The following is a 228,648-nucleotide window of genomic DNA, read 5'->3' on the forward strand; positions in this document are numbered from 1 at the left end:
GGGGGGGTGGGTCCGGTTTGGGGGTGTGTCTACCAAATTTTTTTTTTGTCACAACCCCCCTTGGGGCGACACCCCCCGCTCCCACATTTGGATCTCTGTGTATCAGATAGAAGTGTGTTGCTGTGCTTTTGCTTCTACCACTCAGGTCGGCTTTCGGGCCGCCGTGCTTTTGCTTTTGATCTTGCTTGTGATCTGACAGGCCCCGTCAACCACGCTAGCCGAGCGCAGGCTTGAATCCGTGGGTAACCCGGCAGGACGCCGGGTTAGCCGTGTTGGGCCATGGATGGCCCGTCGCGGCGGCCCACGGATTCAAGCCTGCGTTCGGGCATGTCGAGCCTAAGCGAGGCACCGAGTGGTGGGGCAAAGACCTTTTGGTTACTTTTGGCTGGGCCGGCATTCCAGGCGTTTGCCAAAAGTGACCCGCTGTAAGAGCGGAACCGCCAGCCGCCGTTACCGCAGCAACGGATATGTCCAACCCCCCAAATAAGGCGCTCAAATCCCCCGATACCGATCATTCAACGCATACAAAATCGCACACGTCTCCCCATCCAAAACCCCACCATAATCCCGACTCCGAAAGTGCATCTGAAACGCCCGCGTCCGCAGCTCAAACGCCCGGCGATTCTGGGCCGGCTTATACCCATACCGCTGAAACGCCCGCTCCACCTCAACCTCCGGCGGCAACCCAAGACAAAACCGCCGCTGGTACATGCCCCGCGTCGCCTCATCAAACCAGGCCCCAACCCCTGCCTCGAACAAACACCGCCAAGGCAACCGAGGCCCCGGATCGCTCTTGCGCCAATAGGCAACATCCGAATGCCCAAGCACATCGGCAGGCCCAATCTGCGGATAGCGCCCAAGGACATCGCGAACCAACGCAATCAACACATCAACCTGTTCTTCGCCATACGCTGGAAACGTAAACACGCCCCCCTCATCCCGCGCCAAATTAACAATCTCGACACCAATCGACCGGCTATTGAGATCATCCCGCCCACCCCAATAACTGACCCCGGCATGCCACGCACGCTTATCCTCGTCCACCAGCCGAAACACGCGCAATTCGTCATGGCCGGTGGCGCGGTAGCCAGGGTCATCCGGATCGGGCAGCAAGTAGTGAGCGCTGACACCCTCTTGTGTGAGCGTACGCAGGGATGAAGCAAAAGGCGCCGCGGTGTAATGCAAAACCACCTGCTGCACGGGCTCAGCGTTACGCTCATTGAAACCCCTGGCGGGGAAACTGCTATCGACCACCAACATAAGAACCGTCCTTTTCAGTACAGGCCGAGTCATTCAGCCCGCTCAAGCGCAAAAAAATTACCGCCATCCTGAAGGGAAGAATGTCAGGCGGGCGGTAACTATTTGGTGCTTGAAGAAAAGTGCTCAGCGCCGCAACGGCATCCCCAGATCGACCCGCAAGCCATCTGCCTGACTGTCGAATTTCAGCGAGCAGGAGCAGCGCTGCACGATCGCCTGCACGATCGCCAGACCCAGCCCACAGCCCTCGCTGCTGCCATTGCGCCAGAAACGTTGGGTCAGGTATTGCAGGTCCTCACTGGAAATCTGCTTGCCATGATCACGCACGCGGAACACCACCGTGTCGGCAGTGGTGAACACACTCAGCTCCACCCGGGTATCACCCGGCGTATGGCGCAGCGCGTTATCCAGCAGGTTGCGCAAGGCCGCGACCGCCAGGGCCACTGGCATTTCCACCGGGGTATCGGTGAGGTTGGCCGACAGGATCAGGTCGATACGCCGGTTGTCGCCGGCGTTGGCATCCTGGATCGCCAGCCGCGCGACCTGTTCGGCGCTCGATTGCAGGCCGTCATCGAACGACAGGCTGCCTTCCACCCGCGCCAACAGCAGCAATTGCTCCAGGGTACGATGCAGCCGGTCAGCGCCCTCCTCGGCGTGGGCCAGGGACTGGTCGCGCGCCGCGCCGTCGGTCATGCGCGCCACTTGCAGGTGGGTCTTGATCGCCGTCAGCGGGCTGCGCAACTCATGCGCGGCATCACCGGTGAGGCGGCGCTCACGCTCGATGGTCTTGGCGATGCGTTGCAACAGTTGGTTCTGGGTGTCGAGCAGCGGTTTTAGCTCGCTGGGCAGAGGGTGAATCTGCAAGGGTTCGAGCGAATCGGCACTGCGGCGCATCAACGCGTCACGCATACGGTTGAGCGGCAGCAGGCTCTGGCCGATGCCCAGCCACAGCAGGCACAGGCAACCCAGCAAGGCCACGCCGACCGGCACCGAAGCCGCCAGCAGGATCGACAGGTTCAGCGCCTCGCGCTCCACCTGACGGTCGGCCGTGGTGATCAACAAGTCCCCCCGGGACAGGGTGAAACTGCGCCAGCCGACGCCGTCGATGACTTGATCGCGAAAGCCACTCTTGCGCGACTCCAGGCCTTCATCCGGGGTCATGTGGCTGCGCGCCAGAATTTCCCCACGCAGGGAGCTGACCTGGCAGGCCATGCCACCCGGCACATTCAGTTGCTCGGTGCGCAGGTGCGTACCGCCGCTCACACTGGCCAGGCCCGGCATCTGCTCGGTCAACCCCGCGACCATGCGCGCCGACGCCACCAGACGCTGGTCGAGGGAGAACATCATCTGGTTGCGCAGATCGTTGAGCATCCAGGCCGCCGCCAGCAGCCAGATCAGCACGAAAGCAGCGCCCAGCTTGAACGTCAGGCGCAGGCGCAGGCTCATCACGAGGCGTGTTCTCCATCATCGGCCACGCCACCATCGGCCGTGCCCAGGCGATAACCGAGGCCGCGCACGGTCTCGACGATGCCGTTGCCCAATTTACGCCGCAGGTGATGGATATGCACGTTGAGGGCGTTACTTTCCAGTTCGTCGTTAAAACCGTAGACGCTGTCCTTGAGCTGTTCGCTGGACAGCACCCGGCCTTTGTTATGCAACAAGGCCTGCAACAACGCTTGTTCGCGACGGGAAAGATCCACCGGCTCGCCGCCCAGGAAGGTTTCCCGGCTGCTGGGGTCGTAGGCGAGGCGGCCGTGTTCGATCAGGTTGACCCGGCGCCCCGCCACTCGCCGCAGCAGGGTTTGCAGGCGGGCGGCAAGCTCGCGCAGGTCGAAGGGCTTGAGCAGGTAATCGTCGGCACCGGCTTGCAGGCCGTCGACACGGTTGGTCACAGAATCCCGCGCCGTCAGAATCAGCACCGGAATCTCCAGTCCCTGGCTGCGCTGTTGTTGCAGCAGCTTGAGGCCGTCTTCGTCGGGCAAACCGAGGTCGAGCACCATGATGTCAAACGTGGCCGCCTTGAGCATCGCCCGTGCAGCCGCGGCCGTGGCCACGCGTTCGACGGTAAAGCCCTGAGCGCCGAGGCCGGCCACGATGCCGCTGGCGATCAGTTCGTCGTCTTCACAGACCAGTACGTGCATGGTGAACCCTTCATGAAAGATGGGGAGAATTAAAGGTGCAGCGGATTAAGCGCCGATTATGCCGTGAAAAGAGGCGCGCTCAGACACGCCCTTCACTTTAGAATAGCCCCCCGGTTAATCATCGGTTAATCAACGCCACACATTGTGTCCCTAACTTGCACCAAACTAAGGCTTGACCATGCGGCATCTGTTTACCTTTCTACTGGTAATGTTCGCGGGATTCGCCCAGGCCGCGCCGGGCAACCCTTTTGAAAGCAAACCCGATTTCCTCCCGGTGGGCAAAGCCTTCACCTTTACCTCCGAACGCCTGGAGTCTGGCGAGACCCAGCTGTATTGGCAGATTGCCGACGGTTACTACCTGTACCAGCAACGCATGAAGTTCGACGGCCTGGCCGACAAACCGGCGTTACCGCAGGGCGAAGCCCACAGCGACGAGTTCTTCGGTGAACAGCAAGTGTATCGCCAGGGCCTGGAAGTGAAGATTCCGGCCGGCGCCACCGGCCAGGTCAAGCTCGGCTGGCAGGGCTGTGCCGATGCGGGCCTGTGCTACCCGCCGCAGTCGATCACCGTGGACCTGGGCGGCAACCCCGCCGTCGCCGCCACCGCACAAGCCCAGGACCAGAGCCTGGCCAGCGGCCTGCAACAGCGCAGCCTGGGCTGGAGCCTGCTGGTGTTCTTTGGTCTGGGCCTGCTGCTGGCATTTGCCCCGTGTTCGCTGCCGATGCTGCCGATTCTCGCAGGCCTGGTGGTCGGCAGTGGCGCGAGCCCGCGTCGTGGTTTCGCCCTGGCCAGCAGCTACGTGATATGCATGGCGCTGGTGTATGCAGCGCTGGGCGTACTGGCCGCGCTGCTCGGCGGCAACCTCGCTGCATGGCTGCAAACGCCGTGGATTCTTGGCAGTTTCGCCGCGCTGTTTGTGATCCTCGCCCTGCCAATGTTTGGTTTCTTTGAACTGCAATTGCCGGCCTTCCTGCGTGATCGCCTGGACAACGTCAGCCGTCAGCAAAGCGGCGGCAGCCTGGTAGGCGCCGGCGTGCTCGGTGCGCTCTCCGGCTTGCTGGTGGGGCCGTGCATGACTGCGCCACTGGCCGGCGCGCTGCTGTATATCGCCCAGAGCGGCAATGCGCTGCACGGTGGCCTGATTCTCTTCGCCATGGGCATCGGCATCGGCATCCCGCTGTTGCTGCTGGTGACGGTGGGCAACCGCTTCCTGCCGAAACCGGGCACTTGGATGAACGTGCTCAAGGGCGTCTTCGGCTTCCTGTTCCTGGGCACCGCAGTGCTGATGATTCGCCCGGTGGTCGGCGAAAGCCTGTGGCTCGGCCTGTGGGGCGTATTGGCCCTGGTGATGGCTTACTGCGGCTGGGGCCTGGCGCGCGAATACGGGCTGGCGGCCAAAGTGTTTGGCGCAGGCTCCCTGGTGCTGGGCCTGTGGGGCGCAGTACTGGTGGTGGGCGCGGCCGGTGGCAGCGACGACCTCTGGCAACCGCTGAAAGTCTACGGTGGCTCGCGGGTTGCCGCCGCACCGAGCGCCCATGACGCGTTCATGACCATCAATGACCCGGCCGTGCTGCAAACCCAGCTCGACAGTGCCAAGGCCCAGGGCCAGTGGGTGCTGGTGGATTACTATGCCGACTGGTGCGTGTCGTGCAAGATCATGGAAAAACAGGTATTCGGCAAACCGGAGGTGATGGACGCCCTTAAAGATGTGCGCCTGCTGCGCCTCGACGTCACCGCCGACAACGCTGCCAGCCGTGAGCTGCTGGGTCGCTACAAGGTGCCGGGGCCACCGAGCTTTGTGTGGATCGGCCCCAACGGTGAAGAACGTCGCGCCCAACGCATCACCGGCGAAGTGGATGCCGCCGCCTTCCTGCAACGCTGGACGCAAACCCGAGACGCACGCTGATGCTGACCCTGACCATCGGCACCTTCGCCATCGCCCTGAATCACATCCTGCTGATCAGCGCGTTGATTCTCGCCACCCTGGTGGGCTGGCGGGTGGCCAAGCGTGGCGGCGAAAACCCCGAATCGGTGCTGTTCACCCTGTTCCTGCTGGGCATGCTGGCCGCGCGCGTCAGCTTTGTCGTGATGTACTTGAGCGATTACAGCCGCGATCCCCTGCAGATGGTCGACCTGCGCGACGGCGGTTTCCTCGCCTGGCCCGGCGTGATTGCACTGGTAATCGGCGCCCTGTTGTACGGCTGGCGCCGCCCTGCCCTGCGCAAACCGTTGAGCGCCGGGGTGGTCACGGGCTTGGTGTTCTGGGGCCTGACCAGTTTATCGCTGAGCCTGTACGACAAAGGCGCGCAACTGCCGGACATCACCTTGCGCAACGCCAATGGCGACGTGGTGCAACTGGCCGACTACAAAGGCGGCCCGCTGGTGATCAACCTCTGGGCCACCTGGTGCCCACCGTGCCGCCGGGAAATGCCGGTACTGGAGCGCGCCCAGCACCAGCGCCCCGACGTGACCTTCCTGTTCGTCAACCAGGCCGAAAGCATGCAAAGCGTCAGCACCTTCCTCGCGACCCAAGGCCTGACCCTCGATAACGTATTGTTTGACGCCAGCGGCCGACTCGGCCAGGCCGTGGGCTCCATGGCCTTGCCGACCACGCTGTTCTACCAAGCCGATGGGCGCCTGATCAACAGCCACCTCGGTGAGCTGTCCCAAGCCAGCCTGGCCCGTGCCATGGAACCCTTCGACACCGCCCCTGAAAGGAAACCGACATGCCAAGCCTCCGCCACCTGCTGACCCTGCTGCCGCTGACGCTCGCGGCCACCCTGGCCCAGGCCGAAGACTGGCCGGCACCGATCAAACAGATCGAAGCCAAAGGCGCCAAGATCCTCGGCAAGTTCGATGCGCCCAGCGGCCTCACCGGCTACGCCGCGCAATACCAGAACCGCGGCATGGCCCTGTACCTGACCGCCGACGGCAAAAGCGTGATTGCCGGCAACCTGTACGACGCCGAGGGCAAAGACCTGAGCAGCGCGCCCCTGGAAAAACTGGTGTACGCGCCGATGGCCAAGGAAGTCTGGGCCAAGATGGAACACAGCAACTGGATTCAGGACGGCGATAAAAACGCGCCACGTATCGTCTACCTGTTCAGCGACCCCAACTGCCCGTACTGCAACATGTTCTGGGAACAGGCACGGCCGTGGGTAAAAGCCGGCAAGGTGCAGTTGCGCCACATCATGGTGGGCATTATCCGCGAGGACAGCCCAGGCAAGTCGGCTGCGCTGTTCGCCGCCAAAGACCCGCAAAAAGCCTTGGAAGAACACGAAGCCGCCGGCAAAGGCAGCAAATTGCAGGCGCTGGACAAGATCCCGGCGGACATCGAAGCCAAGCTCGATGCCAACATGAAGTTGATGGAAGAGCTGGAATTGTCGGCGACGCCGGCGATTTTCTATCTGGATGACAAGGGCGGGTTGCAGCAACAGCAAGGCGCGCCGTCGCCGGACAAACTGGCGAAGATTCTGGGGCCCAAGTAATCGACGTTTCCCTAAGACTGTTTCGGGCTTGCGCAACAGAAAACGAGCAAAGCAAGTTCATAAAAACCGGATGAAAACTTGAGCCTGACGCAGAAAATCCGATGCCCAAAGAGGGCATCGGATTCTATTTGATAAAGCCAACGATCAGCTCATAAACATAGCTGTTTGAGATCAGGCACGTCTGCCCGATGTCTCTTTGCGCTACTGCCGATTGGCGACTTCGAGATCCGCCTCATCCTCACCGAGGCCAGACAGATGAGTGCCTGTGATCAACGGCCCATAGCGGCGGCTGAATTCCCAGTTGTAGGGCACGTGGTCTTTGCTGATCCCGTTGTCCCAATTCACCGACCATGTCATCAGGCCCTTGATCGACAACCCTTTGGCGTCCAAACGCTTGAATGCATTGGTCACGGCTGCGGGGTTGATCACATAACCGGTGGCGGCTGCGTCGACGTTGGCCGGCAGACCAATGACGAACTTGTCCGCCGGGATTTTGGTAAACCCTCGCGTTCCGCTCACCAGACTTTCGGTCAGGTAAAACAGGAAATCCTCTTTCATCGCGTCGTTGTTCTGGGCAATCCAGGCACCGTTGCCGTTGTTGGCCTCCTGCACCCAGATCCCGTCGCCCCCTTGGTTGTAATACTGCGGGGCAATGAAGTCGTAATAGCCTTCCAGCGCCTGGATGTAACCGACGTATTTGCCGGCGGTGGTCAGGTAAGGAAACTCCGGCGCCATGCTGATAATGAAGTGTTTGCCTTCACCGGCGTAATGGTCCTTGACCAGTTTCAACGCGGCGGGCAGGACAGTCTTGTTGTCGGCGAAATCAATCGCGCGCTGTTCAAGATCGATGTCCAGGCCATCAAAGCCATAGGTTTCCACCAGGCGGATAATCTCGTTGGCCAGTGGCTGTTCGTTGCCTTTATGCAGCTCGATGTGCGCATCGGCGCCGCCAAGGGAAATCAGCACCGCCCTGCCCTGACTGTTTAGCACGCCCACCTGACGGCGGAACTCGGCGTCGGAAAGGTTGTACGGCTTGAACGTTGGGATACCGTTGCCTTTCATGAAGGCCACGGCCACCACGTTGTAATCCTTCGGCACGTCCGCCAGGTTCATATTGGCGAATTGGCCACGCTGGTAGCCGTCGCTCGCGCCGGCAGGCCAGTTGTGCCAGAAGCCCATGAGGATCTTTTTGCCGGCAATGCTCGGCATCAGCGAAGCGACATCGTTCAGCGGCGATTTCAGTGAGGTGAAGTCAATATTTGTCATGTTCTAATCCTTCAGAACGTATGGGTTTAACGGCGTGGGCTTATTTGAAGTCCACGTCGAAGGCTTGATAGAAGGCGTTGCCGGTGTTGGCGACGATCCACATCAATACGATCACATGCTTGCCCTTTTTGTTGGCCGGCAGTTTCACTTCGTGATTGACCTTGGCCTTCAGTTCACCTGCATGGCTGAAGTACGGCACCTGGGTATAGAAGTCTTCGGCAAACGGCTGGGCTTCCAGTTGTGCGCGGGTGATGCGCTGTTTCGGATCCCAGCCATCCTTGGTGATCAGCCAGCGATAGCCACGGGTGGTGTGCGGCGCGGTGTATTCCCAGGCGACCTTGAAGGTCTGACCCGGGTCGACATTGAGCAGCGGCCAGGTGAAAGCACGGTTGAGTTTCTTGGCCATTTCCTCGTTGGTGAAGTTGATGCAGTCACGGGCATCGGTCTTGCCGCCGCTGAGGATGAAGCCGTCGGCGGGTGGGGTGACGCTGTCACTGTCGGTTTGATAAGGCGCCGGGAACGGACCGGCAATCAGTGCCGGAAAGTTCTTGCCGCCTTCCATTTCATTGACCTGCCAGGTAGCCAGCAGGCCGAGATCCACGGCGACTGCGCCACGGCTGGAAGGGGACGTGACACGACCATGGCGAAGAGGTGTCTGGGTGTGTGGTTTATTCATGTGTGACTCCATTGATAGTGATTAAGAACTCTCCCTTCCTGAAGGAGAGAACCTCAACCTAACGGAGTTGCCTTTTTTTGCCACAGGCCCGTTTTTCACTCATTTGCTTCCCATCAGGCAACAGCCCTTAAAACACTGTATATAAAAACAGTATTATGGAAATCACCTACGCCACTCGAGGTCGATATCCTACAAACAAAGGCGGAAATAAGCACAATTTCTCTCACCGCCAGTTGTTCCAGTTTTCCTTAAAGCCCCTCCAACTCCGCCATCAAATCACTCAACCGATCGACCTTCTCGGCACTGATCTCATTCGCCGCCAAGCCCTCGATGTACTCGGCCAACTCCGCCACCGTGCTGCACTCGAACATCGCCCGCAGTGGCACATCGCGCTGCAGGGTTTTCTGCACCCGGGAGGCAATCTGTGTAGCCAGCAACGAATGCCCGCCCAGCTCGAAGAAGTTGTCCTGTACGCCCACCCTGTCGACTTTCAGTACCTCGGCCCAGATAGCCGCCAACGTCGTTTCCAGTTCGTTGCGCGGCGCCAAGTAATCCTGGCTGTGCAACTGGCCGATCTCCAGGGTCGGCAGGGCCTTGCGGTCGAGTTTGCCGTTGGCGTTCAGCGGAAGGCGCTCGAGCCATAACCAGTGCAGTGGCACCATGTATTCCGGCAGCTCGGCGCGCAGGCGTTGCTTGATGCGGTCCAGGCGCTCGCTCGGGTTGAGGCTTTCATCCGCCGCCACCAGGTAACCCACCAAGTGCTTGCCGTTGACGCCCTCTTGTACACCCACCGCGGCGTCACGCACCTCCAACTGTTCATGCAGGCGCGCTTCGATTTCACCCAGCTCGATGCGGTAGCCGCGAATCTTCACCTGGTGGTCGATACGCCCCACATATTCCAACACGCCATCGCTGCGCCGACGTGCCAGGTCGCCGGTGCGGTAGAGACGCTCGCCGGGTGCGCCAAACGGGTTGGGCACAAACACCTGCGCCGTGCGCAAAGGATCGCTGACGTAACCACGGCCCACACCAGTCCCTGCCACGCACAGCTCGCCAACCGAGCCCTGTGGCACCAACGCCAGTGCGCCATCGAGCACATACAACCGGTTGTTGTCGGTCGGGGTGCCAATCGGCAAATAAGTGCCTTGGGTTGACGCCAGATCGACGCGGAAGAACGCCACGTCATCCGAACATTCCGCCGGGCCATAAGCGTTGACCAGGCCAATGTCTGGATACCGCAGCAGCCATTGGTGCGCCAGCTCCGGCGGCATCGCTTCGCCCGTCGGCAGCATCCAGCGCAGGCCGTCCAGGCTCATGCGTTCCTGGGCGAGCATGCCCTGGATCAGCGACGGCACGCTTTCCAGCACGGTAATGCCCTGGGCCTGCACATGGGCCAGCAAACCTTGCGGATCATGGGCGACCGTATTCGGCACAATATCCACCCGCGCGCCAAACAGCGGCGCAGCGAGGAATTGCCACACGGAAATGTCGAAACTTTGCGACGCAGTTTGGGCGATTACATCCGCCGGGCTCAGGTCCAGATACGGCACCTTGCTCAACTGGTTATTCAGCATGCCGCGCTGTTCGACCATCACGCCTTTGGGCAGGCCGGTGGAGCCCGAGGTGTAGATCACGTAGGCGAGGTTGTCCGGGCCGCTGTAGACACCTGGATTTTCCCCACGGCCCGGCACTTCCTCCCACACCAGCAACTGGCAGTCGGTACCTTCCAGCAATTCAATTGCCTGCTCGCGACACGCCTCGGTGCACACCAGCAACGGCGTGCGGCTCAAGTCGATAATCCGGCTCAGGCGCTGGCTTGGCAGGCCTGGGTCCAGCGGCAGATAACCGGCGCCGGCCTTGAAGCTGCCGATGATCATGCCCAGCAAGTCGAGGTTACGCTCAGCCAGCAATGCCACCGGCTGGTCCAGGCCGACACCCGCCGCGATCAGCGCGTGGCTAAGACCATTACTGCGCCGGTTCAATTCGTCATAGCTCCATTGCTGGTCAAGGCAACTGGCGGCGATGCGCTGCGGATACGCGGCCACCTGAGCTTCGAACAGCTCGACATAGCTGCGCTCCAACGGGTAGACGTGCTCGCTCTGGTTGCAGCCGTCGAGCAGGAATTCACGTTCCTGCGCGCCAATCAACGGCAGGTCGGCCATGTCGCCATGGAAGCCTTGCACCAGCGCCAGCAGCAAGCGCTTGAACTCGCCGAGCATGCCCTGCACGGTGCTCTCGTCGAAGTAACGCTGGTCGTAGGACAGGTGCAAACCGAGGTCATCACCCGGGTAGCACACCGCGGTCAGCGGGAAGTTGGTGTGGGTGCGGCCGGAATCCGAGGTGGCATTCAGGCTTTGCGCGTGGTCCAGCACCGAGACTTCCACCGGCGCGTTCTCGAACACGAACAGGCTGTCGAACAACGGTTGGCCCTTGGGCAATTCGCTGTGTTCCTGAATGGTCACCAGCGGCAGGTACTCGTACTCGCGCAGCTGCATGTTGCTGTCAAGCAAGCCGCTCAACCACTGGCGCACGCTGCAGCGCTGACCGTCTTCAGGCAGTTTCACCCGCAGCGCGATGCTGTTGATGAACAGGCCGACAGTGCGTTGCATCTCGGGCATGTCCACCGGGCGCCCGGCCACGGTAACGCCGAACAACACGTCACGCTCGCCGCTCAAGCGACGCAGCACCAACGCCCATGCCGCCTGGGCGAAGGTGTTGACGGTCAGTTGATGGGCCTGCGCCAGTTCACGCAGTTGCGCACCGTCGCGTGCCTCCAGGCGGGTGTAGCAGTCGCCCACCACCATGCCGCCGCTATGGCCCGCATGTTCACGCAGGAACGGCCGGTCACTAGGGATCGGTGTGGTGCGCTCGAAACCTTGCAGGTTGTGCTGCCACCACTGGCGCGCTTCGGCGAGGTTCTGGCGTTGCAGCCAGGCAATGTAATCGCGGTAGCGCGGCGGTGTAGCCAACTGTGCTTCGCGGCCTTCGCCCATGGCCATGTAGATCTCAAAGAAGTCATTCATCAACAGCGAACGGCACCAGGCATCGATGAGGATGTGGTGGTTGCTCATCATGAACCAGTAGCGCGCTTCACCGACGCGGATCAGGCGCAGGTGAAACGGCGCCTGGTTAAGCAGATCGAAACCGGCTTCACGCTCGGCCTTGAGCAAGGCTTGCAGGCGCGGCTCCTGTTCACTTTCCGGCTCGGCGCTCCAGTCCAGGTACTCGATCGGCGTGCTGCCCGGCTTGTGAATCACTTGCAGCATGTCTTCGCCGACGTTCCAGCAGAACGACGCGCGCAAGGCTTCGTGACGGGCGATCACCGCCTGCCAGGCTTGGGCAAACCGCTGCGGGTCGAGCGCGCTGTTGATGCGGTAGCGGTCCTGCATGTAGTAGAGGCCCGTGCCCGGTTCCAGCAAAGTGTGCAGCAGCAGGCCTTCCTGCATCGGCGTCAGCGGGTACACGTCTTCGATGGCGCTGGCCGGCACCGGCAGGCTGTCGAGTTGTGGCTGGGTCAGGTGCGCCAGCGGGAAGTCCGACGGTGTGAGGCCGCCGGCAGCGTCGCTCAGGCAATGCGCGATCAGGCTTTGCAGTTCGCCCAGGTAGGCTTCGGCCAGTTCGCGAATGGTCTGTTGATCGTGGCGCTCGCGGCTGAAGGTCCAGCGCAGCACCAGTTCGCCGCCGTACACCTGGCTGTCGACGCTCAACTCATTGGGCAACGGCGCCTGCGGGTCATGCGCCAGGCCGGCTGGCTCATCCAGCGGGTGGAACAGCGCATCGGCGCCGAAGCTCTGGTCGAACTGGCCGAGGTAGTTGAAGGTGATGTCGGCGCTTGGCAGTGCAGCCATGGTCTGCTTGCACAGATCGTCCGCCAGGTAACGCAGCACGCCATAGCCCAAACCTTTGTGCGGCACGCCGCGCAGTTGCTCTTTGATCGCCTTGATCGACGCGCCCTGCTCTGCTTGCGGGGTCAAGCGCAATGGGTAAGCGCTGGTAAACCAGCCGACGCTGCGGGTCAGGTCGATGTCATCAAACAAGGTTTCACGGCCATGGCCTTCCAGCTGGACCAGCGCTGAATCGTGACCACTCCAGCGGCACAGCACACGGGCCAACGCCGTCAGCAGCAGGTCGTTGACCTGAGTGCGATAGGCGCTTGGCGCCTGTTGCAGCAGCTGGCGGGTGTGTTGCGCGTCCAGGCGCACGCTGACCGTGTCGGCATCCCGAGTGAGCAGCGAGCCGTGTGGGCGATCCACCGGCAATACCGCCGCAGGACCGGCCAACCGGTCTTGCCAGAGGCTCAACTCTTCACGCAGGGATTCACTGCTCGCATAGGCCTGCAAACGCGCAGCCCAATCACGCAAGGCGCTGGTCTTGGCCGGCAGGCTGACCGATTGGCCGTCGCTCAGTTGGCGGTAGACGGTTTGCAGGTCTTCAAGCAATACGCGCCACGACACGCCATCCACCACCAGATGATGAATCGCGATCAACAGGCGTTGCTGACCCTGCGGGCCATCCACCAGCAAGGCGCGCAGCAGCGGGCCGTGTTCGAGGTCGAGGCTGCGTTGGGTGTCGGTGAACAGCGCGGTGCACTGCGCCATATCGCGCACTTGCGCCTGCATCAGCACGCCGCCGCGCGGCACGGCCAAGTGCTCGGCGTGCCATTGGGCGTCGCGCGGCGTAAAGCTCAGGCGCAGGGCGTCGTGGTGTTCCAGCACCGCCAACAGCGCTTGCTCCAGGCGATGCGGGTCGAGCAGTTGCAGCGGTTTGAGCAGCAACGCCTGGTTCCAGTGCTGACGATTCGGAATCGCCGTATCGAAAAACCAATGCTGGATCGGCGTCAGGCCCGAGCTGCCCGTCAGCACCCCTTGTTCGGCGCTGACCCGCTCGGACCGCGTCGCCACGGCCGCCAGGGTTTGCACGGTCTGGTGCTGGAACAGATCGCGCGGGCTGAAGTGAATTCCGGCCTGCCGCGCACGGCTGACCACCTGGATCGACAGGATCGAGTCGCCGCCCAGTTCAAAGAAATTATCGTCCATGCCGACCTGCTGCACGTTCAACACGGCGCACCAGATCGCGGCCAGGGTGTGCTCCAGTTCGTTGCGTGGCGCCACGTAGTCTTGGCGGTTCGCCTCCGGGTCCGGTTGCGGCAAGGCGCGGCGGTCGAGCTTGCCGTTGGCGGTCAGCGGCATGCTGTCCAGCACGATCAGGTGCGCAGGCACCATGTAGTCCGGCAGTTGCGTCTTGAGGTGTGCCTTGAGCGCGTCGCGCAGTGTGGCGTGGTCGGCGTCGCTGACCAGATAAGCCACCAGCTGTTTGCCGCTCGGCGAATCCAGCGCCAGCACCACCGCTTCGCGCACCGCGTGGTGTTCCAGCAGGCGGGTTTCGATTTCACCCAGTTCAATGCGGAAACCGCGAATTTTCACCTGATGGTCGATACGGCCCAGGTACTCCACCAGGCCATCGGCGCGTTGGCGCACCAGGTCGCCGGTGCGGTACAAACGCCCGCCATTGGTAGCAAACGGGTCGGCGACAAAACGCTCTGCGGTCATGCCCGGGCGTTGGTGGTAACCCTGCGCCAGACCGGCCCCGCCGACATACAACTCGCCGGTCGCACCCTGCGGCACCAGCGCCAGGTCGGCGTCAAAAATGTAGGCCACGCGGTCGCCGATGATGCTGCCGATCGGCACGCTGCCAGCGCCCTCCTCCACGTGCTCGGGCGCCAGACTGGCCAGCGGCATGACCACGGTTTCGGTCGGGCCGTAGGCGTTGAAAAACACCTCGGGCTGAAACGCTGCGCGGATACGCTGCAAGTGTTCGCCGGTCAGCGCCTCACCGCCGGTGATGCACATGCGCACCGGCAAGGTTTGCTGCTGAGTCGCCAGCCACTGCGCCAACTGGCTGCCATAGCTTGGGGTGAAGCCGAGGATATTGATGCGATGGGTGCGAATCAGCGCGCAGATTTCTTCGGCATCCCACTGGCCCTGGGCGCGCAACACCACCTGCGCGCCGCTGAGCAGCGGCACCAGCAAACGCTCGGTGGCGGCGTCGAAATTGATCGAATAAAAGTGCAGTTCGCAATCGTCCGCACGCATGCCAAAGCGCTTGATCACCGCCTGGCAATGCATGGCGATTTCACCGTGGGACACCACCACGCCTTTGGGCTTGCCGGTGGAACCTGAGGTGTAGATCAAGTACGCCTGATGTTGCGGCAAGCTGATAAAGGGCAGCTCGTCGGCCGAGTAATTGGCGAGCATCGGCAGGTCATCTTCCAGGCACCAGCACGCCACCGTCGCCGGCAGTTCACCAAGGGCTTCGAACAGTGCCGCGTCACTGAGCAGCAGGCCGATGCCGCTGTCTTCGATCATGTAGTGCAAGCGGTCCAGCGGGTATTCCGGGTCGAGCGGCACATAGGCGCCACCGGCCTTGAGGATCGCCAACAAGCCAATCACCATTTCCAGAGAACGCGGCAACGCCAGGCCGACGCGCACCTGCGGGCCGACGCCGCGCTCGCGCAGCATCCACGCCAGGCGATTGGCGCGGGCGTCCAGTTCGCGGTAGGTCAGGGTTTCACCGGCAAAGGTCAGTGCCGGCGCATCGGCACGCTTGCTCGCCTGCTGACTGAACAACTGATGAATGCACTGATCGAGGCGATGCTCGCCCGCTTCCATACCGAGGCTGTTCTGCAACGCGCGCTGCTCGGCGGCGGTCAGCAACGGCAATTCGCTGAGGCGCTGCTGCGGGTTGGCGATCAGTGCCTCCAGCAAGTTGCGCCAATGCTCGGCCATGCGCGCAATGCGCGGTTCGTCGAACAGGTCGGTGCTGTAGGTCAGGCAGCAACCCAGGCGGTGGTCGAGGTCGGTGACTTCCAGGTTGAGGTCGAACTTGGTCGCACGCGCGTCGTTGGCCAGGTACTCGACGGTCATGCCGGCGAGTTGGCGGCTCTGCTGGAATTCCCAGCGCTGCACGTTGCACATCACTTGGAACAGCGGGTTGTAGGCCGCGCTGCGTGGGGGTTGCAGGGCTTCCACCAAATGATCGAACGGCAGGTCCTGATGGGACTGGCCTTCAATCACGGTGTGGCGCACCTGCTCGAACAACTCGCCCACCTTCATCTGCCCAGTGAGCTGGCAACGCAGCACCTGGGTGTTGAGGAATGCGCCGATCAGGCCCTCGCTTTCAGGGCGAATGCGGTTGGCCACCGGCGCGCCGATGCGCAGGTCGGTCTGGCCGCTGTAGCGGTAGAGCAACACGGCCAGGGTGGCGGTCATGGTCATGAACAGGGTCAGGCCGCGTTCGGCATTGAAGGCGCGCACGCGGGCGGCCAGTTCATCGCTCAGGTCAAAGCGGTACAGCTCGCCCTGATGGCTTTGCACCGGCGGACGCGGGCGGTCGCCGGGCAGTTCGAGCAGTGGATGCTCATGCCCAAGCTGCCCGATCCAGTAGTCGAGTTGGCGCTGACGCTCGCCGGACTCCAGCCATTGGCGCTGCCACACGCTGTAGTCGAGGTACTGCACCGGCAACGGCGCCAGCGGCGAATCGCGCTCGTCGATAAAAGCCTCGTACAGCGCGCTGAGTTCACGCGCGAAGATGTCCATCGCCCAGCCTTCGGTGACGATGTGGTGCAGGGTCAGCACCAGGTAGTGTTCCTGCTCGCCGGCCTTGACCAGGCACGCGCGCAGCAATGGCCCGGTTTCCAGGTTGAAAGGTGTATGGGCTTCGTGGTCGGCCAGTTGTTGCAGGCGCAGCTGACGCTCGGCTTCAGTGAGCGCCGAGAAATCCTGCCAGTCCATGCGCAGTCCGGTTTGCGGCGCGACCTTTTGCTGGGCCACGCCGTCGACGCTCGGGAAGGTGGTGCGCAGGGTTTCGTGACGCATGATCAAGGCTTGCAACGCTGCCTCAAAACGCCCCACGTCCAGCACGCCACGCAGGCGCGCCATGCCGCCGACGTTGTAGGCCGGGCTGTCCGGCTCCATCTGCCAGAGGAACCACATGCGCTGCTGGGAATAGGACAGCGGCACCGGCGCGCTGCGGTCGACCTTGGCGATAGCGGTTTGCTGGTTGCGCTGGCCCGAGGCCTGGATCAGCCCGACTTGCTCGGCAAACGCGCCCAGCTCGCTGGCTTCGAACAAGGTGCGCAGCGGCAGCTCGACGTCGCAGGCCTGGCGGGTGCGCGAGATGATTTGCGTGGCCAGCAACGAGTGGCCACCGAGGGCGAAGAAGTCGTCGCCCAGGCCAATGCGAGGCAGGCCGAGGACTTCGCGCCAGATCGCCGCAATCTGCTGCTGCAACGGGGTTTGGGGTTCGATGTGTTCACGGGTTTGCCACACCGGCGCCGGCAAGGCACGGCGGTCCAGTTTGCCGCTGGGGCTCAGCGGCATCGCCTCCAGACGCAGCAGTTGCGCGGGCACCATGTATTCCGGCAGCTCGGCGGCCAGGGCAGTTTTTACCTGTTGAGCGTCCAGCGCGGTGCTGGCGGTGTAGTAGCCGATCAGTTGCTGGTCACGCACCAGCACCACGGCTTGAGCGATGCCGTCCATGGCCAACAGGCGTGCTTCGATTTCTTCCGGTTCCACGCGAAAGCCACGCAGTTTGACCTGCTGGTCGAGGCGGCCGAGGTAGTCGAGTACGCCGTCAGCGCTCCAGCGCACGCGGTCACCGGTGCGGTACAGGCGTGTGCCCGCCTCGCCCAGTGGGTCGGCGACGAAACGTTCGGCGGTCAACCCGGCGCGGCCGAGGTAACCGCGCGCCAGGCCGATGCCGCCGATGCACAATTCGCCCGGCACACCGGCCGGCAATGGGTTGAGGTGTTCGTCCAGCACGCGACAGATCACATTGCCCAGCGGCCGGCCAATCGGCGAGCGCTCGCCGTCTTCGGCCTGGCACTGCCAGTGGGTGACGTTGATCGCGGTTTCCGTCGGGCCATAACGGTTGTGCAATTGCACCGCCGGCAACTGTGCCAAGACGCGGTTGCGCAGTTCGGCGGGCAAGGCTTCACCGCCGGAGAACAGGCGGCGCAGACTGGTGCATTCGGTCACCCGCGGCTCATCGATAAACAGCTGCAACAGCGGCGGCACAAAGTGCAGGGTGGTTACGCCGTGTTCCTGCACCAACTGCGCAATGCGGTGCGGGTCGCGATGCTCGCCGGGACCGGCCAGCACCAGGCGGCAACCGGTGATCAATGGCCAGAAGCACTCCCACACCGACACGTCGAAACTGATCGGTGCTTTTTGCATCAGCACATCAGTGTCGTTGAGTTGATACGTGGCTTGCATCCACTGCAAACGCTCGGCCAGCGCCGCATGGGTATTGCCCACGCCCTTGGGCTGGCCGGTGGAGCCGGAGGTGTAGATCACGTAGGCGAGGTTGTCGCCATGCAGATGCAAACCCGGTGCCTGGGTCGGCCAGCTGTCGAGGTGCAGGCTGTCCATGGCGATCACGCACACACCTTCGGGTGCCGGTAGCAGATCGAGCAGTGAGGTTTGGGTCAACAGCAGGTGCACCCCGCTGTCCTGGAGCATGTAGGCCAGGCGGTCGGCGGGGTAATCCGGGTCGAGCGGCACATAGGCGCCACCGGCCTTGATGATCGCCAGCAAGCCGATCAACAGTTGCGGCGAGCGTTCGGCGGCGATGGCCACGCACACATCCGGGCCAACGCCCTTGTCACGCAGGTAATGGGCCAGGCGGTTGGCCTGGGTGTGCAGTTGGGCGAAGGTCAGGTTGCCGTCCTGCCAGACCAGCGCGGTGTTGTCCGCGGTGTGTTGGCTGAGCAGCTCGGGCAGCCACTGCTGCGCCGGCGTGCAAGGCGCGGCGCTCCACGGCTGTTGTTCGTCGGCGTGCATCAGCTGCAAGTCGCCGATGGCCTGTTGCGGTTGCTCGCACACGGCGTGCAGCAGAGTAATGAAGTGCTCGGCGAGACGCCGGATGGTGTTGGTTTCGAACAGCTCATCGGCGTAGTCGAACGACAGGCTCAGGCGCCCGTTGCGGTCTTCTTCGCTGTGCAGTTGCAGGTCGAACTTGGCCTCGCGGCTGTGCCAGGGCAACTCATCGGCGAGCATGCCCGGCAGGCGGCGCAAGGCACTCAGGTCGCGTTGCTGGTGGTTGAACATGACCTGGAACAGGCCCTGTTCGCGGGCGTGCGGGAAGGCTTCCAGCAGTTGCTCGAACGGCAGGTCCTGATGCGCCTGGGCGCCCAACGCAGCCTGACGGGTGGCCGCCAACAGTTGATTGAACGGCAGGCGCCCGTCCAGCTCGGCGCGCAGCACCAGGGTGTTGATGAAGAAGCCGATCAGGCCTTGGGTTTCCTGGCGCGGGCGGTTGGCATTCGGCACGCCGATGCGGATATCGCGCTGGCCGCTGTAGCGGTAGAGCAGGCTTTGGAACGCCGCCAGCAGCAGCATGAACGGGGTGGCTTGGTTGTCTTGGGCGGTCTTGCGAATCGCTGCACTGAGGCCGGCCTCCAGGCGCACGCTATGGCGCGACGCGCTGTGGCGTTGTTGCGCCGAGCGCGGATGGTCGGTGGCCAGGCTCAGGCTCGGATGTTCCTCGCCCAGCTGGGTTTTCCAGTACGCCAGTTGCCGCTGGCCTTCGCCTTCGGCCAGCCATTGGCGCTGCCAACTGCCGTAGTCGGCGTATTGCAGGGCCAATGGTGGTAGCTCCAGAGTCTGGCCTTGCGTTGCGGCGGCATACAGGCGCGAGAATTCGTCGATGAGGATACTCAGCGACCAACCGTCGGCAATGATGTGGTGCAGCGTCACCAGCAATTGGTGATCTTCATCGTCCAGGCGCACCAGGGTCACCCACAGCAGCGGGCCTTTTTCCAGGTCGAACTGGGTGCGCGCCTCGTCTTCGCGGATCTGCTGCGCGCGCGCCTCACGCTCGGCGCCCGGCAGGTCGCTGAGGTCGATAATTTGCAGGTCGAATTCGGCGCTTGCCTGCACACGCTGGAAGGCCTGGCCGTCGCGCTCGTAGAAACGCGTGCGCAGGGCTTCGTGACGCTGGATCAGGTGCTGGAAGCTGGCGCGCACCGCGTCTTCGTCCAACTCGCCGCGCAAACGCAAGGCGCCGGGGATGGTGTAGGCGCTGCTCTGCGGGTCAAGTTGCCAGGTGATCCACAGGCGGTTTTGCGCCAGGGATTGCGGCAAGTCGTCCTGGCGCGACAAGGCATGAATCGCGCCTTGAGCAACGCCGCCATCCTGCTGCAATTGCGCAACGCTTGCGGCAAAGCTCGCCAGGGTCGGCGCTTCGAACAGCATGCGCAGGTTCAGCTCCAGCCCCAGGGTTTCGCGCAGGCGGGCGACCACTTGGGTGACGGTGATGGAGTTACCGCCGAGCAAGAAAAAGTGGTCATCGGCCGCGAGGGTTGCGACCTGCAACTGCTCGCACCAGATGGCGGCGATCTGGTTTTGCAGATCGGATTCCAACGCCGCATCGCTCGCTTGCGCTTGCAGGTCGGGGAACTGCGCGTAGCTGTCGAGGCTGCCATCGGCGTGGCGAAGGGCACAGGCCGAGCGCTGCACTTTGCCGCTGGAGGTCTTCGGCAAGGCGCCGGGGTTGAGCAGCACCACCACGCTCGGGGCTTCTTGATACGCCTCGGCCACGGCCTGGCGGATGGCTTTGATCAGCGCCTCGGGCGGCAGGATTTTCTGCACGCTGCGGCTGATTTCGGCGGCGATGCCGATGCCTTCCAGGCCCTGGTCATTCACTGCAAAAGCGGCAACGCGGCCCTTGCGCACCACTTCCACTTCGCGCTCCACAGTCTGTTCGATGTCCTGGGGATACAGGTTATGGCCGCGCACGATCAGCAGGTCTTTCAGGCGACCGGTGATGTACACCTGGCCCTCGCGGATAAAACCCAGGTCGCCGGTGCGCAGCCAGGTGCGGCCGGCGTGCTGTACAAACGTCTTGGCCGACGCTTGCGGGTTGCGCCAGTAGCCGTGGGCGATGCTCGGGCCGCTGGCCCACAGTTCGCCGATGTGGTTATCCGGCAGTTCGCTCAGCGTGTGCGGGTCGGCGATCAACACCGCGTGCCCCGGCTGGCTGGTGCCGCAGCTCATGATCGCGTTGCCCTGCCCCGGTTCGGCGCGGTTGGCGGCCAACGCCTGTTCATCCAGGCGCAAGGCCGGGATGCCTTGGCCACGGGTGCCGCCGGCGACGAACAGGGTCGCCTCGGCCAGGCCGTAGGAGGCGAAGAAATTGTTCGGGGTGAAGCCACACGTCGCGAACTTCTCGGCGAAGCGCTCCAGGGTGTCGAGGCGGATCGGTTCAGAGCCCGAATAGGCCACGCGCCAGGTGCTCAAGTCGAGGCGCTCCAGGGCTGATTCGCTGACCCGCTCGCTGCACAGGCGGTAGGCGAAGTCCGGGCCACCGCTGATGGTGCCGCGGTATTCACTGATCGCCTCCAGCCAACGCAGCGGCCGGCCAAGGAAGTACGCCGGCGACATCAACACGCACGGCACGCCACTGAAGATCGGTTGCAGCAGGCCGCCGATCAGGCCCATGTCGTGGTACAGCGGCAGCCAGCTGACGATCACGTCATCCGGGTTGAGGTCGATGCCAAAACCACGGCGGATCAGCACTTCGTTGGCCACCAGATTGCCGTGGCTGACTTGCACGCCTTTGGGCAATGCGGTGGAGCCGGAGGTGTATTGCAGAAAGGCGATGTCGTCGGCGTGCAGTTCGGGTTCGACCCAGCGCTCGGCGAGCTGTGCATCCAGGGTGTCGACGCTCAGCACCGGCGGCGCGTTGTCGATTTGCGCCAGGCCGTCGCCGAGGCTGGCAATGGTCAGCAGCAAGCGCGGTTCGGCGTCACTGATGATCGACAGCAGGCGCTCCTGATGATGCCGGCGCGTGGACTCTGGCGGATACGCCGGCACTGCGATGACCCCGGCGTACAGGCAGCCAAAGAACGCCGCGACGTAGTCCGGGCCGCTGGGGAACAACAGCACCGCGCGCTCGCCCAACGCCGCATTGGCCTGCAAGGCGGCGGCGATGGCGCGGGCGCGCTGGTCCAGGTCACGGTAGCTGAGCACAACGTTTTGCTCGGCAGAGTCGGCGAGGAAGCGCAGGGCCACCTGGTCCGGGGTCTGCGCGGCGCGGCGTTGAAGGGACTGGACCAGAGTGCGGGGAAGTTCGAAGGCGTCCATCATGGGGTTCCTGCCTGAAATCGGCTTACGGGAAAATCGAGAAATAGAGAGCGTTCAGACGGCGGCCAGCTGCCGCGCCGCGTCACTGCGCCAGCGTGCGAGGTGCTCGTCGGCGTAGCGCCGCAGGCAACGCAGCACGGCGCTTTCGTGCTGCACGAGAAAGAAGTGGTGGCCGTCGAACATGTCCAAGGAAAAGCCGCTGGCGGCGTCGGCCTGCCAGTCAAGCAACTGGTCGGCGCGCACGCTGTCTTGCTTGCCGCCAAACACGTGGATCGGCATGCCCAGCGGTTCGCGCTGGCCGTAGGTGAAGCTGCCGCAGAGCAGGAAGTCGGCCCGCAGAATCGGCAGCATCAACTGCATCAATTCGGGGTTGGCCAGGGCCTCTTCGGCGGTGCCCTGCAGTTCGCGCAGGCGGGCGATCAGTTGTTGGTCGGTCTTTTCAATGGCGTAGTCGCTCACATCACGACGCGCCGGGCCGGCGGTGCCAGAGGCAAACAACGCCAGCGGCTCAGGCGCACCGCGCTCGCGCAGGGCGTGGGCCAATTCGAAGGCGAGCAGGCCGCCGAGGCTGTGGCCGAACAGGGCATACGGGCCGTTCAGGTCGCGGCTGATTTCATCCGCCAACTGCGCTGCCAAGGCCTTGATGTCGCGCTGCAACGGCTCATCCATGCGCATGCCGCGCCCCGGCAATTCCAGTGGGCACACTTGCAACCACTCCGGCAGAGCCCGACGCCAACGCGCATAGACCATGGCGCTGGCCCCCGAATAGGGCAGGCAAAACAGGCGCAGTCGCGTGGCGGCACTCATCGGCTGAGCGCTCTCATCAGGCTGAGGGCGCCCGATAGGCTAAAGGCTCCAAACTGAAACACGCTGTATGCACCGTACAAACCCATGTCGTCCTCCTGCGGGCGCTGATCCTTGGCCGTTTGTTAACGGACCTGTCACCCAAGAGAACGGACGGTGCCGGCAAATAATTAGTCTGCGGGCAAGCGCGAGACCTGGTTCACACCTTTCAGGAAGGCATAAGATTAGTTCGTCTTCTCATTTGACAATCATTATCATTAAGCATAATTTGTTGCCCGATGTGTAGGAGGCCTCAGCACGGACGCCCTCCCCTAACCTCTTTTGCGACAAGGTGATTTCCATGACGGAACAAGTATTCACAGGCAGGTGCGACTCACCGCTTCTCCAGGCATTCGTCGACAATCGTTTGATTCTGGTGAAGATCGCGGCACGCATTACCGGCTGCCGCTCGCGCGCCGAAGACGTGGTGCAGGACGCCTACTTCCGACTGCAATCGGCGCCGACGATCACCTCATCGTTCAAGGCCCAACTGAGTTATCTGTTCCAGATCGTGCGCAACCTGGCGATCGATCACTACCGCAAGCAGGCCCTGGAACTCAAATACTCCGGGACCGAAGAGGAAGGCTTGAATGTGGTCATTCACGGCGCTTCACCGGAAACCTCGCACATCAACTTCAACACCCTGGAAAACATCGCCGACGCCCTGACGCAATTGCCCCAACGCACCCGTTACGCGTTCGAGATGTATCGCCTGCACGGCGTGCCGCAAAAGGACATCGCCAAGGAACTCGGCGTCTCGCCGACCCTGGTGAACTTCATGATTCGTGATGCGCTGGTGCATTGCCGCAAGGTGTCGGGCAGCCACAGCGATACGTTTGCGCGGCGAGTCTGAGTGTGGGGAAAGGGCTTGTTGTGGTGGGCAGGGTTGCTGTGGCGAGCGGGCTTGCCCCGCGTCGGGCTGCGCAGCAGCCCTGAAAACAGACACTGCGGTCTGACTGAAAACATGCGGTGGCTTTATTGGGGCCGCTTCGCAGCCCAACGCAGGGCAAGCCTGCTCGCCACAACAGGCCTGATCCGCGCTCAGTGCACCGCTGTCACATCAATGCGATACGGCTCGAAGATCTTCAACAGCTGCCCGTTATCGCGCAGGCGCTTGAGCATCTCGGCAAACGCCGCTCCGGTAATCGGTGCCTTTGGCCGCAGCAACGCGTAGTGGTGGTACACCTGGTCAATCCGCTCCGAGACCAGGAACTGCCCGGCCATGTCCGCGTTGCGCACCATGAAATCACTCAAGTACGAACGCGTGACCAGTGCGATGTCCGCACGCCCGCGCGCCACCATCAGCAAGTTGCTGTCATGGGAATAGGTCAACGTGGCGTTGAAATGCTCGGTCATGTATTTGGGGTCGGGGTTGAAGTTGGCAAAGGCGTAGTGATAACCGCTGAACACGGCCAGACGCTTGCCGTTGAGGTCGGCGAAATAGCGCTGATCGCGACCGGGCTCACGCTGGGCGACGAAAATTTCCGCGTCTTCAAGCCCCATGTCCACGGCAGTGTGGTCAATGTTCTGCCAGCCCCAATCGGGGTTTTCGAAGATCGCCATGTCGACCCGGCCTTGCTCGAAATCGCGAAAACGCCGTGGGATCGACGTCGGCACCAGTACAAATTGGTAATCGGTTTGCGAGGCGTTCAGCGCCTCGACCAGTTGCGGCAGTAAACCGGTGTCGGCGCCCTGCTCGGGGCGTACGGTGTAGGGCGGAAAATGCGCGGCGCCGATCCTCACCAATTGCGCAGCCGAAGCCGGCATCCACCCCGCTGTGCCCAGTGCCCATAAAGTTAGTCCTGCAGCCAGCCGCCATGGCGAAAACATTGAGGCACACACCGTTTAATACTCTGATGGCGATAAGCTAGGCGTTTTTGTCAGGTGAGACAACTTTCCATCGGCAAATTAATGGCTTGCGCCTCAATCGGCCTTCAGCACCATCAGCAGGGCTTCTTCGGCCAATTGCTCCAGGGTCATGCTGCCTTGGGCGCGGAACCACGTGGTGGTCCACGACAACGCGCCGGTGAGGAAACGCCGGGTGATAAATACATCGCCCCTGATGTATCCGGCGGCCTTGGCCTCGCCCAGCACCTGCAACCAGATGTCTTCGTACACATCCCGCAGCGCCAGCACCTGAGCCTGGCCATCGGCCGACAGCGAACGCCATTCGTAGACCAGCACCGCCATGGCTTCGCCGCTGCCGCCCATGATCGACTGCAACTCACAGCGAATCAGCGCCAACACGCGTTCACGCACGCTGTTCGCTTCCTCGAGTGAGGCGCGCATCATCGCGGTGTTGTAGTGGATGGTTTCCTCCATCACCGCGCGCAGGATCTCGTCCTTGCTCTTGAAGTGATGAAAGATGCTGCCGGACTGAATGCCCACCGCGCTGGCCAAGTCACGCACGGTGGTGCGCTCAAAGCCCTTGTTGCGAAACAGGTGAGCTGCGGTTTGCAGCAATTTGCCCCGGGCACTGTCGGGGTCGGTCAATTGGCCGGCATCGACCATGGTGCGCATCACCCTCAGGGCTTTTTGCTCATCCATGCCTCTCTCCTTCACGTGTGCTGACGTCGTGGGCGGCAATTTAGGCCGTGGCCGCCACCCAAGCAAGCGCTTGGGCAAAACTTGTGTACAGAGTTTACAAACCAAGCGCTTGCTTGGTAGTCTCGACGCCAGCCATTCGAGGACGGATTTCTCATGAGCAAGACGGTACGTATCGGCTGCGCCGGCGCCTTCTGGGGTGACACCTGCACCGCCGCCGCCCAGTTGGTACACGGCGGCGCGCTGGATTACCTGGTGTTCGACTATTTGGCGGAAGTCACCCTGTCGATCCTTGCCGGCGCACGAATGAAAGACCCTCAGGCCGGATACGCCACGGATTTCGTCGAAGTGCTCACGCCGCTGCTGGGTGACATCCAGCGCCAGAGCATCCGCGTGATCAGCAATGCCGGCGGCATCAACCCGCAAGCGTGCGCCGCCGCCCTGCAAGCGGCCTGCGACAAGGCGCAAATCCCGCTGAAAATCGCCGTGCTGCTGGGCGATGACCTGCAACCGCAGCTCAAGCACCTGCACGGCGTCAGCGATATGTTCAACGGCGCGCCGCTGCCGCCGATGTGCGTGTCGGCCAACGCCTACCTCGGCGCGCCGGGCATTGCCCAGGCACTTGCGCTGGGCGCCGACATCGTGATCACCGGCCGCGTGGTCGACAGCGCCGTGGTCAGCGCCGCATTGGTGCACGAATTCAACTGGTCATGGCAGGACTATGACCGCCTCGCCCAAGCTGCCCTCGCCGGGCACATCATCGAATGCGGCGCGCAATGCACGGGCGGCAACTTCACCGATTGGCGTGACGTGCCGGACTACGAGCACATTGGTTTTCCCATCGTCGAGGTCAGCGCCGACGGCCAGTTCACCGTCAATAAAGTCGACGGCACGGGCGGGCTGATCAGCGAACTCAGCGTGGCCGAACAGTTGCTGTATGAAATCGGCGACCCGCGCGCCTACCTGCTGCCCGATGTGATCTGCGATTTCAGCCAGGTCAAACTGCAGCAGCAAGGCAAAAACCAAGTGCGCCTGCACGGCGCCAAAGGTTTGCCGCCCACCGATCAGTACAAAGTCAGCGCCACCTACCCGGACGGTTTTCGTTGCACCGCCAGCTGCCTGATCGCCGGGATCGACGCGGTGGCCAAGGCCGAGCGTGTCAGCCAGGCGCTCATCAACAAGACTTCGGAACTGTTCAGCCAGCGCGGCTGGGCGCCTTACACCGAGGTCAACATCGAACTGCTCGGCAGCGAAGCCACCTACGGCGCGCACGCCCAGCGTCAGGATTGCCGCGAAGTGGTGGTCAAGCTGGCAGTGCGGCACCCGAGCAAACAGGCGCTGGTGCTGTTCGCCCGCGAGATCGCCCAGGCAGCCACCGGCATGGCGCCGGGGTTAACCGGAATTGTTGGTGGGCGGCCGACGGTGTACCCATTGATTCGGCTGTTTTCGTTCCTGATCGATAAATCATCCTGCGAGCTGGTGATCGACTTCCAAGGCCAGCGCCACGCCATTGAACTGCCCGCCTCTGCGCCACTGGTCACCCCGGCTGAGCCGATCGACCCGCCCAAGCCCCAGGGCCGCGCCGACGCCAGCGTGCCGCTGGTGAAACTGGCCGTCGCGCGCTCCGGCGACAAGGGCAACCACAGCAATATCGGCGTGATCGCCCGCCATCCCGACTACTTGCCGTGGATCGCCGAAGTGCTGACCCCGCAAGTGATCGTCGACTGGATGAGCCACGTGCTCGACCCCTTCCACGGCCGCGTCGAACGCTGGTACATGCCTGGCAGCCACAGCCTGAATTTCCTGCTGGAAAACGCCTTGGGCGGCGGCGGTATCGCCAGCCTGCGCATCGACCCGCAGGGCAAAGCCTTCGCCCAGCAACTGCTGGAAATCCCCATCGCCGTGCCGCAACACATCGCCGATCAACTCAAATAAAAGGAGCGTTGCCGTGGCCTTCGACTCAATCTTCAAAGCCGACCTGTTCCACGGGCAAACCGTGATCGTCACCGGTGGCGGCAGTGGCATTGGCCGCTGCACCGCGCATGAACTCGCAGCCCTCGGCGCTCAAGTGATTCTGGTGGGGCGCAAACCGGAAAAACTGCAAACGGTGGCAGCGGAAATCGCCGAAGACGGCGGCACGGCGCATTGGCAGGCTTGCGATATTCGCGATGAAGACGCGGTGAAGGCGCTGGTTACGCAGATCCTCCACGCACACGGGCCGATTCACGGGCTGGTGAATAACGCCGGCGGCCAATACCCGTCACCCCTGGCCTCGATCAATCAAAAGGGCTTTGAAACCGTGCTGCGCACCAACTTGGTCGGCGGTTTCCTGATGGCGCGGGAAGTGTTCAATCAATCCATGAGCAAACACGGCGGCGCCATCGTCAACATGCTCGCCGACATGTGGGGCGGCATGCCCGGCATGGGCCACTCGGGCGCAGCCAGGTCGGGCATGGACAACTTCACCAAAACCGCCGCCTTCGAATGGGGCTACGCCGGGGTGCGCGTCAACGCCGTGGCGCCGGGCTGGATTGCCTCCAGCGGCATGGACACCTACGAAGGCGCCTTCAAGGCGGTGATCCCGACCCTGCGCGAGCACGTGCCGCTCAAGCGGATCGGCACCGAATCGGAGGTCAGCGCGGCCATCGTGTTCCTGCTCAGCCCCGCCGCCGCGTTCATCAGCGGCAGCACCTTGCGCATCGACGGCGCCGCCAGCCTGGGCAGCCGCGCCTGGCCGCTGCCCAAGGCGCAACCGCCGAGCGAGCCGTTCAATGGTTTCCACCGTGCCTACCTGCCCGATGTGCTCAAGGCGGAGCAATAAATCATGCCGGTGATTGAAAGCTTGATCGACGCCCATAGCCCGCAGTTCGCGCAAAACCGCGAGGCGATGCTGGCCGCCATCGCGCAGTTGCGCCAGCTGGAGCACGCCCTGCTCAGCAAGGCGCAGGAAGCCAAAGCCAAGTTCGACACGCGCGGCCAACTGCTGCCCCGCGAGCGCCTCAACCTGCTGCTGGACCCCGGCGCGCCGTTCCTGGAACTGGCCAGCCTGGCCGGCTACAAACTCCACGACGACAAAGACGGCAGCGCAGCCGGCGGCGGTTTGATCGCCGGCATCGGCTACGTCAGTGGCGTGCGCATGTTGGTGGTGGCCAACAACAGTGCGATCAAGGGCGGCACTATTTCCCCCACGGGGCTGAAAAAATCCCTGCGCCTGCAACAGATCGCCATGGAAAACAAACTGCCGGTGGTGACGCTTGCCGAAAGCGGCGGTGCCAACCTCAACTACGCCGCCGAGATTTTCGTCGAGGGCGCCCGCAGCTTTGCCAACCAGGCGCGCATGTCGGCCATGGGCCTGCCGCAAATCACCGTGGTGCACGGCTCGGCCACGGCCGGCGGTGCATATCAGCCGGGGCTGTCGGATTACGTGGTGGTGGTGCGCGGCAAGGCCAAGCTGTTTCTCGCCGGACCGCCGCTGCTCAAGGCCGCCACCGGCGAAGTGGCCACCGATGAGGAACTCGGCGGCGCCCAGATGCACGCGCAAACCGCCGGCACCGCCGAATACCTGGCCGAAAACGACGCCGACGGCGTGCGCATCGTGCGCGAAATCGTCAGCCTGTTGCCTTGGGATGAGCGCCTGCCGCGTGCGCCAACACGCAGTTACACAGAACCGCTGTACCCCATCGAAGAGCTGCTGGGGCTGATCCCCGACGACCCGAAAAAACCCTACGACGTGCGCGAAATCCTCGCGCGCCTGGCCGACGGTTCCAACTTCCTCGAATTCAAGGGCGAGTTCGACGCCCACACCGTCTGCGGCCATTTGCACATCCAAGGCCGCGCCGTCGGCGTGATCGGCAATAACGGCCCGATCACGCCCAAAGGCGCGAGCAAGGCCGCGCAATTTATCCAGCTGTGCGACCAGAGCCGCACGCCACTGCTGTTCCTGCACAACACCACCGGTTTCATGGTGGGCACCGAGTCGGAGCAACACGGCGTGATCAAACACGGCGCGAAGATGATCCAGGCAGTGGCCAATGCGCGGGTGCCTAAACTCACGGTGGTGGTCGGCGGCTCCTACGGCGCCGGCAACTACGCCATGTGCGGCCGCGGCCTGGACCCGCGCTTTATCTTCGCCTGGCCCAACAGCCGCACGGCGGTGATGGGTGGTGCGCAGGCGGGCAAGGTGCTGCGCATCGTCACCGAGGCCAAGCAATTGAAGGAGGGTTTGGTGCCCGACCCCAAGGTGCTCGACATGCTCGAACAGGTCACCGCGCAGAAGCTCGACAGCCAGTCCACCGCGCTCTATGGCAGCGCGAATCTGTGGGACGACGGGCTGATCGACCCACGCGATACCCGCACGCTGCTGGGTTACCTGCTGGACATTTGCCATGAGGCCCAGAGGCGGCAGTTGCAGCCCAACAGCTTCGGCGTGGCGCGTTTCTAAAGGAGAACAACAACAATGATTTTTACCCAGGAACATCAGGAACTGCGCCGCACCGTGCGCGCCTTCGTCGATCGCGAGATCAACCCGCATGTGGACGAATGGGAAAAAGCCGGGCGCTTCCCCATTCACGAGATCTTTCGCAAGGCCGGTGACCTCGGCCTGCTGGGCATTTCCAAGCCGGAGTCATTCGGCGGCATGGGCCTGGATTACAGTTACGCCATTGTTGCGGCGGAAGAGTTCGGCACCATCCGCTGCGGCGGCATCCCGATGTCCATCGGCGTGCAGACCGACATGTGCACCCCCGCCCTCGCCCGCTTCGGCAGCGATGAACTGCGCGACGAGTTCCTGCGCCCGGCCATCAGCGGCGAGCAGGTCGGCTGCATCGGTGTCTCGGAAACCGGCGCCGGCTCCGACGTCGCCGGGCTGAAAACCCATGCACGCAAAGACGGCGACGACTACGTGATCAACGGCAGCAAAATGTGGATCACCAACTCGCCCAGCGCCGACTTCATTTGCCTGCTGGCCAACACCTCCGACGACAAGCCGCACATCAACAAGTCGCTGATCATGGTGCCGATGAACACGCCGGGCATCAGCGTCAGCCCACCGCTGGAAAAACTCGGCATGCACAGCTCCGAGACTGCCCAGGTGTTCTTCGACGGTGTGCGCGTGCCGCAGCGCAATCGCATCGGCCACGAAGGGGCGGGCTTCATGATGCAAATGCTGCAGTTCCAGGAAGAACGCCTGTTTGGCGCGGCCAACATGATCAAGGGCCTGGAATACTGCATCGACAGCACCATTGAGTACTGCAAAGAACGCCAGACCTTCGGCAAAGCGCTGATCGACAACCAGGTCATTCACTTTCGCCTGGCCGAACTGGCCACTGAAATCGAATGCCTGCGCGCGCTGGTCTACCAGGCCACCGAGCAGTACATCAAAGGCCAGGACGTGACCCGCCTGGCGTCCATGGCCAAGCTCAAGGCCGGGCGCCTGGGCCGTGAGGTCAGCGACAGCTGCCTGCAATACTGGGGCGGCATGGGTTTTATGTGGGACAACCCGGTGGCCCGCGCCTACCGCGACGTGCGGCTGGTGTCGATTGGCGGCGGCGCCGACGAAATCATGCTGGGCATCATCTGCAAATTGATGGGCACGCTGCCTGGGAAAAAATCATGAATACCTTGCTGCTCGAACCGCATAACGGCGTGCTGCACATCACCCTCAATCGCCCGGCGCATCGCAATGCCATGAGCCTGGAGATGGTCAACGAACTGCGGGCGGTGTTGGCGCAGCTCGACAGCCAGGTGCGCGCGCTGGTGATCAGCGGCGCGGGTGGGCATTTCTGCGCGGGGGCGGATGTGAAAGACATGGTCACCGCCGGCGGCACGGCGCATTTGCAGGCGCTGAACCGCGCGTTTGGCACCTTGCTGCAAGAAGTTGAGGCGGTGCCGCAAGTGGTGATCGTGGTGCTGCAAGGCGCCGTGCTGGGGGGCGGGTTTGGGCTGGCGTGTGTGAGTGACATTGCGATCGCCGATCACCAGGCGCGATTCGGCTTGCCGGAAACCAGCTTAGGCTTGTTGCCAGCGCAGATTGCGCCGTTTGTGGTCAAGCGGATTGGCCTGACCCAGGCGCGCCGGCTGGCGCTGACCGCGGCGCGGTTTGATGGGCTTGAGGCGCAGCGCTTGGGCGTGGTGCATTTTGCCGAGAGCGATGCGCAGGCATTGGCGCAGCGCCTGGATGAGGTGTTGGGACACGTGCTGCAGTGTGCGCCGGGCGCGAATGCGCGGACTAAAGCGCTGTTGCTGGCCAGTGCCGACGAGCCGCTTGAGGCGGTGCTGGATCGCGGAGCGCAGTGGTTTGCCGAGGCGGTGACGGGCGTGGAAGGAATAGAGGGGACGCAGGCTTTTGTGCAGAAGCGCAAGCCAGGTTGGTGCAAATGACGCCATCGCAGGCAAGCCAGCTCCCACCGTTGAAACGCCTTTCAAGGTGGGAGCTGGCTTGCCTGCGATGGGGCCAGAACAAACACCCGATTACCCAGGGATAAACCAATGCCCCCATTCAGCAAAATCCTGATCGCCAACCGCGGCGAAATTGCCTGTCGCATCCAGCGCACCGCCCAGGCCCTGGGCTACCGCACCGTGGCGGTCTACAGCGATGCCGACGCCCAGGCCCTGCACGTGCAGATGGCCGACGAAGCCGTCAACATCGGCCCGGCGCCCGTCCAGCAGTCGTACCTCAACATCGCCGCCATTCTCAACGCAGCCAACATCACGGGCGCCGACGCCATCCACCCCGGCTATGGCTTTCTCTCCGAAAACGCCGACTTCGCCCGCGCCTGCCAACACGCGAACATCACCTTCATCGGCCCAAGCGTTGAGGCCATCGAACTGATGGGCAGCAAGCGCCTGTCCAAACTGGCCATGCTCGAGGCTGGCGTGCCGTGCATACCCGGTTACCAAGGCAACCGCCAAGACGACGCCAGCCTGCAAGAGCAAGCCAAGTGCATTGGCTACCCCCTGATGATCAAGGCCAGCGCCGGCGGCGGCGGGCGCGGCATGCGCCTGGTGCACGACGCCAGCCAACTGCTCGACGCACTGCGCACCGCCCGCTCGGAAGCGATGAACGCCTTCGGCAGCGACGAACTGATCCTTGAGCGCGCGCTGATCGACCCGCGCCATGTCGAAATTCAACTGTTCGGCGACAGCCACGGCCAGCTCATCTACCTGGGCGAACGCGATTGCTCGATCCAGCGCCGCCACCAGAAAGTCATCGAGGAAGCCCCCTGCCCTGTGATGACCCCGCAACTGCGCCACGCCATGGGCGAAGCTGCCCTGAAGGCCGGGCGGGCGGTCAGTTACGTGGGCGCCGGCACCGTGGAATTCCTGCTCGACCGCGACGGCCAATTCTATTTCCTGGAAATGAACACGCGCCTGCAAGTGGAGCACCCCGTTACCGAGCTGATCACCGGCCTCGACCTGGTGGCCTGGCAACTGCAAATTGCCGCCGGTGAACCGCTGCCACTCACACAGGCCGACGTGACCCTGAGCGGCCACGCCCTGGAAGTGCGCCTGTACGCCGAAGACCCGGCCCAGGGCTTTGTGCCGCAAACCGGTGACGTGCTGCGCTGGGAGCCTGCCGTCGGCGTGCGGACCGACCACGGCGTACTCGAAGGCCAGCGCATCAGCCCGTTCTACGACGCCATGCTCGGCAAGATCATCGCGCACGGCGCCACCCGTGAAGAAGCCCGGCGCAAACTGCTGCGAGCAGTCCAAGACACGGTATTGCTGGGCGTAACGACCAACCAGCGATTGCTCGCCGATCTGCTTGAACACCCGGACTTTATCGCCGGCGATTTCAGCACCGGATTCATCGCCGCGCACTTCAGTGACATTCCCCGCCAGGCAGCCACGAATGAACAGATCGCCCTGGCCGCCGCGCTGTTTTATCAACACAGCGCCGGTACCCACTCCCCAGGTTTAACGGGCTGGCGCAACAACGCCAGCGTGCCTTGGACTTATCGGCTGGATATTAACGACGCACCCCACGCGGTCGCCGTGAGCGTTTTGCACGCCAACCACCTGCAGGCCAACGGCATCGACATTCGCAACCTCAGTACCGACGGCCGTCGGGCCACGCTGGAGATCAACGGCGTGCGCCGCCGCGTCGCCTATCACCTCGACGATACCCAGCTCTGGCTGCCCGGCGTGCGGGTGATCAACCGTACCCAGCAGGTCGCCAGCCGCCAGGCCGATGCCGGCAGCGGCACCGTCAAGGCGCCGATGGACGGTGCCATTGTCGATATTCGGGTCAGCGCCGGTCAGCGTGTCAGCCAGGGCCAGCTGCTGCTGGTGCTCGAAGCGATGAAGATGGAGCATCCGCTGACGGCCGGCATCGACGGCGTGATCAAAAGCGTACAGGTGATTGCGGGCGCTCAGGTGCGCAATCGCCAGGTTTTACTGGAGATCGAAAAGCCCTAGGCGGAACTACAAGGCCCGGCTACGCTCTATCCCCATCAGGAAGGGACGAGTACGGGAACCTGCGCGATGCCTCATTGGCTGATTATTGACCTTGAAGCCACAACGGATGAAGGCGGCTGGCCCGTGACGGAGATGGAAGTCATCGAGATCGGCGCGAGCCTGGTGAACCGCCAAGGCCGTGAACTGAATCACTTCCAGCGCTTTGTGCGGCCGCTGCGTCGGCCGTTGCTGACGCCGTTCTGCCGACAGCTCACCCACATCACCCAGGCCAACATCGACGCCGCTGCGCCGATGACCGACGTGTGGCCACTCTTCGAACGCTGGCTGGGCCAACATCACACGCGCCTGGAAGGCTGGGCCAGCTGGGGCGACTACGATCGCAAGCAGCTTGAACTCGAATGGCAACGCCATGGCCTGGCCAGCGCGCTCGCACAAACGCCGCATGTGAACCTCAAGCAGCGCTTTGCCAAGGCCCGGCGCCTGGATAAGCCGCTGGGTCTCAACGGCGCGCTGCAATTGGCGGGGATGCAGTTTCAGGGTCAGCAACACCGGGCGCTGGAAGATGCGCGCAACACCGCGCGCCTGCTGCCATTGATTTTGCCGGTCTAGGCAGCGCGCAAAGGCTTGGGCATACTGGCCGGCCTTTTCCAATATCCTGCTGTTCTGTAGGAGCCGGCGTGCCGGTGATGGCGTGCGCCTGAGCGAAGCCAGGCACGTCCATACGGAGCAGCAAGCCTTAATCCACTTTTCGAGGATTCACCCATGTTTAAAGTCAACGAATACTTCGACGGCACCGTCAAGTCGATCGCTTTCGGCACCGCAGAAGGTCCGGCGACCATCGGCGTAATGGCCCCGGGTGAATACGAATTCGGCACCGCCCAGCGTGAAATCATGCACGTGGTGTCCGGCGCCCTGACCGTGAAACTGCCAGACGCAGACTGGGAAACCTTCGCCGCCGGCAGCCAGTTCAACGTACCGGCCAACAGCAAGTTCCAGCTGAAGGTCGCGGTAGACACTGCTTACCTGTGCGAATACCGCGGCTAAGGGTTGCACCGGTCAAAAAAATGCCCGTCTCGCAGGAGACGGGCATTTTTTATGCGCGAATGTGTTACTCGATGACGGTCACCGGCATGCCCACTTCCAGACGGCCGAGGTCATCGTTGACCAGGTTCTGGCCGAACAGGGCGCCGTGTTCCGTCTTGCGATAGGCATCGAGCGTGGCGAAGGGTTCGCGATCGGCGCTGCGTTCGCCGGTCGCGGGGTCGATCGTGGTGAGGATGCAACGTGCGCAGGGCTTGACCACTCGGAACTCAACGTCGCCGATACGTAGGCGCTTCCAGCCGTCTTCGGCGTACGCTTGACTGCCTTCGATCACCAGATTGGGACGAAAACGCAGCATTTCCATGGGCCGGCCGACCTGCCGGGAAAGGTCGTCCACGGACGCCTGACCGATCAACAACAGCGGGTAGCCGTCGGCAAACGCCACCTGGTCGTTATCTTTGCCGAAACCGGCCTCGGTGCTGCGTGCACGGGCCAGTGGCATCTGCACCAGCCGCGTGGCTTTGCCGATAAAGTCACTGACCCAGGCCGCCGCCGCATCGCCGGCATCCGGCACACGCAGGGTATCGCGCCAGATCGTCACCCCGCGCAGTTCGGCGTCGCTGCCGGGCAAGGCCACCTCCAGCGGCGCCATGCCTGGCGTGCTCAAGGTCAAGCCGCCGGCGCTGTTCCACAACGCCGACAACTGGCTCATCTTCGCCACCGCCCGCTGCGTCAGAAATCGCCCGCTGGCTGCGTCCACCAACATCCAGCGTCGATCCCCGTCCAGCCCAAGTTGATCCAGACCGACCTGCTGCAAGGCTTCGGCCTTGCCGGACTTCAAGGGATAACGGTACAACGCGCTGAGACGAAGCATGAGCCTGCGTTCCTGAGGGGACAAAGCGCCACCCTATAGCAGGCAGCCCCCGGAATCAAAGGACGACGCCCCCACAGCCAACAAGCAGGTGCAACGCGCAGACTCAGCGTGCCACCCAGACTTACCCTGGCGCGCGGCCTTCTGTGGCGAGCGGGCTTGCCCCGCGTTGGGCTGCGAAGCAGCCCCACAACCAGACGCCGCAGTTCTACTGAGACACCGCAGCGTCCTCATGGGGCCGCTGCGCAGCCCAACGCAGGGCAAGCCTGCTCGCCACAAAGAGCCAACTCGCCCAACTACAGCTTCCCCTTAAAGACAATCAGGCCGGCACTTCATCCAGCATCAGGCGTTGGCGCACCACATCCACCAGCTTGTCGGGCTGGAATTTGGACAGGAAGTTATCGCAACCGACCTTTTTCACCATCGAGTCGTTGAAGCTGCCCGACAGCGAGGTGTGCAGCACCACGTAAAGCCCACGCAGGCGCGGGTCGTTGCGGATTTCAGTGGTCAGGCGGTAGCCGTCCATCTCCGGCATTTCGGCGTCGGTAAAGATCATCAGCAGTTTGTCGGTCATCACCTGGCCGCTGTCGGCCCAGGCCTTGAGCATGTTCAGCGCCTTGAGGCCATCACTGGCGATGTGCATTTTCACCCCAAGCTGGCCAAGGGTGTCGCGCAATTGCGACAGGGCCACATTGGAGTCGTCCACCAGCAGCACTTCGCGGCCACGGGCGCGCTCCAGCACCGGGTCTTCGAGTTTCTCGCGGGAGACCTTGGCGTTGTACGGCACGATTTCGGCGAGGACTTTTTCCACGTCGATGATTTCCACCAACTGGTCATCGACCTTGCTGATGGCGGTGAGGTAGTGCTGGCGACCGGCGCTGGCCGGTGGCGGCAGGATGGCTTCCCAGTTCATGTTGACGATGCGGTCCACACCGCCCACCAGGAACGCCTGCACCGAGCGGTTGTACTCGGTGACGATAATCGTGCTGTTGGGCCCCGGCACCAGCGGACGCATGCCAATCGCCTGCGACAGGTCGATCACCGGCAGGGTCTGGCCGCGCAGGTTGACCACGCCACACACAAACGGATGACGCTGGGGCATCAGGGTCAGCTTGGGCAACTGCAGGACTTCCTGCACCTTGAACACGTTGATCGCGAACAGCTGCCGCCCGGCCAGGCGAAACATGAGAATCTCCAGGCGATTCTCACCCACCAGTTGCGTGCGTTGATCTACCGTGTCGAGAATGCCGGCCATTAAAAGCTCCTGATGTGGTGTGTGTGTGCGGCTGGTTCAAGCAGGTCGGGTATCGCGACCCTGCCGACCAACGCGCCGTCTTTGAATTCTTCGCGAGCATGCTTGCGTCTATGCTCGTTATCGGCGGCGATCGCCAGAGCTTGACCCCGGTAAAATGCCACGTAAATTCATTGATGTCACACTGACATCATGGTTTACTGCAACGGCCTCTTCAAATGGCACTGCAGCAACGTCGCGCGACCTTCAAATCGACGTGAGGTTCCGCTGCGTAAGGGAATCCCCTATACACAATCAGGCCCAACCTGATATTCGCGATATCTAATAGCCATTAATGTGACGCCATTCTCATTGCATGAATGGAGTCAGGCTTTTGTTTGCCATCCCAAGCCCTCGGCCCACGGGTCTTTCAGAGATTGCCGTGGCGGCATCCAAAGTTGTGCAAGCGACCCGAATGACCAGGGCCACTCACGGCTACCGTGATCATTCTAATAACGGTCCTACTCGAATTTCGGAAGCGGGCTACAGATTTCAGTCATATTTCAGCGGTAGGTTTACGCCATTCACCCGGTGCGGCATCTCATCACCCGAGCTTATGTTGCGGAGACATGCATGATGAATAACGCAAACGAATGGCAAACTGCACTTCCCGAATTCCTGCTTGAGGCCGAGATGCTCCTGGCCAAGTCGCAAGAGTGCTTGAACCACTTGCACCTGATTCGCAACGACAGCGATGCCATCGACTGCATGAAAATCAGTTTGAGCAAGCTGGCTGAAAAGGCCGAAGGCCTGGCCCTGCAGGCGATCAGCGAATTCTCTCGGCATATTCAAAACCTGATTGCCAATGCCGCCTGCCCCATGGAACTGCATGACCAGGCGCTGAAGGCCTTGCATGACTGCCTGACATTACTGGCCTGGCAACTGGAGTTGATCGACACCCGCACCGGCGAACTGGCCCTGGATGAAAGCGAGCAAACTAAATTGATTGCGACAGTCACCTTGCAGATCCCGCAAAAAAACTTCGGTTATAAACCGCAGCAACGCTTACATCACACCTCATGAAGGGGTGAGAGGTCGTATTTAATCAGTGAGTTATCTAATAACGACAGCAACATATCAATTAGCCATCAGCGCTATAACTCTGCACACCCACTTCATTAATACAACGGCCTGCTGTTTCAACTCCGGGACCCTCTAACGCGCAGACTAGGGCCCTGAGTATTTATGCGTGGTTGTTAACCCCTCAGGCGAGTCGCCAGGCGACCAACGGTAATAGTGGTGGTACTATGCCCCGCTCGAAGTGAATCAACTTCATGATGTATAAAAGATGTTTCGGCACCGCATATCAAACAAAGCCCCGTCAGCCGCCGTGACCGGTCTTCCCGCAGCGAACCTTCATTGGCTCCATCCGCTATGTACGCCAGCTTAAAGTCACTCATCGCAAGATCCGTGTCCCGCAGCAATGCCCGCCGCATCGTTCTCGCCCTGTGCCTTTGCTCATTGCTGGTCAGCCTGTGGGCCTATACCCGTTCCGCGCCGTTGCCGTTATTGATCCCTTTGCTCAACCTGGCCACGTTGCTGGTGGTGGGCGTGCAACAGTGGCGCTCGCGCAAATCGATAAAATTCCAGCCGCAGGAATTGGCCGATCGCTTGCTGCAAGTACAGGAAAACGAACGGCATCGCCTCAGCCGCGAATTGCATGACGACATCGGCCAGTTGCTCACTGCCGCCAAGCTGCAAAGCGAATGGCTCAAGCGCCGCTTGCCGCCAGACCTGCAAAGCCAGTGCACGGTGCTGTGCAACACCTTGAATGAAACCCTGGCCAAAGTGCGCGACGTCTCGGCCATTCTCAACCCCAGGCAGCTGGCCAGCCTGGGCTTGGAAGCCAGCCTGCGCGCGCACCTGCTCAAGACCCTGGAAAACACCCCGGTGCACTGGAGCCTGGAATGCCAGCAACGGCTGACCGGTATTCCCGAAGAGATGGCCGTGGCGGCCTTTCGGATCACCCAGGAAGCGGTGACCAACATGCTTCGCCATGCCCAGGCGCACAACTTGCTGGTGCGCCTGCAACGCCTGCCCGAAGGCCTGTCGCTGATGATCTGCGATGACGGCCAGGGCTTCTCGCCTGCCATCAACCCCGGCCTGGAAGGCCAACGGGGCATGGCCGGCATGTCCGAGCGGATAGATCAGTTAGGGGGCACTTTGTCCGTCAACAGCCAGCCTGGCAAAGGGACCCGGATCGACGCACTTTTCCCCTGGGCGCCGCGCGCCCTCGAACGGGCCAGTTCCCCTAAGGTTCTCGAGTGACCTGCAATTTACTTCTGGTGGATGACCACGCACTGATTCGGGCCGGCGTACGCGCGCTGATTCAGGATATTCCCGGCTACACCGTGATCGGTGAAGCCAATGATGGTGCGCAGTTACTGGAAAAATTCAGCGCACTGCAGCCGGATATCGTGCTGCTGGACTTGTCGATGAAGCACGTCGGTGGCCTGGACGCATTGCAGCAACTCAAGGCGGCCTACCCCAAAAGCAAAGTGCTGATCCTGTCGATGCACACCGACCCGGAGCTGATCATGCGGGCGCTGGAGTCCGGCGCCCATGGCTACCTGCTCAAGGACACCACCGCCAACGAGCTGGAACACGCCCTGCTCGCCTTGAGCAACAACGAACGCTACCTGAGCCCGGCGATTGCCCACACCGTGATCAATCAGGCGCTGATCCGCAGCCAGGGTCCCACTTCCCCCGTCGCCCACAGCCACAACCTCACGGCGCGTCAGCTGGAAATCCTGCGCCTGATCGTGCGCGGCAAATCCACCCGGGAGATCGCCCACGGCCTGGGCCTGAGCATCAAGACCGTGGAGGCGCATCGCTCGCAAATCATGAAGCGCCTGCAGATATTCGACGTGGCGGGCCTGGTGCTATTCGCCGTTCGCGAGCAGATCATCAGCCTGGACGATTAGCGGCGAATTCAGCGGCAGGTGCACACGCAAGGCCTTGGGCAGTGCAGAGAACCGCAGGTCATCGCCTTTTAACGGTTCACCGTCCAAGTTGATGTACAGCCCTTCGGCCACCTTGATCTCGACCCACGGCAGGCGCGCGCGCACAAACATGTTGTCCAGGCCCCAGCCGTCGCTCATCAGGGTCATCAGCGTGCCAACCACCTCCTGAGGCGCCGGCAGAATGCTGATATCCAGCAAGCCGTCGTCGGCCAACGCGCCAGGGCACAGCACATGCCCGCCGCCCGCCTGGCGACCGTTGCCGATCCCCAGCGCGAGCAGGTCGCCCTTCCAATGGAAGCCCGGCCCTTCCAGCTCGCCATAGGCGGCCTTCAGTTCACTGAAACGCGTCAACCCGGTGAACAGGTAGGCCGCGCCGCCGAGGACTTTTTTCAGGTCTTCGGAGGTGTTGGCCGTGACCTGGCTGCCAAACCCGCCGGTGGCCATATTGAGGAACATTTGCCCGCCGGCCTGGCCGAGGTCGATGGCCCTGGGCGGTACGTCCAGCAGCGCCAGCGCGTGCGCAGGCTGCAGCGGCACGCCAGCGGCGCGGGCAAAATCATTGGCGGTGCCCAACGGCATCAGCACCAGGCTGGCGTCGGTCTTGGCCAGCGCCATGGCTTCGGCCACATCACGCAAAGTGCCGTCGCCGCCGCCGGCGATCAGGTGGGTATAGCCGTCGGCCAGGGCCTCATTGACGATGCGCTGGGCGTCGCCGCCCTCCCAAGTGACCCGCACCGCCAGCTCCCAACCCTGCTCACGACGGGCCTGCACGGCGGCGCGCACGTCCTCGTTGAGGGCTTGCTTGCCGTGCAGGATCAACAGTGCCTTGGGGGTGGTCATGCGGGGATTCTCCTGGGTTCAAAGGTGCTTGAAGGATGTGGACATTGGCCGGAGAGAAAAAAGCCATCGGGGACGCAAATTTATTGGCCGCCTGGAAGTTATCCATCGCCTTGCACATCGATACCTTGCCGTTGGGCACAGGATCTACGCCATCCCATCGCTTGCCGTCGGCAGACAGCTCATGCAGCTGGATTGAACAGTCGGCGTAAATGCTCGCCTGCACCCTGTAATCCGTCACAGGCCGAGGCGCAAATGTCAGGCGGCACCTATCGAGTGCGCCTGGTGTACCGAGGTGTCCGCATCGCAGGCAAGCCAGCTCCCACAGGAAAGCCAGCCCGCAACGTCGGACAGGTGCAGCAACCTACGTCAGCTTTTGTGCAACTTACTCATCAATTGCGCTTCAGCCTGGGTCAAGCCACACGACTGCGTCAGCTCATCCACGGTCGCGCCCATGCCCACCAGCTTCGCCGCCTGGGCGAACGACAGGCTCGAAGGGTCGCGTTGTTCGATCTGCGCCAGCTTGTCCGGCAGCGGCCCGAGAATCGCGCGCAGTTCATGCACCTCGTCCCCGACCTTTACCGCAGTCTGCTGGAAGTGATCCACGCGCCTGACCAGGTCAAGAATGCGCCGGTCACGCACGGCATCGCGCTCGGCCTGTTGCTGGGCCAATTCGCGTTGCTGGCGCATATAGCGCAGCAGGAACGCCACGGTCCCGGCCCACAACAGGGCCAGGACAATCACCGCCGCTTCAAAAAACAATCAGATGTTCTCCAGGTCCTGCCATTCTTCTTCGCTCATCATCTTGTCCAGCTCAACCAGAATCAGCAGTTCGCCGTTCTTGTTGCACACGCCCTGGATGAACTTGGCCGATTCTTCGTTGCCCACGTTCGGCGCGGTTTCCACTTCCGATTGGCGCAGGTAAACCACTTCGGCCACGCTGTCGACCATGATCCCGACCACCTGCTTGTCGGCTTCGATGATGACGATACGCGTGTTGTCGTTAACCTCGGTCGGCACCAGGCCAAAACGCTGGCGGGTATCGATCACGGTCACCACGTTGCCGCGCAGGTTGATGATGCCCAGCACGTAGCTCGGCGCACCCGGTACCGGCGCGATCTCGGTGTAGCGCAACACTTCCTGCACGCGCATCACGTTGATGCCGTAGGACTCGTTGTCCAGTTTGAAGGTTACCCATTGCAGGATTGGATCATCGACCAAACCTTGTGCGGATGCTGACTTGTTCATTCCTCGGACCCCTTCAAATACCGTTTTCACGGCGTATGTACTTCGCTGACCGCACTTGCATGCGGGCCTTATTGTTCAATCAACTGCGTTTGTTCTGTGGCATCGCTTTTACCGCGCCGCTGGCGATCAACTCAGCCAGCTCGGCGACATCGAGCAACGCGCACATGTGTTCAATCACGGTGCCGGCCAACCACGGCCGTTGGCCCCGGTGGCTGCGCCATTTGATTTCATTGGGGTCCAGGCGCAACGAGCGGCTGACTTGATGCACCGCCAGCCCCCACTCGTAGCCCTGCACCGAAATCACGTACTGCAAACCCTGGCGGAAGTCATCGCGGTAACGGTCGGGCATGACCCAGCGTGCGGTGTCCAGCACCTTGAGGTTACCGGCCTGGCTTGGCAGGATGCCGAGAAACCACTCCGGTTGCCCGAACAGCGGCGTCAGCTCCTGACCTTCCAGCGAATAGATCGAGCCCAGGCACACCAGCGGCACCGCCAGGGTCAACCCGGCGACGTCGAACAACAGGCATTCGAACGGCTCGGCGGCCCACGCCGGGCGACCATCCGCGGTGACTGGCGGCGGCGTGATGCTCGGCGGCAGGTGGACTTCCACCACCGGCTCGACCACCACGGGCGCCACGACCGCCGGCGCAATCGGCGCTATCGGCTCAACCACAGGCACGAGGTATGCATCGCGGGCTTGTTCTTCGAGCACTGCCAACTGGAACTCATCCAGCGTGCCTTCGGCCTCTACAACCGGTTCAAGCAGCAGAATCGGTTCCGGCAGTTCCTCTTCGGTCGCGTCCTGCAGCAGGGCATCCAGGTAGGATTCCAGCGCCAGTTGCGGCCGGGTCTTGAATTCAACGGGACGGTTCATCACGCCACCTGCGCCACAAGCTGTTGCGACAGCAAATGCTTGAGCAACGCGCGGTACGCCAGCACGCCACGGCTTTTGCCATCGAACTGCGAAGGCGTCAGTCCCGCGCGGCTGGCGTCACGCAGGCGCGTGTCGACCGGGATGTAGCCATTCCAGATGGTGTCCGGGTAGGCATCGCGCAATACCCGCAAGGTGCCAAGGGACGCCTGGGTACGACGGTCGAACAACGTCGGCACGATGCTGAACGGCAGCGCCTGCTTGCGCGAACGGTTAATCATCGCCAGCGTGCTGACCATGCGCTCCAGGCCTTTGACCGCCAGGTGCTCGGTCTGCACCGGGATCACCAACTGCTGGCTGGCCGCCAAGGCGTTGACCATCAGCACGCCCAGCAGCGGCGGGCTGTCGATGATCGCGTAGTCGAAGTCCTGCCACAGCTGCGCCAGGGTCTTGGCGATCACCAGGCCCAAACCGCTCTGCCCCGGCGACTGACGCTCCAGGGTCGCCAGCGCAGTGCTGGACGGCAGCAGGGAAATGCTTTCGTTACTGGTGGGCAGCAGCAATTGCCCCGGCAAGTCGGCAGGCACGCTGCCTTTATGCAGGAACAGGTCGTAGCAGCTGTGTTCCAGCGCATCCGGGTCGTAGCCGAAATAGCTGGTCATCGAGCCATGCGGGTCGAGGTCGACCACGACCACACGCTTGCCCGCCTCGGCCAGCAAGCCGGCTAAAGCGATGGAGGTGGTGGTCTTGCCGACTCCACCCTTTTGATTGGCAACTGCCCAGACTCTCATTCGGTTGGTTCCTCCCGGCAGGCGATGGCGCGACCGAGACATTGCATAAGTTATTGAGCCGGTGACGGAGAATTGACGGCGCTCTGACGAACCGACGGCTTAACGGTTGGCGTAGCAGTTTGTGTGCCAGCCCGCTTCAGTGCCGCATCCGGTGTTGCATTGGCCGTGCCGGTGCCGGTCAGGCTGCGGCGTACATCCAGGTTGCGCGACACCACCAGCACCACGCGACGGTTGCGCGCGCGGCCTTCGGCGGTGGCGTTATTGGCCACCGGCTGGAATTCGCCGTAGCCCACCGACGCCAGCCGACCAGGGTTCACGCCCTGCATCGCGAGCATGCGCACGATACTTGCGGCGCGCGCCGACGACAGTTCCCAGTTGGTCGGGTACTGCGCAGTCGCAATCGGGAAATTGTCGGTAAAGCCTTCCACGTGGATCGGGTTTTCAAACGGTTTGAGGATCGCCGCCACCTTGTCGATGATGGTGAACGCCTGGTCGCTCGGCATCGCATCGGCGCTGGCGAACAGCAGGCTGGAATTCAATTCGATTTCCACCCACAACTCGTTGCCGCGCACAGTCATCTGGTTGGATTTGATCAGGTCGCCAAACGCAGCGCTGATGTCATCGGCAATGCTTTTGAGCGGGTCACTGGTGCCACCGATGCCGGCGGCGGTTTCGTCGCTGTCGTTGACCAGCGGCTTGGCCGGGGTCACGGTCTTGGGCCGCTCTTCGCCAATGGGGATCGGCTTGAGGGCACGGTCGGCGTCGTTGAACACGCCGATCAGCGCCTGGGAAATGACTTTGTACTTGCCTTCGTTGATCGACGAGATGGAGTACATCACCACGAAAAACGCGAACAGCAAGGTAATGAAGTCGGCGTAGGACACCAGCCAGCGTTCATGGTTGACGTGCTCTTCAGGCTCGCGGCGGCGACGGCTCACAAACTCCCTCCTACACAAAGCATGCCCATCAATCCATGAAGCCCTGAAGCTTCAATTCGATGGAGCGCGGGTTTTCACCCTCGGCAATCGACAAGATGCCTTCCAGCAACATTTCGCGGTAACGCGACTGGCGCATGGCAATCGACTTGAGCTTGCTCGCCACCGGCAGCAATACCAGGTTGGCACTCGCCACGCCGTAGATGGTGGCGACAAACGCCACGGCAATACCGCTGCCCAGCTGCGACGGATCGGCCAGGTTGCCCATCACGTGGATCAAGCCCATCACCGCACCGATGATGCCGATGGTCGGCGCGTAGCCGCCCATGCTTTCAAAGACTTTGGCGGCGTTGATGTCGCGGCTTTCCTGGGTGTAGAAATCCACCTCGAGGATGCTGCGGATCGCCTCCGGTTCGGCGCCGTCCACCAGCAATTGCAGGCCTTTGCGCGCGTAGCTGTCGGGCTCGGCATCGGCCACGCCTTCCAGGCCCAGCAGGCCTTCCTTGCGGGCGGTGAGGCTCCAGTTGACCACGCGGTCGATGCCGCCGGGCAGGTCGACGCGTGGCGGGAAAATGATCCACACCAGAATCTGCATGGCGCGCTTGAACGAACTCAGGGGCGATTGCAGCAACGCGGCGCCCACGGTGCCGCCGATTACGATCAGTGCCGCCGGGCCGTTGGCCAAGGCGCCAAGGTGGCCGCCTTCAAGGTAGTTGCCGCCGATAATCGCGACAAACGCCATGGTGATGCCAATCAGGCTCAAGACATCCATCAGAGGCAGGCCTCCACCAGATGCTTGCCGATGTCGTCCAGGCTGTAGACGGCGTCGGCCAGGTCAGCCTTGACGATGGCCATGGGCATGCCATAGATCACGCAGCTGGCTTCGTCCTGGGCCCAAATGGCGCTGCCGCCCTGCTTGAGCAGGCGCGCGCCTTCACGGCCGTCGGCGCCCATGCCGGTAAGCACCACCGCCAGAACTTTGTCGCCGTAGGATTTCGCCGCAGAGCCGAAGGTGATGTCCACGCACGGCTTGTAGTTGAGGCGCTCGTCGCCCGGCAGGATTTTGATCGCGCCACGGCCATCGACCATCATCTGCTTGCCGCCCGGGGCCAGCAGCGCCAGGCCAGGACGCAGGATGTCGCCATCCTCGGCTTCCTTGACGCTGATGCGGCACAGCTTGTCCAGGCGCTCGGCGAACGCTTTGGTAAAGGCCGCGGGCATGTGCTGGATCAGCACAATCGGCGCAGGGAAGTTGGCCGGCAGTTGGGTCAATACCCGCTGCAAGGCCACCGGGCCGCCGGTAGAGGTGCCGATAGCGACAAGCTTGTAGGCTTTGCGCTTGGGCGCAGGCGAATGCGAGCTCGGTGCAGCGGCGCGCACTGGCGGTGCCGCAGGGCGTGCCACGGGCGCAGGTGCCGGGCGCGCAAACGACGACGTCGGCGCAGCAGGCGCTGCCACCGGGGCCGGCGCCGGCGCACTGGACAGGCTGCGACGGTTACTGCGCGAAATGCTGTGCACCTTCTCGCACAGCATCTGCTTGACCTTCTCGGGGTTGCGCGAGATGTCTTCGAAATTCTTCGGCAGGAAGTCCACGGCACCCGCGTCCAGCGCATCCAGGGTGACCCGGGCGCCTTCGTGCGTGAGCGAGGAGAACATCAACACCGGAGTCGGGCAGCGCTGCATGATGTGCCGAACAGCCGTGATGCCATCCATCATCGGCATCTCGTAGTCCATGGTGATCACGTCCGGCTTCAACGCAATGGCTTGATCAATCGCTTCTTTGCCGTTGGTGGCCGTGCCGACCACCTGGATCGTTGGATCGGCGGAAAGAATTTCCGAGACGCGGCGGCGGAAGAAACCCGAATCGTCCACCACCAGGACCTTGACTGCCATAAACACTCCGTTAGGCGGGGCGGGCGTTACCGCCCAAGCCCCACCAGAATCAAATACGCCGTGCGGCGTAACGCTTGAGCATGCTCGGAACATCGAGAATCAGCGCGATCCGACCGTCACCGGTGATGGTCGCACCCGACATGCCCGGGGTTCCCTGCAGCATTTTGCCCAACGGCTTGATGACCACTTCTTCCTGGCCAACCAGTTGATCGACCACAAAGCCGATGCGCTGGGTGCCCACGGACAAGATCACCACATGGCCTTCGCGCTGCTCTTCATGCTTGGCCGAAGCCACCAGCCAGCGCTTGAGGTAGAACAGGGGCAACGCCTTGTCGCGCACGATCACCACTTCCTGGCCGTCCACCACGTTGGTGCGCGACAGGTCGAGGTGGAAGATCTCGTTGACGTTGACCAGCGGGAAGGCGAACGCCTGGTTGCCCAGCATCACCATCAGGGTCGGCATGATCGCCAGGGTCAACGGCACCTTGATGACGATCTTCGAGCCTTGGCCCTTGGTCGAGTAAATGTTGATCGAGCCATTGAGCTGGCTGATCTTGGTCTTCACCACGTCCATGCCCACGCCACGGCCGGACACGTCGGAAATCTCGGTCTTGGTCGAGAAGCCCGGGGCGAAGATCAGGTTGTAGCACTCGGTGTCGGTCAGGCGGTCGGCGGCGTCCTTGTCCATCACGCCACGCTTGACCGCGATATTGCGCAGAATCGTCGGGTCCATGCCTTTGCCGTCATCGGTGATCGACAGCAGGATATGGTCGCCTTCTTGCTCGGCCGCCAGAATCACCTTGCCGTTGCGGGACTTGCCCGAGGCTTCGCGTTCTTCCGGGGTTTCGACGCCATGGTCGACGGCGTTGCGCACCAAGTGGACCAGCGGATCGGCCAGGGCCTCGACCAGGTTTTTGTCGAGGTCGGTTTCTTCACCCACCAGTTCCAGGTTGATTTCTTTCTTGAGCTGGCGCGCCAGGTCGCGAACCAGGCGTGGGAAGCGGCCGAAGACTTTCTTGATCGGCTGCATCCGCGTTTTCATCACGGCGGTCTGCAAGTCAGCGGTGACCACGTCGAGGTTCGACACGGCCTTTTGCATGGCTTCATCGCCGCTGTTCAGGCCCAGGCGCACGAGACGGTTACGCACCAGCACCAGTTCGCCGACCATGTTCATGATGTCGTCCAGGCGTGCGGTATCAACCCGTACGGTGGTTTCGGCTTCACTGGCAGGCTTCTCGGCCACCGGCGCCGCACCAGCCCGTGCAGGCGCCGGGGCGGCTGCGGGGGCTGGAGCGGGTTTGGCGGCGGCCGGTGCGGCGGCTTTGGCTGGCGCGGGTTTCGCCGCGACCGGGGTGGCGGTCGCCGCGGCGGCCGGGGCCACTTCGGTGAACTTGCCTTTGCCGTGCAATTCATCCAGCAAGGCTTCGAATTCGTGATCGGAGATCAGCCCGTCGCCAGCCGGTTCTGCCGGTTCTGCCGTGGCGGCAGGCGCGGCGGCGGTGGCGGCGACTTCCGGCAAGGCTTCGGCCGCAAAGGTGCCTTTGCCATGCAACTGGTCGAGCAACGCTTCGAATTCGTCGTCGGTAATGTCGGTGTTGGCAGACGCCGCCGGTGCTTGCGGCGCAGCGGCAGGTGCCACGGCGTCGGCGGCGAACTGGCCTTTGCCATGCAACTGGTCGAGCAGCGATTCGAACTCGGCGTCGGTAATGTCTTCGCTGGTCGGCGCTGCAGGCGCAGTGGGCGCTTGCGGTGCTTCAGCTTCGGCCTTCACCGCACTGAGGGAGTTGAGCAACTGCTCGAACTCGCTGTCGGTCACATCCGGCTCAGCCTCGACAACCGGTTCAGGCGCCGCTGCCACAGGTGCCGCCGACGTGGCCGGCTCTGCCAGGCGTGCCAGGGCCGCCAGCAGTTCCGGCGTGGCCGCAGTGATCGGTGCACGTTCGCGCACTTCACTGAACATGCCGTTGACCGCATCCAGTGCTTCGAGAATCACGTCCATCAGTTCCGAGTCGACGTGCCGCTCACCCTTGCGCAGGATGTCGAACACGTTCTCGGCGATGTGACAGCACTCCACCAGCTCATGGAGCTGGAGGAAGCCGGCGCCCCCTTTTACAGTGTGAAAACCGCGAAAAATTGCATTGAGCAGGTTCGCATCATCCGGTCGGCTTTCCAGCTCGACCAGTTGCTCGGACAGTTGCTCTAAAATTTCGCCGGCCTCTACAAGGAAATCCTGAAGGATTTCTTCATCGGCGCCGAAGCTCATGTGGGTGCTCCTTAGAAGCCTAAACTGGATAACAGGTCATCTACGTCATCCTGACCTGACATAACGTCTTCACGTTTATCGGCATGAATCTGCGGACCTTCACCCTTGGCGAGATGTTTTTTTGGATCTTTTTCCGAGAGGATCGCTTCGCGGTCATGTTCGATGCCGGCAAAACGGTCTACCTGGCCGGCCATGAGCACCAGTTTGAGCAGGTTGCTTTCCACTTCGGTGACCAATTGGGTCACGCGCTTGATCACCTGACCGGTGAGGTCCTGGTAATCCTGGGCCAGCAGAATGTCATTGAGGTTGCTGGAAACCGTGCGGTTTTCCTGCTCGCTGCGTGACAGAAAAGCGTCAACCCGACGCGCCAATTCACGAAACTCTTCAGCCCCCACTTCACGACGCATGAAGCGGCCCCAGTCAACGCTGAGCGCCTGAGCGTCGGTGGCCATGCCATTGACCAGCGGCGTGGCGTTTTCCACCAGGTCCATGGTGCGGTTGGCCGCCGCCTCAGTCAGCCTGACCACATAGGACAGGCGTTCGGTGGCATCGGTGATTTGCGAAATTTCTTCGGCCTGGGGCATGTGCGGGTCAATCTGAAAATTGACGATCGCACTGTGCAGCTCGCGCGTGAGCTTGCCCACTTCCTGATACAGGCCGCGGTCACGGGTCTGGTTAAGCTCATGGATCAACTGCACCGCGTCGCCGAAGTGGCCTTTTTCAAGGCTTTCGACCAACTGGTGAGCATGCTTTTTCAGGGTCGACTCAAAGTCTCCCTGTGACGTTTCTTTATGCTCCATAGCTCCCCCGTGGCAGCATCAATGACCGATGCGTTCGAAGATTTTTTCGATCTTCTCTTTCAAGGCCAGTGCAGTGAATGGCTTGACCACGTAGCCGTTTACCCCGGCTTGGGCGGCTTCGATGATCTGTTCACGCTTGGCTTCGGCGGTCACCATCAACACAGGCAGGCTGCGCAGTTTTTCATCGGCGCGCACGTGACGCAGCAGGTCGATACCGGTCATGCCCGGCATGTTCCAGTCGGTTACCAGAAAGTCGATGCTCCCGCTGTTGAGGATCGGAATCGCCGTAATGCCGTCATCCGCCTCGACCGTGTTGGTGAACCCAAGGTCACGCAACAGGTTTTTTATGATCCGCCGCATCGTTGAGAAGTCATCAACGATGAGGATTTTCATGTTCTTGTCCAATTCGACCTCCAAGCAGTCTTAAACGCGCCCAGCACCTGGACGCGCCATTTCAATCAACAGGCGTTACACAAAAAGGACTGCCCAGGGCACCACGGTACGAACCCGCGAAGGCATGAAGCCTTCGCGGTAGCGTCTGCAGTGTCCCCACACTGCCTGTCAGCGCGCGCGCCACTCTCCCAATCGCCCCCGCAAGCGGGCTGCGCACTGGCTGTGCAACTGGCTGACACGCGATTCGCTGACCCCCAGGACCTCACCGATTTCCTTGAGGTTCAGCTCTTCGTCGTAGTACAGCGCCAACACCAGTCGCTCACGCTCCGGCAAATTGGCAATCGCTTCCGCCAGCGCGCCCTGGAAACGTTCGTCCTCCAGGTCGCGTGACGGTTCGAGATGAGCACTCGCGCCGTCCTCGTGCAGCCCTTCGTGTTCGCCGTCCTGCAACAGGTCGTCGAAACTGAACAGGCGGCTGCCCAAGGTATCGTTCAAAATCCCGTAGTAATCGTCGAGACTCAATTGGAGTTCGGCCGCAACTTCATGATCTTTAGCGTCACGACCGGTTTTTGCTTCAATTGCGCGAATTGCGTCACTGACCATGCGCGTATTGCGGTGTACCGAACGCGGCGCCCAATCCCCTTTACGCACTTCATCGAGCATCGCGCCACGGATACGGATACCCGCATACGTCTCGAAACTCGCGCCTTTGCTCGCGTCGTATTTGGTCGACACTTCGAGCAGACCGATCATGCCGGCCTGGATCAGGTCTTCGACCTGCACGCTGGCCGGCAGGCGTGCCAGCAAGTGATAGGCAATGCGCTTGACCAGGGGCGCATAGCGCTCGATCAATTCGCCCTGGCTGTCACGCGCCGACTTTTTGTAAAGGTTGTAGCCGCTGGATGTCATAGCACAGGTCCCGCGCTCGTCTGATGCACCAATCGCTCGACGAAAAACTCCAGATGCCCCCGAGGGTTGGCGGGCAACGGCCAAGTATCGACCTTCTGGGCAATAGCCTTGAACGCCAGCGCGCACTTCGAACGAGGGAACGCTTCGTAGACCGCACGCTGCTTTTGCACAGCCTTGCGTACACACTCGTCATAGGGAACTGCGCCTACATATTGTAAGGCGACATCCAGGAAGCGATCCGTGACCTTGGTCAACTTGGCGAACAGGTTGCGTCCTTCCTGCGGGCTTTGGGCCATGTTGGCCAGCACGCGGAAGCGGTTCATGCCGTAGTCACGGTTAAGCAGTTTGATGAGGGCGTAGGCGTCGGTGATCGAGGTGGGTTCGTCGCAGACCACCAGCAGCACTTCCTGGGCGGCGCGCACGAAGCTGACCACGGACTCGCCGATGCCGGCGGCGGTGTCGATCACCAGCACGTCGAGGTTGTCGCCGATATCGCTGAACGCCTGGATCAGGCCGGCGTGCTGCGCCGGGCTCAGGTGCACCATGCTCTGGGTGCCCGAGGCGGCCGGCACGATGCGAATGCCACCGGGGCCTTGCAGCAGCACATCGCGCAGCTCGCAGCGGCCCTCGATCACATCGGCAAGGGTGTGTTTGGGTGTCAGCCCCAGCAGAACGTCGACGTTCGCCAGGCCCAGGTCAGCATCCAGCAGCATGACGCGACGGCCAAGCTCTGCCAGGGCCAGGGACAAATTCACTGACACGTTAGTTTTCCCGACGCCACCTTTGCCGCCGGTCACCGCGATCACCTGTACGGGATGCATGCTGCCCATTTTATTTCTTTACCTTGTCTTGCTTAGACGCAGGCTACATGGCTTGGCCGCGTGAATCGCTTGCAGACCATCGATGTAGATACATTTCATGGTGTTCATCCTGGCCTTAACCGACCCGCTTGGCGGGGTTGTGGTAAAGGTCGGCGAACATATCGGCCATCGCTTCCTCGCTAGGCTCTTCTTGCATTTGCACGCTGACGGCACGGCTGACCAACTGATGACGGCGCGGCAGATGAAGATCATCCGGGATCCGCGGCCCGTCGGTCAGGTAGGCGACCGGTAATTCATGACTGATGGCCAGGCTCAGCACTTCACCCAGGCTCGCGGTTTCATCGAGCTTGGTGAGGATGCAACCGGCCAGGCCGCAACGCTTGTAGCTGTGATATGCAGCGGTAAGAACCTGTTTCTGGCTGGTGGTTGCAAGCACCAGGTAATTTTTTGACTTGATGCCACGCCCGGCCAGGCTTTCGAGCTGCATGCGCAGCGCCGGGTCACTGGCTTGCAGGCCAGCGGTGTCGATCAGCACCACGCGCTTGCGCAGCAGCGGGTCGAGGGCGTTGGCCAGCGACTGGCCCGGGTCAACGTGGGTCACCGTCACATTGAGGATGCGGCCCAGGGTCTTGAGCTGCTCCTGGGCGCCAATGCGGTAGCTGTCCATGCTCACCAGCGCGATATTCTGCGCGCCGTACTTGAGCACATAACGCGCTGCCAGTTTGGCCAGGGTGGTGGTCTTGCCCATGCCGGCCGGGCCGACCATGGCAATCACACCGCCCTCTTCCAGGGGTTCGATTTCCGGCGTCACGATCATGCGTGCCAAGTGCGCCAGCAACATGCGCCAGGCCTGGCGTGGTTCTTCAACTTCGGCGGTCAACGCCAGCAGGTCGCGGGACAACGGGCCAGACAGGCCGATGCGTTGCAGGCGACGCCACAGGTTGGCTTGTTGCGGTTTGCTGCCTTGCAACTGGTTCCACGCCAGCGAGCCCAGCTGCACTTCGAGCAGCTCACGCAGGCCGTTGAGCTCAAAGCGCATCGAGTCGAACACGCGCTGGTCAACTGCGGCAGCCGGGGCCGGCGCTGCAGGACGTGGCGGTTCTTTGAATGTCGGTTCAACCAGCGGCTCGGCAGCGGTCAGCGGCAGGCCGGCGAACAACTGGCGGTTGGTGCTGGCATCGCTGTCGCCACGCATGCTCAATTCAGCCTGGGCCGAGACAATCCGCGAGGCCGTTTTGCGCAGCTCGTCTTCGAGCTCCATGTTCGGCACACGCGGCGCCAGCGCCGAGGGGGTGTAATCCAGGGCAGCCGTCAGCTCGACACCGCCGGCAATACGACGGTTTCCGATAATCGCGGCATCGGCGCCCAGCTCATCACGTACCAGTTTCATGGCCTGACGCATATCGGCGGCGAAAAAACGCTTAACTTGCATAACCCACTACCTCAGCCGTTGGGCCCTACTGTCGCGACAATAGTCACTTGCTTGTTGTCAGGAATTTCCTGATAAGCCAAAACGTGCAAATTCGGCACTGCCAGACGTCCAAACCGCGACAACATCGCGCGGACCGGGCCCGCCACCAGCAGAATTACCGGGTGACCCGCCATTTCCTGGCGCTGCGCGGCCTCAATCAAAGAACGCTGCAGTTTTTCCGCCATGCTTGGCTCCAGCAGAACGCCCTCTTCCTGGCCTTGTCCCGCCTTCTGAATACTATTGAGCAATATTTGTTCCAACCTTGGCTCCAAGGTGATCACAGGCAGCTCAGACTCAATCCCTACAATGCTTTGCACGATTGCACGGGACAATCCGACCCGCACCGCCGCCACCAGCGCGGCGGTATCTTGACTCTTGGCGGCGTTGTTGGCGATGGCCTCGGCGATGCTGCGAATGTCGCGCACCGGCACCTGCTCGGCGAGCAAGGCCTGCAACACCTTGAGCAATTGCGACAGCGACAGCACGCCAGGCACCAGTTCTTCGGCCAGTTTTGGCGAGGCTTTGGCCAGCAACCCCATCAATTGCTGGACTTCCTCGTGGCCGATCAGCTCGTGGGAGTGCTTGTACAGGATCTGATTGAGGTGCGTGGCGACCACCGTGCTGGCGTCTACCACGGTGTAACCCAGCGATTGCGCCTGGCTGCGCTGGCTGACTTCGATCCACACCGCTTCCAGGCCAAAAGCCGGATCTTTGGCGGTTATGCCGTTGAGCGTGCCGAACACCTGGCCGGGGTTGATCGCCAGTTCGCGGTCGGGGTAGATCTCGGCTTCGGCGAGGATCACGCCCATCAGGGTCAGGCGGTAGGCGCTGGGGGCCAGGTCGAGGTTGTCGCGGATGTGCACGGTCGGCATCAGGAAGCCCAGGTCCTGGGACAGCTTCTTGCGCACGCCCTTGATCCGCGCCAGCAATTGGCCGCCCTGGTTGCGGTCCACCAGCGGAATCAGGCGGTAGCCGACTTCCAGGCCGATCATGTCGATCGGGGTCACGTCATCCCAGCCAAGCTCTTTGGTTTCCTGGGCGCGGGCCGGCGACGGCAGCAGGTCCTGCTGGCGGGCGATTTCCTGCTGGGCCTGCACCTTGACCTGGTTTTGCTTGCGCCAGAACAGGTATGCACCGCCGGCGGCCATGGCCGCCATGCTCAGGAACGAGATGTGCGGCATGCCCGGCACGATGCCCATGATCGCCATGATGCCGGCGGCCACGGCCAGCGCCTTGGGCGAGGCAAACATCTGGCGGCTGATCTGCTTGCCCATGTCTTCGGAGCCCGAAGCACGGGTCACCATGATCGCGGCGGCTGTGGATAACAACAGTGATGGCAATTGCGCCACTAAACCGTCACCGATGGTCAGCAAGGCGTAGACCTTGCCCGCATCGCCGAAGGTCATGCCGTGCTGGAAGATACCAACCGCCATGCCGCCGATCAGGTTGATGAACAGAATCAACAGGCCGGCGATGGCGTCACCGCGCACGAACTTGCTCGCACCGTCCATGGAACCGTAGAACTCGGCTTCCTGGGCCACTTCCAGACGGCGGGCCTTGGCCTGGCCCTGGTCGATCAGGCCGGCGTTGAGGTCGGCGTCGATCGCCATTTGTTTGCCGGGCATCGCGTCGAGGGTAAAGCGCGCGCTCACCTCGGAGATCCGCCCGGCGCCCTTGGTCACCACCACGAAGTTGATGATCATCAGGATCGCGAACACCACGATACCGACCACGTAGTTACCGCCGATCACCACTTCACCGAACGCCTGGATCACCTTACCGGCGGCGGCGTGGCCGTCCTGGCCGTGGAGCATCACCACCCGCGTGGACGCCACGTTCAGCGCCAGGCGCAGCAGGGTCGCGATCAGCAGGATGGTGGGGAATACCGCGAAATCCAGCGGCCGCAGGGCGTACACGCAGACCAGCAGCACGACGACGGACAGGGCAATGTTGAAGGTAAAAAACACGTCGAGCAGGAACGGCGGCATCGGCAACATCATCATTGCCAGCATCACCAGCAACAACAACGGCACACCCAGGTTGCCCCGCGACAGATCAGTCAGGGTGCCACGGGCCGTGTTGAGCATTTGAGAGCGATCTACCACCGGTATTCCTCGTGTTCCTTGAAGCAAAGTTTTGACGCTGAAGCGCGTCCTGGAGGCGGTATTGCAAGAAGCCTTCCAACTTTTGCATTGAGGCTCAGATGACCGAACAAACGACCGCGCCTACCGGGTGTAAATCGGTTCAACTGTGGGAGCGGGCTTGCTCGCGAAGGCGGTGTGTCAGTCAGCGATAGTCCAGCTGAACCACCGCTTTCGCGAGCAAGCCCGCTCCCACAGTTGGATCTGTGTGCCTCTGCTGCTAACGAGGCAATTCCGACAATATTTGGGGTTGCCCCTGCGATTTCGCTTTTGGTCCGGAAGGGTCACAACGAGAAGGCGCGCCGGGTATTGCGCAGTTGATTGAGGTCGGAAGGTTAAGGGCCTAGCGCGTGCTGGACTGCACTGCTCGCCCCTGCGCTCTTGCGCAGGCGCGAGCAATAAACTGCCTAGAGAACTTCGACCTTTTCGGCCTGTGGCCCTTTCGCCCCCTGAGCGACGTCGAACTTTACTTTTTTACCTTCCTCAAGGGTCTTGAACCCTTCACTGACGATGGCCGAAAAGTGAACGAACACGTCAGACCCGCCCCCATCCTGAGTAATGAAACCAAACCCCTTCTCCGCGTTAAACCACTTCACTGTGCCTGTTGCCATTGCCGCTCTCCTTACATCGGGTTCCATGACCCGCACGGGTCGCTAGATAATCTTGATATGCGACGCGAAGATGCCCTTGGGCCGATGGATCCTCGCGAATTGCACGCGCAGGCCCGCTTTCAACCAAACCCCGCACGAACTTTTGAGATCCACCTGCACCGGCTCATCGCCGCCATCCAGTGCAATCAAGCCTTCCCCGGTTTTCCGGCTATAAGATTTGATCGTGCCCGTTACCGCTTCCATTACCGCTCCCTCTGCATCTCTACGACGACCTGTGTGCAGTGTGCTGCCATGGAACCGCGAGCAGGCGGCGCTGGCTACTGTCAGAGTTGACAGGTAGACAGGGGTTAACGACGAGTGGTAGCGGACGGGCCGGCGCAAGTACCGTGGCGAGCAGAAGATTTTGTGGCGAGCGGGCTTGCCCCGCGCTGGGCTGCGAAGCGGCCCTAAAACCGAACGCTGCGGTGGGTCTGAGAGAACGCGGTGGGCCTATTGGGGCTGCTGCGCCGCCCAACGCGGGGCAAGCCCGCTCGCCACGAGAAGCAGCTCGCGACCAATTCAGGATCAGGAATCGCGGCGCAAATCCGCCGGGATCGGCAGATCCTTGAGCGGCTCAGGCCGCTTGCCCTTGCCCGCGCGGTATTGGCGGATCTGGTAGACATAGGCCAACACCTGCGCCACGGCCAGGTACAAGCCCGCCGGGATTTCCTGGTCGAGGTCGGTGGAATAGAAGATCGACCGCGCCAACTCCGGCGACTCCAGCAACAGAATGTCGTTGGCCACGGCGATTTCGCGGATTTTCAGCGCGGTAAAGTCGCTGCCCTTGGCCAACAGCATCGGCGCGCCGCCCTTCTCCGGGTCGTACTTGAGGGCCACGGCGTAGTGAGTCGGGTTGGTGATGACGACGTCGGCATCCGGCACTGCCGCCATCATCTTGCGCTGGGACATTTCGCGCTGCAGCTGGCGAATGCGCTGCTTGACCTCGGGGCGACCTTCCTGATCCTTGTGCTCGTCGCGCACTTCCTGCTTGGTCATCAGCAGCTTCTTGTGGCTTTCCCACAGCTGGATCGGCGCATCCACGGCGGCGATGATGATCAACCCGCAGGCCATCCACAGCGCGCTCCAGCCCACCACCTGCACGCTGTGGATGATCGCCGACTCCAGCGGCTCATGGGCGATGCGCAGCAAGTCGTCGATGTCGGACGACAACACCGTCAGCGCCACAAACAGAATCAGGATGAACTTCGCCAACGCCTTGAGCAGTTCCACCAGCGCCTTGCTGGAAAACATGCGCTTGAGCCCAGCCGCGGGGTTCATCCGGCTGAACTTGGGCGCCATGCTGCCAGCGGCAAACAGCCAGCCGCCCAGGGACACCGGGCCGATCAACGCGGCCAGCAACAAGGTGATGAGCACCGGCTGCACCGCCAGGATCGCGATTTTGCCCGAGTGCAGCAGGTACTGGCCCATGGCGCCGGGGCTGAGCAGCACTTCGCGCGGCAGCGAGAAGTTGAGTTTCATCAACTCCATCATGTCCAGCGCCAGACCGCCGCCGTAAATCAGCAGGCCACCGGCGCCGGCCAGCATGACGGCGAGGGTATTGAGTTCTTTGGAGCGGGCAATCTCACCCTTTTCCCTGGAGTCCTTTTTGCGTTTGTCCGTGGGGTCTTCTGTTTTGTCCTGACCACTCTCGCTCTCGGCCATGGCTCAACGCGCCCGTGCCAGATCACGTAAGAACTGCAAGGCGTCGGTCGCCAGCGGTTGATACTGATTGAGAATGTCGGCCATGCCGATCCAGAAAATCCCCATGCCCAACACCAGGGTCAGCGGGAAACCAATCGAGAAAATGTTCAGTTGCGGCGCCGCGCGCGTCATTACGCCGAACGCGATGTTGACCACCAGCAGCGCGGTGATCGCCGGCAACACCAGCAACAGCGACGCGCCCAACACCCAGCTCAGGCGCCCCACCAGTTCCCAGAAGTGACTGACCACCAACCCTGAGCCCACCGGCAAGGTGGTGAAGCTTTCGGTCATGACCTCAAACACCACCAGGTGGCCGTTCATGGCCAGAAACAGCAAGGTCACCAGCATGGTCAGGAATTGCCCGATCACCGCCACCGACACGCCGTTGGTGGGGTCGACCATGGACGCAAAGCCCATGCCCATCTGAATCGAAATGATTTGCCCGGCGATCACAAACGCCTGGAAGAACAATGTCAGCGAAAAGCCCAGCAGCGCGCCAATCAATATCTGCTCGGCGATCAGCAGCAAGGCACTCAGGTCCAGCGCGTTCACCGGCGGCATCGGCGGCAGGCCGGGCACGATCACGACGGTAATGGCGAAGGCGAAATACAGGCGGATACGCCGCGGAACCAGGGTGGTGCCGAACACCGGCATGGTCATCAGCACCGCCGTGACGCGGAACATCGGCAAGATGAAAGACGCCACCCAGGTGCTGATCTGGGTGTCGGTCAATGCCAGCACAGATTGCATGGGGTCAGCCGATCAACTGCGGAATACTGCCGTACAGCTGCAGGATGTATTCCATGAAAGTTTGCACCAGCCACGGGCCGGCGACGATCAAGGTGATCAGCATCACCAGCAACCGCGGGAGGAAGCTCAAAGTCTGTTCGTTGATCTGCGTGGCCGCCTGGAACATCGCCACCAGCAGGCCGACCAACAGGCTCGGCACCACCAGCACGGCGACCATCATGGTGGTCAGCCACAGCGCTTCACGGAACAGGTCGACCGCTACTTCTGGGGTCATGGCGCTACACTCCGCCGAAACTGCTGGCCAGCGTGCCAATAATCAGCGCCCAGCCGTCCACCAGCACAAACAGCATGATCTTGAACGGCAACGAAATAATCAGTGGCGAGAGCATCATCATGCCCATGGCCATCAGCACGCTCGCCACCACCAGGTCGATGATCAGGAACGGGATGAAGATCATGAAGCCGATCTGGAACGCGGTCTTCAGCTCGGAAGTGACAAACGCCGGCACCAGGATGGTCAGCGGCGCCTGATCCGGCGTGGCGATGTCGGTGCGCTTGGACAAGCGCATGAACAGCTCAAGGTCGCTGGAGCGGGTTTGCGACAGCATGAAGTCCTTGATCGGGCCCTGGGCTTTGTCGATCGCATCCTGGGCGCTGAGTTTTTCCGCCAGATAGGGTTGCAGGGCTTGCTGGTTCACCTTGTCGAACACCGGCGCCATGATGAACAACGTCAAGAACAGCGCCATGCCGGTGAGGATCTGGTTCGACGGCGTCTGCTGCAGGCCCAGGGCCTGACGCAAAATCGAAAAGACGATGATGATCCGCGTAAAGCTGGTCATCAGCATGACAAACGCCGGGATAAAACTCAGCGCGGTCATGATCAGCAGGATCTGCAGGCTGACCGAGTATTCCTGGGCGCCGGCGGCGTTGGTGCCCAGCGTGATCGCCGGGATCGACAACGGGTCGGCCGCAAACGCCAGCGGCGCGGCCAGCAACAGCATGAGCGTCAATAAAACGCGCATTACTTCTTATCCTTCTGATCCTTGCCCAGCAACTCCATCAGGCGCTGGGCGAATTCTGGCGTGGCGGCCTCGGTTCTGGCCACTTCCACCGGCGACTTGAGCACATGCAGCGGGGTGATACGGCCGGGCGTGATGCCGAGCAGAATCTGCTCTTCGCCGACTTGCACCAGCACCAGACGATCACGCGGGCCGAGGGCGCGCGAGCCGATCATCTCGATGACCTGGCCATTGCCCGGGCCGATGCGCTGCACGCGGCGCATCAACCAGGCCAGCACGAAAATCAGACCGACCACCAGCAACAGGCCCAGCACCAGCTGGGTCAATTGCCCGCCGATGCCGCTGCTGACCACGGGCGCCGCAGCCGCCGCTTGCGCAACCGGCTCAGCCGCCAGGGCGCTCAATGGCAGCGCCAGAAACAGTCCCGCCATCGAATACTTCATATCAGCGCAACTTCTTGATGCGTTCGCTTGGGCTGATCACGTCCGTCAGGCGGATGCCGAACTTCTCGTTGACCACCACCACCTCGCCGTGGGCGATCAGGGTGCCGTTGACCAGCACGTCCAGCGGCTCGCCGGCCAGGCGGTCGAGTTCGATCACCGAACCCTGGTTGAGCTGCAACAGGTTGCGGATGTTGATTTCGGTGCTGCCCACTTCCATGGAAATCGACACCGGGATGTCGAGGATCACATCCAGGTTCGGGCCGTCGAGGGTCACCGGGTCGTTGTTCTTCGGCACGCTGCCGAATTCTTCCATTGGCAGGCGCTTGCCGGCCGGCGCGGTGGCGGCGTCGGCGGCCAGCAGCGCGTCGATGTCGTCCTGGCCGACATCGCCGGTTTCTTCCAGCGCTGCAGCCCACTCGTCAGCCAGGGCCTGGTCTTCGGCGGAAGTGTTTTCGTGTTCGGTAGCCATTACATGTCCTCGGCGAAGCAAAAATAATTGGTGATCAGCGGCGGTTGATCGGTTCGATCACTTGCAACGCCAGGTTGCCTTTGTGCGAACCCAGCTTGACCTTGAACGACGGCACGCCGTTGGCACGCATGATCAGTTCTTCCGGCAATTCCACGGGAATCACGTCCCCCGGCTGCATGTGCAAAATATCGCGCAGACGCAGCTGGCGACGGGCCACGGTGGCGCTCAGCGGTACGTCGACGTCCAGCAGGTCTTCGCGCAGGGCCTTGACCCAGCGCTCGTCCTGGTCGTCCAGGTCGGACTGGAAACCGGCGTCGAGCATTTCGCGCACCGGCTCGATCATCGAGTACGGCATGGTCACGTGCAGGTCGCCGCCACCGCCATCGAGTTCGATGTGGAAGGTGGAGACCACAATGGCTTCGCTGGGGCCGACGATGTTGGCCATGGCCGGGTTCACTTCCGAGTTGATGTACTCGAAGTTGACTTCCATGATCGCCTGCCAGGCTTCCTTCAAGTCGATGAAGGCCTGCTCCAGCACCATGCGCACCACGCGCAGTTCGGTCGGGGTGAATTCACGGCCTTCGATCTTGGCGTGACGGCCGTCGCCGCCGAAGAAATTGTCCACCAGCTTGAACACCAGCTTGGCGTCGAGGATGAACAGCGCGGTGCCGCGCAACGGCTTGATCTTGACCAGGTTGAGGCTGGTGGGCACGTACAGCGAGTGCACGTACTCGCCGAACTTCATCACCTGCACGCCGCCCACCGCCACGTCCGCCGAACGGCGCAGCATGTTGAACATGCTGATACGGGTGTAGCGGGCGAAACGTTCGTTGATCATTTCCAGCGTCGGCATGCGTCCACGGACGATGCGATCCTGGCTGGTGAGGTCATAACTTTTGACGCTGCCGGGTTCGGCAGCCATTTCGGTCTGTACCAGACCATCGTCGACGCCATGCAACAGCGCGTCGATTTCATCCTGGGACAGCAGGTCTTGCACGGCCATGTCGTGATCCTACTGCAATACGAAGTTAGTGAAGAGCGCCTGCTCGACCACGACTTTGCCAAGCTCTTTCTGGGCCACTTCCTGCACGCTGGCAGTGACCTTCTGGCGCAGCATTTCCTGGCCCACCGGCGTGGCCAGGCTGTCGAAGCTCTGCCCGGAGAACAGCATCACCAGGTTGTTACGGATCACCGGCATGTGCACTTTGAGCGCATCCAGGTCCGCCTGGTTACGCGCCAGCAAGGTGATGCTCACCTGCAGGTAGCGTTGACGGCCGTTCTGATTGAAGTTGGCCACAAAGGCCGGCAGCATCGGTTCGAAGATTGCCGGTTGCTTGACGTTACTGGCGGTTTCGGCGGCGGGTGCCGGTTTGCTTGCACTGCTGTGCATGATGAACCAGGTGCCGCCAATCGAGGCGCCGATGGCCAGGAGCAGGCCCAGCACGATCAGCAGGATAAGCTTGAGCTTGCCTTTGCCTGCGGGTGGAGTTGCTGCGTCGTCGCTCTTCGCCATGCCAATAATCCGTCACTATTCTGGAATTCATAGATCTACGGAAAGGCAAGAGCAAGTGTTATGCCAGAGTTGTCTGGTAATCGGGGAAGCGAGAACACCACGAACCAAATGTGGGAGCTGGCTTGCCTGCGATGGCGGTGGCTCAGCTCACATCTGTGTGACTGATAGACCGCCATCGCAGGCAAGCCAGCTCCCACATTGACCGGGTTTCAACAGGGGTCAGGCGTAGTAATCAACGGCGCTGGAGCCGATGATGGTCTGGGTCACGGGCGCGACGGCGGCTGCCAATTCGGCGTGATCACCGGCGTCCCCGCCATCACCCCGCCCGCCGCTGCCACTCACGCCGCGCGCCTGGTTCTGCTGCTGTTGATCCTGGCCCTGGCCCTGCCACCCACGCGACTGGTCGGAGACGTTGACGTCGACCTGCCCCATGCCTTGCTGGGCAAACATCTCGCGCAGACGGCCGGACTGGGTTTCCAGTGCTTCACGCACCACGGCGTGACCGCTCATGAACGTGACTTGGGCCTGCTGGTCCGCGGTCATGTTGACCTTGATGTCCAGGCGCCCCAACTCTGCCGGCTGCAATTGAATTTCTGCCGACTTGAGGTTGGCACTGGACAGGTACATCACGCGGTTGACCACTTCCTCGGTCCAGCCGCTCTGGTGCATGGCCAGCGGCGCATTCGCAACCGGTGGCAAGGCATTCGCGGTTTTCGGCGTGGCGGCCTGGGTCAATGCGGCGAGGCGGTTGGCGAAATCATCCACGCGGGTGTCGCTGCTGGCGTCTTTCAAATCCTTGAGGCCACCCTCGATCAGCCCGCTGAAGGCTTTGTCGCCGCCCTGGTCGGTGCTGTCCTTGGTGGCTTGCTGATCGACCATAGTCGCCAGGCCCGCAGCAAAGCTTTGCGCAGCGGTCGGCTGATCCTGCGTGGTGGTCGGTGCGGCTTTCTGCGGCGTCTGGCTAGTGGCCGAAACGTGACCGCCCTGCTCCATCGCCAGGCGCACGGCGGGCATCGAGTCCAGCGGATCCGCTTGCGGGTCGAACGCCGGCTGCTTGGCGTCATCGGTGGCTGCCACAGCGGGCGCGACGACCGGCTGGGCCTTGTCGTCCTTGGCGGCTACAGGTGCCGGCGTTTCTACCGGGACGGGCACGGGGACCGGTGTGACCGCGGCAACCACTGCCGGGTCAACCACGGGATCAACCGGAGGCTGCTGCGCCACCGCCGGGTCGGCGGTTTTGTCGTCGTCATTGCTGGCGCTGTCGTCGGATTTAGCCGGCGGCTTGGCAGGCAAGGGATTGCCGCTATCGGCAACGGCCGGCTTGCTGGCGGCAGGCTTATCGTCGCCTGCAGCCGGCTTGGAGGGGGTGTCCGAGGGCTTGTCACGCGTGACTTTGGCCGAGGCCTCGTCGCTCTTGAGCGTCGGTTTCGGGCTTTGGTTTGCAAACACTTGCGCGAAGCCAGGGCCCTTGCCTCGTGGGTCCGCAGCCGCTACCGAGGGGGTGGCGGCCGGCGCTTGAGGCTTGGCCGCAGCGGCAGCCTGAAGAAGCGAATTGGGGGCGACTGGCATAGGTAAGGGTCTCCACTGCACTGGGATCGGGGATGCAGTATCCAGAGGTAGAGCAAGAGTTGGGCCAGGTTTACCTCGAGCCCTCAATCACAGCTGAAAACGCTGACGCTCGTGTTCGTACAACGGCCGAACCAGCGCGAATTCCTGGTCGATTTCGTCGACCAGTTCATCCAGGTCCACGCGTGTCAGCTGCGCAGAGCCGTCTTCGAGCCGGCGGCAAAGTTCTGCCAACCGCACCGCCCCCAGGTTACCGCTGCTGCCCTTGAAGCTATGCGCGATCCGTCCCAGCGCCTTGGCATCGTCGCGAGCCTTGCGCAACGCTTCGACGCGCTTCTGCGAATCGTCAAGGAAGGTATCCAGCAGTTTCGGGTACTCGCCTTCCATCACTTCCTGCAAACCCGACAACACATCGGGGTCCAGATGAATCTCAGCCACTTGTTCGCTCCTTGATCAAGAATCGGCGGATTATGCCAGAGCCCCCCAGCAAAACTCCACGCACACACTGCGCCCGCCATCGGACCAGCGTACATCGCTGCTCAACTGGCGCACCAGGCTCAAGCCGCGGCCAGACAGACGGTCGACATCCATCGGCCGCGCCAGCACCTGCTCCACGTCAAACCCCGGGCCGCTGTCCTCAATGCGCAGCGTCATTTTGCCGCCCGTAGCGGTCGGCACCACCTGCACATGCACCCGCACGTAACCGCTGTTCAACTGCCCCAGCCGCTCATTGCGCTGGCGGTAGTAGTCGGCGAACCCCTGGGCATCACGCTTGAGGCGCGAATCCAACCCCAGCACACCATGCTCCAGCGCGTTGGAATACAACTCGGCCATCACACTGTAAAGTGCCCCGCTCTGCCCCCGCAGCCCCTGAATCTCCAGCAGCAACTGCAGCAGATACGGTAACGGGTTGTAGCTTTTGAGGGTCTGCGCACGGAATTCGAAACTCACCGACCAATCCAGCGGGCACGACTGCCCGCTGTCGGCGTAGACGGGCTCGGCCGCGCGCAACGGCTGGCCGGCCTGCAGGGTGATTTCCACCATGCTGACGTCATCGCGCGCCTGGCCACGAAACGCCGCCAGCGCCCGCTCGATGTCTTCGAATAACCGGTCGGGCTCGCGGTTGGCCGCGAACACCTGCTGCAAGCGCTCGGCGCCGAACAGCTGGTCATTGGCGTCAGCCGTGTCGAGCACACCGTCGGAGAGCAAAAACACCCGGTCGCCCAGCGCCATGGGCCAGACCTCGGTGCCGTCATCGAACGCCTGCGCCGACAACACACCCAGTGGCAGGTGCCGCGACACCAATGGCGTGCGCTTGCCCGTGGCGACTTCATGCACATAGCCTTCGGGCATCCCGCCGTTCCACACCTCCACCACGCGCCGCTGAGCGCTCAGGCACATCAGCGTGGCGCAGCAGAACATGTCCACCGGCAGGATGCGTTTGAGCTTGGCGTTCATCTCGCGCAGGGTCTGCGCCAGGCCGTAGCCCTTGGCGGTCATGCCGTAGAACACTTCCGCCAGGGGCATGGCCCCCACGGCGGCCGGCAGGCCATGGCCGGTGAAGTCGCCGAGCAAAACATGCATGTCGCCGGAGGGTGTGTACGCCGCCAGCAGCAGGTCGCCATTGAACAGGGCATAGGGCGATTGCAGGTAACGAATGTTCGGCGCCGCATTGATACAGCCCGAATGCGCCACCTTATCGAACACCGCCTTGGCCGCGCGCTGCTCGTGCAGCAGGTAGTCGTGGTGCCTGGCGATCAGGTCACGCTGCTGCAAGACCGTGGCCTGCAGCCGGCGCAGGCGGTCCATGGCGTTGATTTTCGCCGCCAGGATCAGCTGGTTGTAGGGCTTGGGCAGGAAGTCATCGCCGCCCGCGTCCAGGCACTGGGCCAGCGCCTCGCTTTCACGCAGCGAGGTCAGGAAGATGATCGGAACCAGCGCCTCACCGGCGAGCTGCTTGATGCGCCGCGCGGCTTCAAAGCCGTCCATCACCGGCATCAACGCGTCCATCAACACCAGCTGCGGGCGCTCGCGGGTAAACACCTCAACCGCCTGCGCGCCGTTGGTGGCGGTGAGTACTTGGTGCCCCTGACGCCGAATGATGGTCGACAGCAACAGCAAATCGGCGGCGCTGTCTTCGGCGATCAGGATCGTCAGCGGTTCAAGGACCGGGGCCAGGCTGCTCAACTGAGATCGAACAGTTTGTCAAAGTTGGAAATGGCGAGGATCTTGCGCACATCGGAGTTGCTGTTGATCACCTGGACTTCGGCATTGTCGCCACCGGCATGGTCACGCAACAACAGCAACATGCCCAGGGCCGAGCTGTCCATGTAGGTGGTGTCTTTGAGGTCCACCACGTAGACCTCGGGCACCTTGTAGAACCGCTCGTAGGCGTCACGAAAGGCCTGGTGGCTACCGAAATCGAATCGCCCTTTGACGGTAATCGTCAATTTTTTCCCATCCAGGGATACTTCTGACACGACTGACATGCGACTGCTTCCTTGTCATTGGCAATGTGCAACAAGGTTTAGCAGGTGATCGAGGTATGGGCAACACAGCAAATCAAATGTGGGGGGCTGGCTTGCCCGCGATAGCATGATCCACCTCGGTGCCTGCATCGCGGGCAAGCCCGGCTTCCACAGTGGGCCGGTGGTGGCCGTTAGTACTGTGATTGGCGGGGAAGTCGCTGTGACAGCTCGTCGAGCAGCTTCTGCTCGCGCTTGTCTTCAATCGCCCGCGCTTCGTCGATGTAGCGCTGCACCAGTTTGCGCAAACCTTCGACCCGAGCGAACGCCGCCTGCCATGCCTCGCGGGCTTTATCGAGGTTGTTCTGGTGCCAGGCCAGGCTCTGGCGCTGCTGGCCTACGGCGGTTTCCAGCTGATTGAGGAAGCCCTGGTAGCCCATCAGCCACTGGCCGGAAACCCCCTTGCTGCCGCGCTCGATCCATTGCTGCTGGTATTCGCCGCGAAAGCGCTCCAGGTCGCCGAGCTTGCTTTCTGCCAGGCGCACCTGCCCCTGAAAGTAGCCCAGGCGTTGCGCGGCGGTTTTTTCGGCCTTCTCCGCCATGTCCACCACTGGGGCCAGGCGCGAGGAACGGGTGCTGGCCATGGCTTAACCGCCTGGCGCCGGGGCGAAGATCGAGCCCAGATGCGCTTCGCTTTCGCCCATGCTGATCTTGTCGTTGAGGCCCTGGCGCAGGTAGGTCACCAGCTGCGGTTGCAGGGCAATCGCCAGGTCGGTTTCGCGATCACCGCCGGCCACGTAGGCACCCACGCTGATCAAGTCGCGGCTCTGCTGATAGCGCGACCACAGTTGCTTGAAATGCTGGGCGCGGGCCATGTGCTCCGGCGTGACCACCGCCGGCATCACCCGGCTGATCGACGCTTCGATATCGATGGCCGGGTAGTGCCCTTCTTCGGCCAAACGCCGCGACAGCACGATGTGGCCGTCGAGCACGCCACGCGCCGAGTCGGCAATCGGGTCTTGCTGGTCATCGCCTTCGGACAGCACGGTGTAGAACGCCGTGATCGAACCGCCGCCGGCCTCGGCATTACCGGCGCGCTCAACCAGCTTGGGCAGCTTGGCGAACACTGAAGGCGGGTAGCCTTTGGTGGCCGGCGGTTCGCCGATGGCCAGGGCGATTTCCCGCTGGGCCTGGGCGAAACGCGTGAGCGAGTCCATCAGCAACAGGACGTTCTTGCCCTTGTCGCGAAAATATTCGGCGATGCGCGTGCAGTACATGGCCGCGCGCAAACGCATCAGCGGTGCATCGTCCGCTGGCGAGGCGACAACCACCGAACGCTTGAGGCCTTCTTCACCGAGGCTGTGCTCGATGAATTCCTTTACTTCACGGCCCCGCTCACCGATCAGCCCGACCACGATGATGTCGGCCTCGGTAAAGCGCGTCATCATGCCGAGCAACACCGACTTACCCACGCCGGTACCGGCAAACAGGCCCAGACGCTGGCCGCGGCCGACCGTCAATAAACCGTTGATGCTGCGAATGCCCACGTCCAGCGGCACGCTGATCGGGTTGCGGTTGAGCGGGTTGATCGTCGGGCCGTCCATCGGCACCCAGTCTTCGGCCTTCATGCCGCCTTTGCCGTCCAACGCGCGACCGGCGCCGTCGAGTACGCGGCCGAGCATGCTCATGCCCATCGGCAGGCGGCCGGTATCGGCCAGTGGCACCACGCGGGCACCGGGGGCGATGCCCGCCAGGCTGCCGACCGGCATCAGGAAAATCTTGCTGCCGGAAAAGCCCATCACTTCGGCTTCGACCTGCACCGGGTGGTAGCTGTCGTCGTTGATCACCAGGCAGCGGCTGCCCATGGCGGCACGCAGGCCTTCGGCTTCGAGGGTCAGGCCGACCATGCGCAGCAGGCGCCCTTCGAGGATCGGCTGGCCGGGCAACTCAGTGGCCTCGGCGTAGCCGCTCAGGCGCTTGGCGAAGCTGGTACGTTCAAGGCGCATCGGCGGCGTCCAGGTCCACACTCATATCAGGCTCGGCCGGGTGCAGGGACTGTTCATGCAATTGATCGAACATTTTCGCCATGATCTGGCTGATGCGGGTTTCCACCGTGGCATCGATGCGGCTGTGCTCGGTTTCGACGCGGCAGCCACCGGGCAGCAGCGCCGCGTCCTCGACGATGCGCCAGGTTTCTTCATGGCGCTCGCGCAGGGCTTTGACCTGTTCGAAATCCTGCGGGTTGATGTACAGCCGCACATTGCCGACGCCCAATGGCAGCAGCTTGAGGGCTTCGCGCATCACGCTTTCGATGTGGCTGGAATCGAGCACCAGCTCGCGCTGGATCACTTGGCGCGCGATGTGCTCGACCAGCCCGACCATGGATTTTTCCAGCTGCGAATCCTGTTCGGCGATCGGGTCGAACAGGTTGCCCATCAAGCGCTCAAGGCTGGCCAGCTTGACGCTCAGCGCCTCCTCGGCCTCTTGGCGAACTTTGAGGGTGGTGCTGCGAAAACCGTCTTTTTCACCCGCCGCGAAACCCTCGTTGTAGGCCTCCTGGCGGATGGCTTCCAATTCTTCAAGGGTCAGTGGCTGGACTTCATCGAGCGGCACTTCTTCCATTTCGGCCGGCGTTTCAACCACCGGCTCCGGTTCAGGTTCCGGCACATGCGGATCGAAACTGGGCAACGACCAGATATCGAACCCGCCGACATCCCGCGCGCGAATCAGATCGCTGGGCGTCTCATCTTTGTTCGACATGGGCAGCGCCTTAGATCATTTCTTCGCCGCCCTTCCCGCCGAGAACGATTTCTCCGGCTTCGGCCATACGGCGGGCAATGGTGAGGATTTCCTTCTGGGCGGTTTCCACGTCGCTGACACGCACCGGGCCTTTGGCTTCCAGGTCGTCACGCAACAGCTCGGAGGCACGCTTGGACATGTTCTTGAAGATCTTCTCTTTGACGTTTTCGTCCGAGCCCTTGAGGGCCAGCACCAGCACGTCCGAAGACACTTCGCGCAGCAACGCCTGGATGCCACGGTCATCGACATCGGAGAGGTTGTTGAACACGAACATGAGGTCTTCGATCTGGCCGGACAGGGTGTCGTCGATCTCGCGGATCGAGTCCATCAACTGACCTTCGACCGAGCTGTCGAGGAAGTTCATGATATCGGCCGCGCGCTTGATGCCACCCAGGGTGGTGCGCGAGGCGTTGGAGTTGCCCGAGAACTGCTTCTCGAGAATCGTGTTGAGTTCTTTCAATGCCGCCGGCTGCACGGTGTTCAGCGACGACACGCGCAGGATGATGTCCAGGCGCACTTTATGGTCGAAGTGGCCAAGCACTTCACCGGCCTGGTCCGGGTCCAGGTAGGCGACGACGATGGCCTGGATCTGCGGGTGTTCGTAGCGGATCACGTCGGCAACGGCGCGCGGCTCCATCCATTTCAGGCTGTCCAGGCCACTGGTGTTGCCGCCCAGCAGGATGCGGTCGATCAGGCCGTTGGCCTTGTCTTCGCCCAGCGCCGAGGTGAGCATCTTGCGGATGTAGCTGTCGGAGCCGACGCCCAGGCTGGTCTGGTCGCCGACGATCTCGACGAACTCGCTCATCACCTGCTCGACTTGCTCACGGTGCACATTGCGCATTTGCGCCATGGCCACGCCTACGCGCTGAACCTCTTTGGGGCCCATGTGGCGCAGCACTTGTGCGGCGTCGGTTTCACCCAAAGACAGCAGCAACACGGCGGCTTTGTCGACTTTGGTGAGCTTGGCAACAGCGGCTCGATCATTCATCTGCGTTAATCCACTCTTTCACGACCTGAGCCACACGGCCCGGGTCTTCTGCTACCAGACTCTTGATTGCGTTCAACTGAGCGTCATAGCCTTCGCTCGGGCTTGGCAACAGGATGCTTTGCGGGCCACCGAGGCTGACGCGGTCGTTGGCCAGTTCGCCGTCCAGGCCGCCCATGCCACCCAACTCGACGTCACTGCCAGCCAATGCCAGCTGCTTCTTGCCATGGCCGGTGATGTTGTTGAGCACCGGGCGCAGCACGCCGAACACCAGCACCAGGATGAACAACACACCCAGCACTTGCTTGACGATGTCCCAGAACCACGGCTGCGTGTAGAACGCCGGGTCGGCGATCACTTCGCCGCGCTCGGCGGAGAACGGCATGTTGATCACGCTGACGCTGTCGCCACGGCTGGCGTCGAAACCGACGGCGTCCTGCACCAGACGGGTGAAGCGCGCCAATTCGTCGGCGCTCCAAGGCGCACGGGTGACGGCGCCGTCAGCGGCATTGACCTTGACCTGATCATCGACCACCACCGACACCGACAGGCGATTGATTTTGCCCTGCTGCTGCTTGGTGTGGCTGATGGAACGGTCGAGCTCGAAGTTCTTGGTGGACTGGTTACGCTTGTCCGCCGGGTACGGTGCGAGCATCGGCTGGCCGGTGGCCGGGTCCATGATCTGCTGGCCGTTGGCGTCCAACAGTGGCTGACCAGGCTGAATCGCGCCCGCTGTCGCGGCGGCGCCACCGGTGGTTTGCGGTGCAGTGGCCGGGGCCGGTGGCTGGTTGCTAAGGGCACCCGGCACACCTTGCGGGCCATTGCTGGCGGTGCGTTGTTCGCTGGTCGATTGCTCGCTGCGCAGCGCTGGCTGGTCCGGGTTGAACTGCTCGGAGGTCGATTCGACGGCACTGAAGTCCACGTCGGCAGACACTTCAGCTTTATAGCGGTCGTTGCCCAGCACCGGCTGCAGAATGTTGTGCACACGCTGAGTGAGCATGCTTTCCATGCGGCGGCTGTAGTCGAACTGCTTGCCGGCCTGGGTCAGCGCGGAGTTCTCGGCCTGGTCGGACAGCAGGTTGCCCTTCTGGTCCACCACGGTGATTTGCGACTTGCTCAATTCAGGAACGCTGGTGGCCACCAGGTTGATGATCGCCAGGACCTGGCCAGGCTCCAGGGAGCGGCCGGAAAACAGTTCGACCAATACCGAGGCGCTTGGCTTGCGCTCGTCGCGCACGAACACCGAGCTTTTCGGAATCGCCAGGTGCACGCGGGCGCCCTTGACGTTATTCAAGCTTGAGATGGTGCGTGCCAGTTCGCCTTCCAGGCCACGGCGGTAGCGTGTGGCCTCCATGAACTGGCTAGTGCCCAGGCCCTGGTCCTTGTCGAGAATTTCAAAACCGATATTGCTGTCGGACGGCGTGACGCCGGCGGCCGCCAGCTTCATGCGCGCACGCGCCACGTCATCGGCCTTGACCAGCAAGGCCCCGGAATTGGGCTCCACGGTGTAGGCGATGTCGGCGGCGGCCAGGGTTTCCATGATCTGCTTGGAATCCATCCCGGCCAGGCTGCCGTACAGCGGGCGGTAATCAGGTTGCTGCGACCACAGCACCACGGCAAAACCAATCGCCACGCTGGCAGCCAGGCCGACCATCAGGCCCACCTGACGCAACATGGTCATTTCGGAAAGGTTTTCCAGGAACGACAGGCCAAACAGCGGCGGCTTGCCGTCTGCCTTGGCGGGTACGTTGTCCACGACTGCTTCTGCCATGACTTAAATCTCGTCCTTAAACCGGCATCTGCATGATGTCTTGATAAGCCTGAACCAACTTGTTACGCACTTGGGTCAAGGCCTGAAAGGAAACGCTGGCCTTTTGCGAAGCGACCATCACATCGGTGAGGTCCACGCCGCTTTTGCCGATCTCGAAGGCGGTAGCCAACTGATTCGAGGCTTGCTGGGTATCACTGACTTTGTTGATTGCCTGACCGAGCATGTCGGCAAAACTGCTTTGGCCCAATTCCGGCGCAGGCGCGACGGATTTCGGTTGAGCCATGGCATCCATTTGCATGGAGCGCATATCCAACATCAACCGATTGAACTCAATACCCTGGCTCATGACCTTCTCTCTCCGACGACCCGCAATTTTTTGACACTACGCAGCGGTTACTAGAGGTGGTAGCAACAAGGGTGCCAGCTCCGTGGCTATTCGTAAGAAAAGGCGACAAACCCTGTCAGCCTGAGTATTTCCAAGACGGCGATTTGTCAGGTCGCGAACAGGTAGGCTTCGACATCCATCCCCGCGTCGCGCATCTGCGCCAGCTTGTAGCGCAAGGTGCGCGGGCTGATGCCCAGGCGCTCGGCGGCTTCCTTGCGGCGGCCGCGCTCGGCACGCAGGGTGTCGATGATCATCTGGAATTCGCGGCGACGCAGGTCGTCGCCCAGGGCGCCGCCAGACTCGGCGTCGGCCACGACCACCGGTGCCGGCGCCAGGCTCGGCAACGGCGCCGCGCCACTGCCCATGGCCAGGCAGAAGTCCTGCGGCTGGATCAACCCGCCCTGCTGCAAAATCAGCGCGCGCTGGATGGCATTGTCCAGTTCCCGCACATTGCCGGGCCATGGGTAGCTGATCAGGCAGGCCTGGGCCTCGGCCGACAGCCGCGCCTGGGCATGCTTCATTTTTTTGACGTGGTTGTTCAACAGGCGCTCGGCCAGCGGAATGATGTCCGCCGGGCGCTCACGCAGCGGGCGCCAGGCCAGCGGGAACACCGAGAGCCGGTAGAACAAGTCTTCACGAAAGCGCCCCGCCGCCACTTCACCCGCCAGGTCGCGGTTGGTGGTGGCGACCACGCGGATGTCCAGCTGGATGGGCTTGCGCGCGCCGACGCGCTCCACTTCGCGCTCCTGCAGCACCCGCAGCAGCTTGGCTTGCAGGCCCAGGGGCATTTCCGAAATTTCGTCGAGCAGGATGGTGCCGCCGTCGGCCTGTTCGAACTTGCCGGCCTGCGCGGCAATGGCGCCGGTGAACGAGCCCTTTTCATGGCCGAACAGCGTGGCTTCGAGCATGTTGTCGGGAATCGCCGCGCAGTTGATCGCAATAAACGGTTGTTTGGCGCGGCCCGACTGCTGGTGAATGTAACGCGCCAACACTTCTTTACCGGTGCCGGACTCGCCGGAAATCAACACGGTCGAATCGCTGCGCGCCACCCGTGCTGCCAGCTCCAGCAACTGAGCGCTGGCCGGCTCGAAGGCAATCGGGCCTTCACCCTCGGCATTCGACACCACGCCCAGCGCATGCCGGGCGACCAGTTCGATCAGCGCCTTGGGCTCGAAGGGTTTGACCAGGTAATCCGCCGCCCCCTGGCGCATGGCGTCCACCGCCCGCTCGACGGCGCCATGGGCTGTCATCAGCAACACCGGCAGTTGCGGCTGGCGCGCGCGCAACAAGCCGAGCAACTGGTGGCCGTCCATGCCGGGCATGTTCACGTCACTGACCACCAGGCTGAAGGACTCTTGCTCAACGGCCTCCAAGGCATCCTCGGCAGAACCGACCGCCCGGTAGTCATGGCCCGCCAACAGCAGCGTGTCAGCCAATGCTTCACGCAGGGCGCGATCGTCTTCGACCAATAAAACCTTGATAGCCATAGTCCTTTTACTCCGCGCTTGCCGCGCTGGAAAACAGCGGCAAGGTCATCAATGCACAGGTGCCACGCCCCAACCGGGAGTGCAGCTGCAATTCTCCCTGATGCGCACGCGCCACTGCCTTGACCACGGTCAGGCCCAGGCCCGTGCCGTTGGTTTTGGTGGTAAAAAACGGTTCGCCCAGGCGCTGCAGCACGACCGGGTCGATGCCGCTGCCGCTGTCGCTGATGCACAGGCGCAGGGTTTGGTCGCGGGTGTAGAGGTGCACTTTGAGCCGCGCACCCGGGCCGCTGGCCTGGGTGGCGTTTTCGATCAGGTTGAGCAACGCGCCGACCAGCGTGTCACGGTTGCACAGCAACTCGCCCAAGTGGCTGTCGCACTGCCAGCGCACGTTGACGTCCTGGATATGCGTGGCGGCTGCCGCTTGCAGCGACTGCATCAGCGCGGATGGCGTGACGCGGTCGGTCAGCGGCAATTCGCCGCGGGCAAACACCAGCATGTCGCGCACCTGGTGCTCCAATTCATGCAGGCGCTCCTTGAGGCGACCGGCAAATCGCTGGTGGGTGGCGGCCGGCAATTGCTCATCAGTCAAATGACTGGCGTAGATCAACGCGGCCGACAACGGCGTGCGGATCTGATGCGCCAACGAAGCGACCATCCGCCCCAGCGACGACAAACGCTCATGGCGCGCCAACTGGTCTTGCAAGTGACGGGTTTCAGTCAGGTCGTTGAGCAGCACCAGCTGGCCGGGCTCGGCGTCCAGGGAACGGGTGGCGATGGACAGGCGCCGACCGTCTTTGAGGGAGATTTCATGGCCATCGTCTTCGCGCGGCGCAAAGCAGCGTGTAATCACCTGGCGCCACAGCTCGCCTTCCAGCGGCTCGCCCAGCAAGTCACGCGCGGCCGGGTTGGCTTCGCGGACACGGCCCATTTCATCGATGACGATTACGCCGCCGGGCAACAGGTCGAGGAGGTTTTGCAGACGGTTGGCCAGACGCTCTTTCTCGGCCAGCTCTTGCATGCGCTGGGCGCTGACCACTGCCAGCTCGCCTTTAAGCTCGGAAACCCGCGCTTCCAGCAGACTGTAGGAGTCGGTCAGTTGGCTCGACATCTGGTTGAACTGCGAGAACGCCTGTTCAAGACCCTGCCGGGTCAGCGGCTCTGCGCACGGAACCAGCCCAGGAATAGCAGGGGCTGAAGAAAGTTTGGCGGCGTGGGGCATCATGCTCTCTCGCTGGCTGACCGTCAGTTAAACGGAACGTTGCGAGGGCTGTAGCAATACCCGTGCCGAAAAAAATAGACCTATCTATCAGTCAGTTAAAAAACAGGCGTCAATCATCCGCCTGTTCGTCACCTTCGCGACGGCTCATGCCGTACTTGCGCATCTTCTCCACCAAGGTGGTGCGACGGATGCGCAGGCGCTCGGCGGCGCGCGCGACAATGCCATTGGCATCGTCCAGCGCCTGCTGGATCAGGCCTTGTTCGAGGCTACCGAGGTAGTCCTTCAAGTCCAGGCCTTCGGGCGGCAGCATGGCGGTGGAACCGAAGTCCGGCGTATGGCCGTTGATGGCCACGCGCTCTTCCAGGTCACTGCGCAGGCTGTCTACCAGCTGCTCGTCTTCGTCGTCGACGTAGCGGAATTTCTTCGGCAGCTCGACCACGCCGATCACCCCGTACGGGTGCATGATGGCCATGCGCTCGACCAGGTTGGCCAGCTCGCGGACGTTGCCCGGCCAGCCGTGACGGCACAGCGACATGATCGCAGCGGAGTTGAAGCGAATCGAGCCGCGCTTTTCGTGTTCCATGCGCGAGATCAGTTCGTTCATCAGCAGCGGGATGTCTTCCACGCGCTCACGCAGCGGGGCCATCTCGATAGGGAATACGTTGAGGCGGTAGTACAGGTCTTCGCGGAAGCTGCCGACCTCGATCATGCTTTCGAGGTTTTTGTGCGTGGCCGCGATGATGCGCACATCGACGCTCTGGGTCTTGTTGCTGCCCACGCGCTCGAAGGTGCGCTCCTGCAACACGCGCAACAGCTTGACCTGCATCGGCAGCGGCATGTCGCCGATTTCGTCCAGAAACAGGGTGCCGCCATTGGCCAGTTCGAAACGCCCGGCACGGCTGGTGATCGCCCCGGTAAAGGCGCCCTTTTCGTGGCCGAACAGTTCGCTTTCGAGCAACTCTGCCGGGATCGCCCCGCAGTTGACCGGCACGAACGGCCCGTCGCGGCGCTTGGAGTGGTAGTGCAGGTTGCGTGCGACCACTTCCTTGCCGGTACCGGACTCGCCGAGGATCAATACGCTGGCGTCGGTATCGGCCACTTGCTGCATCATCTGGCGCACGTGCTGGATCGCACGGCTGGTGCCGACGAGGCTGCGAAACAGGTTGGGTTCGCGATGACGACCGCGCTCGCGGGCCTGGTCATACATCTCGCGGTAGACCTGGGCACGGTGCAGGGAGTCGAGCAATTTGCTGTAGCTGGGCGGCATTTCCAGGGTGGAAAGCACGCGGCGGCGCTGGTCTTCCGGAAGGTCCACGGAAGAAATATCGCCCATCAGCAACACCGGAAGGAACTCATCCCAGGTAGACAGTGTCTTTAACAAGCCCAGAACTGCGCCAGGAGCGTTGACCGTCCCGATCAACACACAGATGACTTCACGGCTCGACGACAAAGAGCTGACCGCCTGCTGCCAGTCATGGCTACCGCAGGGCAAATTTTCTTCACCAAGAAAATTCAAAATTACCGCTAAATCGCGGCGGCGGACGCTATCGTCATCAATCAGCAGAATTTTGGTTTCACGCCACATGCAATAGCAACTTCCCTAGTAAAACGCTCTGCCCCAGAGTGAGGGCAATCTAGACGTTTGTAAGATTTCTTACCCTACTAGACGTCTGAAATCTGAAAACAGCACTAGTTAAGTCAAAAATGCTGGCACAGTCAAATATATGACGCGCCGTTCGGATTAACTGAGCCCATTCAGCCGAACAGATGGTAAACCTTTGACGCGCTTTCCGCTCGGTTGATCTGCGACATCTCTTCGAAAATCGCCTGGCGTTCGCCAGTCGTCACCTCAAGCAACTGCTGATACACCGCCAGCAAGCTTTGCAGCTTTTCCCGCAGGGCATCCTCGTCCACCGGCGCATTGTTGAGCGCCTCATCGATCACCGCACGACACCCCATATCCAGTTCGCCGATAGCGTCCCAGTTACGGTGGGCCAATGCGTCAACCAAAGCTTCGCGGGTCTCGTCAATCCGTTGCAGGGCGTGGCTCATGACATCATCCTCAGGCCAACAGGCCTACAGTGTTGCAATACCGTCCCAGCCTTCCTTGAGCGTAATCATCAGGCCGGCTACTTCGTCGATCATGGCGACATCGCTCTTGCTGTTGGCTTCCAGCAGGCGCGTGGTCATGTAGGCATACAGATTGTCCAACTGCTGCAACGCGGCCGGATCATCGGTTTTTTCCGGATTAAGGCCATCACGCAAGCCGATCAGGATGTCGATCGCCTTGCCCAGCAGCAAACCTTTTTGCGCGATATCACCACGAGCCATGGCGCCTTTGGCCTGAGCCATGCGATCCAACGCGCCTTCCATCAGCATCTGGACCAGACGGTGCGGGCTGGCTTCGGAGATCTGGGCATGGGAATTGACCTTCTGGTATTGGCGAAGGGCTCTCATGGGATTCATGTTTCTACCTCGTGACAGGCAACAGCTAAATAGGATGGGCTCTGACTAATATGTCGACTGGGTCGCAAAAAACTTTAACCCGCAAGTCGGCTGAAGGCGGCGCCCGATGGCGGTAATCACCAGCGGGCGGCTTCATCGGGATCAACTGTCCGAAGACGTCTTGTTCAGCGCGTTGAGCGTGCTCATGACACTGGAACGCTGACTGGTGAGCTGGGCCACCAGGTTGTTCATCGTCGTGTACTTGGCGGTCAGGCTGGTCTTCAGGGCAGCCATACGCGCGGTCAGGGTGTCCTGCTGGTTCTGCAGGTCCTTGAGATCGTCCGACAGCGTCGACGAACGCGTGGCCAGCACGCCGGTGTTGCTCAGTGCATAGCTGTCGGTCGCGCTTTTCATGCGCGCCAGCAAGCCATTGTCACCGTTGAAAATGCCGCCGATGTCGGTGGGGTTGGTGGCAATCGCTGCACCGAACACCTTGTCGTCGATACTCAACTTGCCGGTGCCGGAGTCCGTGTTCACGCCAAATTGCGCCAGGGACTTCAACGTGCCCGTGCCCGTCATTGCGTTCAGCTCGCTACGCAACGCGGTCTGCAGGGAGCGCATGGTGGCATCGCCTGTCAGCGCAGCGCGCGTGGTGGAACCGTCCGCGTTGGTGGTGACCGCGGTCTCGGTGTTCATGGCCGTCATCAACGCGTTGTAGGTGTCGACAAAACCCTTCACCGAACTTTTGAGGGTGTCGTTGCTGCGGGAGACCGTAATGGTCGATGACACGCGCGTAACGCCGTCAGGGAGCGTCCCCGTGACCCCGGCAGGCAGAGGCGACACCGCCGTCAACTTGATGCTCACACCACTGATCGCCTCGGTCAGGGTATTGCTCTTGGATTCCTGAGCCGTGCCGTCAATGGTGTATTTAGCGTTTTGCGGTGGATCACCCACAACCGACGAACCCGCTTGCAGGCCGGAGTTACCCCCCAGGGTAATGTCCGTGCCGGCGCCGGTATTGGTCGAGGTCATGACCAGGCGAGAACCGGTGGCGTCAGTCAGGATGTTGGCACTCAGGCCAACACTGCTGTATTGCGCGTTGATCGAGTCACGCACTTGTTGCAGCGTCGCGCCTGGCGGAACACTGACCCCGTAACTCTGACCAGACTGGGAAATTTCCAGGGTCGTCGCGGTGGTGCCGGTATTGACGACGGTTTTCGCGCCGGTTGAATAATTCTGAGTAGCAACCTTCGAGGCGGTCGCCAACTGGTTGACGATCAGCTGATAACTGCCCGCAGACGCACCGGCACCCAAGGTCACGGTGGACACGTTGGCATCCGACGTCGTCGCCGTCAGGCCGCCGATACTGGCGTCCTTGGTCATGTTGTCCATGGCACCACGGAAGGCATCCAGCGCGGCTTGAATCTTGCCGATCGAGGACAGCTGGGCAGTCGACGTTTGCGTCTGCTTGTTGATCTGCGATTGCTTCGGCGCCTGTTCCGCGTTCACCAATGCCGTCACGATCTGCTGGGTATCAATGCCCGTAACGGGGCCGCTAACTGATATATCACCCATGATTTTTCTCCTGATCCGGGGCTGGCGCTTTATTGACGGACGACGCCTAAAGCAGCTACAGCAACAAAATTCATGCCAGCTCAGACTTTGGCGTCAAACAATACGCTGCTGGCGTCATGAAGGCTTTGTGCGAGTTTCAGTGCCGTTTCCGATGGGATCTGACGAATGACCTCGCCGCTTTCGGTCGCTATGACCTTGACGACTACCTGATGGGTTGAGTCATCAATTGAAAAGTCCAGGTTGCGCTGGGCAGCCTGGACGAATTTGCGAATATCCGTGACCGCCTGTTCAAGGTCGGACGGCTTCGAGTCCTGCTTGGGTTGGACCGTCGCAGCCAAAGGATCAACCTTGGTTTTCTGCGGGTCGTTGTTCACGGGAGCAGGAGCGCTCTGTGGCGCCACTGCCGGATAAGACAGGTTCAACTTCACGCTCATGTCCATGCCCAATCTCCTCATCACGCAAAAGACAAAAGGGCACGTAAACGCGCCCTTCCGTCATTCATCTACCGATGGCTATTACTGAAGCAGCTTCAGTACAGCGGAAGGCAGTTGGTTGGCCTGGGACAGGATCGCAGTGGAAGCCTGTTGCAGGGTTTGTTGCTTGGTCAGCTGAGCAGTTTCTGCAGCGTAGTCAACGTCCTGGATCTGACCGCGAGCGGCGCTGGAGTTGTCCGAGATGCTCTGCAGGTTGGCAACGGTGTTGTCGAAACGGTTTTGTACAGCACCGAGACCGGCACGCTGGGAGTCGATGTCCGAGATCGCCTGGGTGATCACGTCGATCGAGTTCTGTGCGTTGGCAGCAGTGGTGATGTCAGTGTTGTTGACGGTGGTTTTGGTGGAGTTGGCAGCAGTACCAGTAGCTGCGAACAGACCGGTCACACCGGCGCCGCTCAGCGAGTAGCTGCTGGAGGAGTTCAGCGACACTGCGCCAGTAGCGACGATCGGGCCAGCGTCCAGTGCAACGGCTGTGCCGAATGCACCGCTGCCGTCCTGAGTAGCAACCTTGACACCTGCAACAGCACCGGCATCGCCAGCGTTGAAGGTCAGGTTCTCACCGGTATCGGACTTGACCGACAGAGCGTTGGTGGTCGAATCGTAGTTAACGGTGATGCCCAGTTTGGCAGCGTTGGACTTCAGCTGGTCAGCCAGGTCCGAAGTGCTGGTCACGCCAGTGAACTGGACAGCAGTACCGCTGCCGACTTTCAGGGTGAAGTTGGCGCTGGCAGGGCTGGCAGCAGCAATGGCAGTGGAGTCAACGGAGAACTGGGCAACAGTGCTGGCAGTAGCAGCCAGGCCGCCGACAGCGCCGTTCATTTGAGCAGCGATCTGCTTGGCGGAAGCGCCGGCAGCGATGGTCAGGTTGGTCGACTGGCCGCCACCGGTAACGGTGATTGCGCCGCCGGCAACGCCGGTTGCACTTGGCGCTACGCCTTGAGTTTTCAGCTGCTGCGAACCAATGTTGTTGGCTGCAACGTTACCGATGCTCATGTCGATGGTCTGGTTGGCGTTGGCGCCGACCTGGAACGAAGTAGTACCGAAAGAACCGTCCAGCAGGTTCTTGCCACCGAAAGTAGTGGTGGTAGCGATACGGGTCAATTCAGCAGTCAGCGCTGCGTATTGAGCCTGGTTCGACTTACGGTCTTCAGCGCTTGGCGAGCCGTTGGCGGATTGCAGAGCCAGGGTACGCATGCTCTGCAGGATGTTGGTGGACTGCTGCATTGCGCCTTCAGCGGTCTGAGCAATCGAGCTACCGTCGTTGGCGTTTTTGATTGCAACGCCCAGGCCGTTGATCTGGCTGGTCAGACGGTTGGAGATTTGCAGGCCGGCCGCGTCGTCTTTGGCGCTGTTGATACGCAGGCCGGAGGACAGACGCTGCATGGAAGTTTGCAGGGCGCCGGAAGCCTTGTTCAGGTTGTTCTGAACGTTCAACGAAGCAAGGTTAGTGTTTACTGTTAAAGCCATGACGAAATCCTCGTGGGTGGTGTACTGCGGCTTCCGGCCCTGGCAACCGCCGGGTGTGGCCTAGAGAACCTTCGTAATAGTTATCGTCGTGAATGCAGGTTGCTTGAGGACTTTTTTGATTTTTTTTACTAGCAACGGGCCATCCTTTGTAATTCAAGCATTTACGATAGCCCAAACACCCGCAAATGCTGGGTTTTCTGGCGCCAAATAAAAAACGCCCAGGCTTTTACAAGCCTGGGCGTTTTTGTGTGCAGCGCTATCAGGGCATCACGGACGATAGAGAATCGCCGAACCCCACGACAAGCCAACCCCAAATCCGCTGATTGCGACACGCTTCCAGTCGCCGTCCATCATGTGCTTTTCAAGCAGCAGCGGAATGCTGGAAGACACGGTATTGCCGGTCTCGACCATGTCCTTGATGAATTTCTCCACCGGGGCGTCTTCAAAACGCCGGGCCACGGCGTCGACAATCGCCGCACTGCCCTGGTGAATGCAGAAGGCATCGATTTCGTCTGCCTTGAGCTGCGATTCGTTGAGCAGCTCATGCAGATGCGCCGGCACTTTGAGCAGGGCAAAGTTGAACACCTGGCGGCCATTCATGAAAAACACGCCGTCGCTGACCTTCAGGTGCGGCGCACCGGAACCGTCAGTACCGAACTTCGACTTGCCGAGCAACCACGGGGCATCTTCACCCATCCAGGTGGCAGTGGCGGCATCGCCGAAGAGCATGGTGGTGTTGCGGTCTTCCGGGTCAACGATCTTGGAATACGGGTCGGCGGTGATCAGCAGGCCGTTTTTCAGGCCGGTGGCTTCCATGAAGCCTTTCATCGCGTAGATGCCGTAGACATAGCCTGAGCAACCCAGCGAGATATCAAACGCCGCCACATGGGTTGGCAGGCCCAGTTTGTCCTGGACGATGGCGGCCGTGTGGGGCAAGCCTTCCTCATCGCCGTTTTGGGTCACGACGATCAGCGCGTCGATGGACTCGCGCTTCAAATCAGGGTTGTTGGCAAACAAGGCGTTGACCGCCTCGACGCACAGGTCGGAGGTTTCCTGCGCAGCATCCTTGCGCGGCAGGAACGCCGAACCGATCTTGCCAATGATGAAGTCCTCATCCTTGGCGAATTTGGCGCCCTGGGCGTAGTTATCGACCCCGTCTGCCGGCACGTAACTGGCGATGCTTTTTATGCCAATCATTGTGGCTTCCCAATACTAAATAGCTGGATAACACCCCTCGGGCTACGCCGGGAGCGCTGACAATAAAGGGGATAACCCCGTAAAAATATCGCTGAAAGCCCCCGCGCAAAGACCCTGCGACGACTTATCCTTTTCACACGATACAGTGAAGATGCGCTTTATGACTCACAGGTCACTCAATTTTGTGCGCTTTGTGCAAAACCCTGCAACATTCTCGGCCCCAGAAACGACAACGGCCCACCCTGTTGCCAGGGTGGGCCGCTTGTTCGCTCGCCGGTTACATGCGGCTGAACAGGCTCAACTGGGAGATCTTCACAAACGCCAGCTGCGAAGCCTGCAGCATGGTCTGCTGCAATGTCAGGTCAATGGCCGCCTGGCCCATGTCAACGTTCGCCAGCGATGACATGGTGGAGGTGTTGGCCAGCCCCAGGCTGGTGTTTTCCTGGCTCTGGATATCCAGGGCGTTCTGGCGCGCGCCAATCGAGCCACGCACCTGGTCGATCTGCGCCGAAGCGTTGGCCAGGTTACCGATGGAGGTATTGATCACGTCCTTGAGATTGTTCATGGCCACCGGGTCGCCATCGGCCGGGGTTTCCAGCGCCTTGCGCAGTTGGCCCAGCGTGTCCAGGGCGTTCATGTTCTTGTTGCTGGTGGCATTCACCGAAAACTGATCACCCGCCCCCGGCGCGCCACTCACATCGAAGGTCACCCCGGCAGCCGTGATCGACGTCGCGCCGGTGGCCATGGTGCCTGTGGCAATCGACTTACTGTTCGCCGAGTACGGCTGGGCGTACACCTCATAGTCATTGCCGCTGGTGAACTTGATCACCGCGCCCGAGTTCGGAAAGGTGCTGGCGTAGGCTGCCTGGTCGGTGACCCGGCCACCGGTCAACTGCGCCGTAGACGGATTACTGGCTGTACGCGAACTGCTGAACGTGTCCGGCTTGCTCTCCAGCGTAAAGGCCTTGCCCGCCACCAGCGCGTCAGACGGCGCGCCCGAGGCCACATCAGACCCAAGGTTCAGGCTGATGTCGAACTTGACCCCGCGCAGGTTGACGCTGGACGCGCCTTCCTTGGTGGAATCAAATGTGCCGTTACCGGTGATCTCGGACGTAACGTCGTTGCCGTCCTTGTCGGTCACGCTGTATTGGGTGCTGCTGGAGAAGGTCAGCTTGTACGGCTGGCCATCGGCAAAATTCTTCGTGTAAGCGGTGCCCGAGGTGACCAGGCCCGCCGAAATCGCGATTTTGCCGTCGTTGACCGCCGGCGGCAAAATCGTCGCCTGAGTGCGACCGGTGTTGCCGGAGCTTTCCAGCAGCGTCTTGCCGGTATCGCCCGCGGCAACCGTCAAGTTGCTCGACACTTGCAGGCTCAGCGGCGTCTCATCACCCTGGTAGGTGTAGGTGCCATCGTTGTTACGGCTGTAGGGCGGCGTGTCGGTCTTGGCCCCGGAAAACATGTAGTTGCCGCTGGAATCCTTGGTGTTGAGCAGGCCCAACACCTGGTCTTCGAGCGCGCCGACCTGAGCGGCGATAGCCTTGCGGTCGTCATTGCTGAGCTTGAGGTTACCCGCCTGCAACGCCAGGCCGCTGGCGGTTTGCATGGCCGTGTTGATGCTCGACAACACGCTTTCCTCGTTGGTCAGCGAGTTTTGCAGGCTGGTGATGTTGCCGTTGTACTGGCCCAGCATGTCTTTCTGCTGTTGCAGCATCAGCAATTGCGCGGCGGCTACCGGATCATCCGAAGCGGTCTGCACGCGCACGCCGGAGCTGGCCTGGTCCTGAGCCTTCACCACACCCGAATAGTTATCCTGATATTTGGCGGAGCTGGTGTCGAAATACTGCTGTGTAGAGATACGCATCGTTCCAGACTCCTTTAAAGGGCGTTGATCAGTGTGCTGAAGGTTTCTTGCGCGGCCTTGATGATCTGCGACGACGCGGTGTAGTACTGCTGGAACTTGATCATGTCGCCCGCCTCCTCATCCAGGTTGACCTGGGACACGGAGTCGCTGGCCGCCTTGTTCGCGGCCAGCAATGCGCCGGTGGCGGTGCTGTCGGTGTTGGCCTGGGCGGCCTTGGAACCGACTTGGGACACCAGCCGGCTGTTGGCGCTGACCAGGCTCACGCCCGCATTGCCATCCACCGCGCCGACCGTCGCCTTGGTCTGCAAACCCAGCAATTGCTGAGCGTTGCGGCCATCGGAGGTGGCGCCGCTGTTGAACGAGAAAGTCGTGCTGTCGCCGTTGGCGGGTGCGCCCGCCACCGTGGTGTCGAAACTGAAGCTCTTGCCTGGAATCAACGTGCCGCTGGCATCACGCATTGGCACACTGATAGAGACCTTGTTGCCCTGGCCCGGAATGATGCTGCCGGTGCCGATCGAGTTGCCCTGGGCATCGCTCACTGTGTAGGACTGGGTGCCGTCTGCCGCAGGCTTGCCGAACACCATCTTCACTGGCATCGAGTTTTCGATCCCGGTGCGCAATTGCGCGCTGGCGGCGCCGCCATTGATATCGATCGGCAGCGTCAATGTCGGTGGTGTGAACGTGCCGGTGCCAGTGTTGGTAGTGCTGGAATTACCGGCCAGTGGCGCCGCGAACGCGAGCTTGTTCGGGTCTTTGAGGTCGACACTGATGTTGCTGGCCCCGGTCGCCGTCGGGCTGACCTTGAAGCTGTCACCGGCAGCCATCGGCCCCTTGCCATCCAGTGCCAGGGTGAAGCCGTCGATCACGGGCGGCGGCGTGGTGGTGGTGTCGAACGAGCCCATGGCTTTACCGTCGGAGCGCACCACGTTGTACTGGTTGCCGCTGGTGAAGGTGACTTTGTAGTCGAAGGTCGAGAGCTTGCTGCTGTCGGCAATCGTCACATTCAGGTTGCCCGAGCCTGCGCTGTTACCCGAGGCTGCCTGGCTACGCTGGGTGATGGCCGCGGCGCTGTTGATGTCGCTGAACAACGAAGAACCGAAATCGCTGTTCAGGTCCAGGCCCTGGCCCAACTGGCTGTTGACGCTGTCAGCGGTGGCAATGGCAATGCGGCCCAGGTCATTGATGGCCGGCATCAGCGCATCACTGCGATAACGCAACAGGCCGCCGATGCTGCCGCCGGACACCACGTTGCCGATGTCCATCGGCGTGTCGCCCATGTTGAGCTGAATGGTGTACTGGCTGTTGTCGGTTTTGCTCGGCACCGCCGAAATCGTGTTGGCCACACCGCCTTCGACCAGCGACTGGCCGGTGCCGGTGGTGATGCTGAACTGGCCGTTCTTCTCGGTGGCCGTTACGCCGATCAGCTCGTTGAGCGAACGCACTGCCTCGTTACGCGCATCCAGCAGGTTGGCCGGCGCACTGGTCGACGAGCCCTGGGCGGTTGAAATTTGCGTGTTCAGCGAGGCAATCGACGAGGTCAGCTTATTGACCTGATCACTCATGGTGCTCAGCTGACTGTTGATGCTTTCTTTTTGCTGGGTCAGTTGGGTGGAGATCGCGTTGAAGCGGTCGCTCAAGGTCTGGGCGCTGGTCACCAGCAGCTGGCGCGCGGACACGTCGCTGGGGGTCGCTGCCGCGGTCTGCAGGGAAGCAAAAAACGCGCTGAGCACCGCAGACATGCCGGTGGACTTGTCAGACAGGGTCTTGTCAATCGCAGCCGCCTGGCCCGCGTAGGCGGTGGCGTCGCTGTTGAGGGCCGTGCTGCTCTGGTAAGCGGCGCCCAAGAAATCGTTATAGATGCGGCGCACATCCGCCAGGGTCGTGCCGCTGCCGATGTACACGCCACCGTACTGATTGCTGGCGCTGGCGTTCTGGGTGGTCTGCTGACGCGAGTATCCCGGGGTGTTGACGTTGGCAATGTTGTTACTCAGGACCGACAACGATCCTTGAGCGGCGTTGAGCCCCGACATCCCGATATTGAGCAAACTCATGATTCAGACCTTATAAATGAGTGGATGCGCCCGCGGCAGCGTAATCCTGGTAACTGTTCATCGTTCTGGCGATCTGCGAAATCTTGCTGGCGTAGTCCGGGTCGGTTGCGTATCCGGCTTTTTGCAACTCGCGCACAAACTGTTCCGGGTTGTCGGCTGATTTCACAACTTCTTTATAGCGATCATTGCTTTGCAGCAATGTCACCAGATCGTGGAAGCTGTCCTGATAGGAGTTGTAGGAACGGAATTGCGCCGTTTCCTTGACCATCGACCCATCACGAAACTCGCTGGTAATTGCACGCGCCTGGCCGCCCTGCCAACTCTGCCCGGCCTTGATGCCGAACAGGTTGTGACTGCTGCTGCCGTCCTCGGCGCGCATCACTGATTTGCCCCAACCGGTTTCCAGCGCGGCCTGGGCCACCAGGTACTTGGGATCGACACCGATGCGCGCGGCGGCCGCCTTGGCCATCGGCAGCATGGTGGCGACAAATTCATCCTGCGAGCTGAAGGCTTTCTTCGCCGGCGCCAGCGGAGGCTGGGCGATGGCGCGGCCATACACCTGCATGCGCCCGCTCGGTACGGCAATGCTGCGCGCGCTGCTGTTGACCACGTTGTCGGCGGCGGCGCTGTTACGCAGCGGCGCGCTCTTGGCATCGATGGCGACCGGCGCGTTCGGCACGATACCGGCCAACAGACGGTCAGTCAGCTTGCTCGGCAAGGCGATACGGCGCTGGTTCATCAGCTCCATGTCGTTGGCGTGCGCGCTCGCGCCTTCAGGCACGGCCACGCGATAAGCCCACAGCGGACGCTGGCCATTGGAGCGGCCCAACGGCCCTGCGGCCTGGGTGCCTGCGGCGATTTCAGTCGGCACATCGACCTTCTTCGCCGGCGCCGGCGCCGCCTCCGGGCCCTGCAACGTGGCCGCCTGGGCGTCCACCGGCTTGTTCTTCTGCATCTGGCGCATCAGCACGTCGGCCAGGCCAATACCACCGCCTTCGCGAGACATCGAAACCGCCAACTGCTGGTCGTACATTTCCTGGTATTGCTTGGCCGCCGGCGTATTCAGCGGGTTGTCCTTGCCCAGCGCTTCCGTAGCCGAGCGCATGGACTTGAGCATCTCGCTGAGAAACAGCGACTCGAACTCCTGCGCGACTTTGCGCATGTTGCCTTCGCTGTTCTTGTCGGCGCCGACCTTGAGCTGGTTAAGCCGGTTCAGGTCGGAGTAAGACCCCGAATCTGCCGTGCTGCTGATCCCGCTCTGGCGCATATCCATGACCATGGCTCAGATCACTATCAGGTCGGCTTGCAAGGCGCCGGCCTGTTTCAGCGCTTCGAGGATCGCCATCAAGTCGCCTGGGGCTGCGCCCACCTGGTTCACCGCGCGGACAATCTCGTCCAGCGTGGTGCCGGGGCCGAACTTGAACATCGGCTTGGCTTCTTGCTGAGCATTCACCCGAGACCGCGGCACCACCGCCGTCTGGCCATTGGACAAGGGCCCAGGCTGACTGACGATCGGGTCTTCGGTGATGGTCACGGTCAGGCTGCCGTGGGTCACGGCCGCCGGCGATACCTTGACGTTCTGACCGATCACGATCGTGCCGGTACGCGAATTGATGATGACCTTGGCCACCGCCTGGCCTGGATCGACCTCAAGGTTTTCCAGGATCGACAGGTAATCGACGCGCTGGCTTGGGTCCAGCGGCGCGGTGACGCGGATCGAGCCGCCGTCAATGGCCTGGGCGACGCCAGGGCCGAGCATGTCGTTGATCTTGTCGACCACGCGCTTGGCGGTGGTGAAGTCCGAACGGTTGAGGTTCAAGGTCAGGCTGTTGCCCTGGTTGAAGCCGCTGGGCACGGTGCGTTCCACCATGGCGCCACCTGGAATTCGTCCGGCAGACGGCACGTTAACGGTGATCTTCGAACCGTCACGGCCCTCGGCGTCAAAACCACCGACCACCAGGTTGCCCTGGGCGATGGCGTAGACGTTGCCGTCGATACCCTTGAGCGGCGTCATCAGCAACGTGCCGCCGCGCAGGCTTTTGGAGTTACCGATGGACGAGACGGTGATGTCCACCACCTGACCCGGCTTGGCGAACGCCGGCAAATCGGCACTGATAGACACGGCCGCAACGTTTTTCAGCTGCACGTTGCCCGAACCCGCCGGCACCTTGATGCCGAACTGCGAGAGCATGTTGTTGAAGGTCTGCAGGGTGAACGGCGTCTGAGTGGTCTGGTCACCCGTGCCGTTAAGCCCCACCACCAGGCCGTAGCCGATCAGTTGGTTGGAGCGCACACCGGAAATACTGGCGATGTCTTTCAACCGCTCAGCAAAGGCCCCTGTGCTCAAGGCCAGCAACAACGCGGCAGCCATCAGCTGTTTGAGTTTCAAAGTGGCCACCTAGAAAGGGAACAGCGGGCTAAGGAAGAAACGGTCGAACCAGCCCGGCTGACTCGCATCAGCAAACGAACCCGTACCCGAGTAGGTAATGCGCGCATCGGCAATCCGCGTCGACGGCACGGTGTTGTCGGTGGAAATATCATCGGCGCGGACCATGCCCGCAATGCGCACCAGCTCGTCGCCGGTGTTGAGGGTCATCCACTTTTCACCGCGTACGGCGATGATGCCGTTGGGCAGTACATCGGCGACAGTCACGGTGATCGAACCGGTCAGGCTGTTGCCCTGCCCCGCCGCACTCTTGCCGTTGGTGGCGCGGTCGCCGCTGTAGCCGGCGTCCAGGCTCAGGTCACCGCTGCCCAGCGGGTTATTGGTGTTGGGCACGCCACCGAACAGCGACGTCAGACCAATGCTGGTCTTGCTGGTCTTGCCGATCTGCGAGTTGGCGTTTTTGCTGGCCTGGGTTTTCTCGTTCAGGGTGATGGTGATGATGTCACCCACGCGGAACGCCTTGCGGTCGCTGTACAGGTTCTGTTCGAAACCGGCCTGGTAGATCGAGCCATTGTTGGCCGCCGCCGGCAACGGCGTGCGCGGCAACACCGGCGCGTAGTACGGGTCATTGGGTTTTGGCGTCGGGGCGACACAGCCCGCGAGCACGGCGATCCCACTCAATGCCAGAACAGAAACATAGCGATTCATGACCCTTACCTCACGGTGTTGCAGGCGCCGTCGATGGCGCCCCATAGACTTGATTACAGATTCTGCGTTACGAACGAAAGCATCTGGTCGGCGGTGGAAATCACCTTGGAGTTCATCTCATAGGCGCGCTGAGTGGTGATCATGTTGACCATCTCCTCAACCGTGCTGACGTTGGAAGTTTCCAGGGTGCTTTGCAGCGTGGTGCCAAAACCGTTCAGGCCAGGGGTGCCGATTTGCGGCGCGCCGCTGGAGGCGGTTTCCAAGAACAGGTTGTTACCCATCGCCTGCAGGCCGGCCGGGTTGATGAAGTCGGCGGTTTGCAGGTTGCCGATCACTTGCGATGCCGGGTTGCCGGCCACGGTAATCGACACGGTGCCGTCGTTGCCGACGGTAAAGGTCTTGGCGTCCGCGGGAACCACAACAGCCGGCTCCAGGGCGAAACCGTTGGCCGTGACGATCTGGCCATTGGAGTCGAGGTGGAACGTGCCATCACGGGTGTAGGACGTGGTGCCATCGGGTTGCAGGATCTGGAAGAAGCCGCGCCCGTTGATGGCCATGTCCAATGGCTGACCGGTTTGCTGCAGGTTACCGGCGCTGAAGTTCTTCTGCGTGCCAACGATCTGCACACCGGTACCCAGTTGCAGGCCCGACGGCAATTCGCTGTCCTGGGTCGATTGGGCGCCCGGCTGCTTCTTGATCTGATAGAGCAAGTCCTGGAACTCGGCGCGGTCACGTTTGAAGCCCGTGGTCGACACGTTCGCCAAGTTGTTGGAAATGGTGGTCAGGTTGGTGTCCTGGGCGGACAAACCGGTTTTGGCAACCCATAGAGCCGGAAGCATGCTGTTCTCCTTCGTGCGCCTGTTTGTTGGCGCTGCGCTGCAAAATTAGTAGTCGGTCAGTAACGCGCCAATCAGCTCATCGCCAGAACGCGGGTCATGGCCTGGTCGTCTTCCTTGGCGCTGTTCATCATCTTGATGTGCAGCTCGAACTGCTTGGAAAGCGACAGCACCGCGGTCATTTCTTCAACGGCGTTGACGTTGCTTGCCTGCAGGAAGCCCGACGTCAGCGTGACGTTGGCGTTCGCCTGGGCCGGCTGGCCATCCTTGGTGTGGATGGTGCCGTCCAGGCCCTTGGTCATGTTCTTGAGGTCCGGCTGGACCAGCTTGATGCGGTCCACTTCAGCCATGACCCGCGGGCCTTCACCCATGGCGCGGATGCTGATGGTGCCGTCGGCACCCACTTCGATTTTCTGCTGCGGCGGCACCGCAATCGGGCCACCGTTGCCCATGATCGGCATGCCGTTGCCGGCCCGCAGCACGCCCAGCGCATCCACATTCATGCTGGCGCTGCGCACGTAGGCTTCACTGCCATCGGGGGTTTGCACGGCCATCCAACCGTCGCCGCTGACCGCTACATCGAGGTCACGACCGGTTTCGATCATGGCGCCCGGGGAGAAGTCGGTGCCCGGACGCTCGGTCATGGCAAACGCGCGCGCCGGAAAGCTGTCACCAAACACCGGCATCGAACGCGCCTGCTCCAGGTCACGCTGAAAACCGTTGGTGGAGATGTTCGCCAGATTGTTGGCATGGGCCTTCTGCGCCAGTGCATTCTGGCTGGCGCCGGTCATTGCCACATAAAGGTACTTGTCCACGCTCTATCCTCTTTCTGACGGACGCTTGCCGCCCACCGCTGTACTGAGGAGGCTTAAGCAATTTGCGAACCAACTTTTAAAAACGAGGAAAAGTCCAGGCAGTACGGGGGTTTGCGGGGAGGCACGGAGATTATGAGGCTGGACGAGAGTCGAAAAAACGGCGGACTACTGCCGCCTGCGGCAAGCACAGGTCTTGAAGATGACAAATAACAAATGTGGGAGCTGGCTTGCCTGCGATGGCGGTGTATCAGTGGGTACATCAGCTAAATGACCCACCGCCATCGCAGGCAAGCCAGCTCCCACAGGGGATGCGTTCACTTGTCGGCCTTGAGGATTTCGTAATCGCGCAGCTTATTGGCGATGGTGGTGTGCGACACGCCCAAGCGCTTGCCCAGTTGCCGGCTGCTGGAATGCTCGGCATATAAGGCTTCCAGCACCGCCTTCTCGAACCGGCCGACGATCTGCTCCAACCCGCCCTCCAACGAGAAATCGCCAAGCGGCTGACGCACGCCGTAATCCGGCAAGCGAATATGCTCAGCCTTGACCGTCCCGCCTTCGCACAACGACACCGCCTGAAACAGCACGTTTTCCAGCTGGCGCACATTGCCCGGCCAGTGATAGTGGCTGAGCCGATCCATCGCAGCCGGTGCCAGCTTGGGCAGCGGGCAGCCGATCTGCCGGCTGGCTTGATCGAGGAAATGCTCAACCAACGGCGCCAACCCATCCAAGCATTCGCGCAGCGGCGGGATATGCAGCGACAGCACATTGAGGCGGTGATAAAGGTCCTGGCGGAATTCGCCGCGGGCGCAAAGCTCAGACAAGTCCACCTGCGTCGCACAGATCACCCGTACATCCAGGTAGACCTCTTCATCACTGCCCACCCGGCGAAAGCATCCGTCCTGCAGAAAACGCAGCAATTTCACCTGCAGACGCGCGCTCATTTCGCCGACGCCATCGAGAAACAACGTACCGCCTGCCGTCAGCTCCAGCAGACCCAGCTTGCCTTCGGCCCGCGCGCCTTCAAACGCACCAGGCCCGTAGCCAAACAGCTCAGTCTCGGCCATTGACTCCGGCAAGCCTGCGCAATTGAGCGCCATCAATGGCGACTGCCCACGCGGGCTGGCCAGGTGACAAGCGCGGGCCAACAGCTCTTTGCCGGTGCCGGTTTCGCCTTCTATTAATAGAGGCGCATCCAAAGGCGCCATGCGCCGCGCCTCACGCACCACGGCCGCCATGACCCTGGAGCTCTGGAAGATGCTGTCGAAACCACGCAATTCCTGCTTGCGCACGTTGTAGATGCGCTCCCCGACGCGGTCGGCGCGGTGCAGGGTCAGCACGGCACCCGCCATGGCTTCGCTGTCATCGTGTTCGGAGGATTGCAGCGGCGCGATGTCCGCCAGGAATACGTCGCCCTTGACCTTGACCCGCAAGCCATTGATCCGCGACTTGCTCGCCCGCACCAGTTCCGGCAGATCGAAGTCTTCGGCATAGCGCGACAGTGGAATGCCCGGCACCTCGTCCACGCGCACCCCGAGCAACTGCGCCGCCGCGCGGTTGGCGGCAACGATGGAGCCGCCCATGTCGATCGACAGCACCGGAAATTCCAGGGCGCCAAGCAGCGCATTGAGCTCCATATGCCGACGCTCGCTGGGCATCAGCCCTACCCGCTTGACGCCAAACACCCCGGCAATGGCTTCAAATTGCGGGCGCAGCGCCTGGAATTGCATGTTCACCAGGTTGGGGCAAAACAGGTAAATCGCATTGCCATGTTCGCCGCCGACCTCGCCCTTCGCGACGTTGACGCCGTACTCCACCAACAGGTTGAGGATGTCCCGCAGGATGCCGATGCGGTTCTGGCAGTGCACTTTAATACGCATGAAAAAGCCCGAAAGGTGGGAAGGCGCCGCGTCTTTTTGCCGCTGGGCGCAGATAGTCGTCAAGATTATGTGACAGCCCGAGAGCATTTCACAGCCCAAGACAACGACGAGCCGGGCTATCGTAACGAATACTTTACAAAAAAACGGTAACATTTCCTACAGAATTAGGCCGCAGCCCGATGGAATCCGGCGCCTTGCGGGTTATCAATAGGCTCATCGCAGGACATAACAAGAACGAATGCCTAGCAGGAGAGCCGTATGAAGCAAACGCACTACGTGGCCCGCGAGCCCGATGCGCAAGGTTTTATCCACTACCCGCCGGAAGAACACGCGGTGTGGAACACCCTGATCACGCGCCAGTTGAAAGTGATCGAGGGCCGCGCCTGCCAGGAATACCTGGACGGCATCGACAAGCTCGGCCTGCCGCTGGACCGCATTCCGCAACTGGGTGAAATCAACCAGGTGCTGGCCGAGACCACCGGCTGGCAAGTCGCCCGCGTGCCGGCGCTGATCCCCTTCCAGACCTTCTTCGAATTACTCGCCAGCAAGCAGTTTCCGGTGGCGACCTTTATTCGGACCCGCGAAGAACTGGACTACCTGCAAGAGCCGGATATTTTCCACGAGATCTTCGGCCACTGCCCGTTGTTGACCAATCCTTGGTTCGCCGAATTCACCCACACTTACGGCAAGCTCGGCCTGGCCGCGACCAAGGAACAGCGCGTGTACCTGGCGCGCCTGTACTGGATGACCATCGAGTTCGGCCTGGTGGACACCCCGCAAGGCCGGCGCATCTACGGTGGCGGCATTCTGTCGTCGCCCAAGGAGAGCGTGTACTGCCTGTCGGATGAGCCCGAGCACCAAGCCTTCGACCCGCTCGAAGCGATGCGCACGCCGTATCGGATCGACATCCTGCAACCACTGTATTTCGTCCTGCCTGAGCTCAAGCGCCTGTTCGACGTGGCGCAGGAAGACATCATGGGCATGGTCGAGCGCGGTATGCAGCTGGGTCTGCACGCGCCGAAATTTCCGCCCAAACCCAAAGCGGCTTGAACCTTATGTTTTCAGGCCAGGTGAGTCTGTTCCCTGGCCGCGCGTTGCTTTAGGGTGACGCCACTGACGACCGTTTTTCAAACACTCGAATTCAGGACACTTCCCATGACCACCTTGAACCAAGCCCACTGCGAAGCCTGCCGTGCCGACGCCCCGCAAGTCAGCGATGAAGAGTTGCCGGTACTGATCAAGCAGATTCCCGACTGGAACATCGAAGTCCGCGACGGCGTGATGCAGCTGGAAAAGGTTTTTCTGTTCAAGAACTTCAAATTTGCCCTGGCCTTTACCAACGCCGTGGGTGAAATCTCTGAAGCCGAAGGCCACCACCCTGGCCTGCTCACCGAGTGGGGCAAAGTCACCGTGACCTGGTGGAGCCACTCGATCAAAGGCTTGCACCGCAACGACTTCATCATGGCCGCGCGCACGGACGAAGTGGCCAAGGACGCCGAGGGCCGCAAGTAATGCATTTCGATGCGATTGGCCGCGTGCCCGGCGACCCGATCCTCGGGCTGATGGACCTGTATGCCCAGGACAGCAACCCGAACAAGTTCGACCTGGGTGTCGGCGTCTATAAAGACGACCAGGGCCTCACGCCGATTCCGCACTCGGTAAAACTCGCCGAACAGCGGCTGGTAGACACTCAGACCACCAAGACCTACATCGGCGGCCACGGCGATGCGGCATTCGGTGCGTTGATCAGCGAACTGGTGCTCGGCGCCGACTCGGCCTTGATCCGCGACCGCCGCGCCGGCGCAACGCAAACCCCAGGCGGCACCGGCGCCCTGCGCCTGAGCGCGGACTTTATCGCCCATAACCTGCCGGGGCGTGGCGTGTGGCTGAGCAACCCGACCTGGCCGATCCACGAAACCATCTTCGCCAAAGCCGGGCTCAAGGTCAGTCACTACCCCTATGTGGGCGCCGACAACCGCCTGGATGTGGCCGCGATGTTGGCAACACTTGCCACGGTGCCCGAGGGCGACGTGGTGTTGCTTCATGCGTGCTGCCACAACCCGACTGGTTTTGACCTGTCCCAGGACGACTGGCGCCAGGTGCTGCAGATCGTGCGCGAGCGCCAATTGCTGCCGCTGATCGACTTCGCCTATCAAGGCTTCGGCGACGGTCTGGAGCAAGACGCCTGGGCCGTGCGATTGTTTGCCGCCGATCTGCCGGAAGTGCTGATCACCAGCTCCTGCTCGAAAAACTTTGGCCTGTACCGCGACCGTGTCGGCGCGTTGATCGTGTGCGCGGCGGATGCTGAAAAGCTCACGGATGTGCGCAGCCAGCTGGCAAACACCGCGCGTAATCTGTGGTCGACGCCGCCGGACCATGGCGCCGCCGTGGTCGCGACCATTCTTGGGGATGCCGAGCTGAAAAAGCGCTGGAGCGACGAAGTCGAAGCCATGCGCTCACGGATCGCGCAGCTGCGTTCCGGCCTAGTGGAGGCGTTGGCGCCCCACGGGCTGGCCGAACGCTTTGCGCATATCGGTGCGCAGCGTGGGATGTTTTCCTACACCGGCTTGAGTGCCGAACAAGTCAAGCAACTGCGCGAGAAGCACAGCGTGTATATGGTCAGTTCGGGGCGGGCTAACGTGGCGGGCATCGACGCGACGCGTTTGACCCTGCTGGCCGAGGCCATCGCCGACGTTTCCAACTGAAAAAACCGAATCAAACTGTGGGAGCTGGCTTGCCTGCGATGGCGGTGTATCAGTCACTGAACAGGCTGACTGAACGACCGCTATCGCAGGCAAGCCAGCTCCCACATTTGAACGGAGTGAGGCCTTTAGCCCGCAACCATCTCGGCTTTCAGCTGCGCCTCTTTCGCCTGCGCATCCGCCAACCGATACAACTCGATCTGCCCGTCCCAGTGCTCGATCAGCGCCGTGCACGACTCCACCCAGTCCCCGCAGTTGAGGTAATCCACCTCGCCCACCTTGCGAATTTCCGCGTGGTGAATATGCCCACAGACCACGCCATGCAGCTCGCGCCTGGTGACTTCGTGGGCGATCGCCTCCTCAAAGTCGCTGATAAAACTCACTGCCGTCTTGACCTTGTGCTTGAGGTACGCCGACAGCGACCAGTAGCCGTAGCCATACCGCGCCCGCCAGTGATTGAGCCAGCGGTTCAGCGTGAGTGTGAACTCGTAGGCCGAGTCGCCGAGAAACGCCAGCCAGCGGTGGTAACGGGTGATCACATCAAACTGGTCGCCGTGAATTACCAGCAAGTGACGGCCATCGGCGGTGACGTGCACCGCTTCGTCCACCAGTTGGATATTGCCCAGGATCAGCTTGGAATAGCGCCGCAGGAACTCGTCATGGTTGCCGGTGACATAGATCACCTCGGTGCCGCGCTTGGCCATGGTCAGCAAGCGGCGGATCACGTTGGTATGGGCCTGGGGCCAATACATGCCGCCGCGCATTTTCCAGCCGTCAATGATGTCGCCCACCAGGTACACCTTGTCGGCGTGGTAGCCCTTGAGAAACCGCGACAAGTGTTCGGCCTGGCAGTCCCGCGTGCCCAGGTGCACGTCGGAAATCCACAAGGTACGAACCCGTTGTTTAGGACCGGGTTTGGCGAATTCGGCACGGGTCATGGGCATCCCTCGACGCTGTTTTAGCGAGCTTGCGCCCTGGTGGTTAACAGCCCATGACAGCGGTGCGTCAGTCTGATGACAGCGCCTGGCGCCCGTGAAGCGTTGTAGACTGGCGCCCTGCACCCTCAGGAGACCGCGATGAGACCGACGCTCACGCTGCGCCACTACCTCGAAGAGCCTCTTGCCCACAGCCATGACCATGCGCAGTTGGTGTTCGGCCTGTCCGGGCACCTGGACCTGGAAGTCGATGGCCGGGGCAGCCAGGTGCGCGAAAGCAGCGTGATGGTGCTGCCCTTTTCCGCTCACCACGCCTGCGGCAGCCGCGATGGCAGCCGGTGCCTGGTGCTGGATGTGCCCACCGAACACTGGGTGCTGGACTCCTTGGGCGAGCATGCCGACGCCAGCCGCCGCCTGCTCGATCAACCGGCGCGCCTGACTCTGGATTCGCGGCAAAGCCAGCTGGTGCAATGGCTGGCGCACAGCCCGGTGGATGACCCGTTGATCGTGCAGCAAGGCGCGGTGCTGTTATTGGCCAGCCTCAATCACCCGCTGGCCCAACCGGTACCGGGGCGGCGCCTGCCGTATGCGGCGTTTGATGCGCATATCGAGCGACACGTTGCGCATCCGTTGCAGGTCGCGGACCTTGCGCGCATTGCCGGCCTGTCGGTCGCGCGCCTGCACGCGCGCTTTATCGCCGAGTGCGGGCAGACGCCGATGGACTACATTCGCGGGCGCCGCCTGCAGATGGCCTTGAACCTGTTGCGCAATACGCCGCTGCCCATCGGCGACATTGCCGAGCGCGTCGGCTACAGCTCGCAAAGTGCGTTTGCCGCCGCGATGTTGCGCGAATTTGGCGCATCACCGGGCGCATTGCGGCGCTCATCATAGTCTTGCGACAAAAAACGCGAGCCGGACGACAGACGCCCACGCCCTCAACCCTCTAGACTGCGATTCTGTCACCCCCGTTGGTTCAAGGATCGCAATGACTCCCCGCTCAGCCCTCGGCGCTCTGCATATCGGCGCACTGATGTTTGGCCTCACCGGCGTATTCGGCAAGCTGGCGGCGGCCTCGCCCGCCATCATCGTCTTCGGCCGGGCGGCCTTCGCCGTGGTGGCGCTCGCCGTGTTTGCGCGATTCGCCAGCAACACCACCTGGAAAACACTCCAGATGCGCGACTGGCGCCGCCTGCTGATCAGCGGCGTACTGCTCGCGGCGCATTGGGTGACCTTCTTCATCGCGGTCAAAGTCGCCGGCGTTGCCGTCGCCACGCTTGGGTTTACCGCGTTCCCGGCATTTACCGTGATTCTCGAAGGGCTGATCTTCCGCGAGCGCATTCGCGCCAATGAAGTGCTGCTGGTGGTACTGGTCAGTGTCGGCCTGATCCTGGTGACGCCAGACTTCAACCTCGCCAGCGCAGCCACCGGCGGCCTGCTCTGGGGTATTGCCTCGGGCCTGCTGTTTTCGCTGCTGTCGCTGAACAACCGCGCCAGTTCCGGGCGCATCCCCGCGGTGCAGGCGGCACTGTGTCAGAACCTGGTGGTCGCGGCTTGTTTGCTGCCGGTGGCGGCACCCGGGCTGGCGGATGTGCGGGCAATTGACTGGTTGTGGATCGGGCTGCTCGGGGTGTTCTGTACCGGCCTGGCCCACAGCCTGTTTGTCGCCAGCCTGGCGGTGATCAAGGCGCGCACCGCCTCGGTGGTGTTTGCCATGGAGCCGGTCTACGGCATCACCGCGGCCTGGGTGCTGTTTGCCGAAACCCCGACCTTGCGCATGCTGCTGGGCGGCGCGCTGATCATCGTCGCCATCGTGCTTTCCGGGCTGATGGGCAGCACCAGCCAGGCCAAAGCGCCTGCGGCGACGGCCTGATGCTCAGGCTTTGCGGTCGTTGTGGCCCAGATCGCGCTGCGGGTCGATCTGGTCACGCACGCGCTGCTTGAGCACCTTGGCTTCGGGGAAGCCACCGTCGGCCTTGCGCTCCCAGATCTGCACGCCATCGCAGGTGATGCGAAACGCGCCGCCGGTGGCCGGCTCCAGCGCCACACGACCCAGGTCATCGGCAAACGTACTCAACAACTCCTGGGCCAGCCACGCGGCGCGCAACAGCCACTGGCACTGGGTGCAATAGGTGATGACGATCTCTGGTTTGCTCAGCGACATAATTTGAGAGGTTCCTGGCATAACGGGCTGGGTGGATCGGGTGGCTATAATACCGGCCTTTCGCCCAGCCTCGAGATTCATGATGCGCCGCCTGTTGTCTTGCCTGTTCCTGTGTTTGCTTCCACTGCTCGCCGACGCCGTTGAAACACCCCGCCCCAAAATCGGCCTTGTGCTGTCCGGCGGCGCCGCGCGTGGCCTGGCGCATATTGGTGTGCTCAAGGCTCTGGAGGAGCAAGGGATCCAGATCGATGCGATTGCCGGCACCAGCATGGGCGCGGTGATTGGCGGGCTGTACGCCTCGGGCTACAAGATTGATGAGCTGGAAAAGCTCGCGCTGAATATCGACTGGCAACAAGCGCTGTCCGACGCACCGCCACGCGAAGACGTGCCGTTTCGACGCAAACAGGATGACCGCGACTTTTTGGTCAAACAGAAGCTCAGTTTCCGCGACGACGGCAGCCTCGGCCTGCCACTCGGCGTGATTCAGGGTCAGAACCTGGCACTGCTGCTGGAAAGCATGTTCGCCCACAGCAGCAACACGCGTAACTTCGACAAGCTGCCGATCCCGTTCCGCGCAGTGGCCACCGACATCACCACCGGCGAAAAAGTCGTGTTCAACAAAGGCCACCTGCCCCAGGTGATCCGCGCGAGCATGTCGATCCCGGCGGTGTTCGCCCCGGTGGAAATCGACGGCCGGCTGCTGGTGGACGGCGGCATGACCGACAACATCCCGCTGGACGTGGCCCGCGAGATGGGCGTCGACATTGCCATCGTGGTCGACATCGGCACCCCGCTGCGCTCGCGCAAGCAACTTGCCACTGTGGTCGATGTGCTCAACCAGTCGATCACCCTGATGACCCGGCGCAACTCCGAAGAGCAACTCAAGGCGCTGCACCCCAAGGATGTGCTGATCCAACCGCCGCTGGCGGCCTACGGCGTGACGGACTTCGGCCGCGCCAAGGACATGATCGACGCCGGCTACCGCGCCACCCGCGCGCTTGATGTACGCCTGGCGCACCTGCGCCCTGCTGAGCCTGTCGACCCGCAACTGATCGCCGCCCGCACACCCGGCGAGCGCACCCCCGTGATCACCGCCATCAAGGTGGAAAACGACTCGAAGGTCAGCGATGACGTGATCCGCTACTACATCCGCCAAAACCTGGGCGAGCCGCTGAACCTGGGCCGTCTGCAAACCGACATGGGCACCTTGTACGGCCTGGACTACTTCGAGCAGGTGCAATACCGCGTAGTGAAAAAGGGCCAGGACAACACCCTGGTGATCAGTGCACGCGGCAAACGCAGCGGCACCGACTACTTGCGCCTGGGCCTGAACCTGTCGGATGACATGCGCGGCGACAGCGCCTTCAACCTCGGCGCCAGCTACCGCATGAATGGCATCAACCGCCTCGGCGCCGAATGGCTGACGCGGGTGCAGATCGGTGATCGCCAAGAGCTGTACAGCGAGTTCTACCAGCCACTGGATGTCGGCTCACGCTACTTCGTCGCGCCCTATATCAGTGCCCAGGCGCAGAACGTTGAACTGATTCTGGACAACGACCCCATCTCCGAATACCGCCTGGAGCGTTATGGCTTTGGCTTGAACGTCGGCCGCCAGATCGGCAACAGCGGCGAGATCCGCTTCGGCGTCGGCGAAGCCTGGGGCAAGGCGGACGTGCGCATCGGCGACCGCGACCTGCCGAGCGTGAGCTTCAGCGAGGGCTTCTATGAACTGAAGTACTCGTTCGACTCGCTCGATAACGTGTACTTCCCGCACACCGGCGAAGACATCGGCCTGGCGTTCCGCGAATTCGAGCCAGGGTTAGGCTCGGACCAGCGCTATCGTCAGTGGGAGTTCAAACTGGACAAGGCCATGAGCCGCGGCCCGGACACGCTCATACTGGGCGGTCGTTACGGGCGCACGCTGGATAAATCCGACGTGGTGGTATCCAGCTTCCTGCTGGGCGGTGCGCGGCAATTGTCGGGCTTTCGCGAAGATGCAATCTCGGGGCAGAACATCGCCCTGATGCGCGCGGTGTACTACCGCCGCCTGACGCCGCGCTCGTACCTGCCGCTGGACTTCCCGCTGTACCTGGGGGCCTCGGTGGAACGCGGCCGGGCGTGGAACAACGACAATCAATTCGACAGCGGTTACATCAACGCTGCGAGTGTTTTCCTGGGGTTTGATACGCCGCTGGGGCCGCTGAATTTCAGCTATGGGTTCAATGATGACGATCAGCAGGCGGTGTACCTGAACCTCGGCCAGACGTTCTAGGCAGCGCACAAAAAAAGTGGGAGCTGGCACGCCAGCTCCCACTTTTTAATTTCTGGTGAATCCCGGATCAGGACTTTTCCAGATTTGCCAGGATGTGCCCATGCACACGCATGCACACGCGCAAATCCTCTTCATCCACGCCCACAAACAGCTCATGGCGCAACGCTGTGGCAATGGTTTCAATCTGGTCGATCAATGGGCGGGCGGTGTCGCACAGCAATATGCGTTTGGCACGACGGTCTTCAAGCACCGCCTGGCGTTGCACCAGACCCTGGCCTTCAAGGCTGTCGAGCAGGCGGGCCAGCGTCGGCCCTTCGACGCCAACACTTTGAGCCAGCTCGCGCTGAGTGGGCGCTTCCGCAAAACGGGCCAGGTGCAACAGCACCAGCCAACGCGCCTGGGACAAACCCAGCCCCGCCAAGCGGCGGTCCAGTTCGGCGCGCCAACCTCGGGACATTTGCGCCAACTGCATGCCAAAGCGGTGTTGATCGGTTAAAGGCATAAAAAACTCATGGTTTAGACTGAAAATAAAGTGTGGCTAATTATTAGTCAGCTAAGCATGAGCCATGCCAGGAGGCAAGGGCCGCTATGTACTGATTCGTTACATTGGCGCAATTGGCACACTAAATTTCGAATTCCGACTGCAAAGCAGCCCGCACGCAATACAAAACACCCTCAGGCACACGCCCGGTAAACAGCGGCGCGATCTCCGCAACTGGTGGCAATTCGCCCTCTCCGTCGAGGAATGCATCCTGGATTTCACCGAGCAGATCTTCCGGCAAATCAAGGGCTTGCTCCAACGACAACTGCTGCTTGCCGATGGATTCGGCCAGCAGGGTATAGACGTTTTTTTCCGAACATTGCAGTTGACCTGCAATCTGGATCGGGGTCATGCCGGCACGCGCCAGGCTGATCAGTTCGTGGCGAATATCGGCGACTTCCTTCGGCGCCTCGGCCTGGCCGCCGAGCACTTCGAGGAAGGCTTGCCCGTAGCGTTCCAGCTTGCGCGCGCCGACGCCACTGACCCGGGCCATTTCGGCCATGGTGGTCGGCTGCTCGCGCAGCATCTCCAGCAACGTGGAGTCGGGGAAAATAACGTAAGGCGGCACACTGTGTTCCTGCGCAAGTTTGCGTCGCAGGGTGCGCAAGGCTTCCCATTGCTCGCGCTCTTCGCCACGGACCAACTGGCTGGCCTGGCTGGTGCTGCTCTTGGCCGTGGTCTGCGGTTTGAGGTCGCGACGCAGCTCCAGGCTCACTTCGCCCTTGAGCAATGGCCGGCAACTGTCGTTCAGGCGCAGGCCGCCATAGCCTTCGAGGTCGATGTCCACCAGGCCGCGGGCGACCATCTGGCGGAACAATGAGCGCCACTCACCTTCAGCGCGGGCTTTGCCGACGCCATAGACCGAGAGTTTTTCGTGGCCGAAGCTGCGCACTTTTTCGTTGTCCTTGCCCAGCAACACATCCACCAGATGGCCCACGCCATAACGCTGGCCGGTGCGATAAATAGCCGACAACGCCTGGCGCGCAGGCTCAGTGGCATCCCAGGTCTGCACGCCGTCCACGCAGTTGTCGCAGTGGCCGCACGGCTCGGGCATGTCTTCGTCGAAGTACGCCAGCAGCGTTTGGCGGCGGCAGCGCGTCTCTTCACACAGCGACAGCATCGCGTCGAGCTTGTGTTGCTCCAAACGCTTGTGACGCTCGTCGCCCTCGGAGTTCTGCAGCATCTGCTTGAGCATCACCACGTCTTGCAGGCCATAGACCATCCAGGCATCCGCCGGCAGGCCATCACGGCCAGCGCGACCGGTTTCCTGGTAATACGCCTCGAGGGACTTGGGCAGGTCCATGTGCGCGACGAAGCGCACGTTGGATTTGTCGATGCCCATGCCGAACGCGATGGTCGCCACCATGATCAGGCCTTCCTCGTTGAGAAAGCGCTTCTGGTGGGCAGAGCGCGTTTCATTGGGCAGGCCCGCATGGTAAGGCAGCGCCGGGTAGCCTTGCTCGCAGAGGAACGCGGCCACTTCATCGACCTTCTTGCGCGACAGGCAATAGACGATGCCCGCATCGCTGCGCCGCTCCGACAGGAACGCCAGCAACTGCTTGCGCGGCTGCTCCTTGGGCACGATGCGGTAGAAGATGTTCGGCCGGTCGAAGCTCGACAGAAAACGCTCGGCGTTCTGCAAATGCAGGCGCTCGACGATTTCTTCACGGGTGCGTTTGTCGGCAGTGGCCGTCAACGCGATGCGCGGGACGTCGGGGAACAATTCCGCCAACTGGCCCAGCTGCAAATATTCGCGACGGAAATCGTGGCCCCATTGCGATACGCAGTGGGCTTCATCGATGGCGAACAGGGCGATTTCCAGGCTCTGCAAAAACGCCAGCATGCGCGGCTGCACCAGACGCTCAGGGGCCAGGTAAAGCATCTTGACTTCGCCGCGCTTGATGCGCGCGGCCAGGTCGCGCTGCTGCTCGGCGCTGAGGGTGGAGTTCAAGGACGCGGCGGCGACACCAAGCTCTTCAAGGGTGGCGACCTGGTCGTCCATCAACGCAATCAGCGGCGACACCACCACGGCCAGGCCGTTACGCAACAGCGCCGGCACCTGGAAGCACAACGACTTGCCGCCGCCGGTAGGCATCAGCACCAGGGCATCACCGCCACTGGCCACGCGCTCAATGATCGCACCCTGGCGGCCACGAAAACTGTCGTAGCCGAAGATGTCCTTGAGGACGCGTTGAGCCTGCTCGAGCATGTAAAACTCCAAAATGGTGCCGAAATCCCTCTGTACAGGCTGGCCGAAAAACCCCGGCTTCACGGGAAATAATCCGTAAGCGAAGTTTTCGCGGGTGGGCGCTGGGCCTGCAGGGGCATCACAAAACGCGGCAGTATACCCGAGCGTCGGTCCGCAAAGGGCGCCACTGACGAACAGCGACTGCTATCTAAACCTGGCAAATATGCCTTGCAGCTGGCCTGGGGGCTCAAGAAAGCCTAGAATTGCGCATCGTTTATTCCCAAGGTATGCCGTAATGTCCTTCGCTGAGCAACTAACCCGCCTGCAAGCCTTCCTCGACGCCGATGAGCTGCATGACGAGGCGCTGGACTACGTGGCCGCCCACGGCTACCTGACCGCCCTGTCGATCTCTTCCGACATCGTGCCGGACCGTGAGTGGATCGACGCCTTGTTCGCCGAAGAGCCGCACTATGCCGATGCCGCCCAACGCGAAGAAATCGAATCCACCCTGCTGGCCCTCAAGGCCCACATCGGTCGCCAGCTGGCTTCCGACGAGGAATTCGAGCTGCCTTGCGAGCTGGACCTGGGCGAAGACCCGGATGACTCCGACCTGCGCGGCTGGTGCATCGGTTTCATGGAAGGTGTGTTCCTGCGCGAAGCGGCCTGGTTCGAAACCGCCGAGGAAGAAGTCAGCGAAATGCTGCTGCCGATCATGGTCGGTTCGGGTCTGTTCGACGACCAGCCGGAATTCTCCGACATCGCTTCCGACGCCAACCTGATGGACGACATGATCGTACAGATCCCTGAAGCCCTGACCGCCCTGTACCTGTTGTGCAACGCCCCTGACGAAAAACCGGCGATCCTCAAGCCACGTCACCACTGAGTCGTTTGCCCGTGTCCCCCATGGGCAATCGCTCGCTGCTCCTGCGTTACGCACTGCTGGCCATCGGCTGGTTGAGCGTGGCGCTGGGAGTGATTGGCATCTTCCTTCCCGTATTGCCGACCACGCCCTTCCTGCTACTCGCCGCTGCCTGCTTCGCTCGAAGCTCCCCGCGTTTCTACCACTGGCTGGTGGAACACCCGCGCCTGGGCCCGTGGATCAAAGACTACCTGGACGGCAATGGCATTCCGCTCAAGGGCAAGGTCTACGCACTCGGCCTGATGTGGCTGAGCATCGGTTTCTCCTGCTACCTGGTGCCGCTGCCGTGGGCACGCGGTTTCATGCTGACCAGTGCCGTGCTGGTGACAATCTATATCCTGCGCCAAAAAACCCTGCCGCCCCGGGAACGGTAGGCGCGGGCTTGGGTGGGAGCCGGGCTTGCCCGCGATAGCATCGCCACGGTGCAACGTTCACACCGCAGCGCCTGAATCGCAGGCAAGCCAGCTCCCACACCAGCCAGCAGCTACATAAGCCAGATCCTGCACACGACCTTGGTCGACACTGACTAACCCCAAGCATCATGCGAGACTGTCCCACCGGGCCTGGAATGCCTGGGTGTTCTTATGCTCGGAGTTACCATGACGCTGTCCAGCGGGCTGATCGCCGCCGTTGCCCTGGCCTATATGGCCATTATGTTTGCCATCGCCTTTTACGGTGACCGCCGCCATGCGCCGTTGCCGCCGAAGGTGCGCGCCTGGGTGTACAGCCTGTCGCTGGCCGTCTACTGCACCAGTTGGACCTTCTTCGGCGCGGTAGGCCAGGCCGCCGAACAGCTGTGGGCATTTTTACCGATCTATCTAGGACCGGTGCTGCTACTGGTGTTGGCACCCTGGGTGCTGCAGAAGATGATTCTGATCAGCAAGCAGGAAAACATTACCTCCATCGCCGACTTCATCGCCGCGCGCTACGGCAAATCCCAGTCGCTGGCGGTGGTAGTGGCGCTGATTTGCCTGGTCGGCGTGTTGCCCTACATCGCCTTGCAGCTCAAAGGCATCGTGCTGGGCGTGAACCTGTTGATCGGCTCCGGCCCCGACACCACCGGCACGCGCGCCCAGGACACGGCCCTTATCGTGTCGCTGGTGCTGGCGCTGTTCACCATTGTGTTTGGTACGCGCAACCTCGACGCCACCGAGCACCACCGTGGCATGGTGCTGGCGATCGCCTTTGAATCGTTGGTCAAGCTGTTCGCCTTTCTCGCTGTCGGCGCGTTTGTGACCTACGGCTTGTACGACGGATTCGGCGACCTGTTCAGCCAGGCGATGCTGGCCCCGCGCCTTGAGGAATACTGGAAAGAAACCATCAACTGGCCGTCAATGGTGGTGCAAACCGGCGTGGCGATGATGGCGATTATCTGCCTGCCCCGACAGTTCCACGTCACCGTCGTGGAAAACATCGACCCGCAGGACTTACGCCTGGCCAAGTGGGTGTTCCCGGCCTACCTGATCCTCGCCGCGCTGTTCGTCATCCCCATCGCCCTTGGCGGCAAAATGCTGCTGCCGGGTTCGGTATTGCCGGACTCCTACGTGATCAGCCTGCCCATGGCCGAGGCACACCCGGCCCTCGCTGTGCTGGCATTTATTGGCGGTGCGTCGGCAGCGACCGGCATGGTGATCGTGGCCAGCATCGCCCTGTCGACCATGGTATCCAACGACATGTTGCTGCCGTGGCTGCTGCGACGCTCCAGTGCCGAGCGGCCCTTCGAAGTGTTCCGCCACTGGATGCTCTCGGTGCGCCGGGTCAGCATTGTGATCATCCTGCTGCTGGCCTACGTGAGTTACCGGCTGCTCGGCTCCACCGCGAGCCTGGCGACCATCGGCCAGATCGCCTTCGCGGCAGTCACCCAACTGGCCCCGGCGATGCTGGGCGCGCTGTATTGGAAGCAGGCCAACCGGCGCGGCGTGTTCGCTGGGTTGGCGGCGGGCACGTTTTTGTGGTTCTACACCTTGGTCCTACCGGTCACGGCGAAAAGTCTGGGCTGGTCGCTGAGCCTTTTCCCTGGGCTGACGTGGATGCATTCACACCCGTTTGGCTTCTCCGTGACCTCGCTGACCTTGGGCACCGTGTTCTCGCTGGCGGGTAACTTCACGCTGTTTGTGTGGGTCTCGATGCTGTCGCGCACACGGGTCTCGGAGCACTGGCAGGCCGGACGCTTTATCGGCCAGGAAATCAGCCAACGCGCCAGCGCGCGCTCGATGTTGTCGGTGCAGATCAGCGACCTGCTGAGCCTGGCGGCGCGCTTTGTCGGTGAAGAACGTGCCCAGCAGAGTTTTATCCGCTTCGCCTATCGCCAGGGCAAAGGTTTCAACCCCAACCAGAATGCCGACAACGATTGGATTGCCCATACCGAACGCCTGTTGGCGGGCGTGCTCGGCGCCTCTTCGACACGCGCCGTCGTAAAAGCCGCAATTGAAGGGCGGGAAATGCAACTGGAGGACGTCGTACGCATCGCCGACGAAGCCTCCGAAGTGCTGCAGTTCAACCGCGCGCTGCTGCAGGGCGCCATCGAAAACATCACCCAGGGCATCAGCGTGGTCGACCAGTCGCTGAAGTTGGTGGCCTGGAACCGGCGCTATCTGGAGCTGTTCAACTACCCCGATGGTTTGATCAGTGTGGGCCGGCCGATTGCCGACATCATTCGCTACAACGCCGAGCGCGGCCTGTGCGGGCCAGGGGAAGCCGAAGTGCACGTCGCGCGGCGTCTGCACTGGATGCGCCAGGGCCGTGCGCATACGTCCGAGCGCTTGTTTCCGAATGGGCGCGTGATCGAGCTGATCGGCAACCCGATGCCCGGCGGCGGGTTCGTCATGAGCTTCACCGACATCACCGCGTTCCGTGAGGCCGAACAAGCCCTGACCGAGGCCAACGAGGGCCTGGAACAACGGGTGACCGAACGCACCCATGAACTGTCGCAACTGAATGTGGCGCTCACCGACGCCAAAGGCGTGGCCGAATCCGCCAGCCAATCGAAGACGCGCTTTCTGGCGGCAGTGAGCCACGACCTGATGCAGCCGTTGAACGCGGCACGATTGTTCTCCGCTGCCCTCTCCCACCAGAACGACGGTCTGTCTGCCGAAGCCCGCCAGTTGGTGCAGCACCTGGACAGCTCGCTGCGCTCTGCCGAAGACCTGATCAGCGACCTGCTGGATATCTCGCGCCTGGAAAACGGCAAGATCAATCCCCAGCGACAGCCCTTCGTCCTCAACGAGTTGTTCGACACCCTGGGAGCAGAATTCAAGGCACTGGCCCACGAGCAAGGCCTGCGTTTTCGCCTGCGCGGCAGCCGTTTGCGGGTGGACAGCGACATCAAGTTACTGCGACGAATCCTGCAGAACTTTCTTACTAACGCATTCCGCTACGCCGACGGCCCGGTGCTACTTGGCGTACGCCGACGCAAGGGCGAACTGTGCCTGGAAGTGTGGGATCGCGGCCCTGGCATCCCGCTGGATAAACAACAGGTGATCTTCGAAGAGTTCAAGCGCCTGGACAGCCACCAGACCCGCGCCGAAAAGGGCCTGGGCCTGGGCCTGGCAATCGCCGACGGCCTGTGCCGAGTACTCGGCCATCGTTTGAGCGTGCGTTCGTGGCCGGGCAAAGGCAGCGTGTTCAGCGTGCGTGTGCCGTTGGCGCGTAACCAGGCCAGCCCCAAGGTCAAGACCACGCAGGATAACGGGATGCCGTTGAGCGGGGCCCAGGTGCTGTGTGTGGACAATGAAGAAAGCATCCTGATCGGCATGCGCAGCCTGCTCACGCGCTGGGGTTGCGAGGTGTGGACCGCTACCGATCAGGCGCAATGTGCGGCGTTGCTGGCCGAGGGCGTGCGCCCGCAACTGGCGCTGGTGGACTACCACCTGGACCACGGCGAGACAGGCACGGAGTTGATGGGCTGGCTGCGCGCGCAACTGGCGGAGCCGATTCCCGGGGTGGTGATCAGCGCCGATGGGCGCCCGGAAATGGTGGCCGAGGTGCATGCCGCAGGGTTGGATTATTTGGCCAAGCCGGTGAAGCCTGCAGCGTTGCGCGCGTTGTTGAGTCGGCATCTGCCATTGTAGGAATGACTGAACTCAATCCCCCTGTGGGAGCTGGCTTGCCTGTGATAGCAATGGAGCAGTCACCACCGCTATCGCAGGCGGGCCAGCTCCCACATTGACCGAATGCTACTCCGGTAAGTGTGCGACGCCATCGGAGTCGGTCATCGCCCGTTCGAGCAAATCCGCCGGCAGGCTCTTGCTCGCACGCGCACCCAGCAACCTTAACTGCTCGGTTCGGCTGACCAGATTTCCACGGCCATCCGTCAGCTTGTTTCGCGCCGCGCTGTAGGCCTTATCCAGCTGCTGCAGGCGGTTGCCGACTTCATCCAGATCCTGAATAAACAGTACGAACTTGTCATACAGCCAGCCGGCGCGCTCGGCAATCTCCCGCGCGTTCTGACTCTGGCGTTCCTGCTTCCACAGGCTGTCGATCACCCGCAGGGTGGCCAGCAAGGTGGTGGGGCTGACGATCACGATATGGCGGTCGAACGCTTCCTGGAACAGGTTCGGCTCAGCCTGCAACGCGGCGGAAAACGCAGCTTCTATCGGCACGAACAACAGCACGAAATCCAGGCTGTGCAGACCTTCGAGGCGCTTGTAATCCTTGCCGGCCAAGCCTTTGACGTGATTGCGCAGGGACAGCACGTGCTGTTTCAGCGCCGCCTGGCCGATCACATCGTCATCCGCTGCAACGTATTGCTGATAGGCGGTGAGGCTGACCTTGGAATCGACCACCACCTGCTTGTCGCCGGGCAGCATGATCAACACGTCCGGCTGGAAGCGCTCGCCGTCCGGGCCTTTGAGGCTGACCTGGGTCTGATACTCGCGGCCCTTCTCCAGCCCGGCATGTTCAAGCACGCGCTCAAGAATCAGCTCGCCCCAGTTGCCCTGGGTTTTCTGGCCCTTGAGCGCGCGCGTGAGGTTGGTGGCCTCGTCCGACAGTCGCAGGTTCAGTTGCTGCAGGCGTTCAAGCTCCTTGGCCAGGGAAAAGCGCTCGCGCGCTTCACTCTGGTAGCTTTCTTCCACGCGCTTTTCAAACGACTGGATGCGTTCCTTGAGCGGGTCGAGCAACTGGCCCAGGCGTTCCTGGCTGGTTTCGGCAAACCGTTGCTCGCGTTCATCGAAAATCTTGCCGGCAAGCTCGGCGAACTGCGCACGCAGCTCGTCCCGCGAGCCTTGCAGGTCAGCAAGGCGTTGTTGATGGCTTTCCTGTTGTTCGCGCAGTTCGGCGCGCAACGCCGAGGACAGCGCATCGAGGCGGCGCAGCTCGGTTTCCTTGGCGCTGCGGTCGAGGTTCCAGGCGTGGGCGGCGTCGCGGGCGTTATCGCGGTCGATCTGGAGCAATTCGACTTCACGGCGAACGGCCGCCAGGTCAGCTTGTTTGGCGGCGTTGGCCTGGCTCAGGTCACTGATCTCGTCGCGGCTGGCGTCGAGTTGCGCGGCCAGCCCTTCCTGGGCCAGTTGCGCGGTGGCCAGGCGCTCTTCGAGCAGTTCCCAGCCGGTCATGCGCGCGCTCAGCCGCCGTTGGAGCTGCCAGCACAGGGCCAATAAAGGCACTGCAGCGCCAGCCAGGCCCAAGGCAATACTGGTCCAGTCAAAAGCCATCGCCATTTCTGCCATCACCGAAAAAGAGCAAGGTTAACCAAGCGTGGGGCTTGAGGACAGCTCAGTCTTCGACCTGCCCCAGTTCGCGCTGGGCGCGGCGGTCGCCGGCACGGGCAGCCAGGCGCAGCAGGTCATGGCCGATGCGGCGGTCGCGGGCATTGCCGCACTCACGGCACATCAGCTGGCCCAGGCGGCTCTGCGCGGCAACCACACCTTCACGCGCCGGCTGCTTGAGCAAGCGCCCGGCGAAGTGCTTGACGTTGGTGCTGTGCCCCAGGCGCGGGCTGTCGAGCAGCCACAAGGCGACTTTCAAGGAGAAACGCTTGGGTGCGGTAACAGTCTGAGGGGTGTCGGTAACAGATGGTGATACTGAGCGAAACTTCATAAAGCACTGCGGGACAGAACGGAAGGCGCGCCACTCTACTCTTTTTTTCCTACAGGTAAAGCTGAAAAATCCCTGCACGCCCGTTCTAGAGCAAGCGCTTGGGACAATCCACAGAAGCTGTGGATAACTCAGTGGACAACCCACCTTTAACGCGCGCAAAGGCCCATGGAACGGGGGCCGCAGTCAAACTGACGATTTTTTCACCAATAAAAAAAAGCGATATTTTTCATTGACTTAAATTTTCATTGCAGGCAAATGGCGGCGCTTCCAGGCCGTTGACAGACGGGTTACATACCTCGCAACTAATGTGCACAAGTACCCACCCACTGGTTATATGGCGCAGGTTTTTTGCTTCGACACGCCCGAAAAATGTTACCGACAGGCCAAACCAGGCACTTTTCAAATCCTCGCCGGCTCGCCACACTGGCCACTCCCACACGCAACCTACCAAGGCTCGATGAAAGGAATCCTCTTATTCGCCGTGTTGCTGCTGGCCATCTGTGTAACCTCATTGGCGGTCAATGCCGCGCTGCCCTCCCCCGACGGCGCTCTGTTTGCCATCGCCATCCTGGTATCAGCGGCGTTTACTGCCGTAATGCTGTGCATAGAGTTGAGTGAAGGCCGAATCAACGACATGCGCGAGGTGATGAATGTGATCGAGACCGGCCGGTCCTGGCGCTTGACCCTGGCGGCCTACGGACTCGGCTGCTCATTGGCCGCGGCGGCCACCGTGCTGGTCTATCGCGGGTTGTTGGGCGGCTGAATTAAGCTTTTTTGGCTAGCACACTTCCCTTCCGTGTTTCAATCCGTTACTATCCGCGGCGTTAGTACCAAGCTGAAAGTCAATTCTGGTCGAACAACTCCCCTGAACAACACGGGATCGACCACCTCGATGGTTTCCAGGTATTCCTTGCGACGACACTGCCTTTGAACAAGCAAAGGGTGCCGCGAAGTCTCAATACTCTGAACGAACCAGCCTGCAAATTGATCAGGATCTTCACCCCGGGCCCAGAACCTTTGCCCCTGTTGTGTTGCCTGCCCTCCTAAGTACCTACCTGCCAGCCCAAGCGCGCCTAACTTATTAGCGCTTCAAACTGGCTGCTTTGTTCCAGTCGGGTTCTTCGTTTGATCAATGGTGATCAACGTTACTGGAACGTTTTAACGTTGCACGGTTCTTAACCGTGTCATTTGTAGGAACACCAATAATATGTCCGCTCAAATCCACACTCAGGATGCCATTCGCACCCTCACCAACGCTTTTGCACCAATGAACTGCCTGATCATGGCCGCTCGCAAAGGCTGCTTCAGCTTCACCCTGGTCAACGAACACGGCATCGCTCGTCACAGCGAACGCCTGTACCCCGATCAATACTCCAGCGCAGAGCCGCTGCAGGCCGTGATCGAGCGTACCCGTCAGGCATTGATTGCCTGATCGACCCGAGTCGCTGAAACCCAAAAGACCCTGCTTGAAACGCAGGGTTTTTTATTGCCCGAAATTCGGCTTTTGAGTACTTGCACTAAGTTCGAATAGATATAAACGTTATAACTAAATGAAGAAGATGTTTTAAAAACAGTCCTTTACATCACAAATATGACACTACACTTCAACTCAAGCGGCATGATCCGCTTGCGACGAGCCTGAGGTCCGATTCACTGCTGCCAAGCTCCCCTCTCAGGCTTCGTCGACCACTTCCATGGATTGAGGCTCGTATGGGTATCGCCGCCAGCGAATTGTGTCGTTATGTGATCAGGCCGACGTTGATTTATCTCGGCCGCCATAACCCGACAGCTGAATCCCTGCTGCTGGGCATTGCCGCCAGCCAATCGGAACTCGGCTCCGCCCTGCATGATCGGCGCGGCCACGGCCTGTACAGCATCACCGAACCTCGTCATCGCGCCCTGTGGGACGACTACCTTGCCCAAGACCCCGAGCGCGCCAGCCTGGTACGTGGGCTGGCCAGTCAACATGCATTCCTCAGCGCGCCCCAGCTTGAGCTGACCGTCAACCTGCGCTACGCCACCGCCATCGCCTGGCTGCTGGTAGAACAGCATCGTCCTGCCCTGCCGCCACCGGGTGACGTATTGGCCATGGCACGTATCTGGAAAGAAATATTTCACCCTCAAGGTCGGCTGCGGGATTTCACTCAAGCCTGGCAAACCTGTGTTTTACCCATGAATCAGGCCATTTGTTGATCAGGCGTTTTGCAAGATTCGGCTAAAACCTTCGAATCTGGTCGGATTGTCCTACAAAACCGCTCTATCTCCGACATTACGGCCTATAGCGCTAACTTAAAATTATTGATACTTTCCGCAGCGGTGATCACCACGGAGTTCTAATAATGAAAAAAGTAATGCTCAAGACCACACTTAGCCTCACCGTTGCCATGGCATCCTCCCAACTGTTCGCAAGCGGCTTTGCCCTGAACGAACAAGACGTCGCCGGTATGGGTACGGGGTTCGCAGGCCGCTCTTCTTCTGCCGATAACGCCAGCACTGTGTACGGTAACCCTGCCGGTATGGCCCGCCTCGAAGGCCAGCAGATTACCGGTGGTGTAGCCGCTATCGATGCCTCGACTGACATCAAAAACGCCAGCGGCCGTTCTTTCGGCAGTAACAAAGGCGACATGGTGCCCTTCACGGCAGTCCCGTTTGGTTTCTACACCAACAAACTCAATGATCAGTGGGCCGTCGGCGTTGGTGTTTATGCACCTTTCGGCCTGGTTACCGACTATGAGAGGGGCTTCCAGGGTCGCTCGTTCGGCAGCTACAGCAAAGTGTCGGTCATCACCTTGCAGCCAACCGTCAGCTACGCCTTCAACGATCGTGTTTCCATCGGTTTTGGCCCGACCATCAACCGTATTTCCGGCAAGCTGGAATCTGAGTTGGCTCTGTCGACAAACCCGGCTGTCCCGAATACCAACGTCACGATCAAAGGTGACGATACGGCTGTCGGCTTCAACGTCGGCGTGCTGGTACAAGCCACCGATACCACGCGCGTGGGCCTGACTTACCACTCCAAAGTCAGCTACAAGCTTGAAGGCCACACCGAAGTATCGGCACCGACACCGACGGCTCCACTGCTGGCAAGCGGCCGCTACGATGCGTCGTTGAGCATTGATACGCCTGAGTCTTACGACCTGTCCGTGACACAGGACCTGAGCGATGCCTGGAAACTCTACGCCGGTTCCACCTGGACTCGCTGGAGCCGCCTGAAAGACATCACTGTCGACAACCAGGGCGTTACCCGAGCTGGCGGCCTGGTCGCTCCGCAGATCGTGGGTACCATCACCGAGCCACAGAACTGGCATGACACCTGGGCCTATGCCTTGGGTACTTCGTACCAAGTCACCAAACAAGTGGTTCTGCGTACCGGCCTGACTTTCGACCAGTCGCCAACCAACAACACCGACCGTTCGCCACGCATCCCTACCGGCGACCGGACCATTTTCAGTGTTGGCCTGGGCTACGAAGTAATGCCGAACATGATCGTCGACGTGGCTTACTCCTACCTGAAGGAAGAGCCAGTCAAGGTCAACAAGACCAACGCACTGGGTTCGTCCTACAGCGCCAAGTACGAAAACAGCGCCAACGGCTTCGGCCTGGGCGTGACGTACAAGTTCTGATCCAACGCGTATAAAAAAGCCCCGCTCTCCTGCACAGGAGGCGGGGCTTTTTAATGGCCGGCGATCAGGGTTTCGAGGCCAGCGCTGCCTCCACCGCCTTGATCAGGTCCGGGCTGTCCGGCTTGGTCAAACTGGAAAAGTTGGCAATCACCTTGCCCTGGCGATCCACCACGTACTTATAGAAATTCCACTTCGGCGCGCTGGTCTGCTGCGCCAGAATCTTGAACAGGTGCACCGCATCCGGCCCCTTGACCGTCTGCGGCTCGGTCATCGTGAAGGTCACGCCGTAATTCACGTAGCAAACTTTGGCGGTCTCTTCACCGGTCTTGGCTTCCTGTTTGAAGTCGTCGGACGGCACGCCGATCACTTCCAGCCCCTGGCCCTTGTAGCGCTGATACAAGGCTTCGAGGCCTTTGAATTGCGGCGCGAAACCACAAAAGCTGGCGGTATTGACGATGACCAGGGGTTTGCCGGCAAAGCGCTGGCACAAATCGATGGATTCCTTGGCCCGCAACTTGGGCAATTGCCCCTCCAGCAACGGCGGACAGTTGGCGGCCATGGCCAGACTGCCTACAGCCATCAGGACGGGTACAGCGAGCCAGCGCATCAGCATGTCGAAAGTCCTTGAGTCAGATCAGACACAGAACTTAACAGATCGACATCCCCAGTTGCATCAATGCCAGCCCGCCGTGCTGCCAGCCCCACCAGGCCAGCAGCAACAGAACCAGACCTGCCGAGATCAGCAACCCTCTTGCCGTCAAACTCATGCCGCCTCCATCTGCGCCTGCAAGCGCGCCACCGGCCGCTCGCGCACCGGCCAGTTGAGGGCCGCAGCGAGCAGGCTCAAAAGAATCGCCACCTGCCAGATCAAATCGTAGTTGCCGGTTCGATCATAGACCACCCCGCCCAACCAGCCGCCGAGGAACGAACCGAGCTGGTGGAACAGAAACACAATCCCACCGAGCATCGAGAGGTTTCGCACGCCAAACAGCGTCGCGACAGTGCCGTTGGTCAGCGGCACGGTGGACAGCCACAGAAAGCCCATGGCCATGCCGAACAGGTAGGCCGTCACTTCGGTCACCGGCGCCCACAGGAACAGCACGATCACCACCGCGCGCAACAGGTACAGGCCGGTGAGCAAACGCGGCTTGGACATGCGCCCGCCAAGCCAGCCAGCGGTATAAGTGCCAAACACGTTGAACAGGCCGATCAATGCCAACACAGTAGTACCCACCGTGGCCGGCAGATGCTGGTCCACCAGGTACGCCGGCAAGTGCACGCCGATAAACACCACCTGGAAACCGCAGACAAAAAAACCGAACGCCAGTAGCCAGAAGCCGGAGTGCGAGCAGGCCTCTTTCAGGGCTTCACGCAGGGTTTGCTGGCCGACCATCGCCGGCAGCGGTTTGTCCTTGAGCATTGCCACCAACGGCAGGATCAGCGCCACCATCAGGCCCAACGCCAACAAAGCGGCCGACCAGCCCAGCCAACTGATCAGGCCCAGGGTGCCCGGCACCATCGCAAACTGGCCGAACGATCCTGCGGCGCTGGCAATGCCCATGGCCATGCTGCGTTTTTCCGGCGGCACGGCGCGGCCGACCACACCGAGAATCACCGAGAACGAAGTGCCCGACAGGCCGATCCCAATCAGCAAACCCGCGCTGAGCGACAGCGACCACGCGGAATCCGACATGCCCATCAACACCAGCCCTGCGGCATACAGCACCCCACCGACAAACACCGCCTTGGTCGCGCCAAAGCGGTCGGCCAAGGCGCCGGTAAACGGTTGCGCCAGGCCCCAGATCAGGTTTTGCAGGGCGATGGCGAAGGCAAAGGTTTCACGGCCCCAGCCAAATTCCAGGCTCATCGGCGACAGGAACAGACCAAAGCCGTGCCGCACGCCCAGCGACAACGCGAGGATCAGCGCACTCCCCACAAGAACCCAGCCACTGGTGCGCCACATCAAGGTCATTTCTTATTCTCCGCTCGCGGGTATATACCCGCTTGTAGTCGAACAAACCCGCGCTCAGGCGAGTTCGTCCAGCAAGGCCAACAAGGTTTCGCGCTTTTCGGCGCCCAACTGATCTATCAATTTCTGCTGCGCCGCCTCCCAAGCCGGCAACGCGGCAGCCAGGCGTTCTTCGCCGGCGACGGTCAACACCACCAAGCGGTTGCGCAAGTCATCGCCCTCGACCAACTGCACCAAACCCTCGCCCTCCAATACCCGCAGGTTGCGCCCCAGGGTACTGCGGTCCAGGCCCATGGCTTCGGCCAGGCTGGAAATGCTCGGTTGATCGAGGCGCTGCAGGTTACACAGCAAAGAATACTGGGCAACGTTGATCCCGAAGCCGTCGAGAGCGCCGTCGTAATGCCTGCTGACGCCACGGGCGGCACGTCGCAGGTTGGTGCATAAACATTGGGAGGCAAGCATGGAGCGTGTATATACCCGCGATTATGAAAATGCAAGAAAGTGTTACAGAGCCAGGCCGACCAAAACCGCGACTTCCAGCAACTCCAACAATGCGCCGGCCGTGTCACCCGTGGTGCCACCCAGCCGGTTGACCATCAACTGACGCAGCCCGATAAAGCACAGCGCAGCGAGTAAAACAGCGATCCCGCCACTGAAACCGCCGATCAGCACACAGGCCAGACCGCTGAGGATCAGCACCTGTTGGCCGACGATCCTGGGTAAATGATCCGACAGTGCCTGGCCCAAACCGCCTGCACGCACGTAGCGCGTGGTAAGGAACAGCGCCAGCATCGAAGCGCGCCCGATCAGCGGCGCCAGAATCAGCGCCGCGCCGTTGTGCTGCTCGATCAAGGCCACCAGTGCGGTGAATTTGAGCAACAACACCAGCCCCAGAGTGACCACGGCAATCGGCCCGCTGCGCGGGTCTTTCATGATAGTCAGCGTGCGCTCGCGGTCGCCAAAGCCGCCGAGCCAGGCATCGGCGCTGTCCGCCAGCCCGTCCAGATGCAAGCCGCCACTGAGCAACACCCAGGCTGTCAGCACCAGCGCCGCATGCAGCAATAACGGTGCGCCCACCAGGGCGGTGTTCAGGGCCCACAACAGCAGCCCGAACAGCAACCCTACCACCGGGTAAAACAGCAACGAACGCCCCAATTCCTGAGGCTGCGGCATGCCGGGCAGGCGAATCGGCAGGCTGCTGAGAAATTGCAGGGCGATCCAGAACGCCAGCATCCTCAGACTCCTTCCTTCAGCAGACCGTCGGCCATCACCTGCAGGCTGAACAGCCCACCGTGGCCGACTTCGACATTCAGCAGCTGCTCACGCGGCAAACCGCGCGCCTGCGCCAGCAGCAGCCGCATCACGCCACCGTGGCTGATCAACAGCACGCGCTGTGCGGCATATGCCTGATGCAACCGTGAGACGGCGCCGAGAACGCGTGCAGAAAAGTCGCTGACGCGCTCGCCTTCAGGCGGTGTAAAGCTGTAAGGATCAGCCCAGAACCGGCCCAGTCCTTCGGCATCGGTTTGCATCAGCGCCGCCGCGCTCTGCCCTTCCCAGGCGCCGAAGTGCAGCTCCTGCAGATCCTTTTCCAGGCTCACCGGCACCCCAAGCCGTGCGCCCAGCTCGTGGGCGAACAGCGCGCAGCGTTGCAGTGGCGAACTGACCAACCGGTCCCACGGCCCCTGCTCTGCCACGGCGGCGCGCATCTGCTCCCAGCCTTTGGCGGTGAGCGCGTCGTCCAGGCTGCCGCGCAGGCCGCCGCCCAGCTCGGTTTCGCCGTGGCGCAGCAGGTCCAGGTGCAAGGTCATGCCGGGCGGTCTGCCACGGCGGCTTCGGCAAACGTCGCCATCTGCCCGTGCAGCGCGCACGCCAGGCGCAACAACGGCACCGCCAGCGCCGCACCGCTGCCCTCACCCAGACGCAGGCCCAGTTCCAGCAGTGGTTGCGCGTCGAGGCTGTGCAGCACATGACGATGACCGGGCTCAGCGCCGCGGTGGCCGAACACCAACCACTCACGGCACGCCGGATTCAGGCGTGTAGCCACCAGCGCCGCGACCGTGCAGATAAACCCGTCCACCAGCACCACGATGCCCTCCTGGGCGCAGGCCAGATAAGCCCCCACCAACGCGGCAATTTCGAAACCACCCAGGTTGAACAACGTGTTCAGCGCGTCGTCACGTTGCGCCGCATGCAAGGCCAGCGCGCGTTCAATCACCGCCACTTTGTGGCTCACGCCCTGGGCGTTCAAGCCGGTGCCCGGGCCGGTCAGGTCGCTCACCTGGCAATCGAGCAACGCGCACGCCAAGGCGCTGGCGGCGGTGGTATTGCCGATGCCCATCTCGCCGCCGATAAACAGCTGTGCGCCGTTTTGCAACGCACGGTGCGCACTGTCACGCCCGGCTTGCAGGGCAAGTCGCCCCTTCGCTGCGGTCATCGCCGGGCCGTTGACGAAATTGGCCGTGCCGGCGCCGATATTCAGATGACGCACACCCGGCAGATCCAACGACGGCGTGACGGTGCCGAGGTCGACCACTTCCAGCTGCGCATTCAACTGCCGCGCCAATACGCTGATGGCCGCGCCACCGGTGACAAAGTTGTGCAACATCTGGCCGGTCACTTCCTGTGGAAATGCCGATACGCCTTCTGCAACCACGCCGTGGTCACCGGCGAAGATGGCGATCCACGCCTGATCCACCGCAGGTTTGACCTGGCCTTGCAAGCCGGCCAATTGCACCGCGATGGCTTCGAGCTGACCGAGCGAGCCGGCTGGCTTGGTCAGTTGCTGCTGGCGAGCCAGCGCGTGTTCATGCGCCGAAGTGTTCACGGCCTTGCAGGGGTTGAGCCACCAGGAGTCAGTCATAACGCAGTACCTTTCAAAGTCAGGGGCAGGCCGGCGACGGTCAGGACCACACGCTGACACCGCTCGGCCAAGGCTTGATGCAGCCAACCGGCTTCATCCACATAGCGGCGAGTCAATTCGCCCAGCGGCACGACACCCATTCCGGTTTCGTTGCTGACAAAAATGATTTCACCTGGCAGCGAGGCCAGGGTTTGCAGCAGTTGATCGCGCTCGAACGCCAGGCGTGCGGGGTTCTCCAGCATCAGCAAGTTGGTGAGCCACAGGGTCAGGCAATCCACCAGCAGGCAGCGGTCGGCGGCGGCGCTTTCGCGCAGTACACGCGCCAGCTCGATGGGTTCTTCGATCAGCCCCCAATGATCGGGACGGCGCTGGCGATGCAGTGCGACACGCTCGTTCATCTCGCCGTCCAGCGGCTGACTGGTGGCGATGTAGGTGACATGCAAGCCACACTCACTCGCCAGCTTTTCGGCGAGGCGGCTCTTGCCGGAACGGGCGCCACCGAGGATCAGTTGATACATGGGAAGGCACCTGTGTCGGCCGGCTGATAGGGTGAGGCGGGCACTGCCCCGTGTGGGAGCGGGCTTGCTCGCGAACGCGGCGTGTCAGTCAGCCGATTTGTCACTGAAGCACCCCATTCGCGAGCAAGCCCGCTCCCGCTGCTGAGGTGAGGTGCATCAGTTGAACCGGGGTTGGCTGGCCGGGCGCCACCGCAGGCGGGCCGGCGCCTGCTGGGGGATTGGGTGTACACCGTCAGATCCCGCATAGCTTGCGCAACAGTTCGGTGTCCAGGTGGTGCTCCACCAGGTCCGCCAGGCGCTCAATATCGCGCTCGCGCAGGGCGTGGTAATCCACCTCTTGCACATCCTGCAGCCCGGCCCAGCGCAGTAACGCACTGCACGCCGCCGGGGTCTCAAACACGCCGTGCAGATACGTGCCAAGAATCTGACCGTCTTCACTCAGGGCACCGTCACTGCGGCCGTCATCCAACAGCACGGCGGCGTTCGACAAGGCACTGCCGGCGGTCACGCCCGCATGGATTTCATAACCACTGACTTCGGCATCTTCCAGCAGCAACCGTCCGCGCACATTGCGCAATTGTTTCTCCTGTTCCAGCGTCGTGCTGAACGCCAGCAACCCCAGGGCCTCGCTGGAACCGGCCAACCCTTCCAGGCCGAGCGGGTCATGCACCTGCTCGCCGAGCATCTGCAGGCCGCCGCAAATCCCCAGCACCTTGCCGCCATAGCGCAAGTGCCGCGCAACGGCAGTGTCCCAGCCGTTGGCGCGCAAATAGGCCAGATCGCTGCGCACGCTTTTGGAGCCCGGCAGGATGATCAGGTCGGCAGCCGGAATGGCCTGGCCAGGGCCGATAAACTGTAAATCCACCTGGGGATGCAAACGCAGCGGGTCAAAATCCGTGTGGTTGCTGATGCGCGGCAACACCGGCACCACCACCTTGAGTACTTGGGCGGCCTTGTCGATCTGGCGCTGGTCGATGCCGTCTTCGGCTTCCAGGTGCAGGTCCATCACGTAGGGCAGCACGCCCACCACCGGCTTTCCAGTGTGCGCTTCGAGCCAATCGAGCCCCGGCTGCAACAGCGCGATATCACCGCGAAAGCGATTGATAATGAAGCCTTTGACCCGTGCCTGCTCGGTCGGCGACAGCAATTGGAGGGTGCCGACCAGATGCGCAAACACGCCGCCGCGATTGATATCGGCGATCAGCAGCACCGGGCAATCCACGGCCTCGGCGAAACCCATATTGGCAATGTCATTGGCGCGCAGGTTGATCTCCGCCGGGGAGCCCGCGCCTTCCACCATCACCACCGGGTAGGCCTCGCTCAACCGAGCATGGGAGGCGAGCACCGCCTGCATCGCGATGGCCTTGTAGTCGTGATAGGCCACGGCGTTCATGCTGGTCACGGCACGGCCATGGATAATCACTTGGGAGCCGGTGTCACTGTTGGGCTTGAGCAGCACCGGGTTCATGTCGGTGTGCGGCGCCAGGTTGGCGGCCTGGGCCTGCACGGCCTGGGCGCGGCCGATCTCGCCGCCCTCAGCGGTGACGGCGCTGTTGAGCGCCATGTTCTGCGGTTTGAACGGCACCACGCCGATGCCTTGGCGTACCAGCCAACGGCACAGCGCGGTCACCAGCGTACTTTTACCGGCGTCAGACGTGGTGCCTTGCACCATCAACGTACTCATGCGGCGTCCTTGTAAGCGGCCAGGGCCTCATCGAGTCGCAACCAATCGGCCTCCGTGTCGGGCAGACCGAAGCGCAGGCTGCTGTCGTGGACAAACAGGCGCAGCAGGATGCCGCGTTGGGCCATGAATTCGTGCAGGCGTTCGGCGTGTGGGGTGATCAGCCATTGGAACAACGCGCAGCCGCCCTTAGGCTCAAAGCCGTGGCGCTCAAGCAGCGCAAACAAGCGCTGGCCAGCTTCGATACAGCGATGACGCTGTTCGGCATGCCCGGCCGTATCGCGCAGGCACACCTGGCCAAGCACCCGTGTCGGCCCACTGACTGCCCACGGGCCGAGCTGTTCGGCCAACAACTTGAGCAGCTTGCGTTCCGCCAGCACAAAGCCCAGGCGCACACCGGCCAGGCCGAAGAACTTGCCGAATGAGCGCAACACAATCAGGCCGACTTGATGGGCCTGGCTGGCGAGGCTCAATTGCGGGGTCACGTCCATAAACGCTTCGTCCACCACCAGCCAGCCGCCGCGCTGGGCCAGCCGTGAGTGCCAGTCGAGCAGGCGCTGCGGCGGCAGACTCAGGCCGGTGGGGTTATTTGGATTGACCACCACCAGCACGTCGAGGCCGTCGAGAAAAAAGTCGACTTCCTGCTCCTGCACTTCGCGCACCACGTAACCGGCGCGGCGCCAGGCTTCGGCGTGTTCGGCATAACACGGCGACAACACGCCGACCTTGCCGGAGCGACGCAAACGCGGCAGCAACTGAATCGCCGCCTGGGAACCCGCCACCGGCAACACGTGGGCGGCGCCGTAGTACTCGCTGGCGGCCTTTTCCAGGCCGTCATCGGTTTCCGGCAATCGCGCCCAGGCCCGCAGCGGAATCTCGGGAATCGGCCACGGCCAAGGCGCCAGGCCGCTGGACAGGTCGAGCCAGTCCGCCTCGGCAATCCCGTACTGAATCACTGCCCTGCGCAGCCGGCCACCGTGCTCAAGCATAAAATTGCGCCCCCGCGCACAGGATCAACAGCCATAACCATACGCCGCGCTGCACCAGTTGCCAGCCACGGTCGATGGCGTCGGCATCGGCCGCCGGACCTTCGCCCAACTGCGCACGCTGATGCAGCTCGCCGTGATAAATCGCCGCGCCGCCCAATTCAACACCCAAAGCGCCCGCACCCGCCGCCATCACCGGCCCGGCGTTGGGGCTGTCCCAAGTCGGCGCCTGGGTGCGCCAGCATTTAAGCGCCAGGCGGGTTTTGCCAAGTACCGCGTAGGTCAACGCCACCAGACGCGCTGGAATGTAGTTGAGCACATCGTCGATTTTTGCCGCCGCCCAGCCGAAACGCTCAAAGCGCTCGTTGCGATAACCCCACATGGCATCGAGGGTGTTGCTCAGGCGATAAAGCACCACGCCGGGCACACCGGCCACGACAAACCAGAACAGCGCGGCGAACACCGCATCGCTGCCGTTCTCGAGCACCGATTCAGTCGCGGCGCGCGCGACTTCGGTGCTGTCCAGTTCGCTGGTCTGACGGCTGACGAGGTAGCTCACGCGTTTACGCGCTTCATCCAGGTCACCGCTGCGCAACGCCTGGGCGACGGGAATCACGTGCTCGCCAAGGCTGCGCATGCCCAGCGCCATGTACAGCGCCAGAATCTCCAGCACCCAGCCGATATACGGCGCCCACGACAACAGGGTGGCCAACAACGTCAGCGGCACCACCGCGATAAACCATGCGGTCACGCCGTGGCTGCGCCACCCGCGGCCGCCGCTGTTGAAACGTTTTTCGATGCGCCCGGCAAAGTTGCCGAACGCCACCAGCGGATGCCAGCGCCTGGGCTCGCCCAGCAGCGCATCCAGCGCCACCGCAGCGACACACAGCAAGGCCACACTCATTGACTCACTCCCCACACATTCTCATACACCATGTCACTCAGCGGCCGTGGTTCGGTCCAGCCTTCGAGTTGCAACATCGGTGCCGGGTAGAACTCGGCCACCGGGCCCAGGCACAACACGGCCAGGGGCTTTGCACCCGCCGGCAACCCCAGCAGGTCGGCCAGGGCCTGGGGTTCGAACAACGAAACCCAGCCCATCCCAAGGCCTTCGACGCGGGCGGCCAGCCACAGGTTCTGGATTGCACAGGATAACGAGGCCATGTCCATTTCCGGCAAGGTGCGCCGGCCAAAGATGTGGCGCTCGCGATCATCCATCAGCGCAGCCACCAGCACTTCGGCGCAGTCGTGGATGCCTTCGACCTTGAGCTTCATGAATTCGTCGGAGCGCTGGCCCAGGGCCTCGGCGGTGCGCACGCGCTCTTCTTCCACCAGTTGCTGGATTTGGCCGCGCAGGGCGCGGTCGCTGATGCGGATGAATCGCCACGGTTGCATCAAGCCGACGCTGGGCGCCTGGTGTGCGGCCTGGAGCAGGCGTTGCAGCAACTCGGGGGCCACGCTGCCGCCGGTGAAGTGGCGCATATCACGGCGTTCGGCGATGGCGCGGTAGACGGCCTGGCGTTCGGCTTCGGGGAAGGCGTTGTCAGTCATGGCCCTATCGCGGGCAAGCCCGCTCCCACATTGGATTGAGTTTCAACTTGGTCAGTTGTGGGAGCGGGCTTGCCCGCGATAGCGGTCTCAGGGCCAGGCGCAAACAATGCAGCCACCGCCGCCGGGTTGGAGGGGAAGTAAAAGTGCACGTAGGAAGCCGTCATCCGCCCCTGCCGGTAAACCGCCTCGGCACCACGCCCGCCGTTAGGGCTCAAGCCTCGCGCGATCGGCTGCCACTCGGTGCTGGTCAGCGAATGGTGATAGGTATGGCCGCGCAGCACGCCTTCCGGCAACTCGACACTTTGCAAAGCCAGCGCCGCCAGCTTCTTTTGCATCACCGCGTCGCCCTGCAGCAGGCCAACCAATTCGGCACGGTTGCCGTCGACATCGGTCAGCGAGTCCAGCAGGTAGAGCATGCCGCCGCACTCGGCGAGCAAGGGTTTGCCCGCCGCGTGATGCGCGCGAATCGCGTTAAGCATCGGGGTGTTTTCCGACAGCGCCTGGTGGTGCAATTCCGGGTAACCGCCGGGCAGATAGAGGCTGTCGGCCTCAGGCAATTGGCTATCGTGAATCGGCGAAAAGAAGCGCAACTCGGCGCCCATCGCACGCAGCAGGTCAAGGCTTGCGCCGTAGGTAAACGCAAAGGCTTCGTCGCGGGCCACGGCGATGCGCACGCCCGCCAGCAGCGGCTCGGCCTCGATCACTTCGGGCGCGGCAAACGTCACCGGTGGCGGCACGGCGACTTCGCAGCTGCTGCCCAGGGCTTGGGCGGCGGCGTCCAGGCGCATATCGAGGTCATTCAATTCGCTGGCTTGCACCAGGCCCAGGTGGCGGCTGGGCAACTCGATGCCGGTTTCACGCGACAACGCGCCGTACCAGCGCAGGCCTTCAGTGAGGCTGCCTTCAAGCAATTGTGCATGGCGCAGGGTGCCAACGCGGTTGGCCAGCACGCCGGCGAACGGCAGGTCTGGCTGATAACGCGCCAGGCCCAAGGCCAGCGCGCCGAAGGTCTGGGCCATGGCGGTGCCGTCGATCACGCCCAGCACCGGCACACCAAAGTGCCGCGCCAGGTCGGCGCTGGAGGGCGTGCCGTCGAACAGGCCCATCACGCCTTCGATCAGGATCAGGTCAGCCTCGCCCGCCGCTTCCCACAGCAAACGGCGACTTTCCTGCTCGCCGACCATCCACATGTCCAACTGGTAAACCGGCGCACCGCTGGCGCGCTCGTGAATCATCGGGTCGAGAAAGTCCGGCCCACACTTGAACACGCGCACCTTGCGCCCCAGGTTGCGGTGCAAACGGGCGAGCGCGGCGGTGACGGTGGTTTTGCCCTGGCCGGATGCCGGTGCGGCGATCAGTACGGCCGGGCAATGACGGGGCTGATTCAAAGTTCGACGCCCTTCTGTGCCTTGATACCGGCCTGGAACGCGTGCTTGAGCATGCCCATTTCGGTGACGGTGTCGCCCATTTCGATCAACTCAGGCTTGGCGCCACGGCCAGTGACCACCACGTGCTGCATCGGCGGGCGGGCTTGCAGGTCGCTGAGTACCTGGTCGAGGTCGAGGTAGCCGTGCTTGAGGGCGATGTTCAGTTCATCCAGCACCACAAGGCCGATGGAAGGGTCTTGCAGCATTGCGCGGGACACCGCCCAGGCGGCTTCGGCGGCGGCGATGTCGCGCTGACGGTCCTGGGTTTCCCAGGTAAAGCCTTCGCCCATCACGTGAAAGCGCACTTGCTCGGGGAAGCGGCGGAAGAACAGCTCCTCGCCGGTGCTGTTGCGCCCCTTGATGAATTGCACCACGCCGCACTGCATGCCGTGGCCCATGGCGCGGGCAAGCATGCCAAAGGCCGAGCTGCTTTTGCCTTTGCCGTTGCCGGTCAACACCAGCAGCAAGCCGCATTCGTTCGGCGAGTTGGCGATGCGCTCGTCGATCACGGCTTTTTTGCGCAGCATGCGCGCCAGGTGGCGTTCGTCGCGGTCGGGGGAATCGGTCATGGCAGCTCTCCGTTGGGGCTGGACAAAAAACGGCGGGCAGGAAAATAGACAAACAGACAGCCAAGCATCGCCCACCGTGATGCTGTTGGATGATCCAGGCCGGTCTCCGGACTCATGAGTGGCGCTTGCTCAGCGAGCGAGCAGGCCAACGGCGCGCCTTCCCATATCACGCGGATACAGTGGCAAAAGGCACCGTTTTGACTCATTTACCGTTGCGGGGGCAGCGCCGGAATCGCGGCAGCACTGTGTACAAGTGCGCTCACTCACCGGCTTCCCTGTTTCACTCTGTCGACCCACAGGTCACAGAGCACCTGGAACAAGCCGCGAAGGTTAGTGGGTTGGGGGTGGAGCGTCAATTAAAGCCGGCCTTGCACTTGAACGATCGGACCGGCAAACGCCTCTACCCTTACAGGTATCAAGGAGAAAACCATGCATAAAACCAGACTTGCCTTACTGATCATGCTCGCAGGCACCCTCGCCGCCTGCGGTGAAAGCTCTACCCTGCAGGTGTCCGACGGCACCGGGCCTTCGCCCAAGCTGCCGGAGCCGAACAAAACCCTGATCCCCACCGTAAACATTGCCCCGGCGATTGGCTGGCCAGACGGCGCGAAGCCGACAGCCGCCGCCGGCACTCAGGTCGCGGCGTTTGCAGAAGGCCTGGATCACCCGCGCTGGTTGTATGTATTGCCCAACGGCGACGTGCTGGTGGCAGAAACCAACGCGCCGCCCAAGCCGGATGACGCCAAGGGCATTCGCGGCTGGGTGATGGAGAAGGTCATGGGGCGCGCCGGTGCGGCCGTGCCGAGCCCGAACCGCATCACCCTGCTGCGCGATGCCGATCACGATGGCGTGGCCGAGACCCGCACCGTGTTCCTGGAGAACCTCAACTCGCCGTTCGGCATGACCCTGGTCGGCAACGACCTGTACGTGGCGGACTCGGACAAACTGCTGCGCTTCCCCTATCAACCGGGCGAAACCGCGATCAAGGCTGCCGGCACCACGGTGGTTGACCTGCCGGGCGGCAGCATCAACCACCACTGGACGAAAAACGTGGTGGCCAGCAAGGACGGCAGCAAGCTGTACGTGAGTGTTGGCTCCAACAGCAACGTCGGCGAAAACGGCCTGGCAGCCGAAGAAGGCCGCGCGGCGATCTGGGAAGTCGACCGTGCCACAGGTCAGCACCGTATTTTCGCCTCCGGCCTGCGCAACCCCAACGGCATGGCCTGGGAACCGCAGAGCGGCAAGCTGTGGACGGCGGTGAATGAGCGCGACGAGATCGGCAGCGACCTGGTGCCGGACTACATCACGTCGGTCAAGGATGGCGCGTTTTATGGCTGGCCATTCAGCTACTACGGGCAACACGTGGATGTGCGCGTCACACCGCAGAACCTGGACCTGGTCGCCAAGGCCATCGCTCCGGACTATGCCGTGGGGCCGCACACCGCATCATTGGGCCTGACCTTCGCCGAAGGCAGCAAACTGCCGGCGCAGTTCAGCAACGGCGCGTTTATCGGCCAGCACGGTTCGTGGAACCGCAAACCGCACAGTGGCTACAAGGTGATCTTCGTGCCGTTCGAAGGCGGCCAACCCAAAGGCCAGCCGGTGGATGTGCTGACCGGCTTTCTCAACAGCGATGAGAAAGCCATGGGTCGACCGGTCGGCGTGGTGATTGATCAGCAGGGAGATTTGCTGGTGGCCGATGACGTGGGGAATAAGGTGTGGCGGGTCTCGGCAGTCAAATAGCCGATCCCGGGTACAGCCTAAAACCAATGTGGGAGCGGGTTGCCCGCTCCCACATTGGGATCTGCACTCGCCTTACGGGTTACGCGCCAGACTCGCCGGCAACACGCGCTTGGCGCTCAGGTAGGCATTTTGCCAATAGGCTTTGGACAGCGTATCCAGCTTCACCGTGCCGCCGGTCTGCGGTGCATGCACAAATCGCCCTTCGCCCACGTAGATGCCCGCGTGGCTCACCTTTGAGCCGCCGCCAGTGGCGAAGAAGATCAGGTCGCCGGTCTGCAGGTTATTTTCGCTCACGTCCTGGGCACGCATCACGATCAATTCACGGGTGGTGCGCGGCAGGCTGATGCCCGCGGCGTCACGGTAGACAAACCCGATCAGGCCGCTGCAATCAAACCCGGAGTCCGGCGTGTTGCCGCCCCAGCGATAAGGCGTGCCGACCAGGCCCAGCGCACGAAAGAGCACGTCTTCGGCTGCCGGCGAGAAATTCTGCGTGGAGTAATTGAACACCGGCTTGGGCTTGACCGCTACGGGAGCGGGCGGCGGTGGACGGCTTGCGCAGGCGCTGAGGAGCGCGGCGCAAACAAGAAGAATGAGGCGGGCTGAGGTCGACATGGGCAGAACAATCCTGGTCTGGATGCGGCTTTTCGCTGCCGAACGCTGAAAACCAGAACGCGCAAGCAAAGCTCGCGCGAACGGATTACAACAATATCCAGGGATTCTAGCGCTTACACGTCAAACTTCAAGTATCACTTTAACTTTACTTACTAGCGGTAACCGTCGTCGGGGCCATGGCGAGTGCGCGCTTGGCTTCGATGAAGGTTTTGCTCCAGTAGCTGTCACCCAGGTTGTCGACGCGCACACCACCACTGCGACGGCTGCTGGAGTGAATAAACTGGTTATCGCCCAAGTAGATACCGGCGTGACTCACACGACCACGGCCCGCCGTACTAAAGAAAAGCAGATCGCCGGGCTTGAGGTTATTGCGTGCGACCAACGGTGCATCCACGTTGATCATTTCGCGGGTCGAGCGAGGCAGGTTCATGCCGGCTTCTTCACGAAACAGGTAGCCGATGAAGCCACTGCAGTCGAAACCGGCCTCAGAGGTACCGCCGAAACGGTAACGGGTACCGATCAGGGACATGCCGCGTTCAAGAATGCTGTCGGCCAGAACTGGAAGCTGGTAAGGCTTGCTGCCGGCGAAGTCGGCGAGTTCTTTTTCAGTTGCAACTTCTTCCTCGTAAACAGTGGAAGACTGCGTTGCAACGAATTTTGCCTGGGACTGTTGTGCTGGTTTTTGCTGCTCAGCCACGTTTTGAGTGTGGGTGGCGCAACCAAACAACAGGGTAACGAGTGCGAGAGGCACGAGGGGTGCAAAGCGATTTAGCATGGGCACGACCGTGGCTGGTATGTAAAGAAGTCGAGACTATGCCCACTATCACATCGATTTGCAAATTCAATCGTGATCTATGTGACTTCTTGTTTGAACGATGACATCTAACCGCTTAACACCCATTACACGCCTTTTGCGTGGCCAAAGCGGCCCAAACGCAGGTTTTCTGGCGCCTGAAATTTGCCGAAAGCCGCGCACTACAAGGGCTGGCTACCAGCCGAGGGTTTCCTTGAGGAAGGGTATGGTCAGCTTGCGCTGGGCCTGCAACGAGGCCTGATCGAGCTGTTCGAGCAAATCGAACAATGCACTCATGCTGCGGGTGCCACGGGTGAGAATAAAATGCCCGACTTCGTCGGTAAGGTGCAGGCCGCGACGGGATGCACGCAATTGCAGGGCACGCAATTTGTCCTCGTCGGACAATGGGCGCATCTGGAAAATCAGCGCCAGGGTCAGGCGCGACTTGAGGTCAGCCAGCTTCACCGGCAATTCACGCGGCGAGGTAGACGCGGCGATCAACAGGCGCCGGCCGCTGTCACGCAGCCGATTGAACAGGTGGAACAGCGCCTCTTCCCAATCCGCCTTGCCGGCAATCGCCTGCAGATCATCCAGGCACACCAGTTCGTATTGCTCCAGGTGGTCGAAGATGCCGACACCACGGTCCATCAACTCCGCCAACGGCAGGTAAACCGCCGGTTCGCCCATTTGCTCGAAGCGCAGGCACGCCGCCTGCAACAGGTGGGTACGCCCCACGCCGTGCTTGCCCCACAGATAGATCAGGCTTTCAGTCCACCCGGCGTCGGCTTCGCAAAGCCGCTCGACATAGCCGAGTGCAGCGGCATTGGCGCCTGGGTAGTAATTGATAAAGGTGGCGTCGTCACGCAGACGCACACCCAAGGGCAGCTGAATCGGTTTCATGCTGACTGAACGGCTCCAAACGAACCGTTAGTGGCCTCTGTGTAAAGTTTGCAAAGTTTATACCCGTGACGCCGGGCGCACAATGCAGCAGACCACAAGCAAAATCAAAGGTTTGCGTTAACTTGGGCGATTTGCGCAAATTGTTTGACGCCCTGCCCGTAGAAACAACAAACCCGGCCTGGGCCGGGTTTGTGACGAAGCGGTTACAGGTCGGGGTCTTCAACCCCGGTGTACACATCCGAATCCTTGTACAGATCATGCACATGGCGCACCAGCACCATGATCACCGCCGCTACCGGCAGCGCCAGCAGGATGCCCGTAAAGCCAAACAGCTCACCGCCTGCCAGGATCGCAAAGATCACCGCCACCGGGTGCAGGCCGATCCGGTCGCCCACCAGCAAGGGCGTCAACACCATCCCTTCAAGGGCCTGGCCGACCATAAACACCGCAACAATCCCGAGCATCGGGTACAGGTCGCCGCCAAACTGGAACAACCCCGCCACCAGCGCCGCGCCAATCCCGATCACAAAGCCCATGTACGGCACGATGGCAGCCAGACCGGCAATCAAGCCGATCAACAGGCCCAGCTCCAAGCCGATCGCCATCAACCCCGCGGCGTAGATGATCCCCAGCGCGAGCATCACCAGCAACTGGCCCCGCACAAACGCGCCCAGCACCTCATGGCACTCTTCCGCCAGGGAGACGATGCGCTCCTCGTTGTTGCGCGGCAGCAGGCCGCGGATCTTGGCCATCATGATGTCCCAGTCACGCAGCAGGTAAAACGCCACCACCGGGATCAGCACCAGGTTGGTCAACCAACCGATCAACGCCAAACTGGACGCCGTGGCCTGACTGAGCACGACACCGACAATATCGGTGGTCTGCCCCATGTGCTCACTGATCGCCGCCTTGACCTTGTCGAACTTCCAGAAACCGTCCGCCAGCCCCAGCTTGGCCTGCGCCCACGGCATTGCCGTGTGCTGCAGCCAGTCAAGCATCTGCGGCGCCAGTTCATACAGGCGAAACAGCTGCTTGGCCAGCATCGGCACCAGCACCAATACCAGCGCGGTGATGATCAACGTGAACAAGGCAAACACCGCTACCACACCCAAGGTGCGCGACAGGCCGGCCTTCTCCAGACGATCCACCACGGGATCGAACAGATAAGCCAGCAGCAGCGCGACCAGGAACGGCGTCAGGATCGAATGCAGCAAGAACACAAAAACGCACAGCAGGACAATCCCGCCAAGCCACACCCAACGACGCGTATCCGCCATAAACCACTCCATTATTTGCTTCTATCTATAGAGGAAGAACACTTACCACCGAAAACGCAGCTGAGCCTGAGGTTCAGGTGCTGCGGGTGCCTGGGCACCCTCTGCCACCGGCGGCTGAACAGCAGCTTCGCCCGCAGGCACTTCCTGCAACTTGGCCAGGCTCAACTGGGTACGCAACTGATCAGCACTGCCGTTGACGCGGTACACAATGCGAGTGCCGTCGACCAACTGCGGCTGACCACCAAAAGGTTCGAGCAGATGGCCCAGTGCAGCGTAGCGTTCCAGGTTCATGCCCTGCACTTCGAGCAATTGCTCACTGCTCACGCCGGGCTTGACCGCAAAACGTGGCGCCAGCTTTTGGCTGACAGCGAGCAATACGGCGTCGGCCACGGCAGCGGTGTCGGCGCCTTGGGCGGTGCCCTGCTCAGTTTTGTCGCCCAGCCACAGGCGCCATTTGGCGTGCCACTGATTGCCTTCCTGACGGGCGTGCACCGCGAGCAACGCGTCGGCCCCGTAGCGCTCGGAGGCTGCACGCAGTGGCGTGGCATCGGCGCTTTCCAGATTCGGCGCAGTGGCGACGACCTGTTCATCCAGATCACCCAACGGCAGGCGCAACGGCAAACCCCGGTGTTGCGCGGCACGGCGAAGGGCACCGGCAACGGCTTGACCATCACCCACCAGGCTGCTGCCTTCGGTGGAGTCGTTCAGCCACCAGCCGAGAATCGACGGCCGATTACTGCCCCAGATCGACAGGCCCGCTGCACGCAGGGCGCGATCGGTGCTCACCGGGTCGAAATCCACCTGCAGGCTCTCGGGTGGGCCAGCGTCGTAGCCATATTGGCTGATGATTTGCTGCGGATCTTTGCGAATTGCCGCCAGGCCCGGGCCTTCGGCGGCTTTGGCGTCGCCGGTCAGGCGGATCACCAGGGTTTGCACGGCTCGCTGGGTCGCTTGGTCGCGCTCTTGGGGCGACTGGCTGCTGACCGGTTCAAGCACTTGATACAGGCCATTGAGGGTTTCGGCATGACTCGCCAGGCTGACCAACGACAAGCAGCCTACAAAGAAGAATTTACACAGACGCATGGAAGATTCCCGAACGACAAATTTAGCGGCTGGAACAGACCGCGTGAACCCGGCTTGCCAGGCTGTGACCACAGCAGCCGGTAAAACATTCACAGGGTCGCGGTAAGTTTTCGTACTGTCATAACGATAGCGGGTTAAAGGCTATACCTTAATACGCGCCATCACAGAGACGATTAGCAATTTTTTAACCGTGCTTTTTAACCTTTATGGCCCTGCCCGTCGGCCCGAGGATGGCCGCTGCCCCTCAAGCCTGATAAAATCGCGCGCCTTCGCAGACCGTCAACGGCTGGGCCTCTTCACGAAAGCCTTCGCCAGCTCGGTCGTTACCCAGAAATCCCCCCTAAAGGCCTGGATCATGAGCAAGCAACCCTCCCTGAGCTACAAGGACGCCGGTGTAGACATCGACGCCGGTGAAGCATTGGTCGAACGCATCAAGAGCGTCGCCAAGCGCACTGCGCGCCCCGAAGTCATGGGCGGCCTGGGCGGTTTTGGCGCCCTCTGCGAAATCCCGGCCGGCTACAAACAGCCTGTGCTGGTCTCCGGCACCGACGGCGTGGGCACCAAGCTGCGCCTGGCCTTGAACCTGAACAAGCACGACAGCATCGGCATCGACCTGGTTGCCATGTGCGTCAACGACCTGGTGGTGTGCGGCGCCGAGCCACTGTTCTTCCTCGACTACTACGCCACCGGCAAGCTCAACGTCGAGACCGCGACTCAGGTCGTGACCGGCATTGGCGCGGGCTGCGAACTGTCGGGTTGCTCCCTGGTCGGCGGCGAAACCGCTGAAATGCCAGGCATGTACGAAGGCGAAGACTACGACCTGGCCGGTTTCTGCGTCGGCGTTGTCGAAAAATCCGAAATCATCGACGGTTCCAAAGTCGCTGCCGGTGACGCCCTGCTCGCGCTGCCATCCTCGGGCCCGCACTCCAACGGCTACTCGCTGATCCGCAAGATCATCGAAGTGTCCGGCGCCGACATCGAGAACATCCAACTCGACGGCAAGCCGCTGACCGACCTGCTGATGGCCCCGACACGCATCTACGTCAAACCACTGCTCAAGCTGATCAAGGACACTGGCGCCGTCAAAGCCATGGCCCACATCACTGGCGGCGGCCTGCTGGACAACATCCCGCGCGTCCTGCCAAAAGGCGCCCAGGCGATTGTCGACGTGGCCAGCTGGCAGCGTCCTGCGGTATTCGACTGGCTGCAAGAGAAAGGCAACGTCAACGAGACCGAAATGCACCGCGTGCTGAACTGCGGCGTCGGCATGGTCATCTGCGTGGCTCAAGAGCATGTTGAAGCGGCGCTGAACGTTCTGCGTGAAGCGGGCGAGCAGCCTTGGGTCATCGGCCAGATCGCGACTGCCCCGGAAGGCGCAGCTCAGGTTGAACTGAAGAACCTCAAGGCTCATTGATGTCTCAGACCTGTGATGTCGTGGTGCTGCTTTCCGGCACCGGCAGTAACTTGCAGGCCCTGATCGACAGCACGCGCACCGGCGACAGCCCGGTGCGCATCGCTGCGGTGATCTCCAATCGCAGCGACGCCTACGGCCTGCAACGCGCCAGGGACGCGGGCATTGAAACCCGCTCCCTGGATCACAAGGCTTTCGAAGGCCGCGAGGCCTTCGACAGCGCCTTGATCGAACTGATCGACGCCTTCAACCCCAAACTCGTGGTCCTCGCCGGCTTCATGCGCATTCTGAGCGCCAATTTCGTGCGGCACTACGAAGGGCGCCTGCTCAATATCCACCCTTCCCTGCTCCCCAAGTACAAAGGCATGCACACGCACCAGCGTGCGCTTGAGGCTGGCGACAGCGAGCACGGCTGCAGCGTGCACTTTGTGACCGAGGAACTCGATGGCGGCCCTCTGGTCGTACAGGCAGTGGTTCCGGTAGAGTCTGCAGATTCAGCGCAGACACTTGCGCAACGGGTTCACACCCAGGAACACAGGATTTACCCGCTGGCTGTTCGCTGGTTTGCCGAGGGGCGGTTGATTCTTGGCGATCACGGTGCATTATTGGACGGCCAATTACTTGCGGCCAGCGGCCACTTGATTCGAACCTAGGAGATTTTATGCGTCGCGCCTTGCTCTTCGCTTTTGCGCTGTTCGCCTTGCCTGCCGTGCAAGCAGCAGACCTTCACCCTTTCTCCGCCAGCTACACCGCCGACTGGAAACAGTTGCCCATGAGTGGTTCGGCCGAACGCAGCCTGACCAAGAATGACAATGGCACCTGGACCTTGAACTTCAAGGCTTCCATGATGATCGCCAGCCTCACCGAAACCAGCGTGATCCTGTTCGACAAGGACGCACTGCAACCCAAGAGCTACAGCTTCGAACGCGGCGGCCTGGGCAAGGCGAAGAAGATCAACCTGGATTTCGACCACGCGGCCAACAAGGTCACCGGCTTCGAAAACAAGGACCCGGTCAACGTCACGCTCGAAAGTGGCATGCTCGACAAATCGACTTATCAGCTTGCCCTGCAGCGCGACGTCGCCGCCGGCAAGAAAAGCATGAGCTACCGCGTGGTCGAAGGCACCGACGTCGATACTTATGACTTTCGCGTGATCGGCCCGGAAAAGGTCCAGACCAAAGCCGGCGCCATTGATGCGATCAAGGTTGAGCGCGTGCGCGACCCTTCCCAGAGCAAGCGCATCACCCAGATGTGGTTTGCCAAGGACTGGGGCGGCATCCTGGTTGCCCTGCGTCAGGTGGAAACCGACGGCAAGGAATACAACATCATGCTGCTGGACGGCACCGTTGACGGCAAGGCTGTCAAAGGCAGCTGATCGGCTGATGAGCTGAAAAACGGGCCTCGCTGAATGCGGGGCTTTTTTTCGCCTGCAGGTTGTGTGTTGGAGCGTCTACCGCTATCGCAGGCAAGCCAGCTCCCACACTGGAATGCATTTCAACGGTGGGAGCTGGCTTGCCTGCGATGGCGTTGGAGTGGGCAGAACAAGGCTAAAGACCAAGAAGAACATGAAACTTTTGTCATAAAACCCAGGCCCCTGCGACGCAATGTCGCGGATTACGGGGCCTGCGGGATAGTTGCAATTTGTGCAACGAATTGTTGCGTGCAAAATCGGTTTACTTAGCAAGCTAACAAAACATATAAAAGAGGCCTGCGACGACTTGCCGCAGATCAACCAGAGATTGGAGCAAGCAGATGACTGTAAAAGTAACTGAACGCGACGATGCACACATGTCTCACGAAGCACTGGGCCATGGGATTCACATCTGGGATGTCCACCAACAAGACCAACTGGTCGGCATGTTCCACAACGAGAACGAAGCCCACAATTATAAAAACGAGCTCGAATCTCTAGAGATGAAACGCCAGGCACAAAGCTCCTGAATACTGAAATCCGCTAGGCCCCCAGCCCCACGCAGCCAGGGTGCCTATAAACACAAACCCCGCCTTTTGAGCGGGGTTTGTGTTTATAGGCTTTGGCGTTGGGCGTGCCTGGCACGCCCGATTGTTTTAACGCCTTACCACATCAGATCATCCGGGATCTGGTACGCGGCGTATGGATCGTCCTCATCCGGCACCTGGCTTTCGGTGAGGATATTGAGCTGCACGATACGCTCCGGCGCACGCTCCAGAATCTTCAGCGCCGCCTCACGCGGGATCACCTCGTAACCGCCGCCATGGTGCACGATTGCCAGGGAGCCGTTGCTCAGCTTGTTGCGCATCAGCGTGTTGACCGACAGGCGCTTGACCTTCTTGTCATCCACGAAGTTGTAGTAGTCCTCGGTGGTCAGCTTGGGCAGGCGCGAGGTCTCGATCAATTGTTTGACCTGGGCCGTACGGGCCTTGGCCTCGGCTTTTTCCTGCTGCTGGCGGTTCAGCTCCTGGTCGCGCTTGACCTTCTCGGCGTGCGCCTCGGCGGCCAGGCGTGCCTGGGTGTCGTCCACTTCGGCTTGACCCTTGTGGACCAGGCGCTGCTGCTTCTGTTTCTCTTTGCCGACCTGCTTGGCCTGCTTTTGGTTGACCAGACCTGCTTTAAGCAACTGGTCGCGAAGGGAAAGGCTCATGGTGCTTACTCACTTAGGCAACTGCTTAACCGCAGCTGGACAGATTCTTTTCCTGGCGTTTGGCCTCACCCCACAGGGCGTCCAACTCTTCGAGGGTGCAATCTTCTATGGATTGATGCGTATCGCGCAATGCCTGTTCGATAAATCGGAAACGTCGTTCGAACTTGGCATTGGCGCCACGCAACGCAGCTTCCGGGTCAACCTTCAGATGCCGGGCCAGGTTGACCGCTGCAAACAGCAGGTCACCGACTTCATCGGCAATCGCCACCGGGTCGTTATCGGCCATGGCTTCGAGCACTTCATCCAGCTCTTCGCGCACGTTGTCCACCACCGGCAAAGCGGCGGGCCAGTCAAAGCCGACCTGGCTGGCGCGCTTTTGCAATTTGGCGGCGCGCGACAGCGACGGCAACGCCGTGGGCACGTCATCGAGCAGGGACAGCTGCTGTGGCGCGTCGGACTTTTCCGCGCGCTCCTCAGCCTTGATCTGCTCCCAACGCTCCTTGACCTGCTCTTCACTCAGCTGAGGAATATCCAGCGGCGCATACAGATCACCCGTGGGGAATACGTGAGGATGGCGGCGAATCAACTTGCGTGTAATGCTGTCGATCACCCCGGCAAATTCAAAACGCCCCTCCTCCCGCGCCAACTGGCTGTAATACACCACCTGAAACAACAGGTCGCCCAGTTCGCCTTGCAGGTGATCAAAGTCGCCGCGCTCGATGGCATCAGCGACTTCGTAGGCTTCTTCCAGGGTGTGCGGGACGATGGTTGCGTAGGTTTGCTTGATGTCCCACGGGCACCCGTACTTTGGGTCTCGCAGGCGGTTCATCAGGTGCAGCAGGTCTTCAAGTGAATACATCAGTCAATCTCTGTCCGCGTTCAGTGGGAGCTGGCTTGCCTGCGATGCAGGCGACTGGGTGTAGCTGGCAGACCCAGGCGATGCTATCGCAGGCAAGCCAGCTCCCACATAAAACTGCCCCACATTTTCAGTCCGCGCTCATCCAGCTGCTCATGGTGTGCGATTACGCCGCGTCTCAATGATGTTCGGCAACTGGGAAATCCGCCCCAGCAACCGACCCAGCGCGTCCAGGCCCGGAATCTCGATGGTCAGAGACATCAACGCCGTGTTGTCCTCTTTGTTCGAGCGGGTATTGACCGCCAGCACGTTGATCCGCTCATTGAGCAGCACTTGCGACACGTCACGCAGCAAGCCGGAACGGTCGTAGGCGCGAATGATGATGTCCACCGGGTAAGTGAGCACCGGCACCGGGCCCCAGCTGACCTGGATGATCCGCTCCGGCTCGCGCCCGCCCAGTTGCAGCACCGAGGCGCAATCCTGGCGGTGAATGCTTACGCCACGGCCCTGGGTGATGTAACCGACGATCGCGTCGCCCGGCAACGGCTGGCAGCAGCCGGCCATTTGCGTCATCAGGTTGCCCACGCCCTGAATCTGGATATCGCCGCGCTTGCCCGGTTTGTAGCCGGTGGCTTTGCGCGGGATCAGCTCCAGCTGCTCGCTGCCGCGCTCTGGCTCGACCAGTTGCTGCGCCAGGTTGACCAGTTGCGCCAGGCGCAAGTCGCCGGCGCCAAGGGCTGCGAACATGTCCTCGGCAATCTTCATGTTGGCTTTTTCGGCCAACTTGTCGAAGTCCACCTGCGGCAGGCCCAGACGCGCCAGCTCGCGTTCGAGCAAGGTTTTACCGGCCGCGACGTTCTGGTCGCGCGCCTGCAATTTGAACCAGTGGACGATCTTCGCCCGTGCCCGCGATGTGGTGATGTAGCCCAGGTTCGGGTTCAGCCAGTCGCGGCTCGGCGTACCGTGCTTGCTGGTGATGATCTCGACCTGTTCACCGGTCTGCAGGCTGTAGTTGAGCGGCACGATGCGCCCGTTGATCTTGGCGCCCCGGCAGTTGTGACCGATTTCGGTGTGCACGCGGTAGGCAAAGTCCAGGGGCGTGGCGCCCTTGGGCAAGTCGATGGCGTGGCCGTCGGGGGTGAAGATATAAACGCGGTCGGGCTCGATATCCACCCGCAGCTGTTCGGCAAGGCCGCCGATGTCGCCGAGTTCTTCGTGCCACTCGAGCACTTGGCGCAGCCAGGAGATTTTCTCTTCGTACTGGTTGGACCCGGCCTTGACGTCGGTGCCCTTGTAGCGCCAGTGCGCGCACACCCCAAGTTCAGCCTCTTCGTGCATGGCGTGGGTGCGGATCTGCACCTCCAGCACCTTGCCCTCAGGGCCGATCACCGCAGTGTGCAGCGAGCGATAGCCGTTTTCCTTGGGGTTGGCGATGTAGTCGTCGAACTCCTTGGGAATGTGCCGCCACAAGGTGTGGACGATACCCAGCGCGGTGTAGCAGTCGCGCATTTCCGGCACCAGCACGCGCACGGCGCGTACGTCGTAGATCTGGCTGAAGGCCAGGCCCTTGCGCTGCATTTTGCGCCAGATCGAATAGATGTGTTTGGCGCGGCCGCTGATGTCGGCGTCAACGCCGGTGGCCTGCAACTCGGAACGCAACTGGCCCATCACGTCGGTGATAAAGCGCTCACGGTCGAGCCGCCGCTCATGCAGCAGCGTCGCAATCTGTTTGTATTGATCGGGCTCGAGGTAGCGAAAGGACAAGTCCTCCAGCTCCCACTTGATATGGCCGATGCCCAAGCGATGCGCCAGCGGCGCGTAGATGTCGAAGACTTCGCGGGCCACCCGGTTGCGCTTTTCGTCGTCGGCGGTCTTCACCGCACGGATCGCGCAGGTGCGTTCAGCCAGCTTGATCAGCGCAACGCGTACGTCGTCGACCATCGCCACCAGCATTTTGCGCAGGTTCTCGACCTGGCCCTGGGTGCCCAGCACCATCGACTGGCGCGGGCTGAGGCTGGCACTGATAGCCGCCATGCGCAGCACGCCGTCGATCAGTTTGGCCACGACCGCGCCGAAACGCTGGCTGACCGTTGGCAACGGGATGTGCCCTTCACGCACGCCGCGATAGAGCACGGCGGCGATCAGCGAATCCTGGTCGAGCTTGAGATCGGCGAGGATCTCGGCGATTTCCAACCCGGTGCGAAAGCTTGACGTGCCCTCCGCCCAGAGGTTTTTGGCCGCATTGTCTTGTTGTTCAGACTCACGAGCGAACTCGCAGGCTGCTTTCAAGGCTTCACGGTCCAGTGCCGGGTCGACACTGACGGCATGATCCAGCCATGCCTCGAGATTGATACTGCCGTCGGTGTTGATCGGCTGGTGTGCTCTCACCTGTACCATCTTGCTTACCTTCCCTACGACGCACCTTTAATGCGCCAAAAATCATCGCTGACCTGCTTTACCTGAATAAAGCTTACACACACTCCCTGGCAGGTCACGGCCTTGGAGAATGCAGGCCAGTCGGATTAAACGGGCATCCTAGCCCGCTTCAAATAACGCCATGGCCTCGACATGCGCGGTTTGCGGAAACATGTCGAGGATCCCGGCACGTTTTAGCCGGTAGCCCTGCTTGACCAACTCAACCGTGTCCCGCGCCAGCGTGGCCGGGTTGCAGGACACATACACCAGACGCTTGGCCTTAAGGGTCGCGAGCTTGCGCACAACCTCCAGGGCACCATCACGGGGTGGGTCCAAGAGTACCGCAGAAAAGCCCTGTTTGGCCCACTCCGCGTCAGTCAAAGGCTGGGATAAATCGGCCTGAAAAAACTGCACATTATGCAAATTGTTGCTGACGGCATTCTGCGCCGCCCGGTCCACCATGGTCTGCACGCCTTCTACCGCGACCACTTCACGCACTTGCCGGGCCAGTGGCAAAGCGAAGTTGCCCAGCCCGCAGAACAAATCCAGTACCCGCTCGTCGGGCTGTGGCGCCAGCCATTCCAGGGCCTGAGCGACCATCGCGGCGTTGACGCCGGCGTTGACCTGCACAAAATCCCCGGGCCGATAAGCCAACTCCAAATCCCACTGTTCCAACCGATAACCCAACGCCGAATCCATCTCGACCGGCTCCGGCTGGCCCTCGCCATGCAGCCACAACTGCGCGTCATGGAAGGTGCAAAATTCCTGCAGGATCAGCAGGTCTGCCTCGGACAACGGCGCCATATGCCGCAGCAGCACGGCAATCGACGAGCCGCTGAACAACTCCACATGCCCCAGCGCCTGCGGTTTGCTCAGGCGGCGCAGCATGTTCGGCAAACGCTGCATGATCGGTTGCAAGGCTTGTACCAGCACGGGGCAATCATCGATGGCGACGATGTCCTGGCTGGCCACGGCGCGAAAACCCACTTCAAGCTTTTTCGCCTTGGCATCCCAGCGTACGGCCACACGGGCGCGTCGGCGGTAGCCGAATTCCGGACCACTCAAAGGTGCGGCCCATACCTGCGGTTCGACACCGGCGACGCGTGACAGTTGTTCGGCGAGCATGCGCTGTTTCAGGGCAAGTTGTTCGGCGTGGGGCAAGTGCTGCACGCTGCAACCGCCGCAGCGGCCAAAATGGGCGCAGGGTGCCGGACGGCGCAGCTCGCTGGCCGTGAACACGCGCTCGGTGCGGGCTTCGACCACTTTGCCGTGGGCGCCCAATACCCGTGCTTCGACCTCTTCGCCGGCGAGCGCGCCATTTACAAACCAGGTGCGGCCTTCAAAAAACACAATGCCGCGGCCGTCGTTGGCCAGGCGCTCAATGGTCAGGCGCTGCTTCTTGCCTACCGGAATTTGCGGGGCCCGGCTGCCGCCCGTCGGTTGAAAGCGCAGGCCTCTCTCGTGCTTGGCCATCAGTTGGGTTCGTCGAAAATGCCGGTCGACAAGTAACGGTCGCCTCGGTCACAGATGATCGCAACGATCACTGCGTTTTCCACTTCCTTGGACAAACGCAACATACCGGCCACGGCGCCGCCGGAGGACACGCCGCAGAAAATGCCTTCTTCACGCGCCAGGCGGCGGGTGGTGTCCTCGGCTTCGCGCTGGGCCATATCGATGATGCGATCCACGCGCGTCGCGTTGTAGATCTTCGGCAGGTACTCTTCGGGCCAACGGCGAATGCCGGGGATAGCTGCGCCTTCCATCGGTTGCAGGCCAACGATCTGGATCGCCGGGTTCTGCTCCTTGAGGTAGCGCGAGTTGCCCATGATGGTGCCGGTGGTGCCCATCGAGCTGACGAAATGGGTGATGGTGCCCTGGGTCTGACGCCAGATTTCCGGACCGGTGGTGGTGTAGTGCGCCTCCGGGTTATCACCGTTGGCAAATTGGTCGAGCACCACGCCACGGCCTTCGGCGGCCATGCGCTCGGCGAGGTCGCGGGCGCCTTCCATGCCTTCTTCCTGGGTGACCAGGATCAGCTGGGCGCCGTAGGCGGTCATTGCCGCCTTGCGTTCGGCGCTGCCGTTGTCGGGCATGATCAATACCATCTTGTAACCCTTGATGGCCGCGGCCATGGCCAGGGCGATGCCGGTGTTACCCGAGGTGGCTTCGATCAGGGTGTCGCCGGGCTTGATCTGCCCGCGCAGTTCAGCGCGGGCAATCATCGACAGCGCCGGGCGGTCCTTGACGGACCCGGCCGGGTTGTTTCCTTCGAGCTTGAGCAACAGGGTATTGCTGGTTTCACCCGCCATGCGTTGCAAGCGGACCAGGGGCGTGTTGCCGACGCAATCGGCGATTGTAGGGTACTGCAAGGTCATGGCGTATTCGCAATCCAGACTGCGGGGGCGAACATCATACCGGGAAAGGCTGGCGGGCCATATCACGCAAAGTATGGTGCTTATGGCTTATAGGAATAAGCGAGTAGTGTGTGGCCTGTAAGGGCGCTATCGCGGGCAAGCCAGCTCCCACAGGTATCCGCGATCATTGTGGGAGCGGGCTTGCCTGCAAAGGACGCACCTTGGTGAACCGGCTACCCCAACTGCCCGTCGCCATGATTTTTACGAAACACCTCTTCTCCCATCGCAGCAATCTGCCCCTCAATAAGCGCCTCAAACGGTTTGAGCAATGCATCAAAAGACGCCGGCGCCTCCAGCACCTGCAATGCCTGCACAATCGCCTCCACCGTCGACAACGCACCTGGCCCGGGCGCCTTGCGCAGCCGGTAGCGGGACACCGCACCCTCGGCCAGGGTCACTCGAGGCAAGGCCGCCAGTAGCGGATTGAGGTGCAACAATTTGCGCGCCTTGCGCCAAGTACCGTCAGGCACCACCAGCAGCATAGGTTCGTCAGTCGGGGTATAGGCCTGTAAAGGCTGCGCATCCTCAGCGGGAAACAACAACCGCGCCTGGTAGCCCGGCGGGTTCAATAAGGTCGGCAAATCCTCAAACACCTCGCCCACCACCAATTGCGCATTGTTCAACCCCAACGCTGCCAGCCGCGCGGTATTGAGCGCATGGTTGACCTCACTCGGGTGCTGCAACAGCAACACGCGGGTGCGGCTGTCGAGACTGGGGATCAGCGCACACAGGCAATAGGTGACAGGCCGCAGGCAGCGGGAGCATTGGGGTCGGGACATGGTTTCAGGCCTGGTTGAGCTGTGCTTTGAGTAAATCGCGGAAGGTCTGGATCAGCGGCTCGCGGCTACGGCCCCGGCGCATGATCATCGAAAATGGCGCCTGATAGCCGAAGGTCGCCGGCAACAATACGCGCAGGTCGCCCTTGTCGGCCCAGGCCTGGGCGTAATGCTCGGGCAGGTAGCCGATGTAGGCGCCGGACAGCACCAGAATCAACTGAGCTTCCATACTTTCCACCGTTGCCGCGCTGTGTTTGAAGCCGTGGCGCGCCAGTTCAGCCTGGCTCCAGTAACCGCGCCCGACCATGCGCTGTTGGGTGATCACTTGTTCGGGGATGCGCCGTTCGTTGAACAACGGATGGCGGGTGCTGCAATACAACCAGTGTTGCTCGCGGTACAGCGGCATGTAGATCAGCCCGCTCATGCGGTTGGAAAAGGCGCCAATGGCCAAATCCAGACGATTGTCCTGCACACCCAGTTGCAGTTCGTAAGGGCTCATCACCGAGAGGTGCAAATGCACGGCCGGGTGTTCCTGGCTGTAGGCGCCGATCACCTCTGCGAACGGCAGCGCCTTGTCGCTGACGGTGGAGTCGAGCACGCCCAGCTTCAGTGTGCCGCGCAACTCGCCTTTGAGCGCTGCAGCGTATTGCTCGAAGCCTTCCAATTCGCCCAGGAGGCGCAGGGTTTCCTGATGGAACAGCTCGCCCTTGCTGGTCAGGCTGAACCCGCCGCGCCCGCGATGGCACAGCACCAGGCCCAACGCCGACTCCAGCTGGCTCATATAAGTGCTGATGGCCGACGTTGACAGGTTGAGTTCGTGCTGGGCGTTGGCAAACCCCTGGTGGCGCACGACGCTGACGAAGATGCGCAGGAGTTTCAGGTCGGGCAAGGCGTTGGCCATGGGTTCTCCAGATTCAGCGAATGCACGCGATCCCATTGTGGGAGCTGGCTTGCCTGCGATGGCGGCGTATCAAAAAAAGCTATGTGGCTGACCCTCCGCTATCGCAGGCAAGCCAGCTCCCACACTGGGCCGGGGCTCGACAGAAAGGATCGATTGCGCCCAACACAGGCCGGTGAGTTTACCTCAGGCATTAGTTTAGAAATATCTGAACTAAGTATTTGCCCCTGCCGATTCTTCCCGCCCTGGGCTTTTCGCAGAATCGGCCCCTAATAAACAAAACAACGATGAGGCAATCCCGTGGACAAGATTTTTCACCAACCACTGGGCGGCAACGAAATGCCGCGCTTCGCCGGCATCGCCACCATGATGCGACTTCCCCACCTGCAAACGGCCAAAGGCCTGGATGCCGCCTTTGTCGGCGTACCCCTGGACATCGGCACCTCGCTGCGCGCCGGCACCCGTTTCGGGCCGCGGGAAATCCGCGCCGAATCGGTGATGATCCGCCCTTACAACATGGCCACCGGCGCCGCACCGTTCGACTCCCTGTCGGTTGCCGACATCGGCGACGTGGCGATTAACACCTTCAACCTGCTCGACGCCGTGCGCATCATCGAAGAAGCCTACGATGAGATCCTCGAGCACAACGTGATCCCGATGACCCTGGGCGGCGACCACACCATCACCCTGCCGATCCTGCGGGCGATCCACAAGAAACACGGCAAGGTCGGGCTGGTGCACATCGATGCCCACGCCGACGTCAACGATCATATGTTCGGCGAGAAAATCGCCCACGGCACCACCTTCCGCCGCGCGGTGGAAGAAGGCCTGCTCGATTGCGATCGCGTCGTACAAATCGGCCTGCGCGCCCAGGGCTACACCGCCGAAGACTTCAACTGGAGCCGCAAACAGGGCTTCCGCGTGGTCCAGGCTGAAGAATGCTGGCACCACTCGCTCGCGCCATTGATGGCCGAAGTGCGTGAAAAAGTCGGCGGCGGCCCGGTGTATTTGAGCTTCGACATCGACGGCATCGACCCAGCCTGGGCACCGGGCACCGGCACGCCGGAAATCGGCGGGCTGACCACCATCCAGGCGATCGAGATCATCCGTGGTTGCCAGGGCCTCGACCTGATTGGTTGCGATCTGGTAGAAGTTTCGCCGCCTTACGACACCACCGGCAACACCTCGCTGCTTGGCGCCAACCTGCTGTACGAGATGCTCTGCGTACTGCCCGGCGTGGCGCATCGCTGATGAGCACGCACGAGGTGCTGCAAGCCGCGGCCGACCTGGTCTCGGCCTTCGCCCGCAATGACCGCGCCGCCTACTTCGGCGCGTTCACGGCCGATGCCAGCTTTGTGTTCTACACCCTCCCCCAGCCGCTGCTCAGCCGCGATGCCTACCAGGCGTTGTGGGACAGCTGGCGCCAGGACGAGGGGTTTGAGGTGCTGTCCTGCACTTCAAGCAACGCCTTTGTCAGCCTGCAAGATGATGTGGCGATTTTTATGCATGACGTGGCCACCGAGCTGCGCATGAACGGGGAGCAATTTTTTAGCCAGGAACGCGAGACCATTGTCTTCACACGACAAGGGTCTGGCACACAACAAAAACAAGGCCTGTGGCTGGCCTGTCACGAACATTTGTCCGCTATGCCGGAAGGGCTGCCGCCCCCTTAGCCAATGTGATCGGAGCTGATCATGAATAATAAAAACAACGATAAAAGTATTCGAACGATAGAAACCAACGGGGTCGAGCAGATCCCGGACCACGAACGTACTGCCGGGCCCAAGGATCTGTTCCGACTGATCTTCGGCGGTGCCAACACCTTTGCCACCGCCGTGCTGGGTTCGTTTCCGGTGCTGTTCGGTTTGTCGTTCCAGGCCGGCGTCTGGGCGATTGTGCTGGGCGTGCTGGTGGGCGCGCTGATCCTGGCGCCGATGGGCCTGTTCGGGCCGATCAATGGCACCAACAATGCCGTGTCGTCCGGTGCGCACTTTGGTGTGCACGGGCGCATTGTCGGCTCGTTTCTGTCGCTGCTGACGGCGATTGCCTTCTTCTCACTGTCGGTGTGGAGTTCAGGCGATGCGTTGGTCGGCGGTGCGAAACGGCTGATCGGCCTGCCGGAAACCGACCTGACGCTGGGCCTGGCCTACGGCCTGTTCGCCTTGCTTGTGCTCACCGTGTGCATCTATGGATTTCGCTTCATGCTGTGGGTCAACCGCATCGCGGTGTGGGCGGCGAGCCTGCTGTTCCTGCTGGGCATCTTCGCGTTTGCGCCGGCCTTCGACAGCCACTTCGCCGGCACCGTCGGGCTCGGCCAGAGCGGCTTTTGGGCGGCCTTTATCGGTGCTGCGCTGGTGGCCATGAGCAATCCGATTTCCTTCGGTGCATTCCTCGGTGACTGGTCGCGCTACATCCCGCGTGAGACGCCGAAAATGCGCATCATGCTGGCGGTCGTACTGGCTCAGATCGCTACGTTGATCCCGTTTCTGTTCGGCCTGGCCACCGCGACCATCGTGGCGATCAAGGCACCGGACTACATTGCGGCGAACAACTACGTCGGTGGTTTGCTGGCGGTGGCGCCCACTTGGTTCTTCCTGCCGGTGTGCCTGATCGCGGTGATCGGCGGCATGTCCACTGGCACCACCTCGCTGTATGGCACCGGCCTGGACATGTCCAGCGTGTTTCCGCGCCTGCTGTCACGGGTCAAGGCCACGCTGCTGATCGGCGTGATGTCGATTGCCTTCATCTTTATCGGACGTTTCGCCGCCAACCTGGTGCAGAGCGTGTCGACTTTCGCCGTGCTGATCATCACCTGCACCACGCCCTGGATGGTGATGATGATCATCGGCCTGATCGTGCGCCGCGGCTTCTACTGCCCGGACGACTTGCAGGTATTCACTCGCGGTGAAACCGGCGGGCGCTACTGGTTCAGCCATGGCTGGAACTGGCGCGGGCTGGGGGCCTGGATCCCGAGTGCGCTGGTGGGTTTGTGCTTCGTCAATTTGCCAGGGCAGTTTGTCGGGCCGCTGGGCAACCTGGCCGACGGCATCGATATCAGCCTGCCGGTGACGCTGGGGCTGGCCTCGGTGGTGTACCTGAGTTTGCTTCGCCTGTTCCCGGAACCAGCGGCTGTTTATGGCCCCCAGGGGCCGCTTCGCAGCCTAACGGGAGCAAGCTCCCTCGCCACAAAAAGCGCCTCAATAGCCTAAAAAAATAATCGGAGACCCGCCGTCATGGCTTTGGATTTATTCGTCGTACTCATCTACGCCGCCGGCATGCTCGTGCTCGGCTATTACGGCATGCGCCGCGCCAAGACCCACGAAGACTACCTGGTGGCCGGCCGCAATCTGGGCCCGTCGCTGTACATGGGCACCATGGCCGCCACGGTATTGGGCGGTGCATCCACCGTCGGCACCGTGCGCCTGGGTTATGTGCATGGCATCTCGGGCTTCTGGCTGTGTGCTGCGCTGGGGGCCGGGATCATCGCGTTGAACCTGTTCCTGGCCAAACCGCTGCTCAAGCTTAAGATCTTCACCGTCACCCAGGTCCTGGAAAAACGCTACAACCCCATGGCCCGCCAAGCGAGCGCGGTGATCATGCTTGCCTACGCGTTAATGATCGGCGTGACCTCGATTCTGGCCATCGGCACCGTGCTGCAAGTGCTGTTCGGCCTGCCGTTCTGGGTCTCGGTGCTGCTGGGCGGTGGCGTGGTGGTGGTGTATTCGACCATCGGCGGCATGTGGTCGCTGACGCTTACCGACATTGTGCAATTTGTGATCAAGACCGTCGGCCTGATGTTTATCCTGCTGCCGATCTGCCTGTACCGCGTCGGCGGCTGGGACCAACTGGTGGCCAAGCTGCCGGCGTCGAACTTCAGCTTCACCGAAATCGGCTGGGACACGATCATCACCTACTTCATGATCTACTTTTTCGGCATCCTCATCGGTCAGGACATCTGGCAACGGGTGTTCACTGCCCGTGACGAAAAGGTCGCGCAGTACGCAGGCACCTTCGCCGGCTTCTACTGCATCCTCTACGGCCTGGCCTGCGCGCTGATCGGCATGGCTGCTCATGTGCTGTTGCCGAATCTGGATAACGTCAACAATGCCTTCGCCGCGATCGTCAAAGCGTCGTTGCCTGACGGCATTCGCGGGCTGGTGATCGCCGCCGCACTGGCCGCGATGATGTCCACCGCCAGCGCCGGCTTGCTTGCCGCCTCCACCGTATTGACCGAAGACCTGCTGCCGCGTTTGCGCGGTGGCAAGCAATCGAGCCTGAACATCAACCGCTTGTTCACGATGCTGACGGGCATTGCCGTGCTGGGTATCGCCCTGGTGGTCAACGATGTGATCAGCGCCCTGACCCTCGCCTACAACTTGTTGGTGGGTGGCATGCTGATCCCGCTGATGGGGGCGATTTTCTGGAAGCGGGCGACGACCTCGGGGGCGATCGCGTCCATGGCCCTGGGCTTTGTGACGGCACTGGTGTTCATGTTCAAGGATGGCTTGGACGCGAACACGCCGATCTACTACAGCCTGGCGGTTGGATTGGTGAGTTTTGTAGGCGTGAGTCTGTTGTCGCGGCGCCCGCAGGCTGCGGCGGCCAGGGCAATTTAAGGCAGCACAGGCATCAGAGCGGTTTCTTCAGCGGGTGCGACGTCGGATGTCGCACCCGTTTTTTTTCCTGCCACACACAACGGTGGGAGCGAGCTTGCTTACGAACGTGGTGTATCAGCCAACATTTGCGTTGACTGACAGACCGCCTTCGCGAGCAAGCTCGCTCCCACCTGTTGAATCCTGTTGGAACCCGGGCTTATCTGCGACGGGGCCGGCGCTGCTCGTCATCCGTGCGAATCGGCACCGGTTGCAGCGGAGGCTCGATCAGTCCGAGCGCGACGCCAACGTCATGGAGCCAGTTTTGGATTTTCTCTTTCATGGTTGCCCCCTTTGCGGGTAATGCGGGTCGGCGCGAGTTTTGTCGCCTTTTCCTACAGTGATAGTAGTACTAAGTCCTACGTAATGCTTGAACGAAACCACAACGAACTATTACTGAATTGATTCAAATCCTGACGGATCGTTCAAGCAATCGCGCGCGTGTCCTGCAATAACTCGGCTTTGCCTTCCTGCTGCAGGTCAATCCATGCATTGAGGTTAGCGCCGAGCATACCCTTTCGCCACATCAGCCAGGTCGTTGCAGTAGCAAAAGGCCCCGTCAGGGGATGAACGGACACGCTGTCCTTGCCTGGCAAGCTTTCCAGCATGGATTCAGACATCAATGCCACACCGGAACCGGCAATCACGCAGGCGAGCATGCCCTGATAGGACTCAATCTCGATGGCCCGGCCCATGGCCACGCGCTCGTGGGAAAACCAGGTCTCCAGGCGCGTGCGGTACGCGCAACTGCGGCGAAAGGTGAACACCGAGCGCCCCGCTACATCCTGCGGCCCGCGCACGGGCGGGTGATCAGCCTCGCAGATCAACACCAGGCGCTCTTCGCACAGTGGCACACCGTCCAGGGTGGCGATGGTCAGCGGGCCATCGACCAATGCCGCATCCAGACGCCCAGTGATCAAGCCTTCCAACAGTTCACCGCTGGGCGCCGACTGCACTTGCAGGTTCACCATCGGATAGGCCTTGTGATAGCGCGCCAACAACCTCGGCAAATGAATCGCGGCAGTGCTGTACATGCTGCCCAACACAAAATCGCCGGCCGGTTGCCCGCCCTGAACGGCGCCGTGGGCTTCATCGTGCAGCGCGATCAGACGGGTGCTGTAGTCCAGCAGCACTTTGCCGGCGGGAGAAAGCTGCAAGCGTTGACGCTCGCGCACAAACAGCTCCACGCCCAGCTGCTCTTCCATTTGCTTGAGCCGTGTCGACAGGTTCGACGGCACACGGTGCAAGCGCTCGGCCGCGCGGGTGATGGAGCCCTCTTCTGCCACGGCCTGGAAAATCCGCAATTGACTGAACTCCATACCTTTCTCCAAAACTGAACAAGTTACTCACTATTATTCATTTTTACAGAAAGTCAATTCGCTTTAGCCTGAAGGTCTTCGCGTGCTTGCAGGAAACCACAACATGTCGCCGCTGATTCGCTTACTCGCCAGCTTTGTCGCCCTGATGATGGCCATGGGCATTGGACGCTTCGCCCTCACACCGCAGATGCCGCATCTGCTGAGCGAAGGGCAGATCGACCTGACCGGCGCAGGCCTGATCGCCGCCGCCAATTACCTGGGCTACTTCGTTGGCGCGGTGGATTCGATCTTCGCCCGCAGCCACCACCACGTGCGGGGGCGGATGTACGGCGGGTTGTGGCTGTGCGTACTGCTGACGCTGGCGTCGTATTGGGCGCAAGGGTTTTGGCCGCACCTGCTGCTGCGCTTCGGCACGGGTGTCGCGAGTGCCTGGGCGTTGGTGATGATCACCAGTTTGAGCCAACCGCTGGCAATTGCCGCCGGCCGTCCACGCTTGGGAGCCCTGGTATTCGCCGGGCCAGGGCTGGGGATTTTGCTCACCGGTCTACTGGCTTTGGGCTCGAACCTGCTGGGACAAAGTTCGGCCTCACTGTGGCTGGTGTATGGCGTGGTGGCGTTGGTCATGCTGCTGGCTATCCTGCCGTTCTTGCCTCAGCCGATGCCCGCCGTCGCACACACTGCCAGTGCAGGCAGCAATCAAAGCATTGCGCACCTGTGCTGGATCTACTTTCTGTACGGTCTGGGCTACATCATCCCGGCGACCTTTCTGTCGCAGATGGCCAGCGCGCAATTCAACGGCGCCTGGCAGGCGGATCTGTTCTGGCCATGCTTTGGTCTGGCGGCTGCCGTTGGCGTGGTCGGGGTGAGCTTGCGCCGCAATAACACGCACACCACCCGCCGCTGGCTGATGACCACCTTGTGGCTGCAAGCGACCGGCGTGTTTGCCTGCTTGCTGGGCAACGGCTGGGGCCTGGCGCTGGGCGTTTTGCTGTGCGGTACGCCGTTCCTGGCGTGCATGATGCTGGTGATGCAACGCCTGCGTGAGGTCGCGCCCCACGGCTATCAGCGCAGCACCGGGCTGCTGACCGCCAGCTTCGCCATCGGTCAATTGAGCGGCCCGCTGCTGGCCTCGGTGAGCAGCCACCTGAGTGGCGGCCTGCAACCGGCCCTGGTGATTGCCGGCGCAGGCCTGCTGGTGGCCGGCGCGCTGCTGCTGCGCCCTACTGTCTCACTCAGCCAGCCACCAGTGGCGCCGGTACGCGAACCTGTTCTCGCCGCGCCAGCACCAGGAATAACAGCCCACCCAGCAAGCACCCGGTAAACCAGGCGAAGTTGGCCATGCCCTGCAACGCCGGGGTGAAGGTGATCGCGACGCCCGCCAGCGTCGCCGGCACCAAGGCTTTGACCGCGGTCCAGTTCACGCCGCCGTCGAAGTAATAGCGCCCGTTTGGGCTGTCATCGAACAACGCGTCCACATCGATCTTCTGTTTTTTGATCAGGTAGAAGTCCACCAACAGGATGCCGAACAACGGCCCGATACACGCCGCGAGGATGTCCAGCGTGTAGTGAATCATCAGCGGGTTGTTGAACAGGTTCCACGGGGTGATGAAGATCGACGCCACCGCCGCAATCATCCCACCGGCGCGCCAGCTGATTTTGCTCGGCGCGACGTTGGCAAAATCAAACGCCGGCGAGACGAAGTTGGCGACGATATTGATGCCGATGGTGGCGGTCACGAAGGCAAACGCGCCGAGCAGCACGGCCATGCTGTTGTCGATACGCGAAACGGTGGCAATCGGGTCATGCAGCATTTCGCCAAACACCGGCAAGGTGCCCGAAACGATAACGACGGTGACCAGTGAGAACGCCAGGAAATTCACCGGCAGCCCCCAGAAATTACCGCGACGCACGTCGTGCATGCTGCGGCAGTAGCGGCTGAAATCGCCGAAATTCAGCGTTGGCCCGGAGAAATAGGACACCACCAGCGCCGTCGCCACGATCACCTGCCCAAAAGTCTGCCAGCCCGAGAGGGATTTTTCCGCCAGGGTAAAGCTGATATTCGCCCAGCCGGCCTTCCACACAATCCAGCCGGCCAGGGCAAACATCACCGCGTAGACCACCGGCCCCGCCCAGTCGATAAAGCGCCGGATGGATTCCATCCCAGCCCAGAATACGGCGGCTTGCAATACCCATAAGGTGAGGAAACTGAACCAGCCCAAGTAGGACAGGCCTGCAAAATGCGGCTCTGCATATACCGCCATCTGCGGGAAAAAACGCAGCACCACGATGATCAGGGCACTCGAGGCCAGATACGTTTGAATCCCGTACCAGGCCACCGCGATCAGGCCGCGAATCACCGCCGGAATATTTGCTCCGAACACGCCAAAGGCCAGCCGGCAGATGACCGGATACGGCACCGCCGCTTGCTGGCTCGGCTTGGCGACAAGGTTGGCAATCAACTGCACGATACAAATACCCGCCAGCAAGGCGATCAGCACCTGCCAACTGGCCAGCCCAAGCGCGAACAAGCTGGCGGCAAACACGTAGCCGCCGACGCTGTGCACGTCACTCATCCAAAAGGCGAAGATGTTGTACCAGGTCCACTTTTGCGGCAGCGGACCCAGGTCCTGGTTGTACAGGCGCGGGCTATAGCCTTTGGGCAATTGTTCGGTCATCGCTTGGCTCCTCGAAATACCGGCCTGCGCTGCCGTAACGGTGTGCATACGGGAGGCGGCCTGGTTTGTATACGAGGTGTTCAGCAGAATGCGTGCCAATGGCACACAATCCCTCTGGAACGGTGCTCCAAAGGGATTTAGGAAGCGCTAAAGGATGGGGCTGCGCTCAGCAACGGTGCACGTGGATCCTGTACACAATCAGCGTTGCACCCGATGTGCACACAGGTACCCAACCGTGCAGCAAATAGCAGTCAGGACGGTACCCCAAGCCATATCCATGAGCGCCAATTCAGCGGACCAGCCCTGCAGCGTCGCCCAATTGCTCAGGTCATACGTGCCGTAGGCCACCAGACCAAGCAGGGCTCCCAACCGCGCTGCGCGCTGCCAACTGCCGCTCGGCAGGACCACAAACACCACACACCCGATGGCATACAGCAGGTAGAACACCACGGCGGGGAACAGGCGCGGCTGATCGAGCATCAGCGAGCCAAGCAGGGATTTGTAGGTCGGGCCCATGAGGACGCCGAGCCAGAGGCCGTCGAGCACCAGAAACGCAAGCAAGGTGCCGAGGTAAGCGAACAGGGTTTTCTTGGACATTGAAGCGACCTCTGCTGGAGCTGGCTTGCCAGTGCTGGCCTCCCTCAGGACGCCACGAAAACCACTGGCCTCGTCGCCGGCGAGCCGGCTCCTACAGAAGAACAAAGCGCACTCAGCTTAGTTCAATGCGATCCGCGTGAATCACAATCTGACCTTGCTTGTAGAGCGCACCAATGGCCTTTTTAAAGTTGCCTTTGCTGACGCCGAACAAGTTGCTGATCACCGCCGGGTCGCTTTTGTCGCTGACCGGCAGAGTGCCGTTGTTTTCACGCAACTTGGCAAGAATCTTCGAGTTCAGGCTGGAGGCCGCTTCCTGCCCAACCGGCTGCAGGCTCAGGCTGATGTTGCCATCGGCGCGAATCTCTTTGATGAAGCCTTTCTCTTCCTTGCCCGGGCGCAGGAACTTGAACACTTCGTTTTTGTGGATCAGGCCCCAGTGCTTGTTGTTGATGATTGCCTTGAAGCCCATGTCGGTGGCTTCGGCCACCAGCAAGTCGACTTCCTGGCCCACCTGGTAGTTGGCCGGTGTCTTGTCCAGATAGCGATCCAGCCGCGCGGTGGCGGTGATGCGCTTGGTGTGCTTGTCGAGGTAGACGTGCACCACGCAGTATTCGCCGGCGGTCAGCTGACGTTTTTCTTCTGAATACGGCAGTAACAGATCCTTGGGCAAACCCCAATCGAGGAATACACCGATGCTGTTGACTTCGACGACTTTCAAACTGGCGAATTCGCCGACTTGAACTTTCGGCTTTTCAGTCGTTGCGATAAGTTTGTCGTCGCTGTCCAAGTAAATGAAAACGTTAAGCCAGTCTTCATCTTCACTGGGAATATCTTTCGGGATATACCGATTGGGCAAGAGGATTTCGCCATCTTGCGCACCGTCCAGGTACAAACCAAAGTTAGTGTGTTTTACCACTTGCAAGCTGTTGTAGCGCCCGACTAAAGCCATTTCCAAATACCCTCGTTACGTGGGCGGCATTCTACCCGAGTTGCGCCCGGCACGCGCGCGCACCTGAAAAATCGCGGGCTGGCGTGGCGTTCCAGTGGCACCGCCCCACTCGTCAGATCAGATCCTTGAATTTTGCCGCCAGCCAGGCACTGATTCCTCAAGTGGTTTCGAATTAAAACAGTAAGTTAGGCGACTATTTCACCGACAAACTTCGATAATTACCGCCTGACCCAACAATTCCCAGGGGATATTTGCCAAGCAATTGTCAAGTATTTCCTGTACGATGCCTGGCCAAGTTAATTTTCTACAGGTTAGTGGCCGCCATGCGCGTAAAAGCATCCAACAGCAAAGCAAAGCCAGCTCCAGCCGTTGAAACCAGCGAATCGATCAACAGCCAGATTGCTGCGTTCCTCAAGTCCGGCGGCGAAATCCAGCAAATTGCCAAGGGCGTCAGCGGCCAGACTTTCGGTCCGTCCAAGCAAATCAGCCTGGGCAAAAAGTAAAACCCGCGCAACATCCGCCCGCGTTGCACCTAGTCCCTAAGCGTCTTGCCCTCAAGGCGCCAGGACTAGAGCTCGAAATACCCTCTGTGCATCACCCTGCAGTGCGCTAATCGACGAACGGGCCTCACCTTCAGGCGTTCGCCAGTATGCTTGCACACGTCTAGTACGGGCATCTGCCCGATTTCCTCTGTCACTGCTCCTCGCTTTTCATGGAGTGAAGCATGCTCAAGCCCTGCTTTTTTCTGATAACTGCCCTTGCGGCAACCCCTTTAGCGCAAGCGCAGGTTTTCCAGCGTGAACTGGGCGATTTCGACCTGAAACTGGGCACGACGCCAAGCCGCAGCATGGCCCAAGGCCTGGTAAAGCCGACTGCCCCCGGCAGCGACTCATTTCACGGCGGGCTGGACCTGAGCCATGACAGCGGCCTGTATATCGGCCAGTTCTCACCGAATATGGGGCTGTCGTCGGCCAATAACCTTGAAGTCGATTCCTACCTGGGTTTCAAACGTCCCTTCGACAAAACACTGGGCTACGAAGTCGGCTTGATTCACTACAGCTATCCCAAGCTCAGCCCTCTGGACAGCCAGGAGTTTTACGGCGGCCTGAACCTGCTGGGCAATCGCTTCGGCGTCTCCTTCAGCAACGACCCTGATCGCCAGGACAGCACGTTGTTTGCCGACCTCGGCGGCACGCAGCCTTTCGGCATCGGCGTCAGCGTGAAGTACACCACCCATCAGTTGGGCACCCCGGCTTCGGTGGAAGGCGGCTCGATCAGCAGCTTCAGCGATTGGTCGGTGCAGTTCTCCCGCGCGTGGAAAGGCATCGACCTGGACCTGATCTACAGCGATTCCAGCCTCAGCGGTGGCGATTGCTCGGCCTACTCCGGACACAATTCGCAATGCGACGGCCTGTTGACCTTGAAGGCGGCGCGGTCGTTTTATTGACGGGCTGAACTGTCGCACCTCGCTCAGGTTCACATGCATTAACCCTCTCTGCGCAAGGACTCGCCCATGCTGCGTCGGCTTAAATTACTGGTGGTATTGCTGACCCTGAGCCTGGTGCTCGCCGGCTGCAATCGCGTGGGCCTGGCCTACCGCAATCTGGACGTCATTATCCCCTGGACCCTCAACGACTACTTGGACATGAACGCCGGACAGAAGAGCTGGTTCAACGACACACTCAAGGACCACCTGGCCTGGCATTGCACCACACAATTGCCGGGCTACCTGGACTGGCTTGATCGCCTGCAACAGATGGTCGACAACAATCAGGTCACCGACGCCGCACTGCAAACCCGTACCGTCGAGGCCAAACAGGCGATAGCCGAGGTGGCGCGGGAAATCACGCCGTCAGCCATCCAATTGCTGCAAGGGCTGGATGACCAGCAGGTCAAGGAAATGAGTGACGCCCTGGCCAAGGACCTGCGCAAGCGCCAGGACGAATACCTCAAGCCGCCCTTGGCGCAGCAGATCAAGGAGCGCGCGCAACGCATGAGCAAACGCCTGGACGCCTGGATCGGCCCGCTCAGTGACAGCCAGCAGAACCGTGTGACGGCCTGGTCTACCGCTTTGGGCGAACAGAATCAGGAATGGATCGGCAACCGCGCCCGCTGGCAGGCGCAATTCATCGCTGCGGTGCAGCAGCGCAAAAGCGCGGACTTCCCGCAGAAGATGCAGCAATTATTGGTGGATCGCGAAAGTCTGTGGACCCCGGAATACAAGGCTGCCTATGCGCGGACGGAAACGGCGGCGCGCAGTCTGATTGTCGACCTGATGGCGGAAAGTACGCCGCAGCAGCGCATGAAACTGACGGAAAAAATTGACGGTGTGCGCAGCGATTTCAAAGCCCTCAAATGCCTGAAGGCTACCGCCAACTGATGTTGGCAAGGGGGACAAGTCCCCCTCGCTCAATTGATCGGCGGATTGCCTGTCAGGCAATTTGCGCCTTCGACGCCACTTCATCAAACGTCGCCGGCTCCAGCGCATCCGACTGGTCATCGAGCACCTGACGCGGGTGGTCATTGCCGGGGATAGAGCTGTCAATCAGCGCCAGCAGTTGCGCGCCGCGCGCGGTCAGGATGAAGTTCTCACCGTTTCCGCCCTCTTCTTCTGGCCGTGACTCAATAAACCCGCGCTTGAACAGCAGCGCCTCATAATCTGCGGCGGTCTTTTTCAGCGTGTCCAGGTTACCGGTGGCTTCACCCGCCGTGGCCTTCTCGGCAGCTTCCTGCTCGGCATACTTGCGCGGGGCAAAGCTGCCTTCTCCGTTCTGCACTTCATGCAGCAGACGTTCGATCAAATCCCAATTGTAAGTCGTCATCCTGATTCCTCCTGCAGGCCGGTAGGAAAGTAGCCCGTCTACAGGTGTGACATGCCCCGTCACTGGCCGTTCAGCTGGATAGACCGCCGTCATTTCTCTGAACTTTCCAGACGTTCGCCACCTCAACTGAACACACTGCCAAGGAGGTCCGACCATGAAAACCCTGATGAACCTGGCCATCGCCGCCACGCTGCTGACTGCCCTGCCCGCTTGGGCCTGTACGCCTGAAGAAGCCACGGCAAAACGTGAGCAACTGGCGCAGGAGGTGACCAGGCTCACCCAACAGAACCCCGCCAAAGCCAAGGAAATGAATGCAGAGCTGCAGAAAATGGATATGGACACGACCTCTGCCGACCTGCCAGACAAATGCCAATTGATCGATCAGCGCCTTAAAGACCTGGATAAAGCAGCCGCCGAGACAAAAAACTGAAGACCAAAAAAAACCGGACATCGTCCGGTTTTTTTATATCGGTGCAGCCTTATTCGGCAGCCGGCGCTTCTGGCTTGCGGCGCTTGAGCGGCGCCATGCCGTCCTTGCTGACGAGCGACAGGTTGTCGGTCTTCGGCCGGTTGGCAATTTTGCGCTTGGTCGGCGACTTGGCACCGGCTTTCTTCTTGTCGCCCTTGGCGTCGACTTTTTTCTTCTTCACGCCAACCGCCTTGCCCGACGCCTTGACCTTCTTCGGCCCGGTGTAGGTGCCTTTGACTTCCTTGATAGTGCGGCGCTCGAACGACTGCTTGAGGTAGCGCTCGATGCTCGACATCAGGTTCCAGTCGCCATGGCAGATCAGCGAGATTGCCAGGCCATCATTGCCGGCACGCCCGGTACGACCGATACGGTGCACGTATTCGTCGCCGCTGCGCGGCATGTCGAAGTTGATGACCATGTCCAGGCCGTCCACGTCCAGACCGCGCGCGGCCACGTCAGTGGCCACCAGGATCTTCACGCCGCCAGCCTTCAGGCGGTCGATGGCCAGCTTGCGGTCCTTCTGGTCTTTCTCACCGTGCAGCACAAACGCTTTGTAATCCTGTGCCACCAGGCGACCGTAGATACGGTCCGCCGCAGCCCGGGTGTTGGTGAACACGATGGCCTTCTGATAGGTCTCGTTGGCCAACAGCCAGTTGAGGATCTGTTCTTTGTGCACGTTGTGGTCGGCGGTAACGATCTGCTGACGCGTGGTGGCGTTCAGGTCGCTGACGTTGTTGACCTGCAAGTGCTCAGGGTTGTTCAGGACCTTGGCGACCATGTCACGCAGGGTCGAGCCGCCAGTGGTGGCGGAGAACAGCATGGTCTGCTGGCGATTGACGCATTCGGCCACCAGGCGCTGCACGTCATCGGCAAAGCCCATGTCGAGCATGCGGTCGGCTTCGTCGAGCACCAGCACTTCGACTTCCTTGAGGTCGAGGTTGCCGGCGTTGAGTTGCTCGATCATACGGCCTGGGGTGCCGATCAGAATGTCCGGGACCTTGCGCAGCATGGCGGCCTGAACCTTGAAGTCTTCGCCACCGGTGATCAGGCCGGATTTGATGAAGGTGAACTGCGAAAAGCGCTCGACTTCTTTCAAGGTCTGCTGGGCCAGCTCGCGGGTCGGCAGCAGGATCAGGGTTTTGATGCTGACGCGGACTTTGGCCGGACCAATCAAGCGGTGCAGAATCGGCAGGACGAAAGCGGCGGTTTTGCCACTCCCGGTTTGAGCCGTCACCCGCAGGTCACGCCCTTGGAGCGCGAGCGGGATGGCCGCTGCTTGCACAGGCGTAGGCTCGACAAATTTAAGCTCGGCCACGGCTTTGAGCAGGCGTTCGTGCAGGGCGAATTGGGAAAACACGGATGCTACCTCGAAGAAATACAAAATATCAGCTGCATAGGGTAACGGTTTCGGGCGTCCAAACCGAGTTTCTTTACGCGAACGGGGCTAATCAGCTGCTTTTTTGTCAGCTCATTTGTCTACAACGTCAACTTTGTCGCACTTAAATGCTCTAATCGGCCCGTGTTGTCTTACAGAAGAATCGGTTTCACCCATGGATATCAAACAGTTCTGGCTCAACGTCCAAGACCTTTGGGGCGCCCTCGATCAACACCCGCTGCTGCATGCGAGCCTGGGTTTGCTGGTGTTGCTGGTAGTCGCCCTGCTGCTCGGCCGGGTCGCGCGCTACCTCATCCTCCACGCCGTCAAATTGCTCGGCCGGCAACCGGCGCTGCACTGGCTTAATGATCTGCGGCACAACAAAGTCTTCCACCGCCTGGCACAGATGACGCCATCCCTGGTGATTCAGTTCGGCCTGTATCTGGTGCCGGACCTGAGCAAAACCGCCACGCTGTTTATCGGCAATGTCGCCCTGGCATTCACCATCCTGTTCATGACGCTGGCCGTGAGCGCCCTGCTCAATGCGCTGCTGGATATCTACGCACGTACCGAACATGCCCGCACTCGCTCAATCAAGGGCTATGTGCAATTGGCGAAAATGGTGCTGTTCGTGTTCGCCGCAATCATTATCGTCGCCACGTTGATCGACCGTTCGCCGCTGTTGCTGCTGTCGGGGTTGGGTGCGATGTCGGCGGTGATTCTGTTGGTGTACAAGGACACGCTGCTCTCGTTCGTCGCCAGTGTGCAATTGACCAGCAACGACATGCTGCGGGTCGGCGACTGGATCGAGATGCCTCAGGTCGGCGCCGACGGTGACGTGGTGGACATCACACTGCACACGGTCAAGGTGCAGAACTACGCGTGAACTCCGGTCATTTGACGTTACCCCGGAGCTGGACTTCAATGGACAGACACCTCTTCTGTAAGAGCCTGCCATGCCAGCCCAGAATCCTCAGGAACTCCAAACGCCCCCCCGCTACCGCAAGGTATCCCTCAAGAACGTGAGGCTTTGGGAGCCCTGTAAGCCCGAAGAGGCTTTTGACTGGATTGCTGCTTCCGATGCTGATGAAAGCCAGACCGATCCCTATCCCACCAGGCCAATCCATCTCTCCGACGAGTACGCCCCTCACCTATACGTAATCCTGCGCCCCGATGGCGCGTTGTGGCAGGAAGGGAGCCTCTATCTATTCGAGTCAATTACAGAACAGGGCATGAGCGAATCCTCTGCAGCGAACGCTGCGGGTGACCTTGCTGACTTCATGAACAAGATGGATGACAGCGGCTTGGACTTTCTGAACTTTGACGGCCCCCAATCCCTTCGCCCCACATACCGATACAGGGCGACACTCAAAAGCGAAATCATGAGCGGTGCTCGTAGCAAAGGTTATTGCAACCGTAAGATCTACAGTGTTCAAGGACTGTATCGATGGCTTACCACCACCCGAAACTTCAAGCCGAAGCAGCCGATGTGGGTAAGTACGACTCGGCAGATCCCATACACTGACAGGCATGGAAATACCCACATAAAGGAAGTTATCTCAACTGACTTGACCTTCAAAAAAAGCAAGTCCATACCGGTAGGCAAATACATTATTGACGGTGGAAAGCTCTGCCCAATATCTCGTGAAAACCAAGATCGCGTTATGCAGGCACTGTTTGAATTGGGAAACCCAGAAATGCTATTAGTGCACATTGTCGGGCTGACAACCGGAATGCGCGTGCAGACCAACCTTACACTACGACACGACTCCATCACGCAAGGGGTGGGGGATGAGGACGACCCCGAAAAGTATGCTTTGTACGGAATTAACGTAGCCTTCGAAGATAGCCCGGTGGAGGCAAAGAACAGCAAGGAGCAAGTGGTCATGATGCCCGCATGGGTTCACCACATGCTGCACATTTATATAAATTCCGACAGACACAAACAACGCGCGGCCAAGTCCCCAATCACGGAAGATTCTCAGCAGTACATTTTCCTGACTCGCACAGGAAAACCGTATTACGTGGCGAAGGCAGACGAGCACTTATTCGACTTCAGCACCGAAAAAGGCTCAGCCCTACGCCACTTCTGCAAGAAGGTCATAGATGTAGTGAAGCGAGATAACAAAAGATTCAACTACCAGCTTCATGATCTAAGGGCCACTTTTGGCATGAACCTTATCGAAGATAACAGCGACGACATGGAGAACGGAAAGATGAACCAACTCGAACTTTTAGACACTTTGAAAAATAGATTAAACCAAGAGGATATAAACGTGACGATGCGCTACCTCAAATACTACCAGGATCACCCGCGCCTGGCCCAAGCACAATCAGGCTTTGAAATTCATCTCGAAAGCCTCGTCCGAACGGAAATGACGAAGAATGAAAAGCGCCGAGCAAACCGTCCACCTCCTCAACCTGGAGACACTGACGAATGACCAATACCAAACTGTCATCTCCACTTGCGCGATTGAGCGTCTTGTAATTCGCTGCACCAGTGACCGAAAAATCAGTATCGGTTCACTCTGCTATGGCGCCCGTGACGCCGACAGCCGGAAGATCCCAAAGCCGGTAGATGAGTCATCTCTCTGCCCTGCGCGTGCACGCGCTATTCGTGCATGGTGCGCAGAAACGGGAAACCGACATATCGGCAGTGGGTATACCTTTTATACCAACGCGACCGAGTTTGTAAGTTTCAGCGACTGGTGTGATGCCAATCAACACTGCGGCTTCCTAGCCAACGCAGAAGCGTACAAAACTGCCTTGGATGAGTTCTCTATTAACTTGCAATGGCAAGTTCAGAGTCCTGAAGGTATCGGCACCTTCACTGCCAATCGCCTACAGAGTCAGGCGATCAAAAGTGCCTATATTATTTTCCCAGGCTCTCCTCTTAATTTCCTCACTGACCTGCCTATCATCTCTCACAGCAGCCTCAATAAGGAGACAACTGAAACACCCTCAATGGAGGAGATGACTGCCCACCTCACTCGCTATCGCTATTTATTTGACGGCCTGACAGACTTCGTGCTTAAAGGCCTGGCATTTCCGTGCCGTATTCCCTACATGGACACCGAAGCAACTTTGCTTCCAGCAGAATATGCGATTACCACTCCGGCAGTACATCAGACGGCGAAAGTCGGGAATCATAAATTTTGGAATTACCGCGACGGAAAGGTCAATTCCCTGGAAGAATGCAAGGCCAGGTCATCACAGACAGAACGTCACTTAATCAGGCAGAGGCACGAAGCGTTACGCGAGCTGAAAGATGCGAACTTCAACCTCCGCCACCGAAAGCGGATTTGGTTAGCCGCATTGGCCCAAGATGCATTCATCTCTCATTTTGTAGCCAATACCGGGATGAATGAAGCCCCAATGCGCAAGCTCGTGTGGTCAAATGACTACACAGTAGAAAACAGTGAAAATGCCGGTTTTGTCGTTATCAAGCAGCGCGCTGGCGGCATGGAGCAGTATTTTGAGATCCAGAAGCCATTCCTCAAGGACTTCAAGAAATTCTTGAAACTTCGCGAGTACCTCACCAATGGCGTGCCACACCCCTACCTCTTCATAAACATCACCCAGGATGTGGCCAAACCAATCCCAATCAAATCCTCCTGCATACATTTTGCTAACAGTAAAATCAGGAGTTTTCTCGAACCGGAATTTTCTGGCCTGGGATATCAGAAGCTGCGTAAGTACAAGTCTGTTTACTTACTGAGTACCGGCCAGCCTGTAGAAGTAGTCTCGGCCCTCATGCAAACAAGCGGTAAAACTGTCCTAAAGCATTATGCTAGCGCAGAAGAAAAAAACGCCATCGACGAGATCACCGAGGTCATGACACTCGCGCGCACGATCTTCGAAAGCCACTACACCCTCCCTACGCCTGCATCAGGATGCGAAGGCGGGGAACCCGAGGAGGCCGTAGAGCCCCCGGAAGCCTACCAGCCAAATTGCCGAAACTTCGTGGGATGTATTTTTTGCAGCAAATTCCGCATGCATGCTGACGAGAACTCTATCCGGAAGGTGTTGAGTATGCGCTGGGTCACTTCAGAGTTCTTGAATGCCTGCACCGACGTACATCAGTTCCACACCGTTCATGGCAATGCGATTCTCCGCATCGATGCATTAATGGCCGAACTTATCCAATTCCGACCGGAGGCCAGATCGTTAATTGAACGAATAACACTGGAGATCACAGAAAACTTTCATCTTACCGATTACTGGGAACGACTCTACAGCCGACTCATCCGAACCAAGGTGATCCAATGAGCAAATCCACTAATGATACCCAACGCCATAGTATGCGCCACGCGAACGATCTCCACGCCCGTATTTACTACGGCATGGATTTTCGCCGACTTAGCGAGCAAACAGTTATTTCTAGCGATGAGACTGGTATTACCCTGCTCGGGGACGATGAGTGGAAATTGGCTGATTTTGCATTCCACGTGGGCGACAATCCATACTTCAGTTTCTTGCCGTTCTACACCCCTAACACGCACTCCCTCGCCAATACGTTGCTGTGTAAAAAACTCTTCATCATCAAGATGTTTGCTCCGAACAACAAAACAGGACTTCCCCTTCGCATCTCCACGATGCACAAAATGAGACAATTACTGGAGAAAGTGTGCCGTTATTGCGCAAATGCAAACATTACCGCTGAAAGTGTCTTTTCATCATTCGAAACATTCAAGGCTTTCCAGCAGTCCATACCCCAAACCTTGAATCGAGACCTTGTAGCATTAGTCCGAACGCTAAACCAGCTTGATAGCAGCCAGAGGGGCCTGACGCTGGATGGCAAAATATTTCCCTACATGCAGAAAATCGCACGCTCTTCGCGGAACGAGGGACAGCAGACCCCAATCATCCCTAGTCGAATCCTGCTGAAAAAGTACAATCAATATTCTACCTGCCTGGACGACTATATTCACAACCACTACAAGATCGAGATTTTCTTACGGCGGTCATTAGAAAATCCCTATTTTGCCAAAGAGGAAAACACCCATTACAGAGAGCTTAGCCGCCCAGGTACCGAAGCTCAAAAAATCGCGCACATGCGGAACCCGATCACATTCGAGGAGGCTATAACAGATTTAAATTTGGTTGACTTATGCCAGCGTTACAAATTGGTCAGCGCTCCTTCGCTTCTGAGCTTCCTTTCGCTAGCGGCACATTGCGCAAAGAACCTTATTCACCTTTTCACCCTGATGCGTGATCATGAAGTGACGGGGCTTGGCAAAGATTGCTTGGAACCGGTGGAAGGATGGAATAAAAAAGCGCTTTATGTAGTCGGAATCAGTACTAAGCAGCATAGCAAGGCCAAACCAACAAAGTGGATCACAACTGATGCCATTTTAAAGCCTATCGACGCACTTACCAAGATCAATTCTATTCTTGCCCCCTTCTCCAGCCACAAGGATTCACTCTTTCTGAGCACCTCCGTACACCCCATAAGCAATGGCAGAAAAGATGCCAAAGCCGGGCACTTCAAAAAGCGGAACTTGGAATACCGCCTGGATCCTACTCTCATAACAAACGAGGACATCCTTGAGCTGGAGACCATCGACCCGCTACGAAACTGGCGGGGCGACAAGAAATATCAGATTGGGAAACCGTGGCATGCTTCGAGCCATCAGTTCCGACGTTCAATGGCGGTATTTGCGGCTCAGAGTGGGTTGATCACACTGCCCTCGCTGAAGCGCCTCTTGACCCACCTCACCAGGGTCATGTCCCAGTACTACACCAAAGGTTGCTCGGCGAAAAACTACTACTTTGCGCTCATTAACCCGGAGCTCGCCCAGGAGCTCAGGAAGGCCAAGCAGGAAGCCGATGGGGCCATGTTCATTCGTGATGTCTACAAGTCCGCTGAGCGCCTATATGGCGCTCGGGGGCGACAACTCATGCAGGAACGTAATGATTCTGTCTGGCTGGATGAGACGAAGGAAGAAATGCAGCGCCAAGCGAAGCTCGGTCTCAGGGCTTACACGGAGGGCCCACTCGGAATTTGCACCTCCGCAGAACCCTGTGACAAGCGCGCTCACGGCAATTTCGAGACATGCCCTGGGTGCTCAGCATTAGTAGCTAAGGAATCGGTTATGAACGAGACCATCAACGTCATGAGGTTTGACCTTGAGCAACTTGATCCCGAAAGCATAGAGTACCGAGCAGAGCAGCAAAATTTGGCCGATTTTATCGAGATACGAGACCGGATTATCGCTAAGGGGTAAAGCTGCATTCTCGATCCGAGCGCGGTTATCGGTGAACTGACGGGCATCAGGTGCGACTCGCGTCCACATGCGGATCCCCCTGATGCCTGTCAACCAAGCTGTACTCGCAAGGGCATACATAACCACCATCATAAGCTTTAAAGGAGTCATCAATGCCGGAGAGTCCTGAAGAATCAATCACCCTGATGCCCTATTACGCAGCCCTCAATCGTCTCGTGGCAGGCAAGAGCGAGATTGTGCCAGCAGGCACAAAAATTACGCTTAACGCAGTGGCCATCGAGGCAGGCAGAAGCCCCGGCAGTATTAAGAAACAGCGGACGGTATATACGGCATTGATTCGAGAGATCAAGCAGCGTGCCAAGGAGCAGGAAGAGCAGAGCCTTCCTGGTGCGTTGAAGATACGTGAGGCCAAGGCCAAGGCCTCGAAAGCCAAAGCTGAAGCCGGATCTTTTGAGGACAAGTACAAAGCTGCCCTTGGCCGGGAGCTCATGCTGCTTCGTGCTTGGGAAAAGTCGGAACGACGGTTACGCCAGCTCGACAATGTAGTCCCCATGCACCCGCCGAGCCGCCCCTGACCTATTTACAATGGCTGGTAGAGAATACCTCGACCGGCCTACCCTATCCAATTTCTTCATCAGGGCGGCAGCTTAGAATGTGGTCAACCAGCTGCCCCGCAGCAAGCGCGATCTCATCTACATGATCATCGACGGGCTTGCCCCCTACAAAAGCAGACACCATCCCGACTCCGAAAGGGACATGCCTAGAATGTCGAAGTGCGAATCGGGATGCCCTTAAGTCCTCGCTGAAGCTGTTCACTTTTATCCAAATGGAGATGGAAACGTGGCTCGCCCTGCAATCCCTGCTGAAACTCGACGCGCCGTTCTGGTGGAAAGTGGCCACCGCTGCGCCATTCCACGGTGCAACCAGACCGAACTGGACTTGCATCACATCGTGCCGTGGGAAGAGTGCAAGGCGCATGAGTACTCCAACCTCATCGCGATGTGCCCCACCTGTCATCGTAGGGCCCACAAAGACGAAATCGATCGAAAATCGCTTCGGCTCTACAAAGAAAACCTGGCCAAAGAGTTTGGGCAGCACGACAACGGGATGTTTCAGGCAGATGTAATCGAAGTTCGTCGACGAATCGTGGAGGAAAATCACGGCGTGCCGGGCTTTTCATTTCAATTCGATTTTCCCGATTTTCCTTCCGTCGTGGAGAGGATCGTTTCCCGAAACATCGAGGCCTGGGGTTATGAACTTCTGGCGGGGCTTCAGGAGACCCAAGCCGAGAATGATCTGGATCCTGAAGCCGCCAGCCATTCGCTATCGCATCTCAAAAATCAGCTCACCGGGCATTATCACGTTGTACGCAGGGATGAGCGTGTCATCAGCATTCTCTACGCGATCGACTTCTATCACTCTGGCGCTGCACATGGTGGACGAAGCAGCACGTCAACCAACTATCTGGTCAGGCCTTTCAGGCCGATCACCTTGGACTACCTCCTTGATGATATCGATCACCTCCCTGCTTTCGCGGATTACATCAGGCAAAGGCTGTCAGAGACAGGTGAGTACGATGAAGATTGGTTGGCCAGGGGTACGCAGCCCACGGTGGAAAACTTTTCGTTGTTCAACATCGAGCGGTATGGGCTGACTTTCACTTTCCCGGAATACAGCATCGCCTGCTTTGCAGCCGGCGAGCAGAAGCTGTGGGTAGGCTTCGACAGCTTGGCAGCGTTCTTCGATCCCCAAGCGCTTGCAAGCATCCAGGCAGTCGAAAGGTACTGACTGATCGATGCGCTTTGGACACAAAAAAGCCGCCGATGGCGGCCTTCTGTTCCGCTAAACATTGCCCGCGTCACCAAAGACGTAAGCGTCCGGCGAACTCACCTTCCGAACTCCAGCTTTAAGAGCGATGGTTAGCAACGGACGGGGCCGTGACTACAGGGAGGTCGTTCAGTCCAAAGGCAACTTGCGAGATCTGTGCCTGTTCATGCTGCTTATGACGGGACAGCGAGCGAGCAGCATCCGAATGGTGAGATTTCGTGACATCTCAAAAATGGACTCGGGAGCATTGGTCACGCTTACGACCGCTAAAACGACCGACCGAGAGTGCGTTGCCTTCCTCCCTCACCGTTTTATGGACATGGTCACTGAGTACAAGCGCCAGGCAAATCTTTCCGAAGATGACCATTTGTTCCACTCCCGTGCGGGCGCTAGCATTCCCATGCATCAAAGCACACTGAACAGACTCGTCCTGGATTACCTGCATGCAGCGGTGCTCAACCCTGCCCTGCGATCGGTGTATATGTTTCGCAAATCTGTGGTTTTCAATCACAAGAAGTCGAGCCAGCTTCCTCACCCAGACGTTCCGAAGCAGATGGATCATCATTGGTACTCAGACCGCACTCTCCGCGAGAAATAATGAATACCAGTCAACCCGTGCTCTCTAGGCATCGGAGCATGGGTATGAGAGCGGTGAACCAAGATGGTGACGACACCGAGGGCGCGCACACCATCTTCAACACTCAACAGCTCAACCATGTCACGCAAAGGAGATCATGCCGTGGGGACGCTCACCAGTACGAGCTCCTCTTCCGGTTTACCCTGATCGTAATGGAGCTCTGGAATATCAGCCTCCTCAGGCACCATCATCATCAACATTGCCTTGGCCTGATCGAAAGCCATGGGAATCGAAAGCCCGAAGCCTATCGATGAGTAGAACTGAGACGAGAAGATTCGTGCTGCGTAATCACCGACCCCTCTGTTCATCCCTATCGCGGCGTCGATTTTGCCAACGAACCCCTTGGCCTGGTTGTAGGAAAAACAGGTATTAAAGAACACCAGCCTGACGCTCCGCGAGCTGACCGCAATCGCGTTGACCATGGCCTCCTTGGAGATAGCCCAGGGCCCGCCCTGATCGTCTTTGAGCACCAGCTCATCATTCGGCGTTCCATGGCCTGAGAAGTGCACGACGGTAGGCTTCAACTCATTAATGGCCTGCAGAATGTCCATGGCTTGCACCGCCCAGCGCGTCTGGAAGTTAACCGAGTCACGGTACTCCGAAGCCCTTATGCCCTGCTGAATGGAGCGTGCTTCCTCGTCCAGAGCCAATGGGCTGGAAGAACCGCTAACTGGATCTGATGCGAAGAACAGCACAGTGATCCGCTCGGGCAGAGCCTTCAGCATCTCAATTTGCTGAGCGGTCGCTGCATGCATGTGTTCATGTCTCACGAGCCCCGCGTTGAGGTGATTCATCTGACGCTCACGGACCTCTCCGGCACGCTTGTCAGCGACCTGCTGTTTCTTTAGATCATCGTCGCGCTTTTTCTGGGCTACATCCTGTTTCTTGCGAGCATCATCAACCTTCTTTTGGTTCCTGGCCTCTTCCTGAGCGACCTTGCCTTGGGCGCTGACAAGCCTCTTCTGCTCATCAGCGATCTTGCTTTCGATCCGAGCGATCTCAATCACAGCTTTGCCATGATCGTCGGCATGGCGCACGGCCTCGCGCTCCTTTGAGCTTCTGGTAGACGCGTTTGATGTGCGGGCGGCAGCCGAAGAGGCGTCCTGTTTCTTCTTTAACGCCACAGCGGCTTTTGCAGCCACTTTGCCCTTGTCGCTTTGTAGCCTGGCGATGGCTTGTTGATGCGAGATGACTTGCCTGCGATACGCTTCAATGCTCATTCATACTCCGGTGACATCTGTCTCGCCTATTGCCGACCAGTCCAGCCCACGACCGTGCCGGTAGAGTTACAATCCAAGGTACAAGCTCCTGACGCCAATCTCACCTGGAAACGGATCGCCGAATGGAAGAAACCATCAGCTACCTACAAAGCCGTTTTAAAGATGAGCAATCCCGATTCGACCATTTCGAAAACAAATGCGCAAAATTTCTGACTGCCGTCTCGATCGTGATCGCCGCATTGGGTGCATTGGCCAGCGTGAAAAATGGTGTGCTGTTTCAGCTGTCTTCCCCTATCACAGTGATGATCTTTTGCTCATTCGCTGCGGCTGCCTTCTGTATTGGGTGCTCATGGGCTCATGCCTTCAGCGCCCTGCGGATCAGCGACTGCCCTGCCCTCCCTTCGAGTCGAGGTACGGCTGAGTACCTGAAAAATGCCGATGCTGATAAGCAGCAGCTTCACATTTATAATTGCTACATCGATACCCTGGAAAAACTCAAAGCTGCGATCGACGAAAAATCCAAACCTTTAGACCTCGCATACTCTGAGCTCGTCTACGGTGCAGGTTTTATCGCCCTGCTTGCAGTGCTTATTACTCTTAGAGAACTTAGCGCATGACAGATTCGAAGAAGCCTCAGAACAACCAGAATCAAACCCCGCCCCCGCCTCCCACGACTGAGTATCAGCGAAGATCCGAAGAGCAGGTCGTCAACCGCACCACGCCACCAGGAAAGCGTTGATCACGCATGCCGGCCCAGACAAAGGCCGGCATCTCTAGACCGACATAGCCCTGGCCCTGGCCCTGGCCCTGGCCTGAGGATAGTGATGGCAGAAATGAACCCCCTCTACCGACAAAGACCCCAAAGCCGCTCATGAATCTTACCCATGCCACCCTGGTTTTGCTTCTGGCTGCAGAGATTCATGGCACAGATGAAGGCGTCAGGGCCGCAGCGAAGAACGTGGTCAAAAAACTGCCCCGCAGTCAGCGCGACCTGATCTACTTGGTCATCGACAGCAAGCAGCCACTCCAAATGGTCTGGCAGATTGCGCTGAATCTCGACGCCTGATCTTCAAGGCCCTTCTTGGCCACCTGGGAAAACTGATAAACACGTTAACTCTCAGCCTCCTGAGCAACCTTAGCCGTGCTCAATCAGGCGAACAATTGAGCTACTGAAACCGCCATACGCGCCTCCTCCGCAGGGGTAGTACCAACTCATCCGAGTTGAGTGGCGCCGAGACAGAGAAACTAAGTACGTTGGAGGGGCCGGGCAAAAACGCCCGAGCCAACCTCAGAAAATGGAGCAAAGACGTATGACCCCAGTAAAAGGTTTCGACCCTCGAATCACTACACCTGAAATGCAGAGTGCATATCGCTACATGAATCGACTGGGCGGCCTTGCGAGCACGATTCTCGGGCTTATGTGGGCATTGGCAAACGTCAAAGTCACGCCATTCGTGGCTGAGACTGCAGGTCTCTGCTGCTTTGCCTACATCATGTACATCAGTCGAGATTACCGTCGGCAATACGAGGAAATCGCCAGGGCCTTCACTGGGCTTAATTGGGTGCGACTTGTGATGAGCGCTTGGCCAATGCTGGCGGTAATCGTGATCGTATCGGGGCTGCTGTCGAAAGGGCTCAGCTGGCAGCAAATCGGCGAGTACAAAGAGCACCTACTTGCCATGGCAGCTTTTCCACTGCTCCCTTGGCTTAAACAGTGGTTGAAAGGTCAGTAAGCACGACACTGACTATTCTGCTACTCGTCTTTGATTTTCACACGCTTTGCGAGCGGCGCGTTAGATGCTGCTTGATCACCCATTGAAATGATCGAACATGCTCGTGTGAGGAGGCGGCGGATTTGGCACCATCAACCGGTCTATTTGGCACCACTAGAGAATCCGGGCGTTAGAGCGGATTTTCGGTGCCAAATAGACCGCATATTCGGGTGAAATGGTGGTTTACCGAGGAAACGTCCCCGAGCGCGTTATTTGGCACCCAATCAGGTATAACCACCTGATTGAAAACAGCTTATAGAAGATTACTGTCGTTTTCTTTTAGTGCCAAAGCCACCGTCAACTTACACACCTGCCGGGCTCACTCAGTGCCCATGGCCAAGGCCTCGACGAACAGGCTCATCAGATCCGGCGGGTAAACGCCCTCGTTACACCGGGCCAACTCTGCCTGCGACCACCACCTCACTTCGCTAATAGCGCTACGCTCCTGCCCACTCCATGCGGCAGAGCAGCATTGCTCGGTGTGTGTCCTGGCCACGTAATAGTTTTCGATCGCGAGCACATCCTCTCCATCAGGCATTTTCCACGGGAATTCCCGGTGCGCGATACATTTGCCAACGGAAGGAACATCCATCCCGGTTTCCTCCTTGAGTTCGCGCGCCGCAGCCGCTTCGAATGACTCATTTACCCTGAGCTGGCCACCGGGGGTGGCCCAGTAGCTCATCCCTGCCAACGCGCCGGTCTTGTACTGGATTTTGAAAAGCAGCAGCCGTTGACCCGGGCTGATCAACAGGATCCGTGAGGCTAAGCGGCGTCGCGGCATAACTCCTCCACAGATGGGCGCTAAGCAATGACACCCAAGACCTCACTGCCCTGCATCCGCCGTACCTCCACCACATAATCAACGATGTTAGGAACAGCATAATCGACAACCAACTCGACCACGGGTTTGACCGGCTTACCAGATCCCTTCGCAGGATAATCAGGAATTCTGCAGAAAATGTCTGTACCTCGACGATGCGGCATAGGCCACGTATTCCCCGAGTTCATATGGCACAGCCAGATAGCTTCGGCATAAGCCGGGATGAATGTCGCAGAGTCCAGCGTCAGCACATCGTGTTCCAGCTTGCGATAATCGCGAGCACCGAGCAGACGATGAAGCCTTGTTTCTTCAGCCCAAAAGAAGACCTTGTTGTTAATCAATTCATACCACTGCTGTGGCGTAGTCCCATCCTTGAGAGCATCCAACAAACGCACCTCGGGCATGGGCTTCTGGTCACGAAGCACGATACTGGCTGGGTCGCCGGCCATCACATCCATCTTTTGATTGCGGTGCTCACTCTCGAACTGCGAGCGATTACAACCCGTCACACCGAGGTGATCCAGGACTGCTGTTGTACTCATCAATCCGCGCATGCGAATGCTGTCCCACGCTCCTCGCTCGGCCATGTGATAAACCCGAGGGTAAAACTCGATTAGCTTGTCCAGATCCATCTGTTATCTCCTGTCAGAACGTGCAGTCCAGTTGCGTCGATCAATCAATGAACGCAGGTCGCTGGGATCCGGGTCTCGGGAAAATCGGGTGTTAATCAACGAGACGGGAGCTTGGGAAACACGCTCAAGCTCCTCCACAAACTTGATCGTGTCGGGATGGAGTTGCTCAAACCGACGAGCATTCCTGTTTGTTTCCTTGAGGTAGTCTGCAAAGGTCAGGACGATATCGGTGGGTGCGTTAAGCGCGCACGCTTTTCGAAATTGATCCCACTCGAACCAGCCAACCTTCCGGTTGCGGTTCGTAGTAGAGGTTTTCTCGGCTGCGTTTAAAGCATCGGCTTCAAGCTTCGCAAAATTTGCAATTTCATCGAACGTCGTCGGATGCTTGAGCCTCCCAGAGATGTGGCCTTCATCGCCATCCGGGTCACCAACACGGATGGGCATGGGCCGGATGACCATCAGGATTTTGCGAATCCTGCTGGGTGATATCCCGGCCTCGGCGAGACACCCAGCAACATTTGTGTCCCGGGAAGTCACGTAGGGATAGGCGCCATGGAAGATACTCAACCCACTTCCTTGAGTGCCCTCCAGCAGAATCGATTGGCCCTTGCGATAAGCCTCCTCCAAACGATCCGAAGTGCTGCCATGATAGCGCCCTGGAGTACCTACATAAGGCCGCAACTCATCAACATCCTTCGCCAACCTGATGGTAGTTTTGCCTCTGCTCAAGATCCTACGTGCAGCAGCTGCTCCACTCCCGCTTCCGGTCGACGCAATGGTAGAAACCAAATGCCCCTTCTCCGTTTCGATATCTTCATCCTCAATGATGGTTGCCTGAGGATCGATGAATAAGCGATCTGGGCCAATACCGCACTTCTCGATCTCACGCAACAGGCCAGGCAAATGAATGGTCATGCCAGGGCCGAGAAGCAGCCGCGCAGTCACATCACGAGATCCAGAAGGTAAATGATGATAGGTAAACGTCCCGGCGGCGCTCGCCACCGTATGCCCAGCATTAGGGCCACCAACGCGAACCATGACATCGTACTCACGAGCCAGGTAGGCAACGATATTACCTTTACCCTCGCTTCCGTACTGGCCACCAATTAACACATCCACACACCTTATCTCAGGTGGTGTGTACAGATGCAAACGGGCGGCGACCCGAACAAGCGTGTCGTTGGAGTCCGAACGTTCGGTATAGACACGAACGTCGGCGTCGTCTTTAAGCGCCTGGATTTCTGCCTGATCCCTGAGCTGATTGACTTGGTCATAGTCCAAGGGATTTTGTTCGTCACCTACCCGCTTTGCATAGCGCGCCTGAAGCGTTGGGTCACTGGCATACAGATGGACATGTACGAGATCGGCCCCGAAAGCCTGCCGAAACTGCAGTACCTGCGCGAGTGTGTTTAGGTGATCAACGACTAAGGGTTGGCCATCTTTTTCCTGCTCACACATTGCCTGAGTTTTCAGCAGCATCCATTGATCAAACTCGACATCATCCAGTTCGCGCCGCCGATCTAGAATAGCGGGCTGCTCCATGCGAAGGCGCCACTCTGGATCATCAATATATCGACGATCGCTGATCACAGTGAAGCCAAACTCCTTTGCCAACAGACTTGCCAATCCACTCTTGCCACTACAGGTCTTGCCGCTGATCACCACGATCTGCCGAGTTTCCATGCGCTACTTCTCCCAAATGCTCATGATCTGATCTGCAATTTCCAAGGGGGTGTGCTCGTTAGTGTCCAGAATTTTGTCTGCAAAACCTGCAAGCGAACGGGCGCTCTGCTCGTTCGGATGCAGTATGCTTCTTCGATACTCTTCGAGATCGCCTAAGCCACGGTCAACGTATCGCTGCTCCAGCAAAAACTCTGGCGCAACGATGTGCACGTGCCTCACATCATTTGCGAAACGGAGCCTGAATAACTCCACCTGCCTAGGCTTGCGGACTGCGTCCAACAGCCAACTATCTACGCCAGGCCGTGCTTCAAAGGCCGGGCTTGCAACAGACTCTATGAGCCAAGAGAAGTCAGTGGCTCTGTCGAGAGAGTCTCCGAGTTCTTGGAGGTGATAGCGATCAAGGGGCTCATTGCGGGCAGCCAACTGCGCCCGCAGAAAAGAGCCACTGCTGATCGGGACAAATCCGAGGATTTCTTGGAGTACGGCAGAAACTGACGTCTTACCACTGGCCATCGGGCCACTTAAAAGCAGAAGGCGCTTCACGTAACGACAATCCCTGTCTCGAAAATTCAATATATAGGTAAAGCGTAGCTGGCCTGGCTAAGATCGTGTGATTTTTGCTCGCGGGTCGAGCACTAAGCCATCGAGTGTTCTCAGCAGATTGCATACCGGTCATCAGCAAACGTTGTCCCTTGGTTGAAGCCCTCCAATGAGCTTGCCGCTACTCACGTTCATTGCGATGATGCGCCCCACTGTGACTGGCGTAACCTGGAAGGTGGTAAGCAAGGATGGCAATTCAAAAAGGTCGAGTCAGACCAGGAAAATGCAAAGTGGTGTTCTTCGATTTGGAGTTTTACGTTCCGGAGAAGAAGCGCACGGCATCGGGTTTCTGCTACAACCCTTGGGACAAGGATTGCAGGTTCATCGGCGGCTCATTTCTGGTTGCTAACCCTGAGCGGGATTTCAACATCGCAAAATCCGAAGTCCTTAAGAAGACCAAATCCTTTTGGCTCTGGGATCATGCGACAGAAAAGGAGATGCTTGAGCGTATCTATGCCTTGCTGAAAACTGCATGTGACCAGGTGAAAAACGCCCACGATGGTGCGGTGTCAGCAATTTTGTGCGGAATCGGAATTACCTCCTCTGACGTTCCGATTCTGTTCGAGCTGTTTAAGCGCTTTCACATCCTTTCAAATCAAGAAGCCTTCGCGTTTCAAAACAGTTTTCGGGTCGTAGACCTCTCCCAGCTCGTCATCGGGACGTTCAACAATCCAAGCAACCTTCTATATCCAAAATCCAAACATCACATTCTGAACAAATACATGTATGGGACGAAATTCGAACCGGGCAAAAGCGTCTGGCAGCTGTATGAAGCCAAGAGCCATGCTGAGATTCAGACCCGCGTACTGGATGAAGTCTATTCCACACATAAGTGCTATGAGTTGATTCAGTCAGATTTCGAGTCCTTCAAGAAGCTTGAGGCAAGGGAGAAGAGGCAGGAAAAACTTCTGAGCAAGGCCCGGGAAGCTGCGGATGAGCTTTCATCTGACGTTGAGGCTGCCGGGTGATGATGAGGACACTTACTCGCCGGCTGACCTCGACTATGGTGATGAAGCACGTCATCACAGTTCGCCCCTCCGGAACAAAGTAGAGACGACTCAAACAGGCATCAAAGTTTTGAGTGACTCACACCCAGATGATCCTGCCTTCGCGTACCCAAAAGTGGGATTTACAACCGCTCTTCAACCATACAGAGGGGTGCAGGGTTGGCCGTCCTTTCGTGTCGACCTTGCATGTCCATCGCGGCTCCATCTCTAGAGGCAGCAAGAGCTCGATGGTCTTACCGCATCCGCAAGGGCACCTGAATCCTACGCACCAATCCTCGATGCCATCCTTGACGAGCACAAAGTCCCGAAACGGCATCTTTGTCGGAAGCACATCCCCTTGAACCACCTGCAACCTTCGCACAGGAAGCAGGTAATTGATCCAACGAAAGAAACATTTTTTGATCGTACCTAGCATCAGAGATCACCGCCCAGATCAGCAATACCCAATAGCGGCTCAGTTGCACCCATGCCCAATCCGGAATCAGCTGTGCAAGGAAAGTCATTGTGCGAAGTGTACTCGTGCTCCCCTTCGCGGTACTTGATCAGCGTTCGAGCGTAGTTGCAGTTGGGCTCCTCCCGCATTGGGAATGCTCTGGCCAGGAATTCCATGACACCGGTAGACGCCGCCAGCATGTTCAATGAAATGACGGCTGGAGCTTCTTCATGAATACCTTGCAGATACCCAAGCTGCAACTGCTGCTCATAACCCACAGGGTTGGCAGCACGCAGAGTTTCAGCCCGCAGTGAATCACCGGTATAGACCTCACGATCCGCAAGCGAAGCACCGCCTGGTTTTACGTAGTCGACACGACCGTAAACGCCTGCGATCACCACCCCTACAGATTCTACCTTCATCGTTGGAATGAGCACGCCCACGTCGAAAAGTGCCATCAGAAAGCGGCTTGCAAGCCTGTCAGCAATCATCCTGCCATAGTGCGTATCGACACAGCAGAACAGGACGTCCGCGTCAGCAGCGGCAAGAACAGCGTCCCGCGTTCCCGCCGAGCTCGGGACGGGATAAGCGATGCCGGTACCCCGTACACGCCCAATGGCGTCGGCGAACATGTCTACCTTGAATACGGAAGCCTCGGCGTCATCTGTTGTGCTGTTCAGTATTCTGTTGAGGTTTCGCGACTCAACTCGATCATGGTCAATCAGGATGATCTCGCCGAACCCTAATCGCGACAGTTGTTCTGCGACGACAGAGCCCGTACCTGAAACTCCAATTACCGCCACGCTCAGCTTCGATAGCACATCCGTCATTTCGCCGGTGAACGCCATCGGTGTTCTGGACTTACCATCGACGACTGCATGATCATGACCGCCGGTTACGTTGGGGAACAGCCGGATGTCGTCTCCGATCACCGAGACTAGTTCGACTGCTTTCGCGGGCTTCAGGTCGTCATAAAGTCGAGCCGTGATCGTCCCATCCGGGATCATGACAGCCGAACCGTGAATCACTTCGACGCCGGCGAAGAGTGACCGCATAGTGATCCGGTCACTCTCGTCGTCCAGTTCCGAGAAGCCTAAGAATCCACCCGGATGGGAGTGAACGAGCATGATGCTCGACTGCAGAGCTTCACTCGCCGTTATCGCTTGCTCAAGGTATTCGCCAGGCCAGCGCAAAAAATCTTGCCGTCTTTCGCATCCCTCGTGAGGCACCAGAATCACGGTGTTCGCAATCAACTTTGTACGCTTACCCTCGTGTCGAGTGCACAGAACAATTGCCGCTGCTTCAAGGCCGTCCCCCGGGAACAAATGTCCCCGGAGTTCGGCGTGCAGGGCTTCGGTCATAACGAACGTCGCCCCGGTTTTCATTGGCCGATCTCCTTGTAAATGCAGCCTTCAACCAGTGCCATCTGAGAAATAACGTTATCGGCTTGGGGACTCCATGGCGTTACGGTGCGATGGCGCGACCATCCCTGAAATGCGTGACCATCGATCTGGGCGCTCAGACACAAATTGGGAATGGCTACTCCCGAGGTCAACATCACGTGGGGGTAGATGTAAAAGCTGTCCAATGGCTCAGCCGGATAACCAGCCGGCACCTGCAGAGCGAGCTGTACCTTCCGATGGTTATACCCAGCTGGCAATTCGTAATCATGGATCAGCAGATAACGCTGTCCATCTGTACCCAGGCACGTTTCCCAGCCCAATCCCAGCCGATTGAGATACTCCACGTCGATAGGCAGCAGCTTAAAGACACCGCGAGGAGCGGCAACAGCTTCGCCGTTACCAACGTCCTTGGGGGAGAACCGCAGCTTTTCGATACCCGGGGTACGCAGATCGATAGTTTGATCAAGGGTTGCGACCGGCGAGTGATGACCTTCAACCGTGAGGGTGATCTTCCATTCAAGCGACAGATCGAGCCCTGCGCGCGTTGCGGCTTCACGCACCGTCACCTCATATTTATCAAACTCGAACAACACCCCCTGCACCTTGAGCTTCCAGATGGCTTTGCGCGTAACGAAGCGCTCGATACCCTCCTCACCCAGATTGATCACTTGCTCATCAGCTATCTCACGATCAGGTTCGTCTTCGAGTTGCTGCACCAAACGCATGCTGTTCGGGATTTGCGCCAAACTGCGAATGGTCTGCCCGTTGGTGATCGCGCAGGGCCACTCGTAACGCTGCCCGTCTACAGCATAGAAGTAGGTACGGTCGGACTCGGCGACGATGAAGCGACGAGACGTTTGCGCTAGGTCGACGACTTCGTCAGGACGGATGTCCTCAAGAACACCCGAGGGAAGCGCCTGCAAGACAATCGCCATTTGATCCGGGGTGAAACCACCCGCACGTGCGATTTGCATACCGATCGGGGAATGATCGGCGAGCGGCACAGATTTGAATTCCAAATCCAGACCAGCGATGAAAATTTGATTTTTAAGGATTTCGTTCATAACAGTATCTCCTCGCGCTCATTTGAGGGCGCGAATAGGTGCCCTGACGGGCGATGTGATTTGTCAGAGCACCGAGCAGCCTTGACTGGTCGATGGCGCATGAAGATACTGAACCTGTGCTTGCATTCTTCTATGCACTTGCTGGGGCGCAATTGCAGTTGCGTATCCCAGCGCCTCTTCTCTGATAGCGGTAACGCGCTTCTTTTAGTCTTCGCTAGGTGATCCCCCTTTCGCTTCCAAACCGCTAGTCGCGGCATTCACCTGTTGCACTCAAAACACCTAGTCTGGTTCCTGACGATCAGCTGCTAGCTAAAGCCGCAGAGAGCTGCTTAGCGCGGGCAATCCAGTGAACCATTGGGCTCAATGTTTTCCACCACCGAACGGGGAAGTACTTTCATACCGAACGATGGGTAGACTTTGCTCCTAGTCCGACCACCCTGTCAACAGGGTTTTATTTGTTCGGTACAGTGGTACACTCGCAGAACGAATCGGGAGGTAATCACATTGGCATCCAGCCTTGGCATGAAAATCGGCGCCAGAAGGCGAGAACTGGGTATATCCTTGGATCGACTGGCAGAGCTCACCGAATCCAGCAAAAGCTACCTCTGGGAGCTTGAGAATCGGGATAAACCCAACCCTTCGCTAGACAAGGTCACCAGGATCGCGCTTGCTCTGAATATCACCACTGAAATGCTACTGGGCAGCTCTTCTGAAGACCCACAGACAGAGACTGACAGCGCTTTTTTCAGGAAGTATCAGGAGCTCGACGACGATGATAAAAAGCGGCTTCGTAAAATCGTGGACGATTGGTGGGAGAACTGATGGTGAGCAAGAGCCCGAAAAGCGAAGCGAACAAAATCACCACTGTTATTCGTACACTCGGGTTCGACCAATTTCCTATCAACGTTCGGGAGGTGGCGCTTGAGTATTCCAGCGCCATATGCCCGCAAGCGCCTATCGTAGCGATCAAGCCGGTGGCGATTCCAAGCTTTGAGGGGATGTTGAAACGCAGCCCCAAAGGCGACCAATGGATCATCGGCGTCAACGAAGACGCGGCATCATCTGGCCGAATCAACTTCACCATCGCGCATGAATTCGCTCACTACATTCTGCACCGTGATCTGCAGCAAGATTTTCGCTGTGCACAGAAGGACATGCACACATGGGACGCTTTAGGTAAAAAAATCGAAGTGGAGGCAGACGTCTTCGCTTCTTATCTACTGATGCCTGCTGATGATTTTCGCAAACAGATTGATGGTCATGACCTTTCGATTGATCTGCTCAGGCATTGCGCAAACCGCTACGATGTATCGCTCACCGCTGCGGCGTTGAAATGGCGAGAAATTGCGCCCGGACGTACAGTCGTACTCGCGGCCAAAGACGGCTACCTGGATTGGTCGTCCTCGAATGAACGTGCGTTCAAGTCCGGAGCGTATCTGGCCACTGCCAAGCAAACAATCGAGGTGCCGGCGGCATCGGTGCTTTCAGGTGCAGTAAGATCAGCCACTGGTGAAACAGCTCGTCTTGATGCCAGGGTATGGTTCCCACGCGAGCCAGAAGGCCTTGAGATAAAAGAGCACGCCTTTGTCGTCGAAGGCGATGGATTCGGGTACACGCTGGGGATATTGATACTGCCCGAACGAGATCGCGAAGAAAAAGGCGACGACGAGCTACTTGAACCGCTAACAGGTACCCCGAGTTTTCGGTGACTGCCCGCTAAAGGCGTTCGTGTCATTGCACTATCAACCAAAGTGCGCCGGATAAGATGCCGAATTCGCACCCTGCCGATGAGCAGCGCCTCCACGAAGGGACTTTCCATATCCAGCGAGCATCTTCGCCCCTCCTCGCCAGTTGTCGGAAAGCTGCAGGATGCCCTGACCCGTGGTGGTTATGCACCACGCTGATCCTTTCGGTATGACCCAAAAAGCTAGCCGCCTCCCCGCCCGATCACCACAACCACTTTGGCTAATGCGGTCTCAGCTATTGCTACAGGCGAGGCAATGGAGCTGCCATAGGACTCGCCTATAACGCCTCAAGCGACAACAACAGCTTTCTGATCTCTGCGAATTGGTCTTCCGCCAAGATGTCGTATTCCCCGACGCTGCTGAGCCGGTAGACATCCCGAGCCTTCTTGACCCGATCAAGCAGCGGAAGAATCTGGCTCGATGCAAGCTCCAGAAAATCGTTTATGTCAGCGCGTGTTCGAGGGATCTTGTACCCCTTCGTAGCGGAGGCGATGATTACATCGCAGTCCCGCAGTTTTGCGATCCCACTTGATCTGATCTTCTGATCGCCCAGCCCAGGGAAGCCTCTGTCGGCCAGGTGCTTGGCGATGTCTTCAGTGGAGACATACTCGTCGCTGACAAATTCGCTTCGAAAGCGCAGGTAATCCAAGATGCAGAGTGGTAGCCGCTCCTCTTCGCTTGGATGCTCGCCAATCTTGGCGAGAAACAAATCTGCCTGCTTCAACGCTTGCTGGTGTACTCGATAGTCCGCATACGCAGACTCGCTCATTGGTGGAGGCAGGAAAGGCTGAAATTTGGGTGGCCACTCCAGCAGCCCCAAGGTGCTGTTACGTAGGATATTCTTGTAGACCTCCACCACCTCGTTCGAGGCCTTGCCTTCGTGGATATGAGCCACAGTGCCGGCGAAAAAATCAGCCACCTGGATCAATACATCGCTCTTGCTGCTCTTGGTTTGAAACGCCGAGTCCCCGAATAGGTCATTGGCGTACCGCGCTGCAACGTAATCCCGCAAGCTCTCTTGGAATTCCGGCCCGCCGTGCTCGTCGACGGTCATATGGAGATCTTGGCAATGATTGAACAGGCGTTCGTACAAGAGGTTATTCACGCTTTTGATGAAGGACTGCTTGAATTGGTGCCCACCGTCCTTGTACACACGCCTTTTGTCTACAACCGTGAAATAAAGCTTTAGGGGCAGCTCAGCAAGATCGACAAGGATCTTCCGGCGACGATCAGAATCCTTTGCTTTGAGCTTGCTGGATTTGATCTCGCCCGTCTGAAAGTGTTGTGCCCGTAGAGCCTCCGCAAGCTCATAGGCTCGGGGAAGATCTTTTTCGGTGATGATGATCGAGCAGATCACGAAGAAGCTTGAGCTTCCCGATTTCGACGTATCCAGGTCGTGATTGCCTGACTCGTCAACGAATGCGAACGTCCTTCCCACACACCTACTCCATCAGTCAAAGCGCTCAGCGCAGCTCTGAGCATACTACCTGAGTTCCAGACGCCAACAGTCATACGCTCCGGGGCCCTGTAAGACCAAGACCCTCTACATAGAGCGTCATTCGCGCAGTCCTTGATCTGCCCTCGTAACAAAATGATACCCTCCTTACGACCTGAAATAGGGCTGAATCGCTCGTTGGCGAGTGTCGCAAAAAACGACACCCACACTCGGCACTCGTCCTCGTCGAAAGAAAATGGAGATTTACCGCAAGTGGATGCTAAAGATTCCAGCTCGCCAGTTGATGAGCTACCAGAGCCATCCCTACCGAATGGCATCTTGTCCCGGATGACCAACCTGATTCTCGATGCGGCAGGTATATGCCAATTATCCGCCTGGAGAGCTGGCCGATCCGCCGGACGCCATGAAGGCTATCGGGAGGGGTGGAAAGCTGGGCAGATTTCGGGCGTTTCGACTGGGGACGAAGCAGGACACTCCCGGGGGCTTCACGAGGGGCATGAGTCTGGGCATGAGAAAGGTCGAGCAGTGGGGTATGACGAGGGCCGCGCGGAGGGTCTTGAAACTGGCTATAAAGCTGGATTCGATGAAGGAAAACTGATCATTGAACTGCAGCCCGGGCCAGCTCCGAAGATTGATGCCCCGGGTATCAGGGAGGACGTGCTTTTCAAAAATTGGCGCTTCCCGATAACAGAAGAACTGGAACAGAAGATTCGATCAGACGTAGAAGCCAGGCTACCGAATCAGCCTCCCTCAGCGGATCAGTGGAAGATGATCCTCTCCAGGACGCCTACCACGTCAGTTGTTGCCGGCGCTGGCAGCGGCAAATCTACGACGATGGTATTGCGGCTCTTGGTCTTGCGGCACTACCTAGGCATTGATTTCTCCAACCTCACAGTAGTGACCTTTACGGTCGAGTCCAAGAAAGACTTTGCGAACAAGATCAGAGAGGTTTTTAAGCTTTGGGGCTATGACATATCCCATGATGACTCACTGAAAATTGTCCGCACCTTCCACTCGCGGATCCTTTCGTTCGCTCGCTGCCTTCCTGGGATGGCGAGCGTGCAGCCGTTCGAGTTTTTAGAAAAGGATGGGAGCGCGAAGGAAAAAGGCTCGGTGTTCCAGGTGAAAATGGGTGAGCCCCAGCTTGAGCTGATGAATAAATGCTATATGCGGCTGTACGACAATAATCCCGAATTCAAGGCGTTGATCGGCAAACTGTATCGCCACGCATTAGCGATGGAGAAGGTCAATGCAGACAGCCCCGAAGCGTTGAAAGCCCAACGACAAGCTCGTGACCTCGCGAAAGCGGACGAAGACATCTGCGATACCTTGGAGAGGCTATGGCGTGGTGCCGGTAAATGGCCGATCGACGGGATTGAGCCTTCGCGCAAGGTAATTCAATTGCTCGGGCACGATTTCCAAGTCAACGGATACATCCCGGAGCTTGATGCTTTCGTTATTCTTGGAGTGGACAAGTCAGAGTCCCAAGATTTGAAGGCAAAGGAAGGACGGTTTCCTTACCTGAATACGGATGTCAAAAACAAACGAATCCTCTTTCAGGCGCATTGTTCCCGCCCTGTAATCTATCTCAAAAGCTACGTCGACTCAGCCAGCTCCATCGAGGCGATCAAGAGTCTAGTGAACACCTGCCCTAAATTCACCTACAAGATCGAAGGTGACATTTCTCCTCAGTACATCACTGAAGCTTTCTACAGCGCTGCGTCGTACATGGAAAATCTGGGCTTGGACGTCTTCGAAGCCATCCGGGCGATGCGCTTGCCGAAGGGCGACGTGGATCGAGATTTCTTCCATGCGTTGGCGATCTACTGGAATGATTTTACCCGCATGCTGTTCAACATGACCCCGCCGGTAATGACGTTCAATACCATGTTCGCCATCTTCAGCGAGCGTAAGCCGCACAATCTCAAAGCGCTCTCACCGGGCGTGCTAAAACCCATGACGACTCTGCTTGTTGACGAGTTTCAGGATGTCGGTGCCAACACGATATCGTGGATTCGTGCGACGTTCGCCGAGATCGAAAGGCGCAATTTGACAGTCCCCACCAACGGTTCACCAGCCTACGCTTCGCTTATGGCAGTAGGTGATGACTGGCAAAGTATCTACGGCTGGCGAGGTAGCTCTCCTCACTACCTCATCGATTTCGACAAGGTGTTCGAGTCGCCTGAGCCAAATCAGGTGCTTATGCAAGAGAACCATCGATCCCATCAGATGGTGATTGATGCAGCAGAGGAAATTGTGAAACGCACCCTTGGAGGCGTTCCCAACAAGCAAGGGGTTGCGAAAAACAATTCCGTATTGGGGCACCAAGTGCCAGTTGAAGTCCGGGAACTGAACTGGAAGCAAATCGCTGCTGACGTTGAAAGACATTACCTCGCCGGAGACTCCATACTCGTCTTGACACGCTCAAACTCAGTGAAGGATGAGGCACGCGACGAACTTGAGGAGTTGCTTGATAGGGCATGGATGGAGAAACGCTCCAGCCAGATAAAATTCCTTACCTACCATTCAGCCAAGGGTCTCCAAGCAAAGGCTGTATTTCTACTCGGTGACTGTGACCTGAAGACTTCCTCGCCCTCAAAGAACGACCTATACGCGCAGGCGGGTCTAAATCGGGTAGGAGACCCGTGTGGATATGACACTGCGCAGGGCGAGGAAGCACTCCGTACGGCATATGTAGCGATCACCCGCGCCATCACGTACTGCTACTGGTATCTGGATGATGAGTCGAGACCGGCAATTCAGAGGGCCAGCCGACATATCCAGTCGGCACAGCCGTATTGGAATGTAGTGAAGGCGCCTGTCCCTGCGTCCAAGCCGTGAAAGGTAGAATGCCCCACCCCAGGTAGTCAGGAGATGTGTGCCGGCAAGCTTTTGAGTACGCGCCAGTTCATTCCGAATTGGCCTCCTGGCAGCGTGAGCCCCAACACAACGCAACAAGCCTGATTTCTTTCACCGATCAGACCCTTGCCCAGGCGGAGGTTTGCGCTCAAATCGAGCTGGACGCCTGCCACAATGCCCGGCGCCCATATATTCCTTGTGACGCCACCAGCTCCACCGTAGCAACGCTTTAGACTGTCTCCAACGCCTCTAGGACGAACGCTTGCTCAGGATGCATTCGCCCGACTTATGAACTTAACCATGTCGTCAAGCTCGCGCGAAAACCCCCAGAGCATGTCTTCTGGCGTCAGGCCCTCCAACGTGAGAGCTGCCCTCATCATTGCCACCTTGTTGGCCTCTCCCCATAAGCTTTTGCCATGAACATGAATTTGCTCGACGCCGTCTTTGACTTTCAATGAGGTGACACCGGCGCTCTCAAAAAAAGCGTGCAGGGCCTGGTGAAAAGGCTGGTATTGCCCGCACATGAAATCATCAACTGGCAGAGTTGCTTCATGATCTGCGTATCCCTGCCAGCACGAAGACGCTGCGTGGAGCAACGCTTTAGGTGGGAGATAGTTTTCAATCTCGCGCCCTTTGGTAACGCAAAATAGGGCGGAGTCCGGCCTGCTGCCATTCAGTCGATCCACCTCAGCTTTTACCGCCCTTGCGCCGGGCTTCAAATACTCACAGTCATTATCGACCACTACCCCATCAAGATCTGAGTCGATGGCGATGATGATGTTGCGGCAGATACTGAGTGCATCAAAGGCCAACTCGCGGTGCTCATCATCCGCAACGCCAAGGTACGAAATCAGCCCACCCCCATAATGCATGATTGTGTAATGAAACCCCTCCTCCAGATCTAGTCCCTGGAATGCATGCTTAAGCCAGTGTCGGTAGAACACGAGCTCCGTAGGGCCTTCAACCCAAAGCACGACATTTGCAGTGAAAAGGGTACGAGCAGGTTGCACGCCTAGTGCCTCTAGCAGAAGGAAGCCATCCTTGCGACTGGTCACCTCTCGAACTTGAAGAGTCGTATTCTCTGCGTCCTCCTCGTAGGAAGAATCGCACCTGTAAATTTTGCTATCGACCGCGAAAATAGGAGCAAACTCTAGCGCATGTGTAGCAATCAGAAATTGCCGTGGATCTTGTTGAATGAGATCCAGGATTCTGATTCGACGAGTCGGGTGCAATCCATTCTCGGGCTCGTCCCAAATTACGAAATCTGTATAGTTAAGAAAATGAGTCAGACCAAAGTATGCCAGTGAGACACGGGTGCCGGACGATGCCCTGCGGTAGTCCACTCCATCAATGGATAAGCATTTCTCGCCATCAACCTCATGAAAATCTACCTCATGCTGCAGAAGGTGGTTCAACGCAGCATGAGCGGCACGGAATTTTTTCTTCTCGGCTGGTTTACCAGACTGCTGCTCACACATCCGATTAATGAAGTCTGGAATGACGCCCTCTAGGTTCTTGGCCGAATCCACCCAAACCGCTGCTGGGAAACGGGTGTTGCTCAGGGCTTCATCCAGAAGCTTTCGGTTGACCTCCTCCGTCACAGTGCCCGGCTTTATGATCTCGCATTGCATCGCCACCTCAAGATCAATTAGGTACTTCTCGTGCGCTTGCCGGAGACGGTCGAGCTCCAGCCTGACACCTTGGTTACTTTGATTCTGATTGAGTTGAGCCTGTGCTTCGTCTATACGTTCCTCGGTCTGCTGTATAGCATTCTGCAAATTCTCGATTATCTCAATTTTCTTAGCAGATACAACATGGACTTCTGACTCGGATTTAATAGACTCAATAAAAAAATCAGTATCATCGCATTTAATTCTTAAATGCAAAGTATCTGAAACTATCTCAAGCAAGTCAGACATGGCATTGGCGAGAGTTCGATCTTGATCCTGAAACACCATGTCAACTGAAGTGAACATCAGCCAGTTCGGAACATCACCAATCTCACCGCATATGGTCTTGCGAGACAAAATCTCAAGCGCCAGTTTCACCACTAACAACGCAGTGGTTTTCCCAGCCCCATTGGGGCCGACAAAAACATTCACCTTTTCAAAATCCAAGCACAGCGTTTCTACACCCGGCAACCCATGAAATACAGCACTCCGAAGCCTCATTTATACTCCACGAATATTTAGATTAAACTATCAAGCACTGATCAAGAAACTCGCAAACAATTCGGACTGAGTCTTGATGTTCAATTTGCTATAGATATGCCGGCGATGCGTCTTCACGGTATCAACCGAGATCGCCAAGCGGTCGGCGATTCCCTTGCTCGAATGGCCACTGAGCATCAGTTGGCAGATATCGAACTCCCGAGCGGTCAGCGCTGCCCGCAATCCATCAAGGCCATCTGTCGCTGGTATCTCCACCCGCTCCTGAGCTTCATACGCAACGCGCTGACGCATCAAGGAGATGACCCATGGCTGGATCATGGCCAAAGCCCTCATTTCCTCGTCCGTGTAACTCCGATGCGAACCGAATGACAGGCACACCAACCGCTTGCTGTCCAGCTGACAGTTGAACTGGACTTCATCAGCAACGATGTTGAGGTGGAAGTAGCGCTGATAGTACTCCGTCTCTTCAAAACAGTCGGGGGCTACATCTCGCAGCTGTATCAGCCCGCTGCGGGGAGTCTCGCAGTTTACGCCGTAGAACGGGTCAATCAGATAAATGCCTTTCAGGTAATCCTGAAACAGCGGGTCAGGCCCGCCGCCTGGCGCAGAGGACTCGGCCAAAAGATGAGGCCTCCCCTCCTGGAAGAGCAACGCCACCCAGTTGTCGAAATGAAGTACGTCGGAGATCCGCCCAACAACCGCTTGCCAAAATCCTGGGCGGTCAATGCTGTCTATCAGAAGACCGACTGAGCGATGCCATGCGATTTCTGGAAACGAGGGGGTCATTGTCACTCCTTGGGATTACCCACCACGTGTGATTACCGTCATGGTAAGGGCAGCCCATAATAGCCCAGCGTGAAGGCGTTTAGCCCGTTCAGAGTGCTTGGAGATTTGGAATGAAAGTCGAGTTGGCTCAGATAAAAGGTCGAGATGGCGACACCGCATACAACTTGACCAGGGCATTGGAGGTGATCGCTACCTGCGCGGTCGATACCGACCTGCTGATCCTCCCGGAAACCTACATCACCGGGTTTCCGACCAAGGACAACATCGCCAACCTAGCTGAGCCTTTGAATGGCCCAAGCATTCAAAGACTGCACGCTGCCGCCAAGGCTCGAAACATCTCTGTCGCCGTAGGGTTCGCTGAAGTGTGTGATGGCCGCTACTTCAATACCACGGTACTGATTACACCTGAGGACGGGGTCGCATTGCACTACCGCAAAACCCAGCTTTGGTCTGGTGAGCGGGATGTGTTCGAGCCTGAGGCTCGGCCATTGGGTACGGCTAGCTGCTCTAGTCGAAAGTCAAAAAAAGGAAAGGTGACCCAGTTTCCTGAACACGAAAAAAAGCTATGTTGCCCCAAAGATCTCAGCCCCCTAGCTGCCAAGCGCGCGTACGATTCGGTAGGACAAAACTGCCGGTGCATGCTTAGAATCGCGCCCGAATAGCACTCAATCCGTGAAGGAAATCATATGCCCGAGAGAGTCTTGGATTGGCGCAACCGCCAAGCTTGGTTGCGCCAAATCCGATCGTGTTCAAAGACCCTTTTAACGCCTGAGCTGATTGCCGTATTGGAACGCGAGCGTCCCAAATGTTGGTCGGACGTCATGGATTGGTTGCCTGATCACGACAGAGTCGTTCCAGAATTTCATGCACGAATGTCCTCGTTCTACACCCACGTCAAGGCTTTCCATGGCTGCCGTCCGGATTCCCTGTCGTCCTACTATGCAGATGGGCTGAAGGGCCAGAATGCCGAAGCCATCATTCAAAGGTTTCGATTGTTGTTCTCTGATGTTCCCCTCCTCGACCTGGAGCAGGCCATTCAGGAAATGACGCATCGCGAGTCTAGCGAGAAGGGCAAGGTATGGCTTTCAGGCGATGATCGCGAAATGCTTAAAGACTTTGGCCACTACATCATCAACGGTAGCGAGTACCTGCTGGCCTTGGCAGCAAACCTCGGAACAGGGGGCTATGGCGCAGAGGACTATCGACTCAGGCTGCGCACCATTGGCATTCCAACCATTCTGGAAGTCGATATTCCTATGGAGTTGGTTCCGCCGCTCCAACAGCTAGCGGTTGCCAAAATGATCCTGTCAGAGTGGGGACAACTTCGGACAAAAAAACCTCTGGGCATGTCATCGGCTCCCTGCTACGTGGTGCGCTCAGATATCCCTAGCGAGTGCATCAAAGCGCACTATCATCCAGCCAAGATAAAAGACTTCCACCACTACGTGCCTACTTACGTTAACAAGACCGTGCGCTGCGAGCACTGCCCCCCAATCGACTTATAGGATGGGGTCTACAGCAGCACTTCTGTTAGCCGAGAAAGCTGAGCTGAACCTAGGCCAATTACCCGCCCAGCAGGTACTGGCTATTCTGTTGCAGCTCTTGGATGGAGCCTGCGACCCCATCCAGTGCTGGCTCTGCAGAGCCGTCATCGTTTAGTTGGGAGCTGAACCTTCCGGCAAGTGGTAGCGCGTGGCCAAAGCAGCAATCTCCTCAACGGTGATTATCTCGCCCGACCTGGGATTAGCAACGGTGTCAAAGATCGCATGGATCACAGCTTCCACATCAGGGATCTCCATTTGAATGTTGCGACAAAAGGCCAATCGGGCACGTTGCCCCTTCTTGATTTGCCGCACCAAGATTTCCCATCGGTGATCGTCTGGAATGATCGCCGCTTTCATTTGAGAGGGAACCGTTTCCCGCTCGCCTGGATGCATAGGGCGTAACCGGTGAGATCTATCTGGGTGGCTCTCAAACCAATTGGCGTCGTCCGTTTTCCAAGGCGTGTCGGTCAAGGAAATCCCTTGGACAGGGCCCGTGAGCCCAGCGCGGCGTTTGGTGCTTTCGACGATTTCCTCTAACCCGCCAATGCCCGACTGTAGGCGCCTAGAAGCTTCGAGTGCATCGGCGACTGGTTGCCCTCCCGAGTTACCTTTCATTTGGCCTAATACATCCCTGATGGCATCGGTGTTTTGATTGATATAGACCCCGGAGCCCATGACGACGTCGAGCTGGTCTTGACAACACTCACCCGCCAATGCCGCGCGTCCATCCGACAACACTCCACCAAAAGTACGGGAGTTGTGTTGAAGTGGCTTACGGCAGATCCCGCAATTGTCACCGGCCTTCTTCAAGACCTTTGGAAACTCTTTCTCGTACCTACGGCGCTCTGATCGGTTCATTCCTTGGAAACCTCGTGATTGGACGAAGGGGACGCTTGCGCCGCATGCTCGCGGCGTTCTGAATGCTCTGCAATTGGGGCCACCGGGCGGTGCGTTTCAGACTATCGGGGCTCTGATCAGGGTACGCTGCGTATCTAACGACCTTGAATTCGTCAGAATATTAGTCATAGATCTCGCCTCATACCAACGCGAGAGCTTTGCAGTCACTAAGGAGCTTTGATGAAACGCAATTGAGTAAGCGACGCAGACTCACTGCGGCAATTCGAAGCCTTGGTTGTTGGTGGCAGCCCATCCATACCCGAAGGACTTGAAGACCCACGCCCCTGCCGCCCGGCTCTTCTCCATGTACAGGCTCGGTTTCAGACGCTGACTCAGGAAGCCCGCGACGCTGCTCATCGTCCGCCCGCCAGAGCTAGGATTTGGCACATAGATGTTCGCGTCGCCATATGCTTGAGGTACGAGACCCCGATTTCGAACTGCTGGATTTTTAGCGACTGGCCCGCCCTAAACGCTAAACGGCGCTTTGCTAAACGCAAAAAAGATAATACTGTATGCACATACAGTATTATTTTGGAAATGTTTATGGACGCCAGCCAGATTGCTGAATCCCTGGCGCAATGGAAAACCAGCCTCGATGCTCGCGCGGCTTGGCAAAACCCCGGAGCCCAATACCGCTACCTGGTGCGTTACGCCGACAAGCTGGCGGCATGCAACGCCATCGACCCGCTGGAGCGATTCGACATGGTCGAAATGGCGCTCGCCGCGTTTTGCCATTTTGTTGAAGAGAAGCCAGAGGAATGGCGGCACCCGGCGTCCGAGTATGATGTTTACAACGATGCGGGCGCTCAGGTCGGAAGCCTGCAAGGGAGCAGATACTTCCTGCACGGTGCAACTGTACGACCCGACCCGATGGGGTTTTTCGCACACATCCAGGAGAAAGACGGCGAGAGTTTGCTCACGACCCGCACTTACGCGCCTTACGGCGTGCTACGCGATCGATACATTCACACCCATACCGGTCAACGCCTGACGCTGGTGGAAACAGCTCGAATGATCAACGGCAAGTGGCGAGTCCGTATTGATGACCCGGATACGTACCGAGGTGTAGTGGATGCCTCCCAAGTGGCGTTGGAGCAAGGCAACACGGCGGCCTACGTTGACCTGTGGGAGAAGGAGCATTTCTCGATATTCACTCAATGTTCGCGGTGCTGCGACCGCTTCGACCTGCGGGAAGATTGCACGGGGTGCGAAGGACGCGGCTTCATCGAAGATCTGCAATGTCCGAGTAGGCTTCCGTCATCGGCGATCGCCAGAAAGAGCCAAGCACCTGACCTTCAGGTGCCGAAAAACCATGAACCTGCACCGTACTGACCGCTCTAAAATCTGTATCGATGGACACATCTCAGGCAAGCCTTTGGGCTGGCCAACAGGATGCAGGAAACACAGGGGGTACCGATGGGCCTGACAATGATCTTATTCACCATGATCGCAGCCTGGGTGGTCGCGGCGATGGCAATGCTATGGGGAGTGCTGCGCATCGCACGTCGTCACTATCCCATTGCCCAGGCAGATATCGACATGTCTAGACCGAGCAAGACTTCCCACCTTTCAGCTGCAAGTTGACGTCGAAATGGCTCACAGCAGCGTCCACCGCCTATGAACCCTACAACCCCTGACGGTCGTTATTTGGTCGTAAAAGGGCAACTGTGGCGCTGCTCCAATCCCTTGTTGAACAGCGATGAACGCCAACGACTCGTGAGTGAGTTGATGAGCGCGCGGCGAGCCGTGAGGGCGGCGAAGGCGTCAGGTGATCCAGGAGAAATGGAGCTTACGCGATCAGGCGTTCAGGCCGCGAAAGTGGCGCTTGGCGAGCGTGGCCCTGTCTGGTGGGACGATGGCAGCCCGGACTTCAATCGACACCGGGTGGAAAACTCACCCTATGCATACTGGTATCGCTCGCTGCCTCATTGATCGGTTTCCGACGGTGCGTGAAGTTGCTCTTGAGCAACCCGACGCTGCTTCAACTGATCGAGCATCCAATCTTGAGCGTCATCCAGCTCGCGCATCATTGCGTCAAACTCATGGGCTGTGAGTGGCCCTGGCGTGTTGTCGTGCATCACATGTCTCCGATGATCACCCGTAGGAACGATATACCCCGGCAAGGCCCTACAAGCCCAGGTCACCCGCGAAGTAGCTGTCGCCGATCTCATCACTCCAACCTGCCGTCTGCATCAGCTGCCATTGCAGATGCCGCCTCAGATGAGTTCGTAGATGCGATCGGACGACAATGAAGCCTTGGCCACTCCAAGCGCTCTCTGCGATGCCCTGCGTCTCCAGAGCCCCCTGCAGCGCATCAAACCCCGGTACTCCGATGGTAGATGCATGCACTCGGGTTGGGTCATCTAAACCGGGCTGACGCTTGAAAGTGGCGATTCCCTGTTCCACCAGGTTCTGCAATCGCACACCAAAGACGTGTGCGGCTGTTCCCCACACGCGGCCTTCGAAATCAATATCCACAAAACCTCATCTGCCAGAGCAGCACACTGTTGTCCGACACCGTTACAAATACAGACACACCTGTGGCGCTTTTCAAGAGCAATCTATTTGAATCCAAATGAAAAGCAGCGGCCTAACGGCCAAGGAGCGATTCCCCTATGCCCCCTGCCCTGCCACCCGACTTTTTCCTGCTTCGATACCTCGGATCGAAAAAACAACAGCTAAGAGCCAACACCCTCAAAAGTCGGGCAGATGGAGGAGGAGTCGGTGGGTTCGAGAGAGCTGCTTTTTCCTTGCCCTCAAATAATAATACTCCGTCTCGTTTAAAAACTTTCAAGTGGGGGGGGTGAATGTAAACGAGCCCTGTCCGACAGACGGTAGCTGAATTGGCTATTTGGCAATTGTGTTGAGTACGCCAAAGGCCCCGAATCTATTGGCTTAGAAGCAGACTACCGGCCAAAAAGCGCCTTAACGACTCCCGTCGCTGAGATCCGAGTTTGGCCGGGCTCTTTCCTGCCCAATTGCGAGTTTAAGGTTACTACGGGCTGCCCAGCTCAAGCACCCTAATTCCTTCGTTTCATGCTTGGTTCCGGCGTTGTTTGATCCGATGATAAGCTTTGGCGCAGGCCTTCCTGCATGCTGCCAGCTATGGATACGGAGCGACTTCTTGAAATTCTCCCATCGCAACGGTTTTGATCCGAATCGCCAGCAAGGCCCGATCGTGGAGGACGCTCCGCCATGGTTACGAGATGAGTTCCAAATTTCAATTCTCTCTAAACTGACCTACGTGGACTTGGACAGTCGGCAAAAAAACAAGGAGATGTTGCCTCTGGGCATCAAAAGCCTGAACGAACGGCTATGCATAGAGACGCAACGTCAGATGGATGACAGTGACTGGGACACCTGGACGTGTGCCGACGGCCTTGCGTACACCCTTAAGCATTGTGAGTGGTACCAGTTCTACGATTGCGTGGAAGTGGTAGGAGAGCAGCTGAAATCCGTCGAACCGTCCTATAAGGGCGCTTCGGGCACCATTGATGTGGCAGCTTTTAGCTTTGCCGCGTACCGCAAAAAAGTGAATGACGTCTTCACCAAGCACAATGTGGGATGGCGCCTGAACAGCAAGAGCCAGCTGGAATCTGCGCTCCCCAAGGATCTGGCCGACCGAATGGATAGCGTCGAGGCGGAACTCGATAAATTTGAAGCCGCACGGGAACACTTTGGCAAGGCCAAGCGGTATGCGTTGGGCACACACCGGGATTGCGAAAACTCGATCAAGGAATCGGTGAGCGCTTTTGAGAGCGTGGGCAAGGTTCTGCATGATCGAACTGCAACGCTTGGGGACGTCCTCAGCCGCATGAAAAAAGAAGGTTCAGTGCCCCCAATGCTCGTGAGTGTCATGGAGAAGTTCTACGCGTATGCAAACGCAGAACCTGGCGTAAGGCATGGCGGAGTTCAGAAGCCCAAATCGGGAGACATGGACGCGGAATTAGCGTTGCACCTCAGCGGGGCTTTCATACGCTACATCATTGAAGTGCAAAGCCAAGAAATCAATGAGAATGGTGGCTCGGTTGAGGGGGCGCAGTAGGCAGCTGAACTGTGTTGAAGATTTGATCGCGGGGCTTTTCGGAAGGCCGTGGCGCTAACGGCTGCCCTGCCCCTGATCGGAGCTGACATTTTGTGGAGCAGCCTAGCCGGGCGTCCACACTCTAAGTCACGCCACCCTCAATCCTGATCGATGACCAGTCGGGCAAACTGCGTGAGATCTCGGATCTTCCCTGCACGTGTTCGACTCAACAGAATGCCCATAATGCCGACCATCCGGGGGCCATCCCTGTCACACCTCGGCGAATCTCCGATCATGTACACGCGACCCATTTCGACCCCGAAACCATCACCAGGCTCTACTCCCATCTGGTTGCAAGTAGACAGATAGATTTTAGGGTCGGGCTTCATGATCGCCTGCTCGTAGCTAAACGCGTATCCATCCATCATGGGAAACAGCTCTCTAACAACCCGGCCAAACGGAGCTGCGAGGTTTGAGCAGATCCCCAGCTGGCACCCCGATTTCTGCAGCATCTCGATCGCCTCCAAAGCCTCGGGATACGGTCTGATCGACGACAGTTCGAGTTCCAGTGCACGGTTCAACTCCTGACGAACCGTGGAACAGAGAGTAATGCCGAGATGAGCGGCGAACTCATCTAGCGGTAAGTCCATCGTCATCGCGCAACCAATTGTGTTCGGCCCCAAAATGCGCCCTTGCCGGCGACCTTCGCGAAAGAGTTGGAGATACGGATTCGTCCGCTGGCCGATCTGCAGAATTGTCCCAAACGCATCAAAGATTACTCCACCGACCATTGCCCTCTCCTTCTCTGGCATCACTTACCTGGATCGTGCGATCCGCCATGCTCGCGCTACGGAATTCACCTCAATTGCGCTCTCAACGAATACCCACTGAGGTGCCAACCTCGCGTTCAATGTCGCAAAAGACACTTTCCAGAATGGCATGGTGACCCGAGTCTTTAAGGGCTTGAACCAGAGCCACAAGCGCATGCCCCTGGGCCACGGACATCTGAATATCGCAGTGAACTACACTTGAGCTGCGGCTCAATGCAGCAATGCCTTTACCCTGGTCGTGAAAGTCGACTGTCCAAGATTTGTCGATGATTCCTTCCGGAATGGCATTGATGGCTTCGAGAGCAGCAGGCCGTCGAAAGCCTTTCCCAAAGAGTATGTAGATCGTGTCTTCAGTCTCAAAAATACCGCGCCCGTCGTAAGAAATCGCGTAACCGCTTCTGACGGACGCGCCTTTGTCGACCCGCCCAAAGCTATCGAATCCGACGTCATGGGAGAAAAGCACCAGTGGCAACCTCGCTGGCCTAGAATCGCTCGGATCAACGTCAGCGGAGTCTTGAAGAGTGGCACTAGATTCGCTCTCAAGACCGCATTTGGCTGCTGCCACATCAAGTACGATCCACGAATACACTGCACAGTAGGGCTTCGAGGTGCGCGATCCGAGGGCTGACAAAATCGAAGAGTCGTTTATTGGAAGCCCTTCCAGTAATTCACCGCTGAGGTTCGACGGTGCCACACAATCTGGGATTGGCATAAAGCCCTCCTGCAGCATGGTTCGCGGTAGCAACGCCGCTCCACGGCGTATATCAATACATACATCACCAGGCTCATTGACCGATGCTTCAGTGCAGGCTGCCTAGCGGCTCTGAGCTGGTTAGCCGCAGTTTGCTCAATCCAGCGAAGGCGTTGCCACCCGCCTGAACCAAGAGGTAGCGACTGCCCGAAAACGTATGCGCAATAGTCCAGCCGTCCTCCTCTATCAGCCTCAAGATTTGGGACGTTCTGATCAAACGGCCATCTCCGAATCGATTACTCAGATCCATGTAAATGCGGCCTATGAGGCACGGGTAATCGATCTCGGGCTGCCAGAGCAAAGCACTGATCGGCGTTGCTAGCTTCACAGTAGCTGCCGCCAGCACCTGAGCTGGCCAATCAACCGCGATAGCCATCAGCAGCCTCCCCTGGCTTGGTCTCAGTCACAACGACGTAGTGGTCTGCGCCATCCAATGTTCTCAACAACTTGAAGCCTCCTATGGTCGAAACCAGGCGCACAGGTTGAGTTGCCACCGTCATGCCATCGGACGCTGCACCAGATCGGTCACAGAACACTGTCGCTGCGAAGCGATTGCCTACACAAGCTGCGTTGAACAGATAAGCGTCGACTAAAACGCCCCAGTTCTGGGCCATTGCCTGGACAACCTCGTCCGGCAGATTGTTTTTTTTCATCGCCTCAGCCCGGGTACGTGCGCACTCTGTTAAAGAGATAACGTTCGATTTCAAAGCCCATGCACTCATCACATCTCGATCTCAAAAGCGGGGTTGAACCCTGTCGATTCGCCGGGATAACCACGCGGGTTTGAAACAATGCGACAACCGGCCAGCTCGACGTCGACAAATTCATGAGTGTGACCAAAGACCCACAGATCTGCCTGTTCAATCAGTCGTGGCCAGTCGTTCGTGTACGCTGCGTTGAGGTGTCCATCATGCTTGCTCCCGACCACGAGTGACGACGGCGAATGGTGAGTAATGACGATCGTTTTACCTACGAACGGCCTTGCGAGCTCTTCGGTCAGCCAGCTTTTCGCCGCATGATTTCGGGCAATCAGATCTGCCGGCCTGAGCCGTCGATAACCTTCATCGATGCGAATGTAGCCGAAGTCGTTCATGCGCTCCCAGGCGACCCTCGAAGCTGCAACTTGGTCGCCGGTAGAGCTGAAATCTGTCCAGCCCGTTGTACCTAGAACCCTCACACCGTTGAGCACGACGAGATCGTTTTCAAGCACATGGACATGCGGTTCTGCCGCATCACGCATCTTTGTGAGCGTGCGATCGATATGCCCGTCATAGTATTCGTGGTTGCCGCACACATACGCGACTGGGCAAGTGAAATGCTCATTTGCCCATTTCACGCCTCTGCACTTTTTGTCGATGTCACCGCCCAGGATCACAAGGTCGATGCTCGGATCTAGCGCCGGCATATCGTAGCTGGCGAATTCGAGGTGCAAATCTGAGTAGATTCTCAGCTTCATCTAGGCTTCCAAAATCGTGCGATGTGTCAGAGGGTAAGAGACGCTGCAGCGATGCAGTTGACGGCTTGCTCGCAACGCGTGCTTAAATTCGATTTACGCAATAATTGAATTTGGCTGAGCAGGAATGTGGTCTCAAGAGGCCTCTACCGCCCTTACTCATTCGAAGCCGCTGGTTGGCACCGCTTCTGATAGAGCAGGAGGTGCTCGCGCCGACGTGCTCTTTTTTTTAAATATATAGATTTGAGTAAGCATTGGCAAACGCGGCATATCATTTCGTTTGCGCGAGAACACTGTGATGTCGCTACGCCAAGCGTTCGCTGCCGCTCTGAGATTCGTTAGGGCACACCACAAGCTTCTGCAGCAAGACGTGTCCAGCGGCGTCACACAGGCACGCATCAGCCAACTCGAATCCGGTAAGAACAGCGCAACATTGGAGACCACGCAGCAGGTCGCCCAGGCCATGCGTATGACGACCACGTCGTTCGTAGTAACGGTACTCGCCGCCAAGGATAGAACGACTCCCCGCCAGATTCTCAGCGAAGCGCTTGCCGAACTGGAAACTCTGGGACTGTTGGACGTGGACATCTCTGAGCACGTCCCAGATCCGAGCCATCCCGTTACTCAAAAGGCGGCAAATACCCGCGAGCAGGTTCAGAAGCTGAAGGCAGAGGGGCACAGGCATGTCGAGGTTGCCAGGATGCTTGGGTTGAGTAAGTCGACCGTGACCCGGCATTGGCGAGAAGAATGATTGGCGCCGATGCCTGGCGATCCTCCTACTACGTACTCAGCCAATGCCCTTGATCCGATTTTGAAAAGCGGCCCTCAAACTGCATGCGAAAGAGCTTAGGGAGACGAGTGCCTGGCCAATCATTCCAAGATCGACGCCTCTGACCCCTCCCGTGCAATTTCCATGGCCGGGCGCCCTGCCAGTTTCATCGCTGAATAGTCCTGAACTAAGATCACACGGCTAACGGTTTCGAAATCCGCTCGATAGAAACAGAGCCTTTCGAAGTTTGCATACATGGCTTTCGACATCGCCAACGCATGGCCGCAGGTCTCACCGGTCGTAAGGGCCGGTAGGTTCAACAGGATGGCGTCACGCAGAGCGATCGCAGCCCTGTCATCTTCATCAGTCGACGAGCGACCTGAATGGTATGGACGTGCTGCGCGAGCCTGCATCAACTCAGTGGCCTCGTCGTTGATCCGGGAGAGAGAGGCGTTGCCATTTTCTGAGAACGGGAAGTTATCGTCGTGCCGCATGTCGGTGTATACGCACACCGCTTCAAACATACCTTGCACATGGGCGTTGCTGATCACGCCACTGAAATCATTATCGAATTCGTACAGATGGTCGAGCTTCAACTGGGCAGCCTCAAGAAGCGCTCTCTCCCAAGGACTCGAAAATGCGGGTTGCTTATCCATGGCCTGACTCATCAAAAATACGGCGCGATGCTACTACATGACCGTGTAAATCGCTTCCTGATGCAATTGGTCAGCAGCTAGCTAGACTGAGGTCTTTGACTTCAAAGAGAGCGCTGAAATGACCGAGTCACCGTACGTTACCCACCGCGAGACCCTACTCGAAGGCAAGTACGGCACCGCCTATCTGCTCCAGCAGTTCATTCTCCATCAGTACGCCCCCTACAGGTACTCGTTCGAAATCGATGATCATCGCGGGGGGTTCGATAGCCGGCATTTGCAGATGTACCAGGATATGAAACAGTGCTTCTGGGAAAATGGTCGATCGTCTGATGGCTTCATGGAGCTCGCTGAGACTATCGAAACTAGATGCATCCGCCAGGCGGAAGCCAATCGGGATGAGCTTGTGCAGCTCAGGGAGATGCGACCGGAAGACTATCCGCATGACAATGGAACTGATCAACTGGAATCATACAAATCGGCAATCGTGCTTCGCGAGATGCATCACAAGAGATATGTCGAGAAGGGTTTTCTCGATGAGTAACCGCGCAGGCAGCATGGACGGTGGGATGGCACTGAGCTATCGTTCAGCACCGCGCTACGTAGGCATTGGGGAGTGGACGGGCTGACGATAGCTCATCGAAACTACCCCTACCTTCGTTGTCATGTCGAATTCTGCTCAGAACGGACTCCCATGATTTATCAATGCAACGGATGCAACAGAACCACATTTGAAACCGCATGCCCTTGGTGCAACAGCTCTCAGATCTCTCAGACAGCAGAACTGCGTGGACAGCACCTGACGCCTCTCGACCCGTCCTTCTACCCTGATTTCCAGTACCAGTCCAAAGGGCTCATCATGGATTTCCTGGGCAAGAAAAAAGAGCAGGCACAACTCAACGACCTGCTCAACAACGTGTTGGGAAAGTACGCGCAGCTCAAGCAGCCCTACTTCACGAACTTCATTCATACCACCAGAGAAACTACGTCTGGAGCTACTGATGTCGGCGTACCTGGCCCTAGGATGGATGGTGCATACACGGAGCGGGAGCTGTTTCGAGAAGTGCTGATCCGTAAAGGCTTCGATGAACTTGAGGGCTTGCCATCGCTGCTGGATAAGCTGCTGCTGACCACCGCATTCAACTCGACCTACGCGGGCTTCTCTAGAGAGCTCAGCCGGCACATCAGGGCCGACCTCAATGAAACCCTCCGGTCTTGGATCGACGAGGCAGGAACGACATTTCGCTCAGACCTGGCCCTCTTCTACTACTACCTGTGGGAGAACGATATTTCCTATCCAGGCATGCAATTCAACCCCCAGGCGAACGCGTCGGCAGGCGCTGCGCTGATGACTCTGCCAGCATTTCGCAGCGGGCTGAGCCTGTGCGAAGCCATCTACTTCGACATATTGGTCGAACGTCTCGGTAGCCAGCTTGAGCACTTCAATCCGAACCGGTTTATCACCATGTACCTCGTGGACGCGATGGACGGTTTTCAGTTCGAGGCGTTCCTGGTCGAGATCTTCCAAACCATTGGTTTCGATGTGAAAGAAACCAAAAAGACCGCTGACCAAGGTGCTGATCTGTTCGTGAGTCGGTTCGGTAAAAACATGGTCATCCAGGCGAAGAACTACACCGGCTCGGTGGGCAATGCTGCTGTCCAGCAGGCGATCTCGGCCAAGGCGTTCTATGGCTGTGATGAGGCCATGGTAGTCACCAATTCGTACTACACGAAATCAGCCAAAGAGCTTGCCTCTACAGCCGGCGTGAGGCTCATTGATCGGGAAGGACTCCAGAGCTATCTAGACGACTACAACCAGAAGCTGATTGAGGTTTTCCAGGCCGAGACTGAAGAAGAACATTCCGCCTAATCACGTTGAGTGGCTACAAGTCCCAGCAACCAAATTCATTGCCTAGCGACTGCCGGGCTGCGTTCAAGCTCTCCCCCGAGCCTGAGGTTTCAACGATTCATTAGAGGGTGATGGAATGGATGCCGACCGCGTTATCAAAGTCCTAGAAATCTTGGCATGGCCTTGCACGGCGATTTTCTTCGGATTGCTGTTCCGATCACAGGTCGCCGGGCTGATCAGGCGTATCAACGCTGTTGAGGCGGGAGGTGTGAAAGCGGCTTTCAGCGCGGAGCTCTTGGAAATTCGGGACAGCCAGGAGCTCGCCGAAGAGCCCCACCCCCCCAAGTCTTTTGACTCCAAAGCAAGCCGATTACAGACTCTGGCAGAACTGTCCCCGAATGGAGCAGTGGTAGACGCGTGGCGTGAAGTTGAACTCGCAACGATCTCGGCTGCCTTGACGGCAGGCGTGACCGTCAAAGGGAACAAAGGTCGGGTGTCCGGGAGTGCCGCGATCAAGGGGCTCCAAACAGAGGGCATCCTCTCAGAGTCGACCAATGACCTGTTCGATAAGCTCAGGGCACTCAGAAATAAGGCCGCTCATAGCTCGGAGACTATCGAACCCTCAGACGCCAAGGAATATGTCTTGGCAGCCCTGGAGCTAGCTGAGAAATTTCGAGAGCTTTCGCTCCAACCTACTAGCACGTCCGAGTGAACACATAGGCTATCGAAGGTCGCAAAAGCGCTCAGTACCTACCCGGTTACTTGCTGGGAAAAATTCGTCAGCTAGGTCAATATTGCTGATAGTCGGCCAATTGCCATTAGTGGTAGCGTTGCGTTTTTAGCAGGCTCTGCAGTTGGCACCTAGGTTGGCCAACCGGATGCCCATTTCTAGAAACTTTCTCGCGATACAGGGACGTTATGGTGCTTACTACTAGCCCATCCAACAAAGGTGGGCCTGCTGCAAGGCAAGGCTTCAAGTATCAAGACCATGTAGCCGTCACCTTCATTTTCAAGATGTTACGCGATAGCAGCTACACCCAGGTTGAGTGCGAGACTGCCGACGATATCGTGGTTGCATTCCACTGCGCGGGGCAGCTCGTGAATGAGTACATCCAGGTCAAGACGACCGAGGGTGACCACAAATGGAATGTGGATGAGGTGGCTAAGCTGGATGGCACCAAAGCCGACTCGTCCTTGCTTCATAAATCGCTGAATTGCGATGTGCGCTCTGGCCCTGCCCGCTTCCGCATTGTGACCAAGCGCGACGTAGCGAAGGTTCTTGACGGCTTTAAAACGGAGCTGGATAAACGGAATCTGCCTGACACCACCACCGCCCGAGGCAAGGCCCTGCTCAAGAAATTCAAGACATTCACCTCGCCACAAAATCGGAATTTCGCCTACTGGGCGGAGAACTGCGTCTGGCAGGTCTACGGGGATGTGGAGGCACTGGAAGCGGTCAACATCAAGGCACTTTCCAAGCTTGCTGAGGATTTCGGGAACCGTCCCAACAATACCCAGATGCAGGCAATTTACGATGAGTTCTTGGAGATGGCTGACAAGGCAGCCACGGCCAACGTGAAAACAGCAGCATGGACGAAAATCATTCTGCGGGAACCGGCCCTGGCCCACCTGAAGCAGCTATTAGATGCAGCTGATGACAAGTCAGCGGCTACAGCCAAACCCTATAAAAAACGACCAGATCCCTTCCTTGTCGAGTTTCATGCAAGCACCGAAGAAGGTCTGCTGCACTCATTTTCCGGCTTTGACGTACGCTATGCACTGAAAGCGTGGCGGCACGATGGTTTTGCTAAACATCTGGTCGAATGGCTCCCAGAATTCTCACTCAAGGCAAGCGAGATCGTGAACATCCTGGCGCACAATGCCGAAGCCATACTCGCCCGATCCATCAATGCCTTCAGCGACAGCGAGCTGCCCCGCGACAGGCTAATCGCCGAACTGATCCTCCACGCCATCCTGCGCAGCCGCCAAAACAGTGAGCCCGTGGCGTGCAAGGTCTTCTACAAATACGGAAGCACGCTCTCCGAGTTTGGCAACGCCCACATCGTCCAAATACCTGGCCAAGACGATCAGCTATGGCTGGGGCTCGCGCGCCTGATTGAAGCAGGCAACATGGACGCGACGTTGGCGCAGATCTGCAGCGTCCTGGATTCCACCATTTCGGAGACGGTGCTGTCGTCGGAACGCGAAATCATCATCAACTTGCGCGAGCCGCTGCACCATCAACCAAAAGCGGACGCCTTCAACCAGGCACTGCACCGCAACTCGTCAGTCGATGACATGCTGAACGTCCTCTGCTTTCCCATCCTGCTGACCTACGACAGTCACTCACTCTCGTCAGGTTGGCTTGCTGATTACGTGAACCACCTCAGAAAAGAGATCGAAGGCCACTTCGGCACGTTCACCACCCAGTTGCCAGAGAACATCAAGCAAGTGAAGGTCATGGTATTCCTCGTGCCCATGGAAAGCATCGAGAAGTTGACAAACGCCTTCAATGCTCGCTGCAAAACACTGGAAGACCTGCAGGTATGACCTCGGGCGTGTGTTCGATTTGCACAGCTGAAACCACTACAAGGTGAAGGTATTCCGAACTGGCCAAGCCGGCTTCGGCGATCTCAAGGAACGATGCAGTAATGAATTACGAAACGATCAAGAACAGCCTGGCGAACCTCAGTGATGAAGACGCTTCGACAGTCGATGTACTGCTCGCCATCAACGCCATCGTCAACAGAAGCAACTCCGAGTGGGAGGGGCGCGATCTGGTGATCCGTGCGCTAGACAAGTTCGCACTTTTCGACGCAGTCGAGCAATCGCTCCTGCTCAACATGGTGCGAGCCGTGGGACTCTTTCCTTACATCACGCCACACCTGAGCAACATGGCCCTGTCTGACCGGCTGGCTTACGAAGCTCACAGAGTTGAGGGTGTGGAGCCTGGCATGGTATTTCATCACCTTCAGGCCCACGTTTTCAGCTTGATCATGCAGGGCCAAAACGTGGTCTTGAGCGCCTCCACCAGTGTTGGCAAGAGCTTGGTCATCGACGCAGTACTTGCCCAGCGCCGATTTAATAAGGTGGTGGTGATCGTTCCCACCATCGCGCTGATTGACGAAACCCGGCGCCGCTTGGTCAAGCGCTTCAGAGACGTCAACCTGATCACGCATCCCACCCAGGAAGCTGTGCCCGACGCCACCAACGTCTACCTCCTGACGCAGGAGCGGGTCATCCAACGCCCTGATCTGGATGATGTGGGGTTCTTCGTGCTGGACGAATTTTATAAGATCAATTTGGGGAGCAATAGAGATGAGAGCTCGCGCGCCATCGATCTGAGCTTGGCGTTCCACAAGCTCGCAAAGACCGGAGCTCAATTCTACATGCTCGGGCCGCACATTCAGAAGATCTCTGGGTTGGTCGGTTACGAGTACCACTTCATCCCGTCTGACTACAGCACCGTCGCGGTCGATATACAGAATTTCAATCTGGGCATGCGCTCAGAGGAGCGCACACAAAAGCTTCTGGAGCTAGTCAGGACGCTGGAGTCCCCTACCCTGATCTACTGTCAGGCGCCCGCAAGCGCAAACAGGGTCGCTGAGTATCTGATCCAGGATGCTGGATTGACACCGGTACCTGAGACGCAAGAAATCGCTGCCTGGATCTCCAAGCACTACCACCCAGAATGGAACGTTGCCAGGGCGATCGCCCTGGGCATCGGGATACACCATGGCGGGGTGCCTCGCGCGTTGCAGCAGTACATCGTCAAGCTCTTCAACGAGGGCATCATCAAGCGAATCATCTGCACATCAACGATGATCGAGGGCGTCAATACGTCGGCTGAGAACGTCATTATTTACGACCGCCGCCTCAAAACGTCGACGTTCGACTACTTCACCTACAAGAACATTTCCGGTCGCGCTGGCCGCATGAACAAATACTTCATCGGCAAGGTGTTCATGCTCGAAGCCCCGCCCACTGAGCAGGGGCTGACAGTCGAGTACCCAATCGGCCATCAGGATGAAACCTCACCTATTGGCCTATTGATGCAACTGGAAAACGATTACCTCACGGAGATCTCGCGAGGCCGTCTCCAGGAAGCGTATTCCAACCCGGTACTGTCGCCCGCCACCTTGATCGAAAACCGCCACATTCCTATCGAGCGTCAGGTCGAAGTCGCGAAAACGATGATCAGTGACCTACCTGACAAGCAGGAATTGTTGGGATGGAAAGGTATTCCTGAGCCGAACCAACTGAATTACTTATGTGAGCTGGTCTACCTTTTAGAAGGTAGAAACATGATGGATTACCTCATCTCGTCCAGTTCCCAGTTGGCGTGGCATATCAATGAACTTCGAAATCAGAAAAACTTGCCAGCCTATCTGAGCGAGGCGGTGGAAAATCGGTGGGAGAATGTCTCGGCGAGTGAAGCCATTAATCTGCGCCTGAAATTCATCAGGAATATGGTGTGCTTCAGATTACCTCGGGACATCATGGCAATTCACAAAATTCAGGTCGACGTGCTGGAGCAACACGGGTACGAGCCTGGAGACTTCAGCTTCTTCGCTGAACAACTGGAAAACATGTTCCTTGACCCACTGCTCACCGCACTGGACGAATACGGAATTCCCACTCAGATCTCAACCAAGATCAAGCACCTGATTTTGCCATCAGAGCACCTGAACGATTTGCTGGCAAAGCTGCGGTTGCTTGCCCCTCAAGTGGAGCGCCTCCAGCTCACCAGCTTTGAGAAAGATGTGATGCAATGGGCGGTCGCTGAGATGTGATGGTGGACGTGGATGGGCGAGAACGATGCTGGGAGGCTTATCGAGATTCAAGCCTTCCACCGATTGACGAGTCTGCCAGCAACCCTACAGAGAGGAACGTAAATGCCAAACCCACTGGTCATCAAAGGTCAGCGTTTTTCATCCCAGATTGAGGCGGAACGCTTTTTTTACGCCATGCGCGATAAAAATCTCGTCAGCGGTGGCGATATCAAAGGCTCTACTGAATTCGATCTGCTCGAAGACCTGTACGTCCGGTATTGCCAGGCCACCAACTGGCCAATGCCAGGACGTCCTGTTGCGTTTTATGCACGCAACATCGCGCGTGGGAGCGGGCCAAACGGTGGTACCACGCAGGGGTTCGTCGTGAAGTTCAGTGATGGGAGCGAGCAGGAGTTCTCCATTAAGAAGGCCGTTAAGGCCGTGGCAACGTGATTGCCAAGGCCCTCGTCTTCTCAGCATCCAATCATGAGCGCGAACGGCTTCAGCTTGCCGGTCGCGTCAGGAAAGCACCACCCACTTACTAATTTACCAACTGTAAACCGACATCAAAAAACGCAAAGCTAAAAAACTTCAACTAAACCACCGAGGGGTTCCACAATGCCAAAACTCGACTTGATGACATCCTCGAAAAGTACCCAAGTCATTTTTTCAGCGCTAAAAACTTTGACCGGCGATACAACTTTCGCAAACTTCACTGGAGTGGTGAGCGCAAAAATTAACGGAAAACTGAAAATTGACAAGGAAGAAATCACGGTTCATCTGACCAACAACCGACCCAACTTTGCCTTCATCGATGTTCACTGGGAAGACTGCGGATATAAGAATTATAAGGAAATGGGGCTATATGGCAGAATGAGCACCCAATGGAATGAAGTAAAATCAACATCAGACAGATCATTCAAAGTTTTCAGTGACACCTATGGAATTGAAATACAATACTAATTATAATCTTCAAAAAATATAAACCTACTTCACCCTCACATACATCAAGAGAGATGATGTGAACAGTCGCCAATATTCTCGTGGACGCAAATTCATAGGCTGCGAGCAGGTAGCGATTTCATGGCGTACTACACCTTACTGATCGCCAAAGATTGCTCCTGCCCAAGCGCTGGCTTCAGCAAGCGCCTGATCCGGTCATGGGTCGCGGCCACACCGCACCATCGTTATGCAGACCAGAATCGGGCAAGACGGATCATCACCGCCGCGACCCTCGCTACATTTGATGATCATACCGGGCCATCTTCAGCATGGAGCAGACGAAGTCCAACTTCTCTTCAGTCGGTTCATCATCACGCAGCCAGCGTATCTTGATACCTAGGTACTGCGCCCATTCAATACCCTTCTTGAAGCTGCGCCGATCATCATTTTTTGCCGCGAGCTCGACGTATTGATTCACGAGGTTGTATTGGTTCTTGCCTGCCCTGTATTTGGCATTTTCAAACGCTTCCTGGAAATGAGGCATCGCCGCCTCGAACTGGTCTTTACGGTAGTGGTAGACCCCACGCAACCAAGGCACCATCCAGCACAATGGCTCATCTAGGCCGTACGCTGCTACCTGAGCAGCATAATCGTCGATCTGCTCCAGCTGGGTGGCCGCACTGCTCTTGAGCTCAAAGCCCTTGTTCAGAAGCTCTGCAAACCCCTCGGGCGGGAGAAAAGCCTATTGCCGCCGAAGCAGATCCAGGTGGGTGTAGACTGCGAAAAGACCATACCGGCTCTTGAGCGCTTCGAGCACGTCATCGCGTATAGGCACTCCCCCACGAGCATTTCTGAGCTGCCACACCTTGTCAGCGACAGCGGTCAACTTGCTGTCAAAGAAGGCCCAGTAATCTCTATAGGCAGTGAGCCATACCAATGTGGCCGACTCTGGGGACTTCTGCCGCTCCATTACGGGTGCAAGCTCAGCTTTGAACTCGTCGACGTCATCAGCAATCCAGACGGAGTATTCGCGAAATTGCTGGCACGCGTCGGCGAGGTACTGGGGGTCGTAGGCTTTCGTGATTTCCCGAGCGAGGTAGCTCGATACCCTAGCAATCAACAGGGCAACAAAGATGCTGACCTGAAGCTCTTTGGGTATCTCTCGCCCGGTTTGAGCCAAGGCGGTGAATGACTCTTCAAAATTTTTGAACAGTACTGGGAGCGCCGGGAGCCGTACGCCTCGCGTCCACTTAATGGCATTGTCGAGGTTCTGTCGAAGCGTGTTGATGTCGCTTTGGGCATTCTTGCCTGGGTAGTGGAACTGCGTCTGTGAGAGACCACAGCGCGCATAGGCCCAGCGCATGACCTTTTCCAGAGGCAGTATCTGGCTGGCATCTGCAGCCACTGTCGGCAGATACCAGAATGTGTCATCCGGCGTTTCTAGGCTCAGGTCTGCAAGCCTGTGCCTGAGAAGATTTCGATTCAGCGACACGACCAGCACAGGGATTGCCGTCGTCGAAATGAAGTACTGAACGGTTTGCGCTTTGCTCAGGTAGGTGCCTTCTTCGCTGACCAACCTGCTGTATGCGTCCAGTAGATCGCTGAGTGGATCGCCTATCGCGCTCATGATCTGAATGCTCGGTATGTAGGCAGCCATGATGTTGCTGAGGCCCTGAATCACCTGGCCAAGGTTTGAGATCAGTCCACCCTCCTCTTTGGCTAGCCGTACCAGCTGCTTTTGGATGGTCTTCTTCTGTGTCTCGTCGATATCATCACGACTGGCTTCCTTACGAGGAAGTACGCCAAAGGCATCGTAGGCCAGCTTCACCAACTCGCCTTGGGTGGCGAAGCAAGTATCTCGATTTATCTGAAATCCTTGGTACCCCGGCCAATGATGACCGGGGTGCGCATTCCTAGCGTTGGTTGGGGTTGAGCTGCTTGCCGCGATTGCCATGAACGTGAGCATTCGTCTGGTTGGTACCAGACGTGCCACGATTATCGTTCAACGCATTTGACCTGTCGTTCTGCTGCTGACGTTGCGGGCTGTTGGGGCTGCTTGGCTTGGCCATGATTGCTTCCTGTTGGGTGGTAAGGAGGTCGCATGCTAGCCGCCCTGGATAATGCGGTATCTAGGCTTTTTGGAAACAAAATTCAGCTGCGAGGATCATGAGCCTGACCCAGTACATATGCGTGATCCGCACACGAGCTCCAGGGCTGTAGCGACTGGGCTACTGAGATAGGGGGCCAGTGAAATCGAAAACTGTCGGCGCATCAATGGATCACTGGCTGACTTGGACAAGATGGACTGTCCAGGCGCTTGCGTCGCTCATGCGAACGGTAGCCCCAGGCCGGGCGCAGAATTAGTTGAAATTATTGGTTGGCAATAATTTCCAGAAGGGCCGCGTGCTAGAGGCCTCCCCAGTACACAACTGACCATCTGCGGGAGGTGGCAAGGTGTGTTCGCTCCACGCTTCTGACCTCGCAACGCAGACAGAATCTCAGGCGTCAGACCTGCTCCACCGAATGAACCTCAATGTACTTGTAACCCTTTTTCTGAGCCGCTGCCTTTGCTTCCTGCTGGGCGACCAGTGTGCTGAGATTGCCCGAGTCATGGATGAAAACATCCACATCACCCTCATAAATCTTCGTGACGTGAAGCGTGACTCGAATCTTGGGGTATAGGGATTTGGGCTTAGACGGAACTGCCGGGGCTTTTGCTTTGGATCGTGATGGGCTTGCAGGTGGTTGGAAATGGACTGGAGCGACAGAATTTTCCGATAATTCCGGTTCGGCTGGTTTGGAAACGGGTGTACAGAATAGCGCAGCGCGCATCTGCTCTTCTGTCAGATAGTTACTCATACCACACCTCTGGAACAATTCATTACCAGCTGATTAATTAAGAAACTCAAACTTCGAAGGGCGGCATCTTTATTACGAGCAAAAGTTAAAACTACTGGACACTTATTTCATTATTTAGCGATCGCAGAAAAAGGCTCTAGCATCAAAACTTCAACGGAGTGCACTTCAAAAAAACAATTATAGCAGGATAGCATTAAGAACAAATTAGTCCGGGCCAGACGCACTAGCCACCATCCGGGCTAGGGCTAGGGCTAGGGCTAGGGCTAGGGCTAGGGCTAGGGCTAGGGCTAGGGCTAGGGCGCGTTGGAGGTTATACGCACCAAGCAGAACGAAAATCAGGCGCTGACAGCCTCCGAGCGCACGATCATACGAACGGAAGGGAAATCAATCGCTTTACCCTTCAGGATCGCATCGGCACGCTTAACCATCTCCGCCTCGACCACAGCACCAGATTTACGGTGAGCTTCGAGCTGACGGAGGTGAGCTTTGGCAAGCTTCAGTGCGTTCATTTCACTTCTCTGGGTAGGAGGGTTCATTCCAATTCTGCTGCCAATTCTAGCATTTTGGAGAGTTGATAGCAAATTGGGCGCATGAGTGACACAAACTGTCGGGCACGCTCCTTGCCTTTGAATATATCATCTTTATTTCGATAGATATTCAACATAGCAATAATGTCGCCCTCGAACTCAATCGGCATCGAGAGTATAGATTGCGCTTCACGGCGACTTTCATAATAACCGCGAATCCCTCTTGCGTATTCCTCGTGAAAGCGAGGATCTGCAGAGGAAAGCCCCTCAAGCCATTTTTTCATTTCCTTGGTGGTGTTACCGACATAAGCTGCCGATTTATTGACCAGCCCCTCGGGGGCTCCGAAAAGGTTAGGTTGGCACTCCGCTGCCTTGGTCGAGAATGGCAGGCACAACGGTTTAACCCGATCATCGGGCTCGCTTTCATTGGCGTTAGAGCTCGCCGTGAAATCCGAATCCTCAATCAGCAGCAAGCCGGTCGCGTAGTCAATGCGCGACGCCAGGTTATCCCGGTAGAGGAAAAACGGACTGCTCATGATCAAGGGGGCAAAAGGCCCATCAGGGTCTTTCAGGCCCTCCATCGCATCCGGGTGGATGACGATCATGATGTTCGCGCGGTAGACCATGCTTTCCCTAGCAGGCGCCTCACCATCCCAGAGTTTGGCCAATCCCAGAACGACTTTAAGAACCGATCGAATCGACTTTGCCAACTCGGCCTGCGTCAGCGCGCCACTGCGAAAGCGAATCTTGGTATCGCGTCGAACCTCCCCCACCTCCTTGATTGCCGTCCCGTACACGTCGAGGAAGCTCTGAGGTGGGAGCGTTGAGAGCTCATCTTTCAAATCTTGGGCCTGGGTGGCTACCGCATCCCCCAGCGCCTTCTCCCTGAAGAAGACCACGACCATGGCCAGCAACAGCAGTACACCGGTAAGCGCAAGCTGCCAGAACTCGGGCAGGGGAAACTCTCCGAAGGCGGCGGTAATCACTTTCCCGCCTTGTTTCACGATATCCGTACTGTAGATGGAGACACAGGACGCAGCGAAGACGCCAATAAATGCGACGAGAGTGGCACCCACCGCGCCTGCAAAAAGACTCTTCTTACGAACAGGCTTGCCGGGTACCTGATCAAGGATCGAGTACCCTGGTATAGGGGCCATCTTCGGCTTTCTACTTTCGATACGGAAACCGATCACCGACTGATAGCCGGCCTTGAGCCAGAGGGCAATTCGGGTGCGGAGCTTGGCCTTGGCCTCTCCCTGCATAGGCGCGTTCATCAATACATCCTGCTGATGGGCTGGGTCATGGCCACGTCGAAGGCAGGCACGACCTGCTGTATGGCGAGCTCATTTTGCCATCAAATGACAGATTGTGAGGAGTGTCGTAAACCTAGAAATCCGCTCTTGCACGTCGAACCCCATTCACGATGATTTGGATCAAGCGATATATCTCGTCTGGATGGATATAATATGGATGACTCCAATCCTCAAAATTGAAATTGAACAATAGGGTGGTCTCTCCTTCCACCTCAATTTCCTGCCCTTGATGCATCACTATTTCGGTATCCCACTGATAACTTTCCTCTTCACTGAATATATTCAAGAGTTTCTTCGTAGCCCTGTAAATTTCTCGCAGATACCCCAAGGCGGAAAGGCGCGGCAGGTACCTCGCCAAATCATTCATCATGGAAAAACCTTGCTCCATGATAATAGGATCCTGGCTATTCACATCTTTTACTGCAACTCCATAGGTTCTATATACACTCACAACCTCTTTAACTGCTTTTACAAAACACTCCAGCCCTGCAAAAACCTCCCACTCTACTTTTTCATTCGCTACAAGATCAACCAAACCATCAACGTTGACTGAGCGTAACAATCCTTCAACAGCATCTTTAGAGTCTCGTCTATTCGGCAAGACATCTGACTTTCTCCTCAACGCGTCCATGGTCTCAGCCAAAAAAGCCACATCTAGCGTAGGAAGATAGGGATATTGATGAATTGCCGGGTGAGCCAGCCCCCACTTCCACATCAAAAAATTGCTTTCAAACAAATATTTTTTTATTTCTTGCCAGCCCATGATGTGCAGGGTTGGGCGAGCGTCAGCCTCAATCCCGATATCTAACCAAAATGATTTGGCGTTAGCATCATATTGATTGGCTCGGTCGACCCATTGCTCTAAGCCCTTGGGGACGCCATCGCGCCCCAGCAAAAAGAAATAGTGAGAAACCGGTCTATCGAAATTCTTGAGCTTTTGAAGTTCTTTTGTTAGATGACGCGGCCTGAGATTTGCCACGTTTTTGCACTGTGCTGCGGCCCCGGTCGCTGGATCATATATATCCACGCCTCCTTGTGAGTCCCCACTGACCCCATGAGCGGCAACTCGTGCGTAAGCCTCCCCAACGGTTGGAAATCCTCTTTCTTTCAAAACGCACTCAAAAATATCAAGGCAAATTTCTTCAAATCCCTCGCCTCGTTTGGGCGCGACATAACTATCCAGATTGTTTGAAACAGCTTTTGACAACGTTTTCATCATCACTACCTACATCCTTAGCGCCATCCCTGGGACGGGCTGATAACGGAGATAAAATTGCGATTAGTTAAGCAATCCAACACTCGCTCCGTCAACGCTGTAATCGCGCATATGCATGAGGCCTGGCTGGGGCGCGAACCCTGCCTTTGCCCTCCCCCGCCAACAATACTCAAACGAAGCAGTCGCCCATCGGCTGAGCAGGAAAGCGTCAGTTTTCTATGCCGAATGTCTCAAGCGTCTGCTGATCTAGCCGGCACGCGGAACAGGCATATTTGCGTTACAACCCCAGATCACCGCTAAATCGGATATCACGCAGGGGGTAAGGCAGCATCTCGATCGGAATCAGGTCAAAAACTGCCCAGGTAAGCTCATGCCAAATTTCATTTTGGATGATGAGAGTCCATGCGACCTCACATTCTTCCTCAGTCCCTCTAAGCTCATTCTCGTCCACAGCGATTACGGCGCCTCTGGAAAGCACTTCACGAAGCAGTTTGATGACGGCTGCTGGGTACCGGCTATTCCCTTTCAAATCTGCAATAGGGGAGAAAAAGAAGCAGCCCTAGTCCTTACGCCGGTCAATAATCTGGGACATATGGCCGCGCAACACCTGGTACGTGAAACCGGATGCTACCGTCCACCAAATCCACTCGACATCCTGGATGTCCAAACCTTCAGGCGGAGTCTCTCGGAAGTTTTCAACCTCCTCGAACGGCACAACCTCGGGCCGGGGTATGGGCAGGCCTGGCCGCCAAGATGTCATTGCCTGAGCAACAACCTCATCCAAAACTTGCTCAGCGCTCTGGAATCCAGCTTGCGCGCTTGAAGAGCAAGGCTCAGTTAAAGAGCTTTGTACCTGCGAGGGCTGCGGGACATCTGGGAGCTCGGCATAGAGATATCCTTAGAGACTTCAGTGCAGTACAACATGTGCGCAGGCCTCATCGAGAGCGACTGTCCCCCGCCGCGAACCAGTTTAGTGCGTTGCATTCGATGTGCCAGGCGAGCCCGTCGAAGGCATTGTAGATCCATCAGTGAGATGCGTTCGGAAGTTGGCGGAGCCAGGAGCGCCGCCTCATCGGTGAGGGTTCCGAGTATCTCGGATCGCGGTATCAGCGCTCGGCCATGTGGCATTCTTGGGAATGGGGTGCTCGCGGGGTGAGGCACCGGGCTGGCGGGGTTTCAGGGCTGTCCAAGGATTTCGCAAAAAATGGACAATGGACAAAAAAATTCAAGTCACTGTTTTTTATGAAATCGTGGTGTCCATTTTTATAACAAGCTCACGCGTACAGAACTTCGACAAGACCATCGTCTCCATTCCTACCTGGCGCTTGATGTCAGAGTCGTTCAAGAACTGGCGCGGCATGCAGGCGTCCGGCGGTCGCCGCATCAAGCGCAGCCTGTACATCGACGCCAGCGGCGTGCGTTTTTTGCGTGACGATGAAGAAGTGCGCATGACCCAGGTGCACTTGCTCACCGACTACATCAGCCGCAAGCAGGCTGAACTCAAGGCGTGGAACGAGGCTCAGGGCAATAGCGCGCAACTCTCTGCGAACCGCCGCCGCATGACCAACCTGGGCACCTTCCGCGCCTATGCCCTGGCCTACCTGAAAAGCCACCCGGACATTCAGCCGAACATGACCTGCATGGTGCGCCAGATGCAAACCACCGCTCAGGGCGTGCCGCTGGAAATCTACTGCTTCACGCGCACCACGGCGTGGGCGGATTATGAGCGCATCCAGGGGGATATTTTTGATTACCTGCTGGCGGTGCTGCCGGAGTTCGGCTTGAGCCTGTATCAGCAGCCAAGTGGCAATGACTTGCGCGCGGGCATGTTGCCGGCGGTGTTGGGGGCCAGTCATTTGCCGGCCCCCGAAAAGCGTTTGATGTGACGCCGCACTCTGGCGCCAGACTTGCTCGCGATAGCGGAGATCCGGTGAGGTATCGACCTGATCTTCCGCTGCCACGAGCAAAACGTTAGTGAGAGGTGCGTTGATCAGCCAATCGCGAACTGCCTACCTTGACTGTCCAGCGTGCTTCAACGCCGACCAAAACTACTGATAAAGTCATGCTTAGATGAGTTAACTTTCAGTTCGGAAAGATAAAACCTTCCGCTCCCTACCAACCAAAACAATTTATCTACCTCATAAGGCAGCTTTTTAATCCTATTACAGTACGCTTCAACGTCTTTGAAAACCCCAAAGTCTGTTGAAGAATGACTAATACCCAGCCCACGCGCAATATCATTGATATGTGTATCCGGCTTCAAAAACTGAGGGTATCCGGTTTCCTTCAAAAAATCGCAAGACAAAGCAAAGCCAAAACCAAAAATCTCTTCCTTCAACAAAAGCGGAAGCGCCAAGCGCGAAAACTCATTGGTCATAAAACCGTCAACAAACTCATCAAACTGCTGCATTGAGCTGTAACGCCTTAAGAAATCAGCGCATGACATTATAGACTTACAGTAAATAACCCAATAGCTTTTCGCATTACCCTTATCGAAACGGCTGGCTGGCACATGCGCAGCTTCGTTGATCGCGTCAAACAAATCGTCCCAAGTAGAATAGCGCGCAATCACCTTTCCTGGATTAAAACCAAACAACAGCTTCTTCAGGCGACTGATGCTTCCAATAGTGTTCGGCATACCCTGGCGGTTCTGCGCATGTAGCAGCATCGCCTGAAACAACCCAGGAATATCTTTTGGCTTGCGCTGTTTCCAGTCGTGCAAATGTGCATCGATTATCTGAGTGGTGACGCCCTCGAATGACAAAAGATACTGGCGAGCCTGGGTAAAATAGCTACGTTCAGTGGCTAAGCTTTCTCGACTCATTGAACTCGCACCTGCTCACATAAAAATAGATCGAAACACGTACTCATTGCTCACCGACCAATACGGAAAGGGGCATATCCACACCCTCCAACTTCGTCCCAGGAAAAAAGGCCTGCAATATTGCTAAAACCACAGCCATTTTCACCGCAATGATTTTATTTTCTCGTTTGATGTGCGCAACAGAAATTGCAAACAAACGCGGATTAAATTCATGATCCTTTGTCAACGCCCATACACCACCACCGCTCATCCCTTGAGGGGCCGGCAACGCCATACCTTGCTCTACAAGCTGTTTACTATTCCACTCCAGAGAGATAGTCGCCAAATTATCTATGGCGGAACCGCTCTCCTTACCCACCTCCTTTGTAAAGAAGGCCAGCAGATGCGGCACTTTTTTAAGGTTTTTATTTTTAGAACACGGAAAGCCAGAGATCAAGTAAGCCACATCAGCGCCCGGATCACATGCCTTTAAATCCACAACAACTCTCTCGAGGCCTAAAAAACACTTTTCATAAAACTCATGATAATCTAGGGTTTTATAATCCCTTACATCAATTTCGACCACTGCAACATCGTGCCAATGCGGAACATCCCGTTGATCATTGCCAATGATATCTTCGGTAATTGTGTATTTCGAACCATCATGATAATTCCACAGCCAAAGTTCTTTATTCTTCACATTTTGCCGTTCATTCATCACATGAGACGCAGTGACAATAAAATAACGTTCGCCTATGGAAAGTATTATGCAAGTCCCAACCAGCATCTCCTTACTCGAATTCGCATCAAAACCCAGTATCGGAAAATGATAGGGCGCCAGAAACTTCAACAACTCATCCATGTTCATCTCTTAATATTCGCACTTCCGTGCTGCTTCACAAAACGCCTGCAGGACGACCGCCTGCAACAGCGGGACACTGGTCGATCTCGATGCCAAGTGCTAAGCGCAATGATCGAATATGGTCATCGCGTGACCAAGCTCGGCACCTCTGCGCCTAGGCGCCACCCATTTGACCAACCAACTTGAAATCGCAAATTAAACCACGGAGCGATTAGGCGACTTAACTCCCAACCGGCTGATCCACACCGCCGCCAAAATCACCAACCCGCCCAAGGCCAGCCGCCCCAGCGGTTCATGCTGGTTCCAGATCAGCAAGTTCAGCAGCAACCCCACCGGCACATGCAGGTTGTTCATCACCGCCAGAGTGCCGCCGTTGACCAGGCAAGCGCCCTTGTTCCACCAGTACATGCCCAACGCGGTGCTGACCAACCCGAGGAACACCAGCACGCCCCATTGCAGGGGCGCCTGCGGCAGGAAGTCGGCCTTGCCGAACAACAGGAATGCCGGCAACACCACGAGCAAGGCGCCCAGGTAGAAGTAGCCGAAACGTCGGTAATGCGGCAGGTCGCTTGGATAACGCGCTACCAGATGTTTGTACATCACCTGCCCGGCGGCGTAGGTGAAGTTGGCCAGTTGCAACAGCAAAAAGCCGCCGAGGAAGTGCGGCGTGATCTGGTCAAAGCGAATCACTGCCGCGCCGCCCACCGCCACCAGCGCCGCGATCAGCGCCCAAGGATTGAAGCGACGGTTAAGCGCGTCTTCGATCAGTGTCACGTGCAACGGCGTGAGGATGGTGAACAGCAGCACTTCCGGCACCGTGAGCACCCGAAAGCTCAGGTACAGGCACACGTAGGTCACACCAAACTGCAGCGCGCCGATCACCAGCATGCCACGCATGAACCTTGGCTCTACCGAGCGCCAGCGGGTCAGCGGGATGAACACCAGCCCGGCCAGCACCACGCGCACCAGCACGGCGAAATAGCTGTCGACGTGACCGGCGAGGTATTCGCCGATCAAGCTGAAGGAAAAAGCCTGAATCAGGGTGACAACCAGTAAATAGCCCATGCGCGCCTCGTTTCGAATGGGCGCGACTTTAAGGGTTTTCGGTGTTTGAAGAAACTCGAGGCAAAAAAAACCCGACCTCGCTAAAGCGGCAGTCGGGCAGGAGCACTCAGGAGCAACAAGTGCAAAGGGAGGTTCGATACGCGTACTTGAAGGGTTTGCGTGGGGCGATATAAACACCGCGCGATTATGTGACGATTAAACGATCAAGCGACCTGTGCCAGCAGCGCCTTGGCGTGGTTAATGCCTTTTTCCTGGAAGTCCCCGCTCAGGTTCACCCCTTCAGCATGAATGAAGGTCACGTCGTGAATACCGATAAAGGCCATGACCTGGCGCAGGTACGGTTCCTGATGATCGGAGCTGGCGCCGGTATGGATGCCGCCGCGCGCGGTCAACACAATCGCGCGCTTGCCAATGAGCAAACCCTGAGGGCCGGTGGCGGTGTACTTGAAGGTCACACCGGCACGCAACACGTGGTCCAGCCAGGCTTTGAGGGTGCTGGGGATCGCGAAGTTGTACATCGGCGCAGCCATCACCAGCACATCGGCGGCGAGCAGTTCGTCGGTCAATTCGTTGGAGCGGTCCAGGGAGGCCTGTTCGATGCCGCTGCGCTGTTCGGCGGGTTTCATCCAGCCGCCGAGCAGGTTGGCGTCCAGGTGCGGAACCGGGTTAAGCGCCACGTCACGCAGGGTGATCTGATCCGTCGGATGAGCGACCTTCCATTGGCTGATGAATTGCTGGGTCAGCTGACGGGAGATCGAATCCTGTTGGCGTGCGCTGCTTTCGATGATCAGAACATTGGACATGGCTGGGTAGGCTCCATCTGTAAATGCTGTAAGGCGATGGAGAAAAGATTAACCAGGGCTCATTCGATAAAAAAGCGCAAAAAACTGCTACAACCCATCTAGAAATTTGTTTATAAGCGGAGTATTGCTGTGAGCATGCTCCGCTGCTGCTTTATTTTGGGGCACATGCCAGCGCGATACGCATCTTGATAATGGCGCGACTGAATTTGACCGTGGTGTTGGTGCTTTTGCCCGCCGCCACCGTGACCTTGCGATTACGCGGCGATTCCGGGCCGTTGGTGAAGGTTACCGAACACACCGCGTCATTGGTGCCGTAGTTGTTTAGCCGGATCGAACTGATGTCGCCGTCCACGTCGGTCGCGGTGTAGTCCACTTGCACGCCGTCGATCTTTTTCGTGACGTCGATGGGGTAGGCAAATGCGCTCATTGGCAGCAGCGCCAGCAACACACAACAGAATTTTCTCATTCGGCAGTCTCCAATAAGGACCGCCAGCTTAGGACAAGAGGAGCTCATCTTGAAAGCGCCCCGCGTTACCCTCGATCAATGGCGCACGCTGCAAGCCGTGGTCGACCACGGCGGCTTCGCCCAGGCGGCTGAAGCGTTGCACCGTTCGCAGTCTTCGGTGAGTTACACCGTTGCTCGCATGCAAGACCAACTCGGCGTGCCGTTGCTGCGCATCGACGGGCGCAAGGCGGTGCTCACCGACGCCGGTGAAGTGTTGTTGCGCCGCTCGCGGCAACTGGTGAAAAACGCCAGTCAACTGGAAGACCTTGCCCACCACATGGAACAGGGTTGGGAGGCTGAAGTGCGGTTGGTCGTGGATGCCGCTTACCCCAATGCACGCCTGGTGCGCGCCCTTACCGCCTTTATGCCGCAAAGCCGTGGCTGCCGCGTGCGCCTGCGTGAAGAAGTGCTGTCGGGCGTCGAAGAGTTGCTGATGGATGGCATGGCCGACCTGGCGATCAGCGGGTTCATTATCCCCGGCTACCTGGGCACGGAAATGAGCGATGTGGAATTTATCGCCGTGGCCCACCCGGACCATTCGCTGCATCGCTTGAACCGTGAGCTGAGCTTCCAGGACCTGGAAAGCCAGATGCAGGTGGTGATCCGCGACTCCGGCCGCCAGCAGCCGCGAGACGTGGGCTGGCTTGGCGCCGAACAGCGCTGGACCGTCGGCAGCCTGCCCACCGCCGCGACATTCGTCAGCAGCGGCCTGGGCTTTGCCTGGCTGCCCCGGCACATGATCGAGCGCGAACTCAACGATGGCCTGCTCAAGCAGCTACCCTTGGAAAAAGGCGGCAGCCGCAACCCGACGTTTTATCTGTACGCGAACAAGGACAAACCCCTGGGCCCAGCCACACAGATCCTCGTGGAATTGCTGCGCACCTTTGACACCGCCCCCCTGGACGCGCCTTACGCCGCTCCCCAGCAAGCCTGAAACGGAGTTCATGCATGGCCTGGTTCGACCATGAAGGCTGCAGCCTGCATTACGAGGAATACGGTCACGGCAGCCCGTTGATCCTGATCCACGGCCTGGGCTCCAGCAGCCAGGATTGGGAATTGCAGATTCCGGTGCTGGCCCGGCATTACCGCCTGATCGTGGTGGATGTGCGCGGTCACGGGCGCTCCGACAAACCTCGCGAGCGCTACAGCATCAAGGGTTTCACCGTCGACCTGCTCGCCTTGATCGAACACCTGAACCTGCCGCCCGCTCATGTCGTGGGCCTGTCCATGGGCGGCATGATCGCCTTCCAGTTGGCGGTGGACGAACCTGCCCGGGTCAAGAGCCTGTGTATCGTCAACAGTGCGCCCGAGGTCAAAGTGCGCAGCGCCGATGATTATTGGCAGTGGGCCAAGCGCTGGAGCCTGGCGCGAGTGCTCAGCCTGGCCACCATCGGCAAAGCCCTGGGTGATCGGCTGTTCCCCAAACCGCACCAGGGCGACCTGCGGCGCAAGATGGCCGAACGCTGGGCAAAAAACGACAAACGTGCTTATCTCGCCAGTTTCGACGCGATTGTGGGCTGGGGCGTACAGGAACAACTTTCCAGGATCACCTGTCCAACCCTGGTCATCAGCGCCGACCACGACTACACACCCGTGGCGCAAAAAGAAATCTATGTAAAACTGCTGCCCGATGCGCGACTGGTGGTGATTGAAGATTCCCGCCATGCCACGCCTCTGGATCAACCCGAAGTCTTTAACGCTACCCTGCTCGATTTTCTAAAGACAGTCGAAACCACTACCCAGGATCACTGACCCATGTTGAAAAAAATCGCCTTCTTTGCCGGTTCTGTTTTGTTCGCCGCCAACCTGATGGCCGCCGAGCCCGCCAAGGCGCCTCACGTCCTGATCACCACCACCAATGGCGACATTGAAATCGAACTGGACCCGGTCAAGGCGCCGATCAGCACCAAGAACTTCCTGGCCTATGTCGACAAAGGCTTCTACACCAACACGATTTTCCACCGCGTGATCCCGGGCTTCATGGTCCAGGGCGGCGGATTCACCGCGCAGATGTCGCAAAAACCAACCGAAGCACCGATCAAGAACGAAGCCAGCAACGGCCTGCATAACGTACGCGGCACCCTGTCGATGGCCCGCACCAATGACCCGAACTCGGCCACCAGCCAGTTCTTCATCAACGTGGCCGACAATGCTTTCCTCGATCCGGGCCGTGACGCCGGTTACGCCGTGTTCGCCAAAGTGGTCAAAGGCATGGACGTGGTCGATATCATCGTCAACTCGCAGACCACCACCAAGCAGGGCATGCAGAACGTGCCTATCGATCCTGTTCTGATCAAGTCGGCCAAGCGCATCGACTGAGGTCTGCAGGTAGCTCCGCGCATGGCCCACAAGGCCACGCGCGCATTTGAACAGGAGAGCCCGCCAGGCGGGCGTCAACCTAATGCTCTATCGTCGTTTTGAACAACTGATCGATATTTTCCGCGCTGCCCCCAGCGACGCCCCGCCCGACAAAGTCCTGCCCTTCTACCTCTACTACCTGCGCCAGGTCTGGCCAAGCTTTGCCGCGTTGCTGGTGGTAGGCCTGATCGGTGCGTTGATCGAAGTGGCGTTGTTCAGCTACCTGAGCCGTATCATCGATCTGGCCCAAGGCACACCGCCCGCCAACTTCTTCCAGGTTCACAGCGCCGAGCTGATCTGGATGGCCGTGGTCGCCCTGCTATTGCGCCCGATCTTCAACGGCTTGCATGACTTGCTGGTGCACCAGACCATCAACCCCGGCATGACCAGCCTGATTCGCTGGCAAAACCACAGCTACGTGCTCAAGCAGAGCCTGAATTTCTTTCAAAACGATTTCGCCGGGCGTATTGCCCAGCGCATCATGCAAACCGGCAACTCCTTGCGTGACTCGGCGGTGGCGACGGCGGAAGCCATCTGGCACGTGTCGATCTATGCGGTCAGCGCCCTGGTGCTGTTTGCCGAGGCCGACTGGCGGCTGATGATCCCGCTGATCACCTGGATCATCTGCTACAGCCTGGCCTTGCGTTACTTCGTGCCGCGCGTGAAAGAGCGCTCGGTGATCTCCTCTGAAGCGCGCTCCAAACTGATGGGCCGCATCGTCGACGGCTACACCAACATCACCACCTTGAAGCTGTTCGCCCATACGCAGAATGAGCAGGAATACGCCAAGGAAGCGATCATCGAGCAGACCGAAAAAACCCAATTGGCCGCGCGCGTGCTGACCAGCATGGACGTGACGATTGCCATCTTGAACGGCCTGCTGATCGTCACCACCACCGGCCTGGCCCTGTGGCTGTGGACCCAGTCGCTGATTTCCGTGGGCGCGATTGCCCTGGCCACCGGCCTGGTGATTCGTATCGTCAACATGTCCGGCTGGATCATGTGGGTGGTCAACGGCATTTTCGAAAACATCGGCATGGTGCAGGACGGGCTGAAAACCATCGCAGCGCCGCTGGCGGTCACTGACCGCGAGAATGCCCCACGCCTGAACGTGCCCCATGGCGAAGTACGCTTTGAGCAGGTGGATTTTCACTACGGCAAAAAGAGCGGGATCATTGGTGGCTTGAACCTGACGATCAAGGCCGGGGAAAAGATCGGCCTGATCGGCCCGTCCGGCGCGGGCAAGTCGACCCTGGTCAACCTGCTGCTGCGCCTGTACGACCTGCAAGGCGGGCGCATCCTGATCGACGGGCAGAACATCGCCGAGGTCGCTCAGGAAAGCCTGCGCGCACAGATCGGCATGATCACCCAGGACACATCGCTGCTGCACCGTTCGATCCGTGACAACCTGCTGTACGGCAAGCCGGATGCGACCGATGAAGAACTGACGGCCGCCATCCACAAGGCCCGCGCCGATGAATTCATTCCGCTGCTGTCGGACGCCGAAGGGCGTACCGGGCTGGACGCCCATGTGGGTGAGCGCGGGGTCAAACTCTCCGGTGGGCAACGCCAGCGCATCGCCATTGCGCGGGTGCTGCTCAAGGACGCGCCGATTCTGATCATGGACGAGGCCACCTCGGCGCTGGACTCGGAAGTGGAAGCGGCGATCCAGGAGAGCCTGGAAACCTTGATGCAAGGCAAGACGGTGATAGCGATTGCGCACCGGTTGTCGACTATCGCGCGAATGGACCGATTGGTGGTGCTGGAGAAAGGGCAAATCGCCGAGACTGGCAGCCATGCCGAGCTGCTCGCCCATGGCGGGTTGTATGCGCGGTTGTGGCAGCACCAGACCGGCGGGTTTGTCGGCATCGACTGAGGCTGACAACCCTGGCCCCTGTGGGAGCTGGCTTGCCTGCGATAGCGCAGTGTCAGTACCAAATTGGCTGCCTGGCACACTGCAATCGCAGGCAAACCAGCTCCCACACTTTACAGCGTCAGGCAGCCTATTCTTCAGGCCCTGGCGCTTTTTTATGGCCTGGACTTGCCCACAAACCCTGCTTCAATCAAAGCAGTGCCCAGACGGGCGCTGAAGTAAATCTGCAGGGAGCATCATTGATTTACTGATTGGGTAGAGCGATCTATCAAGGACGTGTTGCATGTCTTTGTTCAAACGTTCAATCACAGAGGGATTGGGTACGTTTTGGCTGGTGTTGGGCGGTTGCGGGAGTGCGGTGTTGGCCGCAGCGTTTCCCGCCGTCGGGATAGGGCTGTTGGGTGTGGCCCTGGCGTTCGGGCTCACGGTGTTGACCATGGCGTTTGCCATCGGGCACATCAGCGGCTGCCATCTCAACCCGGCCGTATCAGTAGGCTTGGTAGTGGGCGGGAGGTTCCCGGCCAGGGAGTTACCGGCTTATATCCTCTCGCAGGTTATCGGCGGCACGGTCGCCGCTGCGCTGTTGTACTTCATTGCCAGCGGCAAACCCGGGTTCGAACTGGCATCGGGCCTGGCTGCCAATGGCTATGGCGAGCATTCGCCGGGCAGTTACTCAATGGCAACGGGGTTTGTCTGTGAGCTGGTGATGACGGCGATGTTCGTGCTGATCATCCTTGGCGCCACTGACCGTCGTGCCCCAGCGGGCCTCGCGCCCATCGCCATTGGCCTGGCCTTGACCCTGATCCACTTGATCTCCATCCCCGTGACCAACACCTCGGTCAACCCGGCCCGCAGTACCGGCCCGGCGCTGATTGTCGGCGGGTGGGCGCTTCAGCAGTTGTGGATGTTCTGGCTGGCGCCCATTTTGGGTGCGGTGGTCGGCGGCGCGACCTATCGATGGCTGGGCGAGGAGGACCCAGCCTGAGGTCAAGGGGTTCAGCCCTGCCGATAAGGCAGGGCTGTCCTCGCCTCTTCGGCATACGCCAGAATTCCCACGCGCTCGCGCTCGAGGAAATCTTCCACGGCATTCTTCAGGCCCGGATGGCGCAGGTAGTGCCACGACCGGGTGATCACTGGTTCAAACCCGCGAATCAATTTGTGCTCGCCTTGGGCGCCGGCGTCGAAGCGCTGCAAGCCGTGAGCAATGGCGTAATCCATGCCCTGGTAGAAGCAGGTTTCGAAATGCAGACGATCGAATTCCGCCAGGCAGCCCCAATAACGCCCGTAGAAGCTGTCGCCACCGATCAGGCTGAAGGCCATCGCAACCGGGCGCGCGCCCTGTTTAGCCAGCACCACGCGAATCGCTTCGGGCATGCGCTCGGCCAGCAGGCTGAAAAACGCCCGCGTCAGGTACGGCGACTGGCGGCGCACGGCGTAGGTGTTGGCGTAACAGGCGTAGACAAAATCCCACTGCGCTTCGCTCAACTCATGGCCTTGCAGCCATTCGAACTCGATGCCCTGCCCCGCCACTTGCTCGCGCTCTTTGCGCATTTGTTTGCGCTTGCGCGAACTCAAGGCGTCAAGGAAATCCTGGAAGTCGCGATAACCGCGGTTTTGCCAATGAAACTGGCAGCCCAAGCGCTGTAACCAACCTGGATGCTGCGCCAAGGCTTGGTCGGCCAAAGGGTCAGTGAAGTTGATGTGGGCGCTGGAGAGCCCTTCGATTTCCAGGTAGCCCGGCAGGCTGTTCAGCAGCTCGAAGCCATCTTCGGCGCTCCTGGCCAGCAAGCGCGGCCCGCTGACCGGGCTGAACGGCACTGCGGTCAGCAACTTTGGGTAGTAATCAATGCCTGCCCGCTCACACGCATCGGCCCAACCGTGATCGAACACGTACTCACCGTAGGAATGCCATTTGCGGTAGCTGGGCATTGCTGCCACCAGGCGATCGCCTTCCCAGTGCAGCAAATGCTCAGGTTGCCAGCCCGATTGCGGGCCCAGGCTGGCGCTGTCTTCCAGCGCACTCAGGAATGCATGCCGCACAAAGGGTTGGGCCTGCGGCACGAGGGCATCCCACACCTGCGGGGCGATTTCGGACAGGGCGTCCAGGCGTTGCAACGGCATCGGCATCCTCACTACTTCGGGGCGTGAAAGCCTGGCGAGTATCGCTTATCGCTGGCCTTCGCACACGCTCAAATGGCACGACAAAGGCCGAATCAAATAGTTCCTTCTTAAATATTTTGTCATCTACATGACATCACTTAGCCACTGCCCCGTCATAAGTGATCGTGATACTGACGCCTGTTTTTAGAGCGCCTGGTTCTAGCAGGCGGCTATTTTCCGTCCGTCATCGGTCGGTTGTGTCCTGGGTGGTTTGCCATCCCTCCTCACTTTCGGAGATTGATATGCGTCTTGCTTCCACTAAAACTGCGGCGGCCCTGTGTGGCGGCCTGTTGCTGGCCCTGAGCGTTCCGGCCAGCGCTGCAGTCGACGCTAAATTGCTCGACATGCTCAAGGCCAACGGCCAGATCACCGCTGCGCAGTACACCGAACTGCAAGCGGAATTGGCCAAGGACCAGAAAGAAAAGCAGATCGCACAGCAAGCTCAACAAGAGACCAACGAGCAGATCGCGGCCACCGCGAAAAAAACCAACGACCTGAGCGTGTTCGACCAGAAACTGGCCTGGGCCGCGCGCACTCAGCTTAAGGGTGACGTGCGCTTCCGTCAGGAAACCGTGAAGATCCAGGGCGAATCCAACAACGGCGGGCGTGACAAGGACCGTCAGCGCATCCGTGCCCGCCTGGGCGCCTACACCGAGGTCAACTCGCAGGTCGACACCGGCATTCGCATTGCCACCGGCAGCAGCGACGACGCGCGCTCCACCAACCAGGACCAGGACAACTACTTCGACAAGAAGTCGATCTGGCTGGACCTGGGCTACATCGACTACCACCCGGACCAGATCAAAAACCTGCACGTGATCGGCGGCAAGATGCTGCAGCCGTGGGTCAACATGGGCGACGTGATCTGGGACAGCGACATAAACCCGGAAGGCCTGGCCCTGACCTACAAATACCCATTGGGCAGCAGCGCCGAGTTGTTCGGCAGCATCGGCAACTACAACCTCAAGGACAACGTCGACGGCGACGGCGTGCAATTTCGTCACGACCTGCGCCTGACGTCCGGCCAGTTGGGCACGCGGTTCTCGGTGACTGACAACTTGAAAATGACTCTGGGCGGCAGCGTCTACGCCTACCAGAACGACAAGGACAGCCGCTGCACGACCACCACCACGCCTTGCGCATTGGCGGTCAACGGCAACTCGGCCGACAACCAGTTCCGCCTGTACGAAGGCTTCGCCCAGGCCGACATCGGCGGCCTGGCAGTGCCGTTGGCGTTCTATGGCCAGTACGTGAAAAACAACGACGCCGTGACCGACCAGGACACTGCCTGGTTGATCGGTGCCAAATCCAAAGTGTTTGGCTTGAACCTGGACTACAACTACCGCGATATCCAGCGTAACGCCGTGGTGGGTGCCTTCACCGACTCAGACTTCGCCAACGGCACCACCGGCTCGCGCGGTCACAAGATGAAGGTCAGCTACGACATCGACAAGAACTTCGCCCTCGGCGCCACGTACTTCCTGACCAAGGCTGACTATGCCAGCCGCACGCAGCGTGATGCCAACACCAACACCCTGCAGCTGGATGCTGAAGCCAAGTTCTAATGGGTGTGCAATAAACCTTGGGCCAGGACGGCCCGAGGTGGTTTCAACAGCCTTGCGTGGGTGGATCGCCCTCATCATCCGTTCGCCCCGCCCACGCGAGCCTGCATTATTCGCGCTTTTACTGATCTTTCAGCCGCTCGGCCACCAGCCGGTCAGCCAATGCATCCACGTCCTTTACCGGTTCTTCCGGCATGATTTTCAACGTCGCCTGCATCAGGCGCATCTGACGGATAAATCGCCGGCAATTAGGGCAAAACATCAAGTGATGACGCACCAGCAGACGTTCGCGAAAGGTCAATTGCCCATCGAGGTAGTCACTGGAACGTGCCACTTGTTCTTTGCAGGTCAACATTCGCCCGTTTCCTCAAAATGCTCCACCGTGGCGAAGACTTTAAGCCGTGCCCGATGCAACAGCACACGGACATTGGAGAGCGAGAGCGTCAGAAGATTACAAATCTCTTCCAACTCCAGGCCTTGGCGCTCACGCAGCACCAGCACGCTGCTTTGCAGCTCCGACAAACTCAGCAACGTATGCTCCAGGCACTTGCGCAATTCATCCTCGGTCAGCAACGCCTCCGGAGTGTCCTGGTGCCAGGCGTACGGGGCGACGGCCCAATGACCATCGTCGGGGACGAAGCGATCGTCACCGATGGTGCCGTGAGGTGAGGGCAAATCGTCGAGCAACACTTCTCGGCGATTTTGTTTGTAGCGGCCCTTGGCGGAGTTGGCGGTGATGGTCAGCAGCCAGGTCTTGAGGCTGGAACGCCCTTCGAACTTGGCCAGGTTGCGCACCACCGACAACCACGCGTCCTGCACCACTTCGTCGGCGTGGCGCTGGCCGACGATGGCGTAGGCCACTGCGCGCATGGCGCTCTGGTAGGTGGTGACCAATTCCTTGTAGGCGCGCTGCTCGCCCTTGAGCAGCCGTTCCAGCAGGTGCGCGTCGTCGGCTGCTGCCATCGTTTACCTCAATCCTGCTGTGGAAATCCGATACCTGTGGGAGCTGGCTTGCCTGCGATAGCGGCGGTGGCGCCACTATCGTCATCGCAGGCAAGCCAGCTCCCACATTAAATCTGGCCAAATCCAACGATTAGCGTTTACGCAGGATCACGCTGCCGATCGAGTAACCCGCACCGAACGAACTGAGCACCGCCACGGCTCCTTTTGGCAAGTCGTCCTGGTAGGTGTGAAACGCAATCACCGAACCTGCCGAACTGGTGTTGGCGTAGGTGTCGAGAATCACCGGCGCTTCTTCCACCGAGGCTTCGCGGCCCAGCAGCTTTTTCACGATCAGGTGGTTCATGCTCAGGTTGGCCTGGTGCAGCCAGAAACGCTTCACATCGGTCACATTCAGCTGGTTTTCGTCCAGATGCACACCGATCAGTTCAGCAACCATCGGGCAGACGTCACGGAAGACCTTGCGACCTTCCTGTACGAACAGCTTGTCCGGCGCGCCGATGCCCTCTTCCGCCGTGCGGTTGAGGAAGCCGAAGTTGTTGCGGATGTTGTTGGAAAACTTGGTCAGCAGTTTGGTGCTCACCACGTCGAACTGATGCTCGGAAGTCGCCAGGTCGGCGCGCTCGAGAATCACGGCCGTAGCCGCATCACCGAAGATGAAGTGGCTGTCGCGATCACGGAAATTCAGGTGGCCGGTGCAGACTTCCGGATTGACCATCAGGATCGCCCGCGCCTGGCCCAGCTGGATGCTGTTGGCGGCGTTCTGGATACCAAAGGTCGCCGACGAGCACGCCACGTTCATGTCGAAACCGAAGCCTTCGATACCCAGCGCTTCCTGGACTTCGATGGCGATGGCCGGGTAGGCGCGCTGCAGGTTGGAGCAGGCGACGATCACGCCGTCGATGTCGGCGGCAGTCTTGCCGGCGCGCTGCAGGGCCTGTTCGGCCGCGCCAACCGCCATCTGGCAAAGCACCGACCACTCGTCATTGCTGCGCTCAGGCAAACGCGGGGCCATGCGCTGCGGGTCGAGAATACCGTCCTTGTCCATGACAAAACGGCTCTTGATGCCCGATGCTTTCTCGATAAAGGCCGCGCTGGACTCAGTCAGTGCCTGAACCTCACCGCGCTCGATGGCGGCGGCGTTGTCAGTGTTGAACTGCTGAACATAGGCATTGAAAGACTGCACCAGCTCTTCGTTGGAAATGCTGTTGGCCGGGGTGTACAGGCCAGTGCCGCTGATGACGACGTTATGCACGGTCGTTCCTCTAAATCTGTCAGGCAGAAGATATTGGTACCGTCGTACCAAACTTTAAGTCGTTCGATTCCGTCCAGCGGGCATCAAACTGGCAACGCTTTATTCCATCGCGCCGCGGCTGCACACCAGCCCATCACGACGATCCCGGCATTTATGACCGCGAAGTTTGCCACAACTTCGGGGATTTGGCGCCATTTCCCGGATAAACCCGGTGCTGACTGTGGGAGCTGGCTTGCCTGCGATGGCATCCCAGTGTCTTGACTGATACACCGCGGTGCCTGCATCGCAGGCAAGCCAGCTCCCACATGAGATCGGTTTTGCTCTGGAAGCCAAGAAAGCCTCAGGCTTCCACCTGGCTCCACTGCTTGCTCAAACGCTTGTCGGAGATCGGCACTTTGGTGCCCAACTGCTGGGCAAACAACGACACGCGATATTCCTCCAACCACCAGCGATACAGCTCCAGCTGAGGGTCGCGCTTGCCTTCCTGGGCGTGTTTGTTCAGGCGGTTCTGGTATTGGGCCCACAGGCCGCTCAGCTCAGTGCTCCACACCCGGTCTTTTTGCACCTGGCTGGGCAGTTTCTCCAGGCGCAGTTCAATGGCCTTGAGGAAACGCGGCAGTTCCTTGAACCACTGCGCCGGGGTTTCCCGCACAAAGCCCGGATACACCAGGTTGCTCAACTGCTGCTTGATATCGTTCAACGCCACCGCTTGGGCCAAGTCGATCTTGCCTTTGAAGCGCTTCTGCAAACCGTGCCAGAGCTTCAATACCTCCAGCGTCAGGCGCGCGAGGCGCTCGGCGTGCTCGGTCCAGCTGCCGCGCTTGCGTTCGGCCAAAGCCGCCAAACCTGCACCGTCACGCGGCAAGCTGGCTTCGCCTTCCAGTACGCAGGTGTCGAGGCTGGCCAACAGAATGTCTTCCACCAGTGCGTCGATGCGCCCCAGTTCGCGGTACATCAGGCCCAATTCGGTCAGGCCGGGCAATTTGCCGCGCAGGAATTTGGCCGGCTCGGCCAATTGCTGCAGTAGCAGACGCTGCAACGCGCGACGATGCTGGAACTCCGCCTCGGCGGCCGTCGAGAACCGCCCTTCCTTGACCGTGCCATTCTCTTCAACCAGCGCCGGGTAGACCGTCATCGACAGCCCGGCGATCTTTTGCTGGGTCTTCTCGGCCACCGCCGCAAACACCTTGGCTTGCACCGGCTCCTGGCTTTTCGCGGTTTGCGGCACGGCCAACGCGGCCTGGCTGGCCTCGGCAAAACGCGCGGTCAGCTCGGCCAGGTCGCGACCTTCGCCGAGGAACTTGCCCTGGCCGTCGACCACTTCCAGGTTCATCTTCAGGTGGTTTTCAACCTGCTGCGCCGCCTCGGCCCAGGCTTCATCGCTGACCCGTGCGCCGGTCATGCGCAGCAGTTCGCGCCCCAGCACCTGGGGCAGCGAGCCCTGGCCGAATTCGATGCGTTGCAGCGCCGCCTTGACGAAATCCGGCACCGGTACAAAGTTTTTGCGCAGCGCCTTCGGGAGGTTGCGCACCAGCGCGATGCACTTGGCTTCGATCACTCCCGGCACCAGCCATTCCAGGCGTTCCGGCGGCAACGCCGGCAGCAGCGGCGCCGGCACGCGCAGGGTCACGCCGTCGCGTGGGTGATTGGGCTCGAAGTGGTAACTCAAGGCCAACTCCAGATCGCCCAGGTGCAAGGTGTCCGGATAATGCAGGGCCGTGACTTCACTGGCCTCGCGGGCCAGCACGTCTTCCTCGCGCATGATCAGCAGTTGCGGGTCTTTCTGGCTGTTGACCTTGTACCAGCTGTCGAACGTCGCGGTCTGGTGGATCTCCGCCGGCAAGCGCGCATCGTA

General features: G+C 59.4%; 213 protein-coding genes, 2 pseudogenes and 1 riboswitch (1 of these 216 only partly in view). Of the genes and pseudogenes, 76 read left to right on the top strand and 139 right to left on the bottom strand.

The window, feature by feature from the left end; all coding sequences use genetic code 11:
- Positions 1–492 precede the first annotated feature (492 nt).
- From ACP7B3_RS05960 to ACP7B3_RS05970, 3 genes are all read right to left on the bottom strand, one after another.
- Entirely contained in the window at positions 493–1,260 is a 768-nt protein-coding gene (locus ACP7B3_RS05960) for an N-acetylmuramoyl-L-alanine amidase (RefSeq protein WP_426178422.1), read from the bottom strand.
- 123 nt (positions 1,261–1,383) lie between these two features.
- Positions 1,384–2,703 carry an ATP-binding protein gene (locus ACP7B3_RS05965; RefSeq protein WP_242195561.1) on the bottom strand — a complete coding sequence of 440 codons (1,320 nt, stop codon included), beginning with the start codon at positions 2,701–2,703 and terminating at the stop codon, positions 1,384–1,386.
- Entirely contained in the window at positions 2,703–3,398 is a 696-nt protein-coding gene (locus ACP7B3_RS05970; protein WP_106576501.1) for a response regulator, read from the bottom strand. The genes ACP7B3_RS05965 and ACP7B3_RS05970 overlap by 1 nt, the downstream gene beginning before the upstream one ends.
- 178 nt (positions 3,399–3,576) lie before the next feature.
- On the opposite strand from ACP7B3_RS05970, the gene dsbD reads away from it, so the two are divergent.
- The 3 genes from dsbD to dsbG are packed head-to-tail and all read left to right on the top strand — an operon-like array spanning position 3,577 to position 6,886.
- A complete protein-coding gene (gene dsbD / locus ACP7B3_RS05975) occupies positions 3,577–5,304 on the top strand; it encodes a protein-disulfide reductase DsbD (RefSeq protein WP_369301231.1) in 1,728 nt (575 codons plus the stop codon).
- Positions 5,304–6,149 carry a prolipoprotein diacylglyceryl transferase family protein gene (locus ACP7B3_RS05980; RefSeq protein WP_426178426.1) on the top strand — a complete coding sequence of 282 codons (846 nt, stop codon included), beginning with the start codon at positions 5,304–5,306 and terminating at the stop codon, positions 6,147–6,149. Before dsbD ends, ACP7B3_RS05980 begins: the two co-directional genes overlap by 1 nt.
- Positions 6,125–6,886: a thiol:disulfide interchange protein DsbG gene (dsbG, locus tag ACP7B3_RS05985; protein ID WP_106576498.1), complete on the top strand. Its 762-nt coding sequence runs from the start codon at positions 6,125–6,127 to the stop codon at positions 6,884–6,886. Before ACP7B3_RS05980 ends, dsbG begins: the two co-directional genes overlap by 25 nt.
- Before the next feature lie 267 nt (positions 6,887–7,153).
- Here dsbG and ACP7B3_RS05990 read toward each other — a convergent pair.
- The 4 genes and pseudogenes from ACP7B3_RS05990 to ACP7B3_RS06005 form a co-directional block, all read right to left on the bottom strand.
- A pseudogene (locus ACP7B3_RS05990) lies at positions 7,154–8,152 on the bottom strand (chitinase); the annotation flags it as partial.
- Positions 8,153–8,192: 40 nt separating this feature from the next.
- Positions 8,193–8,828: a lytic polysaccharide monooxygenase auxiliary activity family 9 protein gene (locus ACP7B3_RS05995; RefSeq protein WP_426178427.1), complete on the bottom strand. Its 636-nt coding sequence runs from the start codon at positions 8,826–8,828 to the stop codon at positions 8,193–8,195.
- Positions 8,829–9,076: 248 nt separating this feature from the next.
- Complete coding sequence (locus ACP7B3_RS06000) at positions 9,077–21,973, bottom strand: non-ribosomal peptide synthetase (RefSeq protein WP_426178428.1); 12,897 nt, start codon at positions 21,971–21,973, stop codon at positions 9,077–9,079.
- Positions 21,974–22,024: 51 nt separating this feature from the next.
- Positions 22,025–22,777, bottom strand: a complete 753-nt coding sequence (locus ACP7B3_RS06005; protein WP_145158823.1) for a thioesterase II family protein — start codon at positions 22,775–22,777, stop codon at positions 22,025–22,027.
- A gap of 337 nt (positions 22,778–23,114) precedes the next feature.
- Between ACP7B3_RS06005 and ACP7B3_RS06010 the strand changes: the two genes are divergently transcribed.
- Entirely contained in the window at positions 23,115–23,666 is a 552-nt protein-coding gene (locus ACP7B3_RS06010) for an RNA polymerase factor sigma-70 (protein WP_145158825.1), read from the top strand.
- Positions 23,667–23,854: 188 nt separating this feature from the next.
- Here ACP7B3_RS06010 and ACP7B3_RS06015 read toward each other — a convergent pair whose 3' ends face one another.
- Both ACP7B3_RS06015 and ACP7B3_RS06020 read right to left on the bottom strand, forming a co-directional pair.
- Entirely contained in the window at positions 23,855–24,643 is a 789-nt protein-coding gene (locus ACP7B3_RS06015) for a substrate-binding periplasmic protein (protein WP_145158827.1), read from the bottom strand.
- Positions 24,644–24,736: 93 nt separating this feature from the next.
- Entirely contained in the window at positions 24,737–25,360 is a 624-nt protein-coding gene (locus ACP7B3_RS06020; protein ID WP_145158829.1) for a TetR/AcrR family transcriptional regulator, read from the bottom strand.
- 153 nt (positions 25,361–25,513) lie between these two features.
- Here ACP7B3_RS06020 and ACP7B3_RS06025 point away from each other — a divergent pair, with 153 nt between their 5' ends.
- The 8 genes from ACP7B3_RS06025 (at position 25,514) to ACP7B3_RS06060 (ending at position 34,816) form a co-directional block, all read left to right on the top strand.
- Positions 25,514–27,292, top strand: coding sequence for an acyclic terpene utilization AtuA family protein (locus ACP7B3_RS06025; protein ID WP_426178429.1), 1,779 nt, complete (start codon positions 25,514–25,516; stop codon positions 27,290–27,292).
- A gap of 13 nt (positions 27,293–27,305) precedes the next feature.
- Positions 27,306–28,178, top strand: a complete 873-nt coding sequence (locus ACP7B3_RS06030; protein ID WP_426178430.1) for an SDR family oxidoreductase — start codon at positions 27,306–27,308, stop codon at positions 28,176–28,178.
- Between the two features lie 3 nt (positions 28,179–28,181).
- Positions 28,182–29,798 carry a geranyl-CoA carboxylase subunit beta gene (atuC, locus tag ACP7B3_RS06035; protein ID WP_416362911.1) on the top strand — a complete coding sequence of 539 codons (1,617 nt, stop codon included), beginning with the start codon at positions 28,182–28,184 and terminating at the stop codon, positions 29,796–29,798.
- A gap of 15 nt (positions 29,799–29,813) precedes the next feature.
- A complete protein-coding gene (atuD, locus tag ACP7B3_RS06040) occupies positions 29,814–30,971 on the top strand; it encodes a citronellyl-CoA dehydrogenase (protein WP_426178431.1) in 1,158 nt (385 codons plus the stop codon).
- Positions 30,968–31,735 carry an enoyl-CoA hydratase/isomerase family protein gene (locus ACP7B3_RS06045; RefSeq protein ID WP_426178432.1) on the top strand — a complete coding sequence of 256 codons (768 nt, stop codon included), beginning with the start codon at positions 30,968–30,970 and terminating at the stop codon, positions 31,733–31,735. Before atuD ends, ACP7B3_RS06045 begins: the two co-directional genes overlap by 4 nt.
- A gap of 108 nt (positions 31,736–31,843) precedes the next feature.
- Positions 31,844–33,772: an acetyl/propionyl/methylcrotonyl-CoA carboxylase subunit alpha gene (locus ACP7B3_RS06050; RefSeq protein ID WP_426178433.1), complete on the top strand. Its 1,929-nt coding sequence runs from the start codon at positions 31,844–31,846 to the stop codon at positions 33,770–33,772.
- Positions 33,773–33,838: 66 nt separating this feature from the next.
- Complete coding sequence (locus ACP7B3_RS06055; RefSeq protein WP_426178434.1) at positions 33,839–34,381, top strand: exonuclease domain-containing protein; 543 nt, start codon at positions 33,839–33,841, stop codon at positions 34,379–34,381.
- A 153-nt stretch (positions 34,382–34,534) separates the two neighbouring features.
- Entirely contained in the window at positions 34,535–34,816 is a 282-nt protein-coding gene (locus tag ACP7B3_RS06060) for a pyrimidine/purine nucleoside phosphorylase (protein ID WP_106576484.1), read from the top strand.
- Positions 34,817–34,880: 64 nt separating this feature from the next.
- Here the strand turns inward: ACP7B3_RS06060 and ACP7B3_RS06065 are convergent, their stop codons facing one another.
- Positions 34,881–35,687 (bottom strand): MOSC domain-containing protein, encoded by an 807-nt coding sequence (locus ACP7B3_RS06065; RefSeq protein ID WP_426178435.1) that lies wholly within the window; start codon positions 35,685–35,687, stop codon positions 34,881–34,883.
- A 316-nt stretch (positions 35,688–36,003) separates the two neighbouring features.
- Positions 36,004–36,939 carry a chemotaxis protein CheV gene (locus tag ACP7B3_RS06070; protein ID WP_017134971.1) on the bottom strand — a complete coding sequence of 312 codons (936 nt, stop codon included), beginning with the start codon at positions 36,937–36,939 and terminating at the stop codon, positions 36,004–36,006.
- Between the two features lie 609 nt (positions 36,940–37,548).
- Between ACP7B3_RS06070 and ACP7B3_RS06075 the strand changes: the two genes are divergently transcribed.
- The 3 genes from ACP7B3_RS06075 to ACP7B3_RS06085 all read left to right on the top strand — a co-directional run bounded on the left by ACP7B3_RS06075 (position 37,549) and on the right by ACP7B3_RS06085 (position 39,899).
- A complete protein-coding gene (locus ACP7B3_RS06075; protein WP_178119654.1) occupies positions 37,549–37,998 on the top strand; it encodes a hypothetical protein in 450 nt (149 codons plus the stop codon).
- Positions 37,999–38,349: 351 nt separating this feature from the next.
- Positions 38,350–39,243 (top strand): sensor histidine kinase, encoded by an 894-nt coding sequence (locus ACP7B3_RS06080; RefSeq protein WP_369301244.1) that lies wholly within the window; start codon positions 38,350–38,352, stop codon positions 39,241–39,243.
- Positions 39,240–39,899, top strand: coding sequence for a response regulator (locus tag ACP7B3_RS06085; RefSeq protein ID WP_369301245.1), 660 nt, complete (start codon positions 39,240–39,242; stop codon positions 39,897–39,899). Before ACP7B3_RS06080 ends, ACP7B3_RS06085 begins: the two co-directional genes overlap by 4 nt.
- Here ACP7B3_RS06085 and yegS read toward each other — a convergent pair.
- The 52 genes from yegS to ACP7B3_RS06345 form a co-directional block, all read right to left on the bottom strand.
- Positions 39,858–40,778 carry a lipid kinase YegS gene (yegS, locus tag ACP7B3_RS06090; RefSeq protein ID WP_106576480.1) on the bottom strand — a complete coding sequence of 307 codons (921 nt, stop codon included), beginning with the start codon at positions 40,776–40,778 and terminating at the stop codon, positions 39,858–39,860. The genes ACP7B3_RS06085 and yegS overlap by 42 nt on opposite strands.
- Before the next feature lie 366 nt (positions 40,779–41,144).
- Positions 41,145–41,537, bottom strand: coding sequence for a DUF2802 domain-containing protein (locus tag ACP7B3_RS06095; RefSeq protein ID WP_426178436.1), 393 nt, complete (start codon positions 41,535–41,537; stop codon positions 41,145–41,147).
- Positions 41,538–42,023, bottom strand: coding sequence for a chemotaxis protein CheW (locus ACP7B3_RS06100; RefSeq protein WP_106576477.1), 486 nt, complete (start codon positions 42,021–42,023; stop codon positions 41,538–41,540). It lies immediately after the preceding gene.
- Positions 42,024–42,102: 79 nt separating this feature from the next.
- On the bottom strand, positions 42,103–42,897 hold the full coding sequence (locus tag ACP7B3_RS06105) for a CheW domain-containing protein (protein ID WP_426178437.1): 795 nt from the start codon (positions 42,895–42,897) through the stop codon (positions 42,103–42,105).
- Positions 42,897–43,685 (bottom strand): ParA family protein, encoded by a 789-nt coding sequence (locus ACP7B3_RS06110; RefSeq protein ID WP_014719332.1) that lies wholly within the window; start codon positions 43,683–43,685, stop codon positions 42,897–42,899. Before ACP7B3_RS06110 ends, ACP7B3_RS06105 begins: the two co-directional genes overlap by 1 nt.
- 50 nt (positions 43,686–43,735) lie before the next feature.
- Positions 43,736–44,623 carry a flagellar motor protein MotD gene (gene motD / locus ACP7B3_RS06115; protein WP_145158853.1) on the bottom strand — a complete coding sequence of 296 codons (888 nt, stop codon included), beginning with the start codon at positions 44,621–44,623 and terminating at the stop codon, positions 43,736–43,738.
- A 28-nt stretch (positions 44,624–44,651) separates the two neighbouring features.
- Positions 44,652–45,392, bottom strand: a complete 741-nt coding sequence (locus ACP7B3_RS06120; protein ID WP_005790033.1) for a flagellar motor protein — start codon at positions 45,390–45,392, stop codon at positions 44,652–44,654.
- Entirely contained in the window at positions 45,392–46,513 is a 1,122-nt protein-coding gene (locus ACP7B3_RS06125) for a protein-glutamate methylesterase/protein-glutamine glutaminase (RefSeq protein WP_426178438.1), read from the bottom strand. Before ACP7B3_RS06125 ends, ACP7B3_RS06120 begins: the two co-directional genes overlap by 1 nt.
- Before the next feature lie 49 nt (positions 46,514–46,562).
- On the bottom strand, positions 46,563–48,776 hold the full coding sequence (locus ACP7B3_RS06130; protein ID WP_426178439.1) for a chemotaxis protein CheA: 2,214 nt from the start codon (positions 48,774–48,776) through the stop codon (positions 46,563–46,565).
- A gap of 11 nt (positions 48,777–48,787) precedes the next feature.
- Positions 48,788–49,576 (bottom strand): protein phosphatase CheZ, encoded by a 789-nt coding sequence (locus ACP7B3_RS06135; protein WP_145158861.1) that lies wholly within the window; start codon positions 49,574–49,576, stop codon positions 48,788–48,790.
- 18 nt (positions 49,577–49,594) lie between these two features.
- On the bottom strand, positions 49,595–49,969 hold the full coding sequence (locus ACP7B3_RS06140) for a chemotaxis response regulator CheY (protein ID WP_005790040.1): 375 nt from the start codon (positions 49,967–49,969) through the stop codon (positions 49,595–49,597).
- A 168-nt stretch (positions 49,970–50,137) separates the two neighbouring features.
- Positions 50,138–50,878 carry an RNA polymerase sigma factor FliA gene (gene fliA / locus ACP7B3_RS06145; protein WP_016973417.1) on the bottom strand — a complete coding sequence of 247 codons (741 nt, stop codon included), beginning with the start codon at positions 50,876–50,878 and terminating at the stop codon, positions 50,138–50,140.
- The gene (fleN, locus tag ACP7B3_RS06150) at positions 50,875–51,708 is read right to left on the bottom strand and encodes a flagellar synthesis regulator FleN (protein ID WP_003192912.1); all 834 of its coding nucleotides are present in this window, start codon (positions 51,706–51,708) and stop codon (positions 50,875–50,877) included. Before fleN ends, fliA begins: the two co-directional genes overlap by 4 nt.
- 106 nt (positions 51,709–51,814) lie before the next feature.
- On the bottom strand, positions 51,815–53,131 hold the full coding sequence (gene flhF / locus ACP7B3_RS06155; protein WP_106576470.1) for a flagellar biosynthesis protein FlhF: 1,317 nt from the start codon (positions 53,129–53,131) through the stop codon (positions 51,815–51,817).
- An 11-nt stretch (positions 53,132–53,142) separates the two neighbouring features.
- Positions 53,143–55,257: a flagellar biosynthesis protein FlhA gene (flhA, locus tag ACP7B3_RS06160; RefSeq protein WP_145159571.1), complete on the bottom strand. Its 2,115-nt coding sequence runs from the start codon at positions 55,255–55,257 to the stop codon at positions 53,143–53,145.
- A gap of 461 nt (positions 55,258–55,718) precedes the next feature.
- Entirely contained in the window at positions 55,719–55,922 is a 204-nt protein-coding gene (locus ACP7B3_RS06165) for a cold-shock protein (RefSeq protein ID WP_145158863.1), read from the bottom strand.
- Positions 55,923–55,964: 42 nt separating this feature from the next.
- Positions 55,965–56,165 carry a cold shock domain-containing protein gene (locus ACP7B3_RS06170; protein ID WP_262208256.1) on the bottom strand — a complete coding sequence of 67 codons (201 nt, stop codon included), beginning with the start codon at positions 56,163–56,165 and terminating at the stop codon, positions 55,965–55,967.
- A 321-nt stretch (positions 56,166–56,486) separates the two neighbouring features.
- Positions 56,487–57,623 (bottom strand): flagellar biosynthesis protein FlhB, encoded by a 1,137-nt coding sequence (gene flhB, locus ACP7B3_RS06175; protein ID WP_426178440.1) that lies wholly within the window; start codon positions 57,621–57,623, stop codon positions 56,487–56,489.
- A gap of 3 nt (positions 57,624–57,626) precedes the next feature.
- On the bottom strand, positions 57,627–58,412 hold the full coding sequence (gene fliR, locus ACP7B3_RS06180; RefSeq protein ID WP_064453451.1) for a flagellar biosynthetic protein FliR: 786 nt from the start codon (positions 58,410–58,412) through the stop codon (positions 57,627–57,629).
- A gap of 4 nt (positions 58,413–58,416) precedes the next feature.
- The gene (gene fliQ, locus ACP7B3_RS06185; RefSeq protein ID WP_003214552.1) at positions 58,417–58,686 is read right to left on the bottom strand and encodes a flagellar biosynthesis protein FliQ; all 270 of its coding nucleotides are present in this window, start codon (positions 58,684–58,686) and stop codon (positions 58,417–58,419) included.
- 4 nt (positions 58,687–58,690) lie between these two features.
- Positions 58,691–59,434 (bottom strand): flagellar type III secretion system pore protein FliP, encoded by a 744-nt coding sequence (gene fliP, locus ACP7B3_RS06190; protein WP_106576465.1) that lies wholly within the window; start codon positions 59,432–59,434, stop codon positions 58,691–58,693.
- On the bottom strand, positions 59,434–59,874 hold the full coding sequence (gene fliO, locus ACP7B3_RS06195; protein WP_064453452.1) for a flagellar biosynthetic protein FliO: 441 nt from the start codon (positions 59,872–59,874) through the stop codon (positions 59,434–59,436). Before fliO ends, fliP begins: the two co-directional genes overlap by 1 nt.
- A 1-nt stretch (position 59,875) precedes the next feature.
- The gene (gene fliN, locus ACP7B3_RS06200; protein WP_057700902.1) at positions 59,876–60,343 is read right to left on the bottom strand and encodes a flagellar motor switch protein FliN; all 468 of its coding nucleotides are present in this window, start codon (positions 60,341–60,343) and stop codon (positions 59,876–59,878) included.
- Positions 60,344–60,377: 34 nt separating this feature from the next.
- Complete coding sequence (gene fliM / locus ACP7B3_RS06205; protein WP_010166091.1) at positions 60,378–61,346, bottom strand: flagellar motor switch protein FliM; 969 nt, start codon at positions 61,344–61,346, stop codon at positions 60,378–60,380.
- A 9-nt stretch (positions 61,347–61,355) separates the two neighbouring features.
- A complete protein-coding gene (fliL, locus tag ACP7B3_RS06210) occupies positions 61,356–61,856 on the bottom strand; it encodes a flagellar basal body-associated protein FliL (RefSeq protein ID WP_106576463.1) in 501 nt (166 codons plus the stop codon).
- A 219-nt stretch (positions 61,857–62,075) separates the two neighbouring features.
- The gene (locus tag ACP7B3_RS06215; protein ID WP_426178441.1) at positions 62,076–63,425 is read right to left on the bottom strand and encodes a flagellar hook-length control protein FliK; all 1,350 of its coding nucleotides are present in this window, start codon (positions 63,423–63,425) and stop codon (positions 62,076–62,078) included.
- Between the two features lie 87 nt (positions 63,426–63,512).
- On the bottom strand, positions 63,513–63,860 hold the full coding sequence (locus ACP7B3_RS06220) for an Hpt domain-containing protein (protein WP_106576461.1): 348 nt from the start codon (positions 63,858–63,860) through the stop codon (positions 63,513–63,515).
- A gap of 30 nt (positions 63,861–63,890) precedes the next feature.
- On the bottom strand, positions 63,891–65,609 hold the full coding sequence (locus tag ACP7B3_RS06225; RefSeq protein ID WP_262208266.1) for an ATP-binding SpoIIE family protein phosphatase: 1,719 nt from the start codon (positions 65,607–65,609) through the stop codon (positions 63,891–63,893).
- Entirely contained in the window at positions 65,606–65,911 is a 306-nt protein-coding gene (locus tag ACP7B3_RS06230) for an STAS domain-containing protein (RefSeq protein WP_106576459.1), read from the bottom strand. Before ACP7B3_RS06230 ends, ACP7B3_RS06225 begins: the two co-directional genes overlap by 4 nt.
- A 170-nt stretch (positions 65,912–66,081) precedes the next feature.
- Positions 66,082–66,531 (bottom strand): flagellar export protein FliJ, encoded by a 450-nt coding sequence (gene fliJ / locus ACP7B3_RS06235; protein ID WP_106576458.1) that lies wholly within the window; start codon positions 66,529–66,531, stop codon positions 66,082–66,084.
- A gap of 3 nt (positions 66,532–66,534) precedes the next feature.
- Complete coding sequence (gene fliI / locus ACP7B3_RS06240) at positions 66,535–67,893, bottom strand: flagellar protein export ATPase FliI (protein WP_145158879.1); 1,359 nt, start codon at positions 67,891–67,893, stop codon at positions 66,535–66,537.
- On the bottom strand, positions 67,883–68,647 hold the full coding sequence (fliH, locus tag ACP7B3_RS06245; RefSeq protein ID WP_145158881.1) for a flagellar assembly protein FliH: 765 nt from the start codon (positions 68,645–68,647) through the stop codon (positions 67,883–67,885). Before fliH ends, fliI begins: the two co-directional genes overlap by 11 nt.
- A gap of 10 nt (positions 68,648–68,657) precedes the next feature.
- A complete protein-coding gene (fliG, locus tag ACP7B3_RS06250) occupies positions 68,658–69,674 on the bottom strand; it encodes a flagellar motor switch protein FliG (protein WP_106576455.1) in 1,017 nt (338 codons plus the stop codon).
- Complete coding sequence (gene fliF, locus ACP7B3_RS06255; RefSeq protein WP_145158883.1) at positions 69,667–71,442, bottom strand: flagellar basal-body MS-ring/collar protein FliF; 1,776 nt, start codon at positions 71,440–71,442, stop codon at positions 69,667–69,669. The genes fliG and fliF overlap by 8 nt, the downstream gene beginning before the upstream one ends.
- Positions 71,443–71,458: 16 nt before the next feature.
- Positions 71,459–71,788, bottom strand: coding sequence for a flagellar hook-basal body complex protein FliE (fliE, locus tag ACP7B3_RS06260; RefSeq protein WP_016972029.1), 330 nt, complete (start codon positions 71,786–71,788; stop codon positions 71,459–71,461).
- A 146-nt stretch (positions 71,789–71,934) separates the two neighbouring features.
- Positions 71,935–73,314 carry a sigma-54-dependent transcriptional regulator gene (locus ACP7B3_RS06265; RefSeq protein WP_242195626.1) on the bottom strand — a complete coding sequence of 460 codons (1,380 nt, stop codon included), beginning with the start codon at positions 73,312–73,314 and terminating at the stop codon, positions 71,935–71,937.
- A gap of 7 nt (positions 73,315–73,321) precedes the next feature.
- Positions 73,322–74,533 (bottom strand): sensor histidine kinase, encoded by a 1,212-nt coding sequence (locus tag ACP7B3_RS06270; protein WP_145159573.1) that lies wholly within the window; start codon positions 74,531–74,533, stop codon positions 73,322–73,324.
- 109 nt (positions 74,534–74,642) lie between these two features.
- Complete coding sequence (locus ACP7B3_RS06275) at positions 74,643–76,118, bottom strand: sigma-54 dependent transcriptional regulator (RefSeq protein ID WP_071483261.1); 1,476 nt, start codon at positions 76,116–76,118, stop codon at positions 74,643–74,645.
- A gap of 170 nt (positions 76,119–76,288) precedes the next feature.
- Entirely contained in the window at positions 76,289–76,585 is a 297-nt protein-coding gene (locus tag ACP7B3_RS06280) for a flagellar protein FliT (protein ID WP_145158887.1), read from the bottom strand.
- Between the two features lie 24 nt (positions 76,586–76,609).
- Positions 76,610–76,999 carry a flagellar export chaperone FliS gene (gene fliS, locus ACP7B3_RS06285; RefSeq protein ID WP_106576450.1) on the bottom strand — a complete coding sequence of 130 codons (390 nt, stop codon included), beginning with the start codon at positions 76,997–76,999 and terminating at the stop codon, positions 76,610–76,612.
- Positions 77,000–77,140: 141 nt separating this feature from the next.
- Positions 77,141–78,553: a flagellar filament capping protein FliD gene (fliD, locus tag ACP7B3_RS06290; RefSeq protein WP_145158889.1), complete on the bottom strand. Its 1,413-nt coding sequence runs from the start codon at positions 78,551–78,553 to the stop codon at positions 77,141–77,143.
- An 80-nt stretch (positions 78,554–78,633) separates the two neighbouring features.
- Positions 78,634–78,993: a flagellar protein FlaG gene (locus ACP7B3_RS06295; RefSeq protein WP_145158891.1), complete on the bottom strand. Its 360-nt coding sequence runs from the start codon at positions 78,991–78,993 to the stop codon at positions 78,634–78,636.
- Between the two features lie 75 nt (positions 78,994–79,068).
- Positions 79,069–80,514 (bottom strand): flagellin, encoded by a 1,446-nt coding sequence (locus ACP7B3_RS06300; protein ID WP_145158893.1) that lies wholly within the window; start codon positions 80,512–80,514, stop codon positions 79,069–79,071.
- Positions 80,515–80,781: 267 nt separating this feature from the next.
- Positions 80,782–81,711: a ketoacyl-ACP synthase III gene (locus ACP7B3_RS06305; protein ID WP_145158895.1), complete on the bottom strand. Its 930-nt coding sequence runs from the start codon at positions 81,709–81,711 to the stop codon at positions 80,782–80,784.
- Between the two features lie 277 nt (positions 81,712–81,988).
- The gene (locus ACP7B3_RS06310; protein WP_262208277.1) at positions 81,989–83,572 is read right to left on the bottom strand and encodes a flagellar hook-associated protein 3; all 1,584 of its coding nucleotides are present in this window, start codon (positions 83,570–83,572) and stop codon (positions 81,989–81,991) included.
- A gap of 14 nt (positions 83,573–83,586) precedes the next feature.
- Entirely contained in the window at positions 83,587–85,623 is a 2,037-nt protein-coding gene (flgK, locus tag ACP7B3_RS06315; protein ID WP_242195637.1) for a flagellar hook-associated protein FlgK, read from the bottom strand.
- Positions 85,624–85,633: 10 nt separating this feature from the next.
- Positions 85,634–86,902, bottom strand: coding sequence for a flagellar assembly peptidoglycan hydrolase FlgJ (gene flgJ, locus ACP7B3_RS06320; RefSeq protein ID WP_426178442.1), 1,269 nt, complete (start codon positions 86,900–86,902; stop codon positions 85,634–85,636).
- A 3-nt stretch (positions 86,903–86,905) separates the two neighbouring features.
- A complete protein-coding gene (locus ACP7B3_RS06325) occupies positions 86,906–87,994 on the bottom strand; it encodes a flagellar basal body P-ring protein FlgI (RefSeq protein WP_145159575.1) in 1,089 nt (362 codons plus the stop codon).
- 27 nt (positions 87,995–88,021) lie between these two features.
- On the bottom strand, positions 88,022–88,717 hold the full coding sequence (gene flgH, locus ACP7B3_RS06330; RefSeq protein WP_003214607.1) for a flagellar basal body L-ring protein FlgH: 696 nt from the start codon (positions 88,715–88,717) through the stop codon (positions 88,022–88,024).
- 53 nt (positions 88,718–88,770) lie between these two features.
- Positions 88,771–89,556 carry a flagellar basal-body rod protein FlgG gene (flgG, locus tag ACP7B3_RS06335; protein WP_005790105.1) on the bottom strand — a complete coding sequence of 262 codons (786 nt, stop codon included), beginning with the start codon at positions 89,554–89,556 and terminating at the stop codon, positions 88,771–88,773.
- A 71-nt stretch (positions 89,557–89,627) separates the two neighbouring features.
- On the bottom strand, positions 89,628–90,368 hold the full coding sequence (locus ACP7B3_RS06340; RefSeq protein ID WP_242195642.1) for a flagellar basal body rod protein FlgF: 741 nt from the start codon (positions 90,366–90,368) through the stop codon (positions 89,628–89,630).
- 314 nt (positions 90,369–90,682) lie between these two features.
- Entirely contained in the window at positions 90,683–92,245 is a 1,563-nt protein-coding gene (locus ACP7B3_RS06345; RefSeq protein ID WP_106576441.1) for a sigma-54-dependent transcriptional regulator, read from the bottom strand.
- 258 nt (positions 92,246–92,503) lie between these two features.
- On the opposite strand from ACP7B3_RS06345, the gene phhA reads away from it, so the two are divergent.
- The 3 genes from phhA (at position 92,504) to ACP7B3_RS06360 (ending at position 94,950) form a co-directional block, all read left to right on the top strand.
- A complete protein-coding gene (phhA, locus tag ACP7B3_RS06350) occupies positions 92,504–93,295 on the top strand; it encodes a phenylalanine 4-monooxygenase (RefSeq protein WP_145158906.1) in 792 nt (263 codons plus the stop codon).
- A 105-nt stretch (positions 93,296–93,400) separates the two neighbouring features.
- Positions 93,401–93,757 (top strand): 4a-hydroxytetrahydrobiopterin dehydratase, encoded by a 357-nt coding sequence (locus ACP7B3_RS06355; protein WP_106576439.1) that lies wholly within the window; start codon positions 93,401–93,403, stop codon positions 93,755–93,757.
- Positions 93,757–94,950, top strand: a complete 1,194-nt coding sequence (locus tag ACP7B3_RS06360) for an amino acid aminotransferase (protein ID WP_426178443.1) — start codon at positions 93,757–93,759, stop codon at positions 94,948–94,950. Before ACP7B3_RS06355 ends, ACP7B3_RS06360 begins: the two co-directional genes overlap by 1 nt.
- A gap of 125 nt (positions 94,951–95,075) precedes the next feature.
- Here ACP7B3_RS06360 and ACP7B3_RS06365 read toward each other — a convergent pair whose 3' ends face one another.
- Positions 95,076–95,885, bottom strand: coding sequence for a UDP-2,3-diacylglucosamine diphosphatase (locus ACP7B3_RS06365; protein WP_145158911.1), 810 nt, complete (start codon positions 95,883–95,885; stop codon positions 95,076–95,078).
- A gap of 138 nt (positions 95,886–96,023) precedes the next feature.
- On the opposite strand from ACP7B3_RS06365, the gene ACP7B3_RS06370 reads away from it, so the two are divergent.
- Entirely contained in the window at positions 96,024–96,773 is a 750-nt protein-coding gene (locus ACP7B3_RS06370; RefSeq protein WP_426178444.1) for an AraC family transcriptional regulator, read from the top strand.
- A 94-nt stretch (positions 96,774–96,867) separates the two neighbouring features.
- Positions 96,868–97,752: a DMT family transporter gene (locus ACP7B3_RS06375; protein WP_145158915.1), complete on the top strand. Its 885-nt coding sequence runs from the start codon at positions 96,868–96,870 to the stop codon at positions 97,750–97,752.
- Positions 97,753–97,755: 3 nt separating this feature from the next.
- Here ACP7B3_RS06375 and ACP7B3_RS06380 read toward each other — a convergent pair whose 3' ends face one another.
- The gene (locus tag ACP7B3_RS06380) at positions 97,756–98,043 is read right to left on the bottom strand and encodes a SelT/SelW/SelH family protein (RefSeq protein ID WP_242195653.1); all 288 of its coding nucleotides are present in this window, start codon (positions 98,041–98,043) and stop codon (positions 97,756–97,758) included.
- Positions 98,044–98,125: 82 nt separating this feature from the next.
- On the opposite strand from ACP7B3_RS06380, the gene ACP7B3_RS06385 reads away from it, so the two are divergent.
- Positions 98,126–100,315 carry a patatin-like phospholipase family protein gene (locus ACP7B3_RS06385; RefSeq protein WP_262208284.1) on the top strand — a complete coding sequence of 730 codons (2,190 nt, stop codon included), beginning with the start codon at positions 98,126–98,128 and terminating at the stop codon, positions 100,313–100,315.
- A gap of 67 nt (positions 100,316–100,382) precedes the next feature.
- On the opposite strand, the gene ACP7B3_RS06390 is transcribed toward ACP7B3_RS06385, so the two are convergent.
- Positions 100,383–100,817, bottom strand: coding sequence for a MarR family transcriptional regulator (locus tag ACP7B3_RS06390; RefSeq protein ID WP_106576432.1), 435 nt, complete (start codon positions 100,815–100,817; stop codon positions 100,383–100,385).
- Between the two features lie 121 nt (positions 100,818–100,938).
- Positions 100,939–103,065, bottom strand: coding sequence for a DNA helicase RecQ (recQ, locus tag ACP7B3_RS06395; protein ID WP_053258024.1), 2,127 nt, complete (start codon positions 103,063–103,065; stop codon positions 100,939–100,941).
- Positions 103,066–103,339: 274 nt separating this feature from the next.
- On the opposite strand from recQ, the gene ACP7B3_RS06400 reads away from it, so the two are divergent.
- From ACP7B3_RS06400 to ACP7B3_RS06410, 3 genes are all read left to right on the top strand, one after another.
- Positions 103,340–103,927: a YecA family protein gene (locus tag ACP7B3_RS06400; RefSeq protein ID WP_106576431.1), complete on the top strand. Its 588-nt coding sequence runs from the start codon at positions 103,340–103,342 to the stop codon at positions 103,925–103,927.
- A gap of 20 nt (positions 103,928–103,947) precedes the next feature.
- Entirely contained in the window at positions 103,948–104,337 is a 390-nt protein-coding gene (locus ACP7B3_RS06405; RefSeq protein ID WP_145158921.1) for a YbaN family protein, read from the top strand.
- 225 nt (positions 104,338–104,562) lie between these two features.
- Positions 104,563–108,033 (top strand): hybrid sensor histidine kinase/response regulator, encoded by a 3,471-nt coding sequence (locus ACP7B3_RS06410; protein WP_426178445.1) that lies wholly within the window; start codon positions 104,563–104,565, stop codon positions 108,031–108,033.
- Positions 108,034–108,138: 105 nt separating this feature from the next.
- On the opposite strand, the gene rmuC is transcribed toward ACP7B3_RS06410, so the two are convergent.
- A complete protein-coding gene (gene rmuC, locus ACP7B3_RS06415) occupies positions 108,139–109,503 on the bottom strand; it encodes a DNA recombination protein RmuC (RefSeq protein WP_426178646.1) in 1,365 nt (454 codons plus the stop codon).
- A gap of 175 nt (positions 109,504–109,678) precedes the next feature.
- On the bottom strand, positions 109,679–110,002 hold the full coding sequence (locus tag ACP7B3_RS06420; protein ID WP_043293316.1) for a hypothetical protein: 324 nt from the start codon (positions 110,000–110,002) through the stop codon (positions 109,679–109,681).
- A gap of 457 nt (positions 110,003–110,459) precedes the next feature.
- Between ACP7B3_RS06420 and ACP7B3_RS06425 the strand changes: the two genes are divergently transcribed.
- The 4 genes from ACP7B3_RS06425 (at position 110,460) to ACP7B3_RS06440 (ending at position 113,625) form a co-directional block, all read left to right on the top strand.
- Positions 110,460–110,765, top strand: coding sequence for a hypothetical protein (locus ACP7B3_RS06425; protein WP_242195657.1), 306 nt, complete (start codon positions 110,460–110,462; stop codon positions 110,763–110,765).
- A 444-nt stretch (positions 110,766–111,209) separates the two neighbouring features.
- Positions 111,210–111,434 carry a hypothetical protein gene (locus ACP7B3_RS06430; RefSeq protein ID WP_106576426.1) on the top strand — a complete coding sequence of 75 codons (225 nt, stop codon included), beginning with the start codon at positions 111,210–111,212 and terminating at the stop codon, positions 111,432–111,434.
- Between the two features lie 278 nt (positions 111,435–111,712).
- Positions 111,713–112,195, top strand: a complete 483-nt coding sequence (locus ACP7B3_RS06435) for a hypothetical protein (protein ID WP_106576425.1) — start codon at positions 111,713–111,715, stop codon at positions 112,193–112,195.
- A 146-nt stretch (positions 112,196–112,341) separates the two neighbouring features.
- Positions 112,342–113,625 carry an OmpP1/FadL family transporter gene (locus tag ACP7B3_RS06440; protein ID WP_145158929.1) on the top strand — a complete coding sequence of 428 codons (1,284 nt, stop codon included), beginning with the start codon at positions 112,342–112,344 and terminating at the stop codon, positions 113,623–113,625.
- Between the two features lie 64 nt (positions 113,626–113,689).
- On the opposite strand, the gene ACP7B3_RS06445 is transcribed toward ACP7B3_RS06440, so the two are convergent.
- The 13 genes from ACP7B3_RS06445 to cobO all read right to left on the bottom strand — a co-directional run bounded on the left by ACP7B3_RS06445 (position 113,690) and on the right by cobO (position 125,189).
- The gene (locus tag ACP7B3_RS06445; protein WP_145158931.1) at positions 113,690–114,238 is read right to left on the bottom strand and encodes a glutathione peroxidase; all 549 of its coding nucleotides are present in this window, start codon (positions 114,236–114,238) and stop codon (positions 113,690–113,692) included.
- A 150-nt stretch (positions 114,239–114,388) separates the two neighbouring features.
- The gene (locus ACP7B3_RS06450; protein ID WP_426178446.1) at positions 114,389–115,597 is read right to left on the bottom strand and encodes an MFS transporter; all 1,209 of its coding nucleotides are present in this window, start codon (positions 115,595–115,597) and stop codon (positions 114,389–114,391) included.
- 54 nt (positions 115,598–115,651) lie between these two features.
- Positions 115,652–116,056 (bottom strand): MarR family winged helix-turn-helix transcriptional regulator, encoded by a 405-nt coding sequence (locus ACP7B3_RS06455; protein ID WP_106576421.1) that lies wholly within the window; start codon positions 116,054–116,056, stop codon positions 115,652–115,654.
- 42 nt (positions 116,057–116,098) lie between these two features.
- Positions 116,099–116,827 carry an adenosylcobinamide-GDP ribazoletransferase gene (locus tag ACP7B3_RS06460; RefSeq protein ID WP_426178447.1) on the bottom strand — a complete coding sequence of 243 codons (729 nt, stop codon included), beginning with the start codon at positions 116,825–116,827 and terminating at the stop codon, positions 116,099–116,101.
- 2 nt (positions 116,828–116,829) lie between these two features.
- Positions 116,830–117,405, bottom strand: coding sequence for an alpha-ribazole phosphatase family protein (gene cobC / locus ACP7B3_RS06465; protein WP_369301270.1), 576 nt, complete (start codon positions 117,403–117,405; stop codon positions 116,830–116,832).
- Positions 117,402–118,457: a nicotinate-nucleotide--dimethylbenzimidazole phosphoribosyltransferase gene (cobT, locus tag ACP7B3_RS06470; RefSeq protein ID WP_426178448.1), complete on the bottom strand. Its 1,056-nt coding sequence runs from the start codon at positions 118,455–118,457 to the stop codon at positions 117,402–117,404. Before cobT ends, cobC begins: the two co-directional genes overlap by 4 nt.
- The gene (cobU, locus tag ACP7B3_RS06475; protein WP_369301272.1) at positions 118,454–118,975 is read right to left on the bottom strand and encodes a bifunctional adenosylcobinamide kinase/adenosylcobinamide-phosphate guanylyltransferase; all 522 of its coding nucleotides are present in this window, start codon (positions 118,973–118,975) and stop codon (positions 118,454–118,456) included. The genes cobT and cobU overlap by 4 nt, the downstream gene beginning before the upstream one ends.
- A gap of 232 nt (positions 118,976–119,207) precedes the next feature.
- Entirely contained in the window at positions 119,208–120,659 is a 1,452-nt protein-coding gene (locus ACP7B3_RS06480; protein WP_426178449.1) for a cobyric acid synthase, read from the bottom strand.
- Positions 120,656–121,645, bottom strand: a complete 990-nt coding sequence (cobD, locus tag ACP7B3_RS06485) for a threonine-phosphate decarboxylase CobD (protein ID WP_145158945.1) — start codon at positions 121,643–121,645, stop codon at positions 120,656–120,658. Before cobD ends, ACP7B3_RS06480 begins: the two co-directional genes overlap by 4 nt.
- Positions 121,638–122,546, bottom strand: coding sequence for an adenosylcobinamide-phosphate synthase CbiB (cbiB, locus tag ACP7B3_RS06490; RefSeq protein ID WP_426178450.1), 909 nt, complete (start codon positions 122,544–122,546; stop codon positions 121,638–121,640). The genes cobD and cbiB overlap by 8 nt, the downstream gene beginning before the upstream one ends.
- On the bottom strand, positions 122,543–123,193 hold the full coding sequence (bluB, locus tag ACP7B3_RS06495; RefSeq protein WP_145158949.1) for a 5,6-dimethylbenzimidazole synthase: 651 nt from the start codon (positions 123,191–123,193) through the stop codon (positions 122,543–122,545). Before bluB ends, cbiB begins: the two co-directional genes overlap by 4 nt.
- Positions 123,190–124,581, bottom strand: a complete 1,392-nt coding sequence (locus ACP7B3_RS06500) for a cobyrinate a,c-diamide synthase (protein WP_404484089.1) — start codon at positions 124,579–124,581, stop codon at positions 123,190–123,192. Before ACP7B3_RS06500 ends, bluB begins: the two co-directional genes overlap by 4 nt.
- Complete coding sequence (gene cobO, locus ACP7B3_RS06505) at positions 124,578–125,189, bottom strand: cob(I)yrinic acid a,c-diamide adenosyltransferase (RefSeq protein ID WP_060756089.1); 612 nt, start codon at positions 125,187–125,189, stop codon at positions 124,578–124,580. Before cobO ends, ACP7B3_RS06500 begins: the two co-directional genes overlap by 4 nt.
- Positions 125,190–125,269: 80 nt before the next feature.
- Positions 125,270–125,519: riboswitch (cobalamin riboswitch) on the bottom strand.
- Between the two features lie 99 nt (positions 125,520–125,618).
- Here cobO and ACP7B3_RS06510 point away from each other — a divergent pair.
- Positions 125,619–126,932 carry a PQQ-dependent sugar dehydrogenase gene (locus tag ACP7B3_RS06510; protein WP_426178451.1) on the top strand — a complete coding sequence of 438 codons (1,314 nt, stop codon included), beginning with the start codon at positions 125,619–125,621 and terminating at the stop codon, positions 126,930–126,932.
- Positions 126,933–127,004: 72 nt separating this feature from the next.
- Here ACP7B3_RS06510 and ACP7B3_RS06515 read toward each other — a convergent pair whose 3' ends face one another.
- The 5 genes from ACP7B3_RS06515 to ACP7B3_RS06535 all read right to left on the bottom strand — a co-directional run bounded on the left by ACP7B3_RS06515 (position 127,005) and on the right by ACP7B3_RS06535 (position 131,597).
- On the bottom strand, positions 127,005–127,544 hold the full coding sequence (locus ACP7B3_RS06515) for a C40 family peptidase (protein WP_145158957.1): 540 nt from the start codon (positions 127,542–127,544) through the stop codon (positions 127,005–127,007).
- Positions 127,545–127,689: 145 nt separating this feature from the next.
- Positions 127,690–128,319 (bottom strand): C40 family peptidase, encoded by a 630-nt coding sequence (locus ACP7B3_RS06520; protein ID WP_106576408.1) that lies wholly within the window; start codon positions 128,317–128,319, stop codon positions 127,690–127,692.
- A 213-nt stretch (positions 128,320–128,532) separates the two neighbouring features.
- Positions 128,533–129,237, bottom strand: a complete 705-nt coding sequence (gene hda, locus ACP7B3_RS06525; protein WP_034099591.1) for a DnaA regulatory inactivator Hda — start codon at positions 129,235–129,237, stop codon at positions 128,533–128,535.
- A 203-nt stretch (positions 129,238–129,440) separates the two neighbouring features.
- Positions 129,441–130,514: an AI-2E family transporter gene (locus ACP7B3_RS06530; RefSeq protein ID WP_242195687.1), complete on the bottom strand. Its 1,074-nt coding sequence runs from the start codon at positions 130,512–130,514 to the stop codon at positions 129,441–129,443.
- Positions 130,515–130,556: 42 nt separating this feature from the next.
- Complete coding sequence (locus ACP7B3_RS06535) at positions 130,557–131,597, bottom strand: DUF2066 domain-containing protein (protein WP_426178452.1); 1,041 nt, start codon at positions 131,595–131,597, stop codon at positions 130,557–130,559.
- Between the two features lie 355 nt (positions 131,598–131,952).
- Between ACP7B3_RS06535 and purM the strand changes: the two genes are divergently transcribed.
- The 4 genes from purM (at position 131,953) to ACP7B3_RS06555 (ending at position 134,949) form a co-directional block, all read left to right on the top strand.
- On the top strand, positions 131,953–133,011 hold the full coding sequence (gene purM, locus ACP7B3_RS06540) for a phosphoribosylformylglycinamidine cyclo-ligase (RefSeq protein WP_145158963.1): 1,059 nt from the start codon (positions 131,953–131,955) through the stop codon (positions 133,009–133,011).
- Positions 133,011–133,661, top strand: coding sequence for a phosphoribosylglycinamide formyltransferase (gene purN, locus ACP7B3_RS06545; protein WP_145158965.1), 651 nt, complete (start codon positions 133,011–133,013; stop codon positions 133,659–133,661). Before purM ends, purN begins: the two co-directional genes overlap by 1 nt.
- Before the next feature lie 8 nt (positions 133,662–133,669).
- On the top strand, positions 133,670–134,383 hold the full coding sequence (locus ACP7B3_RS06550) for a DUF3108 domain-containing protein (protein WP_106576404.1): 714 nt from the start codon (positions 133,670–133,672) through the stop codon (positions 134,381–134,383).
- Between the two features lie 377 nt (positions 134,384–134,760).
- Positions 134,761–134,949, top strand: coding sequence for a hypothetical protein (locus tag ACP7B3_RS06555; RefSeq protein ID WP_145158967.1), 189 nt, complete (start codon positions 134,761–134,763; stop codon positions 134,947–134,949).
- A 134-nt stretch (positions 134,950–135,083) separates the two neighbouring features.
- Here ACP7B3_RS06555 and ACP7B3_RS06560 read toward each other — a convergent pair whose 3' ends face one another.
- From ACP7B3_RS06560 to ACP7B3_RS06590, 7 genes are all read right to left on the bottom strand, one after another.
- Complete coding sequence (locus tag ACP7B3_RS06560) at positions 135,084–135,629, bottom strand: DUF2058 domain-containing protein (protein WP_426178453.1); 546 nt, start codon at positions 135,627–135,629, stop codon at positions 135,084–135,086.
- Positions 135,630–135,654: 25 nt separating this feature from the next.
- Positions 135,655–136,488 carry a nucleoside triphosphate pyrophosphohydrolase gene (gene mazG, locus ACP7B3_RS06565; RefSeq protein ID WP_426178454.1) on the bottom strand — a complete coding sequence of 278 codons (834 nt, stop codon included), beginning with the start codon at positions 136,486–136,488 and terminating at the stop codon, positions 135,655–135,657.
- Between the two features lie 150 nt (positions 136,489–136,638).
- Positions 136,639–138,882 carry a GTP diphosphokinase gene (gene relA / locus ACP7B3_RS06570; protein WP_017134872.1) on the bottom strand — a complete coding sequence of 748 codons (2,244 nt, stop codon included), beginning with the start codon at positions 138,880–138,882 and terminating at the stop codon, positions 136,639–136,641.
- 138 nt (positions 138,883–139,020) lie between these two features.
- A complete protein-coding gene (gene rlmD, locus ACP7B3_RS06575) occupies positions 139,021–140,373 on the bottom strand; it encodes a 23S rRNA (uracil(1939)-C(5))-methyltransferase RlmD (RefSeq protein ID WP_426178455.1) in 1,353 nt (450 codons plus the stop codon).
- On the bottom strand, positions 140,373–141,275 hold the full coding sequence (gene cysM / locus ACP7B3_RS06580; RefSeq protein ID WP_145158973.1) for a cysteine synthase CysM: 903 nt from the start codon (positions 141,273–141,275) through the stop codon (positions 140,373–140,375). The genes rlmD and cysM overlap by 1 nt, the downstream gene beginning before the upstream one ends.
- Before the next feature lie 212 nt (positions 141,276–141,487).
- A complete protein-coding gene (locus ACP7B3_RS06585; protein WP_426178456.1) occupies positions 141,488–142,093 on the bottom strand; it encodes a tRNA-uridine aminocarboxypropyltransferase in 606 nt (201 codons plus the stop codon).
- 4 nt (positions 142,094–142,097) lie between these two features.
- On the bottom strand, positions 142,098–142,991 hold the full coding sequence (locus ACP7B3_RS06590; protein WP_049712094.1) for a LysR family transcriptional regulator: 894 nt from the start codon (positions 142,989–142,991) through the stop codon (positions 142,098–142,100).
- Positions 142,992–143,288: 297 nt separating this feature from the next.
- Here ACP7B3_RS06590 and speB point away from each other — a divergent pair, with 297 nt between their 5' ends.
- Genes speB through ACP7B3_RS06610 form a run of 4 tightly spaced genes read left to right on the top strand, consistent with a single transcriptional unit; the run spans position 143,289 to position 147,604 of the window.
- Positions 143,289–144,239, top strand: coding sequence for an agmatinase (speB, locus tag ACP7B3_RS06595; protein ID WP_064453522.1), 951 nt, complete (start codon positions 143,289–143,291; stop codon positions 144,237–144,239).
- A complete protein-coding gene (locus ACP7B3_RS06600) occupies positions 144,239–144,661 on the top strand; it encodes a YybH family protein (RefSeq protein ID WP_426178457.1) in 423 nt (140 codons plus the stop codon). Before speB ends, ACP7B3_RS06600 begins: the two co-directional genes overlap by 1 nt.
- A gap of 21 nt (positions 144,662–144,682) precedes the next feature.
- Entirely contained in the window at positions 144,683–146,197 is a 1,515-nt protein-coding gene (locus ACP7B3_RS06605; RefSeq protein WP_145158979.1) for a purine-cytosine permease family protein, read from the top strand.
- Between the two features lie 24 nt (positions 146,198–146,221).
- Positions 146,222–147,604 carry a sodium:solute symporter gene (locus ACP7B3_RS06610; protein ID WP_106576395.1) on the top strand — a complete coding sequence of 461 codons (1,383 nt, stop codon included), beginning with the start codon at positions 146,222–146,224 and terminating at the stop codon, positions 147,602–147,604.
- A 196-nt stretch (positions 147,605–147,800) separates the two neighbouring features.
- Here ACP7B3_RS06610 and ACP7B3_RS06615 read toward each other — a convergent pair whose 3' ends face one another.
- Together ACP7B3_RS06615 and ptrR are read right to left on the bottom strand one after the other, a co-directional pair.
- Positions 147,801–147,923, bottom strand: a complete 123-nt coding sequence (locus ACP7B3_RS06615; RefSeq protein WP_256347311.1) for a PA1414 family protein — start codon at positions 147,921–147,923, stop codon at positions 147,801–147,803.
- 142 nt (positions 147,924–148,065) lie between these two features.
- Positions 148,066–148,959, bottom strand: coding sequence for a putrescine utilization regulator PtrR (gene ptrR / locus ACP7B3_RS06620; RefSeq protein ID WP_119742222.1), 894 nt, complete (start codon positions 148,957–148,959; stop codon positions 148,066–148,068).
- Between the two features lie 103 nt (positions 148,960–149,062).
- Between ptrR and ACP7B3_RS06625 the strand changes: the two genes are divergently transcribed.
- Positions 149,063–150,280 (top strand): MFS transporter, encoded by a 1,218-nt coding sequence (locus ACP7B3_RS06625; protein WP_426178458.1) that lies wholly within the window; start codon positions 149,063–149,065, stop codon positions 150,278–150,280.
- Here the strand turns inward: ACP7B3_RS06625 and ACP7B3_RS06630 are convergent.
- From ACP7B3_RS06630 to ACP7B3_RS06640, 3 genes are all read right to left on the bottom strand, one after another.
- Complete coding sequence (locus tag ACP7B3_RS06630; protein ID WP_426178459.1) at positions 150,192–151,634, bottom strand: NCS1 family nucleobase:cation symporter-1; 1,443 nt, start codon at positions 151,632–151,634, stop codon at positions 150,192–150,194. The genes ACP7B3_RS06625 and ACP7B3_RS06630 overlap by 89 nt on opposite strands.
- Positions 151,635–151,832: 198 nt before the next feature.
- Positions 151,833–152,231 carry a DUF2177 family protein gene (locus ACP7B3_RS06635; protein ID WP_242195716.1) on the bottom strand — a complete coding sequence of 133 codons (399 nt, stop codon included), beginning with the start codon at positions 152,229–152,231 and terminating at the stop codon, positions 151,833–151,835.
- Between the two features lie 112 nt (positions 152,232–152,343).
- Positions 152,344–153,180: a CvfB family protein gene (locus tag ACP7B3_RS06640; protein ID WP_017134857.1), complete on the bottom strand. Its 837-nt coding sequence runs from the start codon at positions 153,178–153,180 to the stop codon at positions 152,344–152,346.
- A 323-nt stretch (positions 153,181–153,503) separates the two neighbouring features.
- On the opposite strand from ACP7B3_RS06640, the gene ACP7B3_RS06645 reads away from it, so the two are divergent.
- The 3 genes from ACP7B3_RS06645 to ACP7B3_RS06655 all read left to right on the top strand — a co-directional run bounded on the left by ACP7B3_RS06645 (position 153,504) and on the right by ACP7B3_RS06655 (position 155,560).
- Positions 153,504–153,683, top strand: a complete 180-nt coding sequence (locus ACP7B3_RS06645) for a hypothetical protein (protein WP_003193095.1) — start codon at positions 153,504–153,506, stop codon at positions 153,681–153,683.
- A gap of 221 nt (positions 153,684–153,904) precedes the next feature.
- The gene (locus tag ACP7B3_RS06650) at positions 153,905–154,627 is read left to right on the top strand and encodes a TorF family putative porin (RefSeq protein WP_145158989.1); all 723 of its coding nucleotides are present in this window, start codon (positions 153,905–153,907) and stop codon (positions 154,625–154,627) included.
- Positions 154,628–154,693: 66 nt separating this feature from the next.
- Positions 154,694–155,560 carry a DUF6279 family lipoprotein gene (locus ACP7B3_RS06655; protein ID WP_426178460.1) on the top strand — a complete coding sequence of 289 codons (867 nt, stop codon included), beginning with the start codon at positions 154,694–154,696 and terminating at the stop codon, positions 155,558–155,560.
- Between the two features lie 52 nt (positions 155,561–155,612).
- On the opposite strand, the gene ACP7B3_RS06660 is transcribed toward ACP7B3_RS06655, so the two are convergent.
- Entirely contained in the window at positions 155,613–156,002 is a 390-nt protein-coding gene (locus tag ACP7B3_RS06660; RefSeq protein WP_145158993.1) for a transcriptional regulator, read from the bottom strand.
- A gap of 154 nt (positions 156,003–156,156) precedes the next feature.
- Here ACP7B3_RS06660 and ACP7B3_RS06665 point away from each other — a divergent pair, with 154 nt between their 5' ends.
- A complete protein-coding gene (locus ACP7B3_RS06665) occupies positions 156,157–156,432 on the top strand; it encodes a hypothetical protein (RefSeq protein WP_262208326.1) in 276 nt (91 codons plus the stop codon).
- Between the two features lie 49 nt (positions 156,433–156,481).
- On the opposite strand, the gene ACP7B3_RS06670 is transcribed toward ACP7B3_RS06665, so the two are convergent.
- Positions 156,482–157,828: a DEAD/DEAH box helicase gene (locus ACP7B3_RS06670; protein ID WP_106576386.1), complete on the bottom strand. Its 1,347-nt coding sequence runs from the start codon at positions 157,826–157,828 to the stop codon at positions 156,482–156,484.
- Between the two features lie 193 nt (positions 157,829–158,021).
- Between ACP7B3_RS06670 and ACP7B3_RS06675 the strand changes: the two are divergent.
- The 6 genes and pseudogenes from ACP7B3_RS06675 to ACP7B3_RS06700 all read left to right on the top strand — a co-directional run.
- Positions 158,022–158,726, top strand: a pseudogene (locus tag ACP7B3_RS06675) (mechanosensitive ion channel domain-containing protein); the annotation flags it as partial.
- A gap of 76 nt (positions 158,727–158,802) precedes the next feature.
- Positions 158,803–160,287: a site-specific integrase gene (locus ACP7B3_RS06680; protein ID WP_426178461.1), complete on the top strand. Its 1,485-nt coding sequence runs from the start codon at positions 158,803–158,805 to the stop codon at positions 160,285–160,287.
- Entirely contained in the window at positions 160,232–162,115 is a 1,884-nt protein-coding gene (locus ACP7B3_RS06685; RefSeq protein WP_426178462.1) for a hypothetical protein, read from the top strand. Before ACP7B3_RS06680 ends, ACP7B3_RS06685 begins: the two co-directional genes overlap by 56 nt.
- The gene (locus ACP7B3_RS06690; protein WP_426178463.1) at positions 162,112–164,073 is read left to right on the top strand and encodes an integrase; all 1,962 of its coding nucleotides are present in this window, start codon (positions 162,112–162,114) and stop codon (positions 164,071–164,073) included. Before ACP7B3_RS06685 ends, ACP7B3_RS06690 begins: the two co-directional genes overlap by 4 nt.
- 152 nt (positions 164,074–164,225) lie before the next feature.
- Positions 164,226–164,648: a hypothetical protein gene (locus tag ACP7B3_RS06695; RefSeq protein ID WP_426178464.1), complete on the top strand. Its 423-nt coding sequence runs from the start codon at positions 164,226–164,228 to the stop codon at positions 164,646–164,648.
- 265 nt (positions 164,649–164,913) lie between these two features.
- Positions 164,914–165,861: an HNH endonuclease gene (locus ACP7B3_RS06700; RefSeq protein ID WP_426178465.1), complete on the top strand. Its 948-nt coding sequence runs from the start codon at positions 164,914–164,916 to the stop codon at positions 165,859–165,861.
- A 771-nt stretch (positions 165,862–166,632) separates the two neighbouring features.
- On the opposite strand, the gene ACP7B3_RS06705 is transcribed toward ACP7B3_RS06700, so the two are convergent.
- Entirely contained in the window at positions 166,633–167,757 is a 1,125-nt protein-coding gene (locus ACP7B3_RS06705) for a hypothetical protein (protein WP_426178466.1), read from the bottom strand.
- 122 nt (positions 167,758–167,879) lie between these two features.
- On the opposite strand from ACP7B3_RS06705, the gene ACP7B3_RS06710 reads away from it, so the two are divergent.
- From ACP7B3_RS06710 to ACP7B3_RS06720, 3 genes are all read left to right on the top strand, one after another.
- Positions 167,880–168,374: a hypothetical protein gene (locus ACP7B3_RS06710; protein ID WP_426178467.1), complete on the top strand. Its 495-nt coding sequence runs from the start codon at positions 167,880–167,882 to the stop codon at positions 168,372–168,374.
- A gap of 254 nt (positions 168,375–168,628) precedes the next feature.
- Entirely contained in the window at positions 168,629–168,823 is a 195-nt protein-coding gene (locus ACP7B3_RS06715; RefSeq protein ID WP_426178468.1) for a hypothetical protein, read from the top strand.
- A gap of 244 nt (positions 168,824–169,067) precedes the next feature.
- A complete protein-coding gene (locus ACP7B3_RS06720; protein ID WP_426178469.1) occupies positions 169,068–169,490 on the top strand; it encodes a hypothetical protein in 423 nt (140 codons plus the stop codon).
- Between the two features lie 358 nt (positions 169,491–169,848).
- Here ACP7B3_RS06720 and ACP7B3_RS06725 read toward each other — a convergent pair whose 3' ends face one another.
- Genes ACP7B3_RS06725 through ACP7B3_RS06740 form a run of 4 tightly spaced genes read right to left on the bottom strand, consistent with a single transcriptional unit; the run spans position 169,849 to position 173,207 of the window.
- Positions 169,849–170,310, bottom strand: coding sequence for an NUDIX hydrolase (locus tag ACP7B3_RS06725; RefSeq protein WP_426178470.1), 462 nt, complete (start codon positions 170,308–170,310; stop codon positions 169,849–169,851).
- Positions 170,311–170,330: 20 nt separating this feature from the next.
- A complete protein-coding gene (locus ACP7B3_RS06730) occupies positions 170,331–170,981 on the bottom strand; it encodes a DUF7002 family protein (protein WP_426178471.1) in 651 nt (216 codons plus the stop codon).
- Between the two features lie 3 nt (positions 170,982–170,984).
- Positions 170,985–172,664 (bottom strand): adenylosuccinate synthetase, encoded by a 1,680-nt coding sequence (locus tag ACP7B3_RS06735; protein WP_426178472.1) that lies wholly within the window; start codon positions 172,662–172,664, stop codon positions 170,985–170,987.
- A 3-nt stretch (positions 172,665–172,667) separates the two neighbouring features.
- Positions 172,668–173,207 carry a hypothetical protein gene (locus ACP7B3_RS06740; protein ID WP_426178473.1) on the bottom strand — a complete coding sequence of 180 codons (540 nt, stop codon included), beginning with the start codon at positions 173,205–173,207 and terminating at the stop codon, positions 172,668–172,670.
- A gap of 779 nt (positions 173,208–173,986) precedes the next feature.
- Between ACP7B3_RS06740 and ACP7B3_RS06745 the strand changes: the two genes are divergently transcribed.
- Positions 173,987–174,232: a hypothetical protein gene (locus ACP7B3_RS06745; RefSeq protein WP_426178647.1), complete on the top strand. Its 246-nt coding sequence runs from the start codon at positions 173,987–173,989 to the stop codon at positions 174,230–174,232.
- Between the two features lie 118 nt (positions 174,233–174,350).
- Here the strand turns inward: ACP7B3_RS06745 and ACP7B3_RS06750 are convergent, their stop codons facing one another.
- Genes ACP7B3_RS06750 through ACP7B3_RS06760 form a run of 3 tightly spaced genes read right to left on the bottom strand, consistent with a single transcriptional unit; the run spans position 174,351 to position 177,171 of the window.
- The gene (locus ACP7B3_RS06750) at positions 174,351–174,686 is read right to left on the bottom strand and encodes a DUF6527 family protein (protein ID WP_426178474.1); all 336 of its coding nucleotides are present in this window, start codon (positions 174,684–174,686) and stop codon (positions 174,351–174,353) included.
- Entirely contained in the window at positions 174,686–176,089 is a 1,404-nt protein-coding gene (locus ACP7B3_RS06755; protein ID WP_426178475.1) for a ThiF family adenylyltransferase, read from the bottom strand. Before ACP7B3_RS06755 ends, ACP7B3_RS06750 begins: the two co-directional genes overlap by 1 nt.
- Positions 176,086–177,171, bottom strand: a complete 1,086-nt coding sequence (locus tag ACP7B3_RS06760) for a multiubiquitin domain-containing protein (protein WP_426178476.1) — start codon at positions 177,169–177,171, stop codon at positions 176,086–176,088. Before ACP7B3_RS06760 ends, ACP7B3_RS06755 begins: the two co-directional genes overlap by 4 nt.
- 504 nt (positions 177,172–177,675) lie before the next feature.
- Between ACP7B3_RS06760 and ACP7B3_RS06765 the strand changes: the two genes are divergently transcribed.
- Entirely contained in the window at positions 177,676–177,993 is a 318-nt protein-coding gene (locus ACP7B3_RS06765; protein WP_057402470.1) for a helix-turn-helix domain-containing protein, read from the top strand.
- Positions 177,981–178,880, top strand: a complete 900-nt coding sequence (locus tag ACP7B3_RS06770) for an ImmA/IrrE family metallo-endopeptidase (RefSeq protein WP_426178477.1) — start codon at positions 177,981–177,983, stop codon at positions 178,878–178,880. The genes ACP7B3_RS06765 and ACP7B3_RS06770 overlap by 13 nt, the downstream gene beginning before the upstream one ends.
- A 313-nt stretch (positions 178,881–179,193) precedes the next feature.
- On the opposite strand, the gene ACP7B3_RS06775 is transcribed toward ACP7B3_RS06770, so the two are convergent.
- Positions 179,194–180,354 carry a DUF3800 domain-containing protein gene (locus ACP7B3_RS06775; protein ID WP_426178478.1) on the bottom strand — a complete coding sequence of 387 codons (1,161 nt, stop codon included), beginning with the start codon at positions 180,352–180,354 and terminating at the stop codon, positions 179,194–179,196.
- 345 nt (positions 180,355–180,699) lie between these two features.
- Between ACP7B3_RS06775 and ACP7B3_RS06780 the strand changes: the two genes are divergently transcribed.
- A complete protein-coding gene (locus ACP7B3_RS06780; RefSeq protein ID WP_426178479.1) occupies positions 180,700–183,213 on the top strand; it encodes a UvrD-helicase domain-containing protein in 2,514 nt (837 codons plus the stop codon).
- Positions 183,214–183,497: 284 nt separating this feature from the next.
- Here the strand turns inward: ACP7B3_RS06780 and ACP7B3_RS06785 are convergent, their stop codons facing one another.
- Positions 183,498–185,348, bottom strand: coding sequence for an AAA family ATPase (locus tag ACP7B3_RS06785; protein WP_426178480.1), 1,851 nt, complete (start codon positions 185,346–185,348; stop codon positions 183,498–183,500).
- Positions 185,349–185,432: 84 nt separating this feature from the next.
- On the bottom strand, positions 185,433–186,188 hold the full coding sequence (locus tag ACP7B3_RS06790; protein ID WP_426178481.1) for a response regulator transcription factor: 756 nt from the start codon (positions 186,186–186,188) through the stop codon (positions 185,433–185,435).
- A 110-nt stretch (positions 186,189–186,298) separates the two neighbouring features.
- On the opposite strand from ACP7B3_RS06790, the gene ACP7B3_RS06795 reads away from it, so the two are divergent.
- Together ACP7B3_RS06795 and ACP7B3_RS06800 are read left to right on the top strand one after the other, a co-directional pair.
- On the top strand, positions 186,299–186,850 hold the full coding sequence (locus tag ACP7B3_RS06795) for a nitrilase-related carbon-nitrogen hydrolase (RefSeq protein WP_426178482.1): 552 nt from the start codon (positions 186,299–186,301) through the stop codon (positions 186,848–186,850).
- Positions 186,851–186,874: 24 nt separating this feature from the next.
- Positions 186,875–187,693 (top strand): hypothetical protein, encoded by an 819-nt coding sequence (locus ACP7B3_RS06800; protein WP_426178483.1) that lies wholly within the window; start codon positions 186,875–186,877, stop codon positions 187,691–187,693.
- A gap of 150 nt (positions 187,694–187,843) precedes the next feature.
- Here the strand turns inward: ACP7B3_RS06800 and ACP7B3_RS06805 are convergent, their stop codons facing one another.
- Both ACP7B3_RS06805 and ACP7B3_RS06810 read right to left on the bottom strand, forming a co-directional pair.
- Positions 187,844–188,590 (bottom strand): hypothetical protein, encoded by a 747-nt coding sequence (locus ACP7B3_RS06805; RefSeq protein ID WP_426178484.1) that lies wholly within the window; start codon positions 188,588–188,590, stop codon positions 187,844–187,846.
- A gap of 249 nt (positions 188,591–188,839) precedes the next feature.
- On the bottom strand, positions 188,840–188,986 hold the full coding sequence (locus tag ACP7B3_RS06810; protein WP_426178485.1) for a hypothetical protein: 147 nt from the start codon (positions 188,984–188,986) through the stop codon (positions 188,840–188,842).
- A 186-nt stretch (positions 188,987–189,172) separates the two neighbouring features.
- Between ACP7B3_RS06810 and ACP7B3_RS06815 the strand changes: the two genes are divergently transcribed.
- Both ACP7B3_RS06815 and ACP7B3_RS06820 read left to right on the top strand, forming a co-directional pair.
- Entirely contained in the window at positions 189,173–189,961 is a 789-nt protein-coding gene (locus ACP7B3_RS06815; RefSeq protein WP_426178486.1) for a hypothetical protein, read from the top strand.
- Between the two features lie 285 nt (positions 189,962–190,246).
- Entirely contained in the window at positions 190,247–190,561 is a 315-nt protein-coding gene (locus tag ACP7B3_RS06820) for a hypothetical protein (RefSeq protein WP_426178487.1), read from the top strand.
- Here the strand turns inward: ACP7B3_RS06820 and ACP7B3_RS06825 are convergent.
- Positions 190,555–190,707, bottom strand: a complete 153-nt coding sequence (locus ACP7B3_RS06825) for a hypothetical protein (protein ID WP_426178488.1) — start codon at positions 190,705–190,707, stop codon at positions 190,555–190,557. The two genes, ACP7B3_RS06820 and ACP7B3_RS06825, sit on opposite strands and share 7 nt — an antisense overlap.
- A gap of 49 nt (positions 190,708–190,756) precedes the next feature.
- A complete protein-coding gene (locus ACP7B3_RS06830) occupies positions 190,757–191,107 on the bottom strand; it encodes a hypothetical protein (protein ID WP_426178489.1) in 351 nt (116 codons plus the stop codon).
- A gap of 646 nt (positions 191,108–191,753) precedes the next feature.
- Here ACP7B3_RS06830 and ACP7B3_RS06835 point away from each other — a divergent pair.
- Positions 191,754–192,674 carry an AbiJ-NTD4 domain-containing protein gene (locus ACP7B3_RS06835; RefSeq protein ID WP_426178490.1) on the top strand — a complete coding sequence of 307 codons (921 nt, stop codon included), beginning with the start codon at positions 191,754–191,756 and terminating at the stop codon, positions 192,672–192,674.
- 137 nt (positions 192,675–192,811) lie between these two features.
- On the opposite strand, the gene ACP7B3_RS06840 is transcribed toward ACP7B3_RS06835, so the two are convergent.
- From ACP7B3_RS06840 to ACP7B3_RS06860, 5 genes are all read right to left on the bottom strand, one after another.
- A complete protein-coding gene (locus ACP7B3_RS06840; RefSeq protein WP_426178491.1) occupies positions 192,812–193,444 on the bottom strand; it encodes an HAD family hydrolase in 633 nt (210 codons plus the stop codon).
- An 82-nt stretch (positions 193,445–193,526) separates the two neighbouring features.
- Positions 193,527–194,195: a DUF6957 family protein gene (locus tag ACP7B3_RS06845; RefSeq protein ID WP_426178492.1), complete on the bottom strand. Its 669-nt coding sequence runs from the start codon at positions 194,193–194,195 to the stop codon at positions 193,527–193,529.
- An 88-nt stretch (positions 194,196–194,283) separates the two neighbouring features.
- Positions 194,284–194,610, bottom strand: a complete 327-nt coding sequence (locus ACP7B3_RS06850; RefSeq protein ID WP_426178493.1) for a hypothetical protein — start codon at positions 194,608–194,610, stop codon at positions 194,284–194,286.
- Positions 194,594–194,956 (bottom strand): hypothetical protein, encoded by a 363-nt coding sequence (locus ACP7B3_RS06855; RefSeq protein ID WP_426178494.1) that lies wholly within the window; start codon positions 194,954–194,956, stop codon positions 194,594–194,596. Before ACP7B3_RS06855 ends, ACP7B3_RS06850 begins: the two co-directional genes overlap by 17 nt.
- The gene (locus tag ACP7B3_RS06860) at positions 194,956–195,690 is read right to left on the bottom strand and encodes a metallophosphoesterase (RefSeq protein ID WP_426178495.1); all 735 of its coding nucleotides are present in this window, start codon (positions 195,688–195,690) and stop codon (positions 194,956–194,958) included. The genes ACP7B3_RS06855 and ACP7B3_RS06860 overlap by 1 nt, the downstream gene beginning before the upstream one ends.
- A 367-nt stretch (positions 195,691–196,057) precedes the next feature.
- Here ACP7B3_RS06860 and ACP7B3_RS06865 point away from each other — a divergent pair, with 367 nt between their 5' ends.
- A complete protein-coding gene (locus tag ACP7B3_RS06865; protein WP_426178496.1) occupies positions 196,058–196,438 on the top strand; it encodes a helix-turn-helix domain-containing protein in 381 nt (126 codons plus the stop codon).
- Between the two features lie 119 nt (positions 196,439–196,557).
- Here ACP7B3_RS06865 and ACP7B3_RS06870 read toward each other — a convergent pair whose 3' ends face one another.
- On the bottom strand, positions 196,558–197,112 hold the full coding sequence (locus tag ACP7B3_RS06870) for a hypothetical protein (RefSeq protein WP_426178497.1): 555 nt from the start codon (positions 197,110–197,112) through the stop codon (positions 196,558–196,560).
- A 118-nt stretch (positions 197,113–197,230) separates the two neighbouring features.
- On the opposite strand from ACP7B3_RS06870, the gene ACP7B3_RS06875 reads away from it, so the two are divergent.
- From ACP7B3_RS06875 to ACP7B3_RS06905, 7 genes are all read left to right on the top strand, one after another.
- The gene (locus tag ACP7B3_RS06875) at positions 197,231–197,653 is read left to right on the top strand and encodes a hypothetical protein (RefSeq protein ID WP_426178498.1); all 423 of its coding nucleotides are present in this window, start codon (positions 197,231–197,233) and stop codon (positions 197,651–197,653) included.
- 150 nt (positions 197,654–197,803) lie between these two features.
- Positions 197,804–198,979, top strand: coding sequence for a restriction endonuclease (locus tag ACP7B3_RS06880; protein WP_426178499.1), 1,176 nt, complete (start codon positions 197,804–197,806; stop codon positions 198,977–198,979).
- Positions 198,980–199,094: 115 nt separating this feature from the next.
- Positions 199,095–199,670 (top strand): DUF4145 domain-containing protein, encoded by a 576-nt coding sequence (locus ACP7B3_RS06885; protein ID WP_426178500.1) that lies wholly within the window; start codon positions 199,095–199,097, stop codon positions 199,668–199,670.
- A gap of 206 nt (positions 199,671–199,876) precedes the next feature.
- On the top strand, positions 199,877–201,508 hold the full coding sequence (locus ACP7B3_RS06890) for a HamA C-terminal domain-containing protein (protein WP_426178501.1): 1,632 nt from the start codon (positions 199,877–199,879) through the stop codon (positions 201,506–201,508).
- Positions 201,509–201,609: 101 nt separating this feature from the next.
- Positions 201,610–203,751 (top strand): DEAD/DEAH box helicase, encoded by a 2,142-nt coding sequence (locus tag ACP7B3_RS06895; protein WP_426178502.1) that lies wholly within the window; start codon positions 201,610–201,612, stop codon positions 203,749–203,751.
- 102 nt (positions 203,752–203,853) lie between these two features.
- Positions 203,854–204,183 carry a hypothetical protein gene (locus tag ACP7B3_RS06900; RefSeq protein ID WP_426178503.1) on the top strand — a complete coding sequence of 110 codons (330 nt, stop codon included), beginning with the start codon at positions 203,854–203,856 and terminating at the stop codon, positions 204,181–204,183.
- Between the two features lie 165 nt (positions 204,184–204,348).
- Positions 204,349–204,693 carry a hypothetical protein gene (locus ACP7B3_RS06905; protein WP_426178504.1) on the top strand — a complete coding sequence of 115 codons (345 nt, stop codon included), beginning with the start codon at positions 204,349–204,351 and terminating at the stop codon, positions 204,691–204,693.
- A 274-nt stretch (positions 204,694–204,967) separates the two neighbouring features.
- Here the strand turns inward: ACP7B3_RS06905 and ACP7B3_RS06910 are convergent, their stop codons facing one another.
- The 7 genes from ACP7B3_RS06910 to ACP7B3_RS06940 form a co-directional block, all read right to left on the bottom strand.
- Positions 204,968–205,273 (bottom strand): hypothetical protein, encoded by a 306-nt coding sequence (locus ACP7B3_RS06910; protein ID WP_426178505.1) that lies wholly within the window; start codon positions 205,271–205,273, stop codon positions 204,968–204,970.
- A gap of 141 nt (positions 205,274–205,414) precedes the next feature.
- The gene (locus ACP7B3_RS06915) at positions 205,415–206,500 is read right to left on the bottom strand and encodes a hypothetical protein (RefSeq protein WP_426178506.1); all 1,086 of its coding nucleotides are present in this window, start codon (positions 206,498–206,500) and stop codon (positions 205,415–205,417) included.
- Between the two features lie 85 nt (positions 206,501–206,585).
- A complete protein-coding gene (locus ACP7B3_RS06920) occupies positions 206,586–206,741 on the bottom strand; it encodes a hypothetical protein (RefSeq protein WP_426178507.1) in 156 nt (51 codons plus the stop codon).
- Between the two features lie 436 nt (positions 206,742–207,177).
- The gene (locus ACP7B3_RS06925) at positions 207,178–207,531 is read right to left on the bottom strand and encodes a hypothetical protein (protein WP_426178508.1); all 354 of its coding nucleotides are present in this window, start codon (positions 207,529–207,531) and stop codon (positions 207,178–207,180) included.
- A 335-nt stretch (positions 207,532–207,866) separates the two neighbouring features.
- Positions 207,867–208,040, bottom strand: a complete 174-nt coding sequence (locus ACP7B3_RS06930) for a hypothetical protein (RefSeq protein WP_426178509.1) — start codon at positions 208,038–208,040, stop codon at positions 207,867–207,869.
- Positions 208,041–208,063: 23 nt separating this feature from the next.
- A complete protein-coding gene (locus tag ACP7B3_RS06935) occupies positions 208,064–209,332 on the bottom strand; it encodes a hypothetical protein (protein ID WP_426178510.1) in 1,269 nt (422 codons plus the stop codon).
- A gap of 112 nt (positions 209,333–209,444) precedes the next feature.
- Positions 209,445–210,590: a hypothetical protein gene (locus ACP7B3_RS06940; RefSeq protein WP_426178511.1), complete on the bottom strand. Its 1,146-nt coding sequence runs from the start codon at positions 210,588–210,590 to the stop codon at positions 209,445–209,447.
- 367 nt (positions 210,591–210,957) lie between these two features.
- On the opposite strand from ACP7B3_RS06940, the gene ACP7B3_RS06945 reads away from it, so the two are divergent.
- Together ACP7B3_RS06945 and ACP7B3_RS06950 are read left to right on the top strand one after the other, a co-directional pair.
- The gene (locus ACP7B3_RS06945) at positions 210,958–211,410 is read left to right on the top strand and encodes a hypothetical protein (protein WP_426178512.1); all 453 of its coding nucleotides are present in this window, start codon (positions 210,958–210,960) and stop codon (positions 211,408–211,410) included.
- A gap of 388 nt (positions 211,411–211,798) precedes the next feature.
- Positions 211,799–212,473 (top strand): mechanosensitive ion channel domain-containing protein, encoded by a 675-nt coding sequence (locus ACP7B3_RS06950; protein ID WP_426178513.1) that lies wholly within the window; start codon positions 211,799–211,801, stop codon positions 212,471–212,473.
- A 146-nt stretch (positions 212,474–212,619) separates the two neighbouring features.
- Here ACP7B3_RS06950 and ACP7B3_RS06955 read toward each other — a convergent pair whose 3' ends face one another.
- The 5 genes from ACP7B3_RS06955 to ACP7B3_RS06975 form a co-directional block, all read right to left on the bottom strand.
- Positions 212,620–213,411 carry a hypothetical protein gene (locus tag ACP7B3_RS06955; RefSeq protein ID WP_426178514.1) on the bottom strand — a complete coding sequence of 264 codons (792 nt, stop codon included), beginning with the start codon at positions 213,409–213,411 and terminating at the stop codon, positions 212,620–212,622.
- Between the two features lie 43 nt (positions 213,412–213,454).
- Positions 213,455–214,252, bottom strand: a complete 798-nt coding sequence (locus tag ACP7B3_RS06960; protein ID WP_426178515.1) for a hypothetical protein — start codon at positions 214,250–214,252, stop codon at positions 213,455–213,457.
- 195 nt (positions 214,253–214,447) lie between these two features.
- Positions 214,448–215,317: a carboxylate/amino acid/amine transporter gene (locus ACP7B3_RS06965; RefSeq protein WP_426178516.1), complete on the bottom strand. Its 870-nt coding sequence runs from the start codon at positions 215,315–215,317 to the stop codon at positions 214,448–214,450.
- Between the two features lie 203 nt (positions 215,318–215,520).
- Positions 215,521–216,120: an FMN-dependent NADH-azoreductase gene (locus ACP7B3_RS06970; protein ID WP_145158999.1), complete on the bottom strand. Its 600-nt coding sequence runs from the start codon at positions 216,118–216,120 to the stop codon at positions 215,521–215,523.
- Positions 216,121–216,271: 151 nt separating this feature from the next.
- The gene (locus ACP7B3_RS06975; protein WP_145159001.1) at positions 216,272–216,586 is read right to left on the bottom strand and encodes a 3-phosphoglycerate kinase; all 315 of its coding nucleotides are present in this window, start codon (positions 216,584–216,586) and stop codon (positions 216,272–216,274) included.
- 49 nt (positions 216,587–216,635) lie between these two features.
- On the opposite strand from ACP7B3_RS06975, the gene ACP7B3_RS06980 reads away from it, so the two are divergent.
- From ACP7B3_RS06980 to aqpZ, 5 genes are all read left to right on the top strand, one after another.
- Complete coding sequence (locus ACP7B3_RS06980) at positions 216,636–217,559, top strand: LysR family transcriptional regulator (protein ID WP_145159004.1); 924 nt, start codon at positions 216,636–216,638, stop codon at positions 217,557–217,559.
- A gap of 14 nt (positions 217,560–217,573) precedes the next feature.
- Positions 217,574–218,377, top strand: a complete 804-nt coding sequence (locus tag ACP7B3_RS06985) for an alpha/beta fold hydrolase (protein WP_145159006.1) — start codon at positions 217,574–217,576, stop codon at positions 218,375–218,377.
- A gap of 3 nt (positions 218,378–218,380) precedes the next feature.
- Complete coding sequence (locus ACP7B3_RS06990; RefSeq protein WP_106576379.1) at positions 218,381–218,944, top strand: peptidylprolyl isomerase; 564 nt, start codon at positions 218,381–218,383, stop codon at positions 218,942–218,944.
- Positions 218,945–219,026: 82 nt separating this feature from the next.
- Positions 219,027–220,859, top strand: a complete 1,833-nt coding sequence (locus ACP7B3_RS06995) for an ABC transporter ATP-binding protein (RefSeq protein WP_242195740.1) — start codon at positions 219,027–219,029, stop codon at positions 220,857–220,859.
- 280 nt (positions 220,860–221,139) lie between these two features.
- Positions 221,140–221,841 carry an aquaporin Z gene (gene aqpZ / locus ACP7B3_RS07000; RefSeq protein WP_426178517.1) on the top strand — a complete coding sequence of 234 codons (702 nt, stop codon included), beginning with the start codon at positions 221,140–221,142 and terminating at the stop codon, positions 221,839–221,841.
- An 11-nt stretch (positions 221,842–221,852) separates the two neighbouring features.
- Here aqpZ and ACP7B3_RS07005 read toward each other — a convergent pair whose 3' ends face one another.
- The gene (locus ACP7B3_RS07005; RefSeq protein ID WP_242195746.1) at positions 221,853–222,977 is read right to left on the bottom strand and encodes a GNAT family N-acetyltransferase; all 1,125 of its coding nucleotides are present in this window, start codon (positions 222,975–222,977) and stop codon (positions 221,853–221,855) included.
- A 281-nt stretch (positions 222,978–223,258) separates the two neighbouring features.
- Between ACP7B3_RS07005 and ACP7B3_RS07010 the strand changes: the two genes are divergently transcribed.
- Positions 223,259–224,581 carry a putative porin gene (locus ACP7B3_RS07010; protein ID WP_145159016.1) on the top strand — a complete coding sequence of 441 codons (1,323 nt, stop codon included), beginning with the start codon at positions 223,259–223,261 and terminating at the stop codon, positions 224,579–224,581.
- A 118-nt stretch (positions 224,582–224,699) separates the two neighbouring features.
- Here ACP7B3_RS07010 and ACP7B3_RS07015 read toward each other — a convergent pair whose 3' ends face one another.
- The 4 genes from ACP7B3_RS07015 to hrpA all read right to left on the bottom strand — a co-directional run.
- Positions 224,700–224,933, bottom strand: a complete 234-nt coding sequence (locus ACP7B3_RS07015; RefSeq protein WP_106576374.1) for an anti-sigma factor family protein — start codon at positions 224,931–224,933, stop codon at positions 224,700–224,702.
- On the bottom strand, positions 224,927–225,541 hold the full coding sequence (locus ACP7B3_RS07020) for an RNA polymerase sigma factor (protein WP_064453547.1): 615 nt from the start codon (positions 225,539–225,541) through the stop codon (positions 224,927–224,929). The genes ACP7B3_RS07015 and ACP7B3_RS07020 overlap by 7 nt, the downstream gene beginning before the upstream one ends.
- Before the next feature lie 130 nt (positions 225,542–225,671).
- Positions 225,672–226,793, bottom strand: coding sequence for a beta-ketoacyl-ACP synthase III (locus tag ACP7B3_RS07025; protein ID WP_262208335.1), 1,122 nt, complete (start codon positions 226,791–226,793; stop codon positions 225,672–225,674).
- A gap of 340 nt (positions 226,794–227,133) precedes the next feature.
- Positions 227,134–228,648, bottom strand: the 3' end of a protein-coding gene (gene hrpA, locus ACP7B3_RS07030; RefSeq protein ID WP_426178518.1) for an ATP-dependent RNA helicase HrpA. 2,397 nt of this gene lie beyond the right edge of the window; 1,515 of the gene's 3,912 nt are visible here — the last part of the coding sequence; its start codon lies off the right edge, out of view; its stop codon occupies positions 227,134–227,136.

Origin of the sequence: Pseudomonas sp. TWRC1-2, assembly GCF_049896685.1 — a bacterium.
GTDB lineage: Bacteria > Pseudomonadota > Gammaproteobacteria > Pseudomonadales > Pseudomonadaceae > Aquipseudomonas.

Bases quoted from the DNA above. Each gene is read 5' to 3' on its own strand.
- ACP7B3_RS05960 (WP_426178422.1), bottom strand. From the start codon at position 1,260: ATGTTGGTGGTCGATAGCAGTTTCCCCGCCAGGGGTTTCAATGAGCGT.
- ACP7B3_RS05965 (WP_242195561.1), bottom strand. From the start codon at position 2,703: ATGAGCCTGCGCCTGCGCCTGACGTTCAAGCTGGGCGCTGCTTTCGTG.
- ACP7B3_RS05970 (WP_106576501.1), bottom strand. From the start codon at position 3,398: ATGCACGTACTGGTCTGTGAAGACGACGAACTGATCGCCAGCGGCATC.
- dsbD (WP_369301231.1), top strand. From the start codon at position 3,577: ATGCGGCATCTGTTTACCTTTCTACTGGTAATGTTCGCGGGATTCGCC.
- ACP7B3_RS05980 (WP_426178426.1), top strand. From the start codon at position 5,304: ATGCTGACCCTGACCATCGGCACCTTCGCCATCGCCCTGAATCACATC.
- dsbG (WP_106576498.1), top strand. From the start codon at position 6,125: ATGCCAAGCCTCCGCCACCTGCTGACCCTGCTGCCGCTGACGCTCGCG.
- ACP7B3_RS05995 (WP_426178427.1), bottom strand. From the start codon at position 8,828: ATGAATAAACCACACACCCAGACACCTCTTCGCCATGGTCGTGTCACG.
- ACP7B3_RS06000 (WP_426178428.1), bottom strand. From the start codon at position 21,973: ATGATGGACGCCTTCGAACTTCCCCGCACTCTGGTCCAGTCCCTTCAA.
- ACP7B3_RS06005 (WP_145158823.1), bottom strand. From the start codon at position 22,777: ATGAGTGCCGCCACGCGACTGCGCCTGTTTTGCCTGCCCTATTCGGGG.
- ACP7B3_RS06010 (WP_145158825.1), top strand. From the start codon at position 23,115: ATGACGGAACAAGTATTCACAGGCAGGTGCGACTCACCGCTTCTCCAG.
- ACP7B3_RS06015 (WP_145158827.1), bottom strand. From the start codon at position 24,643: ATGTTTTCGCCATGGCGGCTGGCTGCAGGACTAACTTTATGGGCACTG.
- ACP7B3_RS06020 (WP_145158829.1), bottom strand. From the start codon at position 25,360: ATGGATGAGCAAAAAGCCCTGAGGGTGATGCGCACCATGGTCGATGCC.
- ACP7B3_RS06025 (WP_426178429.1), top strand. From the start codon at position 25,514: ATGAGCAAGACGGTACGTATCGGCTGCGCCGGCGCCTTCTGGGGTGAC.
- atuC (WP_416362911.1), top strand. From the start codon at position 28,182: ATGCCGGTGATTGAAAGCTTGATCGACGCCCATAGCCCGCAGTTCGCG.
- atuD (WP_426178431.1), top strand. From the start codon at position 29,814: ATGATTTTTACCCAGGAACATCAGGAACTGCGCCGCACCGTGCGCGCC.
- ACP7B3_RS06045 (WP_426178432.1), top strand. From the start codon at position 30,968: ATGAATACCTTGCTGCTCGAACCGCATAACGGCGTGCTGCACATCACC.
- ACP7B3_RS06050 (WP_426178433.1), top strand. From the start codon at position 31,844: ATGCCCCCATTCAGCAAAATCCTGATCGCCAACCGCGGCGAAATTGCC.
- ACP7B3_RS06055 (WP_426178434.1), top strand. From the start codon at position 33,839: ATGCCTCATTGGCTGATTATTGACCTTGAAGCCACAACGGATGAAGGC.
- ACP7B3_RS06060 (WP_106576484.1), top strand. From the start codon at position 34,535: ATGTTTAAAGTCAACGAATACTTCGACGGCACCGTCAAGTCGATCGCT.
- ACP7B3_RS06065 (WP_426178435.1), bottom strand. From the start codon at position 35,687: ATGCTTCGTCTCAGCGCGTTGTACCGTTATCCCTTGAAGTCCGGCAAG.
- ACP7B3_RS06070 (WP_017134971.1), bottom strand. From the start codon at position 36,939: ATGGCCGGCATTCTCGACACGGTAGATCAACGCACGCAACTGGTGGGT.
- ACP7B3_RS06075 (WP_178119654.1), top strand. From the start codon at position 37,549: ATGATGAATAACGCAAACGAATGGCAAACTGCACTTCCCGAATTCCTG.
- ACP7B3_RS06080 (WP_369301244.1), top strand. From the start codon at position 38,350: ATGTACGCCAGCTTAAAGTCACTCATCGCAAGATCCGTGTCCCGCAGC.
- yegS (WP_106576480.1), bottom strand. From the start codon at position 40,778: ATGACCACCCCCAAGGCACTGTTGATCCTGCACGGCAAGCAAGCCCTC.
- ACP7B3_RS06100 (WP_106576477.1), bottom strand. From the start codon at position 42,023: ATGAACAAGTCAGCATCCGCACAAGGTTTGGTCGATGATCCAATCCTG.
- ACP7B3_RS06105 (WP_426178437.1), bottom strand. From the start codon at position 42,897: ATGAACCGTCCCGTTGAATTCAAGACCCGGCCGCAACTGGCGCTGGAA.
- ACP7B3_RS06110 (WP_014719332.1), bottom strand. From the start codon at position 43,685: ATGAGAGTCTGGGCAGTTGCCAATCAAAAGGGTGGAGTCGGCAAGACC.
- ACP7B3_RS06120 (WP_005790033.1), bottom strand. From the start codon at position 45,392: ATGGATGTCTTGAGCCTGATTGGCATCACCATGGCGTTTGTCGCGATT.
- ACP7B3_RS06125 (WP_426178438.1), bottom strand. From the start codon at position 46,513: ATGGCAGTCAAGGTCCTGGTGGTGGACGATTCGGGTTTCTTCCGCCGC.
- ACP7B3_RS06130 (WP_426178439.1), bottom strand. From the start codon at position 48,776: ATGAGCTTCGGCGCCGATGAAGAAATCCTTCAGGATTTCCTTGTAGAG.
- ACP7B3_RS06135 (WP_145158861.1), bottom strand. From the start codon at position 49,576: ATGGAGCATAAAGAAACGTCACAGGGAGACTTTGAGTCGACCCTGAAA.
- ACP7B3_RS06140 (WP_005790040.1), bottom strand. From the start codon at position 49,969: ATGAAAATCCTCATCGTTGATGACTTCTCAACGATGCGGCGGATCATA.
- fliA (WP_016973417.1), bottom strand. From the start codon at position 50,878: ATGACATCCAGCGGCTACAACCTTTACAAAAAGTCGGCGCGTGACAGC.
- fleN (WP_003192912.1), bottom strand. From the start codon at position 51,708: ATGGGCAGCATGCATCCCGTACAGGTGATCGCGGTGACCGGCGGCAAA.
- flhF (WP_106576470.1), bottom strand. From the start codon at position 53,131: ATGCAAGTTAAGCGTTTTTTCGCCGCCGATATGCGTCAGGCCATGAAA.
- flhA (WP_145159571.1), bottom strand. From the start codon at position 55,257: ATGCTCAACACGGCCCGTGGCACCCTGACTGATCTGTCGCGGGGCAAC.
- ACP7B3_RS06165 (WP_145158863.1), bottom strand. From the start codon at position 55,922: ATGGCAACAGGCACAGTGAAGTGGTTTAACGCGGAGAAGGGGTTTGGT.
- ACP7B3_RS06170 (WP_262208256.1), bottom strand. From the start codon at position 56,165: ATGGAAGCGGTAACGGGCACGATCAAATCTTATAGCCGGAAAACCGGG.
- flhB (WP_426178440.1), bottom strand. From the start codon at position 57,623: ATGGCCGAGAGCGAGAGTGGTCAGGACAAAACAGAAGACCCCACGGAC.
- fliR (WP_064453451.1), bottom strand. From the start codon at position 58,412: ATGCAATCTGTGCTGGCATTGACCGACACCCAGATCAGCACCTGGGTG.
- fliQ (WP_003214552.1), bottom strand. From the start codon at position 58,686: ATGACCCCAGAAGTAGCGGTCGACCTGTTCCGTGAAGCGCTGTGGCTG.
- fliP (WP_106576465.1), bottom strand. From the start codon at position 59,434: ATGCGCGTTTTATTGACGCTCATGCTGTTGCTGGCCGCGCCGCTGGCG.
- fliO (WP_064453452.1), bottom strand. From the start codon at position 59,874: ATGAAGTATTCGATGGCGGGACTGTTTCTGGCGCTGCCATTGAGCGCC.
- fliN (WP_057700902.1), bottom strand. From the start codon at position 60,343: ATGGCTACCGAACACGAAAACACTTCCGCCGAAGACCAGGCCCTGGCT.
- fliM (WP_010166091.1), bottom strand. From the start codon at position 61,346: ATGGCCGTGCAAGACCTGCTGTCCCAGGATGAAATCGACGCGCTGTTG.
- fliL (WP_106576463.1), bottom strand. From the start codon at position 61,856: ATGGCGAAGAGCGACGACGCAGCAACTCCACCCGCAGGCAAAGGCAAG.
- ACP7B3_RS06215 (WP_426178441.1), bottom strand. From the start codon at position 63,425: ATGCCAGTCGCCCCCAATTCGCTTCTTCAGGCTGCCGCTGCGGCCAAG.
- ACP7B3_RS06230 (WP_106576459.1), bottom strand. From the start codon at position 65,911: ATGTCAGTCGTGTCAGAAGTATCCCTGGATGGGAAAAAATTGACGATT.
- fliJ (WP_106576458.1), bottom strand. From the start codon at position 66,531: ATGGCCAGCACCCGTTCCTCGCGCCTGGCCCCAGTGGTGGACATGGCG.
- fliI (WP_145158879.1), bottom strand. From the start codon at position 67,893: ATGCGCCTTGAACGTACCAGCTTCGCCAAGCGCCTGAGCGGCTACGCC.
- fliH (WP_145158881.1), bottom strand. From the start codon at position 68,647: ATGTCGAACAAAGATGAGACGCCCAGCGATCTGATTCGCGCGCGGGAT.
- fliG (WP_106576455.1), bottom strand. From the start codon at position 69,674: ATGAATGATCGAGCCGCTGTTGCCAAGCTCACCAAAGTCGACAAAGCC.
- fliF (WP_145158883.1), bottom strand. From the start codon at position 71,442: ATGGCAGAAGCAGTCGTGGACAACGTACCCGCCAAGGCAGACGGCAAG.
- fliE (WP_016972029.1), bottom strand. From the start codon at position 71,788: ATGAGCCAGGGTATTGAGTTCAATCGGTTGATGTTGGATATGCGCTCC.
- ACP7B3_RS06265 (WP_242195626.1), bottom strand. From the start codon at position 73,314: ATGGCTATCAAGGTTTTATTGGTCGAAGACGATCGCGCCCTGCGTGAA.
- ACP7B3_RS06270 (WP_145159573.1), bottom strand. From the start codon at position 74,533: ATGCCCCACGCCGCCAAACTTTCTTCAGCCCCTGCTATTCCTGGGCTG.
- ACP7B3_RS06275 (WP_071483261.1), bottom strand. From the start codon at position 76,118: ATGTGGCGTGAAACCAAAATTCTGCTGATTGATGACGATAGCGTCCGC.
- ACP7B3_RS06280 (WP_145158887.1), bottom strand. From the start codon at position 76,585: ATGAGCCACGCCCTGCAACGGATTGACGAGACCCGCGAAGCTTTGGTT.
- fliS (WP_106576450.1), bottom strand. From the start codon at position 76,999: ATGAATCCCATGAGAGCCCTTCGCCAATACCAGAAGGTCAATTCCCAT.
- fliD (WP_145158889.1), bottom strand. From the start codon at position 78,553: ATGGGTGATATATCAGTTAGCGGCCCCGTTACGGGCATTGATACCCAG.
- ACP7B3_RS06295 (WP_145158891.1), bottom strand. From the start codon at position 78,993: ATGGACATGAGCGTGAAGTTGAACCTGTCTTATCCGGCAGTGGCGCCA.
- ACP7B3_RS06300 (WP_145158893.1), bottom strand. From the start codon at position 80,514: ATGGCTTTAACAGTAAACACTAACCTTGCTTCGTTGAACGTTCAGAAC.
- ACP7B3_RS06305 (WP_145158895.1), bottom strand. From the start codon at position 81,711: ATGATTGGCATAAAAAGCATCGCCAGTTACGTGCCGGCAGACGGGGTC.
- ACP7B3_RS06310 (WP_262208277.1), bottom strand. From the start codon at position 83,572: ATGCGTATCTCTACACAGCAGTATTTCGACACCAGCTCCGCCAAATAT.
- flgK (WP_242195637.1), bottom strand. From the start codon at position 85,623: ATGAGTTTGCTCAATATCGGGATGTCGGGGCTCAACGCCGCTCAAGGA.
- flgJ (WP_426178442.1), bottom strand. From the start codon at position 86,902: ATGGTCATGGATATGCGCCAGAGCGGGATCAGCAGCACGGCAGATTCG.
- ACP7B3_RS06325 (WP_145159575.1), bottom strand. From the start codon at position 87,994: ATGGCTGCCGCGTTGTTGCTGGCCTTGAGCACAGGGGCCTTTGCTGAG.
- flgH (WP_003214607.1), bottom strand. From the start codon at position 88,717: ATGAATCGCTATGTTTCTGTTCTGGCATTGAGTGGGATCGCCGTGCTC.
- flgG (WP_005790105.1), bottom strand. From the start codon at position 89,556: ATGCTTCCGGCTCTATGGGTTGCCAAAACCGGTTTGTCCGCCCAGGAC.
- ACP7B3_RS06345 (WP_106576441.1), bottom strand. From the start codon at position 92,245: ATGCGTATTAAAGTGCACTGCCAGAACCGCATCGGCATCCTGCGGGAC.
- phhA (WP_145158906.1), top strand. From the start codon at position 92,504: ATGAAGCAAACGCACTACGTGGCCCGCGAGCCCGATGCGCAAGGTTTT.
- ACP7B3_RS06355 (WP_106576439.1), top strand. From the start codon at position 93,401: ATGACCACCTTGAACCAAGCCCACTGCGAAGCCTGCCGTGCCGACGCC.
- ACP7B3_RS06360 (WP_426178443.1), top strand. From the start codon at position 93,757: ATGCATTTCGATGCGATTGGCCGCGTGCCCGGCGACCCGATCCTCGGG.
- ACP7B3_RS06365 (WP_145158911.1), bottom strand. From the start codon at position 95,885: ATGACCCGTGCCGAATTCGCCAAACCCGGTCCTAAACAACGGGTTCGT.
- ACP7B3_RS06370 (WP_426178444.1), top strand. From the start codon at position 96,024: ATGAGACCGACGCTCACGCTGCGCCACTACCTCGAAGAGCCTCTTGCC.
- ACP7B3_RS06375 (WP_145158915.1), top strand. From the start codon at position 96,868: ATGACTCCCCGCTCAGCCCTCGGCGCTCTGCATATCGGCGCACTGATG.
- ACP7B3_RS06380 (WP_242195653.1), bottom strand. From the start codon at position 98,043: ATGTCGCTGAGCAAACCAGAGATCGTCATCACCTATTGCACCCAGTGC.
- ACP7B3_RS06385 (WP_262208284.1), top strand. From the start codon at position 98,126: ATGCGCCGCCTGTTGTCTTGCCTGTTCCTGTGTTTGCTTCCACTGCTC.
- ACP7B3_RS06390 (WP_106576432.1), bottom strand. From the start codon at position 100,817: ATGCCTTTAACCGATCAACACCGCTTTGGCATGCAGTTGGCGCAAATG.
- recQ (WP_053258024.1), bottom strand. From the start codon at position 103,065: ATGCTCGAGCAGGCTCAACGCGTCCTCAAGGACATCTTCGGCTACGAC.
- ACP7B3_RS06400 (WP_106576431.1), top strand. From the start codon at position 103,340: ATGTCCTTCGCTGAGCAACTAACCCGCCTGCAAGCCTTCCTCGACGCC.
- ACP7B3_RS06405 (WP_145158921.1), top strand. From the start codon at position 103,948: ATGGGCAATCGCTCGCTGCTCCTGCGTTACGCACTGCTGGCCATCGGC.
- ACP7B3_RS06410 (WP_426178445.1), top strand. From the start codon at position 104,563: ATGACGCTGTCCAGCGGGCTGATCGCCGCCGTTGCCCTGGCCTATATG.
- ACP7B3_RS06420 (WP_043293316.1), bottom strand. From the start codon at position 110,002: ATGAAGTTTCGCTCAGTATCACCATCTGTTACCGACACCCCTCAGACT.
- ACP7B3_RS06425 (WP_242195657.1), top strand. From the start codon at position 110,460: ATGAAAGGAATCCTCTTATTCGCCGTGTTGCTGCTGGCCATCTGTGTA.
- ACP7B3_RS06430 (WP_106576426.1), top strand. From the start codon at position 111,210: ATGTCCGCTCAAATCCACACTCAGGATGCCATTCGCACCCTCACCAAC.
- ACP7B3_RS06435 (WP_106576425.1), top strand. From the start codon at position 111,713: ATGGGTATCGCCGCCAGCGAATTGTGTCGTTATGTGATCAGGCCGACG.
- ACP7B3_RS06440 (WP_145158929.1), top strand. From the start codon at position 112,342: ATGAAAAAAGTAATGCTCAAGACCACACTTAGCCTCACCGTTGCCATG.
- ACP7B3_RS06445 (WP_145158931.1), bottom strand. From the start codon at position 114,238: ATGCTGATGCGCTGGCTCGCTGTACCCGTCCTGATGGCTGTAGGCAGT.
- ACP7B3_RS06450 (WP_426178446.1), bottom strand. From the start codon at position 115,597: ATGACCTTGATGTGGCGCACCAGTGGCTGGGTTCTTGTGGGGAGTGCG.
- ACP7B3_RS06455 (WP_106576421.1), bottom strand. From the start codon at position 116,056: ATGCTTGCCTCCCAATGTTTATGCACCAACCTGCGACGTGCCGCCCGT.
- ACP7B3_RS06460 (WP_426178447.1), bottom strand. From the start codon at position 116,827: ATGCTGGCGTTCTGGATCGCCCTGCAATTTCTCAGCAGCCTGCCGATT.
- cobC (WP_369301270.1), bottom strand. From the start codon at position 117,405: ATGACCTTGCACCTGGACCTGCTGCGCCACGGCGAAACCGAGCTGGGC.
- cobT (WP_426178448.1), bottom strand. From the start codon at position 118,457: ATGACTGACTCCTGGTGGCTCAACCCCTGCAAGGCCGTGAACACTTCG.
- cobU (WP_369301272.1), bottom strand. From the start codon at position 118,975: ATGTATCAACTGATCCTCGGTGGCGCCCGTTCCGGCAAGAGCCGCCTC.
- ACP7B3_RS06480 (WP_426178449.1), bottom strand. From the start codon at position 120,659: ATGAGTACGTTGATGGTGCAAGGCACCACGTCTGACGCCGGTAAAAGT.
- cobD (WP_145158945.1), bottom strand. From the start codon at position 121,645: ATGCTTGAGCACGGTGGCCGGCTGCGCAGGGCAGTGATTCAGTACGGG.
- cbiB (WP_426178450.1), bottom strand. From the start codon at position 122,546: ATGAGTGTGGCCTTGCTGTGTGTCGCTGCGGTGGCGCTGGATGCGCTG.
- bluB (WP_145158949.1), bottom strand. From the start codon at position 123,193: ATGACTGACAACGCCTTCCCCGAAGCCGAACGCCAGGCCGTCTACCGC.
- cobO (WP_060756089.1), bottom strand. From the start codon at position 125,189: ATGACCGATTCCCCCGACCGCGACGAACGCCACCTGGCGCGCATGCTG.
- ACP7B3_RS06510 (WP_426178451.1), top strand. From the start codon at position 125,619: ATGCATAAAACCAGACTTGCCTTACTGATCATGCTCGCAGGCACCCTC.
- ACP7B3_RS06515 (WP_145158957.1), bottom strand. From the start codon at position 127,544: ATGTCGACCTCAGCCCGCCTCATTCTTCTTGTTTGCGCCGCGCTCCTC.
- ACP7B3_RS06520 (WP_106576408.1), bottom strand. From the start codon at position 128,319: ATGCTAAATCGCTTTGCACCCCTCGTGCCTCTCGCACTCGTTACCCTG.
- hda (WP_034099591.1), bottom strand. From the start codon at position 129,237: ATGAAACCGATTCAGCTGCCCTTGGGTGTGCGTCTGCGTGACGACGCC.
- ACP7B3_RS06530 (WP_242195687.1), bottom strand. From the start codon at position 130,514: ATGGCGGATACGCGTCGTTGGGTGTGGCTTGGCGGGATTGTCCTGCTG.
- ACP7B3_RS06535 (WP_426178452.1), bottom strand. From the start codon at position 131,597: ATGCGTCTGTGTAAATTCTTCTTTGTAGGCTGCTTGTCGTTGGTCAGC.
- purM (WP_145158963.1), top strand. From the start codon at position 131,953: ATGAGCAAGCAACCCTCCCTGAGCTACAAGGACGCCGGTGTAGACATC.
- purN (WP_145158965.1), top strand. From the start codon at position 133,011: ATGTCTCAGACCTGTGATGTCGTGGTGCTGCTTTCCGGCACCGGCAGT.
- ACP7B3_RS06550 (WP_106576404.1), top strand. From the start codon at position 133,670: ATGCGTCGCGCCTTGCTCTTCGCTTTTGCGCTGTTCGCCTTGCCTGCC.
- ACP7B3_RS06555 (WP_145158967.1), top strand. From the start codon at position 134,761: ATGACTGTAAAAGTAACTGAACGCGACGATGCACACATGTCTCACGAA.
- ACP7B3_RS06560 (WP_426178453.1), bottom strand. From the start codon at position 135,629: ATGAGCCTTTCCCTTCGCGACCAGTTGCTTAAAGCAGGTCTGGTCAAC.
- mazG (WP_426178454.1), bottom strand. From the start codon at position 136,488: ATGTATTCACTTGAAGACCTGCTGCACCTGATGAACCGCCTGCGAGAC.
- relA (WP_017134872.1), bottom strand. From the start codon at position 138,882: ATGGTACAGGTGAGAGCACACCAGCCGATCAACACCGACGGCAGTATC.
- rlmD (WP_426178455.1), bottom strand. From the start codon at position 140,373: ATGGCCAAGCACGAGAGAGGCCTGCGCTTTCAACCGACGGGCGGCAGC.
- cysM (WP_145158973.1), bottom strand. From the start codon at position 141,275: ATGACCTTGCAGTACCCTACAATCGCCGATTGCGTCGGCAACACGCCC.
- ACP7B3_RS06585 (WP_426178456.1), bottom strand. From the start codon at position 142,093: ATGTCCCGACCCCAATGCTCCCGCTGCCTGCGGCCTGTCACCTATTGC.
- ACP7B3_RS06590 (WP_049712094.1), bottom strand. From the start codon at position 142,991: ATGGCCAACGCCTTGCCCGACCTGAAACTCCTGCGCATCTTCGTCAGC.
- ACP7B3_RS06600 (WP_426178457.1), top strand. From the start codon at position 144,239: ATGAGCACGCACGAGGTGCTGCAAGCCGCGGCCGACCTGGTCTCGGCC.
- ACP7B3_RS06605 (WP_145158979.1), top strand. From the start codon at position 144,683: ATGAATAATAAAAACAACGATAAAAGTATTCGAACGATAGAAACCAAC.
- ACP7B3_RS06610 (WP_106576395.1), top strand. From the start codon at position 146,222: ATGGCTTTGGATTTATTCGTCGTACTCATCTACGCCGCCGGCATGCTC.
- ACP7B3_RS06615 (WP_256347311.1), bottom strand. From the start codon at position 147,923: ATGAAAGAGAAAATCCAAAACTGGCTCCATGACGTTGGCGTCGCGCTC.
- ptrR (WP_119742222.1), bottom strand. From the start codon at position 148,959: ATGGAGTTCAGTCAATTGCGGATTTTCCAGGCCGTGGCAGAAGAGGGC.
- ACP7B3_RS06625 (WP_426178458.1), top strand. From the start codon at position 149,063: ATGTCGCCGCTGATTCGCTTACTCGCCAGCTTTGTCGCCCTGATGATG.
- ACP7B3_RS06630 (WP_426178459.1), bottom strand. From the start codon at position 151,634: ATGACCGAACAATTGCCCAAAGGCTATAGCCCGCGCCTGTACAACCAG.
- ACP7B3_RS06635 (WP_242195716.1), bottom strand. From the start codon at position 152,231: ATGTCCAAGAAAACCCTGTTCGCTTACCTCGGCACCTTGCTTGCGTTT.
- ACP7B3_RS06640 (WP_017134857.1), bottom strand. From the start codon at position 153,180: ATGGCTTTAGTCGGGCGCTACAACAGCTTGCAAGTGGTAAAACACACT.
- ACP7B3_RS06645 (WP_003193095.1), top strand. From the start codon at position 153,504: ATGCGCGTAAAAGCATCCAACAGCAAAGCAAAGCCAGCTCCAGCCGTT.
- ACP7B3_RS06650 (WP_145158989.1), top strand. From the start codon at position 153,905: ATGCTCAAGCCCTGCTTTTTTCTGATAACTGCCCTTGCGGCAACCCCT.
- ACP7B3_RS06655 (WP_426178460.1), top strand. From the start codon at position 154,694: ATGCTGCGTCGGCTTAAATTACTGGTGGTATTGCTGACCCTGAGCCTG.
- ACP7B3_RS06660 (WP_145158993.1), bottom strand. From the start codon at position 156,002: ATGACGACTTACAATTGGGATTTGATCGAACGTCTGCTGCATGAAGTG.
- ACP7B3_RS06665 (WP_262208326.1), top strand. From the start codon at position 156,157: ATGAAAACCCTGATGAACCTGGCCATCGCCGCCACGCTGCTGACTGCC.
- ACP7B3_RS06680 (WP_426178461.1), top strand. From the start codon at position 158,803: ATGCCAGCCCAGAATCCTCAGGAACTCCAAACGCCCCCCCGCTACCGC.
- ACP7B3_RS06685 (WP_426178462.1), top strand. From the start codon at position 160,232: ATGAAAAGCGCCGAGCAAACCGTCCACCTCCTCAACCTGGAGACACTG.
- ACP7B3_RS06690 (WP_426178463.1), top strand. From the start codon at position 162,112: ATGAGCAAATCCACTAATGATACCCAACGCCATAGTATGCGCCACGCG.
- ACP7B3_RS06695 (WP_426178464.1), top strand. From the start codon at position 164,226: ATGCCGGAGAGTCCTGAAGAATCAATCACCCTGATGCCCTATTACGCA.
- ACP7B3_RS06705 (WP_426178466.1), bottom strand. From the start codon at position 167,757: ATGAGCATTGAAGCGTATCGCAGGCAAGTCATCTCGCATCAACAAGCC.
- ACP7B3_RS06710 (WP_426178467.1), top strand. From the start codon at position 167,880: ATGGAAGAAACCATCAGCTACCTACAAAGCCGTTTTAAAGATGAGCAA.
- ACP7B3_RS06715 (WP_426178468.1), top strand. From the start codon at position 168,629: ATGAATCTTACCCATGCCACCCTGGTTTTGCTTCTGGCTGCAGAGATT.
- ACP7B3_RS06720 (WP_426178469.1), top strand. From the start codon at position 169,068: ATGACCCCAGTAAAAGGTTTCGACCCTCGAATCACTACACCTGAAATG.
- ACP7B3_RS06725 (WP_426178470.1), bottom strand. From the start codon at position 170,310: ATGCCGCGACGCCGCTTAGCCTCACGGATCCTGTTGATCAGCCCGGGT.
- ACP7B3_RS06730 (WP_426178471.1), bottom strand. From the start codon at position 170,981: ATGGATCTGGACAAGCTAATCGAGTTTTACCCTCGGGTTTATCACATG.
- ACP7B3_RS06735 (WP_426178472.1), bottom strand. From the start codon at position 172,664: ATGGAAACTCGGCAGATCGTGGTGATCAGCGGCAAGACCTGTAGTGGC.
- ACP7B3_RS06745 (WP_426178647.1), top strand. From the start codon at position 173,987: ATGTATGGGACGAAATTCGAACCGGGCAAAAGCGTCTGGCAGCTGTAT.
- ACP7B3_RS06750 (WP_426178474.1), bottom strand. From the start codon at position 174,686: ATGCTAGGTACGATCAAAAAATGTTTCTTTCGTTGGATCAATTACCTG.
- ACP7B3_RS06755 (WP_426178475.1), bottom strand. From the start codon at position 176,089: ATGAAAACCGGGGCGACGTTCGTTATGACCGAAGCCCTGCACGCCGAA.
- ACP7B3_RS06760 (WP_426178476.1), bottom strand. From the start codon at position 177,171: ATGAACGAAATCCTTAAAAATCAAATTTTCATCGCTGGTCTGGATTTG.
- ACP7B3_RS06780 (WP_426178479.1), top strand. From the start codon at position 180,700: ATGACCAACCTGATTCTCGATGCGGCAGGTATATGCCAATTATCCGCC.
- ACP7B3_RS06790 (WP_426178481.1), bottom strand. From the start codon at position 186,188: ATGACCCCCTCGTTTCCAGAAATCGCATGGCATCGCTCAGTCGGTCTT.
- ACP7B3_RS06795 (WP_426178482.1), top strand. From the start codon at position 186,299: ATGAAAGTCGAGTTGGCTCAGATAAAAGGTCGAGATGGCGACACCGCA.
- ACP7B3_RS06800 (WP_426178483.1), top strand. From the start codon at position 186,875: ATGCCCGAGAGAGTCTTGGATTGGCGCAACCGCCAAGCTTGGTTGCGC.
- ACP7B3_RS06805 (WP_426178484.1), bottom strand. From the start codon at position 188,590: ATGAACCGATCAGAGCGCCGTAGGTACGAGAAAGAGTTTCCAAAGGTC.
- ACP7B3_RS06810 (WP_426178485.1), bottom strand. From the start codon at position 188,986: ATGAGCAGCGTCGCGGGCTTCCTGAGTCAGCGTCTGAAACCGAGCCTG.
- ACP7B3_RS06815 (WP_426178486.1), top strand. From the start codon at position 189,173: ATGGACGCCAGCCAGATTGCTGAATCCCTGGCGCAATGGAAAACCAGC.
- ACP7B3_RS06820 (WP_426178487.1), top strand. From the start codon at position 190,247: ATGAACCCTACAACCCCTGACGGTCGTTATTTGGTCGTAAAAGGGCAA.
- ACP7B3_RS06825 (WP_426178488.1), bottom strand. From the start codon at position 190,707: ATGCACGACAACACGCCAGGGCCACTCACAGCCCATGAGTTTGACGCA.
- ACP7B3_RS06840 (WP_426178491.1), bottom strand. From the start codon at position 193,444: ATGGTCGGTGGAGTAATCTTTGATGCGTTTGGGACAATTCTGCAGATC.
- ACP7B3_RS06845 (WP_426178492.1), bottom strand. From the start codon at position 194,195: ATGCCAATCCCAGATTGTGTGGCACCGTCGAACCTCAGCGGTGAATTA.
- ACP7B3_RS06850 (WP_426178493.1), bottom strand. From the start codon at position 194,610: ATGGCTATCGCGGTTGATTGGCCAGCTCAGGTGCTGGCGGCAGCTACT.
- ACP7B3_RS06855 (WP_426178494.1), bottom strand. From the start codon at position 194,956: ATGAGTGCATGGGCTTTGAAATCGAACGTTATCTCTTTAACAGAGTGC.
- ACP7B3_RS06860 (WP_426178495.1), bottom strand. From the start codon at position 195,690: ATGAAGCTGAGAATCTACTCAGATTTGCACCTCGAATTCGCCAGCTAC.
- ACP7B3_RS06870 (WP_426178497.1), bottom strand. From the start codon at position 197,112: ATGGATAAGCAACCCGCATTTTCGAGTCCTTGGGAGAGAGCGCTTCTT.
- ACP7B3_RS06875 (WP_426178498.1), top strand. From the start codon at position 197,231: ATGACCGAGTCACCGTACGTTACCCACCGCGAGACCCTACTCGAAGGC.
- ACP7B3_RS06880 (WP_426178499.1), top strand. From the start codon at position 197,804: ATGATTTATCAATGCAACGGATGCAACAGAACCACATTTGAAACCGCA.
- ACP7B3_RS06885 (WP_426178500.1), top strand. From the start codon at position 199,095: ATGGATGCCGACCGCGTTATCAAAGTCCTAGAAATCTTGGCATGGCCT.
- ACP7B3_RS06890 (WP_426178501.1), top strand. From the start codon at position 199,877: ATGGTGCTTACTACTAGCCCATCCAACAAAGGTGGGCCTGCTGCAAGG.
- ACP7B3_RS06895 (WP_426178502.1), top strand. From the start codon at position 201,610: ATGAATTACGAAACGATCAAGAACAGCCTGGCGAACCTCAGTGATGAA.
- ACP7B3_RS06900 (WP_426178503.1), top strand. From the start codon at position 203,854: ATGCCAAACCCACTGGTCATCAAAGGTCAGCGTTTTTCATCCCAGATT.
- ACP7B3_RS06905 (WP_426178504.1), top strand. From the start codon at position 204,349: ATGCCAAAACTCGACTTGATGACATCCTCGAAAAGTACCCAAGTCATT.
- ACP7B3_RS06910 (WP_426178505.1), bottom strand. From the start codon at position 205,273: ATGGTGCCTTGGTTGCGTGGGGTCTACCACTACCGTAAAGACCAGTTC.
- ACP7B3_RS06920 (WP_426178507.1), bottom strand. From the start codon at position 206,741: ATGGCCAAGCCAAGCAGCCCCAACAGCCCGCAACGTCAGCAGCAGAAC.
- ACP7B3_RS06925 (WP_426178508.1), bottom strand. From the start codon at position 207,531: ATGAGTAACTATCTGACAGAAGAGCAGATGCGCGCTGCGCTATTCTGT.
- ACP7B3_RS06930 (WP_426178509.1), bottom strand. From the start codon at position 208,040: ATGAACGCACTGAAGCTTGCCAAAGCTCACCTCCGTCAGCTCGAAGCT.
- ACP7B3_RS06935 (WP_426178510.1), bottom strand. From the start codon at position 209,332: ATGAACGCGCCTATGCAGGGAGAGGCCAAGGCCAAGCTCCGCACCCGA.
- ACP7B3_RS06940 (WP_426178511.1), bottom strand. From the start codon at position 210,590: ATGATGAAAACGTTGTCAAAAGCTGTTTCAAACAATCTGGATAGTTAT.
- ACP7B3_RS06945 (WP_426178512.1), top strand. From the start codon at position 210,958: ATGCCAAATTTCATTTTGGATGATGAGAGTCCATGCGACCTCACATTC.
- ACP7B3_RS06950 (WP_426178513.1), top strand. From the start codon at position 211,799: ATGGACAAAAAAATTCAAGTCACTGTTTTTTATGAAATCGTGGTGTCC.
- ACP7B3_RS06955 (WP_426178514.1), bottom strand. From the start codon at position 213,411: ATGAGTCGAGAAAGCTTAGCCACTGAACGTAGCTATTTTACCCAGGCT.
- ACP7B3_RS06960 (WP_426178515.1), bottom strand. From the start codon at position 214,252: ATGGATGAGTTGTTGAAGTTTCTGGCGCCCTATCATTTTCCGATACTG.
- ACP7B3_RS06965 (WP_426178516.1), bottom strand. From the start codon at position 215,317: ATGGGCTATTTACTGGTTGTCACCCTGATTCAGGCTTTTTCCTTCAGC.
- ACP7B3_RS06970 (WP_145158999.1), bottom strand. From the start codon at position 216,120: ATGTCCAATGTTCTGATCATCGAAAGCAGCGCACGCCAACAGGATTCG.
- ACP7B3_RS06975 (WP_145159001.1), bottom strand. From the start codon at position 216,586: ATGAGAAAATTCTGTTGTGTGTTGCTGGCGCTGCTGCCAATGAGCGCA.
- ACP7B3_RS06985 (WP_145159006.1), top strand. From the start codon at position 217,574: ATGGCCTGGTTCGACCATGAAGGCTGCAGCCTGCATTACGAGGAATAC.
- ACP7B3_RS06990 (WP_106576379.1), top strand. From the start codon at position 218,381: ATGTTGAAAAAAATCGCCTTCTTTGCCGGTTCTGTTTTGTTCGCCGCC.
- ACP7B3_RS06995 (WP_242195740.1), top strand. From the start codon at position 219,027: ATGCTCTATCGTCGTTTTGAACAACTGATCGATATTTTCCGCGCTGCC.
- aqpZ (WP_426178517.1), top strand. From the start codon at position 221,140: ATGTCTTTGTTCAAACGTTCAATCACAGAGGGATTGGGTACGTTTTGG.
- ACP7B3_RS07005 (WP_242195746.1), bottom strand. From the start codon at position 222,977: ATGCCGTTGCAACGCCTGGACGCCCTGTCCGAAATCGCCCCGCAGGTG.
- ACP7B3_RS07010 (WP_145159016.1), top strand. From the start codon at position 223,259: ATGCGTCTTGCTTCCACTAAAACTGCGGCGGCCCTGTGTGGCGGCCTG.
- ACP7B3_RS07015 (WP_106576374.1), bottom strand. From the start codon at position 224,933: ATGTTGACCTGCAAAGAACAAGTGGCACGTTCCAGTGACTACCTCGAT.
- ACP7B3_RS07020 (WP_064453547.1), bottom strand. From the start codon at position 225,541: ATGGCAGCAGCCGACGACGCGCACCTGCTGGAACGGCTGCTCAAGGGC.